General features: G+C 61.7%; 194 protein-coding genes, 3 tRNA genes and 3 pseudogenes (1 of these 200 running past the window's edge). 83 read left to right on the plus strand and 117 right to left on the minus strand.

Annotation, left to right across the window (positions count from 1 at the left end):
- The 4 genes from prmA to ACPQ6D_RS08830 form a co-directional block, all read left to right on the plus strand.
- Window positions 1-39, plus strand: the 3' portion of a protein-coding gene (gene prmA, locus ACPQ6D_RS08815; protein WP_423223948.1) for a 50S ribosomal protein L11 methyltransferase. Its footprint begins 882 nt before the window's first position; only the last 39 of its 921 coding nucleotides appear in the window; its start codon lies off the left edge, out of view; it ends in the stop codon at window positions 37-39.
- Window positions 40-47: 8 nt separating this feature from the next.
- Window positions 48-797 carry a 16S rRNA (uracil(1498)-N(3))-methyltransferase gene (locus ACPQ6D_RS08820; protein WP_423223949.1) on the plus strand — a complete coding sequence of 250 codons (750 nt, stop codon included), beginning with the start codon at window positions 48-50 and terminating at the stop codon, window positions 795-797.
- Between the two features lie 80 nt (window positions 798-877).
- Window positions 878-1,942 carry a thioredoxin-disulfide reductase gene (trxB, locus tag ACPQ6D_RS08825; protein WP_423223950.1) on the plus strand — a complete coding sequence of 355 codons (1,065 nt, stop codon included), beginning with the start codon at window positions 878-880 and terminating at the stop codon, window positions 1,940-1,942.
- Window positions 1,943-2,088: 146 nt separating this feature from the next.
- Window positions 2,089-2,856 (plus strand): alpha/beta fold hydrolase, encoded by a 768-nt coding sequence (locus tag ACPQ6D_RS08830; protein ID WP_423223951.1) that lies wholly within the window; start codon window positions 2,089-2,091, stop codon window positions 2,854-2,856.
- A gap of 14 nt (window positions 2,857-2,870) precedes the next feature.
- Here the strand turns inward: ACPQ6D_RS08830 and ACPQ6D_RS08835 are convergent, their stop codons facing one another.
- Window positions 2,871-3,518 (minus strand): hypothetical protein, encoded by a 648-nt coding sequence (locus ACPQ6D_RS08835; RefSeq protein ID WP_423223952.1) that lies wholly within the window; start codon window positions 3,516-3,518, stop codon window positions 2,871-2,873.
- A gap of 264 nt (window positions 3,519-3,782) precedes the next feature.
- On the opposite strand from ACPQ6D_RS08835, the gene ACPQ6D_RS08840 reads away from it, so the two are divergent.
- The 15 genes and pseudogenes from ACPQ6D_RS08840 (at window position 3,783) to ACPQ6D_RS08910 (ending at window position 20,186) form a co-directional block, all read left to right on the plus strand.
- On the plus strand, window positions 3,783-5,291 hold the full coding sequence (locus tag ACPQ6D_RS08840; protein WP_423224130.1) for a type I restriction-modification system subunit M: 1,509 nt from the start codon (window positions 3,783-3,785) through the stop codon (window positions 5,289-5,291).
- Window positions 5,288-7,354, plus strand: a complete 2,067-nt coding sequence (locus ACPQ6D_RS08845; protein WP_423223953.1) for a GmrSD restriction endonuclease domain-containing protein — start codon at window positions 5,288-5,290, stop codon at window positions 7,352-7,354. Before ACPQ6D_RS08840 ends, ACPQ6D_RS08845 begins: the two co-directional genes overlap by 4 nt.
- Entirely contained in the window at window positions 7,335-8,855 is a 1,521-nt protein-coding gene (locus ACPQ6D_RS08850) for a type I restriction-modification system subunit M (RefSeq protein WP_423223954.1), read from the plus strand. Before ACPQ6D_RS08845 ends, ACPQ6D_RS08850 begins: the two co-directional genes overlap by 20 nt.
- The gene (locus tag ACPQ6D_RS08855) at window positions 8,852-9,994 is read left to right on the plus strand and encodes a restriction endonuclease subunit S (protein WP_423223955.1); all 1,143 of its coding nucleotides are present in this window, start codon (window positions 8,852-8,854) and stop codon (window positions 9,992-9,994) included. Before ACPQ6D_RS08850 ends, ACPQ6D_RS08855 begins: the two co-directional genes overlap by 4 nt.
- 358 nt (window positions 9,995-10,352) lie before the next feature.
- Window positions 10,353-10,766, plus strand: a complete 414-nt coding sequence (locus tag ACPQ6D_RS08860) for a GxxExxY protein (protein WP_423223956.1) — start codon at window positions 10,353-10,355, stop codon at window positions 10,764-10,766.
- A gap of 197 nt (window positions 10,767-10,963) precedes the next feature.
- Window positions 10,964-12,073: pseudogene (locus ACPQ6D_RS08865) on the plus strand (type I restriction endonuclease); the annotation flags it as partial.
- Window positions 12,074-12,159: 86 nt separating this feature from the next.
- Window positions 12,160-12,303 carry a hypothetical protein gene (locus tag ACPQ6D_RS08870; protein ID WP_423223957.1) on the plus strand — a complete coding sequence of 48 codons (144 nt, stop codon included), beginning with the start codon at window positions 12,160-12,162 and terminating at the stop codon, window positions 12,301-12,303.
- 239 nt (window positions 12,304-12,542) lie between these two features.
- The gene (locus tag ACPQ6D_RS08875) at window positions 12,543-12,764 is read left to right on the plus strand and encodes a hypothetical protein (RefSeq protein WP_423223958.1); all 222 of its coding nucleotides are present in this window, start codon (window positions 12,543-12,545) and stop codon (window positions 12,762-12,764) included.
- A gap of 130 nt (window positions 12,765-12,894) precedes the next feature.
- On the plus strand, window positions 12,895-13,167 hold the full coding sequence (locus ACPQ6D_RS08880; RefSeq protein ID WP_423223959.1) for a PIN domain-containing protein: 273 nt from the start codon (window positions 12,895-12,897) through the stop codon (window positions 13,165-13,167).
- Between the two features lie 327 nt (window positions 13,168-13,494).
- Window positions 13,495-14,622, plus strand: a complete 1,128-nt coding sequence (locus tag ACPQ6D_RS08885; protein ID WP_423224131.1) for an ABC transporter substrate-binding protein — start codon at window positions 13,495-13,497, stop codon at window positions 14,620-14,622.
- 9 nt (window positions 14,623-14,631) lie between these two features.
- A complete protein-coding gene (locus ACPQ6D_RS08890; protein ID WP_423223960.1) occupies window positions 14,632-15,543 on the plus strand; it encodes an ABC transporter permease in 912 nt (303 codons plus the stop codon).
- A complete protein-coding gene (locus tag ACPQ6D_RS08895) occupies window positions 15,540-16,337 on the plus strand; it encodes an ABC transporter permease (RefSeq protein ID WP_423223961.1) in 798 nt (265 codons plus the stop codon). The genes ACPQ6D_RS08890 and ACPQ6D_RS08895 overlap by 4 nt, the downstream gene beginning before the upstream one ends.
- 4 nt (window positions 16,338-16,341) lie before the next feature.
- On the plus strand, window positions 16,342-17,394 hold the full coding sequence (locus tag ACPQ6D_RS08900; protein ID WP_423223962.1) for an ABC transporter ATP-binding protein: 1,053 nt from the start codon (window positions 16,342-16,344) through the stop codon (window positions 17,392-17,394).
- 68 nt (window positions 17,395-17,462) lie between these two features.
- The gene (locus ACPQ6D_RS08905) at window positions 17,463-19,163 is read left to right on the plus strand and encodes an acyl-CoA dehydrogenase family protein (protein ID WP_423223963.1); all 1,701 of its coding nucleotides are present in this window, start codon (window positions 17,463-17,465) and stop codon (window positions 19,161-19,163) included.
- Between the two features lie 168 nt (window positions 19,164-19,331).
- Window positions 19,332-20,186 (plus strand): choice-of-anchor J domain-containing protein, encoded by an 855-nt coding sequence (locus ACPQ6D_RS08910; protein ID WP_423223964.1) that lies wholly within the window; start codon window positions 19,332-19,334, stop codon window positions 20,184-20,186.
- A gap of 220 nt (window positions 20,187-20,406) precedes the next feature.
- Here the strand turns inward: ACPQ6D_RS08910 and relA are convergent, their stop codons facing one another.
- Window positions 20,407-22,593 carry a GTP diphosphokinase gene (relA, locus tag ACPQ6D_RS08915; protein ID WP_423223965.1) on the minus strand — a complete coding sequence of 729 codons (2,187 nt, stop codon included), beginning with the start codon at window positions 22,591-22,593 and terminating at the stop codon, window positions 20,407-20,409.
- A gap of 189 nt (window positions 22,594-22,782) precedes the next feature.
- On the opposite strand from relA, the gene ACPQ6D_RS08920 reads away from it, so the two are divergent.
- From ACPQ6D_RS08920 to ACPQ6D_RS08950, 7 genes are read left to right on the plus strand one after another with little or no spacing between them, the layout of a single operon-like run.
- On the plus strand, window positions 22,783-23,997 hold the full coding sequence (locus ACPQ6D_RS08920) for an N-acetyltransferase (RefSeq protein WP_423223966.1): 1,215 nt from the start codon (window positions 22,783-22,785) through the stop codon (window positions 23,995-23,997).
- Window positions 23,998-24,022: 25 nt separating this feature from the next.
- Window positions 24,023-25,012, plus strand: coding sequence for a sensor histidine kinase (locus tag ACPQ6D_RS08925; protein ID WP_423223967.1), 990 nt, complete (start codon window positions 24,023-24,025; stop codon window positions 25,010-25,012).
- Window positions 25,002-25,688: a response regulator gene (locus ACPQ6D_RS08930; RefSeq protein ID WP_423223968.1), complete on the plus strand. Its 687-nt coding sequence runs from the start codon at window positions 25,002-25,004 to the stop codon at window positions 25,686-25,688. Before ACPQ6D_RS08925 ends, ACPQ6D_RS08930 begins: the two co-directional genes overlap by 11 nt.
- Before the next feature lie 41 nt (window positions 25,689-25,729).
- Window positions 25,730-26,260, plus strand: a complete 531-nt coding sequence (locus ACPQ6D_RS08935) for a GNAT family N-acetyltransferase (RefSeq protein ID WP_423224132.1) — start codon at window positions 25,730-25,732, stop codon at window positions 26,258-26,260.
- Window positions 26,261-26,265: 5 nt separating this feature from the next.
- Window positions 26,266-28,209, plus strand: a complete 1,944-nt coding sequence (locus tag ACPQ6D_RS08940) for a histidine kinase N-terminal 7TM domain-containing protein (RefSeq protein WP_423223969.1) — start codon at window positions 26,266-26,268, stop codon at window positions 28,207-28,209.
- Between the two features lie 5 nt (window positions 28,210-28,214).
- Window positions 28,215-29,258, plus strand: a complete 1,044-nt coding sequence (locus ACPQ6D_RS08945; protein WP_423223970.1) for a 30S ribosomal protein S1 — start codon at window positions 28,215-28,217, stop codon at window positions 29,256-29,258.
- 17 nt (window positions 29,259-29,275) lie between these two features.
- Window positions 29,276-31,627 carry an FtsK/SpoIIIE family DNA translocase gene (locus ACPQ6D_RS08950; protein ID WP_423223971.1) on the plus strand — a complete coding sequence of 784 codons (2,352 nt, stop codon included), beginning with the start codon at window positions 29,276-29,278 and terminating at the stop codon, window positions 31,625-31,627.
- A gap of 155 nt (window positions 31,628-31,782) precedes the next feature.
- On the opposite strand, the gene ACPQ6D_RS08955 is transcribed toward ACPQ6D_RS08950, so the two are convergent.
- The 3 genes from ACPQ6D_RS08955 to ACPQ6D_RS08965 all read right to left on the minus strand — a co-directional run bounded on the left by ACPQ6D_RS08955 (window position 31,783) and on the right by ACPQ6D_RS08965 (window position 36,199).
- Entirely contained in the window at window positions 31,783-32,184 is a 402-nt protein-coding gene (locus tag ACPQ6D_RS08955) for a type II toxin-antitoxin system VapC family toxin (RefSeq protein WP_423223972.1), read from the minus strand.
- Between the two features lie 393 nt (window positions 32,185-32,577).
- Entirely contained in the window at window positions 32,578-35,559 is a 2,982-nt protein-coding gene (gene recQ / locus ACPQ6D_RS08960; protein ID WP_423223973.1) for a DNA helicase RecQ, read from the minus strand.
- A 25-nt stretch (window positions 35,560-35,584) separates the two neighbouring features.
- Window positions 35,585-36,199 carry a DUF488 domain-containing protein gene (locus ACPQ6D_RS08965; RefSeq protein ID WP_423223974.1) on the minus strand — a complete coding sequence of 205 codons (615 nt, stop codon included), beginning with the start codon at window positions 36,197-36,199 and terminating at the stop codon, window positions 35,585-35,587.
- Between the two features lie 191 nt (window positions 36,200-36,390).
- Between ACPQ6D_RS08965 and ACPQ6D_RS08970 the strand changes: the two genes are divergently transcribed.
- The 6 genes from ACPQ6D_RS08970 to ACPQ6D_RS08995 are packed head-to-tail and all read left to right on the plus strand — an operon-like array spanning window position 36,391 to window position 48,044.
- The gene (locus ACPQ6D_RS08970; RefSeq protein ID WP_423223975.1) at window positions 36,391-38,487 is read left to right on the plus strand and encodes a serine/threonine-protein kinase; all 2,097 of its coding nucleotides are present in this window, start codon (window positions 36,391-36,393) and stop codon (window positions 38,485-38,487) included.
- Window positions 38,487-39,806, plus strand: coding sequence for an O-antigen ligase family protein (locus ACPQ6D_RS08975; RefSeq protein ID WP_423223976.1), 1,320 nt, complete (start codon window positions 38,487-38,489; stop codon window positions 39,804-39,806). Before ACPQ6D_RS08970 ends, ACPQ6D_RS08975 begins: the two co-directional genes overlap by 1 nt.
- A complete protein-coding gene (locus tag ACPQ6D_RS08980; RefSeq protein ID WP_423223977.1) occupies window positions 39,803-42,601 on the plus strand; it encodes a protein kinase domain-containing protein in 2,799 nt (932 codons plus the stop codon). Before ACPQ6D_RS08975 ends, ACPQ6D_RS08980 begins: the two co-directional genes overlap by 4 nt.
- Before the next feature lie 13 nt (window positions 42,602-42,614).
- Entirely contained in the window at window positions 42,615-44,912 is a 2,298-nt protein-coding gene (locus tag ACPQ6D_RS08985; protein ID WP_423223978.1) for an SUMF1/EgtB/PvdO family nonheme iron enzyme, read from the plus strand.
- 55 nt (window positions 44,913-44,967) lie between these two features.
- Window positions 44,968-46,314 carry a hypothetical protein gene (locus ACPQ6D_RS08990; RefSeq protein WP_423223979.1) on the plus strand — a complete coding sequence of 449 codons (1,347 nt, stop codon included), beginning with the start codon at window positions 44,968-44,970 and terminating at the stop codon, window positions 46,312-46,314.
- 8 nt (window positions 46,315-46,322) lie between these two features.
- Window positions 46,323-48,044 carry an acyl-CoA reductase gene (locus tag ACPQ6D_RS08995; protein ID WP_423223980.1) on the plus strand — a complete coding sequence of 574 codons (1,722 nt, stop codon included), beginning with the start codon at window positions 46,323-46,325 and terminating at the stop codon, window positions 48,042-48,044.
- 108 nt (window positions 48,045-48,152) lie between these two features.
- Here the strand turns inward: ACPQ6D_RS08995 and ACPQ6D_RS09000 are convergent, their stop codons facing one another.
- The 9 genes and pseudogenes from ACPQ6D_RS09000 to ACPQ6D_RS09040 all read right to left on the minus strand — a co-directional run bounded on the left by ACPQ6D_RS09000 (window position 48,153) and on the right by ACPQ6D_RS09040 (window position 56,196).
- Window positions 48,153-50,540 (minus strand): S8 family serine peptidase, encoded by a 2,388-nt coding sequence (locus ACPQ6D_RS09000; protein WP_423223981.1) that lies wholly within the window; start codon window positions 50,538-50,540, stop codon window positions 48,153-48,155.
- Window positions 50,541-50,558: 18 nt separating this feature from the next.
- Window positions 50,559-50,807, minus strand: coding sequence for a hypothetical protein (locus ACPQ6D_RS09005; protein ID WP_423223982.1), 249 nt, complete (start codon window positions 50,805-50,807; stop codon window positions 50,559-50,561).
- A gap of 64 nt (window positions 50,808-50,871) precedes the next feature.
- Window positions 50,872-51,474, minus strand: a complete 603-nt coding sequence (coaE, locus tag ACPQ6D_RS09010; protein WP_423223983.1) for a dephospho-CoA kinase — start codon at window positions 51,472-51,474, stop codon at window positions 50,872-50,874.
- A gap of 4 nt (window positions 51,475-51,478) precedes the next feature.
- Window positions 51,479-52,798, minus strand: a complete 1,320-nt coding sequence (locus ACPQ6D_RS09015) for an ABC-F family ATP-binding cassette domain-containing protein (RefSeq protein WP_423223984.1) — start codon at window positions 52,796-52,798, stop codon at window positions 51,479-51,481.
- A gap of 128 nt (window positions 52,799-52,926) precedes the next feature.
- Window positions 52,927-53,490, minus strand: a pseudogene (locus tag ACPQ6D_RS09020) (ATP-binding cassette domain-containing protein); the annotation flags it as partial.
- 99 nt (window positions 53,491-53,589) lie between these two features.
- Window positions 53,590-53,811 carry a hypothetical protein gene (locus ACPQ6D_RS09025; RefSeq protein ID WP_423223985.1) on the minus strand — a complete coding sequence of 74 codons (222 nt, stop codon included), beginning with the start codon at window positions 53,809-53,811 and terminating at the stop codon, window positions 53,590-53,592.
- Window positions 53,812-53,992: 181 nt separating this feature from the next.
- A complete protein-coding gene (locus ACPQ6D_RS09030) occupies window positions 53,993-54,403 on the minus strand; it encodes a helix-turn-helix domain-containing protein (RefSeq protein ID WP_423223986.1) in 411 nt (136 codons plus the stop codon).
- Window positions 54,403-54,696 (minus strand): type II toxin-antitoxin system HigB family toxin, encoded by a 294-nt coding sequence (locus ACPQ6D_RS09035; protein WP_423223987.1) that lies wholly within the window; start codon window positions 54,694-54,696, stop codon window positions 54,403-54,405. The genes ACPQ6D_RS09030 and ACPQ6D_RS09035 overlap by 1 nt, the downstream gene beginning before the upstream one ends.
- Window positions 54,697-54,939: 243 nt before the next feature.
- Window positions 54,940-56,196: a choice-of-anchor B family protein gene (locus ACPQ6D_RS09040; RefSeq protein ID WP_423223988.1), complete on the minus strand. Its 1,257-nt coding sequence runs from the start codon at window positions 56,194-56,196 to the stop codon at window positions 54,940-54,942.
- 47 nt (window positions 56,197-56,243) lie between these two features.
- Here ACPQ6D_RS09040 and ACPQ6D_RS09045 point away from each other — a divergent pair, with 47 nt between their 5' ends.
- Window positions 56,244-57,764 (plus strand): SBBP repeat-containing protein, encoded by a 1,521-nt coding sequence (locus ACPQ6D_RS09045; protein WP_423223989.1) that lies wholly within the window; start codon window positions 56,244-56,246, stop codon window positions 57,762-57,764.
- 5 nt (window positions 57,765-57,769) lie between these two features.
- On the opposite strand, the gene ACPQ6D_RS09050 is transcribed toward ACPQ6D_RS09045, so the two are convergent.
- The 5 genes from ACPQ6D_RS09050 to ACPQ6D_RS09070 form a co-directional block, all read right to left on the minus strand.
- Window positions 57,770-59,281 carry a choice-of-anchor B family protein gene (locus tag ACPQ6D_RS09050; RefSeq protein ID WP_423223990.1) on the minus strand — a complete coding sequence of 504 codons (1,512 nt, stop codon included), beginning with the start codon at window positions 59,279-59,281 and terminating at the stop codon, window positions 57,770-57,772.
- A gap of 488 nt (window positions 59,282-59,769) precedes the next feature.
- Window positions 59,770-60,459 (minus strand): hypothetical protein, encoded by a 690-nt coding sequence (locus tag ACPQ6D_RS09055; RefSeq protein WP_423223991.1) that lies wholly within the window; start codon window positions 60,457-60,459, stop codon window positions 59,770-59,772.
- Window positions 60,437-60,658 (minus strand): hypothetical protein, encoded by a 222-nt coding sequence (locus ACPQ6D_RS09060; protein ID WP_423223992.1) that lies wholly within the window; start codon window positions 60,656-60,658, stop codon window positions 60,437-60,439. Before ACPQ6D_RS09060 ends, ACPQ6D_RS09055 begins: the two co-directional genes overlap by 23 nt.
- Window positions 60,659-60,700: 42 nt before the next feature.
- Complete coding sequence (locus ACPQ6D_RS09065) at window positions 60,701-61,075, minus strand: HsmA family protein (protein ID WP_423223993.1); 375 nt, start codon at window positions 61,073-61,075, stop codon at window positions 60,701-60,703.
- Window positions 61,076-61,078: 3 nt separating this feature from the next.
- A complete protein-coding gene (locus ACPQ6D_RS09070; RefSeq protein WP_423223994.1) occupies window positions 61,079-62,656 on the minus strand; it encodes a hypothetical protein in 1,578 nt (525 codons plus the stop codon).
- A gap of 489 nt (window positions 62,657-63,145) precedes the next feature.
- On the opposite strand from ACPQ6D_RS09070, the gene ACPQ6D_RS09075 reads away from it, so the two are divergent.
- Window positions 63,146-65,155: a hypothetical protein gene (locus tag ACPQ6D_RS09075; protein WP_423223995.1), complete on the plus strand. Its 2,010-nt coding sequence runs from the start codon at window positions 63,146-63,148 to the stop codon at window positions 65,153-65,155.
- A gap of 229 nt (window positions 65,156-65,384) precedes the next feature.
- On the plus strand, window positions 65,385-65,945 hold the full coding sequence (msrA, locus tag ACPQ6D_RS09080) for a peptide-methionine (S)-S-oxide reductase MsrA (protein WP_423223996.1): 561 nt from the start codon (window positions 65,385-65,387) through the stop codon (window positions 65,943-65,945).
- Between the two features lie 45 nt (window positions 65,946-65,990).
- Here msrA and ACPQ6D_RS09085 read toward each other — a convergent pair whose 3' ends face one another.
- Genes ACPQ6D_RS09085 through ACPQ6D_RS09100 form a run of 4 tightly spaced genes read right to left on the minus strand, consistent with a single transcriptional unit; the run spans window position 65,991 to window position 67,697 of the window.
- A complete protein-coding gene (locus ACPQ6D_RS09085; protein ID WP_423223997.1) occupies window positions 65,991-66,185 on the minus strand; it encodes a HepT-like ribonuclease domain-containing protein in 195 nt (64 codons plus the stop codon).
- Window positions 66,125-66,313, minus strand: coding sequence for a ribonuclease HepT family protein (locus tag ACPQ6D_RS09090; RefSeq protein WP_423224138.1), 189 nt, complete (start codon window positions 66,311-66,313; stop codon window positions 66,125-66,127). Before ACPQ6D_RS09090 ends, ACPQ6D_RS09085 begins: the two co-directional genes overlap by 61 nt.
- Window positions 66,300-66,599 (minus strand): nucleotidyltransferase family protein, encoded by a 300-nt coding sequence (locus tag ACPQ6D_RS09095; protein WP_423224133.1) that lies wholly within the window; start codon window positions 66,597-66,599, stop codon window positions 66,300-66,302. The genes ACPQ6D_RS09090 and ACPQ6D_RS09095 overlap by 14 nt, the downstream gene beginning before the upstream one ends.
- 48 nt (window positions 66,600-66,647) lie before the next feature.
- The gene (locus ACPQ6D_RS09100) at window positions 66,648-67,697 is read right to left on the minus strand and encodes a ThiF family adenylyltransferase (protein ID WP_423223998.1); all 1,050 of its coding nucleotides are present in this window, start codon (window positions 67,695-67,697) and stop codon (window positions 66,648-66,650) included.
- Window positions 67,698-67,891: 194 nt separating this feature from the next.
- On the opposite strand from ACPQ6D_RS09100, the gene ACPQ6D_RS09105 reads away from it, so the two are divergent.
- The 5 genes from ACPQ6D_RS09105 (at window position 67,892) to ACPQ6D_RS09125 (ending at window position 71,303) form a co-directional block, all read left to right on the plus strand.
- Window positions 67,892-68,260 carry a DUF5678 domain-containing protein gene (locus ACPQ6D_RS09105; RefSeq protein WP_423223999.1) on the plus strand — a complete coding sequence of 123 codons (369 nt, stop codon included), beginning with the start codon at window positions 67,892-67,894 and terminating at the stop codon, window positions 68,258-68,260.
- Window positions 68,257-68,649: a hypothetical protein gene (locus ACPQ6D_RS09110; RefSeq protein ID WP_423224000.1), complete on the plus strand. Its 393-nt coding sequence runs from the start codon at window positions 68,257-68,259 to the stop codon at window positions 68,647-68,649. Before ACPQ6D_RS09105 ends, ACPQ6D_RS09110 begins: the two co-directional genes overlap by 4 nt.
- 81 nt (window positions 68,650-68,730) lie before the next feature.
- Window positions 68,731-69,465 carry a UMP kinase gene (gene pyrH, locus ACPQ6D_RS09115; protein ID WP_423224001.1) on the plus strand — a complete coding sequence of 245 codons (735 nt, stop codon included), beginning with the start codon at window positions 68,731-68,733 and terminating at the stop codon, window positions 69,463-69,465.
- A 204-nt stretch (window positions 69,466-69,669) separates the two neighbouring features.
- Window positions 69,670-70,623, plus strand: a complete 954-nt coding sequence (msrP, locus tag ACPQ6D_RS09120) for a protein-methionine-sulfoxide reductase catalytic subunit MsrP (protein ID WP_423224002.1) — start codon at window positions 69,670-69,672, stop codon at window positions 70,621-70,623.
- A gap of 14 nt (window positions 70,624-70,637) precedes the next feature.
- A complete protein-coding gene (locus ACPQ6D_RS09125) occupies window positions 70,638-71,303 on the plus strand; it encodes a protein-methionine-sulfoxide reductase heme-binding subunit MsrQ (RefSeq protein WP_423224003.1) in 666 nt (221 codons plus the stop codon).
- Between the two features lie 69 nt (window positions 71,304-71,372).
- Here ACPQ6D_RS09125 and ACPQ6D_RS09130 read toward each other — a convergent pair whose 3' ends face one another.
- The 7 genes from ACPQ6D_RS09130 to rpsB all read right to left on the minus strand — a co-directional run bounded on the left by ACPQ6D_RS09130 (window position 71,373) and on the right by rpsB (window position 78,309).
- On the minus strand, window positions 71,373-72,245 hold the full coding sequence (locus ACPQ6D_RS09130; protein WP_423224004.1) for a peptidoglycan DD-metalloendopeptidase family protein: 873 nt from the start codon (window positions 72,243-72,245) through the stop codon (window positions 71,373-71,375).
- 447 nt (window positions 72,246-72,692) lie between these two features.
- Window positions 72,693-73,961, minus strand: coding sequence for a transcription termination factor Rho (gene rho / locus ACPQ6D_RS09135; protein WP_423224005.1), 1,269 nt, complete (start codon window positions 73,959-73,961; stop codon window positions 72,693-72,695).
- A gap of 539 nt (window positions 73,962-74,500) precedes the next feature.
- Window positions 74,501-75,292 (minus strand): phosphatidate cytidylyltransferase, encoded by a 792-nt coding sequence (locus tag ACPQ6D_RS09140; RefSeq protein ID WP_423224006.1) that lies wholly within the window; start codon window positions 75,290-75,292, stop codon window positions 74,501-74,503.
- Between the two features lie 36 nt (window positions 75,293-75,328).
- Window positions 75,329-76,087, minus strand: a complete 759-nt coding sequence (uppS, locus tag ACPQ6D_RS09145; protein WP_423224007.1) for a polyprenyl diphosphate synthase — start codon at window positions 76,085-76,087, stop codon at window positions 75,329-75,331.
- 54 nt (window positions 76,088-76,141) lie between these two features.
- Window positions 76,142-76,699 carry a ribosome recycling factor gene (gene frr, locus ACPQ6D_RS09150; protein ID WP_423224008.1) on the minus strand — a complete coding sequence of 186 codons (558 nt, stop codon included), beginning with the start codon at window positions 76,697-76,699 and terminating at the stop codon, window positions 76,142-76,144.
- Between the two features lie 116 nt (window positions 76,700-76,815).
- Entirely contained in the window at window positions 76,816-77,409 is a 594-nt protein-coding gene (tsf, locus tag ACPQ6D_RS09155) for a translation elongation factor Ts (protein ID WP_423224009.1), read from the minus strand.
- 15 nt (window positions 77,410-77,424) lie between these two features.
- Window positions 77,425-78,309, minus strand: a complete 885-nt coding sequence (gene rpsB, locus ACPQ6D_RS09160) for a 30S ribosomal protein S2 (RefSeq protein ID WP_423224010.1) — start codon at window positions 78,307-78,309, stop codon at window positions 77,425-77,427.
- Window positions 78,310-78,709: 400 nt separating this feature from the next.
- Between rpsB and ACPQ6D_RS09165 the strand changes: the two genes are divergently transcribed.
- The gene (locus ACPQ6D_RS09165) at window positions 78,710-79,324 is read left to right on the plus strand and encodes an RNA polymerase sigma factor (RefSeq protein WP_423224011.1); all 615 of its coding nucleotides are present in this window, start codon (window positions 78,710-78,712) and stop codon (window positions 79,322-79,324) included.
- A 500-nt stretch (window positions 79,325-79,824) separates the two neighbouring features.
- Here the strand turns inward: ACPQ6D_RS09165 and ACPQ6D_RS09170 are convergent, their stop codons facing one another.
- Complete coding sequence (locus tag ACPQ6D_RS09170) at window positions 79,825-80,355, minus strand: dihydrofolate reductase family protein (protein ID WP_423224012.1); 531 nt, start codon at window positions 80,353-80,355, stop codon at window positions 79,825-79,827.
- 49 nt (window positions 80,356-80,404) lie between these two features.
- Entirely contained in the window at window positions 80,405-80,920 is a 516-nt protein-coding gene (locus tag ACPQ6D_RS09175) for a hypothetical protein (RefSeq protein WP_423224013.1), read from the minus strand.
- A gap of 486 nt (window positions 80,921-81,406) precedes the next feature.
- Between ACPQ6D_RS09175 and recF the strand changes: the two genes are divergently transcribed.
- Together recF and ACPQ6D_RS09185 are read left to right on the plus strand one after the other, a co-directional pair.
- Entirely contained in the window at window positions 81,407-82,660 is a 1,254-nt protein-coding gene (recF, locus tag ACPQ6D_RS09180) for a DNA replication/repair protein RecF (RefSeq protein WP_423224014.1), read from the plus strand.
- Between the two features lie 18 nt (window positions 82,661-82,678).
- Window positions 82,679-84,061: an NAD(P)/FAD-dependent oxidoreductase gene (locus ACPQ6D_RS09185; protein WP_423224015.1), complete on the plus strand. Its 1,383-nt coding sequence runs from the start codon at window positions 82,679-82,681 to the stop codon at window positions 84,059-84,061.
- 18 nt (window positions 84,062-84,079) lie between these two features.
- On the opposite strand, the gene ACPQ6D_RS09190 is transcribed toward ACPQ6D_RS09185, so the two are convergent.
- From ACPQ6D_RS09190 to ACPQ6D_RS09225, 8 genes are all read right to left on the minus strand, one after another.
- Entirely contained in the window at window positions 84,080-84,448 is a 369-nt protein-coding gene (locus ACPQ6D_RS09190; protein ID WP_423224016.1) for a pepsin/retropepsin-like aspartic protease family protein, read from the minus strand.
- Between the two features lie 116 nt (window positions 84,449-84,564).
- On the minus strand, window positions 84,565-85,233 hold the full coding sequence (locus ACPQ6D_RS09195; RefSeq protein ID WP_423224017.1) for a hypothetical protein: 669 nt from the start codon (window positions 85,231-85,233) through the stop codon (window positions 84,565-84,567).
- A 176-nt stretch (window positions 85,234-85,409) separates the two neighbouring features.
- Window positions 85,410-86,318 carry an agmatinase gene (speB, locus tag ACPQ6D_RS09200; protein WP_423224018.1) on the minus strand — a complete coding sequence of 303 codons (909 nt, stop codon included), beginning with the start codon at window positions 86,316-86,318 and terminating at the stop codon, window positions 85,410-85,412.
- Between the two features lie 7 nt (window positions 86,319-86,325).
- Window positions 86,326-87,432: a homospermidine biosynthesis protein gene (locus tag ACPQ6D_RS09205; RefSeq protein WP_423224134.1), complete on the minus strand. Its 1,107-nt coding sequence runs from the start codon at window positions 87,430-87,432 to the stop codon at window positions 86,326-86,328.
- Between the two features lie 227 nt (window positions 87,433-87,659).
- The gene (gene mreB / locus ACPQ6D_RS09210) at window positions 87,660-88,664 is read right to left on the minus strand and encodes a rod shape-determining protein (protein ID WP_423224019.1); all 1,005 of its coding nucleotides are present in this window, start codon (window positions 88,662-88,664) and stop codon (window positions 87,660-87,662) included.
- A gap of 76 nt (window positions 88,665-88,740) precedes the next feature.
- The gene (locus ACPQ6D_RS09215) at window positions 88,741-90,144 is read right to left on the minus strand and encodes an MFS transporter (protein WP_423224020.1); all 1,404 of its coding nucleotides are present in this window, start codon (window positions 90,142-90,144) and stop codon (window positions 88,741-88,743) included.
- Between the two features lie 214 nt (window positions 90,145-90,358).
- Window positions 90,359-91,009, minus strand: a complete 651-nt coding sequence (locus tag ACPQ6D_RS09220) for a deoxynucleoside kinase (protein ID WP_423224021.1) — start codon at window positions 91,007-91,009, stop codon at window positions 90,359-90,361.
- A gap of 7 nt (window positions 91,010-91,016) precedes the next feature.
- Window positions 91,017-91,520, minus strand: coding sequence for an SdrD B-like domain-containing protein (locus ACPQ6D_RS09225; RefSeq protein WP_423224022.1), 504 nt, complete (start codon window positions 91,518-91,520; stop codon window positions 91,017-91,019).
- A 210-nt stretch (window positions 91,521-91,730) separates the two neighbouring features.
- Here ACPQ6D_RS09225 and ACPQ6D_RS09230 point away from each other — a divergent pair, with 210 nt between their 5' ends.
- A complete protein-coding gene (locus ACPQ6D_RS09230) occupies window positions 91,731-91,943 on the plus strand; it encodes a hypothetical protein (protein ID WP_423224023.1) in 213 nt (70 codons plus the stop codon).
- The gene (locus tag ACPQ6D_RS09235) at window positions 91,940-92,923 is read left to right on the plus strand and encodes a lysylphosphatidylglycerol synthase transmembrane domain-containing protein (RefSeq protein ID WP_423224024.1); all 984 of its coding nucleotides are present in this window, start codon (window positions 91,940-91,942) and stop codon (window positions 92,921-92,923) included. The genes ACPQ6D_RS09230 and ACPQ6D_RS09235 overlap by 4 nt, the downstream gene beginning before the upstream one ends.
- A gap of 16 nt (window positions 92,924-92,939) precedes the next feature.
- Here ACPQ6D_RS09235 and ACPQ6D_RS09240 read toward each other — a convergent pair whose 3' ends face one another.
- A complete protein-coding gene (locus ACPQ6D_RS09240) occupies window positions 92,940-95,048 on the minus strand; it encodes an AAA family ATPase (protein WP_423224025.1) in 2,109 nt (702 codons plus the stop codon).
- Between the two features lie 416 nt (window positions 95,049-95,464).
- Between ACPQ6D_RS09240 and ACPQ6D_RS09245 the strand changes: the two genes are divergently transcribed.
- On the plus strand, window positions 95,465-96,655 hold the full coding sequence (locus tag ACPQ6D_RS09245) for an alpha/beta hydrolase family protein (protein WP_423224026.1): 1,191 nt from the start codon (window positions 95,465-95,467) through the stop codon (window positions 96,653-96,655).
- Window positions 96,656-96,667: 12 nt separating this feature from the next.
- Here the strand turns inward: ACPQ6D_RS09245 and ACPQ6D_RS09250 are convergent, their stop codons facing one another.
- Window positions 96,668-97,915: a cysteine--tRNA ligase gene (locus ACPQ6D_RS09250; protein ID WP_423224027.1), complete on the minus strand. Its 1,248-nt coding sequence runs from the start codon at window positions 97,913-97,915 to the stop codon at window positions 96,668-96,670.
- Window positions 97,916-97,993: 78 nt separating this feature from the next.
- Window positions 97,994-98,950, minus strand: a complete 957-nt coding sequence (locus ACPQ6D_RS09255) for a hypothetical protein (protein WP_423224028.1) — start codon at window positions 98,948-98,950, stop codon at window positions 97,994-97,996.
- Between the two features lie 838 nt (window positions 98,951-99,788).
- On the opposite strand from ACPQ6D_RS09255, the gene ACPQ6D_RS09260 reads away from it, so the two are divergent.
- Together ACPQ6D_RS09260 and ACPQ6D_RS09265 are read left to right on the plus strand one after the other, a co-directional pair.
- Complete coding sequence (locus ACPQ6D_RS09260) at window positions 99,789-101,219, plus strand: cryptochrome/photolyase family protein (protein ID WP_423224029.1); 1,431 nt, start codon at window positions 99,789-99,791, stop codon at window positions 101,217-101,219.
- A 63-nt stretch (window positions 101,220-101,282) separates the two neighbouring features.
- The gene (locus ACPQ6D_RS09265) at window positions 101,283-102,872 is read left to right on the plus strand and encodes an ATP-binding protein (RefSeq protein ID WP_423224030.1); all 1,590 of its coding nucleotides are present in this window, start codon (window positions 101,283-101,285) and stop codon (window positions 102,870-102,872) included.
- Window positions 102,873-102,904: 32 nt separating this feature from the next.
- Here the strand turns inward: ACPQ6D_RS09265 and ACPQ6D_RS09270 are convergent, their stop codons facing one another.
- Window positions 102,905-103,267 (minus strand): hypothetical protein, encoded by a 363-nt coding sequence (locus ACPQ6D_RS09270; RefSeq protein WP_423224031.1) that lies wholly within the window; start codon window positions 103,265-103,267, stop codon window positions 102,905-102,907.
- Window positions 103,264-103,515: a hypothetical protein gene (locus ACPQ6D_RS09275; protein WP_423224032.1), complete on the minus strand. Its 252-nt coding sequence runs from the start codon at window positions 103,513-103,515 to the stop codon at window positions 103,264-103,266. The genes ACPQ6D_RS09270 and ACPQ6D_RS09275 overlap by 4 nt, the downstream gene beginning before the upstream one ends.
- Window positions 103,516-103,712: 197 nt before the next feature.
- Between ACPQ6D_RS09275 and ACPQ6D_RS09280 the strand changes: the two genes are divergently transcribed.
- Window positions 103,713-103,961, plus strand: a complete 249-nt coding sequence (locus tag ACPQ6D_RS09280; protein ID WP_423224033.1) for a DUF4160 domain-containing protein — start codon at window positions 103,713-103,715, stop codon at window positions 103,959-103,961.
- A gap of 8 nt (window positions 103,962-103,969) precedes the next feature.
- Window positions 103,970-104,227 (plus strand): DUF2442 domain-containing protein, encoded by a 258-nt coding sequence (locus ACPQ6D_RS09285; protein WP_423224034.1) that lies wholly within the window; start codon window positions 103,970-103,972, stop codon window positions 104,225-104,227.
- 302 nt (window positions 104,228-104,529) lie between these two features.
- Here the strand turns inward: ACPQ6D_RS09285 and ACPQ6D_RS09290 are convergent, their stop codons facing one another.
- Complete coding sequence (locus ACPQ6D_RS09290; RefSeq protein ID WP_423224035.1) at window positions 104,530-104,760, minus strand: hypothetical protein; 231 nt, start codon at window positions 104,758-104,760, stop codon at window positions 104,530-104,532.
- Window positions 104,761-104,774: 14 nt separating this feature from the next.
- Between ACPQ6D_RS09290 and ACPQ6D_RS09295 the strand changes: the two genes are divergently transcribed.
- Complete coding sequence (locus ACPQ6D_RS09295; protein WP_423224036.1) at window positions 104,775-105,482, plus strand: hypothetical protein; 708 nt, start codon at window positions 104,775-104,777, stop codon at window positions 105,480-105,482.
- Window positions 105,483-105,539: 57 nt separating this feature from the next.
- On the plus strand, window positions 105,540-106,058 hold the full coding sequence (locus tag ACPQ6D_RS09300; RefSeq protein ID WP_423224037.1) for a hypothetical protein: 519 nt from the start codon (window positions 105,540-105,542) through the stop codon (window positions 106,056-106,058).
- 563 nt (window positions 106,059-106,621) lie between these two features.
- On the opposite strand, the gene istB (ACPQ6D_RS09305) is transcribed toward ACPQ6D_RS09300, so the two are convergent.
- Window positions 106,622-107,377 (minus strand): IS21-like element helper ATPase IstB, encoded by a 756-nt coding sequence (gene istB, locus ACPQ6D_RS09305; RefSeq protein ID WP_423222637.1) that lies wholly within the window; start codon window positions 107,375-107,377, stop codon window positions 106,622-106,624.
- The gene (istA, locus tag ACPQ6D_RS09310; RefSeq protein WP_423222638.1) at window positions 107,368-108,921 is read right to left on the minus strand and encodes an IS21 family transposase; all 1,554 of its coding nucleotides are present in this window, start codon (window positions 108,919-108,921) and stop codon (window positions 107,368-107,370) included. The genes istB (ACPQ6D_RS09305) and istA (ACPQ6D_RS09310) overlap by 10 nt, the downstream gene beginning before the upstream one ends.
- A gap of 796 nt (window positions 108,922-109,717) precedes the next feature.
- Here istA (ACPQ6D_RS09310) and ACPQ6D_RS09315 point away from each other — a divergent pair.
- From ACPQ6D_RS09315 to ACPQ6D_RS09330, 4 genes are all read left to right on the plus strand, one after another.
- Window positions 109,718-109,984, plus strand: a complete 267-nt coding sequence (locus tag ACPQ6D_RS09315; protein WP_423224038.1) for a hypothetical protein — start codon at window positions 109,718-109,720, stop codon at window positions 109,982-109,984.
- Between the two features lie 106 nt (window positions 109,985-110,090).
- Window positions 110,091-111,608 (plus strand): IS21 family transposase, encoded by a 1,518-nt coding sequence (gene istA, locus ACPQ6D_RS09320; RefSeq protein WP_423222873.1) that lies wholly within the window; start codon window positions 110,091-110,093, stop codon window positions 111,606-111,608.
- Window positions 111,608-112,378, plus strand: a complete 771-nt coding sequence (istB, locus tag ACPQ6D_RS09325; protein ID WP_423222872.1) for an IS21-like element helper ATPase IstB — start codon at window positions 111,608-111,610, stop codon at window positions 112,376-112,378. The genes istA (ACPQ6D_RS09320) and istB (ACPQ6D_RS09325) overlap by 1 nt, the downstream gene beginning before the upstream one ends.
- Before the next feature lie 449 nt (window positions 112,379-112,827).
- Entirely contained in the window at window positions 112,828-113,385 is a 558-nt protein-coding gene (locus ACPQ6D_RS09330) for a hypothetical protein (RefSeq protein WP_423224039.1), read from the plus strand.
- 14 nt (window positions 113,386-113,399) lie between these two features.
- Here ACPQ6D_RS09330 and abc-f read toward each other — a convergent pair whose 3' ends face one another.
- From abc-f to ACPQ6D_RS09345, 3 genes are all read right to left on the minus strand, one after another.
- Window positions 113,400-115,052: a ribosomal protection-like ABC-F family protein gene (abc-f, locus tag ACPQ6D_RS09335; protein ID WP_423224040.1), complete on the minus strand. Its 1,653-nt coding sequence runs from the start codon at window positions 115,050-115,052 to the stop codon at window positions 113,400-113,402.
- Between the two features lie 793 nt (window positions 115,053-115,845).
- A complete protein-coding gene (locus ACPQ6D_RS09340; protein ID WP_423224041.1) occupies window positions 115,846-116,292 on the minus strand; it encodes a DUF4177 domain-containing protein in 447 nt (148 codons plus the stop codon).
- Window positions 116,279-117,028 carry a ParA family protein gene (locus tag ACPQ6D_RS09345; RefSeq protein WP_423224042.1) on the minus strand — a complete coding sequence of 250 codons (750 nt, stop codon included), beginning with the start codon at window positions 117,026-117,028 and terminating at the stop codon, window positions 116,279-116,281. Before ACPQ6D_RS09345 ends, ACPQ6D_RS09340 begins: the two co-directional genes overlap by 14 nt.
- A gap of 375 nt (window positions 117,029-117,403) precedes the next feature.
- On the opposite strand from ACPQ6D_RS09345, the pseudogene ACPQ6D_RS09350 reads away from it, so the two are divergent.
- The 4 genes and pseudogenes from ACPQ6D_RS09350 to ACPQ6D_RS09365 all read left to right on the plus strand — a co-directional run.
- Window positions 117,404-118,540, plus strand: a pseudogene (locus tag ACPQ6D_RS09350) (sugar ABC transporter substrate-binding protein); the annotation flags it as partial.
- Window positions 118,538-119,575, plus strand: a complete 1,038-nt coding sequence (locus tag ACPQ6D_RS09355; RefSeq protein ID WP_423224135.1) for a sugar ABC transporter substrate-binding protein — start codon at window positions 118,538-118,540, stop codon at window positions 119,573-119,575. The pseudogene ACPQ6D_RS09350 and the gene ACPQ6D_RS09355, both read left to right, overlap by 3 nt.
- A 183-nt stretch (window positions 119,576-119,758) precedes the next feature.
- Complete coding sequence (locus ACPQ6D_RS09360; protein WP_423224043.1) at window positions 119,759-122,320, plus strand: ATP-binding cassette domain-containing protein; 2,562 nt, start codon at window positions 119,759-119,761, stop codon at window positions 122,318-122,320.
- Between the two features lie 122 nt (window positions 122,321-122,442).
- On the plus strand, window positions 122,443-123,675 hold the full coding sequence (locus ACPQ6D_RS09365; protein ID WP_423224044.1) for a sugar ABC transporter permease: 1,233 nt from the start codon (window positions 122,443-122,445) through the stop codon (window positions 123,673-123,675).
- 199 nt (window positions 123,676-123,874) lie between these two features.
- Here ACPQ6D_RS09365 and ACPQ6D_RS09370 read toward each other — a convergent pair whose 3' ends face one another.
- Window positions 123,875-129,721 carry an RHS repeat-associated core domain-containing protein gene (locus ACPQ6D_RS09370; protein WP_423224045.1) on the minus strand — a complete coding sequence of 1,949 codons (5,847 nt, stop codon included), beginning with the start codon at window positions 129,719-129,721 and terminating at the stop codon, window positions 123,875-123,877.
- Window positions 129,722-129,920: 199 nt separating this feature from the next.
- Between ACPQ6D_RS09370 and ACPQ6D_RS09375 the strand changes: the two genes are divergently transcribed.
- A complete protein-coding gene (locus ACPQ6D_RS09375; RefSeq protein ID WP_423224046.1) occupies window positions 129,921-130,502 on the plus strand; it encodes a methyltransferase family protein in 582 nt (193 codons plus the stop codon).
- Here the strand turns inward: ACPQ6D_RS09375 and ACPQ6D_RS09380 are convergent.
- Genes ACPQ6D_RS09380 through ACPQ6D_RS09400 form a run of 5 tightly spaced genes read right to left on the minus strand, consistent with a single transcriptional unit; the run spans window position 130,492 to window position 134,661 of the window.
- Window positions 130,492-131,985: a choice-of-anchor Q domain-containing protein gene (locus tag ACPQ6D_RS09380; protein ID WP_423224047.1), complete on the minus strand. Its 1,494-nt coding sequence runs from the start codon at window positions 131,983-131,985 to the stop codon at window positions 130,492-130,494. The genes ACPQ6D_RS09375 and ACPQ6D_RS09380 overlap by 11 nt on opposite strands.
- 36 nt (window positions 131,986-132,021) lie before the next feature.
- Window positions 132,022-132,696 (minus strand): VOC family protein, encoded by a 675-nt coding sequence (locus ACPQ6D_RS09385; RefSeq protein ID WP_423224048.1) that lies wholly within the window; start codon window positions 132,694-132,696, stop codon window positions 132,022-132,024.
- 19 nt (window positions 132,697-132,715) lie between these two features.
- Window positions 132,716-133,207, minus strand: a complete 492-nt coding sequence (locus ACPQ6D_RS09390) for an aminoacyl-tRNA deacylase (protein ID WP_423224049.1) — start codon at window positions 133,205-133,207, stop codon at window positions 132,716-132,718.
- 12 nt (window positions 133,208-133,219) lie between these two features.
- Window positions 133,220-134,023, minus strand: a complete 804-nt coding sequence (locus tag ACPQ6D_RS09395) for a rhomboid family intramembrane serine protease (RefSeq protein WP_423224050.1) — start codon at window positions 134,021-134,023, stop codon at window positions 133,220-133,222.
- A 2-nt stretch (window positions 134,024-134,025) separates the two neighbouring features.
- Window positions 134,026-134,661: a guanylate kinase gene (locus ACPQ6D_RS09400; protein ID WP_423224051.1), complete on the minus strand. Its 636-nt coding sequence runs from the start codon at window positions 134,659-134,661 to the stop codon at window positions 134,026-134,028.
- Window positions 134,662-134,809: 148 nt separating this feature from the next.
- Here ACPQ6D_RS09400 and ACPQ6D_RS09405 point away from each other — a divergent pair, with 148 nt between their 5' ends.
- Window positions 134,810-135,208 (plus strand): FmdB family zinc ribbon protein, encoded by a 399-nt coding sequence (locus ACPQ6D_RS09405; protein WP_423224052.1) that lies wholly within the window; start codon window positions 134,810-134,812, stop codon window positions 135,206-135,208.
- Between the two features lie 68 nt (window positions 135,209-135,276).
- On the opposite strand, the gene ACPQ6D_RS09410 is transcribed toward ACPQ6D_RS09405, so the two are convergent.
- The 17 genes from ACPQ6D_RS09410 to ACPQ6D_RS09490 form a co-directional block, all read right to left on the minus strand.
- Window positions 135,277-135,606 (minus strand): cyclic-di-AMP receptor, encoded by a 330-nt coding sequence (locus ACPQ6D_RS09410; RefSeq protein ID WP_423224053.1) that lies wholly within the window; start codon window positions 135,604-135,606, stop codon window positions 135,277-135,279.
- Between the two features lie 70 nt (window positions 135,607-135,676).
- On the minus strand, window positions 135,677-136,333 hold the full coding sequence (gene tmk / locus ACPQ6D_RS09415; RefSeq protein WP_423224054.1) for a dTMP kinase: 657 nt from the start codon (window positions 136,331-136,333) through the stop codon (window positions 135,677-135,679).
- A 3-nt stretch (window positions 136,334-136,336) separates the two neighbouring features.
- A complete protein-coding gene (locus tag ACPQ6D_RS09420) occupies window positions 136,337-137,947 on the minus strand; it encodes a R3H domain-containing nucleic acid-binding protein (RefSeq protein ID WP_423224055.1) in 1,611 nt (536 codons plus the stop codon).
- A gap of 37 nt (window positions 137,948-137,984) precedes the next feature.
- A complete protein-coding gene (locus ACPQ6D_RS09425) occupies window positions 137,985-138,959 on the minus strand; it encodes a hypothetical protein (protein ID WP_423224056.1) in 975 nt (324 codons plus the stop codon).
- Between the two features lie 87 nt (window positions 138,960-139,046).
- A complete protein-coding gene (locus tag ACPQ6D_RS09430; protein ID WP_423224057.1) occupies window positions 139,047-139,712 on the minus strand; it encodes an LON peptidase substrate-binding domain-containing protein in 666 nt (221 codons plus the stop codon).
- 71 nt (window positions 139,713-139,783) lie between these two features.
- Window positions 139,784-140,842, minus strand: a complete 1,059-nt coding sequence (gene truD / locus ACPQ6D_RS09435; protein ID WP_423224058.1) for a tRNA pseudouridine(13) synthase TruD — start codon at window positions 140,840-140,842, stop codon at window positions 139,784-139,786.
- 72 nt (window positions 140,843-140,914) lie between these two features.
- Complete coding sequence (locus tag ACPQ6D_RS09440; RefSeq protein WP_423224059.1) at window positions 140,915-141,466, minus strand: DUF2085 domain-containing protein; 552 nt, start codon at window positions 141,464-141,466, stop codon at window positions 140,915-140,917.
- Window positions 141,463-142,341, minus strand: coding sequence for a phytoene/squalene synthase family protein (locus ACPQ6D_RS09445; RefSeq protein ID WP_423224060.1), 879 nt, complete (start codon window positions 142,339-142,341; stop codon window positions 141,463-141,465). The genes ACPQ6D_RS09440 and ACPQ6D_RS09445 overlap by 4 nt, the downstream gene beginning before the upstream one ends.
- Window positions 142,342-142,478: 137 nt before the next feature.
- Window positions 142,479-143,939 carry an FAD-dependent oxidoreductase gene (locus tag ACPQ6D_RS09450; protein ID WP_423224061.1) on the minus strand — a complete coding sequence of 487 codons (1,461 nt, stop codon included), beginning with the start codon at window positions 143,937-143,939 and terminating at the stop codon, window positions 142,479-142,481.
- Window positions 143,940-144,137: 198 nt separating this feature from the next.
- On the minus strand, window positions 144,138-144,488 hold the full coding sequence (locus tag ACPQ6D_RS09455) for a lycopene cyclase domain-containing protein (protein ID WP_423224062.1): 351 nt from the start codon (window positions 144,486-144,488) through the stop codon (window positions 144,138-144,140).
- Window positions 144,489-144,490: 2 nt separating this feature from the next.
- Window positions 144,491-144,805: a lycopene cyclase domain-containing protein gene (locus tag ACPQ6D_RS09460; protein WP_423224063.1), complete on the minus strand. Its 315-nt coding sequence runs from the start codon at window positions 144,803-144,805 to the stop codon at window positions 144,491-144,493.
- 29 nt (window positions 144,806-144,834) lie between these two features.
- Entirely contained in the window at window positions 144,835-145,467 is a 633-nt protein-coding gene (gene folE, locus ACPQ6D_RS09465) for a GTP cyclohydrolase I FolE (protein ID WP_423224064.1), read from the minus strand.
- A 27-nt stretch (window positions 145,468-145,494) separates the two neighbouring features.
- Window positions 145,495-146,016, minus strand: coding sequence for a 2-amino-4-hydroxy-6-hydroxymethyldihydropteridine diphosphokinase (folK, locus tag ACPQ6D_RS09470; RefSeq protein ID WP_423224065.1), 522 nt, complete (start codon window positions 146,014-146,016; stop codon window positions 145,495-145,497).
- Window positions 146,013-146,405, minus strand: a complete 393-nt coding sequence (folB, locus tag ACPQ6D_RS09475) for a dihydroneopterin aldolase (protein WP_423224066.1) — start codon at window positions 146,403-146,405, stop codon at window positions 146,013-146,015. Before folB ends, folK begins: the two co-directional genes overlap by 4 nt.
- Window positions 146,405-147,217: a methyltransferase domain-containing protein gene (locus ACPQ6D_RS09480; RefSeq protein ID WP_423224067.1), complete on the minus strand. Its 813-nt coding sequence runs from the start codon at window positions 147,215-147,217 to the stop codon at window positions 146,405-146,407. The genes folB and ACPQ6D_RS09480 overlap by 1 nt, the downstream gene beginning before the upstream one ends.
- Before the next feature lie 77 nt (window positions 147,218-147,294).
- Window positions 147,295-147,873 carry a sigma-70 family RNA polymerase sigma factor gene (locus ACPQ6D_RS09485; protein WP_423224068.1) on the minus strand — a complete coding sequence of 193 codons (579 nt, stop codon included), beginning with the start codon at window positions 147,871-147,873 and terminating at the stop codon, window positions 147,295-147,297.
- Between the two features lie 191 nt (window positions 147,874-148,064).
- Window positions 148,065-149,441, minus strand: a complete 1,377-nt coding sequence (locus ACPQ6D_RS09490) for a poly(ethylene terephthalate) hydrolase family protein (protein WP_423224069.1) — start codon at window positions 149,439-149,441, stop codon at window positions 148,065-148,067.
- Between the two features lie 278 nt (window positions 149,442-149,719).
- On the opposite strand from ACPQ6D_RS09490, the gene ACPQ6D_RS09495 reads away from it, so the two are divergent.
- Window positions 149,720-150,352 (plus strand): tetratricopeptide repeat protein, encoded by a 633-nt coding sequence (locus ACPQ6D_RS09495; protein WP_423224070.1) that lies wholly within the window; start codon window positions 149,720-149,722, stop codon window positions 150,350-150,352.
- Window positions 150,353-150,441: 89 nt separating this feature from the next.
- On the opposite strand, the gene ftsZ is transcribed toward ACPQ6D_RS09495, so the two are convergent.
- The 19 genes from ftsZ to ACPQ6D_RS09590 all read right to left on the minus strand — a co-directional run bounded on the left by ftsZ (window position 150,442) and on the right by ACPQ6D_RS09590 (window position 169,379).
- Window positions 150,442-151,596 (minus strand): cell division protein FtsZ, encoded by a 1,155-nt coding sequence (ftsZ, locus tag ACPQ6D_RS09500; RefSeq protein WP_423224071.1) that lies wholly within the window; start codon window positions 151,594-151,596, stop codon window positions 150,442-150,444.
- Between the two features lie 137 nt (window positions 151,597-151,733).
- Complete coding sequence (ftsA, locus tag ACPQ6D_RS09505; protein ID WP_423224072.1) at window positions 151,734-152,957, minus strand: cell division protein FtsA; 1,224 nt, start codon at window positions 152,955-152,957, stop codon at window positions 151,734-151,736.
- Window positions 152,958-152,981: 24 nt separating this feature from the next.
- The gene (locus ACPQ6D_RS09510) at window positions 152,982-153,848 is read right to left on the minus strand and encodes a cell division protein FtsQ/DivIB (RefSeq protein WP_423224073.1); all 867 of its coding nucleotides are present in this window, start codon (window positions 153,846-153,848) and stop codon (window positions 152,982-152,984) included.
- Window positions 153,849-153,868: 20 nt separating this feature from the next.
- On the minus strand, window positions 153,869-155,002 hold the full coding sequence (locus tag ACPQ6D_RS09515) for a D-alanine--D-alanine ligase family protein (RefSeq protein WP_423224074.1): 1,134 nt from the start codon (window positions 155,000-155,002) through the stop codon (window positions 153,869-153,871).
- A gap of 77 nt (window positions 155,003-155,079) precedes the next feature.
- On the minus strand, window positions 155,080-156,057 hold the full coding sequence (murB, locus tag ACPQ6D_RS09520; RefSeq protein WP_423224075.1) for a UDP-N-acetylmuramate dehydrogenase: 978 nt from the start codon (window positions 156,055-156,057) through the stop codon (window positions 155,080-155,082).
- 28 nt (window positions 156,058-156,085) lie between these two features.
- Window positions 156,086-157,558: a UDP-N-acetylmuramate--L-alanine ligase gene (gene murC / locus ACPQ6D_RS09525; RefSeq protein WP_423224076.1), complete on the minus strand. Its 1,473-nt coding sequence runs from the start codon at window positions 157,556-157,558 to the stop codon at window positions 156,086-156,088.
- Window positions 157,559-157,565: 7 nt separating this feature from the next.
- The gene (locus ACPQ6D_RS09530) at window positions 157,566-158,084 is read right to left on the minus strand and encodes a CvpA family protein (RefSeq protein WP_423224077.1); all 519 of its coding nucleotides are present in this window, start codon (window positions 158,082-158,084) and stop codon (window positions 157,566-157,568) included.
- Window positions 158,085-158,096: 12 nt separating this feature from the next.
- The gene (locus ACPQ6D_RS09535) at window positions 158,097-158,738 is read right to left on the minus strand and encodes a hypothetical protein (protein ID WP_423224078.1); all 642 of its coding nucleotides are present in this window, start codon (window positions 158,736-158,738) and stop codon (window positions 158,097-158,099) included.
- Window positions 158,731-159,780: a UDP-N-acetylglucosamine--N-acetylmuramyl-(pentapeptide) pyrophosphoryl-undecaprenol N-acetylglucosamine transferase gene (locus tag ACPQ6D_RS09540; RefSeq protein ID WP_423224079.1), complete on the minus strand. Its 1,050-nt coding sequence runs from the start codon at window positions 159,778-159,780 to the stop codon at window positions 158,731-158,733. Before ACPQ6D_RS09540 ends, ACPQ6D_RS09535 begins: the two co-directional genes overlap by 8 nt.
- Window positions 159,719-161,089 (minus strand): FtsW/RodA/SpoVE family cell cycle protein, encoded by a 1,371-nt coding sequence (locus ACPQ6D_RS09545; RefSeq protein ID WP_423224080.1) that lies wholly within the window; start codon window positions 161,087-161,089, stop codon window positions 159,719-159,721. The genes ACPQ6D_RS09540 and ACPQ6D_RS09545 overlap by 62 nt, the downstream gene beginning before the upstream one ends.
- Entirely contained in the window at window positions 161,086-162,552 is a 1,467-nt protein-coding gene (murD, locus tag ACPQ6D_RS09550; protein ID WP_423224081.1) for a UDP-N-acetylmuramoyl-L-alanine--D-glutamate ligase, read from the minus strand. Before murD ends, ACPQ6D_RS09545 begins: the two co-directional genes overlap by 4 nt.
- A gap of 7 nt (window positions 162,553-162,559) precedes the next feature.
- A complete protein-coding gene (locus ACPQ6D_RS09555; RefSeq protein WP_423224082.1) occupies window positions 162,560-163,012 on the minus strand; it encodes a hypothetical protein in 453 nt (150 codons plus the stop codon).
- A gap of 10 nt (window positions 163,013-163,022) precedes the next feature.
- Window positions 163,023-164,024 (minus strand): phospho-N-acetylmuramoyl-pentapeptide-transferase, encoded by a 1,002-nt coding sequence (gene mraY / locus ACPQ6D_RS09560; protein WP_423224083.1) that lies wholly within the window; start codon window positions 164,022-164,024, stop codon window positions 163,023-163,025.
- 3 nt (window positions 164,025-164,027) lie between these two features.
- The gene (locus ACPQ6D_RS09565; protein WP_423224084.1) at window positions 164,028-165,518 is read right to left on the minus strand and encodes a UDP-N-acetylmuramoyl-tripeptide--D-alanyl-D-alanine ligase; all 1,491 of its coding nucleotides are present in this window, start codon (window positions 165,516-165,518) and stop codon (window positions 164,028-164,030) included.
- Between the two features lie 32 nt (window positions 165,519-165,550).
- Entirely contained in the window at window positions 165,551-167,263 is a 1,713-nt protein-coding gene (locus ACPQ6D_RS09570) for a peptidoglycan D,D-transpeptidase FtsI family protein (protein WP_423224085.1), read from the minus strand.
- Window positions 167,264-167,275: 12 nt separating this feature from the next.
- Window positions 167,276-167,656 (minus strand): hypothetical protein, encoded by a 381-nt coding sequence (locus ACPQ6D_RS09575; RefSeq protein WP_423224086.1) that lies wholly within the window; start codon window positions 167,654-167,656, stop codon window positions 167,276-167,278.
- A 43-nt stretch (window positions 167,657-167,699) separates the two neighbouring features.
- Complete coding sequence (gene rsmH, locus ACPQ6D_RS09580; protein WP_423224136.1) at window positions 167,700-168,620, minus strand: 16S rRNA (cytosine(1402)-N(4))-methyltransferase RsmH; 921 nt, start codon at window positions 168,618-168,620, stop codon at window positions 167,700-167,702.
- Between the two features lie 29 nt (window positions 168,621-168,649).
- Window positions 168,650-169,081: a division/cell wall cluster transcriptional repressor MraZ gene (locus ACPQ6D_RS09585; protein WP_423224087.1), complete on the minus strand. Its 432-nt coding sequence runs from the start codon at window positions 169,079-169,081 to the stop codon at window positions 168,650-168,652.
- A 222-nt stretch (window positions 169,082-169,303) separates the two neighbouring features.
- Window positions 169,304-169,379 (minus strand) — tRNA-Glu (locus tag ACPQ6D_RS09590).
- A 150-nt stretch (window positions 169,380-169,529) separates the two neighbouring features.
- Between ACPQ6D_RS09590 and ACPQ6D_RS09595 the strand changes: the two genes are divergently transcribed.
- The 4 genes from ACPQ6D_RS09595 to ACPQ6D_RS09610 are packed head-to-tail and all read left to right on the plus strand — an operon-like array spanning window position 169,530 to window position 176,079.
- Entirely contained in the window at window positions 169,530-170,975 is a 1,446-nt protein-coding gene (locus tag ACPQ6D_RS09595; protein WP_423224088.1) for a cytochrome c biogenesis ResB family protein, read from the plus strand.
- Window positions 170,976-170,983: 8 nt separating this feature from the next.
- Window positions 170,984-171,382: a hypothetical protein gene (locus ACPQ6D_RS09600; protein ID WP_423224089.1), complete on the plus strand. Its 399-nt coding sequence runs from the start codon at window positions 170,984-170,986 to the stop codon at window positions 171,380-171,382.
- An 18-nt stretch (window positions 171,383-171,400) separates the two neighbouring features.
- Entirely contained in the window at window positions 171,401-173,833 is a 2,433-nt protein-coding gene (locus ACPQ6D_RS09605; protein ID WP_423224090.1) for a 6-pyruvoyl-tetrahydropterin synthase-related protein, read from the plus strand.
- Window positions 173,833-176,079: a hypothetical protein gene (locus ACPQ6D_RS09610; RefSeq protein WP_423224091.1), complete on the plus strand. Its 2,247-nt coding sequence runs from the start codon at window positions 173,833-173,835 to the stop codon at window positions 176,077-176,079. The genes ACPQ6D_RS09605 and ACPQ6D_RS09610 overlap by 1 nt, the downstream gene beginning before the upstream one ends.
- A 44-nt stretch (window positions 176,080-176,123) precedes the next feature.
- Here ACPQ6D_RS09610 and ACPQ6D_RS09615 read toward each other — a convergent pair whose 3' ends face one another.
- Complete coding sequence (locus ACPQ6D_RS09615) at window positions 176,124-178,781, minus strand: WD40/YVTN/BNR-like repeat-containing protein (RefSeq protein ID WP_423224092.1); 2,658 nt, start codon at window positions 178,779-178,781, stop codon at window positions 176,124-176,126.
- Between the two features lie 338 nt (window positions 178,782-179,119).
- On the opposite strand from ACPQ6D_RS09615, the gene ACPQ6D_RS09620 reads away from it, so the two are divergent.
- The 4 genes from ACPQ6D_RS09620 to ACPQ6D_RS09635 all read left to right on the plus strand — a co-directional run bounded on the left by ACPQ6D_RS09620 (window position 179,120) and on the right by ACPQ6D_RS09635 (window position 186,826).
- Window positions 179,120-181,990, plus strand: coding sequence for an interleukin-like EMT inducer domain-containing protein (locus ACPQ6D_RS09620; RefSeq protein WP_423224093.1), 2,871 nt, complete (start codon window positions 179,120-179,122; stop codon window positions 181,988-181,990).
- A 364-nt stretch (window positions 181,991-182,354) separates the two neighbouring features.
- Window positions 182,355-184,769, plus strand: coding sequence for a glycosyltransferase family 117 protein (locus tag ACPQ6D_RS09625; protein WP_423224094.1), 2,415 nt, complete (start codon window positions 182,355-182,357; stop codon window positions 184,767-184,769).
- A gap of 265 nt (window positions 184,770-185,034) precedes the next feature.
- Window positions 185,035-185,829 (plus strand): electron transfer flavoprotein subunit beta/FixA family protein, encoded by a 795-nt coding sequence (locus tag ACPQ6D_RS09630; protein ID WP_423224095.1) that lies wholly within the window; start codon window positions 185,035-185,037, stop codon window positions 185,827-185,829.
- Between the two features lie 19 nt (window positions 185,830-185,848).
- The gene (locus tag ACPQ6D_RS09635) at window positions 185,849-186,826 is read left to right on the plus strand and encodes an electron transfer flavoprotein subunit alpha/FixB family protein (protein WP_423224096.1); all 978 of its coding nucleotides are present in this window, start codon (window positions 185,849-185,851) and stop codon (window positions 186,824-186,826) included.
- Window positions 186,827-186,913: 87 nt separating this feature from the next.
- On the opposite strand, the gene ACPQ6D_RS09640 is transcribed toward ACPQ6D_RS09635, so the two are convergent.
- The 4 genes from ACPQ6D_RS09640 to rpsF all read right to left on the minus strand — a co-directional run bounded on the left by ACPQ6D_RS09640 (window position 186,914) and on the right by rpsF (window position 189,346).
- Window positions 186,914-188,152 carry a peptidylprolyl isomerase gene (locus tag ACPQ6D_RS09640; protein ID WP_423224097.1) on the minus strand — a complete coding sequence of 413 codons (1,239 nt, stop codon included), beginning with the start codon at window positions 188,150-188,152 and terminating at the stop codon, window positions 186,914-186,916.
- Between the two features lie 24 nt (window positions 188,153-188,176).
- On the minus strand, window positions 188,177-188,530 hold the full coding sequence (rpsR, locus tag ACPQ6D_RS09645) for a 30S ribosomal protein S18 (RefSeq protein ID WP_423224098.1): 354 nt from the start codon (window positions 188,528-188,530) through the stop codon (window positions 188,177-188,179).
- Window positions 188,531-188,548: 18 nt separating this feature from the next.
- Entirely contained in the window at window positions 188,549-188,938 is a 390-nt protein-coding gene (locus ACPQ6D_RS09650) for a single-stranded DNA-binding protein (RefSeq protein WP_423224099.1), read from the minus strand.
- A 120-nt stretch (window positions 188,939-189,058) separates the two neighbouring features.
- Window positions 189,059-189,346 (minus strand): 30S ribosomal protein S6, encoded by a 288-nt coding sequence (gene rpsF, locus ACPQ6D_RS09655; RefSeq protein ID WP_423224100.1) that lies wholly within the window; start codon window positions 189,344-189,346, stop codon window positions 189,059-189,061.
- Window positions 189,347-189,584: 238 nt separating this feature from the next.
- Here rpsF and ACPQ6D_RS09660 point away from each other — a divergent pair.
- The 6 genes from ACPQ6D_RS09660 (at window position 189,585) to ACPQ6D_RS09685 (ending at window position 193,094) form a co-directional block, all read left to right on the plus strand.
- Window positions 189,585-189,659 (plus strand) — tRNA-Pro (locus ACPQ6D_RS09660).
- A 216-nt stretch (window positions 189,660-189,875) separates the two neighbouring features.
- A complete protein-coding gene (locus tag ACPQ6D_RS09665; protein ID WP_423224101.1) occupies window positions 189,876-190,655 on the plus strand; it encodes a type IV toxin-antitoxin system AbiEi family antitoxin domain-containing protein in 780 nt (259 codons plus the stop codon).
- Window positions 190,655-191,446 carry a nucleotidyl transferase AbiEii/AbiGii toxin family protein gene (locus tag ACPQ6D_RS09670; RefSeq protein ID WP_423224102.1) on the plus strand — a complete coding sequence of 264 codons (792 nt, stop codon included), beginning with the start codon at window positions 190,655-190,657 and terminating at the stop codon, window positions 191,444-191,446. Before ACPQ6D_RS09665 ends, ACPQ6D_RS09670 begins: the two co-directional genes overlap by 1 nt.
- 52 nt (window positions 191,447-191,498) lie before the next feature.
- Window positions 191,499-191,993 (plus strand): hypothetical protein, encoded by a 495-nt coding sequence (locus tag ACPQ6D_RS09675; protein WP_423224103.1) that lies wholly within the window; start codon window positions 191,499-191,501, stop codon window positions 191,991-191,993.
- Window positions 191,994-192,001: 8 nt separating this feature from the next.
- Complete coding sequence (locus ACPQ6D_RS09680) at window positions 192,002-192,658, plus strand: histidine phosphatase family protein (protein ID WP_423224104.1); 657 nt, start codon at window positions 192,002-192,004, stop codon at window positions 192,656-192,658.
- Complete coding sequence (locus ACPQ6D_RS09685; protein WP_423224105.1) at window positions 192,648-193,094, plus strand: hypothetical protein; 447 nt, start codon at window positions 192,648-192,650, stop codon at window positions 193,092-193,094. The genes ACPQ6D_RS09680 and ACPQ6D_RS09685 overlap by 11 nt, the downstream gene beginning before the upstream one ends.
- Window positions 193,095-193,251: 157 nt before the next feature.
- On the opposite strand, the gene ACPQ6D_RS09690 is transcribed toward ACPQ6D_RS09685, so the two are convergent.
- Genes ACPQ6D_RS09690 through ACPQ6D_RS09710 form a run of 5 tightly spaced genes read right to left on the minus strand, consistent with a single transcriptional unit; the run spans window position 193,252 to window position 197,949 of the window.
- Window positions 193,252-193,977, minus strand: coding sequence for an ABC transporter ATP-binding protein (locus ACPQ6D_RS09690; protein ID WP_423224106.1), 726 nt, complete (start codon window positions 193,975-193,977; stop codon window positions 193,252-193,254).
- Window positions 193,978-193,984: 7 nt separating this feature from the next.
- On the minus strand, window positions 193,985-194,770 hold the full coding sequence (locus ACPQ6D_RS09695; RefSeq protein ID WP_423224107.1) for an ABC transporter ATP-binding protein: 786 nt from the start codon (window positions 194,768-194,770) through the stop codon (window positions 193,985-193,987).
- On the minus strand, window positions 194,763-195,695 hold the full coding sequence (locus tag ACPQ6D_RS09700) for a branched-chain amino acid ABC transporter permease (protein ID WP_423224108.1): 933 nt from the start codon (window positions 195,693-195,695) through the stop codon (window positions 194,763-194,765). The genes ACPQ6D_RS09695 and ACPQ6D_RS09700 overlap by 8 nt, the downstream gene beginning before the upstream one ends.
- 30 nt (window positions 195,696-195,725) lie before the next feature.
- A complete protein-coding gene (locus tag ACPQ6D_RS09705) occupies window positions 195,726-196,781 on the minus strand; it encodes a branched-chain amino acid ABC transporter permease (RefSeq protein ID WP_423224109.1) in 1,056 nt (351 codons plus the stop codon).
- 7 nt (window positions 196,782-196,788) lie between these two features.
- Entirely contained in the window at window positions 196,789-197,949 is a 1,161-nt protein-coding gene (locus tag ACPQ6D_RS09710) for an ABC transporter substrate-binding protein (RefSeq protein ID WP_423224110.1), read from the minus strand.
- Between the two features lie 210 nt (window positions 197,950-198,159).
- On the opposite strand from ACPQ6D_RS09710, the gene metF reads away from it, so the two are divergent.
- Window positions 198,160-199,038: a methylenetetrahydrofolate reductase [NAD(P)H] gene (metF, locus tag ACPQ6D_RS09715; RefSeq protein WP_423224111.1), complete on the plus strand. Its 879-nt coding sequence runs from the start codon at window positions 198,160-198,162 to the stop codon at window positions 199,036-199,038.
- A gap of 410 nt (window positions 199,039-199,448) precedes the next feature.
- On the opposite strand, the gene ACPQ6D_RS09720 is transcribed toward metF, so the two are convergent.
- The 3 genes from ACPQ6D_RS09720 to corA form a co-directional block, all read right to left on the minus strand.
- A complete protein-coding gene (locus ACPQ6D_RS09720) occupies window positions 199,449-200,180 on the minus strand; it encodes a CDP-alcohol phosphatidyltransferase family protein (protein WP_423224112.1) in 732 nt (243 codons plus the stop codon).
- 84 nt (window positions 200,181-200,264) lie between these two features.
- Window positions 200,265-201,308, minus strand: a complete 1,044-nt coding sequence (locus ACPQ6D_RS09725) for a UPF0158 family protein (RefSeq protein WP_423224113.1) — start codon at window positions 201,306-201,308, stop codon at window positions 200,265-200,267.
- A gap of 201 nt (window positions 201,309-201,509) precedes the next feature.
- Entirely contained in the window at window positions 201,510-202,475 is a 966-nt protein-coding gene (gene corA, locus ACPQ6D_RS09730; protein WP_423224114.1) for a magnesium/cobalt transporter CorA, read from the minus strand.
- A gap of 130 nt (window positions 202,476-202,605) precedes the next feature.
- Here corA and ACPQ6D_RS09735 point away from each other — a divergent pair, with 130 nt between their 5' ends.
- Window positions 202,606-203,862 (plus strand): MFS transporter, encoded by a 1,257-nt coding sequence (locus ACPQ6D_RS09735; RefSeq protein WP_423224115.1) that lies wholly within the window; start codon window positions 202,606-202,608, stop codon window positions 203,860-203,862.
- 15 nt (window positions 203,863-203,877) lie between these two features.
- On the opposite strand, the gene ACPQ6D_RS09740 is transcribed toward ACPQ6D_RS09735, so the two are convergent.
- Complete coding sequence (locus ACPQ6D_RS09740) at window positions 203,878-204,441, minus strand: histidine phosphatase family protein (RefSeq protein WP_423224116.1); 564 nt, start codon at window positions 204,439-204,441, stop codon at window positions 203,878-203,880.
- Window positions 204,442-204,709: 268 nt separating this feature from the next.
- On the opposite strand from ACPQ6D_RS09740, the gene ACPQ6D_RS09745 reads away from it, so the two are divergent.
- Together ACPQ6D_RS09745 and ACPQ6D_RS09750 are read left to right on the plus strand one after the other, a co-directional pair.
- Window positions 204,710-205,504 (plus strand): alpha/beta fold hydrolase, encoded by a 795-nt coding sequence (locus ACPQ6D_RS09745; protein ID WP_423224117.1) that lies wholly within the window; start codon window positions 204,710-204,712, stop codon window positions 205,502-205,504.
- Between the two features lie 70 nt (window positions 205,505-205,574).
- A tRNA-Lys gene (locus ACPQ6D_RS09750) sits at window positions 205,575-205,647 on the plus strand.
- A gap of 41 nt (window positions 205,648-205,688) precedes the next feature.
- On the opposite strand, the gene ACPQ6D_RS09755 is transcribed toward ACPQ6D_RS09750, so the two are convergent.
- The 7 genes from ACPQ6D_RS09755 to ACPQ6D_RS09785 form a co-directional block, all read right to left on the minus strand.
- Entirely contained in the window at window positions 205,689-206,885 is a 1,197-nt protein-coding gene (locus ACPQ6D_RS09755; protein ID WP_423224118.1) for an MFS transporter, read from the minus strand.
- A gap of 14 nt (window positions 206,886-206,899) precedes the next feature.
- Window positions 206,900-207,613, minus strand: coding sequence for an HNH endonuclease (locus ACPQ6D_RS09760; RefSeq protein ID WP_423224119.1), 714 nt, complete (start codon window positions 207,611-207,613; stop codon window positions 206,900-206,902).
- Window positions 207,600-209,000, minus strand: coding sequence for an AAA family ATPase (locus ACPQ6D_RS09765; protein WP_423224120.1), 1,401 nt, complete (start codon window positions 208,998-209,000; stop codon window positions 207,600-207,602). Before ACPQ6D_RS09765 ends, ACPQ6D_RS09760 begins: the two co-directional genes overlap by 14 nt.
- Complete coding sequence (locus ACPQ6D_RS09770) at window positions 208,991-209,308, minus strand: hypothetical protein (protein ID WP_423224121.1); 318 nt, start codon at window positions 209,306-209,308, stop codon at window positions 208,991-208,993. Before ACPQ6D_RS09770 ends, ACPQ6D_RS09765 begins: the two co-directional genes overlap by 10 nt.
- 37 nt (window positions 209,309-209,345) lie before the next feature.
- Complete coding sequence (locus ACPQ6D_RS09775; RefSeq protein ID WP_423224122.1) at window positions 209,346-209,501, minus strand: hypothetical protein; 156 nt, start codon at window positions 209,499-209,501, stop codon at window positions 209,346-209,348.
- Window positions 209,502-209,563: 62 nt separating this feature from the next.
- A complete protein-coding gene (locus ACPQ6D_RS09780; protein ID WP_423224123.1) occupies window positions 209,564-209,941 on the minus strand; it encodes a PH domain-containing protein in 378 nt (125 codons plus the stop codon).
- Window positions 209,942-209,984: 43 nt separating this feature from the next.
- Window positions 209,985-210,680, minus strand: a complete 696-nt coding sequence (locus ACPQ6D_RS09785) for a DUF4268 domain-containing protein (protein ID WP_423224124.1) — start codon at window positions 210,678-210,680, stop codon at window positions 209,985-209,987.
- A 6-nt stretch (window positions 210,681-210,686) separates the two neighbouring features.
- Here ACPQ6D_RS09785 and ACPQ6D_RS09790 point away from each other — a divergent pair, with 6 nt between their 5' ends.
- The gene (locus ACPQ6D_RS09790; RefSeq protein WP_423224125.1) at window positions 210,687-210,878 is read left to right on the plus strand and encodes a hypothetical protein; all 192 of its coding nucleotides are present in this window, start codon (window positions 210,687-210,689) and stop codon (window positions 210,876-210,878) included.
- 429 nt (window positions 210,879-211,307) lie between these two features.
- Here the strand turns inward: ACPQ6D_RS09790 and ACPQ6D_RS09795 are convergent, their stop codons facing one another.
- Genes ACPQ6D_RS09795 through hsdR form a run of 3 tightly spaced genes read right to left on the minus strand, consistent with a single transcriptional unit; the run spans window position 211,308 to window position 214,819 of the window.
- The gene (locus ACPQ6D_RS09795; RefSeq protein WP_423224126.1) at window positions 211,308-211,727 is read right to left on the minus strand and encodes a HEPN domain-containing protein; all 420 of its coding nucleotides are present in this window, start codon (window positions 211,725-211,727) and stop codon (window positions 211,308-211,310) included.
- On the minus strand, window positions 211,717-212,058 hold the full coding sequence (locus ACPQ6D_RS09800; RefSeq protein ID WP_423224127.1) for a nucleotidyltransferase domain-containing protein: 342 nt from the start codon (window positions 212,056-212,058) through the stop codon (window positions 211,717-211,719). The genes ACPQ6D_RS09795 and ACPQ6D_RS09800 overlap by 11 nt, the downstream gene beginning before the upstream one ends.
- Window positions 212,059-212,116: 58 nt before the next feature.
- A complete protein-coding gene (gene hsdR / locus ACPQ6D_RS09805; protein ID WP_423224128.1) occupies window positions 212,117-214,819 on the minus strand; it encodes an EcoAI/FtnUII family type I restriction enzme subunit R in 2,703 nt (900 codons plus the stop codon).
- Between the two features lie 264 nt (window positions 214,820-215,083).
- Here hsdR and ACPQ6D_RS09810 point away from each other — a divergent pair.
- Window positions 215,084-216,267, plus strand: a 1,184-nt coding sequence (locus ACPQ6D_RS09810) for a uridine kinase family protein (protein ID WP_479723005.1), incomplete at its 3' end; no start/stop codon positions are given.

Below are 216,267 nucleotides of genomic sequence, written 5' to 3' on the forward strand. Positions count from 1 at the left end.
TGGGTCGGTTTGGCGGCGCAGCGCCTGGCCGCGCGCTGAAGACGGCCATGCACCGTTTTTTTGTCACACCGACCGCGATCCAGGGCGACGCCGTGGCGCTCAACGCGCAGACCGCGCATCAACTGCGCGAGGTGCTGCGACTGGGGCCGGGCGCGGACATCATGGTTCTGGATGGCAGCGGCCGTGAGTACCAGGTGACCATCACCCATTTGAGCCGCACGGGCGCGGAAGGACACATTCTCAGTCAGGCGCCCGGGCCGGGCGAGCCGCGCACCCACATAACACTCTACCAGGCCGTTCTGAAGGGCGAGAAGTTCGAGTGGCTGCTGCAGAAAGGCGCCGAGATCGGCATCAGCCGGTTCGCGCCGCTGCTGGCGCAGCGCTGTGTGACGCACGACCGCGCCAGCCTGGACAAGAAGGCGGATCGCTGGCGCCGGATCATCCAAGAAGCGGCCGAACAGGCGCGACGCGCGCGTTTGCCTGCGCTGACCGCGCCGCTCGACCTGGCCGAGGCGTGCCAGGAGGCTGCCGCCGAGGCCGGCCTCGCCCTGTTTCTGTGGGAATCTGCGCCAGGGCGCGGCTTGAAGGAGACTTTGCAGATGTGGCAGTCATCGGCCGCAGCGAATGGACGGATCAGCCTCTTTGTCGGGCCTGAGGGTGGTTTCGCCGAGAGCGAAGCGGCCCTGGCCGAGGCGTCTGGCGCGCGCCTGATCGGCCTTGGCCCGCGCATCTTACGCGCGGAGACGGCTGGGCTGGCCGCGGCCGCCGCCATCTTGTACGAGCTGGGCGACATGTAACCAAATCGCGGGGCAGGCCATCTAAACCGTACAGAAGCAAGCGAGACCAAGTATCAACAGACCAGAGGAAAAGTAAAACCATGAATGAAAACGGAACCAACGGCAGCAACGGCCACGGCGTGATCGAGCCGGCGGCCGAGCCAGCGATTGAAAATGTGATTATCATCGGCAGCGGGCCTTCGGGACTGACGGCCGGTTTGTATACGGCGCGCGCCAACCTGAATCCCCTCCTGATCACCGGCAATGAGATCGGCGGCCAGGTGGCGATTACCTATGAAGTCGAAAACTACCCCGGCTTTCCTGAAAGCCTCAGCGGCCCAGAGTTGGTAGAGAAGATGCAGAAGCAGGCTGAGAAGTTCGGCTGCCGCGTCGAATACGATTACGTGGACCGTGTGGATTTCGAGCAGTTTCCGTATACCGTGCATACGGCCAATGAGATGGAGTACAAGGCCAAGGCCATCATCATCAGTACGGGCGCGTCATCGCGCAAGCTGGATGTGCCAGGCGAAAACGAGCTGACCGGCCGCGGCGTCAGCTACTGCGCCACCTGCGACGGTTTCTTCTTCCGCGGCCGCGAGGTGGTGGTGGTTGGCGGCGGCGACAGCGCGGCCGAAGAAGCGATCTTCCTCACCCGTTTTGCCAGCAAAGTGACGCTCATCCACCGCCGCGACAGCCTGCGCGCCAGTCCGATTCTACAAAAGCGCGTGTTCGAGCACGACAAGATCAACATCATCTGGGATACGGTGGTCACTTCGATCAACGATGACGACGGCAAAGGCGGGGTCACATCGGTCAGTCTGCGCAACGTCAAGACCGGGCTGGCGTCCACCCTGCTCACCGGCGGCGTCTTCGTCTTTGTCGGGCATTTCCCCAATTCGCACCTGTTCGAGGGCAAGGTCGCCATGGATGAGGAAGGCTACCTGGTCACCGACAAATTGATGCGCACGAACATCCCCGGCGTCTTTGCTGCCGGCGAGATTCAGGACAAGCGCTTCAAGCAGGTGGCTACCTCGGTCGGGCAGGGCTGCGCGGCCGCGATGGAAGTTGAGAAGTATCTGGCCGACCTGGAAGACCGCAGCTATCCTGGGTACGCGGCGCTCAAAGCGCCGGCGGCCGCCACGGTCACCGCGAGCAAGAAATTCTAACGCAAAGCCGCAAAGCGTTTTCTTAGCGTCTCTGCACCGTGGCGCCTTTGCGTTGAAGCATTTGGCTCCGGCTTGTCCGGGTTAGAGACTTCGTCATCGTAGCCGCGACTGGCAATCGCCTGATCTACGAGATGGGACAGAACACGATGCCAACGATTCAAGTTGGTGAGCAAACGATCTACTTTCGTCGCAGTCAGTCAGCGGAGGCGCCGAACGCGCCTCCGCTGGTATTGATTCACGGCGCGGGCGGCACGCACATGCACTGGCCGGGCGAGCTGCGCCGCCTGCCCGCGACGACGGTCTATGCGCTCGATCTGCCCGGCCATGGCCAGTCGCCCGGCGCGGGCTGCACGACGATTACCGAGTATGCGCAGGCCGTGGTTGCCTGGGCGGATGCGCTCGGACTGCCGCGCTTCATCCTGGCTGGCCATTCGATGGGCGGCGCGATTGCGCAAACGATGGCGCTGCGCCAGCCGGAGCGCCTGGCCGGGTTGATCCTGGTAGGGACTGGCGCGCGGCTGGCGGTCTCACCGGCCATTCTGGATGGCCTCAGCCGCGACTATGCGGCCACCGCGCGCCTGATTGCCGAATGGGCCTACAAACGCCAGGTGGACCCGGCGACGTTGGATGCCTATGCGCAGGCGATGCAGGCGGTTCCGATGGAAGTCACGCGCGGTGATTTTGCGGCCTGCAACGCCTTCGACGTGACCAGCGAGGTGAGTCAGATTGCGCTGCCGACCCTGGTCATTGTCGGCCTCGAGGACCGGCTGACGCCGCCCAAATACAGCCGCTTCCTCGCGCAGCAGATCCCCGCGGCGCGGCTGCTGGAGGCGCCGGAGGCCGGGCACATGGTGATGCTCGAGCAGAGCGTCATCGTCGCTGCGGCCGCGCGTGAGTTTGCAGCTTCGCTCTAGCGGTTCGTTCCAACTCAGGCAAGAAGATCAGCCACCGTCGGCACAGGCGTGGGCCAGGCGCCAGCCTCCTTTGCTGAGCGAATGGACTGATGGACTGCCTGCGACAAGCGCCAGTGACGGTCGTCACGGGCGTTGACTGGCACCTGATGAATGCGCTGCTCCATCTCGGTCAGCGCCACGGCGTAGAGCACGGCCGGCTCGATCGTGGCCAGGTGCGCGTCAAAGGTAATGTCCTCGCGTCGCCACTGCGATCGCCAACCCGCGAGGGCAGCGTCGAAACCGGTGGCGATATGATCCTCAAGCGAGTCAAGGTCATCCAGGTCCACAATGGGCGCAGATGACGTCAAGCTGCAGACGGTGCGCTCCTCATCCGTGGTGATCTCCAACTCACCGCCCCAGGTAAACGCTTCCACCGTCTCTTGGTGGCGCGTGAACATGACCACATTGTCTGCGCCCACCCGGTAATGACCGGGCCAGGGCCAGGGATGCACCACGGACAAGCGCTCCACCTCGCCCTGATCCGCCGCGACCACAAAATCCACTGAGATCAGATCATCATCGGCTCCTGTCGGCTGCGCAAACAGAATGGCATCGAGCCGGGGATGCCCGAGCGCATACGGACTGCTGGCGGGGTAAAAGATGATACTTTGTTTAGCGTCCACGTTGATTGTCCCTTGTCGAAATAGGGGTATCGGGGGGTGTTCCACACGTGATGCGTAGTGTAGCCCAGAGCGCCCAAAACACAAATTGCACCTGCGAACTTGTTTGCGAATTCCACCAAACACCGCTATAATGAAAACATTCTTACCTCGCCGGCACGCGGCGGCTTCCGCGGTTCAAGACTGCAGCCACGTGCGTGAATCCTGCCTGCGCAGACCGCATGCCGGTCCGCGTCGTCCGTCTCAACCTGGTGCAAACAACACGTGATGTCACTCATCGCTGATCTCTCAAGCCTCGAAAGCCACCTGTGGGAGGCCGCGAACATCCTGCGCGGGCCGGTGGATGCAGCCGACTTCAAAACCTACATCTTCCCGCTCCTCTTCTTCAAGCGCATCTCCGACGTGTACGACGAAGAATTCCAGGTCGCGCTGGATGAATCCGGCGGCGACCGGGATTACGCCGCCTTTGCCGAAAATCACCGCTTCCTGATCCCAGAGGGCTGTCACTGGCGCGACGTGCGAGCTCACACCGAGAACGTGGGCCAGGCGCTACAGCGAGCGCTGCGCGAGATCGAGAAGGCCAATCAGCGCACCCTCTATGGCATCTTCGGAGACGCGCAGTGGACCAACAAGGAGCGCCTGTCGGATGCACTGCTGTGCGACCTGATTGACCACTTTTCGCGCTTGCCGCTGCCCAACCGCGCGGTGGACGCGGACATCCTCGGCCAGGCCTACGAATACCTGATCAAGAAGTTTGCGGACGCAACGAACAAGAAGGCGGGCGAGTTCTACACCCCGCGCAGCGTCGTCCGGCTGCTGGTGAACATCCTCGACCCGCAGCCCGGCGAGACGATCTACGATCCGGCCGCAGGCACCGCGGGCATGCTGCTGGGCGCAGTGCAGCACGTGCAGGAGGCCGGCGGCGACGTCAAGCTGCTGTGGGGCAAGCTCTTCGGCCAGGAGCGCAACCTGACCACCAGCAGCATCGCGCGCATCAACCTGTTCCTGCACGGCATCGAGGATTTCCAGATCGTGCGCGGGGACACGCTGCGCCAGCCGGCTTTCTTCGACGGCGATCGCCTGGCGACCTTCGACTGCGTGATCGCCAACCCGCCTTTCTCGTTGGAGCGGTGGGGCGAGGAGATCTGGGCCAACGATCCTTACGGTCGCAACTTCGCCGTACTGCCGCCATCCAGCAGCGGCGACTACGCCTGGGTGCAGCACATGCTGCGCTCGATGGCGCCCGGCCGCGGGCGGATGGCCGTGGTGCTGCCGCACGGCGCGCTGTTCCGTATGGGCGCCGAGGGCAAAATCCGGCGCAAGATCCTGGAGATGGATTTGTTAGAGGCGGTGATCGGACTGGGGCCGAATCTGTTCTACGGCACCGGGCTGGCCGCGGCGATCCTGGTCTTCCGGGCGCGCAAGCAGTCAACGCGCGCCGGCCAGGTGCTCTTTATTGATGGATCAGCGCTCTACCGCAAGGGCCGCAACCAGAACACGCTGGAGCCGGAGCACGCCGAGCAGATGCTGGCGTTGTACCGGGAGTATCGGGATGCGCCCGGCGCGGCCCGCGTCGCAACCCTGGCTGAAATCGAGCGCAACGATTGGAATTTGAATATCCAGCGGTACGTTGAGCCATCCGTCGAGCACGACTCGCTTACGATCGACGAGGCAGCACAGCGTTTGCGAGAGAGTGTCGAAGCTGCCTTCGCGACCGAGGAACGGCTGCTGACACTAATCAGGCTAAACGGCTTGCTAGGGGAGGATTACTTATGAACTCCAACGATCAAAATATCCATGTTCTGCCTGATACTCTAGGCAACCTCATCGTCGCCGTCAACAAAGGGCTGTATCGTATTCCTCAGTTTCAGCGCGAGTATGTGTGGGAGAAATCCAGAGTTCTCGAGCTTTTCGACAGCGTCTATAAGGAGTACCCCATTGGATCCTTCTTCCTTTGGAAAGCGGGTCGGGAGCACAATCGCCTTTTTCGTCATTCAATTAGCCTGAACATTCCTCCCGTCAAGGACGATGATGACGTCACCTTCGTTCTCGATGGGCAGCAGCGGATAACGTCTTTGTATGTCGCTTTGCTGGGACTGACTGCACAGGGGACTGACTACAGCCATATCTGCTTCGACGTTAAGGATGAGAAATTCACCTACAGAGAGCCAGATAACAAGCGGTTTATCAGCATCAGCGATATCTGGGGCGAGAACGCCCTAGACATTGTTGAAGAGGTGGAGAAAGCTTACAAGCCCGCGTACAAGCGATGCTTTAGAATTCTACAAACCTACCCAGTTTCCATTGTCGAGGTCAGAGATCAGGACCTGCCTGCTGTCTGCAAAATCTTCCAACGCCTCAATCAGTCCGGCAAGCGCCTGGACCGATTCGACCTGATTTCCACTATGACTTTCAACCCCGACTTCGATCTACGCGAGAAGTTCAAACAAGACATCGTCGCCAAACTAAAGCAGAAAGCGTTTGGCGAAATTTCGCCCGCAATCCTCACTCAACTCATGGCGCTAGTCAAGAAAGGTGCATGCACAGAAAACGTTGAGTATAGCCTGACTTCGGACGAAATCATGTCTATGTGGAAATCGGTCGTTGATTCGATCCTACTGGCTGCGGACACGCTTCGGAAGAACGTTGGCGTACAAAATGCCAGTTTCCTCCCCTACGACGCCATTCTGACCCTTCTCGCGTATTTCTACGCCAAGTCCGGACGGCGTTCACTGTCGGAAAGCGAGCTGAGTTGGGTCAAGAGATGGTTCTGGCGGGCATCCTTCAGCCAGCACTATGGCTCCGGAGGTCCTACGAAAATGGGCCGCGATAAGGACCTCTTCGATGGATTGATCACCGGCGCGTTGCCAGCGTTTGCACCCGCAATGAATATCACCGCTGAGACGCTAGTGGGCACGAAGATGACGTGGTCCCGATCCGCGATCCGGAACGCATTCCTCTGCCTCCTGGCTATGCAGAACCCGGTTCACCTGGCAAACAACAGCAGCCTTGATCTAGTCAACGGAGGTATCTCCGATTTCACCAATCCGGAGAAGCACCATATCTTCCCACAAGCATTCCTGCGCGCTCACAGTTCTGGCGAAGTGGAGGTACACGCTCTGCCAAACTTCTGCTTCTTGCCGGCCGAGCTGAACAAGCGCATCTGCGACACCAAACCCTCGATATACATCCCTGATCTGACAAAGGAGAATCCGGAGTTTGCTGATGCCGCGCGGACACATCTGCTGCCCATTGGAAAAGGGGCCGGACTGACAGAGGACGACTACTTGCTGTTTCTGAAGACACGCTCTGAACTAATCCTTGGTGAGATCGAGCGGTTGACCGGAATCTCGACCGTTCCGGCTGAAGATCAACGGCAAAGAGCGATTGGGAAACTGGAGACCCGCCTCCGCGACCTAGTCCACAGTACCCTGTCAGACGCGCATGGCCAGGACTACTGGAAGACTGCCGTTCCCGAGGACATTCGTGTCGAAGTGCAAAGGAGAATCGATGCTGAGCTGCGCAAACAGCCCGAGCGTGGACAACAGGATTTCGCTGACGCGCGGCACAAGCTCAACTTCTGTAACGTGCCTGATTATCTCAAGCTCATTGTTACCAAGACCAATTGGCCGCACTTCGAGCCTGTATTCCGTCGCAGGGTCGACGTCGAGCGGCACATGGAGGCGTTTTCCGAGTTCCGCAACGCAACGATGCATAATCGTACGCTTGGGGAAATTGGCCGTCGCGCTGGTGAACTGGCACTAATCTGGTTCGAGACTGTTATGTCCGCCGATGGTGATGGGGGTTCTGAAGTAACTAATGAACAAACTGATGCCTGAGTGCATCACCCAATCCCAGCTCGAGTCCTATCTCTGGGGCGCGGCGACGCTGCTGCGCGGGCTGATCGACGCGGGCGACTATAAGCAGTTCATCTTCCCGCTGCTCTTCTTCAAGCGGCTGTGCGACGTGTACGATGAGGAGTACGCGCGGGCGCTGGCCGAGTCGGGCGGGGATGTAGATTACGCGGCGTTCGCCGAGAACCACCGCTTCCAGATTCCGGCGGGCGCGCACTGGCAGGACGTGCGCGCGGTGACGACCCACGTCGGGCAGGCGCTGCAGAATGCGCTGCGCGCCATCGAGCAGGCCAACCAGGGGCAGCTTTACGGCATCTTCGGGGATGCGCAGTGGACCAACAAGGAGCGGCTCTCCGACGCGACGCTGCGCGACCTGGTGGAGCACTTCTCGTCGCTGACCCTCTCCGTCGCCAACGTGCCCGAGGACGAGCTGGGGGTCGCGTACGAGTACCTGATCAAGAAGTTCGCCGACGACAGCGGCCACACCGCGGCGGAGTTCTACAGCAACCGCACCGTGGTCCGGCTGATGACGCGATTGCTCAATCCGCAGGAAGGGGAAAGCATCTACGACCCCACGGCCGGGTCGGGCGGGATGCTGCTCTCGGCTGCGATGCAGCTCAAGCGGCAGGGCCAGGAGTGGCGCACGCTGCGGCTCTACGGCCAGGAGCGCAACCTGATCACGTCGGCCATCGCGCGCATGAACCTGTTCCTGCACGGCTTCGAGGATTTCCGCATCGAGCGCGGAGACACGCTGGCCGATCCGAAGTTCTTGGAAGAAGACAGCCTGCGCCGCTTCGACCTGGTGCTGGCGAACCCGCCGTACTCGATCAAGCAGTGGAACCGTAAAGCGTGGAAGACCGACCGCTTCGGCCGCAACTTCCTGGGCACACCGCCGCAGGGCCGCGCCGACTACGCCTTCTTCCAGCACATCCTGGCCAGCCTGCAACCTGCGACCGGCCGCTGCGCGATCCTGTTTCCGCACGGCGTGCTGTTCCGTGACGAGGAGCGGGCCATGCGGGCGAAGCTGGTGGACCTGGACCTGCTCGAGGCGGTGATCGGGCTGGGGCCGAACCTGTTCTACAACTCGCCGCTGGAGGCTTGCATCGTGGTGTGCCGGACGCGCATGCCGCCGGAGCGGTGGGGCAAGGTGCTCTTCGTCAACGCGGTGGCCGAGGTGACGCGCGAGCGGGCGCAGAGCTTCCTGGAGGACGACCACATCGAGAAGATCGTCCGGGCCTACGCTGATTTTGCCGAGACGCCCGGCTTCAGCCACGCGGCGACGCTGGACGAAATCCGTTCGCACGCCACGAATCTGAGTATCCCGTTGTATGTGCGGCCGGCGACCAAGGTGCGCGAGGAAGCGGCCGAGTACACGGTGAATCCGCTGCGCGAGGTGATCGCCGAATGGGAGGCGAGCTCGGCGGCGCTGCGCGCAGCGATGGATGAGCTGTTTGCGACCTTGGCCGAAGCCGGAGGCCAGGAATGAGCGAATCGTCTGCTACCTGGCGCACCGTCCGCTTCGACCAGATCGCGGACAACATCGCGGAGCGCGTCGAGCCGGCTCAGGCCGATACTGACATCTATGTCGGCCTGGAACATCTCGACCCCGATTCGCTGCGCCTCCGACGTTGGGGTACGCCGGCCGACGTGGAAGGCACCAAGCTGCGCTTCTATCCGGGCGACGTCATCTTCGGTCGCCGTCGGGCCTACCAGCGCAAGCTCGCCGTGGCCGAATTCGAGGGCATCTGCTCCGCCCACGCGATGGTGCTGCGGGCCAGGCCGGACGTCTGTCTGCCGGAGTTCCTGCCGTTCTTCCTGCAAAGCGATCGTTTCTTCGAGCGTGCGATGGCGATCTCGGTCGGTTCGCTATCGCCGACGATCAACTGGAAGACGCTGGCGGTGCAGGAGTTCCCCCTGCCGCCCCTCGACGAGCAACGCCGCATCGCGGAAATCCTGTGGGCGGCGGGAGCGGTTATCAATGGCTATGTCGCGGTTGAAGAAAGCCTGCAAGGGCTCAAGCGGGCGTATTGGCTTCAGGTCAGTTCCGAAGCAGATTGGCCGGTAGTTAACCTGGGCGATATCGCCGAGGTGCACAATGGGGCAACCCCCAGACGAGAGGTTGAGCGGTACTGGACAAACGGAACGATACCTTGGCTTCCGACTGAGAAAGTGCACGAACGCCTCATTGCCCAGGCCGACGAGTTGATCACGGAAGCGGCAGTCAAGGAATGCTCGCTTAAGATCTTTCCTGCGGGTTCAGTACTGATCTCCATGATCGGCCAGGGCAAGACACGCGGTACCGTGGCGCGTCTTCTTCTCGATGCCTGTATCAATCAGAATTTCGCTTGCGCAGTTTCGCAGCCTGGAACGGACAGTGAGTTCCTGTTCTACTATCTCGGTAACAGCTATGAGGAGCTGCGAAGGCTGTCTCAAGGAGGCGTTCAAGCGTTGAACTGCCAGATACTCAAGCAGTTTCCGATCAGACTTCCTCCAATTGAAGAACAACTTGCACTAGCCGCAAGCTACCGAGAGGTGGAGAGGCGATCCGAGTACGTTAGGGAACACATCGCGAAACTGCGATCTCTTGCTTCTATCCTATCCAAACAGCTTCTGTCGTCAGCCTGATCACGATACCTGAAACGAGGCGAAAGAGGATATTCAACGAACAAAACGCCGTCGAGAACTTCGTCCGTGACCTGCAGGGGATTTGGATCGCGGAGGCGCGAAGACTTCGGGTCGCGAAGGCACGAAGACTTCGGATCGCGAACGCACGAAGACTTCGGATCGCGAACGCACGAAGACAACGAAGAGCGCGAAGCACGAAGTACACGAAGGGGACGCGCCGCAGCGAGCGCCTTCGCGCTTCGTGGTCTTCGTGCACCTTCGCGTCTTCGCGATCCAAAGTCTTCGCGATCCAAAGTCTTCGCGATCCAAAGTCTTCGCGATCCAAACACCTTCCCGTCCAATCTTTCTGAGGTGATACATGAGCCATCAGTTTGAACCTTTGTCCTACAAGATCTTCGGCGCCTGCATCGCCGTTCAGCGGCAGCTAGGTCCCCACTGCATGGAAGTGGACTACCAGCGCGCCCTGGAGATCGAACTACGCAAGTTGGGGCTGGAGTACATCCGCGAGGCCGAGATTCCGATCGTCTACGATGGTATCGAGGTGACGCGGCGTCGCGTGGATTTTGTAATTTGGGATGATACCCATACCAATCTCCTGGAAACCAAAGCGGCAAAAGCGTTTCGCCCCGAAGATGTCGAACAATGCCAGCTTTATCTGCGCAACGGCAACTTCCGTGTGTGTCAACTGGCGAATTTCGGCCAGGTGCCGCTCGGCAAGGACCGTTTCGTATGGACGCCCAACGGCCCGGCATTACACGGGCCGCATCCGTAGGGGAACTGGAAGTGCGAAGGCGCGAGGACTTCGGATCACGAAAACGCGAAGACAACGAAGGGCGCGAAGCGCGAAGTACACGAAGGGGGCACGCCGCGGCAAGCGGCCTTCGTGCTTCGTGGTCTTCGTGCACCTTCGCGTCTTCGCGATCCAAAGTCTTCGCGATCCAAACACCCCCGTGACACCGGGAGTCATCCATGTTCAACGAACAAAACGCCGTCGAGAACTACGTCCGTGACCTGCTCTGCGGCCCGCAGCCAGCTGCCGGTGTGCGCATCGGCGAGCCTCGCGCCGCCTACCGTGCGGAAGTAGCCACGCCGCAGCCGCAAAGCCTCGGCTGGAGCTTCCTGCCCGGCGCGCAGCTCCCGCGCGCCACAACCGACGTGCTGGTCGAGTCACACCTGCGCGACGCGCTGATCCGCCTCAACCCGGAGATCGCGGCTCGGCCCGACCGCGCCGACGAGGTGCTTTACCGGCTGCGCGCCATCCTGCTCTCGGTCAACGCGGACGGCCTGGTGCGCGCCAACGAGGAGTTCGCCGCCTGGCTGCGCGGGGAGCGCTCGATGCCGTTCGGGCCGCGCGGGGAGCACACGGGCGTCCGGCTGGTGGATTTCGACGCGGTGGTGAACAACCGCTGCCTGGTCGCTACGCAGCTCGTGTTCACCGCCGGCGCGCAGACGCGGCGCTTCGACCTGGTCCTGTTCGTCAACGGCATCCCGCTGGTCGTCGGCGAGGCCAAGACCCCCACGCGGCCGGCCGTGTCGTGGCTCGACGGCGCGATCCAGGTGCACGACGACTACGAGGTCAACGTCCCCGCGTTCTTCGCGCCCAACGTCCTCTCCTTCGCCACCGAAGGCAAAACCTACCGGTTCGGCGCGATCCGCATGTCGCTCGATCTGTGGGCGCCCTGGCGCGAAGAACCCCCACTCCTGTCCCGACAGGAGAGGGGGCAGGGGGTGAGGACCGGACTTCCCGAAGTCGAAACCGCGGTCCGGGGCATGCTGCGCCTCGACGTCATCCTTGATATCCTGCGCCACTTCACCGTCTTCGCCACCGACAAAGGGCGCCGCAAGATCAAGATCATCTGCCGCTTCCAGCAGTACCACGCGGCCAACCAGATCGTCGAGCGGGTGGTCAAGGGGCGGATCAAGAAGGGGCTGATCTGGCACTTTCAAGGCTCCGGCAAGTCGCTGCTGATCGTCTTTGCCGCGCAGAAGCTGCGCCTGCACCCCGATCTGCGCAACCCCACCGTGCTGGTCGTCGTGGATCGGGTGGACCTCGACACGCAGATCACCGGCGCCTTCAACCCGAGCTTTTCCACGAAACCCGCACCGAGGCGACGCCCGCGATCATCGAGCGCATCGTCAACGACATAGATGAGATCGTCCGCCTGGTGCGCTTCCCCGGCTGGCAGACCACCAGCGCCGGCGAGCGCGAGGTCAAGCAGGCGCTGCGGCGCACGCTGCTGAAGTACCAGTTGCACCGGGATCAGGAGCTGTTTGACAAGGCGTATGGATACATCAGGGAGTATTATTGAGGGGGAGCGGAACTCCGCTCGTATTGTGAGCTTTGAGGCAACAGTGGTGAGATCATGCTTGCGTCATCCTGGAGTGACGAATTGCCTGATCGCCTCTTTGGCCGTCTGATGGTCGTCAGCGCGCAATAGAGCTACTGGGAAGTTCCTTCCATGACTTTGTTGGACACGAAAGGCTGCCACGGGTATAATGCGCGCAGCGGGTGTCTGCAACACGTTATCTTCAGATCGAGGTGATATTCATGATTGATCAAACCAGCCTTGATACCCTGTTGCGGCGAGTGGACTTGCTAGGCCGCGAAGTTGAGCAATTGCGACGCGATCTGCTGCGCGGGCTAACAGCTCCACCCGCATTGTCTCAACGTAAACCATCTCTCTTCGGCAGCGTTCGGGCCGGAGATATTACGGGCGAGATGATCGAGGATGCTAAGCGGGAACTTTTCCCGTCGTATGACGACCTGTGAGCGCAGGAGGAACGGCCATGCTCTACGTCATTGACACGCATGTCCTCATCTGGTACTTCACCGGCAATAGGCGTCTTTCGGAAGACGTGCGCAACACGATTGACCAGGTACGGCAACAGGGGGACGTCTGTTGGTTCCAACGATTGTTCTGGCGGAGGCCCTCAACATTGCGGCCAAGGGGCGAGTGGTGTTTGATTTTGACCTGCTCTATCAACTCGTGCTCAACGAACCTGAGTTTGAGATCGCCGAGTTTGGCGTCGAGGTTTTTGAGGAGACGTTGCGAGTCAGCAAAATTCCCGAGATCCACGACCGTATCATTGTGGCGACGTCCCTGTTCTATGGAGCCAACTTACTCACCAAAGATGGAGTGATCCGGTCATCGGGCGAGGTCAACATCCCATAACCCTCCGACTGAAATTCAGCGGAGGCCATGTGCTGCATGAAGCAGCGATTAACACCGATCCCCCTGCGCGCTTTGCCGATGCGGGCGAACGGTGTTAGAATAATCTCTGTATCGAGGCTCTTGTTTCCTCTTTGCCCCGCCCGTGGGGCCAATCTGCCAGCCACAAGGAGGTGGACCCGCACACGATTGACGGTCGGCGGCGCCTGTGGGCGCTCCCTATTCCCCACGCGAACATACCGTTTTCATACTCTGACTGCAGTGCCCGGACAAGCGGATTTTGCTTGTCCATACCAAAAGGAGAGACAAGAAGTGAGCAAGTCCCGTTTGATGCACCTGAGCATCCTGATCACCGTGTTAGCGCTGCTCATCGCAGGCTGCACCCCCGCCGCCCCCGCCGTCAAGTCCCCAGAACCTGTCGTCTCAGGCATGACCGCCGAAATGATGAAACTCATTGATGCGGCCAAGACAGAAGGCACCCTCACCACCATCGCCCTGCCGCACGACTGGTGCAATTACGGCGAGGCCATCGAGGGCTTCAAGACCAAGTACGGCCTGAAGGTCAACGAACTGAATCCCGATGCCGGCTCTGGCGACGAAGTCGAAGCCATCAAAGCCAACAAAGACAACAAAGGCCCGCAGGCGCCTGATGTGATTGACGTCGGCTTTGGCTTTGGTCCGCAGTTGGTGGATGAGAAGCTGGTGCAGCCCTACAAGGTCAGCACCTGGGACACCATCCCGGCCGACACGAAGAACGTGGATGGCTACTGGTACGGCGACTATTACGGCGTGCTGGCGTTCGAAGTCAACAAGGACGCGGTGAAGAACGTGCCGCAGGACTGGGCCGATCTGCTCAAGCCGGAGTACAAGGGTCAAGTGGCCTTGTCCGGCGACCCGCGTGCCTCGGCGCAGGCGCAGATGAGCGTTTTCGCGGCGGCCCTGGCCAACGGCGGTTCGCTCGACAACGTGGCGCCTGGCCTGGAGTTCTTCAAGCAGTTGAACGCGATGGGCAACTTCGTCCCCGTGATCGCCAAGCAGGCGACCGTCGCCAAGGGCGAAACCCCGGTGATCACGCGCTGGGACTACAACGCCCTGGCCGACAAGGCTGCCCTGGCCGGCAACCCCAACATCGAAGTGGTGATTCCCAAGACGGGCGTCATCGCGGGCGTTTACATCCAGGCCATCAGCGCCTACGCGCCACATCCCAACGCGGCCAAGCTGTGGATGGAGTATCTGTATTCGGACGAAGGCCAGATCATCTGGCTGAAGGGTGGCTGCCACCCGATTCGCTACAACGACTTGGTCAAGCGCAATGTGATCCCCGCCGAAGTCACGGCCAAACTGCCCGCGGCCGAACTCTACGCCAAGGCCGTCTTCCCGACCATCGAGCAAATCAACAACGCCAAGAAGGCGATCACCGATGGCTGGGACAAAGTCGTCGGCGCCGATGTGAAGTAGCACTGAGCCGTGGCGAGCACACCGCAACCCACACCTTCTCTACTGCGGGGCGCGCCGCTGGCGCGCCCCGCGCGCCGCGCCAACTGGGCGTGGCTGGGCGTCGCGCCTTTCTTGATCTTCGCCCTCTTTTTCCTGTTCCTGCCTTCGCTCTCGCTGTTCATTGGCAGTTTTCAGGATAATCAAGGGCAGTTCACCCTGGCCAACATCCAGGGACTGTTCACACCCTCCATCCTCAGCGCCTACTCGATCACGATTCGCATCAGCCTTTTTACGGCGGTCATTGGCGGGCTGTTCGGTTTCTTCCTGGCCTATTCGGCGACGTTGGTGGGCCTGCCGCGCTGGGTGACCGATGGCATGGCGACCTTCAGCGGCGTGGCGTCCAACTTCGCCGGCGTGCCGCTGGCCTTCGCCTTCATCGCCACGCTGGGCCGCCTGGGGCTGGTGACAGTCTTGCTCAAGAACGTCTTCGGGTTCAATCTGTATGATCATGGTTTCAACCTCTACAGTTTTTGGGGGTTGAGCGTGACCTATCTCTATTTCCAGTTCCCGTTGATGGTGCTCATCATTACCCCGGCGCTGGAAGGGCTGCGCCGCGAGTGGCGCGAGGCGGCCGAAAACCTGGGCGCCACCGGCTGGCAGTATTGGCGCTACGTGGGGCTGCCCGTGCTGATGCCCTCGCTGCTGGGCGCGATGATTCTCCTCTTCGGCAATGCGTTTGGCGCTTACGCCACCGCGCTCTCCCTGACCGGTGGTCTGATCAACCTGGTGACAATCCTCATCGGCTCGCAGATCAAGGGCGATGTGCTGCACAACCCCGGCCTGGGATACGCCCTCGCGCTGGGGATGGTCGTGGTGATGGCGGTCTCCATGGCCATCTACTACGTGCTGCGCCGCCGCAGTGAAAGGTGGCTGCGCCTATGAGACGCAACATGCTCTGGGGCTGGCTGTGGACCGCCCTCGGTATTCTTTACTTCTTCGTGCCGCTCTACGCCACCCTGGACTTTTCGCTGCGCGCCAAAAGAGGGCAGCTCAGCTTGCTGGCGTACCAGCGCGTGCTGGCCGATCCGGCGTTTCGCAAAACCCTGTTCTTTTCGCTGGAGATGGCCGTGCTGACGATCTTGGTCAGCCTGGTGCTGATCGTCCCCACAGCGTATTGGATTCGCCTCCGTTTACCCAAACTGCGACCGGTGGTCGAATTCATCACCTTGATGCCGTTTGTGGTGCCTGCCATTGTGCTGGTTTTCGGACTGATCCGGGTGTATGGCGGAGGCTTCTTGCCGCTCACGAACTTCCGCGCCGGCACCAACATGCTGCTGGTGGCTGCCTACGTCGTCCTGGCGCTGCCGTACATGTACCGCGCCGTGGATACAGGTCTCGCCGCGATTGATGTGCGCACGTTGACCGAGGCGGCGCAGAGCCTGGGCGCGGGCTGGGGCGCGATTCTGCTGCAGATCATCTTCCCCAACCTGCGCTCTTCGCTGCTCAGCGGCGCCTTCCTTACGTTGGCCACCGTCGTGGGCGAGTTCACCATCGCCAGCTTCCTGGTTGGCATCAATGCCTTTGGGCCGTACATGTCGCTGGTTGGACAGAACAAAACCTATGAATCGTCTGCCCTGGCTATCATCAGTTTTGCCCTGACCTGGTTGTTCATGGGGCTGATTCAATTCTTCGGGCGCGGTCAACCGGGCCAACGCCAACTTGTGGGGACAAGGTGACGCCATGGGATTCTTAACCCTGACAAACATCTCCAAAGTGTTCGGTAACAGCCTTGCGGTACGCGACTTCAACCTCGATGTCGAACGAGGTGAGTTCGTTTCTTTCCTGGGACCGAGCGGCTGCGGCAAGACGACCACACTGCGCATGATTGCCGGTTTCGAGCTGCCCACCACGGGAACGATTGTCGTCAACGGCCAGGACATCACGAACAAGCCGCCCAACCAGCGTCATGTGGGCATGGTTTTCCAGTCCTACGCGCTCTTCCCCAACATGACGCTGGCCGACAACGTCGGGTTTGGCCTCAAGATCGCCCGCACACCCAAGGCTGAAATTGACCGCACCGTGGCCGAAATGCTCGACGTGATTCATCTACCCGGCTTCGGCAGCCGCTACCCTCATCAGCTGTCGGGCGGCCAACAGCAGCGCGTCGCGCTCGCGCGCGCCTTGGCGATCCATCCGCAGGTGCTGCTTCTGGATGAGCCGCTCTCCGCGCTAGACGCCAAGATCCGGGTCGAACTGCGGACTGAGATTCGCCGCATCCAACGCCAGCTCGGCATCACCACGATTTATGTCACCCACGACCAGGAAGAGGCCCTCTCCCTGTCCGATCGCATCGTAGTCATGAGCGCGGGCAAGGTGGAGCAAATCGGCACGCCGTTCGAGATCTACAATTACCCCAAGACCGCGTTCACGGCCGCGTTCATCGGCCAGCTCAACATGCTTCCGGTCACCGTCGCCGACCCAAAAAGCGGACTATGCTCATTCAAGGGCCATCCGATTCCAACGGGTCAGCCGATCGAAGCAGAGGTCGGCGCCAGCAAGCACCTGGCCATCCGCCCGGAGGAGCTGGCGCTGGGCGACGCCCCAGATTGCATTCTCTTGCCGGGCCGCGTGGAAAGCGTGACATTCCTGGGCAGCATTGTCCGCGCGCGGGTTGACTTGGGCGGAGCCGTGCTGGCCGTGGACATCTTCAACGAGCGCTTGCTCACCCTGCCCCAGGTCGGCGAAACGGTGACAGTCAACTTTCCGCCGCACGCGTGCTGGGTCATGGAGTAGGCGTCAGCGGCCTCACCCCGTGCACTCAAGCCAGCCTCCCACTCAATCTCTGATCTCAGGTAACAGGCATGATTCTTCTCAACCCCAAGCACCTTGATCGTTATTACCCCGATGAGCGTTCACGCGCCATTATGCAGAAAACGGTGGCCTTCTTCGAGCAAAAAGGCAAGCTGAAGCTCAAGGCCGACGATTACGATCGCGTGTGGTACGCGGACCTGCTCGATTTTGTCAAGCGTGAAGGCATTTTCGCCACTCTGCTCACCCCCTCTGGCTACGGCGACGGCGACGCCGACGCACGCTGGGACACGTGGCGCAACTGCGAGTTCAACGAAATCCTCGGTTTCTACGGCCTGCCCTACTGGTACACCTGGCAGGTCACGATCCTGGGGCTTGGCCCCATCTGGATGAGCCAGAACGAGGACGCCAAGCGCCGCGCGGCGCAGGCGCTGCGCGACGGCGGCATCTTTGGCTTTGGCCTGTCGGAGAAGGAGCATGGCGCGGACATCTACGCCAGCGATATGCTCCTCGTGCCGCAGGCGGACGACGCCTATCTCGCGCGGGGCGACAAGTATTACATCGGCAACGCCAACCGCGCGGCCATGATCTCGACCTTCGGCAAGTTCAGCGACAGCCAGGACTACGTCTTCTTCGCCGTGGATTCGCAGCATCCGCGCTTTCAGCTCATACAGAACATCGTCGCCAGCCAGTCCTACGTCGGCGAGTTCATGTTGGACGACTACCCCATCACGGCCGCGGATATCCTCTCCCGCGGGCAGGACGCCTGGGACGCCTCGCTCAACACCGTCAACGTAGGCAAGTACAACCTGGGCTGGGCTTCGATTGGCATCTGCACGCACGCCTTCTACGAGGCCATCAACCATGCGGCCAACCGTTTCCTCTACGGCCGCGCGGTGACCGACTTCGGCCATGTGCAGCAGATGTTCACCGACGCCTACGCGCGGTTGGTCGCCATGAAACTGTTTGCCCTGCGCGCGGCCGACTATCTACGCTCCGCCTCGGCCAGCGATCGGCGCTACCTCTTGTACAACCCGATGGTCAAGATGAAGGTGACGACGCAGGGCGAAGAGGTGGTCAACCTGCTGTGGGATGTCATCGCGGCCAAGGGGTTCGAGCGCAGCATGTATTTCGAGATGGCCGCGCGTGACATTCGCGCGCTGCCCAAGCTGGAAGGGACGGTGCACGTCAACATTGCGCTCATCATCAAGTTCATGCCGAACTACTTCTTCAACCCCGCGGCTTACCCCGATGTGCCGCGGCGCGATGACGCGGCACACGACGATTTCCTCTTCCATCAAGGCCCGGCGCGTGGCCTGGGCAAGATTCGCTTCCACGACTACAACCTGGTCTTCAGCCGCTTCGATCTACCCAACGTCAACGTGTTCAAGGAACAGGTGGCCGTCTTCAAAGAGTTTTTGGGCCGCGCCACACCTAGCGAGGAGCAGGCGCTCGACACCGACTTCCTGCTGGCCCTGGGCGAATTGTTTGCACAGGTGGTCTACGCGCAGTTGATTTTGGAGAACGCCGAGATCTATCACGTACACGCAGACCTGGTGGATCAGATCTTTGACTTCATGGTGCGCGACGTCAGCCGCTACGCGCTGCAGCTCTACAGCAAGGCGAGCAGCACCGCGGCGCAGATGGCATTGGCGCTGCGCATGGTGCGCAAGCCAGTCTTCGATGAGGCGCGCTATCGCCGCGTCTGGGCCGAGGTGTACGGCTACAACGGCGCGTACGAGATGCAGCCCTAGCCAACAGCGCCCGCATCATGCGCAGATCCATGCTTATCCCCCGATGGGGCGTCTTGGCGATTTGGGCGTCGTCGGCTATAATGGGCGCTGCTTCCGTTACGCAGTTGCGTTTCTGTTTGTGTCCTGCTCTCGTTTCCGTTGGTTCCATATGAGAAAGGAATGAAAACCATGCTAAATCGTGCAAGTCGCGTATGGGTGACACTACTCGTCCTCGCGCTCTGCCTGAGCGTGTTGGCCCTGGGCGCCTCTGCCGCCGGCGGCCCCACCAAGTCCGATGCCGGCTCCGGCGCCCGCTTACCGCAGCACGCCGCCGCGGCCCCGCGTGCCCCCCTCGCCAGCTTCAGTGAAGGCTTCGAAGACATCACGCTGCTGCCCGGTATGGGTTGGGCGAATCAGAACAACAGCAGCCCCGTCGGGCTGACCGGTTGGTTCCAGGGCAACGACACCGTCTTCCCGGCCCAGGCCGGCAGCACGACGTCCTACCTCGGCGCCAACTACAACAACACCGCCGGCGTAGGCACCATCAGCAATTGGGAAATGACGCCTGTCGTGACCTTGTCGGCCGGGGACACCGTCTCCTTCTGGACACGCACTGCCGATGGCAGCATCTGGCCCGATCGCCTGCAGCTGCGCATGAGCCTGAACGGCGCCAGCACCAACGTCGGCACGCTCGCCACAGACGTCGGTGATTTCACCACCCTGCTGGTTGACGTCAATTCGACATTGACCGTCGGCGGCTATCCAGAGACCTGGACTCAGTACTCGGTTACGTTGACGTCTGCCCAGGTGCCGGCGCCCACGATGGGCCGCTTCGCGTTGCGCTACTTCGTGGAAAATGGCGGCCCTAGCGGCGATAATTCTAACTACATCGGCATTGATACCTTCGAGTACACCGCGGCCGCGCCAACGGCTGTGAGCCTGTCCACCCTGGGCGCACAGACCAACAGCAGCCTGCTGCCGCTCGCCGCGTTGACCCTGCTGGTTGCCGGCGCTGCCCTGATCCTCCGCCGCCGCATCGCCTGACGCGCGCGCAAGCGCTGACACAACTGCGTAAGTGTGCGAATTGGCCGAGCAGATGAGACACGAACCTTGTTCGTCACGGTAAAGTCGGGGCGTTGAACGCCAGCCGATTTCGACCACAGTGAGCAAAAAACAAAAGGCCAGGAGCGACGCTCCTGGCCTTTTGTTTTAGTAACCTGTGAGGCCAATTTGACGTAGAATGCCATGCGCACGCGTAGGCCGCTTATCCAGCCAGGCGGTGCGCTTCTACGACATTCGACAAGCGTTCGATGCGCGTGAGGATGCGGCTCAACTGCACGGTGCTGCTGATGTCCAGCGTCGCCGTGACAATGGCCAGGTTGTCCTTCAGACCGGTGCGCGCCTGCGCCTCGCGCAGGTTGATCTTCTCATCGGCTACCAGGCTGGCAATGTCGCGCAGCAGACCGCTGCGATCGTAGGCTCTCACGCTGATGCTGACCGGATAGGTCTGCTTCTCGCCCCCCCATTCCACCGAAATGAGGCGCTCTTGGTCTTTGGTGGAGAGAATGTTGGGGCAATCGCGGCGATGAATGGAAACCCCGCGTCCGCGCGTGACATAGCCGATGATGCTTTCGCCGGGCAGCGGTTTGCAGCAGCGGGCGTGATGAGTCAGCAGCCCTTCCACGCCAGAGACGCTGATGTCATCCAATTCGCTCGGCCGCTTGCCGGTGACAGCCTCTGGGGGAATCACCATGACGGGATCTTGCGGCCGCTCTTCTTCCAGCATGCGGCTGGCGATTTGCTGCGGATTGATGTCGCCAGCGCCAATCGCGCAGAAGAGATCATCCACCTTATCGTAGCCGAACTGCTTGGCCAGGGTTTCATAGCTGGGGGGCTGCACGCTTAAGCGGCGCAGCTCTTTTTCTAGCAGATCGCGGCCTTCGGTGATGTTTTCCTGGCGGTCTTGCTTACGAAACCACTGTCGGATCTTGCTGCGCGCTTTTTGGGTTTGCACGAAGCCAAGATGAGGATTGAGCCAATCACGGCTGGGGCCGCCCCGCTTGACCGTGATGATCTCCACCTGGTCGCCGTGCGACAGTTTGCTGTCCAGCGCCAGCATCTTCCCGTTGACGCGCGCGCCGCGGCAGCGATGACCGATCTCCGTATGCACTTCGTAGGCAAAGTCCACAGGCGTGGCCCCGGCCGGCAGGTCAATGATGTCGCCGCGCGGTGTAAAGGTGTAGACGCGGTCCTGGAAGATGTCGGTCTTGAGCGCGTCCACAAATTCCTGCGCCTCGCTCACTTCCTGACGCCATTCCATCAACTGCCGCAGCCAGGCAATTTTGTTCTCGAAAGCCACATCGCGCCGCGTCGGCTGCTCTTTGTAACGCCAATGCGCCGCAATGCCATATTCAGCCGTGTGCTGCATGTCGTTGGTGCGAATCTGAACCTCAAGCGGCCGCCCGCCGGGGCCAACCACGGCCGTGTGCAGCGAACGGTACTGATTCTCCTTCGGCGTGGCGATATAATCGTCAAACTCGCCGGGGATGGGACGCCACAGGCTGTGCACAATTCCCAAGGCCGCGTAGCAGTCGCGCACTTCATCCAACACCACGCGCACGCCCTGGGCGTCATAGATCTGATCGAAGTCAACGCCCTTGCGCTTCATCTTGCGCCAGATGCTGTAGATGTGTTTGGGCCGCCCATAGATATGCGCCTCGATGCCCATCTGGCGCAGCTCTCGCTCCAGCGTGTTGACCACCAGGCTAATGGCGCGTTCACGCTCCACGCGGCGCTGGTCAATGGCCTGCGCAATCGCCTTATAGGTGGCAGGATCCAAATAGCGAAAAGCCTGGTCTTCGAGTTCCCACTTGATTTGCCATATGCCCAGGCGGTTAGCCAGCGGCGCGAAGATTTCGAGCGTTTCACGTGCAATGCGCTTGCGTTTATGTTCGGGCAGGGCGCCCAGCGTGCGCATGTTGTGCAGACGGTCGGCCAGCTTGATGAGCACGACGCGAATGTCATCCACCATGGCGAGGAACATCTTGCGCAGCGATTCAGCTTTGGTGTCAGCCATGCGTTCTTGCGAACGCCGCAGCTCATTGATCTTGTCGAGCTTGGTCACGCCGTCTACGAGCTTGGCAATCTCTGGTCCAAAGTCCCGCTGCATCATTTCAATGGTATAGGGCGTGTCTTCGACCACATCATGCAGGAGAGCAGCCGCCAGGGTGGCCACGTCGAGATTGATCTCGGCCAGGATGCCGGCCACAGCCAGCGGGTGGTGCATATACGACTCGCCGGAGGCGCGCTGTTGGCCGGCGTGCGCCTGATCCGCCACGCGGTAGGCGCGTTCGATCAGCTCAAGATCTTGCGGAGTCAGGCTTTTGGACAGCATGTCCAGCAGCCCATCGAGCGTAGTTGGAGATGGTTGGTTGTTGTCACTGACAGTCATACGAACACCTCATTTATCCCTTCTCATTCTACTACAGCCATCCCGAAATGTGAAAACCCTGGCCGCGGGGCCAGCCCGCTGCGCGCGGTGTGACAAGTGGCAGCAAAACGTCATTTGCGATATAATCAACTCGTTGCGACCCCAACGTTGAGCTTGCTCGCCTGCTGCAATGATACCGATTGGTGAATCATGAAAACGGAACTCATTAACTTACGCGTCACCGAAGTGACGACGAACGGCGAAAAAATGCAGTTCATCAAGTTCCCCTGGCGCCTCTACAAGGGCGATCCTTACTGGGTTCCACCCTTGATCGGCGATCGCAAGGTCATGCTCGATCCCAAGAAGAACCCTTCTTTTGAGCACATGGAGGTGGCGCTTTTCCTGGCAACGGCGATCATCAAACAACCCAATATGACGATTGCGCCCGGCCTGCCCATGGCGCCCCTGGACAGCGAGGTTGTCGGCACCATTGCGGCGATCATCAATCACCGTCACAATGAATTTCACGATGAGCAGGTCGGCTTCTTCGGCTTTTTCGAATGCGTCAATGAACCACAGGTCGCCACGGCGCTGCTCGACGCGGCGTGCGAATGGGTGGCGGAGCGCGGCATGACGGCCATCCGCGGGCCGATGAACCTTTCGACGAACGATGAATGTGGGCTTTTGGTGGATGGCTTTGATTCATCACCGATGGTGATGATGACCTACAACCCGCCCTTTTATCCAGAGTTGATCGAACAGGCCGGTTTTCAGAAAGCCATGGATTTGCTCGCCTATTTCATGGATTTTGGCGAAGCGAGAGACCTCGGCCAGTTGCCCAGCAAGCTGACGCGCGTGGCAGAGAAAGTACGCAAACGCGGCGAAGTTCGCCTACGCCCGATTGACATGAAGGATTTTGCCCGCGAGGTGGAGCGCTTCAAGGAAGTGTACAATCAGGCCTGGGAGAAGAATTGGGGCTTTGTCCCCATGACCGAGGCCGAAATTGACCACCTGGCGAAACAGCTCAAGCAGGCGGTTGACCCGGACTTGATCTGGATTGCGGAGGTGGCGCAGGGGCCAGAGGAAGGGCGCGTGGTGGGCGTTGGCCTGACGCTGCCCGATGTCAATGTAGTGCTCAAGCGCATGAACGGTCGCGTCAACCCGATCACCATCCTGAAGGCGCTGTATTATCAGCGCAAGATCAAGGCCGCGCGCGTGATTGCGCTGGGTGTGGTCGAAGAATGGCGCGGGCGCGGGGTAGATGCGCTGCTCTATTATGAAACCGCGCGTGCAGGCCTGGCCAAAGGCTATCAGCGTGGCGAAGGCTCGTGGATTTTGGAGAGCAACGTGATGATGAACCGGGCCTTGCAGATGCTCGGCGGTCGGGTCTACAAACGCTATCGAGTCTACGAGAAGGCTCTCTAGCTCAGCGGCGTGCAAAGGAGAAGCGGTGCCTGGCGGGTGGCAACGAAATGACGATTGGCAGGTCGCGCTGGCCGATGTGGCGACCATGAGCGGCGCCGGGCGGGCGCAGCTTTGGCGCGGGGATGACTTGCTGGCGGATACGGTCCTGGACGAGGCCGCTGTGATCTGGCGCGAAGCACCAGTGGCGGTTGACGATGAACCGTGGGGACGGTTGCGACTGGCTTTTGCTACGCCAGCGGGCGCTGAGGCGATTACACGCCTGGCGGCGCACGCCGTCGCCCTGCAGCAGCTCGTGCAGCAGCAGCGGCAGCAGTGGCAGCAGGCACGCGCCGCCTCATTCGACATGCTCACGATCAACGAAGAAGAGTTTGGGCGCATCATCCTGGACATTCATGATGGGCCAGTGCAAAATATGTTTGCTGCGCTCTCCCAGGTCAACCTGCTGCAAAGTCAACTGGCGCAGCATGACGCTGGCCTGGCACTGGAAGACTACACCGAGCTGCAGAAGCGCCTGCCGCGCGTGTCGGGGCTGCTCGAAAGTTCGCTCACCGAAATTCGCAATTTCATCGGCTCGTTTCGGCCGCCTGAATTTGCCCGCCGCCAGTTACAGGCTGTTGTCGAAGGGCTGATCATCCAGCATGAGGAATTGACGGGCGGCACGGTTGACCTGGAAGTGGAAACCGCACTGCCGATGGTGCCGCTGCCGATCAAGATTGCCGTCTATCGGATTTTGCAGGAAGCCCTGTTCAACGCGCACAAACACGCAGGCGTCAGTCACCACGACGTGCGCCTGGGCATGGAGGACGGCAGTCTGTGCCTCACCGTGGCGGACCAGGGCGCCGGTTTCGACGCCCAGGCGGCCCTGTCAGCCGAGAACGAAGCAAAGGCCGGCCATCACATTGGCCTGCGCGGCATGCGCGACCGGGTCAAAATGGTGGGCGGCGCGTTTGAGATTGACAGCGTCCCTGGACAAGGCACACGCATCCAGGTGAGGATTCCGTTGTATGAGCAATAACGGCAGCAACCTTGCCTACGATCAACAGGCGGGATACCGTCCCATTCGCGTCGTCCTGGCGGACGACCATGAACTGGTGCTGAAAGGGCTGCGCGGCATTCTGAAGCAAGAGGCCGACATGGATGTGGTTGGCTCGGCTATGAATGGCCGCGACCTGCTGAGTGAAGTGCGCGCACAGCGACCCGATGTGGCGGTGATTGATATTCAGTTGCCGGATATGACCGGCCTGGAGTGCCTGGCCCAAATTCGGCGCGAAAATCTGCCGACGAAGGTTCTGATCCTGACGGCGTTCAGCGATGGTGAATCATTTCAGAGCGCGCTGGAGCTAGAGGCCGATGGCATCGCCCTGAAAACCGAACCGCCGGCGCAGACAGTGGCTGCCATCCGCCAGGTTCATCACGGCCAGTTGGTCTTTCCACGCGCCGCCCGCCGCTGGTTGGTCAGTCACGGGCAGCCCAAGTCAGAGCCAACGCTGCAGACGCTGTCAGAACGCGAGGACGAAGTTCTCGCCCTGGTTTCCCAGGGCATGACCAATGCGCAAATTGCCGACCGCCTGATGCTGAGCGAAAACACGGTCAAGTTTCATCTGCAGAACATCTACCAGAAGCTCGGCGTCAGCAATCGGACCGAAGCGGCTGCCACCTATTTTCAGCGGCCGCGCAGCGATAATAAGTAACCGTTGCAGCTCATTCCACATGGAAAGGTGCGGACTTGCCTGTGCACATTCGCCCGGCCAACCTGGCTGACCTATCTCGCTGTTATCACATCAGCGGCGCGTTCGAGACCGCTTACGTCTGGCAAGTGGATCAACGCGCAGAAGAAGACGTCATCACGGTGACGCTGCGCCTGGTGCGCCTGCCGCGACCGCTCAAGGCCTCCTATCCGCCGTGGGGCGAAGGGCTGCTCGATCAATGGGAGCGCGGCGACTGCGTGTTGGTCGCCGAAAACGGACAAGAGATTCTCGGTTACACGGTCATGAGCCTGCAGCCCGACCGCGAGTTAGGCTGGGTGGATCACCTGCTGGTAGCTGCGCCCAGCCGGCGTCAGGGCATTGGCACGGCGCTGCTGCGCGCCGCGCATGAATGGGGCGCACAGCGTGGGGTGCGCCGGCTCATGCTGGCCGTGCAGAGCAAGAATGACCCCGCCGTGCGTTTCTGTCGTAAACTGGGCCTTTCTTTTTGTGGATTCAATGAACGTTACTTTGTAAATTTGGATATAGCTTTGTTTTTTGGTGGATTCTTGAGATAGATAGTGTGTTTGCCATAGACTGGACACAAATTTTTGCTTTTGCCAATCTCATCTTGTCGTCGGCGACGGTCATCCTGGCGTTTTCGCTGCTGATCTATGTGCTGACGCACAATCTGCTCAGCGATGTGGGACGTTCCTTCGCCGCCTTGCTGGCCTGCGTCATGGTGGTTTATGCAGGCGATGTCGCTGTGGGGCGCGTCACCTCGGTGGCCGCGGCTGTACCCTGGCTGCGCTTCCAATGGCTGGGCATTGCCTTCATCCCCGCGGCCTATCTGCATTTCTCGCATGCGCTCCTTTCCACCACCAACTGGCGTTCACGGCGGCGTTTTGTGACGGTGATCGTGAGTTATGTCATTGGCGCCCTCTTGTGCGTGCTGGCCGTGTTCACCGATCTCCTGGTTTCTGATGGCAGCGTCAAACTGCCGGTGGCGCATCTTTCGCCCGGCCCTGTTTTTCCAGTTTACGTCCTTTTCTTTGCCGTCACGGCCCTCTTTGGCGCGCGTAACGTGTTCGAAGCGCGACGGCGCTGCCTCACCCCGGCGGCGCGCCGGCGCCTGAACTACCTGGGCGCCGCGTTTGCCGCGCCGGGCTTTGGCGTCTTTCCCTTCTTGATTCTCATCTCGGCGCCGTCCTTCTTTTCGCCGCTCGTCGTGCTCATCCTGGCCACCGCAGGCAACCTGGTGATCAACTTCATGCTCGTGGTGCTCACCTATACCGTTGCCTACTTCGGCGTCCTGGCGCCCGATCGCGTGGTGCGCCAGAGCCTGATGTACTACTTGCTGCGCGGTCCCATCTTGGGCACCTTGATCGTGATCCTGATCATTGCTATACCGGACACCCGACAACTCTGGGGTTTGCCACGCGAGATGGTGTTGGTCTCCGCGGTCGTGGCGACGATCATCCTCTTTCAGGTTGCCATTCACCTGGCTAAACCGCTGATTGATCGGCTGATCTACTGGCGCGACCGCGCCGAAGTAGCCTGGCTGGCCGAGATTGATCGTCATCTCCTCACCTCAACCGACCTGCGCCAGGTGCTGGAAAATGTCTTGGTGGCGCTGTGCGAGACGCTGCGCATGCCGGCTGGCTTTGTGGCAGCCGTGCCGGCTGACGAACGAATTCACCTGGAAGCCGTCGTTGGTCCGCGCGACGCCGCCGAAGCCTTCGTCCACAGCAGTGATTTTGAGGAAGCCCTGGCGCGCGTGGAGCCAGACAAAGGCGCACGCAACGGCAGTCAACCGCCGGCGCCCGAGATGTTGATCGTGGGCGGCACCTGGCTTTTTCCCCTGCATGAGCAAAATGGGGCTGGTCTGCTTGGTTGGTTGGGCCTGGCCATGGATCCAACCCAGCCAGTGCGGACAAGCCTGGCGACCGAGGAGCGCTTCATGGTGCATGCGCTCCTGCGTCAAGCCGCCAAGGCGTTGGAAGATCGCCAGGTGCAGCAAGGGCTTTTTGCGGCCCTGCGCACAATCATCCCCGAAATCGAACGCATGCAAGCATGGCGGAGCACCGTGCAGTACACCGGCGCCACGCCGCTGCCAGCCCTGGACGACGCCAGCCTGGTGGCGCAGCCAGACTTTGAACGCTGGGTGCGTGACGCGCTGACGCATTACTGGGGCGGACCAAAATTGACGTCCAGCCCCCTGCTCAAACTGCGCGTCGTGGGCGATCTGTTGGCCGAAAACGACAACAACCCCAGCCGCGCCCTGCGCACCGCACTCAAGCGCGCGATCGAGCTGCAGCGCCCCGGCGGCGATCGCAAATTGACGGCGACAGAATGGCTCTTGTACAATATCCTGGAAATGCGTTTTGTACAGGGTGAACGTGTACGTGACATCGCCACGCGCCTGGCGCTGAGCGAGTCTGATTTGTATCGTAAACAGCGAGTAGCCATCACAGAGGTGGCGCGGACACTCGCCGACATGGAAAAAGAGAAATTACAGCGGGAGTAGTAGATATGGTGTGGCGTCATAATAGTTATTCACAGTCGAAGCAAGCAGGTTCAGGTCATACAAACGAGGAGACCCCCCCGTGGGCGGAGGACGGCTATTGGGAATCCCTGTTAGCCGAGGGGGAAACCACCGTTTACGAACAACGGTCACTGCATGCGCCCTTGCCCTCGTTGGAGGAGCAACATTCAACGTACGAAGCCGCCCATGCGCTTGAGGCTGAACCGGACCCGTTGGCCGACCTGTCCCCCGAGGAACGTGATTGGCAATCGGTCGAGAAGGGATTTGCCGACAATCAGATCTATGACCTCATGGTGACCGCTTTCAATCGCGGCGGCCTGCTCGTCAGGCTCAATTCGCTCACCGGATTTGTCCCTTCCTCTCATCTGATCGGCCTGACCTATACCAACGATAATCGTCAGCTTTCCTTGGGCGTGCGCGTCGGCCACCCCATTCGCGTCCGCATTATCGAGTTGGACCGTACGCGCAACCGCTTGATCTTGTCTGAGCGGATTGGGCAAGAGGACGAGCGCCCGCCCGATGTGCTGAGCCAACTGCGCCCCAATGACTGCTGCACCGGAACCGTGAGCAATCTCTGCCACTTCGGCGCTTTTGTGGATCTGGGGGGCGGCGTCGAAGGCTTGATTCACATTTCTGAACTCTCCTGGGGCCGTGTGGGGCATCCGTCGGAAGTGCTTCAATTGGGGCAGCGCGTCTCTGTCTTTGTCATGGACATTGACAAGGACCAGCATCGCGTGGGATTGAGCCTCAAACGCATGACGCCCGATCCGTGGACGAGCGTGGAAGAGCATTACCACATTGGGCAACTGGTGCAAGGTGTTGTGACCAATGTCGTCAGCTTCGGCGCGTTTGTGCGCCTGGAGGAAGGCCTGGAAGGGTTGATCCATATCTCTGAGCTGGCCGAGGGTAGTTTCTTACACCCGCGCAATGTCGTCCAAGAGAATACCAATGTCACCGCGCGGGTCATTAGCATTGACCCAGCCAGCCGTCGCCTGGCGCTGAGCCTGCGTCGCCTGCAGACCCGCACGTAAGGGAACACCTGACCGCCATGCCAAAGACCCAATCGCCGCCGCCAGCCAAATCAACTGTGCAACCGCCGCCCAGTCCCGACTCGATGACAACCGAGACGATCGGCCTGGTCATCCTGGCGGTGGGCGCGGTCGCGCTGCTGAGCGTGGGGCAGGCAACGCCGGGCGCGGCGCCTCTCTTGCGCCAACTGTCCGGCTGGGGCGCCGTGCCGTTGAGCCTGGCGATCATGATCGCCGGCCTCTTGCTGATGGTGCAGCGCTTCGTCAAGATCACCTGGCGCTGGCCGATGATCGTCGGCGTTGAACTGCTGCTGACGGGACTGCTGGCGTTGACGCATCTGTGGTGGGGCGGGGATGACCCGCTGCGATGGGCGCAGGCGGGTCGCGGCGGCGGCTACTTGGGATGGGCGCTTAGCAGCCTCCTGCACGACAGCGTCGGTGCGGGCGTCAGCGCCCTGCTGTTGATTGTCATGGCCGGCGCCGGCGGCTATCTCATTCTGCGCCCCATCTGGCAATGGCTGCTTTACTACCTGCTGCGCGCGCTCGATTGGCTGCGCGGTGAAGCGCCGCGCTTTGATCCCACCGCCGGCCGCCAACTGGCCGCGCCGCCCCCAGCGCCCGTGTGGGAGCAAAACCCCCTGCCCGTTCCGCCCAAACCCCAACCAGCAGCCAAACGGCCCGCAACCGCTCCTCCCAAAGTTGGCGTCCAGGCAACGGCCCGATCCGCGCCCCCAACCGCCGTGGCCGCGTCCAGTGGAGAAGCGTCAGCAGCGGAGACTGCTGCGCCGCTGCGCCCCAGCCCGCGCCCGGCGGCCGCCGCGCCAGCCAAAGCCGCTGAGCCAGCCGCGCCCGGCCGCAAGCCAGCTATGCCCGCCCGTGCTGCGCCGCCGTCCCCGCCGGCTGTGGTCAACCCGGCCGCCCCGCCTGAACCGAAGCTGCCGCCGCTCAGTCTATTAGCGTCGGACAGCACACAACGCTTCGGCGAAGCGACTGTGCGTGAGATGGCAAACACGATCGAGCGCACCCTGGCCGCGTTCAATGTGCCGGCCAAGGTGGTCAACGTCAACCGCGGCCCCACCGTGACGCAGTTCGGCGTCGAACCGGGGTTCATCGAGCGCAACGGCGAGCGCTACAAGGTGCGCGTCAGCAAGATCGAGCGCCTGAGCGATGATCTGGCCCTGGCCCTGGCGGCGTCATCCATTCGTATCGAGGCGCCGGTGCCGGGACGCCCCTACGTGGGCATCGAGGTTCCCAATCCACGCAGCACGCTGGTCACACTGCGCGGTGTGCTCGAAAGCCCTGAATTTCAGAAAATTGGCAGCAACCTGGCCGTCGCGCTGGGCAAGGATGTCAGCGGCGCGCCCGTGGCCGCTGACCTGAGCAAAATGCCGCATCTGCTGATTGCGGGCGCCACCGGCGCAGGCAAGTCGGTCTGCATCAACGCCATCATCACCAGCCTGCTCTACAAGAACACGCCCGACACCGTGCGCTTCCTGATGGTAGACCCCAAGATGGTCGAGCTGCCCATCTACAACGGCATCCCGCACCTGCTGGCGCCGGTTGTCACCGAGGTGGAGGACGCCGTCGCCATGCTGACCTGGGCCACGGTGCAGATGGATGATCGCTATCGCAAGTTTGCCGAGGTGGGCGCGCGCAACGTGGCAAGCTACAACGAGAAGGCGGCCAAGCGCTCCGACATGACCCCGCTGCCCATGATCGTCGTCATCATTGATGAACTGGCTGACCTGATGATGAGCGCTCCCGATGACGTAGAACGCCAAATCTGCCGCCTGGCGCAGATGGCGCGCGCCACCGGCATTCACCTGGTGCTGGCGACGCAGCGCCCGAGCGTGGATGTGGTCACCGGCTTGATCAAGGCCAACTTTCCTGCGCGCATCGCGTTTTCCGTCACCACGCAGATTGATTCGCGCGTCATCCTGGACACGCCGGGCGCAGAGAAACTGCTCGGTCGCGGCGACATGCTGCTGATGCTGTCTGACAGCGCCAAGCTGCGCCGCGTGCAGGGCTGCTACGTCAGCGAGCGCGAGACCGAGCGCGTGGTCGCCTTCTGGCTGAAGCAAGCGCCGCCCGGCGACCATAAAGCGCCGCGACCGTGGGCAGGTTTGTTGGAGCAGCGTGAGGATGACAACGAACTGCAGGAAGCGCTCGGTGCGCTGCAAGGCCGCAAGCGCGTCTCCGCTTCGTTGCTCCAGCGCCAACTGCGCATCGGCTATCCCCGCGCGGCGCGGCTGATCGAACAGCTCGAAGCGAAGGGCTACGTCGGCCCGGATGAAGGCGGCGGGCGCTCGCGCCTGGTGCTGCTGGAGGAGGAGTCTGAGGTCGCCGACGATGGGGGAGACGAGGGGATTTAATCAAGCGTCAAGGATGTCGGCATCCGGCCGGAGTCGTAGCCTGCCCGGAAGTCTCGTGATGTCAGGCAACGATACTGCAAGCGGGCACGAATTGCGCTCTTTTTTCTTAAGCGGAAAAGCGAAATCTATTCCCGCTTGCAGTAGAGGTGAGGATATCACCAGATTGTGCTCACACTGGACAATTGTATTTTGCTATCTCGGCTGATAACAGGCACACCCAAGGTCAAAGCGGTGGCAGCAATGATGCGATCCGGCATATCGGGCACCTGATCACGTGCAACAAGATGGAGGGAGCCGGCCACGGTTTCGTCAAGCGGAACAACCACCAGTACGGCATCCTGACCGCGGATTGCACTCGGCAGACGAGCGTAGGTGTCTGCCTGGATGCGTCCTTTCTCTGTCAAGTACACGATTTCTACCAATGTGATCGCAGAAAACGCGATTTGATCACCACTGGTGGCGGTTCGTTCAATGGTGTTTCGAGCGTTGACAGACAAACGACCATCAGCATAGAGATACCAAATGACGGTGTGTGTGTCGGCGACAGCGCGTATCATCTGATGTCCTCTCGCGGGAAGTTGCCCCATTCCTCCTGGCGAGCCTGGTCAATCTCCTCGGCTGATGGTGCTGGACCTGAGTCGGCCCAGAGACCCCATAGGGACTTGCGGGGTTTGGGTGGGGCCAAGAAGAGATCGCGCTCGATCTCGGGGGCCATATGTTCGATCAGACGAATTTTATCGCGCGGCGATAATCGCTTTGCCAGGTCAAACACTTCGTTTAGGGTCGCTGTGCTTTGCATGATCCACCGTTACCTCTGGAAGATAATTCAACTTCCGTCTCAACTGCTCAATTCTACTCCATTCCTCGCTTCCTGACAACCACAGTTCCTATGAGCAACTTGCCTGCAGAGGCGTGAGCATGGTTGTACACCTGCGTCTTGGGCGATGCGGTCATCGCAGAGCCGTGGGGCCAGTCTCTCCTGCCTCTGCTGCGTTGACTCGTTCGTCCGCCTGCTGTGCGGCCAGGAACACCACGCGCAGCAGGTGCAGTTCTTCGTAAGGAATCGTCTGCCCGCAGGCGTCGTAGATGGGCGCAAGGCGCTGAGGGCCGAGCATGGCCAGGTGTTCCATCACCTGGGCCTGCTGCGCGGGCGCCAGGCTCGAGGCCGCCAGGACAGGCGCAGGGTCAACCGCATGACCGGCGCGCAGGTAGTCGTAGAGATGACTGAGAATGGTGCTCTTTTGTACGCCGTACAAGGCTTGTAACTGCGCAATCGTGCGCCCGGCCGCGAACAGCTCGCCCACCTCTTCGAAACGCCGCTTGCCGTTGATGCTGCTGACCACGACGGGTGGGTCGGCCGGCCTGGACTGCTCTGGCAGCCCCAACTCCGTGCAGTGCGCGCGCAGCACCGCCAAAAACGCCTCTCCGTATTTTTGCAGCTTGACCTGCCCCACGCCGTTGATGTCCAACAGGCGCGCGGCCGACTGCGGGTAATAGGTCGCCATCTCCAACAGGGTCCGATCCGAGAAGATGATATAGGGCGGCAAATTCGCTGCGTCGGCCAGGCGCCTGCGCACCTCGCGCAGCTTTTGGAACAAAACCTCATCGTGCGGTGGAGCGGCCGCGGGCGCCTGGATGGACGCGGCCGCCTGCGCCACGCTGACCGCGCGCCGTCCCTGGAGCACCTCATCCCCAAGCGCCGTGAGCGCGAGCGAGCCAAACTGCATGTCCTGCGCGGCCAGCCCCTGGGTGATGAACTGCTGCGCCAGGCGTCGCCACTCGGGTATGGCGAGATCCTTGCCGCTGCCGTACATGGGCAATTGATGGTGGCGAGCGTTGAGCACAGGCTGCGCCTGCGAGCCGCGCAGCACATGGATGATGTGCATCACCCCAAAGCGTTGACCGGTCTGGACCACCGCGGCCAGGAACTTGCGCGCCGCCTCTGTCACATCAGTTTGCGCCGCGGGCGCGGCCTGGCTTAGGCAGCGGTCGCACATGGCGCACGTCGGCTGCGCGGCCGCCTCGCCAAAATAGTCGAGCAGCGGCAGCCGGCGGCAGTCTGAGGATTCCACGAAACGGAGCAGGGCCTGCAAGCGCGCCTGTTTACCGGGGCGTTCCGACGCCGCGCCTTGTTCGATGAAGCGGGCAATCGTGCCGATGTCTTGTCTGCCGACGAGCAGCAGGCAGTCGGCGCGCAGGCCATCGCGGCCGGCGCGGCCGATCTGCTGGTAATAGCTTTCGATGTTCTCGGGCAGGTTGTAGTGGACGATGAAACGCACGTTTGACTTGTTGATGCCCATGCCAAAAGCGATGGTGGCGACCATGATGGGCATTTCGTCACGCACGAAGCGGCGCTGGTTCTCGCGGCGGGTGTTATCGTCCAGTCCGGCATGGTAGGGTAGGGCCCGATAGCCGTGTCCATTCAACTGCGCGGCCAGGGTGTCCACCTGCTGCCGCGTGCTGCAGTAGATGATGCCGGACTCGTCGGCATGTTGGGCCAGAAAATCCAACACCTGTCTCAAGCCGTCCATGCGGGGTTGGGCGGCCAGGTACAAATTGGGGCGGTCGAAGCTGGCGACAAATTCGTGCGCGCGATCAAAGCCCAGGATGGTCTGGATGTCGTCGCGCACGCGTGCGGTGGCGGTGGCCGTCAGCGCCACACACACCGCCTGCGGATAGCGTTGACGCACCGCTAACAGCTGCCGGTACTCCGGTCGAAAGTCGTGCCCCCACGAGGAAATGCAGTGCGCTTCGTCAATCGTCAGGCAATCCACGGCGCATTGATCGAGCAAAAGCAACGTCTCTGGCCGCAGCAGCGTTTCCGGCGACACGTACAGCAGTTTGACCTCGCCCTGCCTGATCGCAGCGGTCGTGGCAAGATAACGGCTGTAGTCCAGGGTGCTGTTGAGGAAGGCTGCGGGCACACCCAGCTCGTGCAATTGGTCCACCTGGTCTTGCATCAGCGCAATGAGCGGCGAAACGACGACGGTCAGACCGGCGAAAAGCAAGGCGGGCAGTTGGTAGCAGAGCGATTTGCCGCCGCCGGTGGGCATGACCACCAGGGTATCCTTGCGTTGCCCAATGCAGCGGATGATCTCGGCTTGCAGCGGACGGAAGCTGTCGTAGCCAAAGACCGATTTGAGCAGCCGCAGCGACGCCTGTGGATCAACGTCCAATCTCTGGGCGATTGCGCGCAGCGGTCGCGCCCCAGGGTTGGGCGGCGACGCCGCCCCGGCGCCAGGCGGCGCTGCGTCAGGGCTAATGGGCGCGGCTGCGGCCGAAGGCAAGCCTGGCGTAGGCACTGCGGTCAAGCGTCGCGGCAGGAACCAACCAGAGAGCTGCAAGAAACAGCGATATTCCACGTCGGGGTTGGTCTCCGGCCGCCACCAGTGCGCCAGGGACACGCGCACGACCGCGCCAGCCGAAATCTCGGCCAACGGTTCTTGAAAACCAACAAAGGTGAGGGTGCGGCCGCCATTGGGCGTGGGGTAACGATAACGAATGCGTTTGGCGTCATCCGCCCGTGTCAGCGCCTGCGCCGGTCGCCAAAACATGGTGCTGTAGAGTGGAATGCCGGTGCGCGCGGTGATGTAGAGGACGCCGCCGGGCGTGGCTTGGAGCAGTCCATCATAGAGGGCTTCGATGCCGCCGGGGCGGGGCGGCATGAATCGTTCAATGAAGGGCAGCGGATCGCTCATCGGGCCTAGCCGCCGCCGCTCATGAACGATCACGTTCTCGGTATGGGGTGGGACGAGCTCGCGCGCGGGCGCAGCCTCAACCTCCCACACGTCGCCGACGGCATACTCCATGCCGGCCTGCTCATTCGTGGCCGCATTGGCCGCGACCAGACGCACGCTCTGTCCCTCGAAGCTGATTCCGCCGATGCACGCCCCGTTGCCTATCCGCGTCTTGGCGACAATTAGAACTTTCACAAGATGCCTACACGAATCAGTTCGATCATTCGCTATCCTCATCATACGCCAGGCTATCCGTGTCGCCTTCTTCATCTGCAGGCTGCGCGTCGGCCGCCGCATACCGTTTGCGTGACGTGAAGGTCGGCGCGCCAAACAGGGTCAGTTGACCGCCGGTCAGGCGGGCGATGACAGCCTCCTGCGTCAGCGGTTGGTCATCCTCGTCCAGGTGCAGCACCGGAATATGCAGACCAGCCAACGACTCGCCGATCAGTTTGCTGCGATGGCATGCTTCCGGCCGTCCCTCGCTGCACATCAGCGCGACGCAGCGCTGCTGCTCGAACGCCCGACGAACCCGTTCGATGCCCTCCTGATAGGCGGCCGTTTGTTTGACTTTGTCATAGTCCACCTTGCCATCCGTATAGCAGGCGGAATCAACAGGCCGACCGCCCAGGACATCGCCCATGAACACATAACGAATATGACGCCGCTCACATGCGCGCGCCAGCGGTTCTTTGGAAAATTCCGGCTTGAAGCGCGAGTAAGGCGCAGAGCGGATATCAATCAGAAAAGCAATCTGCCGCGTTTGCAGCACCGCCAACAACTCTTCCACGGTGCGCGCGCCATAGCCGATGGTGTAGATTGGGATTGGGTTGGTCATGTCGTGATTCCTATGGATGGCGGCAACTCTAGCACATCTTGCCGCGGGCGTCAATCTTGCTTGAGAATTTCTGCGGCATCGGTTTTTTGTCCTTTCCCACATTTTCGCCGATAATAGAGCGACTGTGATCTTTCCTCGCAGGCAACAACGGTTCTGTTTCTCATCCTAGCTCACGCGCAAAGGCCCGACCTATGAATGGTTCACTCGTTGGCAAACGCCTCGGTAAGTATGAAGTCCAGGCCGAAATCGGCCGCGGCGGCATGGGCATCGTCTATCGCGGCTTTGATCCGATGCTCCAGCGGCCGGTGGCGATCAAGGTGCTTCCGCCGCAGTTGGCGATGGATCCCGGCTTCGTGCGTCGTTTTCAACGCGAAGCGGTGATGGCCGCGCAGCTCAAACATCCAAACATCGTCACCATTCATGACGTGGGCGAGCAGGAGGACATCAACTTCATCGTCATGGAGTTCCTCGAAGGCGCGACGCTCGATCGCTGGTTGGAACGCAGCGCTCTGAGTTTGGACCAGGTCAATCGCATTGTGCGCCAGGTCGCCGACGCCTTGGACTTCGCGCACAAGCGGGGAGTTGTACACCGCGACATCAAACCGTCCAACATCATGGTCTCGGCCGAGGGGCATGTCACCCTCATGGACTTCGGCCTGGTGCGGGCGTCTGAAGGCGCCGCGCTGACGCAAACCGGCGCGGTCATGGGCACGCCAGAGTACATGGCGCCAGAACAGGCGCAGGGGACGGTCGTTGATCATCGCGCGGACATCTACGCGTTCGGCATTGTCGTCTATCGGTTGTTGGCGGGGCGGCTGCCCTTCGAACGCAACACGACGCCTGCCTTGATCCACGCGCACGTCTATGAAGCGCCGCCCCCGCTGCGTCAGCAGCGCCCCGATCTGCCGCCGGCGCTGGACGCCGTGGTGCTCAAGGCGATTGCCAAGCAGCCCGCTGATCGCTATCAAAGCGCCGGACAACTGGCGCGCGACTTCGAGGCGGCCATCGGCGGCAAGGCGCCAGTGCTCGCACCGCTCCCCCCGCCCGGCGCGCCGACTTCTGGTCGCCCGCCCACGCCGCCGCCTTCCGTCGGGCCAACGGTGCGCCCAGGCGCACGCTCTGTGCCGCCCACAGTCGCAGCCGGCCCTGCACGCCCCGGCACTCAGCCGCCCACCGCCGCGCGTCCCGCCAGCAAGATGCCCATCTTGATCGGCCTCCTGGGCGTACTGCTCGTGGCCGTGGTCGGCGGCGCGCTGCTGATGATGCAACGCGCCCCGAACCCGACCGCAACGCCAACGGCAGTCAAGTCAGCGCAGAACGGCAGCGAAGCGACCAATACGCCCGCACCCATCAAGGACACACCAACCAGCGCGGCAACTGCCATACCAACCTTGAAAGTCGTTGTCGTCGAGACATCCACGCCAACCCAAGCGGCGGCCGCGCCCACCAAGACGCCGATCCCGCCGACCCATACGCCGGTCCCAGCGACCAGCACGCCGCTGCCGCCGACGAAGACCCCCGTACCGCCAACCAAAACTTCGCTGCCGCCGACCAAGGCCCCCACAAAACCGCCGGAGCCTGCCCGACCGGGGCTGGTCTTCGACTTTGAACAGGACCTGACCTGGCGGCGGGGCACGCAGCCCTACGGAACGTTCACCCGTTCGGCTGAGCAGGCCAAAGGCGGCGCCAGCAGCGGCAAATTGGCCTATGACTTTGCGGCCGTGGCCGACAACTACGTCGTCTTGGAGGCGCGACCGGCCAAGGCCTTGTCTGGCCGCCCCACCGGCCTCACCGCCTGGGTCTATGGCGACGGTTCCGGCCATTTTCTGAACGTGTGGATCAAGGACCAGGCGAGCGAAGTGCGCGCCTACTCGTTCGGTCGCATCCAGCACCAGGGCTGGCAGCAGATGACCGCCTACTTCGACGACGCCGCGCCCTGGCCGGCGGGTCACATCAGCGGCCCGGACAACGGCGCGCTCGATTACCCGGTGAGCTTCTTTGCCTTCGTGCTCGACGGCGTACCCGATGGCTCGGCCAGCCGCGGCGCCATCTACCTGGACGAGGTCTTTACCACGACCGGGGCGATTCCGTCGGTGCCAACACCCACACCAAACGTCCCCCAGCCGCCGCCAACGACCACCGGCACCGCGCAGCTCACGTTAGCGCCAGGCAGCCGCGCCCTGGCCGCCACCGGAAGCATGTTAGGCCTGGGCTTGCTGCTCGGTTTTCTCTTGTTCAGTGACTGGCTCACCCGCCTGTGGCGCTGGCTGTGGGCGCATGGCGATTGATGGCAGCTGCTGCGCGGCTCAGCGCCGCCGGTCCATCACTCATACGCCTGGGCGGGCTGCTGGTCGCTGTTCTCCTGCCGCTCTGGTTCAATCCCTGGGCGGCCGCGGCCTTTGAGCCAGCCAAAATCACCCTTTTCCTTCTGATCGTCCTGGCGATGGGCGGCGTGGCCTTGTTGATCCGCATGCGCCGGCCAGAGGCGCTGCTGGCGCCTCCCCCCTCACTGCGGCGCTGGCTCGTCGTCTACCTGGGCATGATCGGCGCGGCCACGCTGGCGTCGGTGGATCCAGGTCGCAGCCTGTGGGGCGCGCCCAGCAATTTGCACGGCGCGCTCGTCCTCGCGGCCGGCCCGCTCTTTGCCTTGCTGCTCCTGTCGTCCTGGCGCACAGTGGATGCGCGTGAGCGGCAGGTGACCGCGCTGATTGTGGGCAGCGCGCCCGTGACCCTCTATGGTTTGATCCAGGCGTTGGGCCTTGACCCACTGCCCTGGGCAACTGATGCAGTGTCACCCGTCTTGTCTACCCTGGGACGTTCCAACTTCCTGGGCGCGTATCTGGCCCTGGTCAGCCCCTTCATCCTGGCTCGCCTCTGGGAAGCGCCGTTGTCTGGCCTGACCGTGGGCGCGACGCGATGGCGCTATGGGATGCTGCTGGGATTCACGGTGATCTGCCTGCTCTTGACGCAGGCGCGTGGGGCCTGGATCGGTTTTGTGGCCGCGGCAACCCTCTGCCTGGGACTGCTGGCCTATCGCTGGCGCAATCGGCGCCTGGCGCTGGCCGCATTGCTGGTCTGCGTGCTGGGCAGCGCCTGGTTCGTGACGATGAACCGGGTCAGCCTCGTCAAGGCGCCGCTGGCATCATCAGCCCCCACCGCGCCCACGTTCACGGACTTGCGTCGAGCCTCCACCGCGACGCGCCTCATCATTTGGCGCACAACCGCTGCCCTGGTTGGCCGGCGTTGGCTCCTGGGCTACGGGCCAGCCACGTTTACCCCCATTTTCATGACAAACTACCCGTCAGAATTGACATCTTGGGCAGATTCGACTATTGTAACTGACCCACACAACATCCTGCTAGATCAAGCGATGACGGTCGGTCTGGCCGGATTGGTGGCGTTTGCGGCCAGCATAGCCACGTTCTACCGGCTAACCTGGCGCGCCGTGATGGCCGCCGCTGACCGCGCCGCGCAGTCGCGCGGCATCGCAGCCATCGCGGCCGTGACTGGATTTTTGATCCAGGCGCAGTTCAACCCGAATGTTATCGTAAACCTGGCTGTTTTTTGGATCGCTTTCATGTTGGGAGTTACTGAGGGACGCAAATGAGTTCATCCCTGGTGGGCCAACGGCTTGGCCGCTATGAGATTCGTCGTGAAATTGGCCGCGGCGGCATGGGCATGGTCTTCGAAGGCTTCGACACCCTGCTGCAGCGTGTCGTTGCCATCAAGGTGCTGCCGCCGCAGTTTGCCTTCGATGAGGACTTCGTGCGCCGCTTCCACCGCGAGGCCGTGGCGTCCGCGCAGCTGCACCACCCCAACGTGGTCACCATTCATGACGTGGGCGAGCACGCCGGTTTTCAGTACCTGGTGATGGAGTACCTCGAAGGCGAGACGCTCGATCAGTGGCTCAAAGACCACGGCACGATGCCGCTGGGCAAAGCGGCCGAGGTCTTGCGTCAGATCGCCAGCGCGCTCGATTTTGCGCACAGCCGCGGCATGATTCATCGCGACATCAAGCCATCCAACATCATGCTGGCGGCCGACGGCCATGCGACGCTGATGGACTTTGGCCTGGTGCGCGCGGCCGAAGGCGCCATGCTCACCCGCACCGGCATGGTGGTTGGCACGCCCGAATACATGGCGCCTGAACAAGCCACCGGCGCCGAAGTGGACCGCCGCACCGACGTCTACGCCCTGGGGGTGGTTCTCTACCGCATGTTGAGCGGAAAGCTGCCCTTCACACGCTCAACGCCCTACGCCGTGACCTACGCGCACATTCATGAGCCGCCGCCGCCCCTACGCCAAACCCGCGCCGACTTACCGCCGCGGCTGGAAGCGATTCTAGTCAAGGCGCTGGCCAAGAATCCGGCCGATCGCTATCAACGCGCCGGCTACCTGGCCGACGATTTTGCGGCAGCCGTGGCGGACATGCCGCCCGACGCGCTTGCAACCGCCGCCGCCGCGGCCACAACCGTCCAATCGGCGGCGACTCTTCATCAGGCGCAGACGTTCATCGGCGAGGCGCACACCCGCCGCATGGAGAGCGAACCCGCGGCCGCGGCGCCTGTTCCACCAGCCGCGGCGCCCGCGACCGGCGCGCCGCCCCGCCGCAGCACGCGCCTGCCGATCTTCATCGGCGCGCTGGCCCTGCTGGCTGTGGTGATCGTTGGCGGCGTGCTGGCGACAGGCAACCGCGGCGCGGCCTCTGCGCCTACAGCAGCCCCTACGGCGCTGGCCCTGGCGTCGCCATCGCCCGCGCCGCTGGCAACGGCCACGACGGCGGAAACCCCACCCACCGTCATAGCCAACGTCTCGCCGACCGGCACACTGGCGCCGACCGCCACATTGGCGCCAACGGCCACCCTGGCGCCATCGGATACGCCGACGGCCGAACCCAGCGCCACGTCAACGCCCACAAACACGCGCGGGCCGACCGCTACGCCGACGCCTTCGCCCCGCCCGGCAGTCACGGCGGCGCCGCTGCCTCCAGGCGTAGTGCTCGATTTTGAGCGCGACGTCGTCTGGCGTCGCGGCCAGCAGCCCTACGGCACGCTGACGCGTTCGGCTGAGCAGGTCAAAGAGGGCAAGTCGGCCGCCAGGTTGGCCTACGATTTTGCGGCTGTGACTGACAACTACGTGGTGTTCGAGGCGCGCCCTGCCTTGAGTCTGCCCGGCCGCCCCACGGGCCTGACGGCATGGGTCTATGGCGACGGCGCCGGCCATTTCCTGAATGTTTGGATCAAGGACAACGCCGGCGAGGTGCGTTCCTACACCTTCGGCCAGATCAAACACCAGGGCTGGCAGCAGCTGACAGCCTGGTTCGACGATCAGGCGCCCTGGCCCGTGGCGCATATCAGCGGCACAGACAATAAGAAGCTCGATTATCCAGCCTGGCTCTCTGCCATCGTGCTCGACGGCGTGCCCGATAACCAGGCCAGCCAAGGCGTCATCTACGTGGATGACATGCGCACGACCTCAGCGCCCATCCCCACAACGCCCGCGACGCCAGGCGCAGGCGCAACGCCCGTTCCGCCGGGCGCGACATCTACGCCAAGCGCAGGCGGCAGCGCAACCGGCCTCAGCGGCCGCCTTGCCTACACCACCTGGAATGGCGGTCACATGGACACGGTCGTCTACAACGTGAGCGCCGGCAGTCGTGGGCCAACGATTGCCAACATGCGCCAACCCGACTTCAACGTCAATGGTGAACTGGTTGGCAACGGGGACGGCGGCGGCGCGGATAACCTGGTGCGCACCGACCGCAACGGCGGCGGCAAACGCCTGATCAGCGAACACCCCGAAGATGCGCATCCACACTGGTCGCCGTCCGGCGTCAGCGTGATCTACGACTCCTCGGCGCAAGGCGACGGCCGCTACCGCCTCTATTTCCAAGAGGACGCTGGATTCCGCCATGAGGTGTCGCCTATCAAGATCGGCGCGCAAGAACTATTTGGTCGCTATCCCGTCATCCTGGGAAGCTGGCGCGTGGCCTTCAACGGTTGTAACAACTGGGATGGCGGTCGCACCTGCGGCATCATGACGATTGATACCAACGGCAACAATCCAGGCGTCGCCACTGATCAAGCCGGCGACATTCCCACCGATAATCTCGGCCCCCAGGTGTTGTTCATGTCGAATCGCGACGGCAACTGGGAAGTCTACAAGGTCGGCGGCGATGGCGGTGGGCTGCAGCGCCTCACCAACAATCCGGCCAACGATGGTCTGGCGACGGCGTCACCTGACGGCAACTACATTGCTTTCGTCTCCAACCGCGATGGCGGCTGGGCAGTCTTTGTAATGCGCACCGACGGCAGCGAACAGCGCAAGCTGTTTGACCTGAATGGCGGCTACGGCAGCGGCGATTGGGACTGGACCCAGGAACGCTTGAGTTGGGGGCCTTGAGGAGGAGAGATAGATGGCAGACCCATTGATTGGGAAAAAGATCGGCAAATATCAGATCCAGAGCGAACTGGGCCGCGGCGGCATGGGTGTGGTCTACCGCGCCTACGATCCTGACCTGCGGCGAACCGTGGCGATCAAGATATTGACGCAGCAGTTGGCGGCCGATGACGACTTTGTCAAACGCTTCCAGCAAGAAGCGATCATGTCTGCCAATTTGCACCACCCGCACATCATCACGATTTACGATGTCGGCGAGGTGGACGACCTGCATTTCCTGATCATGCAGTACCTGGAAGGCGCTACGCTGGAGCACTGGGTGCGCAAGAATGGCCCGATGCCGCTGGCGCAGGCTGCGGATGTGGTGCAGCAAATCGCACAGGCGCTCGATTACGCGCATGACCTGGGCATCGTGCACCGCGATATCAAACCCGCCAACATCATGCTCAGTCCCAGCGGGCAGGCGACTTTGATGGATTTTGGCCTGGTGCGGGCCGGGGCCGGCACGGGGCTGACGCGCACGGGCACGGTGATGGGAACGCCGGAGTACATGGCGCCCGAACAGGCGCAAGATGGCGACATTGACCGTCGCACCGACCTTTACTCGCTCGGCGTGGTGATCTACAAGCTATTGACGGGTCGCGTGCCATTTTCGCGCACCACCCCCGTGGCCACGATCTATGCCCACGTCAATGAAGCCCCGCCGCCGATTTGCCAGGTCAAGGCCGACTTGCCGCAGCCCGTCGAGGCGGTGGTGAGCAAGGTGTTGTCCAAGAACCCGGCCGATCGTTATCAACGCGCGGGTGAATTGGCGCGCGATTTTGTCATCGCCAGCCAGGGCAAAATGCCGCCCGGATTGAGCGCGCAGGCCGCTGCGTCCTCGCCTGAAAAGACGATCGTGGCAGATGCGGTGGCGTCTCCGCCGCGCACATCAGCGCCGCCGCGCCAGCCAGCCGGCCGACCGGCCGCGCCAGCCAACCGGCCTTTCCCCATGCCGCTGGTCGCCGGGCTGGCCGCCGTGCTCGTCCTGGTGATTGCCGGCCTCGGCATCGCGCTCAGCGGTTCCGGTGGGCGCGCACAGCCCACGGCCACCACGGTGGCGCAAGGCAGTACGCCGCAAGCTGGCCTTACGGCTGCGGCGGCCACCACGGCTGCGCCGATCGTGCTGCCGGGCAGCGATACGCCCACGCCGACGGCCACGTCTTTGCCCTCGCCGACGCCCACGCCTGCGCCGGAAGTGCGCGTCCTGGGCGCGGCGGTCAACGTACGCAGTGGACCGGACATGGCCTATCCGATCCTGGCGCGCCTGCAAAAAGGCGACAAGGTCGAGATCACCGGGCGCACGGAGAACGGGGCATGGTGGCAGTTCATGTACAACCGCACCCCGGCCTGGATCGCCTACTCGTCGGTGATTACCACCACCGGCCTTGTGGACACTGCGCCGGTCATCACCGAAACGCTCAAGCCCGAACTTGGTCCAGGCTCGGCGCGCATCAGCCCGGTGGATGGCATGATGCAGATGTACGTGCCGGCCGGGCCTTTCCTGCGCGGCTCCACCGGCACCGACCTCGTGGCGGATGATAACGAAAAGCCGCAGAGCGTCCTGACGCTGTCTGCATTTTGGGTGGATCGCACCGAAGTCACCAACGGCATGTTCAAGAAATTTGCGACCGCGACCAAGTTCCAGACAACGGCTGAGAAAAACGGTCAATCACGCGTCTACGACATCGCCACGAAATGGAACCTGGTGAAAGGCGCCAACTGGCAGCACCCGTTTGGGCCAGACAGCACCATCGAGGGTCAGGACGACTACCCGGTGACGCATATCAGTTGGAATGACGCTGTGGCCTACTGCCGTTGGGCTGGCCGGCGCCTGCCAACCGAGGCCGAATGGGAAAAGGCTGCGCGTGGCACGGATGGTTTGCTGTACCCGTGGGGCAACGATCCGGTAGCCGGCGATCTGGCTAACTTCGCTGACGCCAACCTGGACATCTATGGCGCGGACCGCGGCGTGGATGACGGCTTCGAGTTCACGGCGCCGGTCGGGCACTATCCAGCAGGCGCCAGCCCCTACGATGCGCTCGACATGGCTGGCAATGTGCAGGAGTGGGTGTCTGATTGGTACGAGAAAGGCTACTATGCCAAGGCTCCAGAGGTTGACCCGCAAGGCCCGGCCACGGGCCAGGCGCGTGTGAGCCGCAGCGGTTCCTGGTGGACGACGGCCAAAGTCATACGCACGACCTTCCGCAGCGCGTATGGCCCAACCGATGTCTATGCCATCTTCGGCTTCCGCTGCGTTGAGCCGGTCAAGTGAACATGACACGTCCACTGGGCAGACTCAACCCCATGGCGGCGGTGAGGATTGAGCGGTGAACCAACAACTCCCGCTCGCCAGCTTTTGGAGCCTGACGCCAGCGCACCGTGAAGCCATCTTGCTCGACGGCATCACGGAAACGCACGCCTGGCATTTTGCGCGCAACCGCGCCTACCGGCAGACGGTCGCAGCCCGCGGCCTTGGGCCGTCGCTCTCTCCCAACGACCTGGCGCGCGTCCTGCGCCCCACCGCACAGACCTTCAAGTCCTACATTGATCTATTGGGCACACCTTTTCCCCACGATCGCCCTCTCGCATTCGTGGAGTGGCTGGGGGGACAGCTCTCCATCGAACTGCCCGCCGCGCGCTTCAGCCGCTTTCGCCCGCGCTATGGTTCGCTGGAGGCGCTCCTGCGCGCGGTCGAGCAGATCTTTGCCGACCTGGGGCTCGAAATCCTGACTTCGAGCGGAACGTCCGGCCGCGCCACGATCATGGTGCGCAACCAACAGTCCCTGGCGCGCACGACAGAAAGCTTCTACCTCTCCTTTCAGCGCTACTTCGGTATGCAGGCCGATCATCGCGCCATCTTCATCATGCCGCGTCAAACTCGCATCGCGATGGCGCGCATGGCCCAATTCAGCGTGCAGGGCATTGGCCTGGCGCCAGAGCGAGTGCATTTCACCATTCCGTTTGCTGCGCAGCCAGACCAGGTGCGCATTCGCGCCGGCCGCACATTCCGCAGCGGCTGGCGCGGCGCGGTCGAGCGCCGGTTGTGGCGCCCGTTCATGCACTGGATGGGCGACGCCGTGGTGACGCCCAGGGCGGTGCAGAATACGGTGCATCTGCTGCAGGCCGCGTCGGCCGCCGGGGAGAAGGTGCTGCTGTTCGCCGGCTGGACGCACTTGCATGCGGTTGCGCAGGAAATTCTGCGCCGCGGCCCGCCGCTGCGCCTGGCCGCCGGCAGCCTGGTCGGTTCTGGGGGCGGCATGAAAGAACGCTATCCCCACACGCCGGACGAAATCCGGACGACCGTCGCGCAGGCGATGATCTCAACCGACGGCGAGCCGGTCATGGTGCGCGACACGTATGGGATGGCCGAAGGTAACTGGGCCGCCATGCAGTGCCGGCAGGGGAACTATCATCTCCCACCCTGGATTCAGGCGTTCACCGTGGACGCGAATGATACGCTGCAGGCGGACGCTGACAGCGTGGGGCTGCTGGCTTTCTTCGACCCTTTTGGCGGCGGCGAGCTCTTCCCGGCCTTCTTCAAGACCGCCGACCGTGTGCGCCTGCTGCGCGGCGACGCACCTTGCGCATGCGGTGAGCAGGGCGCTTATCTGGCTCAAGGCTCCATTCAGCGCGTGGACCTGCTTGACGAAGCCGGCTGCGCCGCCCAACTGTAGGGGGTTCTATGGACGGTTTTTGGCTGCCTGCCGCCCTCCGCCAGGAATTGACCAGCCCCAACGCGACATTTGAGACCCTCTCCTACCTGGCTGGTCAACCGGCCGCGGCTGATGACCCGCGCGCGGTGCACGCCCGCTATCTGACCCTGCAGCCTTCGCAGTGGCCGATCCTCCTGGCGGCCCTGCGGCGCCAGCGGCTGCGCGTGCCGCGCGGAGCCGCGTATTGGACGCGCTTGCAGGCGGCCTTGCACGTGGCTGGCGGTCGCCTGGCCGACCCGGCTGACCCCCTGCGGCGTGAGATTCTGGCCGGCCTTCCAGCCTACACCGGCTATTCGGAAGCCATGATTCGGATGACGCTGACCGCGCTGGATATGATGGCGCTGGCGCAACTGCCCGCTGCGTATGCCAGTTTGCCGTCCTGGCACGCCGCTGAAGCCTGGCAACCCATGCCCGGTCTGCCAGGGCGGCTGCGGTTCTACCCGACGGCGACGCCTGGCTGGAACTTATCGCGGTTTATGCGCCGCCGCCAGGACAGCCCGCTCTTTGGAGAGATCACGGCGCCCGAACTGGTCGTTGGCTACGGCGCGGGCAATGTCCCCGGCACTGCGCTTCTGATCACGTTCCTGGCGCAGGCCACCACGCTGGCCGCAGGCGCGGCTCCGCCGGCTATCGTGATCAAAAACTCGCGCCAGGAACCGCTGTTTGGGCCTATGATTCTGCGTGCACTGGAGGCTGTGGATGCTGACCTGGTCGCCAATGTCGCGGTGTTGATCTGGGACTACGAGGATGAGCGCACCCAGGCGCTGATTCTTGCCCAGGCCGACCTGGTCATCGCCGCGGCTGGCGATCAGACGATTGCCGAGATCAGCCGCGCGGCGCAGCACGCCGCGCCGACGCGGCCGCCGCGTCTGCACGCGCACGGGCACAAGGTCAGCTTTGCGGCGATCGGACGCGACGTCTTGACGCTGCAGGCCACGCTGCCGGGCGCGCCAGACAGCCTTCTCATGGATGTCGTCACGCGGCTGGCGGCCCTGGACTCTGTTTTTTGGGATCAGAATGGCTGCCTTTCTGCGCGTGTCCATTTCGTGGAAACGGGAGGAGATGATACGCTGACGCCCGCCGCGTATGCCGAGCGCCTGGCGGGCCAGTGCCGGGGCCTGGCCGCGTTTCTACCGCGTGGGGCCTGGCCGCGTCAGCCGCTGCACGATCGTTTCGACCGCTACAAGGCGCTGGAAGCAGCGGGGCAGGTGCAGGTGTTTTCAAGCTACGATGATGAATTTCTGGTCGTGGTTGACGCGCGCCCCTTACCGGTGGATCGGCGGCAGGCCGCCATACAGTGGGTGAACCAGGTCAATGACTGCCAGGGCCGCGTGATCATCGTGCGCCCGGTCGCCGACCTGATGGAGATTCCCGATCGCTACCTGGCTCTGCTGCCGTCCGCCAATTTGCAATCTCTAAGCGTCGCCGTTGGGCAAGTGGGAGCCGGGTTGACGCCCCGTTTCCTGCGCTTTGCTGACGCCTGCGGCCAACGCGGGGTCACGGCCATCCGCACCGTGGGGCGCGGGGCATTTCCGCAGTTAGCCTATTCCTGGGACGGGCTGCTTCCGCTCGACCTGATGCGCGTGCGGCCGCCCGGCCATTTCACCACCATCGAGTTCGACGCCCCGCTGACCGAAATCGCCGCCACCTGGCAGCTCTTTCAACGCCTCGCTCAAAACCTCACTCCCTAATCTCCGGTCTCCAATCTCCGGTCTCCAATCTCCGGTCTCTGGTCTCCGATCTCTGGTCTCCGATCTCTGGTCTCCGATCTCCATCACGCTCTGCACTTTTCCCCGACCTCATCCACTCACCGACACCACAAACTCCGACTGCGGCCCGAAGCGCACGCGGCTGCCATGCGTCAAGGGCTGGGGGACGTGGGGCGTCAGGCGCTGGCTGTTGACCAATGTGCCGTTGCTGCTGCCCAGGTCGGTGATGGTAAGGCGGCGTCCATCCCATGTGATGAGCGCGTGATGACGGCTTACCTGGCTGTCATTTGCCAGGACAATCGCGTTATCCGGATTGCGTCCGACGGGATTATCGCCTGGACGCAGCGCCAGCCGTGCGCCGGTGGAGTCAACCAGATAAGCTTGCACCGTGGCAGGCGGCAGCGACGCGGGTCGCGGTCGAGCCGGCGCCGGGCGCGCGGCTGTGGGTGGGCGGCGCAGCAGGAGGACGAGGAACACGATGCTGCCGATGAGGCCTGCCAGGCCCAGACAGGCGGCCGCGCCAAGCACCACGATCACGGCGGACGATGTGCGCCTGGCGCGCGGCGCGGGCGGTTCGACCGGCGGCGGCGCAACGGCCACGGCCGTGGCCGTGACGCGCGCGATGGCCGTGGGCGGCCTGGTCGCATCAGCCGTCGCTTGCGTGGGCGTCGCCGGCGCCGCGGCGTCGGCCGGCAAGGCCAGGCGGCCGAAGCCGGTCGCCGGGTCTGGCCCGGCTGCCGCCATGTCCAGTGCGTGCGTGGTCAGATACGTGCGCACCTCGTCGGCCGACATGCCAGGAAACGCGCTCATCACCAGCGCCGCCGCGCCGGCCACGTGCGGTGCAGCCGCCGAAGTGCCAGGGAATGAGTCTGGCGCGTAACTCTGCGTTGTCACCCGATCGGGTGCGACGATCTCCGGTTTCAGCCGCCCATCGTTGGTCGGGCCTTGCGAGCTGAAATCCTCCAACTCCTGGGTGTCCCAACGCATAGCGCCCACGGTCAAAGCGCCGAGCGCATCGCCTGGCGTGCTCAGACTGTAGGCCGAGGACGGAAATTCGATCAGCCCATTGAGTGCAAACAAGTCAAAGGTCACGGGATGCGTGGCGCCGGCCGCCTTGATGAGGATGAAGTACGTGGCGGGGTCCAGGTGTTTGAGGCGAAAACCCTCCACGGGCATGTCGCCGGCCTGGCCGGTCTGCGCATCTTCGGATGAGGCGACCACTTTGTCGTCTGCATCTACCAGAAAGAGATCGAAATCCTGGTCCTTATTCTCCCAGTCGCTCCAGTTCAAAATGATCGTGACTTCGCCCTGTGAAGGCGGACGATAGGCCATGGCGTTGGTGCCATCGGGAAACTCGTGCAGGCCATTGCCATCGCTGTCTTGAAAAATGCCCCGGTAGTGCTCGGCGCCCTCATTGCCGCTGGCGTTGACCCACAGCACGCCCCGGGCGGCCGCATCGTCCACGATTTTGGCCTGGCGGCTGCTGCCATCCATTGGCCCGACCGAACCGCCGGCCGAATGGGAGATGATGTCAACGCCCTGCGCCAACAGCCAATCCACGGCGCGACCCAGGCCAGTTTCGGTGCCGCTGTAATAGGCCAGGAAAAGCTCGGCATCGGGCGCCATGGCATGGATAATCTCGGCGCATGCCGCGCCATGGACTTCACCCGTCGCATCTGGTTCTTCATCCGGCACAAACGAACGGGCGGTCACCTGCGCCGGCAGCTCTTTTCCCAAGAGCGCCTTGTAGCCGTCGAAACCGAGGTCAAGCACGCCAATCTTGACCCCTTTGCCGGTGAAGCCGGCGCGGTGCCAGGCTGCCGCGCCCGTGGCCTGCACACCCTCCATATCCAGCGCCGGTCTGGCGGCTGCCTCCGGCCGTGTGCGCAGGTCGCCGTGGTTGACCTGCGTGGGCAGCGGCAGGCGCAGCTTGAGAATGTGGTCAAGCTGAGTCAACCGTTCGAAAAGCTGGCCGGCATCCGTGGTCTGGGCAAACTGCTCAATCAGGGTCATCGGCACGGCAATGTCAATCAGGTCCTGGTACGCGCCTTCGATGACAATCCCCATCGCTTGCAGTTCAGCGGCGACGGCGGGCGTATTGGCTGCGGCGTCAATCACCAGGGTGATGCGCACCTGGTCCTTCTTATTCAGCAGCGCGCGCTGTTCGGCCAGGGCGCGCGCGGCGTCCACGCCGCCGGTTTCATACGCCAGCACAAACTCCTTGTAAACGGAGCCGAGCGACTCGTCCTGCAGCAGGCGGCCGATCTGCGGGTAGCGCGCAGCTAAATCTGCCAACGAAGGGATGGGGGTCAACAGCCCGGGGCCAGGCGAGTCGAACGCCGGTTTGGTGGGCGTGGACGGCGCCAGCAGCGGCCGCGCGACGGTCCACAGGCCAGCGCCGGCAGCAATCAACACCACCGCGCTAACCACAATGAAGCCAGTCAGAAATTTACGATTGTGCAGAAGCGATGAACGCATGAGCAGCACATCCTCTTCTTACGGCAGTTTGCCGGTTTCTGGCGGCGACGCGGGTTCTTCCTCGTCGTCCGGCCCATCTTCCCAACTGATGATCCACACACACGCGCCGGCGAGCAGGATGGTAATCACCATCAAGGCCAGCCATTGCAGGACTGTGAAACCGACGCTCCAGGCCGACCAGATCAGGATGATGACCATCCCAATCGCCAACGCAATCCACATCGCCAGGTGCGGATGCTGTTCATAGAAAGTACGGATACGATTCATGAGACCATCTCTTTTGAAAATGCTTTCGCTGCATGTTGTTGGCTGCGCACGCCAACTCTATCCATTACCCGCCATCTTCTGTCAACGCCTGCCACGCTGCCTCAACCTGCGCGGCGGTTTCTGCCAACGTCCCGTGGTTGTCAATCACCCGATCGGCGCGCTTGATCTTGTCCACCTGCGGCGGCTGAGCCTTGATGCGCATCTCAGCCTCCGGCCGGCTGAGACCGCGCGTGCGCATGAGGCGCTCCACCTGCTGCTCATGCGCGGCCGTCACCACCCATACCGTGTCGCACAGCGTGACGCTCAGACCGGCTTCCAGCAGTTTGATCGCCTCGATGACCACGACGGGCGCTTGACTGGCAGCCAGCTGCGCCTGGATAGAGACGAAAACCGCCGGATGGACGATCGCCTCCAGGCGCTGCAGCGCGGCCGCGTCCCGAAAGACGCGCGCCCCCAGATTGACCCGATCAACGGCCCCGTCGGGCGCCAGGATGTCAGGGCCAAAGGCATCCACAATGCCCTGGTAGGCCGCGGCGCCAGGCCGCATGACCTCGTGCGCCACCTGGTCGGCATCAATCACATCTGCGCCCAGGGCGCGCAGCATCGCCAGCACCGTGCTCTTGCCCGTGCCGATGTTGCCTGTCAAACCAATCACTTTTCTTGTCATCGGCTCATACCAGTTCCGCCCACGCGGCCATCAGCGCCTCGATGTCGGCCTGCACAGCCTGATGTTCAGCCGCCAGATCGGCGATGCGCTGCACATCCGACGCGCGGCTGGCCTCGGCCAGGCCGCGTTCGACCTCCGCCAAATCCGCCTCGCGCGCGTGAATGCGCGCCTCCAAGTCAGCCGTCTGCGCAGCGCGGGCGGCGGCGGCCTTGCGTTGACGGCGCTCGTCCTTCATGCGCTCGCGGTCCTGCGCCACGTCAGGCGGCGTCTCTTCACGACGTTGACCGGCCGCCTCCGCCTTTTCGATCTCTCGCTGGCGCAAATAGCCCTGGTAGCCGCCTTTGTAAGTAAAAAGCTCACCTTCACGCAGCGCCCACACTTCATCGGCCAGGGCATCCACCAGGAAGCGATCGTGCGACACCAGCAGCACGGTGCCTGTAAAACGGTCGAGCACGTCCTGCAAAATCTCTTGCGAAGCCACATCGAGATGATTTGTCGGCTCGTCCAGCAGCAGGAAATTGGCGCCCTGCAGCGTGAGCCGGGCCAGCGCCACGCGGCTGCGCTGACCGCCGCTGAGCACGCTGATCGGCTTGAAGACATCGTCGCCAGAAAAGAGGAAGCGTCCCAGGAAGTTGCGCGCCTGCGCCAGCGGCAGGTTCTCCACCTCCAGAATGGCATCGAGCACCGTCTGGTTGGGATTCAGCCCGGCGCTGGCCTGCGCCAGGTAGCCGGTGATGACGCTGGCGCCCAGACGCGCAGAGCCGCGCAGCGGCTTGACCTGCTCCAGGATTGTCTTGACGAGCGTGGTCTTGCCGGAGCCGTTGGGGCCGATCAGGGCCACGCACTGTCCGCGGCGGATTTCCAGGTCGGGCACGGTGACCAGGGGGTGCTCGCGGCGCCAGGTTGCGCCGAACGCCGCCCCGCTGCGATGGCCGTCATCGCGGCGCCCTGGCGCGTGCTCAGCCGCCAACCCGTCCACCCCATTACCGGCTGACGGCGCATCCACGTAGCCGACAACCAGGTTCTTGGTGCGCAGCACAATGTCGCCGCTGCGCACCTCGGTGGTCAGCCCCAGGTGGATCGTCTTCAGTTCGACCGGCCGCTCGATCAACTCATCGCGTTTGAAGCGATCGAGGCGCGTCAGGCGGCCGCGGGCTTCTTTGGAACGCTGACCAGCCTTGTAGCGGCGGATATAGGCCTCGGTTTCGGCAATGAATTCCTGCTGCGCTTCCCATTCCTTGCGCCGCGCGGCCAGACGGTCGGCGCGCTGCTGCACATACTGCGAATAGTTGCCCCGGTAGGCTGACAGGCGGCCCAGGGCCATCTCCCAGATGCCACGACCCTATCCAGGAAATAGCGGTCGTGCGCCACGATCACCAGGCTGCCCGGCCATTCGAGCAGCGTCTGCTCCAGCCATTCCACGGCGTCCAGGTCGAGGTGATTGGTCGGCTCATCGAGCAAGAGCAAGTCGGGCTGTTCCAGGAGAAGGCGAGCGAGCAGGGCGCGGGTGCGTTGGCCGCCGCTGAGCGTCGCCAGCGGCTTGGTGTACTCCTCCGCGCCGAAGCCCAGGCCGGTCAGCACCTGCTGCGCGCGCAGCTCGTAGGTGTAACCGCCGCCAACATCGAACGCGAGCTGCAGCTCGCCGTAGCTGGCGAGCAGCCGATCGTGCTCTTCCCCGTCCTGTGCTGCGGCCAGTGCGCTCTCCAGCGCGGCCAGCTGCGCCTGCTGGGCGCGCAGTTCGTCGAAAACCTGGAGGATATCGTCCCACAGCGATAGCGACCCGGCCGGCGGCGGGTCCTGGGGCAGATAGCCAATGCGCAGCCCGCGCTTGAACGCCACCTGCCCGGCGCTGAGCGATTCCAGTCCGGCCAGCATGCGCAGCAGCGTCGTCTTGCCCTCGCCGTTGGGGCCGACCAGGCCAATGCGGTCGCCGTGCTCCACGCGGCAATCCACCGCGGCGAACACATCGAGCGCGCCGAATGATTTACTGAGTCCCTGGGCTACTAAAACCGACATGGCGCGGATTATACCACAGAATGAGGCATGGGCCGATTTTTGAGGGCAAAGCGCGGCAGAGAGGGCTGCGTATTCAGCCGCTCACGTTTGTGGTTCAGGCTACGACTCAATCAGCCGGCTGACCGTCGCGCCGCACAGGCGCCATGTCAGCAGCAGGGCGCCCTCCACAACCTCGCCGTGGAAATTCGTGATGGTGGTGACGCGGGCGCAGTGGGAACACCACCCATTGGCGAGCAGCCTTGCCTGCGTCCGCGCGGGAATTCTCTGCCAGCGTGCCGCCGCGGCAGGGGTGAATGTATTGTTGTCAACCGAGTCGTGCATACGTGGCTCCTGAAATCTTTGGTAGCTGGATCGTTAGCCAGGTGGCCGCAGTCTGTAGCGGATCCGCAGGGATCGCCTCCAGGCGGGCGCAGCCGGTCAGCAGTAGAAGGGGAGGGAATCATTGAAATCACTGCCGGCATACTGGTTCATTGCCTCACCCTTTCAGCCGCGGTACATCCCATCAAAGCGGCATCGAGTTGGTCACGACGCTTAGTGAGCTGGGGGGCGTTTGCTTCCTCGAGTCCTGCACCAGGACTTCGGTGGGGATGCCAAGGCCAGCGCGCAACGCGCGGATCATGGTCAGGCTCAGCGGACGCTTGCGGTTGAGAACCTCCGACACCTTACTCGGGCTGCCGATGTACGCGGCCAGGTCCTTGCGGGTCAGCCCTTCCTGCTCCATGCGAAACAGAATCGCCTCCACTGGATCGGGAGGTGCGATAGGAAAGTGCTCCTGTTCGTATTGCACGACCAGCAGGGAGAACAGATCCAGTTCCTCCTCCTCCGACGACCCTGGCTGGGCGTCCATCAGTTCCGCCACATGGGCCAGCGCAGCCTCGTAGTCTGCTTCGGTCTTGATGACTTTGGGTTTCATTAGATGGTCTCCGCATTGATCCTGTCGTACTCGGCATGGGTGCCGATGAAACGGATATAGACGATTCCAGTGTTGTAGTGTATCTTCACGGCCAGCCGGTATTGATTGCCTTTGATGTTGAACACCACCCGGTTGCCAGGCAAAATGTCGGCGCTACGATAGCGATCGAGGACATCCTGCGGCGTTCTCCACTGCGCACTTGTGGCTTCCGCGTACCAAGCCTTGAGAGCATCCTCTGCGTCGCGATGCCTTGCCCAGAACTGGCTGAGCGCCCTGATTGCGATAATTCTCATGTGTAGTTTATTCCCATTTTGGGAAAAAGTCAAATGGTGCCACAAGCGACACTTTTGTCACGTTGAACGGGTCTGATCACGAACATCCACAACTACGAATCGCCGTCGTCGGACTGGGCGGCGCGGGCAGCTCGTAGCGGCGCAGGACCAGGTCCTCCTTGCCAGCGCCAGGATGTAGCTCGGATGGTCCAGCGTCAGGGTCTCGTGGACGCTCTCCAAGTTGTGGCACTTGATGAAGGTCGGTCAGCGCACCCGCAGAACAGGCAGATACTGTTGATTCGCCGCGGGCCGCAGGATGAACAGGCCGCTCTCCGTGTCGCTGACCGTGACCGCGCCGTCGGGCCACACGTACGGCGCGAACGCGCCGGTGTGACCGATGCTGTCGCTGTCAGGCACCGTGTCGAAATAGCCCATCTCGCGAAAATCAAGCCCGGGCAGGCTGCTGATATCCAGGATGCGCAACCCGGCCCGCCAGTTAGCCTCGAAGACGCGCGTGCCGACGATCAGTAAATCGTGATCAATCGCCGTCGTGCTGTGACTGAAATGGCCCAGCACTACGGGATGATCCAGGTCGCTGATGTCGAACGCGTACGTGCGGGTGTTATTGCCCGTGTGATGCTCGTCCATCATATCGCCCAGCAGCCAATAGCGCCGGTCGGCTGTCAGGTCGCCCTGGTGCGCGCGGGCAATGCCGGGATAGGTGAAATTCGCCACCTGCTGGGGTTGGCTCTTGTTGGTAACGTCGAAGATGCTGACATTATCGTCGCTGCCGACGAAACAGACTTCGTGGCCGTGATAGTCATGATCGGGGCCTTCATACACCAGGCACTCGCCGGTGGAGAGGGGCGTGTCGGTCTGGCCGAAGCAGCCGGCGAAGGTGGGCTGCAGCGGATTCTGCACATTCACCACATGCACCCCGTTCTGGCACGCGTCGCCGACGCTGCGAAACACGTAGAGGTAGCCGGTCGCCTGGTCCATCCACAGGCTGTGGCCGGCCACAAAGCCGGCGTAGTGCGCGCTCTCCGCAAAGGTCACGGGCGGATTAGGCACGCCGCGCAGCTGCGTCAGATCGAACACCTGCAGACCGTGCTGCGCCGGCGTGTCCGCCACGACGTACAGATAGCTGCCGTTGACGACCATATCCCGATACTCGGACACGCCCTGGTGGCTGGGCAGCAGGCCGAGCACAATCGGATGCTCACGGTCGGTTATGTCTACGAAGGAGGTGGCGTTGGTCAAGCCAAAGAGGACGATGTCGCGGCCAGTTTGTGGATCGCGCCAGCCCCAGTGCTTGTTGGCCTTGATCTCTGCACCGGAAGCGCCCAGCTCGGCCAGCGAAACCTGCGCCAGCAGGTCAATGCCGCGGCAGGGAAAGCCAGCCGCGAAGCCGTCGCGACAGGGAACTCGGTCGGTGAGGATAGGCTGACCGGGCTGGCGAGAAACGACCGTTGCAGTCGCCAAGACAAAGACAACCGTGAATAGAGAAAGCAGTTTTTGCATCACAAGGTCTCCTGGTGGTAAGGTAAAAGCAGGGGCATGATCTGCACATGAAACACTTCTTTCTTTCCCTTCTTGTCTTGACCGCCTGGCTCGCGCTGGCGGCGGGCGCCGCAACCGGGCCGGCGGACCTGCCCTGGGTCTTCAGCACCTACCTCGGCAGCGAGTCCGAAGATCAGGGCAGCAGCCTGGTGGTAGACGCGCAGGGCCGCCCGCTCATCACCGGCTACACCTCCGGGACGCGCTTTCCGGCGAGCCGGCATGCCGACTCGTCGCAGCACGGCGTTGACGTGTTTGCCACGCGCTTCGACGCAGACGGCGCGGCCACAAACTACCTCTACTGGTTCAACGCCCTGACGCTTTTCGCCGAAGACGAGGGCTACAGCGTCGCCCTGGACGCGCAGGGCAATGCCTACGTCACCGGCTATACCCGCTCCGAGGATTTCTGCACCGTGTTCGGCAGCGTTCCCGGTTATCATTCCACCTATTACGGCGAAACAGACGCCTTCGTACTCAAAATCCGCGCCGACGGCAGTGGGCTGGATTACTGCACCTTCCTGGGCGGCGCGGACTGGGACGTAGGCCGCGCGATCGCTGTGGACAGGCTGGGTAATGCGTACGTGACCGGCGGCACGTGGTCCACTGATTTCCCCACAACGCCTGGCGCGGTGCAGCCTGCCTTGGCCAGTCAGCGCGACACCTTCCTGGTCAAGCTGGACGCCGGCGGCGCGGCGCTGCTCTACAGCACGTTTCTTGGCGGCAGCGGTCAGGAAGAAGCCGTAGCGCTGCAGATTGATGCGGGGGATGGGGTCACGGACGAGATGGTTTACGTGGCTGGCTGGACCAACTCGGCCGACTTCCCGGTCACGCCGGGCGTGCTTGGCCCAACCTATCGCGGCAGCACCGACGGCTTCCTCTACCAGCTTGATCTCGCGGCCAACCGCCTGACATTCGCGACCTACCTCGGCGGCAGCGGCGCAGATCGGCCGGCCGCCTTGGCGCTGCGCAGCCATCAGCCAATCCTCGCGGGCGCGACCCAATCGGCCGACTTTCCCACCACGGCCGGCGCCCTGGCCGCGGGTGCGCAGGGCGGCATGGATGCCTTCGTCGCCGCGGTCGCGCCGGACGGCCGCACCCTGCACTTTTCGACCTACCTGGGGGGCAGGGGAGACGACTGGGCCTGGGCGCTGGACGCAGGCGGCGATCATTCGCTCTTCATTGTCGGGGCGACGACTTCGACCGATTTCCCGGTCAGCCCCGCGGCCGTTTCGCGCAGCCTGGGCGGCGAACGCGACGCCTTCCTGGCGCGGCTGTCCGCCGACGGCGCCACTCTGGTTTACAGCACCTACCTGGGCGGCAGCAACGTGGACGTGGCGCACGGTGTGGCGGCTGCCGCCGATGGGGATGTGGTGCTCACCGGCAGCACATCATCAGCCGATTTTCCGACCACACCCCTTGCCTACGACACGACGTACAACGGCGGCGGCGACATCTTCGTCACCAGGCTGCGGCTGGACGCGGCTCCCCCCGCCGGACGCAGAGCCTATCTCCCGCTTCTCCGGCGCCGTTGATCCGATTACGATGGGCAGGTCCAGCCCCATTGCGCGCTGAACTTCATTATGTCGGTCACGGTGACCACGCCATCGTTGTCGCGATCAACCCGATCACGATAGCAGGCGTCGGCCAGGCCGCAGTTCCAGCTCTGCGCGGCCTGCGCCATGTCCAGCGCATCCACCTGGCATGAGCAGTCCAGGTCGCGCCAGGTGCAGAGCGGCCGAGGCTGTAAGACAAACAACCCTTGTTCGATGCCGCTGACGATGACCGTGCCGCTGTCGAAGAACGGGTAGTTGCCCCACGCGCCGTTGAAGTTGGCATTGTTGTTGGCGGGGTAGATGTCAAAATAGCCGCTTTCGAACGGCGCCAGGGGGTTGGCGATGTCCAGGATGCGCAGCCCGGCGCGGTAATTGGCCTGGTAGGAACGGTTGCCCACGATGAACTGGTTGTGATCAATCGCGGTCGTCGGCCCGATGTGCGTGTGCACCAACACCGGATTGTCCAGGTCGGCCATGTCCCAAATGTAGGTGTAGGTGTTGTGGCCGAAATTCGTCTCATCCAGCTCGTCATCCTCGTAGAAATAGCGGTGATCCTCGGTGAGCCAGCCTTGGTGGACGTAGCCGGCGCCGCTATAGGTGCGCGCGGAGATCTGAACCGGCGCGGCCTTGTTGCTCACGTCCATCACCACGACCTGGCCGCCTGTGCTCTGGTTGCCGTTGGAATTGATGCAAATCTCCTTGCCGCGGTGCTGCGCGTCGGGGCCGTGGTAAACCACACAGGTGGTGTCGTGCGTGTAAGCGCTGCCCGCGCAGCCGGCGAAGGTGGGATTGCCGGGATCGCTGACGTTGATCATGTGCAGGCTGCCGGCGCACGCGTACGCGCCGCCGGTCGAGATGCCCACGACGTACAGATAGCCGGTGTCGGGGTTGATCGTAATGTCGTGCGCACTGCCAAACAGCGTATAGCGCGGCGCGCTGAAGGTGACAGGCGGGCTGGCAACCGAGCGCAGCTGCGTCAGATCGAAGACCTGCATGCCGTGCGCGCCGTTCGAGTCCGAGATGATATAGGCGTAGGTCCTAAAGGCCTTCAGCTCGCGCCATGAGGAGGTTCCCGTGGCCGAAGGCAGGTTGCCCAGGTAGATCGGGCTGGCCGGATTGCTGATGTCCACAAAGGCGGTGCCGTTGGTGCGGCCCATCAGCGCGTATTCCTTGCCGGTCAGCGGGTCGGTCCAGCCCCAGATGCTGCTGCCGCTGCCGCCGCCGATGGTGCTGTTGGGCAAGAACGCGGCCAGGTCCACGTTACTGCATGGGTAGACGCCAGCCATGCCGGCGACGCAAGGCGTGAACGCCAGCGGCGCCATGACCTGGGCCGGTTCCTGGTCCGCCAGGAAAAGGGCGCGCAGGGTGGCGCCAGGGTCGGCAACGCCGGCCGGCGCGGGCGGCTCAAAACCAGCATTCGCGGGCAGCGCAGCGCCGGCTGACAGCGCCAGGGCAAGGATCAGGGCAACAAGCGTGATGGACGGCGGCAGCTTCATCGTGGATGGTCTCCTGTGAGCGCAATAGATTGTTTGCTCCGGCAGGCAGGGCCGAAAGGAGCGCCATGATAACACAAGCCAGGCCGATTCTGCAAACAGACCCAAGTCTACATCCATATCTACATCTATATCTATATCTATCCATTCACAGTCGCGCCGATGAGTGCAATAATCGTAGTGGCGGAACCGATCTGACCGGCGGGGAGCATAAGGCTCCGATGAGATGCGTGGCGTGCCGAGCGCGCGACCGGTCGGCGCATAATGGCAGGAGCAGACGGAGACGAGAAGCTCAGGTGTTTGACGAGGTCCCCCCAGAACAACCCCAGCGGATCGTTCTGATCGGCTCAGGTGATCGTGGTTCTGAGGAACATGATGGATGTCAAACCGCGTGTGGTTCCAGTGGCGTTACTCGTAGGATTGGAGGCAGGGGGCAGAGTCGCCACGGGATGACCGGTAGAGAGATCAACTGATCAGGTGCGCCTGCCCAGTCAATCCTCCAGGCCAACAATGTGATCGAAGATCAGGATAGCGCAATCGGCGCACACGGCCTGAACGGTCCGCCAATCGCGCCAGCGCGGATCCAGGTTCTTGTATTCAACCAGGTTTAGCTCTTCAAGATCGTAGGGCAGCGGATTGGCAAGCTGAATCTGCAACTGCTGCAAGGCCGATTCCGCGTTGGGCTGCGGATAGAGACGATCGAAAGGCCGCAGGGCCTCTACCATTTGTTCAGCGCCCATGTGATCGGCCAGGGCGACGAAATCGAGATAGTCGCGGGTGGCATTCCGCCGCAGGATCAGCACGCCCTTAATCCGCAGCATTTCGCCTTCTGCAGGGAGGGTGAGCTTTTCACCCTGGTACTGGATCTGGACGGTTTCCAGCGGCTCATCCCGGATCAGTTGTCTCACCCCCGTTTCGATGCCGTCCAGGCTGCCGAGAATCTGGACAGGGCGCTTGACGCGGGCTGTCTTCCAGCCGGCGACCGCCTCCAGGTCAGCCAGCGCTTGGTCGAAGCGCTGCCGGAGATCGGTCAGGACATGATCGGCGTCGGTGGACAGGCGATGTGCTGCGTACACCGCCGCGGCGCTTCCGCCAACAAGGACCGCCCCCGGCAGAATCCGCTGGAGGTGGGCGGCCGCAGCAAGCACTTGTTCCCAATCAGGCAAGGTATCGTTCGGCATATTGTTTCCAGAAATGGTAACGCTGGGCATAGGGATCGGCCACGTGCGCCTGGCACACCCATAGTACTTTTTCCAGCATGGCCGGATCCGCAAGCGCCGCCCGGCGCAGCGCAGCCCAATCCGGCCGGCTGCCGCGGGCGATCACGTCGTCAATGGCGGCCAGGGTGAACTGCTGATGGGTGAGGTGACGGTGTAACATGACGTGATTATAGTATCAGACGCGCAGTATTGCCAATCGCCGTTAGGCTGTCATCCCAAACAGAGCGCCGGAGAGGTAGGGAATCAACCAGATCACCCACACCGCAACGCTGAATTTGTGAAAGCTGCGGATCGCGGCCTCGTCTTTGCGCATCAGCACGACCGTCGCCCAGATCGCATGGACGATCATCAAGAGGATGGCGGTCACGCCGGTGACGCCATGGACGCCGAAGGTCAGCCCGCCGGCCATCTCCAGCATCATCGCGGTGCCCACGGTGTCGCACACCAGGCCCAGCCAGAAGAAGACCAGGTGCCAGGCCTTCAGCCGCCCGGCAATCCGCTCGCTCCATACGCCGATGGAGTAAAAGACCAGGGCCAGGGTGATAAAGACGGTAGAGAGGAGCACTGGAGCGGGCATGAGTTATCCTTTCAATATCCCCCGCAACATCGGCACCAGCTTATACTTGCGCCCGTGCGTCTCCAGCAGGCCGGCCAGGTAGGCCTGCCACTCGGCTCCGCGGCCGTGCTGGAGATAGATGTCGCGGGCGGTGCGCAGCCAGGCGACGGCCGTGTCGTAGTGCTTGGCATTGCCTGCGTTCATGATGCCTTCCGCTTGCCTCTGGCACTTGCCGATGCCCCAATCGGGGAACTCGGCGCGCGTCGCCTGGATGACCTGGTTCAGGTCGCCGCTGTAGTACGACCCGTCCACCACCGCCATCGCTTCCACTAGCATGTGCTCATGGAGGTAAATATCAACTTTGCGCTGGGAAGCGGAACGCGCCATCTGTTCGAGCAGCCCGGCCTTGACCGCCGGCCATTTCGCCCCGGCCAAGCGCTCGGCCGCTTGGTAATCGGCCAGTTCGTAGCTGCTGGTGAAGGCAGTCTCCGCCGCCCGCAGCGCCAGCGCGGGGTCATCTGCTCCTTGCGCTTGCGTTATGGTCCAGCGCGCCAGCGCCGTTTTGCTCTCCCCCCCCGTCAGGTCAAGCCCATGACCGGCCACGTCCAGCGCGGCCGCGCGCGCGCCCTGTTCGACCAGCACCTGGGCCAACGACAGGATCTGCGCAGGCGATTGGATGAGTTGCCGCGCCTCGGCGACGGCCTTCTCCACTTGGCCGCTGCGGGCCAGCATGTTGATGTAGAGGCTGGTCTCCCCTTCCGCCTCGGCCAGGTGGATGTACTCCTGCGTCCGGCCCTGGCGCTCCAAGATGTGCAGCCGTACCAACGCCAGTTGATCGGCAAAGTCGGGGCGCTCGCCCTCCCAGGCGCCCTGCTCGGTGATGTTCCCCTGCATGGCGGCGACCAACGGTGGATAGTCCCACCACTGATCCAGCGCGATCTCGACGATCTCCAGGATCATCTCTTCCCCCCAATCCTCGACGCGGGCCAACCATTGATCCCGCTGCTCCGGGGAGAAGCTCTGGCTCAACAGCGCCTCGGTCAGCAGCACGCCCAGTTCCCGCGCGACGTTTTGGAACGCATCCTCGTTCGCCTCGGCGATCCACTCATCCAGGTCAGCGATGCCTCTGCCCCATGCCTCGATCATGGCGGTAATCACATCAGTGGCCGCGGCCGCATCCCCGGCAGCCAGCAGGCGCTCGGCCAGCGCGCGGTGCGGCCCCAGCACTTCGTCTGGGTAGATCACGCCGGCCTCATCATCGTCCCAGTAGCGCTCGGAGTAGCCACCACCGCCTGTCGCCGCAGCCCGCCGGATATCCTGGCCGATCTCGCGGTGGACGGCGGCGAGGTCAAACGTGATCGCGTGGGCAACCGGCGCCGTCGAGGCGGCGCCAGCGACCGGTGTGATCTTCAGCCACGCGACCTGCTGTTCGATGGCCGCGGCAAATGCCGGTTGACCCTCCGCTACGGCACGGATAATGCGACGCAGCTGGGCCTCGGTCAAGCCGGCCAGTAGTGCGTCCATCTGACGGTAGATCTCTCCGTTCTCAAACGATTGGCCGGTGGCCGCAGCGCGAATGTCGGCATCGGTGAATGTAGTCATATTGAGTTCCTCGTAGTAGGTTTACGCCAGCCATTCCTTTACCCAGGTAAACGCAACCGCCTGCATCTCCAGATCGAATTTGTGCGGGTCGGCGCGGAGGCAGATCTGCGCTGAACCGGCACCGATGTCGTCTTGGCCCCAAGTAAGTGTCAGCGTATCGGGCAACTTGTCTCTGATCCATGGATAGCGTGATTATACAAGGGGACTTGTACCTTTACCAATCGCGGCGCCATTGACAATAGTGCCGGTGAGTGGCATAATGATAGTGGCGCAGTCGGTCCGACCGGCGCAGCGCGCAAGACGCCGATCAGGCGGCTCAACGGGCGATGAAACGCTCGGCGAGGCGAGAGGGCGGCGAGCGTGCAGCCGGGGGACCATAATGGCCAAAGCGGGCGGGGGCGAGACTGTCGGGTGTTCGACGGATCTCCCCAGGATGATCCCAGAAGATCGTCCTGATCCGCCCGCATCGCATTGTATCGGAGGAACATAATGGATCGCAGACCGCGTGTTGTTCCCGCGGCATTACTTGTGGGGTTGATTGTCATCAGCATGGCGGCCCCTGCCATCGCCGGCGCCCCAGCCGGCGCTCCCCTTTCCCTGACAGAAATATCCACCAGGGCAGATGCCCTGGCCCCGGCGCAGCAGTTGTATCTGCCCGTCATCAGTCAGCAATCGCAGTTGTACCCCGCGCCGATTGGCCAGATTGGCGGGCAAGCCCTGGCTGTGGCAGTGTTGGGCGACTATGCCTATGTCGGCGTCGGCCCGCGCCTGCTGATCGTGGATATCCACGACCCGGCCGCGCCGCGCGTGGTCGGCCAGAGCTGGTTTCTCGTTTTTTCTGAGGTGCGTGACATTGCCGTCGTCCATGAGCCGGCGGCTGGTTCAGGTGCGAGCGCTGCGTCAGCCCCAGGGGAGACCCTGGCCTACGTGGCGACCAGAAGTCGGGGCTTGCACATCTTCGATGTCAGCGATCCGGTGCACCCGGTTTTGCGGGGCAGTTTCTATAATCAGCTCGATGCCCTGGGTGTAGACGTCGTCGGCAGCCTGGCCTACGTGACGGCCGGGCGGAACGGGCTGCAGATCTTCGATGTGAGCGACTCGACCAACCCGCGGTGGCTCGGCGGCTATGACACGCCCGGATGGGCTGATGGCGTGGCCGTGGTCGGCAGCCTGGCCTACGTCGCGGACGGGCTGAATGGGCTGCAGATCATTGACGTGAGCGACCCGGCCAACCCCGTGCGGCGCAGCGTGCATAACACGGGGGGGTGGGCCAATGACGTTGTGGTGGCCGGCAGCCTGGCTTACGTCGCCAACGACTCGGGTGAGTTCCAGACCATTGACGTGAGCGACCCGGCCAACCCCGTACGCCGCGGCAGCGTGAACACGCCCAGTTATGCCAATGGCGTGTCTGTCGCCGGCAGCCTCGCCTACGTCGCGGATGCCTATCAAGGATTGCAAATCATTGACGTGAGCGACCCGCTCCATCCCGCGATCCGCAGCAGCCTTGAGACGCCAGGATGGGCGCACAGCGTGGCCGTCGTCAGCAGCCTGGCCTACGTGGCGGATGGGAATGGCGGGTTGTGGATCATTGACGTGAGCGACCCGGCCAACCCGGTGCGCCGCGGCGGCTACGATACGCCAGATAATACCATGTACATGACCGTGGCTGGCAGCCTGGCCTATGCGGCGGCTGGGCATGACGGGCTGTGGATCGTTGACGTGAGCGACCCGGCCAACCCCGTGCACCGCGGCGGTTACGATACGCCGGGGTATGCTGAAGGCGTGGCGGTCGTCGGCAGCCTGGTGTACGTCGCCGACTATGAATCGGGATTACAGATCATTGACGCCAGCAATCCGGCCACCCCCGTGCTCCGCGGCGCGTATGACACGCCGGGGTATGCCCGTGGCGTGACCGTGGCTGGCGGCCTGGCTTACGTCGCCGACCATGACAGCGGATTGCAGATCATTGATGTGAGCGACCCGGCCAACCCGGTGCGCCGCGGCAGCTATGACACGGCAGGGCACGCACGCAGCGTGGCTGTGGCCGGCGGCCTGGCCTACATCGCGGACGGGGTGGGCGGGTTACAGATCATTGACGTGAGCGACCCGGCCAACCCCGTGCGCCGCGGCAGCTATGACACCCCGGGGTACGCCCATAGTATGAGCGTAATTGGCAGCCTCGCCTACGTCGCCGATGACTCGCTTGGCGGGCTGCTGATCCTTGACGTGAGCGCCCCGGCCAACCCCACAGTCCGCGGCGCGTATAACACGCCGGGGACGGCCAATGGCGTGGCCGTGTCCGACAGCCTGGCTTACGTCGCCGACGGGGAGAGCGGCTTGCAGATCATTGACGTGAGCAACCCGGCCAATCCCGCGCGCCGCGGCGAGTATGACACGCCCGGTGATGCTCAGGGCGTGGTCGTGGCCGGCAGCCTGGCCTATGTCGCCGACTCTTTCGGCGGAGTGTGGATCATAGACGTGACCGCCCCGACTCGCTAATCCGATCGCGTGGGGCCTGTGAACAGGAATCCCAATGCGAACGATGTTTCTACCGCATAGAACACAAAGCGCGCCAAGGCGCCGCTAAGCCGCGACGTTTTGCCGTTTCTTTGTGTTCTATGCGGTCTTCGTGACTCTTCCTGTAACGATTCCGGTGACAGCGAGACTGCGTAGGCAGTCAAAATGCTGTCATCAATGAAATCAGGAATCAACAGGGAGAAAACTGAGCATGAATACACCATCCACCCAGACTAAGCAGGAAGTCGCCACGTTGGGCGGCGGTTGTTTCTGGTGTTTAGAAGCCGTCTTCGATGAAGTCAAGGGCGTGACCGATGTCGTATCCGGTTATGCCGGCGGCGCAGTCAAGAATCCAACCTACGAGCAGGTGTGCAGCGGCCGCACCGGGCACGCGGAAGTCGTGCAGGTGACGTTCGATCCGGCCGTTATCAGCTTTCAGAAGATTCTGGAGATTTTCTTCACGATCCACGACCCGACCACGTTGAATCGCCAGGGCAATGATGTCGGCCCACAGTATCGCTCGGTGATCTTCTTTCACAGCCCGGAGCAGCAGGCGGTTGCGCAGCAGGTCATCCGTGAGTTCAACACGGCCGGGGTGTGGGATCGGCCGCTGGTGACCGAGGTCACGCCCGCGCCGACGTTCTACGCAGCCGAGGATTATCACCAGGAGTACTTTGCCCGCAACCCCTCCCAAGGCTACTGCCGGGTCATCATTGCCCCCAAGGTGACGAAGTTCCGCCAGAAGTACGCTGATCGGCTGCAGAAAAGCTAACGTGGTGTCGTCTACGCTGCGGACATCTTGCGCAGGCGACGCCGGCTAGTCATTCGTTTTCACACTGGGTGGCGGAATAAGCGATTCGATCATGCTTTCCAATGTCGCCAGTAAGGGCGGTAGGTCATCAGTAATCGTATCCCAAACGCGATCCATGTCAACGCTATAGTAGGCGTGAATCAACCGGTGACGCATGCCCACGTGACCTGCGCGGCCGCTTCTCCGACGATTTCGATGCATTTGACGAGCGACAGCGCCAACATGCGGTCATGATCAAGGTCTTCACGGCGCCGATGCTCTGCAAAAGCAATCGCTTCGCGCGCGGCGTCGGCCATATGACGTAGGCGGACGAGGTTATCCCTGAACATACTGCGGTTCCGCTTCTTTTAGGACTTGATCACGAAAGTAGAGACTGAGATCGGCAGGTGTACGAAGATCAACCTTGCGACCAAGCAGTGCGCTGAGTTCAAGCTCAAGTCCGGCTAACCGAATCAGCCCAATCCGATAACCTGTCTCGAACTCCACCAGTAGGTCTATGTCGCTATTCGGTGTCATTTCGCTACGCAAGGCCGAACCAAACAGCGACAGCCGCTGGATATGGTTGTTACGACAAAAATGGCTGATCTTCTCAGTCGGTAAGTGAATCCGTTCCATTGACATACGACAAACCACCCTTTCAGACACACAGGGAACCGCAACTGCCTAATTCCCCACGTACTTCGCATACAGCGTGCGCGCGACGTCAGGATCGCTCGTGCCGGCGATGATGGCGCGGCCGTCGGGGAAGATAGTGAGCAGGTACCCGTCAATGTCGGCCTTGAGCAGGTAGGCGTTGACGCGCACCGCGCCCAGCGGCTGCAAGACCTGCGCCAACCGCGCCAGGTTGAGTACGGCCGCCTCCTCAGCGCCGCGGTTGACGCTGATTTGCACGGCGTTGCGGCCGCACAAGGTGATGCTGTGCGTGCCGCGCATGGCGTTCAAGAATTCATAGTCGTGCTGACCACAGGCGGGGCAGTCCGCGCGCGGGCCTCCCAGGTCAAACACTTCCAACGAGTTATCCCACAAGTCGTAGTGCAACATGCCCCTGTTTGGCTCGCCAAACTGCCCCAGGCGCTTGAGCGCCTCGCCGGCTGAAATGGACGCCACCACGGCAACGGCCGGCCCGAGCACACCGGCCGTGTCGCAGGTGGGTGTGGCGCCTGGCGCGGGCATCTGCCCCATCACACAGCGCAGGCACGCGCTTTGCCCTGGCACGATCGTCTGCGAGACGCCGTAGGAGCCAATGACGCCCGTGTAAATCCACGGCTTGCCCAGCTTGACGCAGGCGTCGTTCAGCAAGTAGCGTGTCTCGAAGTTGTCGGCGCCGTCCATCACCAAATCCACGTCTTGCACGAGCTGCACCACGTTGCCGGGGTTGACATCGGCTACCACGGCTTCGATCTCGATCTCGGAGTTGATGCGCCGCAGCTTTGCCGCCGCGGCCGCGGCCTTCGGCAAGCCCTGCCGCATATCCTCCTCGTCGAAGAGCAGTTGACGCTGCAGGTTGTTCAACTCGATGTAGTCACGATCTACCACGCGCAGATGCCCTACGCCAGCGCGGGCCAGGTGATTAGCCATCACCGTGCCGGTGGCCCCGCATCCGATAATGACCACGCGCGCGGCCAACAGCCGGCGTTGACCGGCTTCCCCCAGGCCGCTGAAAATGGTCTGGCGCACATAGCGCGCCAGCGAATGATTTGTCGTCTCTTGCATAGAACACCATCTCCGACGCAAAACAGCGTGATAGCTGCATTGTATCACATCCGCCCGCCACTGGAAACGCAGAGGCCCTGGCGCAGCGCCAGGGTTCAGGTCAGCCAAACCAGCGTCTATACTCATCTCAACCACTTGAGGTAGATTGCGCCCCGCCGCCAGTTGCGGTACAATTCAAGAGTGGAGGTAAGACAATGATTGGTTTACAGGATCCAGGTCTCATCGAACGAGTGCGCCAAGTGGCGTTCATCAATAATCGCGACGAGACGCACCTTATCTCTGAAGCAGTGGAATACTATTTGGCCCAGCTCGACTATGCAAAAATTGATGCCGAGACCGACGCGTTTCACGCAATGTATCATGATCTCGAAGCTATCTACCCTGGCCAATTTGTTGCGATTCATCAGGGGCGTTTGATTGACCATGACGTAGATGTCGTTAGCCTGGAAAAGCGGGTTCGGGCACAACTAGGGCGAGTCGCTGTGCTGGTCACACCGGTTGCACAAGAAAAGGATCTTCTTTTCGTAAGCTCTCGTGTGGAGCATCTGGATGTACCGCTATGATACAATTTCCGTACGACAAATCGTACGTGCCCCCAGTACCCGCATGCCGAGTTTCTCTGGTTGCAACACAGACAGGGCAAACCGTTGGACCCCTAGATGCTATTCTGGACACAGGTGCTGATGGTACTTTAGTCCCTCGGCACTATCTTGAAGCGATTGAAGTTCTTCCCGTCAGAAAAGTAGGCATACGCAGTCAGTGGGGTGAACGCCGCATTGTATATCTTTTCCTGGTCACCTTGCGACTCGATGATTTTGAGCTTCCTGGAACTTATGTGGTCGGAGACGACAAATCGCAAGAATTAATCATCGGACGTAATGTGCTCAACAGGCTTGATATCTGGCTGCAAGGCGATCGGCAACTGAGTCACCTGGCAGTCAGTCACGGTTGATCTGCACGCAATTCGTACGACGCGACCTGTGAATCACAGCGCGATCAAGGTCGCGCGAATCCAAGAGAAAGGACAAACTTCGTGCGCTATTCACGTATTCTGCTCAAATTGAGCGGCGCAGCGATGGCCGGCGACAAGGACTTCGGCTTCAACCCGACGGCGCTCAACTACATCGCGGATGAGGTGTTGAAGCTGCATAATGCCGGCATTCAGGTGGGCATTGTGATTGGCGGCGGCAACATCTTTCGCGGCAATCTGGGCGCGCAATGGGGCATCGAACACGCCGAGGCGGATAACATCGGGATGATGGCCACGGTCATCAACAGCCTGATGCTGCGCGGCGTCCTCACCAGCCGCGGCAACGCCGAAGTGCGGGTCATGACGGCCATCCCGATTGATACGGTGGCCGAGCCATTCATCCGCCTGCGCGCCATCCACCACATGGACAAGGGCTATATTTGCATCTTCGCCGGCGGCACCGGCCAGCCTTTCATGACCACCGACTACCCGGCTGTGCAGCGAGCGATTGAGGTGCGCGCGCAGGCCCTCCTCTCAGCCAAATCAGGCACTGATGGCATCTACACCGCCGACCCCAACCAGGACCCCACGGCCCGTCGCTACTCGGAAATCAGCTATGACAGCGTGGTGCGCCAAAATCTGCGTGCGCTCGACCAGGCCGCAGTGCTCCTCGCGCGCGACAACCGCCTGCGTCTGCACGTGTTCAGCTTCGATCATCCCGACGCCATGTACCGCCTGTGTCAGGGCGAAGACGTCGGCACACTCATTGCCAACGTAGATCACGACGTGCTGGCCTGACAACCCTGGGCAGATCCTGGGTTGAGGCCGCAAGCAGCCCAGCTTCATATCGAAGCAAGCTCGATCGGACCGCGCTAAACCCGACTTCTGCTAGAAGTCGGGTTCCTTTTTGTAATAAACCGCCTGGGCGCGAGACTAACCATGAGCAGCAGCCGTCCAAACGGTCATGGGCCATGAGTTTCCAATTGCCTGAGGAGAGGTACGATGCAAAAAATTCCGACAATTCCGTCGTCTGAGATTACCCCGGAACAAATCTATCTATCGCGGCGCAAGTTCATGCTGGGCATTGGCAGCCTGGCGCTGACTTCGGCTGTGTTGGCGGCTTGCGGGGGCGCGGCGCCAGCTTCACCTGGCAACGAGGCGGCGACACCGGCCGGTACGCCAGAGCCAACGCCTGATCTGCGCCAGGAGCTGACCAGTTTCGATAGCATTACTACCTATAACAACTACTATGAGTTTTCCACCGACAAAGCAGGCGTCGCACCCCTTGCGGCGAATTTCCGTACGCGCCCGTGGACTGTAGAAGTAGGCGGTCTGGTGGCCAAGCCGACTACGTTCGGCATCGAGGATTTGCTGCGCCAATTCACCCAGGAAGAGCGCATTTACCGCCTGCGCTGCGTCGAAGCCTGGTCTATGGTGATTCCCTGGCAGGGCTTCAGTCTGCGGAAGCTGTTGGAAGCCGTGGAGCCGACCGCGGCGGCCAAGTACGTGCGCTTTGAGACACTGCTCGATCCCGAACAGATGCCTGGACAGAAGGTCGGCTGGTATGTGTGGCCCTATGTCGAAGGCTTACGGCTGGACGAAGCCATGCACGACTTGACCATCTTAGCCACCGGCCTTTATGGCAAATCGCTGCTGCCGCAGAACGGCGCGCCGCTGCGCGTGGTTGTGCCCTGGAAATACGGCTTCAAGAGCATCAAATCTATTGTCAAAATTGACCTGGTTGCGGAGCAGCCAACCTCCCTGTGGATGGCGGCCGCCCCAAACGAATATGGTTTCTACGCCAACGTCAACCCAAGCGTCAACCATCCGCGCTGGTCGCAAGCCAGTGAGCGCCGCATCGGTGAACTCTCGCGGCGCAAGACCCTTCCGTTCAACGGCTATGCCGAACAAGTGGCGTCGCTCTACGCAGGCATGGACTTGCGCCGGTTCTATTGAGGCTTGATTGAACGATGACACGTTGGTTAAGATGGGGCGTCCATATCGCGGCGCTGACGCCGCTGGCCGTGATTCTGTACCTGGCCTGGCAAGGCCGGCTGACAGCCAATCCGATTCAAGACATTACCCTGCGCACGGGTCAGACCGCGCTGGTGCTGTTGGTCCTCTCCTTGTCCATCACCCCGCTATACACGGCTTTCACGATCAAGGAATTGCTGCCCTTACGCCGCCGGCTGGGGCTGTATGCCTTCTTCTATGCCATGCTGCATTTCTTGATCTTCATCGGCCTGGATTATGGCTTTGACCCAGAGCTGCTCAAGGAAGCCATCTTCGAGAAACGCTACGCCCTGGTGGGATTTGCGGCTTTCCTCATCCTGCTGCCGCTTGCCGTCACCTCGACCAAAGGTTGGATGCGGCGGCTGGGCAAACGCTGGAAGGCGTTGCACCGCTGGGTTTACGTAGCCGCGGTCTTGGTTATCGTGCATTACGTGTGGCTGGTCAAATCAGACATTCGGACGCCCTTGCTGTACGGCGCGGTCGTTGCCATCCTGCTGATTCTACGCGCGCCGGCGGTGGCGCGGCGGGTGCGCCAGTTACGCCAGGCCAGGCGCGGTCACCTGCCGCGGCGGCCACCGACTGCAACGGCGGCGCCAGCGCCGCATCAGTCTGGCGGGGAATAATAGTAACAAGAAAACGACCTGCTTTGAGAGCAGGTCGTTTTTGTTTGACTTCTCAGAGACGGCTGCGTATTACGGCAGCATACTCAGCGGGTTACGGTGGGCGCCGCGCACGCGCACTTCGAAGTGCAGGTGCGGCCCGGTCGAATTGCCCGTGCTGCCCACGTTGCCAATGATTTGGCCGCGGGTGACAGAGTCGCCGACCTTGACATTGAACTTGCTCAAGTGCGCATACAGCGTCTGCATCTGATTTCCGTGGTCAATCACCACGTGGAAACCATAGCCGTAAGGACTCCAACCAGCAGCGACTACGTAGCCTGAGTCGGCTGCTTTGACTGAGCTGCCCGCAGGCGCTGCCAGATCAATGCCGGGATGGCGGCTCCAGAAGCGCTGTGTTATTTGCGCTCTGATAGGCCAGGCCAGAGCGCCCGTTCCCTTACGAGCGCTGCTGGGGGCGGTTGTCGTGTAATTGACCACCTTGGCCACGTAGGGTTTTTCGCCGCCGGGCACGATCAACATGCGCCCAACGGCCAAGGGTTGATTGATGTCGGTCAGTTGATTCAAGGGATAACCAACCACGGCGCTGGCCGGGACTTTGTATTTCTTCGCAATGCTGGTTACCGTATCGCCCTTGACGACCTTGTGATAGACGCCGCTGACCGGCAGCACCACCAGTTTTTGTCCCAGGCGCAGCAGATCAGGGTTGTCTTCAAGGCTGGCATTCGCCCACAGAATCGTTTCTGGGGAAACGTGGAACCGCTGAGACAGATCAAAAACCGTATCTCCCAGCGCAACCGTATAGGTAATAACATCTAAGCGCGGGCGATCCGGAATCTGCGTGAAGGGAATCGCATTGCGGATGAGGGTGTCACGGCCAAAATAGTTGTTGCCGCCGCGTGCTTCCAACTCTGCGTCTGTATTCGCAACTTCATTGGTTACAGACACGCCGGTGGGCAAGTCCCACTGGGGTAATTGAACGCGGCTGAGGGCCAGAACAAGCACGGCAACCAACAGCAAGGCCAAGTGTGACGCTAGACGGATAATGGATGCAGATTCATGTAGGGGATTGATTTGCGACCTAAACCCACGCCATAAGCGGACAATTGGTCTAGGAATCACGCCACCGTCGTTTGAATCAGGCAAAGCATCAGCGTCGGCAGTAGCACTATTCGATTGCTTTGGCATTCTCTCCCATCTCCACCCTACAAGCTCCTACGAGCGAGGGAAGATTTCTTGGGGTCATGTCATTGAGTATCAACGGCTGCAGCCTTTGGCGGGGACCCAATACGAAAAAATTATACCATTGGCAGCGAAAATGGCAAAATCGCCGCGCGGACATGAATGGAAATTCATTTTGACCCGTGCAGGTGATCGCGTGGGAGCAAGGCGGATCTAGAGCGATTCTTTATGCAAGGTCGCCAGGAATTCTTTGTTCGAGCGCGTGCGGGCCAGTCGTTCCAGCAAGGGGATGATCGCATCGGGACCGCCTCCGATAGCATCCAACATCCGGCGCATGGTCCAAACCCGCGCCAGGGTTTCAGGCTCCAGCAAAAGTTCTTCGCGACGGGTGCCAGAGCGTTCGATGTCGAAAGCTGGGAAAATGCGGCGTTCGGCCAGGCGACGGCTGAGCATCAATTCCATGTTGCCGGTGCCCTTGAACTCTTCATAAATCACGTCATCCATGCGTGAACCGGTGTCAACCAGGCAAGTCGCCATGATGGTCAGGCTTCCGCCTTCCTCAATCGTACGCGCGGCGCCAAAGAAGTGCTTCGGTGGATAAAGCGCGGCTGGGTCAATACCGCCCGAGAGCGTACGACCGCTGGGCGGCACCGTCAGGTTGTAGGCGCGCGTCAAACGCGTGATCGAGTCGAGCAGGATCGCGACGTCTCGTTTGCCTTCGACCAGCCGTTTGGCGCGTTCCAGGGCCATCTCGGCCACGCGCACGTGGTTGGTGACTGGTTCATCGAACGTCGAACTAACCACTTCCGCCTGCACCGAACGATCCATGTCGGTTACTTCCTCAGGTCGTTCACCGATCAGGACCACCATCAAGTGCACATCAGGGTGGTTGATGGAAATGCCATTGGCAATCCGCTTGAGAATGGTCGTCTTGCCCGCTTTGGGCGGCGAAACGATCAGTCCACGTTGACCGCGGCCGATTGGCGAGGTGAGGTCAATCAAGCGGGTGGCCAGCAGGTTTGGCTCGGTCTCTAGGAGCAGCTGCCGGTCCGGGAAGATGGGAGTCAAACGCTCGAAGACTGGGCGCTGCTTGGCTACTTCAGGATCAAGGGCATTCACCGCTTCCACTTTAAGCAGGCCAAAGTACTTCTCAGTGTCTTTGGGCGGGCGCACTTGCCCAATCACCAGGTCGCCGGTGCGCAGGCCAAAGCGTCGAATTTGAGATTGCGAGACATATACGTCCTCCGGGCCAGGCAGAAGATGGTCCGCGCGCAAAAAACCGATGCCATCCTGGACGATATCCAGCACTCCCCCGCCAAAGATATAGCCTTGCTGTTCTGCGTTGTGACGCAGCAGGGCCATGATGAGGTCGTGTTTCTTCAGGCGCGAATAGCCGGTCAACCCCATCTCCCGCGCCATCGTTTGGAGTTGTTCAAGGGTTGAATTTTCAAGATCAGCAAAGTTCACGGTCGGAGTCTCCATGTGCGAAAGTCGCTGCAGTCTGCCAGAGGGCAACGTGCACGGTCAGACTGTGCCACAAGAACCACGCCTGTGGCCTATTCGCCTACGTCGAAGCCAGGACTAGAGTTGTTGCGGGGCGTAGTCAAAACGCACTCATAAGATCAGATTGCGCACCCAATCACGGTTGGTGCGGAAGCAAGGCTCAGATAAGAGCGCCGCCACAGTGAGCAGCTGCTCAGCAAAAATCAAGGGATAATGGCATCTACAGAGGGGGCGTCCTCGAAAGAATTTATCCGCCGATCCTATTCACATGGTCTGGCGAGAGAAGGACGCTCAACCTGTCGCAGCACAAGAGGCCTTATTCAAGAAAGCAGCTTATACGAACGCTGCGACGCACACTAATTTGTGCTAAATTGATTATAGCATTTTGTACACAAGTCGTCAAGTAGTCTTTTTGGTTTTTTGTTTTTTCTAATGCGTTGTTTGTTTGTCGCCCCAGGTGAATCTCGTCAACCAGGCTGACCCAAACAACGCGAGAAGCCAATGACGCCGAATAGCGCCTAGTGGGCGCCGACCAATGTAGCCCAATAATAGACTACCGGCACCACAAACAGCAGACTGTCAAGCCGGTCCCAGATGCCGCCATGCCCAGGAATCAAATGGCTGGAGTCTTTGGCGCCCATCTGCCGCTTGACCATAGACTCGGCCAAATCGCCGAACGGCGCAATCAGACAGACCAGGCCGCCCAGCGCGGCGCCCGCCCACGGCGTTTGGCCTACTAGCCACGGGCCTAACAGCGCGCCCGCGGCGGTCCCCACCAACCAGCCGCCGATGGCGCCTTCCCATGTCTTTTTGGGGCTGTGCCGCGGCCACAGTTTGTGCCTGCCCAGGGCGCGACCGCTAAAATAGGCGCCGGTGTCAGTGATCCAGGTCAACAGCAGCGCCACCAGCAGCCAAGGCAGGCCCTGGGGCAGGTTTCGCAGAGCAACAAAATGGTTGAGCAAGAGACCAAAGTAGAACACGCCCGCCAGAGTCCACGCCCAATCAGTGACTGGAGCCTGAGTGGTGCGAAACAGCGCGGCCGACAAGGAAATCAGAATCAACGCCGTGAGCACCAAGCGCAAAGACCAGGCCTGCGCCCAATAGGCTTCAGCAATGATGATCACGATGGCGATCAGCCCCAGCCAGCGCAGCGGTGTGTGGCCGCCGTGGGCCAGGAGCGAAAAATACTCCCAGCCAGCCAGCGCGCCGGCCAGCAGCATGAGGCCCAGGAACCACAAGCCCCCCAGGTAGGCAAGGCCAATCACCAAGGGCGCCAGCACCACCGTGCTTAGAACGCGGTCACGTAGCATGTCAGCTCGTTGTCTGCGATGATGAGATGACTGAAGTCAGGCGATCTTCACTTTTCCAAAGCGGCGATCGCGATCGGCAAAGTCCTGCAAGGCGCGTCGCAGTTCTTCCTTATCGAAATCAGGCCAAAAGGTAGGCGTCGCGTAATACTCAGCATAGGCGGCCTGCCAGATCAGGAAGTTGCTCAGACGGTACTCGCCTCCCGTGCGAATGATGAGGTCAGGGTCTGGCAAGCCGCCCGTGTACAAGTAGCGAGCAAAAACCTCCTCAGAGACTTCCTCAGGCTTGACGCCATCCTGCATGATATGCCGTACGGCATCAATCACTTCGGCGCGGCCGCCATAATTGAAGGCGACATTGAGAATGATGCGCTGATTGTTCTTCGTCAACTCCAGCGCATCACGTATTTGCTGCTGCAGGCCCGGTTCAATCCCGGCCAGGCGACCGCTGTGTCTGATCTGCACACCGTTGGCGTGCAGTTCTGATAACTGACGACGGATACTTTCACCAACGAGCTTCATCAAACCGCTGACTTCCGCCTGAGGTCGCGCCCAATTCTCTGTCGAAAACGCGTAGATGGTCAGCGCCTTGACGCCAAACGCGACCGAGGCTTCAAGCACGCGGCGGATGTTGTTGACCCCCGCGCGATGCCCCATCAAGCGCGGCAATCCCCGCGCCTGCGCCCAACGCCCGTTGCCGTCCATGATGATGCCCACATGATACGGCACGCGCGCAAATGTCGAATTTGATGAAGCGTTCGAGGCGTTCGAGGCGTTCAATGAAGGTCCATTCGTCATGGGCTTGGTCTCATCCCTCTCGATGCGGCGAGAGGCCACACAGTAACATCCGCTTTACACTTCCAGGACCTCGGCCTCTTTGTCACGGCCGATTTTGTCTATCTGCTCGATGTGGCGATCGGTAAAACGCTGGATTTCATCGCGACCATGACGTAGATCGTCTTCCGAAATGAGCTTCTCTTTCTCGAAATCTCGCAAGTCCTCGATGGCATCCCGACGGATGTTACGCACCGCCACGCGGGCTTCTTCGACGCGGCGATCTACCATTTTGACCAATTCGCGGCGGCGTTCTTCCGTTGGCAGCGGTATCATCAGGCGGATAATCTGACCGTCGCTGGAAGGATTGAGTCCTAAATCGGACTTGAGGATAGCACGCTCAATGGCGCTCGAATCTTTGGGGTTGAAGGGTTTGATCGCAATCAGGCGTGGTTCTGGGACATTGATGGTGGCCAATTGCTGCAATGGCGTTGGCATACCGTAGTATTCAACCAACAGGCCCTCAACCAAGGCCGGGGAAGCGCGACCAGTGCGTACTTTCTTCAAGTCATCGCGTAATGCTTCAGTGGCCTTGTGCATTCGTTCGGTCGTGTCATGAAGCACGTCTTTGACCATGACAATAACTCCCTTGTTGGAAATCTTGGCTACATGTCTGAAGGCGCAGCGGAGAAGGCAATTGCACTATACAGATGCCGAGGAACCGCATGTGGCGGCTCCCCGGCATGAATCGCCTAGTTGCCCAATTCAAAACGAGCGAAGCGACGCACTACGATATTCTCGCCCAGGCGCGCCACCATATCGGTCAACAAGTTCCGAACGGTGACGCCGTCATCCTTGATGAAAGGCTGTTCGAGCAGGCAGGTTTCTTCATAGAACTTTGCCAGCTTGCCCTCGATGATGCGCTCCACGACATTCTGGGGCTTATTCGCATCGTCCAATTGGCCCAGGTATTTCTCTCTTTCCTGCGCCACAACGTCAGCCGGCACGTCCTCGCGGCGCACATAGAGCGGCCGCGCGGCAACGACTTGCATTGCCAGGTCGCGGGCCAAAGCCTGGAACTGATCGGTACGCGCCACAAAATCAGTTTCGCAATTCACTTCGATCATGGCCGCCATCTTGGCGCCCATATGCACGTAACTGCCAATGATGCCATTGGAGGCCTCGCGGCTGGCTTTTTTAGCCGCCGCGGCCAGGCCCTTTTCGCGCAGAATCTCGACCGCTTTGTCCATATCGCCTTGCGCAGTATCCAACGCCTTGCGGCAATCGAGCACGCCGGCGCCGGTCAGGTCGCGCAATTTCTTAATCATGTCAGCGCTAATACTCACAACTCGTTCTCCTCGTTATGCCACGATGTCTTCATCGGCAGCAAAATCAGCGGCAAAATCGTCTATTTCAAGAGCGCCCAGGTCGCCGATGTCCTCACCAGCCTCTAAATCGGCGGCCCCACCCTTGAGGCGATCAATAGCGTCCTGGCCTGTGTATTCATCCAGGGTGTCGGCCTGGCTCACATTGTCCATGCCTTCTTCCGCCGCAATCACCTCGCGCAGGCGGCGCCCCTCGATGACTGCATCCGCAATTTTACCGGCAATCAGCTTGATCGCACGAATGGCGTCGTCATTCGACGGAATCGGGTAATCAATCGGATCTGGGTCCGAATTGGTGTCTACCATCGCAATAATGGGGATGCCAAGCGTGCGGGCTTCCTTGATCGCCAATTCCTCATGATGGGTGTCGGACACGAAGAGGATATTGGGGGGCCGCATCATAGTCTTCAGCCCGCCGATGCGCCGCTCCAGCTTGGCCATCTCGCGCTCGATGTCCAGCACTTCTTTTTTGGGCAAACGATCCAATTCACCGCGGGCCTTGCGCTGATTGATGCCGCCCATATAGTCAATTCGCTGGCGAATCGTGCGATAATTGGTCAGCGTACCGCCCAACCAGCGTTGATTGACAAACGGCATGCCCGCGCGATCAGCTTCCTGGTGAATAGTTTCCTGGGCTTGTTTCTTGGTGCCGGCAAAGAGGACGGTGCCGCCGTCTTTGACGGTATCGCGGACCAACGCGTAGGCTTCTTCAAGCCGGTGCAGTGTTTGCTGTAAGTCAATAATATGAATGCCGTTGCGTTCGGTAAAAATGTACGGCTTCATCTTTGGGTTCCAGCGCCGCGTGCGGTGCCCAAAATGGACGCCAGCTTCAAGCAGCGCCTTCATCGAAATGACTGCCACTGGTGTACTCTCCTTCATGATTGGTTATGTTCGTCCGCCTCTCGACTCCAGCTACCAGACCCGGTGCAGCCCACAGGCACCCCGATAGCCGTCTTTCCAGTCGTGCAACTGGGTAGAGAAACGTGCTTGATATGGGTATAAACCCAAAAAGGGATTGTAACACAGGGATCATGGTTCACCAAATAAACACAGAGAGTTCATGGCGGCCGCAAGAACGAACCAGGGTGCAAGAATTGGATGAAGCGCCTTTCCTTAGGCACAGCGACATGATGCGCAGCGCGGTTACGATTCGGAGCGACGCGACGCCTGTGTCGCGTCATGCACGCGTGATTATGCTTGCCAACCACACCCAATGCCCCAACCTGGTTTGCATGTGTTATAATGCGGCAATGAGGCGCTGATGACGGTAGATCTGGCAACTGGGCTTCTTACAAACCAAGAATGGGTGCAATCACTGCGCGAGCAGCGGACCGATAGCTACGAGATGCTGTGGCGTTACCTCTACAAGGTAACGTACAACCTCTGTACGCGCCGTCTGGCTGACCTACCAGCCGAACGCCAACTCGCCCTGGCAGAAGAGTGCGCGCAAGAGGCCCTGGTTCAAGTGTGGCGCAAATTGGATACCTATCGCGGCGAGGGAGCATTTCTCGCCTGGGTCACACGTATTGCCGTCAACAAGCTCCGCGATCGGCTGCGCCACGAACGCCCGTGGCAAACCAAGACCGAGATAACCGAGAACCTACACCCCACGGTGTCTAACGTCATGCCGGACGTAGGCGCCCTGCTGCGGCAAGGCATGCAGAAGTTGACGCCGAGTGAACGCAGCGTGCTCACAGGGCGCCTTTTTCACGAGCGCAGCAGTGAGGAAATCGCGGCCGCGCTCGGCATCTCACGTGGCAATGAGCGCATTATTTACCTGCGCGCCCGTCAAAAAATCAAGGCTTTTTTTGCCGCCAATGGCTATACGCCGGCTGCCAGGCAAGACCACTCCGACAACGACGCCTCGGGTTCCTGAGGTGAGTCATCGCGCAGGAACGAAAAATCGCCGGGTGGGTATGAATCCGGTTCCTGTAGGCTTGCCTGCTCCACCTCCCGCAAAATCCAACGCAAATCCTCATACTCATGCCAACACGCTGGACACGAAGCGACATGACCGGCGAGATCGGCGATGACTTCTCCATGATCTGCACCGCGCGGGACAGAGATGGCGATCAATTCCAGGCGTTCGCGCACATCGGCGCAGGGCACTTCCGTGTTAGGCGCCGCAACACGCGCGACCTCCAGCCAACACCCATGGGCTTCAAGCGTTTCAGGCAGTTGAATCACGACACGTTCTCCGTACAAACAGCAATGCTGTTAGTGACGTTTTGCACAGGCCCTCTGTTACACGCTGCCCCATACGGCGGCCTATCGCCCCAGGTCAGCGGCCCGTCCGCGGCAACCGGTTGTTGGCCAGCAGTTGGGCGTGGCCAAAGACCATGTTTCAGCGGCTATCACCCTCTGGGAGTCGCGAGATTACGCAGGAACATAGACCAATCTGATCACGTCCTCGCCAATCCGATCATGAGTCATTAGGCGGAGCGGCGGCCGGGGTCCGGCGAAGTATGGCTTGCCGTGACCCAGCACGACGGGATGCAGGTAGATTCGGTATTCATCAATCAGGCCAAGTTTGGTAAGGCTGTGCGCCAGGTCTGGGCCAGCAACCTCGATCTCTCCATCGTACGCTGACTTTAGCTGGCGGATCGCGCCTTCAAGATCGTCCGCAATAAGCCTGGCATTGGGGCCGACCGACTGCAACGAGCGCGAGACGACCCATTTCGGCTGGCTTCGCCACGCCGCCGCGAAGGCCTGTTCCCCTGCATCCCATTCACGATGGTCGTCGTCCCAGTAACGCATGACCTCATACACTCGACGGCCGTACACACTGCCAGTCTGCCCCTGAGCCTCCTCGATGAAGTGGCGAAAGAGCGTGGGGCTTGGCGCGAACGCCATATGGTCAACGTACCCGTCCAGGGACTGGTTCATTCCGAACACGAGCTTGGCCATGTCTACTTCCTTTCTTTGCGCACTGAACGTATTTCCTGCAGGCTAACGCCTATTCCACTGCGCGATCGTCATTGGCGTCGGTCGTTGGGTCAAGTTCCCAACCCTTGATGCGGGCAATCACCGGAGACATGCGGTGGCGTGCGCAGCGCACATCGTAGTCCCAGTACCAGCCGCCGGTTTCAGCCCCAGGCTGTTTCCCAAAACGAAAACGCTTGCGGTAGCGGATGCGATGCGCATGGCACAGGCGTTTTCCACACTGACTGCAAGCGAGCAGCACCTGGCTGAATTCTTGACCGCATACGGCGCAGGTGCGGAAAGCCAGGTCGCCCTGACGCTTACGCTCCCACTGGCGCTGATCTAGAGCCAGCTCCTCACGGCTGCGGGCCGCACAATCAACACAGGCCCACGGGCCAAAAACCGCAGCCAGGTTCGGTTCTAGCGGCTCCTGATGCTCCTTGCACACGGCCAGGTGGCACTGCGGACAGAGATCGCTGGCTGGCTGCCCGCACACATGGCAGGCATCGGGCGCGCCAGGCAGCACCTTGTGATCCCGGTTGGGACGCACGCGCGGCGCGCGTTCCTCTGCAGGGCGAGGCGCGCTAGATCGTGAGGCGAGCCAGGGCCTTCGACCGGTGAGCTGGTTCATGATGCCTCCGAAGGTAAGAATCTGAGCGAGTCATTTCACACTATTGTCTTTGACGTAGGCGCAGCCCCCAGCGTAACACGTGGGCGGCCACGAGCCGATCTTCAAGGGTCTATTGCTAGGGATTCCAAACGTAGCACACATCCAACCACAAAGAACACATGCGGGGGTGGGTGAACACAAAGAAAAGGCAGATCAGGCGCAAATTGGCCGCTTCTTTGCGTTCTTGGTGATCTCTGTGGTCAAGAACCAGGCCACATTGGGAACTACTGGTCTATTGCCTTTTTTCGTTGGGCGGAAAAGCGAAGCCCATTCCGGTTGGCAGTGTAGACGGCGCAGCCCACCACCAGGGGTTGCGAACTTCCATTTTAGTCCTGGTCGTTCTATAATCTGGCCCTGGAGCATCGCGTGAATCTGACATCCCTGTCGTTGACCAATTTTCGCAATTATGCACGGTTGGAACTGGCGTTGAGCAGCGGCTTGACCCTGATCCAGGGCGCCAACGCGCAAGGCAAAACCAGCCTCTTGGAGGCAGTCTATTACCTGGCGACCAGTAAATCACCTCATGCCGGCGTGGAGCGCGAACTGGTCAACTGGTTAGCACGGGAAGATGCCAACCGCTTCCTGCGCGTGCAGGGCCACGTGCGCCACGCCGCGCCGGGCGTCATAGCCGAGCAGCTCGAAGTCATTCTCGCTCCCACCAACGGCTCCACAGCCAGCTATGGCAAGCGGGTGCGCATCAACGGCGTGGTGCAGCGCGCCCTGGACCTGGTGGGCCATCTGCGCGTGGTGCTTTTTCTGCCCGAAGACATCGAATTGGTCAGCGGCGCGCCCAGTGTGCGCCGGCGTTATCTCGACATTGCGCTGTGTCAGATCGAGCCAGACTACTGCCGCTCTCTCAGCACCTACAACCAGGTCATTCAGCAGCGTAACGCCCTGCTGCGCCAATTGCGCGACCGCGGCGGCCACGCGCAGCAATTGACCTTTTGGGATGACCAGTTGGTAAAGCTGGGCGCACATCTCATGCAACGTCGGCAGTGGTTCATCAGCGCGCTGGAATTGGCCGCACGCGAACGCCAGCGCGCGCTCACCGATGGCCGCGAGCGGCTCTACGTCGAATACCTGCCCAGTGTGGACCCTGCGCAGGATCCAGCGCAGGTAGCCAATCAACTGTCGTTGGCCTACGACGTGATTGCGGAAGGTCATAGTCCCTACGCGGCGCGCAGCGCGCGCGAGATTGCCGAGGCCTTCCAGGCGCAGTTGGCCGCGGTGCGCAGTCGCGAGATCGCCGCCGCCATGACGTTGCTCGGCCCGCATCGCGATGACATGCGTTTCCTGGTGTACGGGCGTGACTTGCGCACGTACGGTTCACGCGGGCAGCAGCGCACCGCTACCCTGGCCCTCAAGCTGGCCGAGGTTGAAGTCATGACGCAGACCACGGCCGAGTCGCCGGTGCTCCTGCTGGATGACGTGATGTCAGAATTGGACGAATCCCGGCGCGCCACGCTGCTGCAGGCGCTCGACGGCGTGACCCAGGCGCTGCTGACAACGACCGACTGGAACGATTTCAGCCCTGATTTTCGGCGGCGCGCAACCAGGCTGCACGTGACCGAAGGGCGCGTGGCAGAGGCGCCGCGCGATCAGACTACTGATCGGCCATAAGCCAGGAAAGGCGTGACGATGGCAAACCTACAGGCTGATGTGGTCATCTGCGGCGCAGGCATTGCCGGCATCGCCACCGCGTTCTACCTGGCGACGCGCTACGGCGTGCGCCGCGTTATCCTGGTGGATGAGCGCCCACCCCTATCGCTCACCAGCGACAAGTCCACCGAATGTTACCGCAATTGGTGGCCGGGGCCGGGCGACGCCATGGTCAGCTTGATGAACCACAGTATTGATCTGCTGGAGATGCTGGCGCGGGAGACGGCCAACGCCTTTCACCTCAACCGCCGCGGCTACATTTACGCCACGGCCGATCTGGCGCAGATCGAGCGCCTGGCGCAAGCCGCGGCCGAATCCGCCACTTTCGGGGCCGGGCCCGTACGCCTTCACGGCCCTGGCGGTGGCCGGTCCGCCTACCAACCAGCGCCCGCAGCCGGCTTCGAAGATCAGCCAAGCGGCGCGGATTTGATTACCGACCCGATGCTGCTGCAGGAACATTTCCCTTACCTGGCGCCCAACGTCGTGGCCGTACTCCATGCCCGACGCTGCGGCTGGTTTAGCGCGCAGCTCTTGGGCATGTTGATGCTGGAGCAGGCGCGGGCGTTGGGTGTACGCCTTCTCTCCGGTCACGTGGCCGCGGTCGAGCTGCGAGCTGGGCGGGTCAGCGGCGTGCATATCCAGCAGGCGCAAAGCGCAACGTTGATCGAGACCCCGGTGTTCGTCAATGCGGCCGGCCCGTTTTTGGACGGAGTGGCAAGACAGCTTGGCGTGACGTTGCCGATTCACCACGAGCGTCATCTGAAGATGGCCTTCCACGATCACCGGGGCGTGGTGCCTCGTCACGCGCCATTCCTGGTATGGGCCGATGCCCAGCGCCTGCCCTGGGACGATGAGGAGCGCGCCTGGCTGGCGGCGTCAGCGGAAACGCAGTGGATGCTGGACGAATTCACGCCTGGGGTGCACACCCGGCCCGATGGCCCGGCCGACAGCCCCATCCTGCTGATGCTGTGGGACTATCATGCGCGCCCGGTGGAGATGGTGCTGCCGGCGCCGCTCGACGCCGAATTCCCTGACCTGGTGCTGCGCGGGCTATCCACTATGCTGCCGGGGCTGCGCGCCTATTTTGGCCGCGCGCCCAAGCCCAGCCTGGACGGCGGCTATTACACCAAAACGCAGGAAAATCGCCCCCTGATCGGCCCCCTCGGCGCGCCGGGCGCCTACGTTATTGGCGCGCTGTCTGGCTACGGCGTCATGGCTGCGCCAGGCGCCGGCGACCTGCTCGCGCGGCAGATCAGCGGGCAGCCGCTGCCCAACCACGCGCGGTGGTTTTTGCCCAGTCGCTATGAAGACCCTGCCTACCAGTCTCTGCTCGCCAATTGGGGCGCCACCGGGCAGCTATAACACTCCTCGTGGACAGCATCAGTCATCGCCCAACGGGCCGAAGTAGAACAACGAAGTTTCTGGATCCACGGCAAAGCGTATGCGCTGCAACATTCCTTCGAGACCAACAAAAGAGGGTAGCGTCCAGATTTCGCCTGGATCGAGTTGGGGAATGAAGACAATAACGGTCAAACTGATGTCATCGCCTTCATCGGCAGCGATTTCTGCCGACATCAGGTAGGTTTGGCCCCGATACTCAATCCCGCGGATGAGCAAGCGAGTCTTCTCAAGTGGATCCGTGAGGGCGAGTTTCAAGGATTCGGCAAGGTCAGGATGGCAAATGACAAACGGAGTTCCCGTGTCTACGGCAGCCATAAGCGGTTGACCTTCAATCGTCAACCGCATCATGAGGCGTCCCGCCGTTGGTTCACCGATGTTGCCAACAAAGTACGGTGTGGCTCCAGTGGCAAATGCGCGTCCACTGTTGAAGTTGAGTAAACCGGGCATGAAAACCCCCCAGTTGTCTATTTCCACACGACATGGGCTACTGTGGCCGAACGAAGGTCGCCGATCTGAGCTTCGAGTTGCTGAATCGTGGGCGCCGCCGAAATGAGTTGACCATTCTTGACTGCAACCCACTGCCCGTAATGCTCAGCACTATGCTTGGCAAACCACTGCGTGTCAGCACGCACGGCTGGATCATGGGTACCGTGGCTTACTTGCGCAGACGCAGGATTCAAAGCCCGTGCGAATTTGTGCAAGCCAAGATGATCAGGATGAAGGGCAGCGCCGTTGCGCGCCAGGGTCTGCGCTAGATAGTGCAGTCCAGATTGAAAAGCCAAGCGAACCACGCGCTCTATGATCTCTGGCGCCTGCTGTAACCAATCTATCAGTGCATAAGCCTCGTGGAATGACTGTTCGTTGCCTGCATCAGACGCGAGCCGCAGACGCGCCAAGACATCGTCAATGGACGATTGCTTCAGTGGGATCGCTGCAATCGGCGCCACATCATGGCTCTCGGTCTGCAAGGGGCTGTCGCCTGTTAGCGCGCCCTGTGGCGTGAGCGCTTTCTTGCCATTGCGTCGTTTCGCGTTGTATATCGTCACATTTCGTTTGCGAACTGTTGCCAGACCCGCTGACTGACTCATCCTCTGCCTCCTTTCCCAACCAATGCCGTACGCCGGGATACGCACCGGACTGACTGGTCCTTTTTGGCGCCTATGACGGAAGTATCCTGTGGCCTACATAGCGTCTGAGGGTTACATCAGATTATACCGCAATCATGCCCCGCGCCGCGAATCGTCAGCCGGGCTACTACCTGGCCTGTAAGCGTCAAGAGACCCGACTTCTCCCAGAAGTCGGGTTTCTGTCATTGCCTTGCCTCCAAGGCTAACGCCATGGTCTTGTACACCAGTTTGGCGACAGTAAAATCGGCCGCATGATAGCCGGGAATAGGCGCCAGTTCCACGGCGTCGAAACCAACGATGTCGGCGTTCTGGGCCACGGTGCGGATCGCATCGAGGGTTTGCCACCAACTCAGACCGCCCGGCTCCGGCGTGCCAGTCGCCGGAATCAGCGCCGGATCGAGGCCGTCCACATCAATCGTCAGGAAAACTTTGTGGCCCTTCACCCGCTCCGCCAGTTCGTCCAGGTATTCAGGGCCGGCATGGACATCCTCGGCAAAGAACACACGCACCGTCTCCGGGTGCGCAGCGATGAAATCGATCTCTTCACGACAAACAGAGCGGATGCCGATCTGCACCAGCGACCCTAACCGATGAAAATGGCGGCCGGCGCAGGCATGGCTGTAAGCGGAATCTTCGTAGCTCGCGCGCAGGTCGCTGTGCGCATCAATCTGCACGGTCAGCAGCGGCGAGCTGTCCGCGCAATGGATTTGCGCCAGGCCGCGCGCCATCCCCACACTGACCGTATGCTCGCCGCCCAAACCCACGACGAACTTGCCCGCGCGGGCCTGTGCGGCCGCCGCTTCCTGGATGGCGTCTACCATGATGAGTGGGCCTTCCATGCTGGGCGCCAGCGCGGGCAGCGTGTGGACGCCCCAGCGCAGCGCCAGTTCGTCATCGAACTCGCGATCCAGCAGCTCGACTTGGGTGGAAGCCTGCAAAATCGCACGCGGCCCGTTGCGCGTGCCGCCGCTGTAACTGACCGTGGCTTCGTAGGGAATCGGCAGCACGACGACCCGGCTGCGCTCATAGCCGCTAAATTCTTCGGCCAGTCCCAGAAAGTTATCTGGCGGCAAGAAGGTGTATCCAGTCATATCTACCTCACACATCCCAGGATTCAGAATCATCCGGCTGATTCTGCCGGTAAGCCGCAGTCAGCGCCGCCAGTAAGCCCGGGCGCTGCTCGTACAGGCGCTTGTGCGGACGCGGCGCATGTTTCGCCAGGGCGTACGCGGTCAAGATGGGCAACGCCAGGGTGCTGTCGGTGTAACAGACGATGCTGTCAGGCAGTTGATCCGGATCCACCTTGCCCCAGGTGACAGCTTCTGAGGGCGTAGCGCCGCTGAGACCGCCGGTGTCAGGGCGCGCGTCCGTGATCTGCACGAAGTAATCATGGCCCTTTTCGTCAATGCCCATGATCTCCTGAATTTGCGGCTCCGTTTGCAGGATGAAATTCTTGGGGCTGCCGCCGCCGATGATCAGCACGGCGCTCTTGCCGCCGCTGGCCTTGGCGCCGTAGACGATGGCGGTCGTTTCGTTGACGTCAGCCTCCGGGTCGAAACCGAGTTGGCCGCCGGCCAGGCGCAGCGCGGCCACGTTCATGCCAATGGTGGAATCGCCTGGGCTGGAAGTGTAAACCGGCACGCCCGCGTCAAACGCCGCGCCCAGTACGGAGCGATGGGTCAGTCCCAGGCGCAGTTCACGCGCGCGCACGTACTTGCCCAGGCGATAGTGCAGTTCGGCCGTGCTCATGCGGCGCTGAAATTCAGGCGCGGCCAGCACGCGGCGCAAGAAGGCATCAGACTTGAGCAGCACCTCCTGATCGAAGACGATGTCGTAGATGCGGATGATTTTCTGCTCACGCAGTTCGACGTCATCCACAAAGGGCGAGGTCTGGAAAAGCTCAAAGCCGAGCGAGCGGTGCAGGTCATGATACAAATTGGCGCCAGTGCTGATGATCCAATCAATCATGCCCGCGTCAAGCAGCGGCACGAGCGCTGCATGTCCCAGTCCAGTCGGCGTCAGCGCTCCAGAAAGCGTGACGCCCACGGTGACATCAGGTTCGAGCATCTTGTTGACGAACAAGCGGCACGCTTCACGCAGGCGCGCCGCGTTGTAGGCCAGGAAATAATCATCCACCAGGTCCACCACGTTCAAGTTGGTCGAGATGGGCTGTGGGTCGAGCTTGCGACCGTACGTCATTGGTATTCCTCCTGTATACTCAAGCCTGCGAAAACGCCGAACCCGTGCGGCGCGGCCGATTTGTCGAGCGCGTCCTGGGCCATGCGCCAACCAGCGCCGCGCGCCAGATTGGCTGCAGGGCTGATACAAAATGGGGATGTCGAGCCTGATGGCCCCGCACATCCCCACTCGTTGGCAACTGCGTGATGATCCTCGGTCGCATGGCCCGCGTGCTGCGCGGCCACCAACGCAGCTCACATCTGCATCAGGCTGCGCTTCATGATGGCATAGTTTTCCAGCGCCTTACCCGCGCCGATAGCAACGCACGCGATAGGGTTTTCGGCGCAGTAGCATGGCACGCCGGTCTCTTTGGTCAACAGCTTGTCAATATTGCGCAGCAAGGCGCCGCCGCCGGTCAGAACCATGCCGCGGTCAATGATATCGGCGGCCAGTTCAGGCGGAGTCTTTTCCAGCGTCGCCTTCACCGTACCGACGATGGCCTGCATCGGCTCCGTGATGGCCTCCGTCACTTCCTCTGATGTAATTGTGATCGTCTTGGGAAGACCGGCCACCTGATCGCGTCCGCGCACTTCCATGGACATGAGTTCAGGCATCATCACCGCGCTGCCGATCTTGATCTTGATCTCTTCGGCGGTCTGGTCGCCAATCAGCAGATTGTACTTTTTGCGCACGTAGTTGACAATGGCATCGTCAATCCGATTGCCGCCGATGCGAATCGCGCTCCAAACGACAATGTCGTACATCGAGACAACAGCGGCTTCGGTGGTGCCGCCGCCAATGTCTACCACCATATTGCCAGTGGGCGTATCAATGGGCAGGCCGGCGCCGTACGCAGCCGCCAACGGCTCAGGAATCAGATACGCTTCGCGCGCCCCCGCTTCGATGGTGGCATCGTGCACCGCGCGACTCTCGACACTGGTCACGCCTTTCGGCGTCGAAATCATCACGCGCGGCTTGAAGAGCGGGTTGCGACCGCACGTGCGGCGGATAAAATAGCGCAGCATGGCTCCCGTGACCACATAGTCGGCGATCACGCCATCGCGCATGGGGCGCGCAACCTCGATGCTCTCCGGGGTGCGACCCAACATGTCGGCGGCTTCCTGGCCGACGGCCACAATTTTGCTGTCACGCGTGGCAATGGCCACGACCGATGGTTCCTGCAGAACGATGCCCCGGCCCTTCATGTAGACGAGCAGGTTTACCGTACCCAGGTCAATGCCCAATAGCTTTTCAAACATTCAGTGTTTCCTTCTCTTGCTCATTCGCAGAGATCAGTCAGGGCGATTATACGGGAAAGCAGACGGCGATGCAAGTTCATGGCATGTCTTCGGGCGCGGTCAGCGCCTGATCGGCGCGCGCTGCACGCTGGCGCCGACGTTTTTCCAGCAGGGTGACGATTCGCGCGTGCCGTTCACGTGAGATCGGATAGAATGAGACGAGCACAATGCCGGCAATGAAAAAAGCGGCCGGCAGGGGGCCGGTCAGCAGGCGAATCGCCCACAGCGCGCTGGCGGGCTGCTGCGCATCCACGACAGCGTTCGCCATGTAACCGGTGGCCGAAAGCGCCACCCCGGTGACGGCGATGGTCAGCGCGCCGACCAATTTCTGGATCAGGGTAATGACGCTGTAGTACGCAGCCTCTTGGCGCTGCGCGCGGCGCAGTTCGTCCCAGTCAATCACATCGGGCAGAATCGCCAGGGGGATGGCATGGGCCGCAGAAACGCCCACCCCGGCCAGCGCCGCCAGCACAAACACCCAATGGGTCTGTCCTGACGGGATGAAACTGAGCGTCAAGAGCACCACGGCCATGAAGGCCATACCCAGTTGATAGGCTCGCGGCTTGTCCAACTTGTGGGAAACCCATACCCACAACGGCAGCGCCAATACGCCTACGCCAAACAGGAGCAGGAAGATCATGTCACGCGCGCCGCCGGCCAGGCGGAAGTAGTCGCGAATCAGGAACACCAGGACAAATTGAATGAGATCAATCGGCATCCAGGTCAGCAGATAAACGCCGGCGGCAATTAGAAAAGCCTTGTTGCTGGCTGCCATGCGAAACGAATCCACCAGGCCGGGCGTGGGCAGGTCTTGAAACTCCGGGCGCTCGCGCACCGTGGCAAAAACCAGCCAAACAGGCAGCACGCTGGCCAGGCCCAGGATGGTCGCCATGGCGAGATACGCGCCGTGGCGCGTCACGGTGCCAGCGCCGGCGATGGCATCCACAATCGCCAGCGGCGCCACGGCGCCCAGCAGTCCAAAACCAATGGAAAAGGCCATGCGGTAGGAGTGCAATGACGTACGTTCGTCGTAGGCAGGCGCCAGTTCAGGCGTCAGCGCAATGTAGGGCACGTTAACCAGGGTGAAAAACGTGTCGAACAGGACATACATCGCGGTGTAGTAGATGAGCAGTGTGGTCTGGTTGTGCGTCGCGGGAATGAGCCACATCAAGATGAAGGTTAGGCCAAAGGGCAGCGCGCCGAACAGCAGGTAGGGACGACGGCGTCCCCAACGGCTGCGCGTACGATCGCTGAGCGTGCCAATCACCAGGTCGTTGATCGCGTCCCAGATGCGCCCCAGGCCGATGGAAACGCCAGCCAGCCGCGGATCAAGCCCAACGACGTTGACCAGGAAGTCCAGGTAGAGCAGCGCCAGAGCGGTCGAGGTCAGTGAGAAGCCGGAATCGCCGGCGCCATAGATGATTTTCTTCCAGGTAGGCATGCAAGATCCGTTTTTCCGGGCGCGCAAGGCCGCGGCCCAACGCTTCTACTTGACCGCAAAGAACGCACCGATGCGGCTGATAGCCGCGCATCGGCCGGTACTTTGCATACACCCATCGCGCCTGCGTTCCGCGTGGTCGAGCGTACGCACCGTTGGCTGCGGCTGGCCGCAGCCGGTCTGACAACCAGGTTCAGGAGGCCGCCTGAGCCAACGCTCAGAATACCAGCGTTTCTCGGCCGTGCAGCCGATCTTGCACCCGCTGCGCGACCAGCGAGAGGTGAGCCTCATGCTGCACGTAGTTGAGATGATCGGTCTCCACGACCAGGATGGGGCAGAGCGTGAAGCCGGCGATCCACTGTTCGTAAAGGTCGTTCAAGCGCGCAAGATAAGCGGGCGCCATGCCCTGCTCGTAGTCGCGGCCGCGCTGGGCAATGCGATCGAGCAGGGCCGGCGCCGAGGCCTTGAGGTAGACCACCAGGTTGGGCGGCTGCAAGAGCATGGTGAGCGTGCGAAACAAGTCGTAGTAGGTTTGCCAATCTCGCTCGCTCAGATGGCCCTGCAGATAGAGATTGCGGGCAAAAACTTCGGCGTCTTCATAGACGCTGCGATCCTGCACCACCGACTGCCCATGCTGCAAGAGGTCAAAATGCTGCTGCAAACGTCGCGCGAGGAAGAAGGTCTGCGAATGGAAGCTCCACCGCGGCATGTCCGCATAGAAATCGGCCAGGTATGGGTTTTCATCCACCGCTTCATAGACCGGTTCCCAGCCTAAGCGGGCGGTCAACAGCGCGGTGAGGGTGGATTTGCCAACGCCGATGTTGCCCGCGATGGCTACAAAGTATTTGGTGGTCAAGCCTTGCGGCATCGTCTGCCTACTCCTTGTCCCAGCCGAAGTTCAGCCCGCTGCGGTTGAAGCTGCTCAGGTGCACGGTGTAGCTGGCGATGAACCAGGAGCTACGCCCGATGGGCCGCGTCCACACGCCGGGCTTGGGGAAGGCGCTGTCGCTTTGACGTGAGTTGACCGAAACACAGTAGGTTCCAGCGGACAGTCCGCTGAAGCTGTAGCGCCCGCTGCTGTCGGTCGTCGTCGTGCTCAGCGTGCGGCTGATGCCGCAGCGGTCGCGCCCCAAGCGCACGGTCATGCCATCCAGGCGCTTTTCAGCCTCATCCGGGCTGCCGTTGCCCCGCCGCAGGCTGCTGCCGGCCGTGCAGTCCGATTCGCAATAGTCTTGCCAAACCACGCCGCTGATCGAGCGGCCGCCGGCCGCAGCATTGGCCGTGTCCGCTGCGGCGGCAGCCGTTAATCCACTGACCATCCCTAGCGATGCCAACAGCACCGCCATCACCATCAGACTGACGTAACGATTCGACTTCATTTGACACCTCCACGAGAAAATCAGCCCGATCAGAGAACCACCACACGTCGGGCGACGGGGATTGTACCACAGGAAGATTGAAGATTGAAGATTGAAGATTGCAGATGGTTGATTTTTGCTTTCTTGGCGTTTTCGCAGACAATGGCCAGAGCCCTGTGTTCTGCACTCTGCGCTTTACACTCTGTGCTTCCCACAAGGAGACATTCAGACATGACACTCACGTTGCCGCAGGATGATCGTCGTCAGGTTCTCCAAATGGCGTCGTACGACGCGTTGGCACAGCGCGCCTTCATGCAGGTCTCGCACCTGGTCGAACCGCCCAGCCACCTGTTCTCGCCGACGATGTTGGGTCGCGTGATAGGGCACGTGGCGCGCAACAGTCGGCACGCGGTCGAAACCGCGCCAGGCGGACGAACGGTATGACGTTGCGACGCAAATGGCCTGGTCGCGCCTCCGCGGGCCTGCGCTGGATCATCAGCGCCGCGGCTATGGCGCTGATCGTTCTGCTCTTCCCGCGGCTGGTGGATGTGCCCGCTGCGCTGCGCGCCGTGCAGCAGTCCGATTGGCGGCTTGACGTGTTGGCGTCGCTGGCGTTCGTTGCCGGCTTGCTTGCCTATGCCCAACGGTGGCGGCTGCTGCTGGCGGGCAAACCAGGCCTGGGCGAGACCTTTCAAGCAGCCAATGCAGGGCATGCGGCCAACATCCTGCTGCCTTTTCGTGCAGGCGAGGCGCTGCGCGTGGCGATGCTGGGTCGTGCGGCGGCCCTGCCGTTGGCCGAAATTACCGCCAGCGTGGTGGTGGAGCGCGGCATCGAACAGGCGATGCGCGTGTTGGCGCTGGCCGGCGCGCTCGTCACCGGGCTGCGCCTGGAGCTTGCGCCGGCGGCGCTCATCGGCGTCGGCGGCACGCTCTTGCTGTTGACGTGGTTCGCAGCCTGGGCGCTGGGCCACCAGGCCGACATATTGGCGCAAGGACCGCGCTTGCTTGCCCGCCTGCCGCGTCTCAGCGAAGCGCGCGCGCGGCAAGGGCTGGCCGCGGCGTTGGCCGGAATCAACGACGCCGCGGCGTCAGGCCAGATTCGGCGCGCGCTGGGATGGTCAGTCATCACCTGGAGCTGCTTCTGGGCGTTTCAGATGCTGACGCTGGCGGCGTTGAATGGCGCGGGTCTAGCGACTTCCTCGTGGGCGGCGCTCTGCTTGGGAGCGCTGTTCATCGCGCCGCCTTCCGCGGCAACGCAGCCGGGCATCTACCACGCCGCGCTCGTGGCGCCGCTGGCGCTGCTTGGCTTCGATCGCGCGGGCTTGACCGCGTGGGCGGTCATGCTGCACTTGCAGCAAATGCTGTGGATGATCGGGCTGGCGCTCGTGGGCAGTGGGCTGCAGGTCATCCGGCGGGCGATCTGACCATCGCTCGCACCGCTCAGCCTGTCAGGCCGCCAATCTCCCGCTGCCACAGCACATCAGTGACGCGCTCGATGGCGGTCTTGAGATGACGGCGGTACGTGCTAAAGGGCAGATCGAGCAGCTCAGCCGCCTGTTCCTGGGTGGGGGCCGGGTGCAAATAGGTGTGATACAACACACGGTAGAACTTCACATCGCGCGGCGTCTGCTGCAGCGTATCGGCCGCCTCTTTCAACAAGGTCTGCAGCACGCTAATCCGTTCGATTTGGTTGGCCTGTGGACTGGCTTGGTCGTTGACGACGCGCGAGCGCAGCAGGGGATTGGCCTGCAGCAGGTTGTGCCGCGTCAGATCGCGCAAGGCATCACGCACTGCATTGGCGAACTCGGCCTCGCTCAAGACCATCAACGGCGCCGCGGTGGGCGGCGGCGGGGTCACACTGGCATTTGCGATCTCACGTTCGCCCAACAACGCCAGCCAGGCCAATGGCGGCACGGTGCGCCAATTGTGCCCAAAAGCGCCGTAAACCTGGCTGCCGACATGAAAATCAAGCTCTGGCACGCGCAGCAAATCTGCGTAGGTGAGGACGCCCATCCAAAAATCGGGCTGCAAGCAAGGAAAGATCGTGTAGACGAGGCCGGGCGTGGTGAGATAGTGGCGTACGATGGTCACAAACAACAGGCTTTGCACGGGCGATACGGCCTGGTAGGTGTCGCGCGCCATCCAATAGCGGAAGAGCGTGGCTGATTCGCCTGTGCGCAGGGGCGCATGGCGCTGCACATACGCCCAGGCTTTACCCACGGCCGGGTCAACCTGGGCGTCTTCCGCGCTGATTTGATGCAAGGCGACCATCACGAGGAGGCCGGCCGGCAAATCGCCAGCGGCGGCGCCGTGCTCCCGCGCCACAAGGACCCCCTTAGGCTGGCGTTTGATCCAGTAGGCGGCCAACTGCGCCGACTCTGCTCCTTCGTGCTGTTTTACCAAGGCCAAGATGCCAGGTTCATCAGTGGGACGGAACGCATCCATCATCACATTGCCGCCTGAAGCCTGCCATTCAAAATAGGGGCGAACCGCCGGATTGTCTCGATGCAGGAAAATCAAGTCGAACAGATAGCGCTGCTGCTCTGGTCCCTGGGTGTGCTGCAGGCGGCTGAGATAATAGGTGCGAGCGCGCTTGTGCAGTTCCGCGTACCAGTCAGGATTACGCCAGCGTAGGTCCGCGGCCAGCGAGTCGCGCGCCAGGTCATGGGGAAAGACGCCCTGGGGTCCAGTTTCAACAAACGACAGGCTGCACAGCCAGTCGAACAGGTCATGGACATCGGGAATGCCCAGCATCTCGGCCAAGATCGCCTCAGTCATCAGGCGCACCATGGCGCATGCCTCCAAAGCTGCACGATGGGCCGGCCCGGGCACTTTACGCGCCAACTGCTCCACCAGCGTGCGGACGATGTCGAGCGCAGCCTCCGGTTGAAAGCTAATTTCCTGCCGCTGCGCAAACAGGTCGGCAATCAGCGAAAGCGCCAGCGGATGACCGTGCGTAAAGGTCACGATGCGTTCATGTTGTTCAGTCGGTACGTGCGCCTTGTTCAGATAGGACGCGCTCTCGTCCGGGCTGAGGTTGCGCAGGGACACAACCCTGACCAGACTGCGCCAACCGGGGTCCGCGTGCCAGGCAGGCGAGAGGGGCCGGCGACCAGCGATCACGGTCAAAATGCTGTCAGACCATTGGGGCAAGAAGGTATTACTCAGCCAGTGATCCAGAGGGGCAATCAACTCATAGGTATCCAGGAAGATCACCAGCCGATCCGTCCGCTCGGCCAGCGCCTGCGTGGCCGTGACGCCAGGGGGCAGTTGGAGCAAGAGATGAAGGGCCATCAAGAACGACTCAGGGGTTGGCTCCAGGTTGCGCGCATCGAGATACAACGTGGCAACCTGCGCTTCTTCTGACAACGCAGTCAAGGTGCGCATCAGCGTGGTTTTGCCAATTCCGCCCGGCCCAAAGACGTACAAGACATTAAACGGAAGTTCGTCAGCTTCCAGGGCAGCGCGAAACAGCGCCACTTCGGTGGCTCGTCCAACGAACTGGTTCTGCCGTGAAGCATTCAATCGTTGCGCTAAACGCCGCGACATCGGCAATGCCTCCCCATACTCAAAAGTTGACGCGCTGGTAAGGTTGAGGTCCATTCGAGGTTGTACGTGGGGGGCTACAGGGCTGCTATTGTAGCACGGTCGAAGCAAACATGATAATCAGGACGCACAAGACCGTCGGTCTGTAACGGCGGCATCTGTAAGAATTCTAGCAGCGCGGGGTAATCCAGGCCAGTATACTCATCTCAATCCTGCTGCTTTCATGTCATGTCGGGAAGAATCATGATCAAAACACTCACCTTCGATGGTTCGCGCATGCGCGAGGATGCAGCGCGCCCATTGACCGCTTGGCTCAAAGACCTCGCTGGGGCGTGCGCGCCGTGAAGCGTTGGCGCTTATGGGCTTGGCGGGCTGGCACAAGACAGATCGAGCGCCAGGCTCGGAGATCGGGCAGAGGCATGGCCTTGTTGGCGGCGCTGCTGGTCGTGCTGGGATGGCTGGCGGCCTGTCAGGGCGACAGCAGCACGGCCGCCGAGCAGCGCCAGGCTGCAGCCGTCGCGTCCACGGTGTCGGCAACGCCGGGGTCGGTCGCAACCGCTGCGCCGACCGCAACCGCCGTCATAACGGCCACGGCCGATCCTACGGCCACGGCCAGCCCCACGGCCACCGATACACGCGCCCCAACCCCCACGGACACGGCGACGCCCACCGCTGTGGCGCCGTTTCCAACCGCGACTAGCGCGGTGCAGGCGACGCCCACCGCGTCGTCGTCCGTTGCGCCCAACCAGGCAGCCGCGTGGACCATTGCCGCGATGGCCGCACGCACCTACGGCGGCGGAACGCTGACTGATCGCGGCAAACAAGGGACGGAGCGGGGTTTCACACGCAACTTGATCACTTATGCAAGCGATGGGCTGACCATCTATGGCTTCATGGACACGCCAACGGGGTCGGGGCCGTTTCCGGTGATCATCGTCCTTCATGGTTATGTCGAGCCGTCGCAATACGGCGTCCTGACCTACACCACGCGCTATGCCGATGCGCTGGCGCGCGCTGGGTACATCGTCATCCACCCCAACCTGCGCAACTTCCCGCCTTCGGACGAGGGAGCGGACGTGTTCCGCACGGGGATGACGGCTGACATCTTGAACCTGATCGCCATCGTGCAGACGCAGGGCGGCCAGCCCGGGCTGCTGGCCGCGGCCGATCCGCAGCATATCGGGCTGTGGGGGCACAGCCTGGGCGGCGGGCTGGCGCTGCGCGTCATCACCATCAGCCCGCTGGTCCAGGCGACGGTGCTGTACGCCGCGCTCAGCGGCGACGAGCAGCGCAATTTCGATTATGTCTACCGTGCCAGCGCCGGCCAGCGGGGCGCGGTTGAATACCACACGCCGCCGGAGATTGTGCGCGAGATTTCACCGCTCTTTCACCTCGATCGGGTGCAGGGCGCGATCAGCATCCACCACGGCGCGGACGATGCCGGTATTCCGCTGTTCATCGCCGCCGACTTATGCAACCGCTTGCAGAAGCTGGGCAAAACGGTGGAATGCTTCACCTACCCCGGCCAGGGCCACATCTTCACCGGCCGCAGCGATGATCTCCTGATTCAGCGCAGCCTTGACTTCTTTGCGACCTATCTGCGGCCGTAAGCAGCCGTCCGCTCATTCGGCCCAGCGCCAACTGCTGCTGTCGCGCGCATCTTCGATAATCACGTTATGCGCGTCCAGCGTGGCGCGCAGTTGATCGGCCAACGCCCACTGCTTATCGGTGCGCAGCTTCTGGCGTAACGCGACGAGGTCCGCGATCAACGGCGCCGCAGCAAAGCCGCGCTGACTGGCTTCTTCGAGCCAGATCGCCAGCAGGGCCAGCATTTCACGCACCATCAACTCGATTTCATTCGACACGGCTGCATGCAGGCCGGTTGGCGCTGCGGTCTGAATGGCTTCCAGCAGCGCGTGGATGTAGCCAACCGCGCTGGCTGGATTGCGATCCCCGTACAGCGCATGGCGAAACGTATGCGCCACCTCGCTCGCCTGGTTGTACAGCGCAGCCGATGGATCGGTGGGCGCCAGGCTGTCGGCGGCCGGCCGGCGGCCACTGCCCTGGTGGCGCAGTTCGTCGAAAGAGAATGTCTCGCCGCTGGCGAAGACCCGATCCGGCGCGCCATCCAGGGTGCGGATGGTGACCGCGCCCTGACCGAACACGCGGCAGCGTTGGGCGCCCGGCTCGATGATGCACGCGGTAAATTCATCAATGCCCAGGATCACGATCGTGCGCGGCAGCATCTGCTCCAGCTTGCGCAGACGCACTTCGCCCATGAAACAGCGCGAGGTGTCATGGGTCTCGCCGCTGCTGTTGTTCCAGTGCGGCACCACGGCCAGGTCAAGGCCGTAACGGCCCAACAGATCAAGCCCTTCGATCCAGTGCAGATCGAGGCCAACCTTGTAAATCTCGTAGACCGGCAGCGTCCACCGGCCCATGGCGGTGACGGCGGCGCTGGCAAAGACCAGGTGGCTGCCCGATGCCAGTTTGCCGGCCATGGTCTCGAAGACAGCCGTATGACGCCAGGCGCGCACCGCATAGGTGGGACTGCCCGGCCCGGCGAAGAGATAGTTCGCGCGCCGCAGCTTGCGCAGCACCCCTTCCATCTGGCCGGGCGTCGGATAGGTTGTCGTTGGGAAAGAGATCGTGTCCAGGGTCAGGCCAAAATGGGTCGCAAAGTATTCCACGGCGCGCAGCGAGATGCTGTCCACGTTCAACTCAAAGTTGGCCGGTGTGTCAATGAACACCGGCTGCACCGCGCCTTTGATGCCATCCATGATGAGGCGATGCACATGGACCATCGTCGTGGTCATTTCCCCCGACCCCATGAGGGTCAAGGTGCCGGCTGTTTCATTCAGGTGATGCATGGTCCTACTCTCCTGGCAAAAATCCCCGCGCTCAACCTAGAAGGGGCATACGAGTTTGACGAAGGCAGGCGCAGAGAGTCACCGGATGCGCACGCGCACAGACCAGGTGCGTGTGCTGCGGCCGGCGACGGTTGCAAACGCGTTCCAGTCTGGACCGGAGGCGGTGGCCAGGTCATCGGGCATGCCCGTGCACGGTTCCAGTCCCAGGTTGAAGTACGGGGCCGTGCCGGCGCCAGACCAGCCGCCGTAGTTGAGCCACAGCCCCACAAACGGCACCTCCGTAGGATCGAACTCGAAACGCAGTTCCCGCCCGCTCCCTGGATCGCGCAGCGCTGCCCAGCCCTCGGTCAGCGGCCCCACGTACAGTTTGGCCGCCCAGCCAGCACCGTGGGCAGGCACTTGCGTCAAATCCAATTCTCCTGCCCGCGGCCAGGTGAACCGCTCAGGCAATGCGTGATCCGTGGTGCGCACGGGACTGCCCGCCGGCAGCCGCAGCTGCATCCCCGGTCTGATCGCCAGCAGCGGATGGGCGCACCAGAGATAGGCAAACGACGCCTCGCTAAAGTTCGTCAACTCGTAGACCAGATCGAACGCTGGCTCGTCATGCGCCAGTCGCAGCGTGCGCGTCAGACGATACGGAAATTCGTCGCCTGTGGTCGCCAAGCGCAGGCCGTCCGCCGTATCCTCAACATCCCAGGCGTGCGCCCACACTTCGCCATGATCCCGAATCGGGCGGCCGTGCCACGGCGGCAGCGGATACGGCCCCGAGCCAACGGCTGGAAAACATTCATCCCAGCCGCCGATGTCCGCCTCGCGGACGTAGGACGATGTGGCGCCAGGCAGTTGCCAGGGCAGGTAAGGGTTGTGCCAAAGCCACTCGCGGCCGTCGGCATCCAGCAGCGAGGCGATCTTGGCGCCCCAGGTCGGTAAAACGGTCACCGTGCAGAACGGCGACCGGCATACAAAGGCGGGCAGACCGCGATAGGTAGCCTGCACAAAACGGGGAGATTCGCTGACGCGTGGCTGCGTGGTCATGATTTCGCTTCCTCACCTGTTAAGGGCAATTTTGTGGATTACACCGGACAAACTCGTCAAGTTCCAGCAGTGTATGCCATGCCGCACCCTTGCGCAAGTTCGCACTGAGTCCTGCGTGCAGGTCAGATTGGGAGCGGGTCGGGCGATTGAGTGTTCGTCGTGAGCGGCTCACCGCACGGTTCGACAGGCTCACCGCACGGTTCGACAGGCTCACCGCACGGTTCGACAGGCTCACCGCACGGTTCGACAGGCTCACCGCACGGTTCGACAGGCTCACCGTACGGTTCGACAGGCTCACCGCACGGGGCCTGAGCTTGTCGAAGGCCGCTGTCAGGCCCGATAGGGCCTTTCACCTCGTAGCCCGATCCGTTCACGGTCGGGCGGCGTTGGTTGCGCGCACGCCATCCGGTGCAACCCCGCCGGAGGCCAAAGGCCATCCGGTGCAACCCCGCCGGAGGCCAAAGGCCATCCGGTGCAACCCCGCCGGAGGCCAAAGGCCATCCGGTGCAAACCCGCCGGAGGCCAAAGGCCATCCGGTGCAAACCCGCCGGAGGCCAAAGGCCATCCGGTGCAACCCCGCCGGAGGCCAAAGGTCATCCGGTGCAACCCCGCCGGAGGCCAAAGGTCATCCGGTGCAACCCCGCCGGAGGCCAAAGGCCATCCGGCTACGAGGTGCAAGCCCCTGCGGGGCTACGTCCCCAATTTGAAATACACCCCGGAGTCCTGCGTGTAGGTCAGATTGGAGTCATGCGCCGTGACGCCGGGTGCATGCCGACCGTCAGATAACCAGATGCAGTCCAACGTGAAGGATGAGCACTTGCCGCACGGAGATAAACCCATGAGTACTGCTGTTTGGTGGATACGGCGCGACCTGCGCCTGGCTGACAACCCGGCGCTGACGGCCGCCCTGGCCCAGGCCGACCAGGTCATTCCACTGTTCATCCTCGATCCGCACTTGACCGCAGCGCCGACCACCGGCGCTAAGCGGCTGGCGTTCTTGTTCGACGGCCTGCGCGCCCTCGACGCCGACCTGCGCGCCCGGGGAAGCCGGCTGCTTGTGCTGCGCGGCGCGCCGCTTGCCGTGCTCAGCCACTTGATCGAGACCACGCATGCCCACGTGATCGTCGCCCAGGCTGACATCTCCCCGTATGCGCGCCAGCGTGACGCGCAGGTTGCTCAACGCCTGCCCCTGCAGCTGACGCCGGGCGTCACCGTCTTTCCGCCTGACGCCGTGCGCAAAGCGGACGGCGCGCCCTACACCGTCTTCACGCCCTTCAGCCGGGCGTGGAAGGCGCTGCCGCCCAATCTGACCCTGCTGCCCGCGCCGACGGTCATCCCCACGCCGGCCAACCTGGCGAGCGAGCCGCTGCCCATCACGCCGGCCCTGCCGGCGAGCGTGCCCTTTGTGGCGGGCGAAGCAGAGGCGCAGCGGCGTCTGCAGCAGTTTGCCGGCGACGGCTCGACTGAGCTCGCCGAAGTCCTCGCGGCGCCGATCGTGCGCTACCACGAAGAACGCGATCGCACGGACCTGGATGGCACCTCACGCTTGTCGCCCTACCTGCGCTTCGGCATGATCTCTGCGCGGCAGGCCGCCGCGGCGGCGTATGAGATTCTGCACACGGCGCGCACAGACGCCAGCCGGCGCGGCGCGGAGGTATGGCTCAATGAGCTGATCTGGCGCGAGTTCTATGCCAGCATCCTCTACCATTTTCCTAACGTCTTGCACGAGGCGTTCCGGCCCGAGCTGCGCACGATTGCGTGGGATAACAACGAGGCCTTCTTCGCCGCGTGGTGCGAGGGGCGCACCGGTTACCCCATCGTGGATGCGGCCATGCGCCAGCTCGTGCAGACCGGCTGGATGCACAACCGCGGCCGCATGATCGTAGCCTCGTTCCTGGTGAAGGACGTGCTGATTGACTGGCGTTGGGGCGAGCGCTTTTTCATGCAGCACCTGGTGGATGGCGACCCCGCGGCCAATAACGGCGGTTGGCAGTGGACGGCTGGCGTGGGCACCGACGCCGCGCCCTATTTCCGCATTTTCAACCCTGTCCTGCAAGGCGAGAAATTCGATCCCAACGGCGAGTTCGTACGGCGCTGGCTGCCTGAGCTGGCCCGCGTGCCGGCCCGCTTCATTCACCGGCCATGGGAAATGACGCCGATGGAACAGCGCGCGGCTGGGTGCGTGCTCGGCCAGGATTACCCGGCGCCCATCGTGGATCATGGCGCGGCGCGCGAGCGGACCCTGGCCGCCTACCAACGGGCGGGGTGACCCCGACGGCGTTTGCCAACGGCCCGAAACCGTGGTAACGTTTGTCTGACAAGCGAGGTGCCTATGCGTTTCTTCAACACGGCCGGGCCGGTCAATTGTGAGAAGCACTATTGTCTTTCTCCCCTTGAACGGATCAACCTAACTGACGTCTTGAGCCTGATCAGTCAAGAGAAGTACTTCGTGCTGCATGCGCCCCGGCAAACCGGCAAGACTTCCGCGCTGCTGGCGCTGCGCGACTACCTGAACGCGGAGGGCCGCTACCGCTGCCTGTACGTCAACTTCGAAGTGGCGCAGGGCTATCGCGAGCGGATCAATGAAGGCATGACCGCGCTGCTGCAGGAGATGAGCGGCCAGGCGCGGCTGGCCTTGCGCGACGACCGCGCGGATGCCATCGTGCGTGACTTGATCCACCTGGGCGCGCCCTCGCTGAGCGAATTCCTCAACCGTTGGTGCAGCGGGGCCAGCCAGCCCACGATCCTGTTCATTGACGAGATTGATGCCCTGGTGGGCGACCTGCTCATCACGGTGCTGCGCCAGCTGCGCGCGGGCTATCCGCATCGGCCGCAGGCCTTCCCGCAAAGCGTCATTCTGTGCGGCGTGCGTGACGTGCGCGACTACCGCATCCACTCCAGCCAGAGCCAGGAGATCATCACGGGCGGCAGCGCCTTCAACATCAAGGCGGTGTCATTGCGCCTGGGCGACTTCACGCAGCCAGAGGTGGAGCGGCTGCTGCTGCAGCACACGGCGGAGACCGGTCAAGCCTTCGAGGCGGATGCGCTGGCGACGGTCTGGCATTTGACACAGGGTCAGCCCTGGCTGGTGAATGCGCTGGCCTACGAGACCACATTTACGATGCGCGTGGGCCGCGACCGCAGCCGGCCCATCACCGCCGAGATGATCCAAGAAGCGAAGGAGAACCTGATCCTGCGCCGCGAAACGCACCTGGATCAGTTGACCGACAAGCTGAAGGAATCGCGTGTGCGCCGGGTCATCGAGCCGATGCTGCAAGGGTACGAATTGGAGCGTGCGGTCAGCGAGGATGACCTGCGCTACGTGGCCGACCTCGGCCTGATCCGCCGCACAGCCTTTGGCCCACAGATCGCCAATCCCATCTACGGCGAAATCATCCCCCGCCAGCTTACCTTCATCACTCAACTCAACTTCGAGAGCGCCTTTCAATCTGCCTGGTACATCCGGCCCGACGGCCGGCTCGATTTGTCGAAGCTGTTGGCGGCCTTTCAGCAGTTCTTCCGCGAACATTCAGAGAGTTGGGTGGAGCGGTTCGACTACAAGGAGGCGGGTCCGCAGCTGCTCCTACAGGCGTTCTTGCAGCGCATCGTCAACGGCGGCGGCCGCGTCGAGCGGGAGTATGGCCTGGGGCGCAAGCGCACCGACCTGCTGGTGCTGTGGCCGCTGGGCGACGACATGCGCCAGGCGCAGCGCGGTGTGATCGAACTGAAAGTGCTTTACAAATCGCTGGAGGCCACCCTGGCCGAGGGCGTAGCGCAGACCTGGGAGTACGCCGATCGCTGCGGCGCGCAGGAGGCGCACCTGGTGATCTTCGACCGCACGCCGGGCAAACCGTGGGAAGAGAAGATCTTCCGCCGCGAGGAACCGTTCCAAGAGCGACTCATCACCGTCTGGGGGATGTGAGGTGCAGCACTGTTCTGGGCGTTGTCAAGCCATCAGGCCGGTAAATCCAAACGCTCGTCAATCCAATCGCGCAGCAAGGCGCTGATTGTCTTCCGCGCGGCGATCGCTTCGGCGCGCAGGATGTCTTTGGTCAGCGCATCCAGGTGGATCGTTGCGGTCTCGTCTGGCTTACGCGCGGCGGAAAAAGAGACCGTCTCAAAATAATCGGCGGGGTACAGGTAATCCTCCCCTTCATTGTCAATGATCCGCAATTCACCCAGCCGTCGTTCATCCTCGGTTGGCGGCAAGGCTTTGTAAACGCGTCCCACCGTAAGGCTAGCCAGTGCCTCATCGCGTAACGGCTGACCATGAAAGTGAATATAGGCCTTGTTCTTCAGGCAACGTACGTATTTCATGCGACTCTCCGGATTTTGCGTTTATCCTTCTCATCTCTCCGTCCGATACCGGTTGATTCAAACCAATGCAACTCAACCTCCCAGATTTCACCGTTGGCATACTCAACGAGTGCGATTCCTTTGAGCTTACGCCAGTGAACTCTCCGCCCCTCAGCATACGCGCGATTGAGAAAATGGCGGATTTCCACGCCGTTTCCCTTGGCAATGAGCTGGATATTCGCGATGTCGCTGATGACTTGAAATTTCATGCCATGCCCAATTGCGGTCGTGTGGGTTGCTCCTGGTTATCGAAACAGGTCAGGAAGCACATTATACCAACTGGCTGCCAAAGCATCAAGTCGCCGGCGTCGCAACCGTCCACGAGATTGAAGCTACTGGCAACGCTTTTGGTTTTGTGCTATACTCACCAGAAACAGAGCGGTAGAAAGCATGAGCCCTGCCAACCTTGTCAACGTTCTACGGCATCAAGATCACCATGAACTACCATGATCACCTGCCTCCGCACTTTCATGCCGAGTATCAAGACTATGAAGTCATTGTGGAGATAGGAACGGGCAGTGTGACCGGGAAAATGCCGAGACGCGCGCTCAGTCTGATTTGGACGTGGCTTGATGAGCATCACGCTGAACTGGTGGAGAACTGGGAGCGCGCCCGTCGCCGCCAACTGCTAAGCCCGATTGATCCATTGTCATGAGGACAGCCATGTTTGTTCATGTCACCAAGGTCGAGTATGTCGGTGATTACCGGCTCCGCCTCGTCTTCAACAACGACGTCGAAGGCATCGTTGACTTGGAGCCGGAGTTGTACGGCGAGGTATTTGCACCGCTACGAGACAAAACACGATTTCAACAGGTGCGTTTGACCAGCCGCACCATCGAGTGGCCGAATGGCGCCGACTTTGCCCCGGAATTCTTGCTGGAGCAGGTGAAGGCTCAGTCGGCCATGCTCGTGCCGGCTTGATAGACTGACGGCCGGTCGTGGTCCGATGGTTGTTGCGCTTTCTGTGCTGCCGTCGGAGACGTGGCTGGGATAGCTGAGAATCGGCGCTCGCCGCGCGGACGCAGCCGATGGGCGAAGGCTTACGATGAAAATGCGGCGTCATTTGCTATGCACAGCCTGGCTGGCTGTCTGCGCGCTGCTCCTCCTGAGCGCGTGTCAGTCAGGAGCGTCCATCGCCGGCCGCGTATCAACTCGCGCGGCTGAAACCGTCACGCCGGCGGCCGGGCCGGGCGCCCCAGCTTCTTCTGGAACCGTCGTTCCATCTACTGCACCTCCATCATCACCCGGCTCGCCACCCGCCGGCGTGTCTCCAAGCCCGGCAGCAACAGCGACAGAAGCAGCACCAACTCCAGATAGAACTCCTCCTTCAACCGATACTGCAACTCCAACAGGAACTCCTTTTTCTCCAACAGGAACTCCAACCCCTCCTCCAACAGAAACACCACCTCCTTCTGCAACTCAAACTGGAACTCCAACTCCACCACCACTCGCAACAGATACCCCCCCAGTGCCAAAAGATGTAAAACCAGCAAGACCAACGGCAACGGAAACACCCGCAGTATTAAACATCAAACCACCGGAAATTTCCAGATATTCATTGCAACAAGGGTCTGACGGCGGATGGGTTTATAAGGATAAAAGCGGAAAGGAAGTCGCGCATACTGTAACATATTCCTGGGAAGGACTGAATTGGAAAAAAACAATGCAAAAAGGGGCTATTGTGGTGAGCGACGAGAAGCTTATGGCAGATTTGTTGAGAACAGCAAACAAAGGCAGGGGAACAACCGAACTACCGCTTTTCCCATTGTTTATTAATCCGGAAGGACTTGAATTGAGGGAGATCAAAAACATGAAAGACCATATAGTAATTGCTGTTTATGGACAAATTAAGCAAGTTGTTCAACCTTTTCCGGGAGTATCTCCAACTCTTCGCAATGATTTTGGATCTTTTGAAGTAATAGCATTTTCTCCGACAAATGCCGGGAGTTTGAAGTTTTACGCTGCCGATTTTGAAAGTCCATTAAAGCCTTTTTTACAGACTGTAAAGCCTTTTCTCGCACCTCTTGCATATAATTTTTCTGATGATCTTCTTCCGGAAAGCTTCGAAGTTCCGGGAGCTTCTGGATTGATGACCGTAGGGAGCTCTATTGGCGGAAAATCGCTTACTCTTGATAATTTCCTTTCCTTAGGTAATTTTACAGTTGTGGCAGGATAGAGACAGTCTTATTTTTTGCTATTGCTATTTGTTTGGTTTTTGGTTAGTCTGAATATAATGAAACGCAGTCTTGCCATTGGGGTTTGTATCCTGATAATAGTAAATCTGCTGCTTGTTTATTCATATCTCCGCTTAAAACAACAGAAGAAAACAGTACAACCGCACGTTCTTTCTCAGTTTCCCTGTCCTTTGCCTGCTTCGTACTGCAGTTCATACCGCGAAGTGAAAGCGCACGGACAATTTTATGGCATTGCTTGGGATCTGCCGCCAGGCACTCCGGTTCACAGCCTGTTTGCCGGGCCGATCTTTCCGGTAAGGGCGCCGGTTTGGCCTTCGTTTGTCCATCCGGGTTTGTCGCTTGAAAGTCTGGATAAGAAATGGCGCGCTATCTATGTGTTTACCGGGCCTGACGTGATCCGCTACACAGTGGCATGGGCTCCGGGTGAAACACTCCTGAATGCGCGCGAGGGCAGTATCGCCAGTTTTGGGGCCAACCTGGTGCTTAGGATCTACCGGATGGACGCTGAACAGGCGCAGTTACAGACAGGTAAACAGTTGCGTTTTCAACCGTTATGAGAAATCATAAACAGCTATCAACCCTCATTTTTACCATCGGTATTCTGCTGTTTGTGTTGTTTATTGGTGTTACGCACCTTCATGCGTTTGTGCCGTGCGAAGAAGGCGGCTACATTCCTGGCAATGGGGTTTGTGAATGTGGTGGTGATCCTGTCAACTCGCGGGGTATGAGAGCCACGCGTTCGCGGGCATATGGAGCCAGGGAGAGCGTCGAGAATACCTGGTTTCTCCAGTTGTTAGAGATCGACTTGGGCAGTCCCGAAACTGCAATCCGGGTGCCGGTGTCGGCTCAATTTGAGCGTTGTTTCATGGTGATCTAAAAGTCGTTGTTAACGAGTGCGCCCGGTGTCGGGCGCAGACGATCAAGTGAGCTGCTCGACTTGACATGGTGCTTGTCTTGCCTAAAATGGGAGTTACCCACCCAGAGAAGGCGAGAGGGTCAGGTCGCCGACCAGACCACCTCGTCTTTTCGTTATCTTTGGCCTGATAGGTGTCCAGTTGGATGGGCCACTCTGAACCAGTGTCACCGGCGGCGCCCTGGGCCTGGCTGAATAAAGCATGTATCACTCCTTGTGCGCCGCCAGGAAGTGGCGGTCACGTGCGCGATAGCTGGCGCCCGTGATGATCATGATCTGGGCGTTGTCCACGAGGCGATCGAGGGCGGCCGAGGCGATCAAAGGGTCTTGAAAGATCTCAGGCCATTCACTCGGTGCGCGATTGCTGGTTATCAGGATCGAGCCCCGTTCGTACCGTTCGAGGATGACGTCAAACATGTCCTCCGGCGCTGGGGGACGCATGGGCTTGAGGCCGAAATCGTCGATAATCAAGAGCGCAGGCCGCAGATAGGTCTGCAGACGCCGGTCGTAGGTTCCATCAGCGCGGCCGGCGTTGAGATGAGCGAGCATCTTGTGGGCGCTGACGAACAGAACGTCGTGGCCGCGGCGACACGCTTCGTGCCCCAACGCTTGAGCCAGATGACTTTTACCTACCCCGGTCGGCCCACAGATCAGGGTGTTGCGGTGTCGCTGGATGTAGGCACAGGTGGCGAGGTCAAGCACCTGCTGACGGTTGATCGTCGGGTTGAAGCCAAAGTCAAAGGCCTCCAGCGTCCTGTCGCTATGGAATGCGGCGCGGCGCAGTCGCAACTGGAGCTGCTTCTGGGTCCGCCGCTCCACTTCGTCCTGAATGAGCCGGTTCAGGAATTCGACGTAGGAGAGCTTGTCCTGGATGGCCTGCTGGTTGCGCAGTTCCAGCGTGTCAAGGATGCCTGACAACCGTAACCGCTTGAGATGGGTATTGAGTTGGTGCGTTAGTTCCATGACATGTCTCCCAGGCCGGGCAAGAGCTCGTGGGCCGAGCGACCGAAGCGCCGCGGCGTCAGTTCAACAACCAATGGGGGGAGTGCAGCCAAGTCCAGGCGCTTTTCCAGGATCTGGCGGATGGTGCGAGTCGTGCAATCCTCGAAGTGCAGCGCCCGCATACAGGCTCGTTCCAGCCGGGGTGCGCCGAACTCCTCGGCCAGGCGCAAGATGCGCCACACCATGCGCAAGCGGTCAAGCGGACGCTCGGCCAGCAGCCGTGCGACCACATCGGCGGTGTGGATGCCGATCTCGTCGGCGCGTTTTTGGCAGGCTTCACGGGTGTTGAGCAGACCGGCGGCCTTGTGAGTCGGCAGATGGTCCGGGTTCGTGAGCCGTTCGCCTGGCGCCTTGGCCGGTTGATGCGTGGCCACGAGGGTGTATTCGCTGAAGATCTGCACGGACTGCAGACCGCCACGCACCCAGACCTGTTGGCCGACCAAGCGAAACGGCGCCGAATAGTAGGCTTTTTCGAATACGACGTAGCAGTCGCGGTGCACCAGGACTTGCTTCCAAACCGCCAGATCGTAGCGGGTGGCAGGTAGAGGTTGCAACGCCATCTTCTCGATCCCCTCGAAACGGTCCGTCGGTTTGGCTTTCGTCGTGCCATGAATCCGTTGACTGGCTATCTTCTCGACCCAGGCCAGCGCCTTGACATTGGCCTCGGTCAGATCGGTGAAGGTTTGACCGGCGAGGAAGTTGCGCTTCACGTAGTGAACGCCGCTCTCCACTTTGCCCTTATGCTGGGGCGTCCGGGGCCGATTGGGTGCAATCAGGAACTCATAGTGTTCGGCAAGGTCTCGGTAGCTGCGCTGCACGACGGGATCTTCCAAAGAAGCTCGCACAATCCCGGCCTTGAGATTGTCCAACACGACTCGGCGGGGCGTGCCGTCAAAGTAGGTAAACGCATTGATGTGCAGCTTCAGCCAGGTCTCGACGGTCTGGTCGAAGACCAGTTCGGCGTACTGGTGTCGGCTCCAAGAAAGCGTCATGACGAACACCCAGGCCTTGCGCATCTCCCCGCTTTGCGGGTCGCGGATCAACCCAGCATAGCCAAAGTCGACCTGGGCCTCTTCGCCTGGCTTCGTTTCGATGCGGATCGTCACGTCGGGCGTCGCCGGTTCCATACGGCGCACGAAGCGCCAGACGCTCGAATAGGTGCCACGATACTGGTGCTGTTCCTGCAGCCGTTGGAAGATCACTTGGATTTCCAAACCCCGTGTTCGCCATTCCCGAATGACTTCCTGAAAGGGAACAATGGTCGAAGCCACTGTAGAGGTTCCGGTGTCTGGCATGGTTGATTGTAAAAGAGCGTGTATCTCGTCTGTCGGGGGAAGATCTCCCGCCAACAATCCCGCCTTATCGGCCCATTCGCGATATTTCTTGACCGTATGCCGGCCAACTGATAGCGCCTTGGCCGTGGCACGATCGCTTTCGCCAGCGCGCAGCCGACGCAAGATTTCGCGTACATCTAACACGTTCGTTCTCCTTCCACTCATCGTCATTCCTTTCTGTTCCGCAATAGCTGCTTGCAAACAGAAGGAATTATCACCGTCTCAGAAGGAGAAACCAAGTTCTCGATTCGCCTTAGTGGCGCCGCATCACGCGAACGACCGGCGTCATTGGCCGCGAATCGGTGGCTCCATATGCTCGCGAACGCATAGCTCCGTATCCTTGCGAACACATGGCTCCCTATGCTCGCGAATCACTGGCGCTCTATGCCCGCGAACAGGTGGCAACTTTACCACGCGAAATGACAGATCCGGACTGCAATGTTGTTGGGAGCGGTTGCCCTACTGATTTGTGCTCCGGAAACACGCCTGCAAATGTATGCTGTGTGGCAGGATTAAATGCCTCGGCCTGTTCAGGTTTACCGACCTGGACGTATTTACACGATGCTGTTTGTAGAGTATATCTACCAAATATGTATTTACCTACTTGCCAATATATCTGGGAACAACGGCAATGTCCTGCTACAGATAGCTGTATGAATAGTGAAACAGGTTTACGGCCGGGAAAATGTACCTCTGATGGGTGTGCTATAGGAACTTCTACTTACAAAACCTGTTGTAATGCATATGGTCAAGCGGTGGCCTGTCGTGGAGGACCATACGAAGGCATCTGCACACCCAACCAAACTGTATGGGGGACAGGCCAGAGCAGTGACTGCGCCGGAAGCGGAAGTTCTTCATCTGCTCCTCCCGGAAGCCCAACAATAACACCTATTCCGCAAGGATGCCAAGGTTCGAACTGGGGAGGGCCATGTAGCAACTGGACTGTGAACAGGTCAAGCTGGTCATTGTGGTCAATATAGGAAAGGACGTAACTGCGCCGGTTGTACCGTGCGTAGCAGGCGGCGGCGGCGTCGAAGCCTGGGACGCGGGTTGGCGGCTGCGACTGCCATCAACCACCAGCAAAATCTACAGCAACGCGCAGCTCGATGACTACCAGGGACGGCCGCGGCGCGCCTTCCCCTGGCGCCCGCCCGTGACGCTGACAGTACGCGCGCGCTTTTCGCATGACGCGACCGAGCTGCGCGGCACGGCTGTTTTTGGTAATATAAAGTAAGGCCACCTGGCTGAGAAATGGCAGTCGAAATCTGGGCCACCAGAGAAATTCCGCTATCATAAGGGGGAGGCGAAAAGCCGACGAGACCATGGTAGCGGAGGGAAGGATGAAGACGGTGGAAGATTATGCCCAGATTCGGGATGCCTATTTCAATCAACACAAGAGCATTCGTGAGATTGCTCGCGAACTGAAACACGGGCGCGACACCATTGCGAAAGCGCTGGACCTGGCCGAGCCGGAGCCGTACCAGCGGGCAGTTCAACGAGCGGATCCGGTGCTGGGGCCTTACAAGGCAAAGATTGACGAACTTCTGGCCGAGAATGAAGGACTGCCGCGTAAGCAGCGGTACACGGGGCAGAAGATTTATGAAATGGTCCACGAGCAAGGCTACCGGGGGAGCGATTCGGGCGTGCGTCACTACGTAGCGCAATGCCGTGAGGCACAGCGGAAGCCGGCGGTTTACCTGCCGCTGGCGTTCGATCCGGGTCGCGAAGCTCAAGTGGACTGGGGAGATGCGACGGTCATCATGGCTGGCGTACGGATGGTCGTACAGTTGTTCCTGATGTGGCTCAACTTTTCCCACCGGCTGTTCGTGTGCGCTTATCCGACGCAAAAGCAAGAGAGTTTCTTGGACGGTCATGTGCAGGCTTTCCGATTCTTTGGCGGCGTACCGCACCGAGTCAGCTACGACAATCTCAAAACGGCCGTGTTTGAGATTCTGCAAGGGCATCGTCGCATCGAGCAGCGTACGTTTGTGGCGTTTCGCAGCCATTATCTCTTCGAGAGTCACTTCTGCACCCCTGCGCAGGGCCACGAAAAGGGAGGTGTCGAACATAACGTCGGGTTTAGTCGGCGCAACTTTCTGGTTCCCATCCCCCACGTGGCCTCGTTCAGCGAACTGAACGCCTATTTGCTGGACAAGTGCCGCACCAACGACCTGCGCCAGGTGAAAGGCGAGCCAACCACGATCGGCGAGGCATGGGAGCAGGAGCGAACCCATCTGCGCCCACTGCCCGTGCGAGACTATGCGTGCTGTGTGACGGCGCCGGTGACACTGACCCCGTACAGCCAGGTGATCTTCGAAACCAATCGCTACTCGGTGCCCGTGGACCAGGCACAGCGCAAACTGGTGGTCAGAGCGTATCCATTTCGGATCGAGATCATGCATCACGACAAAGTGATCGCCAACCATGCCCGCTCTTACGCACGCGAGCAGGACATTTTCGACCCCCTGCACTATCTGCCCCTGCTGGTGCAACGTCCCGGCGCCTTCGAGCACGCCAAACCCTTACGCCAGTGGCGGGCGACATGGCCGGCGGCGTACGAGCAACTGTTGAACAAGATGCAACAGCAGTGGCCCGAGGGTCGCGGGATACGCGAATTTGTTCAGATCCTGCAACTGCATCGGGATCATCCGGCCGACCTGATCGAACAGGCGGTAAGCCAGGCCTTGCTCCACAACTGTGTCCATGTCGAGGGAGTGAAGTTATGCCTGCACCAGATACTGCATCCAGATACGCCACCCCCCACGCTCGAATTGACCGAGCAGTCCGGCTTACGGGAGATCGGCACCCAACCCGTGAACTTGCAACATTACAACCAGTTGCTGTCCGGAGGGAAGTGATGGAATCGCTCTTGCTTTTGGAAAGCTACCTCAAACAGTTGCATCTCCCCACCTTCGTGCGCAATTATCGCCCATTTGCTGAGGATGGCGCCCGTAACAACCTCAGTTACGATCGCTTCCTCCTCGCCCTGGCCGAACAGGAAGTGAACGAACGCGAACGTAAACGTGAAATCATGCGCATCAAGGAAGCACGCTTTCCTGTGCTGAAAGAACTGGCCGATTTCGATTTCAGTTGCGTCCCCCAACTGAACAAGCAGCAGGTGCTCGCCTTAGCTCAGGGACACTACATCCGCCAGGCCGAACCCATTCTGCTCGTGGGCAATCCGGGCTTAGGGAAGACACACGTTGCCTCGGCACTTGCGCTCACCGCATGTCGCCAGGGATACAAGGTTCGCTTCTACAACGCCGCCGGCCTGGTTAATGAACTGATTGAAGCTCAGGATCAGCATCGCTTGGCCAAGTTCCTAACCGCAGCCAAGAAATGCCACCTGATCGTCCTGGACGAGTTAGGCTTCATTCCCTTTTCTGACATCGGCGCCCAGTTGATTTTCCAATTCTGTTCCGCCTTGCATGAAAAAGTGGCGCTCATTGTCACCACCAACCTGCACTTTGCCGACTGGACACAGGTCTTCGGCAATGAACGACTGACCAGCGCACTCCTCGATCGGCTCACCCATCGGGCCCACATCCTGGAATTTCTTGGTGAGTCATATCGCTTTCGTCAGCGCATGCAGCATGTCACCAGCTCTGTATCACCGTCCCAACCATGATTCTCTCGCCATACAGATCCATCAGGAGGTTTGACACAACAACTTCATTCACTTTTCACCCCCTTGTCGCTCTGGCTCAGGACTCAGAAAGCAGGGCTGCCTCCTGCTCGCCGTCGCCATCTAGCCCCCAGTCTAGCACCGTCCGCCACCCCGTCAATGGTCGAGATGAACCGGTTTGGGAATCCGGCCAACAGCAGGCCGGATTCCCAAACCGGCCATTGACGGGGTAGCCAGGAACGGCGCTAATCCTGAAGCTGCGATGGCGACGGACGAAGGAAGCAGGGCCAGCCCTACGCCTGTTGTCATCCCACCCTCCCCGCTTTTTGGGTTTCCAAAATCACGGGTGGCCCTGTTTTACATTGCCAAATGGCCTTGATTTTCATTGCCAAACGGCCCTGATTTTGATTGCCAAGCTGAAAACGGGGTGACCTTGCTGGCCCTGTTTTTCATTGCCAAGTGGCCCAGGTTTCATTTGCCAAAAACACACGGCCGGCTTTGGCTTTTGGAACAGCCCTTATCCTGGCGCGGGTCGGCGCCTCCCCGCGCTGCCGCGCGCAGCCTGGTTCTTCTTTGCCTCGACACCGTCGAACATGGCCCTGGCGCAGGGGATGCCCGGCCACGGTTGGAAAGCCGCCGTCATGGACGCGCAGCGGCCCTTGTTCTACGCGTTGGCGCCGGCCGCGCCGATCGGTTTCGCCTTGATGCGCTTCCCGCGCCTGTACCGCGCGCTGTGGCCGCTCGGTCAACGTGCGTTGGGGGTGCAGGAAGCAGAGGCGCCGGTCCGCATGACGGACTGGCGCCTCTATACGATCGCATGGGGCGTCCATCAGACCCGTTTCCTGGTTGATGGCGACGAGGTGCTGCATACGACTGCCTCGCCGGCCGGCCCGCTCGGCCTGGTCATCTGGCTGGACAACCAATACGCCGTTGTTACGCCGCAGGGGCGTTTTGGCGGCGGTCTGCTGGCGACGGCGCATGAGCAATGGATGGAGGTTGAATTCTTGTGAGCCTACGCCCGGTCTCAACCCATCGGTACGTCGGCCAATTCAGCATAGGTGCGCACCGTGCCACCCTCCAGGCTCCAAATCTGCGTCGCGAACTGCTCGATGAAGTAGCGGTCATGCACGATCGCCAGCACCGTGCCGGTGAACGCGGTCAGCGCCTGCTCGAAACGAGTGCGCGACGGAATGTCCAGGTGATTGATCGGCTCGTCCAGGAGCAGGAAGTTGCACCCCACGGCGACCAGGCGGGCCAGCGCCAGGCGCGCGCGCTCGCCAAAACTCAGCATGCCGACCGGCGTGAAGACTGCATCGCCCGCAAAGAGGAAGTAGTGCAGAAAACTGCGCACTTCGGTCTCGTTCATCGCGGCCACGCCGCGCACCGTTTCCAGCGGCGTGCTGGCTAGATCGAGCAATTCCTGTTCCTGGGCAAAGTAACCCAGGCGCACTCCGGCGCCCAGGCGCACGCGTCCCGCGCTGGGCGTCAATTGGCCGGCGATGATGCGCGCCAGGGTGGTCTTGCCGCTGCCGTTCGGGCCGATCAGAGCCACGCGCTCGCCGGCGCGCAGGGTCAGATTCACCTCACGAAAAAGCTCGAGCGGGCCAAAGCGCTGCGCCAGATTCTCCAGCACCAACGCCTCGCGACCGCTCTCCGGCGGCGCGCCAAAATCGAGCTTCATCTGCCAGGTCAACGATGGCTTGTCAATCCGCTCCTCCGAAGCCAGCAAACGCTCCAGTCGTTTGCGCTGCACCGTCATGCGGCGGGCAATCCCCATTGCCACCTTGCGCGTGGCAAAATCAATCGTTCCGTGTTCGATGTTACGCGCGTACGATTCCTTGTCGGCAATCGTGGCCGTCATGCGCTGAATGAACTCCTGCTGTTCTTTATACGCCGCCAGGCGCCTGGCCTGGGCGCTCTCTTTCGCCTCCGCATAGTCCGAATAACCGCCGGGGTAGACGGTCAGGCGATGCGTCTGCTCATCAATCTCCAGGACCGTGCTCACCGTGTTGTCGAGAAAGGCGCGGTCGTGCGAGACGATGATCACGGCGCCGTCATAGCCGCGCACGAACTGCTCCAGCCATTGCAGCGCGCTCATGTCGAGATGATTGGTCGGCTCGTCCAACAGCAGCAAATCGGGGTAAGTCAGCAGGAGGCGCGCCAGGCCCAGGCGCGTCTTCTGCCCGCCGCTGAGGATGTGCACGGGCGTGGTTTGATCGAGCGCCCGCAGGCCCAGGCCATCCAGGATGGCATGGATGCGCGCCTCGATGCCGTAGCCGCCCAGGCGCTCGAAATCGGCCAGGGTCACATCGTAATCGGCCAGAATCGCGTCGAGTTCTGCGCCGGCCGCCTGGCCCATCGCCGCGGCCAGGCTCTGCACGCGCTGTTCCGCCGCGCCCAGCGCGGCGATGGCCTGCTTGACCACCGCGCCCACGGTCGCGTCAGGCGCATAGTCCAGCGCCTGCGCCAGGTAGCCCACGCGCACATCGCCTGGCCCCAGGCGCACACTGCCGCGATCCGGCGATTCCTGGCCCAGGATGATGCGCAGCAGCGTGGTTTTGCCGCAGCCGTTGGGGCCGATCAGCCCGGCGCGCTCGCCGCGGTTGATCGTGAAGGAAACCCCATCGAGAATCACGTCGCCGGCAAAGGATTTATGGATATTACTGACTTGAAGCATAGCAATCCCCCTCGTGTGGGTGGATGAATGCCCACGGCGCGTTGACTATGAGAACAGCACACAGTTGCTGGCTCGCGTTCGGGCAAAGGTTGGTTGACCTGCTGCCCGGAACAAAAAACCGTGGGCATACAGCGCGCCCACGGTTCTCAAAGACAAAGCAGAATTAAATCGTTACGCCAGAATCTGACCCCATGCGCTGCATACCACAAATTTGCGGCTATGGATCAGGATACGCATGGTTCAAACCTCCGGTCAAGTTGGCAAAATTTTAGCGCAGAACGAGAAAGGTGTCAATTTTCGTCTGACGGTGGGTGCATTTCAGTTTGGGGGCGGGTCCGACGTCGAGCGATTGAGGCTTCGTCGTGAGCGGCTCGACCGAGCGTTCGACAGGCTCACCGCACGGTTCGACAGGCTCACCGCACGGTTCGGCAGGCTCACCGCACGGTTCGACAGGCTCACCGCACGGTTCGGCAGGCTCACCGCACGGTTCGGCAGGCTCACCGCACGGGGCCTGAGCTTGTCGAAGGCCGCTGCAACCACCTCCAAGCCCAACCGAAGCCGGCTACGCAGCGGAACTGAAATGCGCCCGCCACGAAATACAAACCCCTTGCGCGCCGTCAGGCCCGACAGGGCCTTCCACCTTGTAGCCCGATCCGTTCACGGTCGGGCGGCGTTGGTTGCGCGCACGCTATCGGGCCAGCAACCCCGCCGGAGGCCAAAGGCCATCCGGCTACGAGGTGCAAGCCCCTCTGGGGCTACGCCCCAAAATTGAAATGCACCCCTGACGGTCGTCTCACGAAGCCGGGGAAGACGGCCGCTTGAAAATGACCTGATACTCGTCGCGACTGCCGTAGAGCGCACGGCCGGCGCTGGCCCCGCTCATTTCCCAGCCTTCGGCGCCCAACTGATTCAGGTAGTCGTGCAGCAGCGGTTGATCCTCCCAATTGACGATTTTTTCGCCGTTGCGGAAGCGCGGCCGCCAACCCTTGTATTCCTGGAAGGAGACAACCAGGTATTGCCAATGCACGCGCGCGGGAGGCGCCTTGGCCGCGGGTTGACGCTCGCTCACCGGCGCTGCGGCCGGCCTGGCAGCCGGTTTGCTCACCGGTCGCGGCGCGCTGGCGTCACGCACGGGCGGCGCGGCGGACGCGGCTCGACTGAGCTCGCCGAAGTCCGGCTCTGGCGCGCCGCCGCCCAGAAGCTCACCCAGGAGATCGGGTGTTTGTTTACGTTCGGTCATCACGCATGATCCTTTCTACCAACGCCTGATAGTCTTCCGCGCCTGGGGAATGAGGTGCATACTCAAAGATGCTCTGTCCATAGCCTGGCGCCTCCGACAGACGCACGTTGTAACGCACCGGCGCACAGACGCGTGCGCCATAATGGCTGTGCAGTTGTTCCAGGATTTCCGCGGACTTGCGCACGCGGCGATCAAAAAAAGTGGGCAGGATGTAGGCCAGATTCAGCGCCGGATGGTATTTCTGGATGGCGGTCAGGCTCTGCTCGAATTCAATCAGACCCTGAAGCGTCAACACTTCGAGGGAGACCGGCGCCACTACCTGGTGTGCATAGAAAAGCACATTGACAGTCAGCGCATCCCAACCGGGCGCCGTGTCCAGAATCGTGTAGTCGAACTGATCTTCGAAGGGCGCCAACGCCTCGCTGAGCACCTGTTCGCCGCCAAAATCGCGCCGCGTAATCTGGCGCTTGAGGCCGGCCAGGGCGCGCCCCCCCGCCAGCACCGAGAGGCCTTCACGCGCAGGAATGAGCGCTTCGGGTGATGACGTTTCGGCCGTCACCAGGTCGGCCAGGCCCAACCCCGCCTGGAGGCCCAGGGCTTTCGTCACCTGGCCTTGCGTATCCACATCCACCAGCAAGACGCGCTTGCCTGCCAACGCCAGGCCGGTCGCCAGGTTGACTGCGGTCGTGGTCTTGCCCACGCCGCCCTTGGAAAGAGCAATGGCAATTTTGCGCATGCAAACGTCCTCCCTTCATGCCTCTGCGATTGGCAGCTCACAAACAGCGACGCTGGAAAATCACCCCTGCCAATTCGACGTTTCCTATGCCAGAGTATACCACAGAAAAGTGCAGAATCATAACGCAATGCGTCAGAAAACCCAGGCACAGGCCCAATCCGGCAAGAAAGTTATCTATTTTAATTCACGACAAATTTGTCGCCAAAGGCAATTCCTGTTAAAATGTATAGGGTGTTTGTGCAATTTGCCTGCGACGTGCCGAGGACGTCGCGAAGGAGGTGTACAACAAGTCAGACTGCCCAATTGGTCGTTGAAAACATCCCCCGCATAAATTCAGTTCCCAAGGTACAGGTTTCTTTCAAAGGAGAAGAATCAGTGTCTAAGAAGAATCCACTTTTTTTGATCATCACTCTGTTGATCCTGGCAGCAACCCTGCTGTCAGCTTGTGGTAGCGCTGCTACCGTGGCGCCAACGACTGCCCCGTCCGCCCCAACGACTGCCCCAACGGGAGGGGACAAGAGCTTGGTAGGCGTGGTGCTGCCGACCAAGGATGAGCCGCGTTGGTTGCAAGACCAGGCCGTTTTCGTGAAAGCCGGCTGGACCCCCTTGTTCAGCCAGGGCGACAGTGCGAAGGAAAAGGCCAATGTTGAGGCCTTGATCAGCCAGGGCATCAAAGTCCTGATCATCTGCCCGCAGGACGCGACGGCTGCCGCTGCGGCTGCGGCTGCGGCCAAGGCCGCCGGCGTCAAGGTCATTTCCTATGACCGCCTGATCCGCGACACCGATGCGGTTGACTACTATGTCACCTTCGACAGTATGGCTGTAGGCGCTGCCTGGAGCGAATACCTGATCAAGCAGGCCGGCGACACCAAGGGCAACCCGCTGTACATCTACACGGGCGCCGCCACCGACAACAACGCCTTCATCTTCTTCGAAGGCGCCTGGGAAAAGATTCAGCCCAAGATCGCCGACGGCACCTTCGTCATCAAGAACTCCGCCGAAGCCATCGCCCTGCAAGGCAAGGCCACGCTGACCCGCGACGAAGAGTCCAAGATCATCGGCCAGACCACCACCAACTGGGACTTCAACACCGCCAAGAGCCTGGCCGAAGCCAATCTGACCAAGGCCACCACGGCCGACAAGGGCACCGTCTACATCCTCGCCCCCAACGACGGCACCGCACGCGCCATCGCCGATGCCTTCGCCGCCGACAAGGATGTCAAGAAGTACTTTGTCACCGGCCAGGACGCTGAGAAGGCTTCTGTCCAGTACATCATTGACGGCAAGCAGTCCATGACCGTCTTCAAGGACGTTCGCACCCTGGCAGCCGACGCCGTCGCCGCCGCCAACGCCTTCCTCGCCGGCACCCCCCCCGAGAAGACGACGACCTACAACAACGGCAAGCTCGATGTGCCGGCCAAGCCGTCCGCCATCGTCACCGTCACCAAGGACAACGTCAAGGCCGCCTTGATTGACTCCGGCTACTATCAGACCAGCGACTTCCAGAACCTGGACGCCTCGGCGCCGCCTGCTGCCCCGGCGGACAAGGGATTGGTGGGCGTGGTGCTGCCGACCAAGGATGAGCCGCGCTGGCTGCAAGACCAGGCCGTTTTCGTGAAGGCTGGCTGGACCCCCTTGTTCAGCCAGGGCGACAGTGCGAAGGAAAAGGCCAATGTTGAGGCCTTGATCAGCCAGGGCATCAAAGTCCTGATCATCTGCCCGCAGGACGCGACGGCTGCCGCTGCGGCTGCGGCTGCGGCCAAGGCCGCCGGCGTCAAGGTCATTTCCTATGACCGCCTGATCCGCGACACCGATGCGGTTGACTACTATGTCACCTTCGACAGTATGGCTGTAGGCGCTGCCTGGAGCGAATACCTGATCAAGCAGGCCGGCGACACCAAGGGCAACCCGCTGTACATCTACACGGGCGCCGCCACCGACAACAACGCCTTCATCTTCTTCGAAGGCGCCTGGGAAAAGATTCAGCCCAAGATCGCCGACGGCACCTTCGTCATCAAGAACTCCGCCGAAGCCATCGCCCTGCAAGGCAAGGCCACGCTGACCCGCGACGAAGAGTCCAAGATCATCGGCCAGACCACCACCAACTGGGACTTCAACACCGCCAAGAGCCTGGCCGAAGCCAATCTGACCAAGGCCACCACGGCCGACAAGGGCACCGTCTACATCCTCGCCCCCAACGACGGCACCGCACGCGCCATCGCCGATGCCTTCGCCGCCGACAAGGATGTCAAGAAGTACTTTGTCACCGGCCAGGACGCTGAGAAGGCTTCTGTCCAGTACATCATTGACGGCAAGCAGTCCATGACCGTCTTCAAGGACGTTCGCACCCTGGCAGCCGACGCCGTCGCCGCCGCCAACGCCTTCCTCGCCGGCACCCCCCCCGAGAAGACGACGACCTACAACAACGGCAAGCTCGATGTGCCGGCCAAGCCGTCCGCCATCGTCACCGTCACCAAGGACAACGTCAAGGCCGCCTTGATTGACTCCGGCTACTACCAGGCCGGCGACTTCCAGAACCTGCAATAACTCTCGTCCTTCTCCCGCTTCCGCGATTCTTCTCACAGCGAAGGCCGGAAGCGGGGGAAATTGCCCCGACCAGACGGGTTAGTGCACCCACCGCTCTGTGGCTGGGCCGCTTACGCGACTCAGCCGCAGAGAATCGGGACAGAACTGGTCCTCTCATGCTTCACTTCGTCAGGAGTTAGCGCCATGCCTAATCAACCTCCCATCCTAGAGATGAAGAATATTACCAAGACTTTCCCCGGCGTGAAAGCGCTGAGCAACGTCAGCTTTCAGGTTGCCGCGGGCGAGATTCACTGCCTCGTGGGCGAAAATGGCGCGGGCAAGTCCACCCTCATGAAGGTCCTCAGCGGGGTGTATCCATACGGCACGTACGAAGGAGACATCCTTTTCAACGGGCAGGTGCAGAAATTCTCCGGCATCGCCGACAGCGAGAAGGTCGGCATCGCGATCATCTATCAGGAGTTGGCGCTCGTCCCCGAAATGACGGTCTATGAGAACATCTTCCTCGGCAATGAAATCAAGCGTGGCTTCATCGTTGATTGGAATGAAACCATCAAGCGGGCCACCGAAGCGCTCAAGCGCGTCAGACTGAACGTCAACCCGGGGACGAAGGTCAAAGATTTGGGCGTGGGCAAGCAGCAATTGATCGAGATTGCCAAGGCGCTGAGCAAGGATGTAAAACTACTTATCCTGGACGAACCGACCGCCGCCCTGAATGAGGATGACAGCGAAAACCTGTTGAACTTGATCCGTGAGCTGAAACAGCACGGCGTCTCCTGCGTGATGATTTCGCACAAGCTGAAAGAAGTTATCGCCATTGCGGACACAGTCACAGTCCTGCGCGACGGCCAGACGATCACCACCCTGGATGCGCACAAGGGCGAAGTCTCCGAACCGGTCCTGATTAAGCACATGGTCGGCCGCGAAATCAACAATATCTATCCGCAGCGCCAACGTAACCTGTTCCGGTCCACGGCCGCCGTCGTCGAGGAGGCGAAAGCAGCCGGCGTGAAGGTCATCTCGTATGACCGGCTGATCTCCGACACCACGGCGGTGGACTACTATGTGACCTTCGACAGCCCCGCTGTTGGGGCGCAGCAGGCGCAATACCTGGTTGACCATGCGCAGGGCAAAGGCAATCCGCTATATCTGTATGCCGGCGCCGCAACTGACAGCAACGCCTTCTTCCTCTTGCAGGGCGCGTGGGGTGTTCTCCAGCCCAAGGTCGCCGACGGCACTTTCGTCATCAAGAATTCAAGCCAGGCCGCCAGCTTGCAGGGGAATGCCGTTCTGACGCGCGAGCAGCAGAGCGCGATCATTCGCCAGATCGCGACCAACTGGGACCCCCGCACGGCCAGGAACATGGCGCAATCCAATCTTGCCCTGGCCAGCGCGGCCGACAAAGGTAACGTCTTTGTTCTTGCCCCCAACGACAATACCGCACGCGCGATTGCCGATGTGTTCACGGCCGATAAGGATGTCAAGAGCTGCCTGATCACCGGCATGGATGCCGAGGAAGCGTCAACCAAGTATATCCTGGACGGCAAGCAGTCCATGACGGTCTTCAAAGATGTGCGCGCCCTGGTGCAGACTGCAGTTGACGCGGCCGTGGCGCTGCTCAAAGGCCAGACCCCCGCAGCTAACGGGAGTTACAACAACGGGGCAATCGCTGTCCCGGCGCTCCAGTCTCCGGTAATCCCGGTTGACAAGGCCAATGTCAAGGCGATCTTGATTGACTCCGGCTACTACGGAGGCGCGGCGGCGGGCAAAGTTTCACAGGCGCCTGCGCCAGCGGGCAACCCCGTCGTCGGGATCGTCCTCCCAACTCAGGATGAACCGCGCTGGATCCAGGATCAAAAACGCTTCCAGGATGCCTTCCGCGCCGCCGGCTACAATGTCGAAATCCTGTTCAGCCAGGGCGATGCCGCCAAAGAGAAGGCGAACGTCGAAGCGCTGGTGAAGAAGGGCATCAAAGTTCTCATCATCTGCCCGCAAGGCGGCGGCGAAGTCGTGCTCGAGATCAAGAACTGGAACGCCTTCGATCCGGCGTTGGGCCGGGACATCCTCTACGACGTGAACTTCAAGGTCCGCAAGGGCGAGATCGTCGGCGTTGCGGGTTTGATGGGCTCTGGCCGCACCGAGCTGGCCCTGAGCCTGTTCGGCAACCCGAAAGGGTACCGGACCGAGGGAGAACTGTGGGTCGGCGGCAAGCAGCAGCATTTCAACCATCCGCACGACGCGATTGAGGCGGGCATGGCGTATGCAACCGAAGACCGCAAGGCGGCCGGTCTCATTCTGATCCAGGACGTCAAGCAGAACACAACGCTGGCGAACCTGCAGGAAATCGCCCGGCGCGGCGTCGTTGACAGCAACGCTGAGATCAAGATCGCGGAGGAATACCGGCGTTCGCTCAACATCAAGACGCCGAGCGTCGAGCAGAAGGTGGGAAACCTCAGCGGCGGCAACCAGCAGAAGGTCTGTATCGCCAAGTGGCTGTTTGTCAAGCCCGACCTGCTGATCCTGGACGAGCCTACGCGCGGCATTGACGTCGGCGCCAAGTACGAAATCTATACGATTATGGCCCGACTGGTGCAGGAGGGCATGAGCATCATCATGATCTCGTCCGAGCTGCCCGAGGTTCTCGGCATGAGCGATCGGGTGTACGTCGTCTCGGCAGGCAGGATCACCGGCGAGTTGCCGATCGAGGAGGCAACTCAAGAGAAGATCATGCAAATGGCTACGAGCTAATCAGGAACCCGCCTATGTTTGTCTCACCTTGTGACTCATGAGATGCGCTGTCACATGCCATCTCGCCGCATTGCACTATCGGAATCCCTGCCTGCAGGGTTCATGACACCAGGAGGCTTAGGATGACTTCTCGTCAAGCTGATCAAGTCCAAACCAAGACGCCGTTCTTGCAAAGTCTGGGAAAAATGGCCCGGACGAACGCCCGTGACTACGGCATGTATATCGCCCTGGTCGTGATCGTCGCGTTCTTCACCTGGCGGACGAATGGCCTCTTCATCTCGCCCAGGAATATCGCCAACCTGTTGAACCAGATGGGCTATATTGCCGTTCTGGCAACCGGAATGACGCTCGTCATTGTCATTCGGCATATTGATCTATCGGTCGGTTTTCTGTCAGGCTTCCTCGCTGCCATTGCGACCATCGGCATGGTGTCCCTCCACCTGCCCTGGTACCTCGTCATCCTGATCGCCTTGGCGATGGGCGTCGTAGCAGGAGCAGTCACGGCCCTTCTGGTGGCGTGGGTGGGCATTCCCGCTTTTGTCGCCACGCTCGGCGGCTGGTTGGTCTACCGGGGGCTACTGTCGCTGACACTGGCCGGCTCAGGCACCGTCATCATCCCTGATGAAAGCTTCAACGCGCTCGGCAATGGTTACATTCCCGACCTGTTTCCTGCCAACAGCGCATTTTTGCCAGGGGTGCACAAACTAACGCTCATCCTCGGCCTGGCGGCCATCATCTTGTTCATTGTGAGCGATATCAACAGCCGCCGCAAGAAGCAAGCCTACGGCTTCGAGGTTCTGCCGGCGAGTTTGAACACCTTGAAGTTGGTCTTTATCGCCATTGTGCTCGGAGCCATCACCTGGGTGCTCGCGGGCTACAATGGCCTCTCCTGGACGTCCGTCATCATGCTGATCGTCGTCGCCGTCTACCAGTTTATGACAACGCAGACAGTCCTGGGCCGGCACATCTACGCGATCGGCGGTAACCCGGAAGCCGCGCAGTTAAGCGGCATCAACGTCAAGCGCATTACCCTGTTTGTTTTCGCCTCGATGGGTTTCCTGTCCGCGCTGGCGGGCGTCTTGTTCGCGGCTCGGCTGCGGTCCGCGACGCCTACGGCAGGCAACGGCTTTGAGTTGGACGCGATCGCCTCGGCCTTCATCGGCGGCGCGTCGCCGGCTGGCGGCGTCGGCACGATCATGGGGTCGCTCATCGGCGCCCTGGTCTATATGTCTCTGACCAGCGGCATGAACCTGATGAACACCGATGCTTCGCTCCAGTACGTCGTCCGCGGCCTGGTGCTCGTCGTGGCGGTGATCTTCGACGTGACGACGCGACGCTCAAGCGGCGGCAAGTAGCCCACGCAAGCATCGCGCCGGCGGCGGTGACAACGGCCAACCCGAATCGAACCAGCGCCTAAAGATTGAGGAACGAAAAGTTCCCGTGTTCGCAACGAACACGGGAACTTGCTTTTTGCGGGCAGCGCCTAGGCGGCTGATCCCAGAGGAGGAAGGGCAAGATGCCGAATAGCCGGATCATCTCGCCCTTTTTGTTCATCTACGGCACCACGTAATCCTCGGTCTCGCCGTAGCGGAAGCCGCTGGCTGGCCCGTCGCCCACACTGTTGAGTGCAAAGGGCGTATCGCTCAGCGTGATACGCATCCACTGCGCCCGCGGCTCCGGTTTCCAGGCCCGGAAGGCCGGCGTCGTCAGTGTGTACGTGCCCGGGCCCTGGGTCAAGGCCAGGTTCTGCACGGCCCACTCCGGCGCTGTATTGGTCCCTCCGCAGTTGAGCGTGTCGTCCCACGCGCCATCGCGGTTCCAATCGAACCAGACGTTGACGTAGCGCGTGCGCCAACCGCCCGCCACCGTGACGGTGTAGGTAAAGCTGGTCAGGCTGCAGTGCGGCAGACTGATGCTGGCTGGCGTCACGCCATCATCGTACTCATCCCGATTCGAGAGCCCGGGCGGCGTGACCGGATCGAGATTAGGCCAGTCGGGGCCATCTTCGTCAGGGATCAGATCTGCATCGTTCTCTTGGCTGACCCACGCACCCAGCCAGGCATCCGCGCGAGGATAGCGGTGCATGGGGCCATACGGCGCGCCCAGGCCAGGGTCATAGACCGTGGGGAACGCCGCGGTCACAACCGGCGGGCCGGTATAGGCCACCATGCTGGCGCCATAGTGATTGGTGGAGTCCGGCGCATCGCCTACATCCCGGTAGAGCGGCACGGTCAGGGGGAACCACCACCACCAACGGGAGGGCCACCACCACCACGCGCCCCACCAGTGCCACCACCACCACGGGCGCCACCAGCCCCACCAGATCCAATTCAGCCCCCACCACCAGGGCCGCAGCGACCACCAGCACCACGACCAATAAGGCCACCAGTGCCAGCCCCACGTCCAGGGCCACCAATACCAGCCGCCCCACCAGTACCAGGGGCCCCACCACCAGGTGCCCCACCACCAGGGACGCCAGCCCCACCACCAGGGCCACCAGAAGCGGCCGCCCCACCAGGGCCACCAGCCCCAGCCGAACCACCACGGCCACCAGAAGCCGCCCCACCATGAGGGCCACCACCACCAACCCCAGCCGAGCCACCAGGGCAAGCCCCAGCCGCCCCAGTTAGTCCACCACCAGGGCCACCACCAGCCGCCCCACCACCAGGGCCACCACCACCAGCCCCAGCCAAATGTCCAGGGCCACCACCACCAGTTGCCCCACCACCACCAGGGCCAGGCGAAGTTACCCCACCAGCCCCACCACCAGCCGGACCACCACCAGCGCCATTGCCACCACCACCAGCCGCCCCACCAGGGATTGGCCGGCCACCACCAGCGCCACCACCACCAGCGCAGCCCAAACCAACCCCACGGGCCATACCACCAGCCCCACCAGCCATAAGGCTGGTAGAACCAGGCGCCGGCGCCCCACCACCAGGGATACCAGAACCACCACTGCTCGCCGGTCGGGTCGTTGTACGTGGCCGGGTTGTTGCCCACGTAGGTGTACAACGGCATCACCGAAAGCAGTTCCAGCGGATGCTGCCAGCACGATGGGCACTGCGATAGGATCAAGCCCTCATAGATGGGGTCGGTTTGCAGGAAGCGTCCCTCGGCCGGATTGTAGGTGCGTGTGCGGAAATCATACAGGCTGCTCGTGCGGTCGAGCGGCCGGCCGGTGAACAAGAGGTTGTTCGGCGGCGCTCCCACCGAACCGGTCTCGCTGTAGAGTTCGCCGAACGCCTTGTATTCGTAGCGTTTGACCACCGCGCCAACCTGGTCAATGATTTCACGTGTGGAGCCAAGCGCGTCTCGCAGGAAGAAATGCACCGTGGCGCTGCCCGGCACGATGCGCGCAACCTGCTCGTCAATCTGCTGCCCGAACAGGTAACTGGCGCTCAGGGTCGGCGCGCTGGTCGCGTTGCTGTACTCGGCCACGACATTAGGCCCATCGTACAGATAGCCCGTGCAGTTGTTCCCAGCGCCGTCGCAGTCCAACACCTTGTTGCCCAGGGCATCATAGGCGTAGGTGCGCGCCTGATTGGCAACCAGGTTGTTGTAGCTCTGTTGGCGGCCGCCGGGATCGTAGGCGAACTGCTCCATCACGGCCGATCCCACCACCGCCTGGCGCGTCTGCAAGTTGCCGCGCACATCGTATTGATGCTGAATGATTTGCGTCGGCGGCCCCCCGCCTGCCTCGAAGCGGATCGTCTGGGCAATCTGATGCGCCGCGTCATAGGTCGCATCCGTGCGTGCACAGGTGACGCCAGGATCGCAGCCGCCGCTGACCTCCTCGCGGCGCACCCGGTTGCCTACGTTGTCGTAGGTGTACCGGGTGTCGTAGGCCGTCGGCCCAGGCGGAATCGTCTGCACGCGCGTTTCGCGCGTCAGACGGCTCTGAGTCGCTGAATCGTAGGTGTATTGCATCTGCGTCGTCTGGCTGCCCTGCTCCACCGTCTCCTGCAGCCGATTGCCGTTGGCATCATACGTGTAGTTCAGGCGCGAGATCGGCGCGGTGCAACCTGCGTCCTGGCAGTTGCGCACCTGGCTCAAGCGGCCGGCGCCGTTGTACGTGTAGAAGCTGTAGCCGGCCGCCACACCATTCTTGCGATAGACGGACTGGATCACACGGCCTTCCAGATCGTACGTCTTGCTCTCTGTCGTCGTCAACGTGCCGCCGTTGTCGCTGCGCACCATCTGGGTCAGGCGATTCTTGGCATCCCAGGTCATGTCCACCTGGGCTGGCGTCGCCAACCCGGGCAGTTGATAGGTCTTGCGCGTCGGGTTGCCCACGGCATCATACTCATAGCCAATCGTGGCCGTCAGCGTGGGCGAGACGACCTGCGTGGTTTGCACAACGCGGTTGCGTGCGTCATAGACGAACGTGGTCTGCGTAGCCAACACGCCGCTGTCGTTGTAGTGCCTGGCCGCAGTCGTGTTGCCCACGGCATCGTACGTCTGATCATCATGGCTGCCATCGCTGTAATCGGTGCGCGTGATGCGGTTCTGGTTATCATAGGTGTAGTGCGTCACGCCGCCATCCGGCGCAATCTTATCAATCATGTTGCCCAGCAGATCGTACTGATAGCTTGTCATGCGGTTCAGCGGATCTTTGCTGCTGGTCAAGCGCCCGAGGTCGTCATACGCGTAAGTCCACACTCCCCCATTGGCGTCGGTCATCTGCGTGCGGCGGCCGCGGCTGTCATACTGGTAGAGGGTCGTATACCCGCCCTCGGATTGCTGGGCGACACGGCCCAGCGCGTCGAGCGTGGCCTGGATGCTGTTGCCCAGCGGCGCAATCATCCCCGTTTGCCGGCCCGCCGGGCTGTACTGAATCTGAGTCGTCTCGGGTGGGCCGCCCGTGACGCGCGTGGCCGCTGTCAAACGGCCATCGCTGTCATAAACGAACTGCGTTGTCTGACCGACGGTATTGATGACCCCGGTGGTATGGCCCAGCGCATCATATTGCATCTGCGTCACACCGCCCAAGGGATCGTTGACCTGCGTCATGCGGTTGGCATAGTCATAGCCAAAGGTCGTCGTTTGACTGCGGGCATTGGTCAAAGCGACCACGTTGCCGGCAGCGTCATAGCTGTAGGTGGTCGTTTGACCGAGCGCGTCCGTTTCGCTGGTCTTGCGTCCCGCGGCATCATAAGCAAAGGTTTCGGTCCGGCTGAGCGGATCGGTCACCTGAATGATGTTGCCCGCCAGGTCGTAATCGTAGACGTTCGATTTGCCGTCCGCGTTCGTCACCTGAGTCACGCGGCCGATGCGGTCAATGCGAAACGTCGTCGTCTGCCCCACCGCGTTGGTGATCGTGCGCGTACGGTTGGCGTCATCATAGGTCAGGGTCGTGGTCTGGCCCAGCGGCCCCACGACCTGGAGTGGGCGGTCCTGAGCATCGTAGGTGACTTGGGTCATCTGGCCGGCCGGGTCGGTCATGCGCACCATGCGGTTACCCGCATCGTACAGATACTGGGTGATGTAACCGGCGGCGTCCTTCACCGTCACCTTGTTGCCGCGACCGTCGTACGTATACTCGGTGGCGCGGCTGTCAGGGTCAGTGGACGAGAGCAAGTTGCCCACGGTATCGTACACCATCTGGGTGACGGCGCTCTGCGGCGAGGTGACGCGCGTTTGGCGATCAAACGGATCGTACTGGAACGTTGTCGTGCCGCCGCCCGGCTTGGTTTCACTCACGCGGCGGTTGAGGCTGTCATAGGTGAACGTGGTAGCGTTGCCGCCCGCGTCCACGGCCTGCGCCAGGTTGCCGTTGCTGTCATAGATATTCTGCGTGACTCGGCCCAACGCGTCGGTGATTTGCAGAGGCTGGCCGCGGCTGTTGTTAGCAAACTGCGTCGTATGCCCCAGGGGGTCCGTGGAGCTGAGCAGCTGGCAGGTTGTTGGGCTGTAGGTGCTGCTGGTCACCGCGCCCTGTGCATCCCTGACCATCGTCTGATTGTTGCACAGGTCATAGGTAAAGCGGGTTTCCAGCCGTTCGGTCGCGGCGGGGTCGGGGTGCGCAGATTGGATGCGCAGCAGGTTGCCGCGGCTGTCATACTCGTAGTGATTGCCGTCGCCGCCGCCGAGATGCAGCAGATTGCCCCGGCTGTCCCACTCGTACAGAATGGTCATGCCAGTGGCGCTGTTGCTCACCTGGCTGACCCGTCCACTGGTGAGCGCAAATTGCACCGTGGTGACGCGTCCCAACGGGTCTGTCACATCGGTCTGGCCAACGCCGTAGCTGTAAGTCTGCGGCAGAGAGGCGCCTGGCCGCTGCAGCGAAGTCAAACGCGCGAGGCCGTCATACTGATACTGGGTGATATCGCCGCGGGCGTTGGTATCGCTCTGCAGAAGGTCGCTGGCGCCATAGCCATACGTGCGCCAGGTCACACCGTAGCGATTCACGCCAGTCAAATCGCCCGCGCCGTTATAGGCATAGGTGACCTGCCGCCCCGTGTGATCGGTCACGCGCTGCAAGGTGCCGTTGGTGTTATAGACAAACTGCAGCGCCATCCCCGAGGTGCTCTCTGCCTGCGCCAGGCGCCCGCTGCTCGGCGCGTACGTCAGCGTATAGCCATTGCCGCTGCGGTCGAGCACACTGGACAGATAGCCGGGCGCCACGGGATCGGTCAGGAGACGAAAGCGGTAAATCAGGCCATCGCGTGTACGCATTTGCGGGCCGGTCGGTTCGCTGGTGATTTCGCTGAATACACCGTCGGCCTGATAGCCTGTCCACAGTTGATAGGCCGGCTCCACGGCGCTGCACGGCAGTCCGAATGCAGCGGCCACGGTCTGCACATCCACCACGTCGGTGCGGTTATCGGCCGGCAGATGCACATCGAAGAAAACGTCGAAAAAGGAATCGGGAAATTGCGCGCCCCAATGCTCTGCATCCAGCTGCACATCGAGCACATCAATGGGCGTGGCGCTGCGATTGACATCCTGGCGGCAGCTCAGCGGATAGTCAATGATCTCACCGTCGCCCTTGTGCAGGCGCAGGCCGCTGCTCGTCTGCTCCAGGTAGACATTCAGGCTGTGCGTCCATTTGCGGCCGATCGGCGTCAAGGTGGATTGGGCCTGGCTGTTGTAGACAGTCTGCAGGCCAAAGGTGGGGCCGACGCCGTTGAACTGGAAGTGCGTGTCACTGGCGATCAAATTGCCGTTCGTGACATTGACCCCGTCAATCAAATGGACCGGCGCGTCGGCCGGGTTGCCGTTCTCCTTTTGTCCCATGCCCAGGCCATTGCGGCCAGGCGGAGGCAAAAGCTGCGGCGCCGTCGGTTCAGCAGGCGCACTGCGTGCGACGCGGTCAGCCTGCGCCAGCGGCGTCATGGTCAAGACGAGAATCACGAGCCATGTCAGAACGAGATAGAGGCGACGGCTAGATCTGGACATTCTAACCTCCTGTGTTCAACACCACAAAAAAAGAACGCAAGGTCGGTTGGCGCCAAGAGCATCAGAGGGGAAACCGGCAGCGGGAGGAGGGAGTCATCAACTCAGTGGGTGAAAAGCGAGCTCGTCGCGGTTCAACGTCTCAAGCTGGCCTCAGCAATGAAACTGACGCCTATTCCTGGGTGGCTGTTACAGGCCTCTTGTGCTACAATTTGCGGCGGCGGCTCAGGCAGTCGCGCCGACTGCGGCCGTCGGCAGCGATGAACCAGGCGCAGGGCAAACGGAGGGTGATATCAAACCAACAGAATCGTGGTGGAAGAACCGACGCGGCGAGTGGTATGTGATCGTGCAAGGGATACTTCTGATCCTGGTCATCGTCGGGCCAAAATCATTGCCAGGCCTGCCGCGCTGGACGGGCGGCCCGACGATCAGCGCCACCGTGGCAGGCCTGGCGCTCGCAGTCGTTGGGGGCCTGCTGCTGGCGACCGCCTTACTTCGCCTCGGCCCCAACCTCAGCGCGCTGCCTCACCCGGTAGCGGGCGCCAGTCTCGTCGCCTCAGGCCCGTATCGGTTGGTGCGCCATCCCATTTACGCGGGAATCATCCTGGCGGCGCTGGGCTGGGGCGTGCTGAACCGCAGCAGCCTGGGCGTACTCTACGCGCTGGCGCTGTTCATCTTCTTCGATCTCAAATCACGGCGTGAAGAGTTTTGGCTGCGGCAGGCATTGCCCGGCTATGACGACTACCGGGCGCGTGTGCGCAAGTTGATCCCGTTCATTTACTAACCATGCCGGGAAGTGGACAGGTGTACCCAAAATCCGCTGTTACCAGGCTAATGTCCACAACATTGACCAGGCCGTTGTTGTCCAGATCATAGACCGGATCGTTACTCAGCCAGCTCAGCGCGCTGGCCTGAATGTCGGCCACCGTCACCGCCAAATCATGATTGAAATCGCTTCTCAGGAGACACAGACTCTCCACGGCGCCGCTGTCACATCGCGCGGCCCCGTCGCCATTACCATCGCGTGGGCGGGTCAAGCCGGTTTGATCGGCCGTTTCGCAGGCTGCGCCGCCGCTGCCAGGTGCGGCCGGATTCCCCCGGTCAATCAACCGGCTGCCGGCGAGCGGGGCATGGGTCAGCGTGGCGCCGCCGTGATTGCCCAGCGGCCCCAATCTGGCATTGATCGGGTTGGCCTGTGTTCCAATCTGGTCGCCAGTGGCCGCGGTCAACGCGCAGCCGCGATTGTTGCCAATCAGGTTATAACCAAGCGATGTTGGCGAACCGCTGCAGTCAGGAGACAGTTCCGTCGCGCCTTGGTGGTTGCCGGCCAGCACGCTGTTCTGCAAGGTCAAGATGCCGGTAGACACATGGACGCCTCCAGATCCGGTTCCGCCGCTAGAATCCGAATTTCCCAGGTTGGCCGTGATCGTGACATTGCTCAGTGTCACATTGCCCGCCATGAAGATCGCACCGCCGGCATTGGTGGCCTGATTACCACTGAACGTACTGTTCTGCACCAGCATTTGACCGCCAGCGCCGATGTTGATGCCGCCGCCGGACGCGCTGTTGACAGCGGTGTTGCTTATGATGGCGCTGGCCGTGATGGTCACTGTGCCCGAAGCATCAATACCGCCGCCGTTGCTCGAATCGGATGTGTTGACTTCAATCGAGCTGCCGCTGACCGTGAGGTGCGAGGCATTCAGGCCAAAAATACCGCCCCCGGCCGGGCTTACGCTGTCGCGCACCACGCTGTCCGCCAGCAGCAGGCGAGTGTTGGCCTGCAGCATCAGGCCGCCGCCCGCCCCGGATAACATGGCATTGCCGTGACGTATCGTGACGCCGCTGATCTGCACGACGCTGCCGCTGGTCACCAGATGAAAGACCCGATCCAGCGCGCCGCCGTCAATGATCGTCGTGGGGGCGCCGGCGCCAATCAGCGTCAGATTGTCGCGAAGGTCAAGGTCGCCCATCGCCGCCAGGTCCTCACCAATGCCTGGAATCGTGAGCGTGTAGACGCCCGCGGGGAGCATGATGGTGTCCGCTCCGGTGAGGGCGTTGGTTTCCTGAATTGCCGCACGCAAGGTGCACTGGTTGTTCGGCTGTGCACTCGAATCACATTGGCCATCACCGGCCACCAGGTCCACCGCATCGTTCAGACTGTTGACTGTGAAGGTCGCAGCCGGTGTACCGACCGCCGTGCGGCGCGGCGAATCATGCCAGCCAAACAGGGCGCCCAAAAGCGCCATCAGCAGCAGAACAATCTTCATGGTATTCTCCTTTGGTTGTCTGACGTTTGCCTGAACTTATGCGATCTGGTAAGGCGGGCCCTGGATGGTGTGTTGCCCGACTGTCGAGCTGGAAATGACCACCGTGAGAGGAGCCGCATGAGCCGCCACGCGTTCTTCGGGGAACCAGCGCCGCCCATCTCTTACCACGATCAGGAGACCGTGGTCATCACCCATGGGCGTGAATGTTGGGGTAGGATGTTGACGATACACCGGAAGGTGAAGGCTTGTCTGTAATCTCTCTACAAAGTGCAGCACATCATCCACCGCCAGGCCGATCTCGCTAATGCTGAGCAGACTGGCCGCGCTGAACGGCCGTGTCGGCGGACTGGGCAGGTCATGGCGGGCGATGAACTCGCCAATGTTGCCATCACGGTCGGCAAAGTAGATAGCATGGGCATTCCAGGCGCGGAAGTCGAATTCGTCCGCGCCGCTGGCGTCGGCAAGGAGCGGCGCGCGCGCCGCCAGCCAGGCTTTGGCCTCGGCAAACTGCCCCTCAGGCAGGTTGAAGGCGAAGTGATACGGCGCAGGTATAGGCGCTGCCGCGGCGGAAAAGACCAGCCTTGATGAGCCGACCTGCAGCGCAACCTCGTCCGCGTCTGCAGTCAGCAGGCGGAAGCCGAGCATCTGGTGATAGAAGTCTCTCTGCTCCTGCAACCGATTCGTCATCAGACGCAGCTCCTGAATGATCATGCGCAGCTCCTCAAGCACCTCAGCCGGTCATGGCCAGGTCCACCAGCCTTGCGTTCAACAGCCTGAGCAGCGGCTCAACCGGCGCCAGGACGCCAGCGCCCTTCTTGCCCGCGCTGATCTCGATCTGGTCGAAGAGAATGGCGGTTTCATCTATGAACACCTCGTAATGCCGATCGAGCAGGGCCAGGGGGGAGATGCCGCCTTTCTCCAGGCCGGTGATGCGTTCTGCCTCTTTGTGCGGCGCCATCTGCATCTTCTTCTCGCCCGCGGCCGCGGCCAGCTTCTTCAGATCGAGCTGGCTGTCGCCAGGCAGCAGAGCCAGGATCGGCTTGGCCGCCGGGCGCTCCGGTAGGACCACCAACGTCTTGAAGGTCTGCTCTGGCGGCAGACCAATCACCGCCGCCACTTCAGCCGCGGACAGATGCTCGGGTGCGTCGTAGTAGAACGCGGTGTAGGGGATGTTGTGCCCTTCCAGCACGCGCATCGCCAGCGTCTTCTGGTTCTTGGACATGCTACCCGCCGCTTAGCGTCCCAGCAGGGTGCCCAGGCCAGCGCCAAGCACGACGCCCAACAGCCCAAGCCCGGCCACGAGGCGTGTGTGCGCCGCATCGCGCACATCGGCCAGCACCTGCGGACCGCTAACCGGCCGCGGCGGCGCGTATTCCGGCCGCAGCAGTTCGCCCAAGATGAAGCCAGCCACGAGGCCGCCAATGTGCGCGTAGTTGTCTACGACGCCGCTCGTAAATCCATAGACCAAATTGAATCCGACAACCATCAACATGCTGCGCAGCATCTGCTGACCCGCTGCGCCAAAGAGCTTGCGGTAGCGCCGCAGATAGGCAATGAACGCGCCAAGCAAACCAAAAATAGCGCCTGAAGCGCCGGCCGAGAGCGATGGCGAGAAGAGGTAGCTGAGGAGATTGCCGTAGAGGCCAGCCAACAGGTAAATGATCAAGAATCGGTTGCGTCCAAAAAACCGCTCAACCTGCGGGCCGAGTTGAGACAGCGAAAAGCTGTTCATCAATAGATGAAAAAGGCCAAAATGGAGAAAGGCCGCGGTCAGGAGGCGCCACCATTCGCCGGCGGTGATGAGCGCGTTGTATTTGGCGCCAAACAGCAGCATGAACTGCCCATTTTGGGTGGCGTTGCGCACGTCGAACACCACCCAGCCGATGAGTTCGAGGAGCAGCCAGACCGCGACAATCACGCCAATGAGCACGTAGCTCCAGAGCGGCTTGTGGGTCGGCAGCGAAATCTCCATCACGCCCGCGCCAGGCTCAGCATCTGATGGCGCTGGCGTCGCTGTCTCAAAAAAATCTTGGGTCATTCTTACAGCTCAACCGGTTTCCAATCCACACGACATTTTTCTGCGGTGATAATCGCCATGATACGGCGCGCGGTGTCATCCAGGTGATCTTCCTGGTTGACCACGACGTAGTCAAATTCGTTGACGCGCTGCAGCTCTTTGCGCGCCGTGGCAATGCGCAGCCGGAGCTGATCTTCCGATTCGGTCTTACGGCGCTGCAGGCGCATCACCAGCTCTTCTTCGGACGGGGCTGTCATGAACACGGTGACTGCGCCTGAAACCACGCGCCGAATCGTGGCCGCGCCCTGCACGTCAATCCGCATGATCACATCGCGGCCGCTGGCGAGCGCGTCGCGCACGTGTTGTTTGGGAATACCCTTGTAGTCGCCGTACACCATGGCGTATTCGAGGAGTTCATCGTTGTCCACCATCGTGGCGAAATCGGTCATCGAGATGAAATGGTAGTCTACGCCGTCAATTTCGTTTTCACGCCGTGGCCGCGTCGTCGCCGTCACGACGAAGTAGAACGGCGCGCCCATGCGCTTCATGGCATCGAGGGTTGCATCCTTGCCTACGCCAGATGGCCCACTGATGATGACCAGCATCGGCCGCGGCCGCTGCAAATTATGATACCATTCGACCAGTTCGTCGCTTACCATAGGTTTCCTTTGCTGTCTTTTCAATTTGCAAAAAATGTCAGGGGTCGCAGGCCTCTTGCGCGCCAACAAGTGGGATCAACAGGGGTTGACAGCTTGCCAGTTGCGATTATAATCTCAGCGTTCGAAACCTGACCCAAACGAGACGATCATGCCGATTTACGAATACCAATGCCATCAATGCCATCGCCGCGTCAGCCTGTTGTGGCGCACTATGTCAGCCGCCGTCGAGGGCCAGCCAGTCTGTCCACGCTGCGGCAGCACCCAGCTGAGCCGCCTGATTTCCAAAGTGGCTGTGGTCCGTTCCGAGGAAAGCCGCCTGGACAACCTGGCCGATCCCAGCAGCCTGGGCGACGTGGATGAAAATGATCCCAAATCCCTGGCGCGTTGGATGCGCAAGATGAGCGGGGAGATGGGCGAAGACCTGGGCGACGAGTTCCGGGAGGTGGTTGACCGCCTGGAAGCCGGCGAAGATCCAGAAGAGATCGAAAAAACCATGCCCGACCTGGCCGGCGCAGGCGGGGGCGATGATTTTGGCGTCATGGACTGAGTTGGAACAAGCCGGCCAGGTCAGACTTCCAACCCAGCAACCGCTGCCTGGGGCGGGCAGGCAATGGCTTAGAACTTCTCGAAGCGCTCCACGTTACATACGAACACGGTTGCGCCCCCGACCGCCACCTCGACCGGAATCGGAATATGCAGCTCGCCCGGCTCCATCACAGGCGGCAGCGGGTTGACATACTGTTTGCGCGTGTGAGAGCCTTCCCGAATCAGCCCCAGCGCTTCGTCCAGGCGATCGTCGTTGACCCCCAGGATGATCGTCGAGTTGCCCTCGCGCAAGAAGCCGCCCGTGGTGCTGATGACCGTGGCGCTGAAACTACGGCTCACCAGGCGATCTACCAAACTCCGTGCATCGTCGCTCTGCACAATCGCCAGTAACAGTTTCATAAACCGTGCCTCCAACGGAAAAAACCACCGGATCCACCCCATCGGGCGTAACGTTTTGCACCGCCCATTTCTAGGTAGACTGCGCCTGACCCGGTTCTGCAAGCAAGCCCAGTCGCGCGGCGACCTCTGCGCGCATGGCGGCCTGCAGCGCCTGCACGGGCTGGGTGGCGTCCAGCACACGCCAACGCGCCGGCTCAGCCTGGGCTAAGGTCAGGTAGCCGCGACGAACACGGGCGTGGAAGGCCAACGTTTCTTGCTCCATGCGATTCCACTCTTCGCCCGCGCCGGCCGCCTTACGCTGCAAGCCCACATCCACGGGCAAGTCCAAACAGAAGGTGAGATCAGGCTGGAGGCCGCCGGTGGCGAATGCTGTAATCAAGCGCAGCGTCGCCAGGTCGAGCTGACGACCATAGCCTTGGTAGGCCAGGGTCGAATCCGCAAAACGATCGCACAGGACCACGCCGCCGCGGGCCAGGTGCGGCCGGATGATCTGCCCCACGATCTGTGCACGCGCGGCGGAAAACAGCAGTATCTCTGTCTGCGGCTGCATCTCCCGGTGATCGCTATCGAGCAGGATAGCGCGGACACGATCGCCAATGGCTGTGCCGCCCGGCTCCCGTGTGGCCAACACCGTCTGACCCTGTTCTCGCAGCCAGGCGGCCAGCCGTTGAATTTGCGTGGTCTTGCCGCTGCCTTCAGGGCCTTCAAAGGTGATAAACAAGCTCACATCTCATTCTCGGTAGATGCGCACGCGCCGCTGCGGCTCACGGCCATAGCTGTGCGAAACAAGATTGGCCTCGCGGGCCATCTGATGCTGCTGGCGGCGTACGAACGACGCCTGCGGCGAAAGATCAGCCGACGCCGCGCCGCCCAGAACGTGCTGAATGGCCTGGCGCGTCTCCTCGATCGCGACCGAGAAGGAATCCACCGGCGTCGTCGGCAGGCCGAACACATCGGCCAGACAGGTCTCCATCTGCGTCACCGTGTTGGAGCGCAGGACGTAGACTGCAATGCCCCGGCGCTCAGCCTCAGCAATGGGCTGCGGCTGCTTGCGGTAGTAGTTCTTCAAAGTGATGACCATGTCCGCATCACGCAGATCCTCGACAATTTGCACCGGTACGTGCAGATTCTGCGCAGCTTGCCGCAGGCGCTGTTGACCTACCCCATAGGCGTAGACGCGTCGCGTGCGTAGATTGGCGCCATTTTCGGCCGCGCGCGGCGGGGACATGGGCGCCAGCACCGGTTTGCCAAAGGCTGTCACATCGTCGTCATCGTCGTCCTGATGGCGGCCGCTGGACGACCACTGCGCTTGGCGAACGAGGGAACTGCTGGTGGCGCTGGTTTGCGTCTTTTCAATGCGCACCGTGCCGTCGGCATCGCGCCAACGCAGCTCGGCGGGCAACGCGCGCGCGCGCAGCAGCGCATCCACAGCCGCGGCCACGTCATGGTGAATAAGCAACCGCTGCCGATCTTGAATCTCGACCAGGATGTCGAAAGTGGGCGGCGCGCGGCGTTCGAGCACTGATTTCTGCGTGCCGCGACGCCGCGCCTCTTCGTCGCTCAGGGTCACGCTTTCGATGCCGCCCACCAGGTCCGACAACGTCGGGTTGAGCAGCAGGTTTTCCAGTGTGCCGCCGTGCGCAGTGCCGATGAGTTGAACGCCGCGTTCAGCAATGGTGCGCGCGGCGACGGCCTCTTGCTCGCGGCCAATCTCGTCAATGATGATCACTTCAGGCATGTGGTTTTCCACTGCTTCGATCATCACTTCATGCTGCAAAGAAGGCGTGGGCACTTGCATACGTCGCGCGCGGCCGATCGAAGGATGCGGAATGTCCCCATCGCCGCCGATTTCATTCGACGTATCTACAATCACCACGCGCTTCTTGTCCGCCAACACGCGCGCGGACTCACGCAGGAGGGTCGTCTTGCCTACGCCGGGGCGGCCCAACAGCAGGATACTCTTGTCCGACCGAACAATGTCTTCGATGATGTCAATCGTGCCATACACCGCGCGGCCGACGCGACAGGTCATGCCGATGATGTGGCCCTGACGGTTGCGCAGGCAGGAGATGCGATGCAACGTGCGCTCGATGCCGGCGCGGTTGTCCTCTGTAAACTCACCGATACGCGCAACGACGTCTTGCAGGTCAGCGAGGGTGATTTCTTGCTCACTCAGGACAACTTCAAAATCAATGAAACGCGCTTCGGGCAAGCGCCCCAAATCAAGAACCACCTCCAGCAGTTCGTCGCTCCGATTCTGCTCATGGAGGGCATTCTGGATACGCACTGGCAGCACGGCCAGCAGCGCATTCAAATCATCTGTTATTTTGTAATGAGTCATCCGTTTAATGCGAATCCTGGTTTGATCAAATGGGCAATCAAAAGACGCCGCTGACCAGCCGCGGCAGGGGCATCAGCGCCGGTTCCGTCTCCTTGACCCGCACCACCAGGTGTTTGACCAGCCGCGTACGGCGCAGGTAAGGACGGAAGTTGCGGTCTTGCAGCATCGTCCGCAATCCACTTTGGTAATCGCGCAGCGCCAGGTAGACGGGCTGCGCCTTGCGTGCGGGGCGCAGCGCCGCCAGGCACCAATCCAACAGACGCTCCGCGACCTGCCGATCGCTATCCGCGCTCCACAAGCGCAGCCAGTGCCCGGCCGGCCCCGACAGCATTTGCACGGCTGCGGCCAGGCCGTCCACGCTGCTTGCCACGTACCCCTGGGCCTGTAAGCCTGATTCCCACCACGCTGGCAAGAAGCCGCTGCTCTCGCTCTCGGCTGCGCCTTCGGCCTGTTGCACTACCGGCGGCGTCACAGCCTGGTAGAGTCGTTGAAAGGCCCAGGCATCCGAGTCTTGCTGAGGGCGGATGCCGGCAGCAGGCTGACTCGGCGTCGCCGTCGTTCCATCCAGGCGAAAAATCGTCTCTTGTGTGTAGGGCACAAAACCAACCTGGCGAAACACATCGGCTTCGCGGCCGTCAGCCGGCACGCTGGCGAAGATCCGCTGTACACCATGCTGGCCGCCGTCCTGCACCATGCGAGTCAGCAGGCGTGTCCAGATTTCTTCCGCCCCCGGCCGTTCGCTGGTCAAGGCGGGGGCAAGCGCCAGCATGTCGCTTTCCGGGCGATCAGTGCGCTTGAGCACCTGAGCAAAACCGCGCAGCGGCCCCTGCGCACTCTCTTCGTGCAACACATACGTGGCAATCCCAATGCCGCGCCAGGGAAATGGCGCCATCATGGCAACCGCCAACGGACTGCGCGGACGCGTCAACGCGTGCACCATGTCGAGGCGTTCGGTGTCGGGCGCTAATCCCTGCAGCAGCAGGCTGTGACGCAGGCCGAATGGCTCAACCACCCCTTTGACGGCTCCTTTGGCTTCCCTGTGCAAAATCTGGGTTGATTTTACACTGCTTTACATCGCGTCGCAAGTATGGTCGGCAGGTCAATTGAGAAAGAGATGCCCTGTCGGTCCTGCAATCAACTGCCGCTGCGCATCGGCCGTCTGCAGCATGAAGCGCAGCAGAAGCTGCTCCCGCGCAAGCACTCGGCGCTCAACCGCCAGCAAATCAGCCGCACTGTGCGTCTGCAGAAGGGCCTGCTTGTCATGAAGCGGCAGCTGCAGCGCAATCGCAATCAGATAAGCCAGATCCACGGGGTCATCCGGCATATCGCTGGTGGCGAATTTGACCTTCTCGTCCTGGTTGAGCATCTCTAGGTAGGATGCGATGCGCGGCTGCAGGTATTCGATGAGCGGCTTGACCTCGGCTTCGTTGGCGGCGAGCAGAGGAAAGGCTTCGACTTCTGCCTCCAGATAGGGCTGATCGTTGACAATCTCCTGAATGCGAAAACGGCCTGAGCCAGTGGCCGTGATATTCATGCGGCCTTCGGCTAACGGTTCTACGTCTGTGATATACGCCATGGTGCCAACGGGGTGCGGCGTTGCCTCACCGCCGACCTCCGAGCCTTGTTGGATCAACACGATGCCAAACGGCTTGCCTTCGCGCAAGCAGCGGCGCACCATCAATTTGTAGCGATCTTCAAAAATATGCAGGGGCATCACCATGCCCGGAAACATCACCACATTCAGTGGAAACAAAGATAGACGCATGGCATCAACTCCTTCGTGTGTGACAAAGCAAAACATTCTGCGCGAGGCAAGGCGCTCGATTGGAGCAGGGATCAGTCATCGCCCTCGTCTTCTTCCCCGAGGATGACCTCATCCTTCATGAATTCGCGCAAGACGACCGTGGCGTAGGCGCCCTTGGGCAAGGTAAAACGCAGCCACAATCCGCCGTGATCAGTCTCTAGTTCGGAGGCGTCGAGTTCGATGTGGTCAAGAAGCAGGCGGCCGAAGCGCCGGCCGCCATCCACATCCGCCTTCTTGAAGGCCTGTACGGGCAAATCAGCTTGCGCCAGGATCTGCGCCTCAAGCGCCGCAGACTCCTCGGCGGCGGCCTTCATCTTGGCTCCAAAAAGGGGGCCGGTAAAACTGATTTCACCAGCCGCAAAGCGCGGCTGTTCCCGATCCAGGTCTTCCACCACAAAGAGGCCGCCCGTGCCGTGTTTCTTGGCGACATCGCCAGCCAGCAGGTGATCGAACGCGCCCAGGTTGATGCGCTGCACCAGATAGCGATTGAAAAGCTCTGATTGAAATGCTGAGATCAAGAAGCGGCGCAGCCACCGCTGGCGGGGGCCGCGACCCAAAAGCACTTCGCGGCCGCGCGCCGCATTGTCGCCATCCTGACCAAAGCGCTGCGCGCCGAAGAAATTGGGGATGCCGCGCGCGCGCAGCGCGGCGGCCACAGCCGTAGCTCGCGGCATGGCATCTGGCGTGACCTCAGCCACGAAGATGGCAAAACGATTGCCCAACAGGTGCCCGGTGCGCAGCTTGTTGCGATGACGGCTGACCCAGTTGACCTGAAAAGGCAGCTCGCCGCTGATGCGCACGGCGGCGTCTTCGGCCGGCACGCGCAGAAGGGAAAACGTCTGCGTGGTCAACGCCTGACGGTCCTTCAAGCCGGCAAAACCGATGTCATCGGCGGCCAGGCCAAACACGCGCGCCAGGGCCGTAACCACATCGCGCGTGTTCCAACCGCGCCGCGTGAGATTGACGTAGAGATGATCGCCCTCGCCGCTCGGTTCGTACAAGGGAATCTCTTCGACGACAAAATGCTCAGGCGCCTGCTTGAGCGCGCCGCCTATGCCGGGTAGATCTGAGGTAATCGTTGGTAATATCATGCGATTGTGAAGTAAGGTCGTCACGAGTTAGATTGTAGCGCAGAGCGCCTGGGAAAGCAAGGTCGGGCCAACTCAGGTTGCGGTCGCCGGCGCAGCCGAACGTGGTTCAATCAACCAATGGAGTCCAGCGAGCAGCGCCATCCCGACGCCCAGCCCCAGCCACAGCCCCGTTAGAATCATCGTGGGTTGACCGCCGTCCCACCAGCCGCGGTGCATGGCATGCACATCCAACTGCCAGAGACCAAACGTGACTGCGGCCAGGGTCAGGCGCAGCACCCAGGAGCGTTTTTCCATGAACACAAACGCATCCCCACGGCGGCCATAGGCCACGCGTACGGCAATGATGCCAATCAACGCCGTGTAGCAGCGCGAGCAAACTGCCCACGGATAGCCGGCTAACTGAAAGGCCATCTCAGGCTGCGGACAAATCCAGAAGCCCAACGCGGTGATGCCCTCGCCGACCGGGACAAAGAGAGGCAGGCCGCTGGCGCGAAAGAGCGGCGCCAAGATCGGCCCCGCCGCCATGAACCCGAGCACAATGTCAACCAGCAGCCATCCGCGGTTGCGCGGCGCGGCCGTGCGTGGGTTGACTGGTCGCGTCTCAATGAGCCGTATGCTTCTCATGGAATCTGCCGCACCCGCCACCAGGTGCGTGGCAAATGCACCAGTTTAGCGCCCAGGCCGACATGGGCGCGCTGGTTGAACACATCGTAGCGATTCTGACGAATCTTCTTGAGAATCCCGCGATAGATAGCCGCCGCCGCCGCCACCGAAAGGCGGCTGTCGCGATTCAGCAAACCAATACCAGGCCACGCTTCATCGTACAGGCGTTCGGCCCGCGCAATCTCGAAATCGAGCAGACGCACAAACCGTTCGTCTACTTGACCATGACAGAAGTGGGCATAGGTCAGGCCAAACCGTTCGATGTCTTCCAGCGGAAGGTAGACGCGGCCGCGACTGGCGTCTTCACCCACATCGCGCAAGATATTGGTCAACTGCAGGGCGATGCCGAGCTTGACGGCATAGTCAAAGGCCTCGTGGGTCCTGAAACCGGTGATGTGCATGGACATCAGCCCAACGGTGGAAGCCACGCAATAACAGTAGTGAGACAATTCTTCCCACGTTTGGTACGTGCGCACCGTCAAGTCCATCGCCATGCCATCCAGCAATTCCTCAGCAAAACGTCGCGGCACATGATGGCGCTCGCACGTGTCAGCCCAGGCCATCAAAACAGGGTCCTGCTGCTCGTGCACTGGCCGAAAGGCCGCGTGCCGCCAGCGCGTCAGCTCGTCGTGGGCGTTCGGACCGCCGCTGTCCACGATGTTATCACTGACTCGACAAAAGCCGTACAGCGCATGAATCGCCTGGCGCTTTTGAGGCGGCAGCAGCAGCGAGCTGAGATAGAAACTCTTCGAGTAATCCTTCGTAATCTGCCTGCTGACGGCATAGGCCTGATCCAGGGTCACGCGACTGTCGTGGAGAGACGGCTCGCTCAACATGCGTGTCTCATTCGTCAGAAAAGAATGGGACTGGGCTGTCATCGGTGCCTCCGCAAACTGGGTCGTTGTCGTGGGCTGCAGCGGTGATGTCCGGCATCCTGCCTGTCCAGCCCACGATTGTTGTCATGATTCGGCGCTTACGCGCGCGGTGTAAAGGGCTTGCCCTCGATACGCGCCAGCGTGGCATCGGCTGCGCGATGCCCACTGCGCACTGCGCCTTCCATCGAGTCGTAAAAACGCTGGAACGTGTAGCCGCCAGCGACCGCAAGGTTTTGGATGGGGGATTGCTGGCTAGGGCGCAGGTGATCGGTGCCCGGCTTGGGCCAGTATACCGACTGCGGCACGCGCACCACCTTCGACTTCTCGATCTGTGCGCCGGCCGCGCTGGACGGAAAGAGCGCCTTGATATCTTCCCACACCAAGCGCACCACCTCCGCGTCGCTGAGCGCCATGAGATCGTGCGCTGGCGCCACCACAAACTGAAAACGCGATTTACCCTCGTGATAATACTCGGGTGTAGTGTTGGCCATATCTGCGTAGACCGGAATAATGCCATCAGGCGAGAAGATGACATTGTCAATGTTGCTGATCTGGCGGTCGGCCCACAGGTGCACGGTCATGACCGGTACGCCTTCCAACTGGGCCAGCCCTTTGAAGTAATCATACCGCTGCCAGGTTTCCGGCATCAGCTTCTTCAAGTTATGAATGGGCAGCGCCGTGATATAGTAATCGGCCTCGAAGCGCGAAGCTGTAGGATTCAACGTGGTTTCGCCGGCGGCTGCAGCTGCGCGCGGCTCATCCCACGCGACGTCCACGCCGCTGATCGTGCCGTCCGGCTGGGTCTGGATGCCCGTCACCTTGGCGCCAGTCAGCACGCGGCCGCCGCGAGCCTGAATATACTCGACCAACGGGCCGGTCAGGTGCTTTTCTGGCGCGCCCTTGAGAAAGCCCATGTGGCTGGCGTCGTTCTGGCGCAGGAAAAGGCCGCTAACATCGAGCACGACGCGCGCACTGATGTCTTCTGGCTTGAGGAATTTGAGGGCCAGGGTCATCGGTAGGAACATCTTGCTCAACATGCGATCAGCAATGCCTACCTCGCGGTGCCATTGTTGGTATGTCAGGCGATCCTGGGCTGCGTAGTATTTCTCGCCGCCGAAAAGAATGGGCACCAGGGCCTTGGCCAGGGTGGCCTTTTCGCCCAGGCTGAAATATCTATTTTGGAAAACGGCCGGCAGCAAGTGCAGCGGCGACGGCAGCGGCATGGTACGGAACTCGAAGCGCTCGCCCTGATCAAGGGTGTACGTGAGCACGTGCTCTTTCCACAAGATGCGGTCATAGGTGCCGATGTCGCGCATAAGGTCGAAGATTTCTTCGTAAGCGCCAAAGAAGACGTGCAGACCAGTCTCGATCCAATCGCCGTCAGCATCCTGCCACGATGACCATTTGCCGCCCAGCACATCGCGCTTCTCAATCACGGTCACGTCATGACCGGCTTCAACCAATCGCTTTGCCGCCGCTAAACCGGCCAATCCACCGCCAATGACCAAAACCCGCCGCTGCGTTCCACTCTGTGCAATTCCTTGTGGCGTCGTCTCCATGCTCGTGCCTCCCACATCCCATTCAAGTTTTATTGATTTCTGACTACACAATGCTTCCACTTTCCTAAGACGCAGCGACGCAATGGAGAGTCACCGATCCGATGTCGCTCACCTGGTTCGTTGGCGGTTGGCAACCCTGCCGCAGCGGGGTGTTAGCGACATGAAGCCGTCAGCCCGATGTCTGGCGCGGCCTGCGGCCTATAGGCCGACACGGCGGCGCAGGGCGTAGAACCGCTGCCAGGATTGCTTGCTGCCCAAGAGAAGCAAGCCCTGAACGATCAAGATATTGGTGATAAGGAAAAACAGCAGCTCTTCCAGTGGTAGGCCAAAAACAAGCAGCGGCACACTCCGGTCAGGCGAAATAGCCCACACACCCGCGCCAATCGCCAAGCGATCCGCCAGGCTCAACCACAGCCAGGGGACAACGACCCCGGCCAGGTAAAGACGCCATTGGCGACGCAAGATAGGCCAACCAAACCAAAGTTGCAGCAGAATGATTGGCAAAGCCCACACCAACAAAAAGATAAGATACGTCCACTGTCCAAACATGACTACTCCTCAGGCTGCCAAAGCCAACGGCGCAGGATGGTTAGCACGAAACCAGTAAAAATGACTTGCAGCACAAAGAACAAGTATTCTTCCAATGGAACGACGCCCAGCACAATGCCCCAGATCTTGTTGACATCATAGGACCAGACGCCCTGTCTGACGATCGCATTATCCCACGGCGTGGTGTAGACGACGGCCAGCAGTGCAATCACGGCCAGATGGCGCGGGTCGGGCCAGGTGCGCCGTCGCCAGAGCACCAGACCGCACAGCACCGTGGGCGCAATTACAAACAGCAGCAAAAAACCAGCGTAAGTCACTCGTGCACCTCCCGCTTATCCGCATGCGTTCAATCGGAATCCGTGTGATTGAGCAGCTTGAGGAATTCATTGCGCGTTTGTGGGCTGTTGCGGAAAGCGCCGCGCATGGCGCTGGTCACCATGCGCGCATTGGCTTTCTTCACGCCGCGCATCGCCGCGCACAGGTGCACTCCTTCGCAGACAACCGCGACGCCCAAGGGATGCAGCACTTCTTCGATGAAATCGGCGATCTGTGTGGTCATCCGCTCCTGCACTTGCAGGCGCCGCGCGAACATCTCGACAATGCGCGGAATCTTGCTCAGGCCCAACACCTTACCGCGTGGAATGTAGGCGACGTGCGCTTTGCCCATGAACGGCAGCATATGATGCTCGCACAGGCTGTAGTAGTCAATGCTCTTCACCACTACCATCTCATCGTAGTGCACATCGAAAATGGCGTCGTTGATCAGCGTCACCGGGTCTACATGGTACCCAGCGGTCAACTCTTCGTACATTTTCGCCACACGCAGCGGGGTTTTGACCAGCCCATGCCGTTCAGGATTCTCGCCTATCGCCGTCAGGATACTGCGCACCGCGCCCTGAATGTCGGTGTCTGCCCACTCCGGCTCATCCTCAACCAACTCATTGCGAAAGGCGTCGAAGTCGTCTACATTTACTTTCATTGGATTCACGTTATTTTTGCTCGCTTTCTAGAAGGTGAACTGCTTTGATTTGACCGCAGGCAGGTGCACATCGTCACGGCGCCAGATGTCTGTTCGATAGCGAAATTGCGCCGCGATGGCGCTGAGGAGCTGGCCTGTCTCTGGGTGAATGAAATCTGGCGCCACCTCAGCCAATGGCCGCGCCAGGTAGGGCTGCGCAAGAATATCGGGATCAGGAATGTGGCGTTTGCCTACCAGGAGAATATCGTGGTTGAAGAAGGCGATATCGAGATCAATGGTGCGCGCTGCGTTCGGATTGGCGCTGCGCTGCCGTCCCAGCGACCGCTCGATGGCGCTCAACTGCTGCTTGAGCTGGTCTGGCGACAGCGGGGTGATCAAGATGGCTGCGGCATTCAGAAAATTCGGCTGTGTTGGGTCGCCCACGGCAAGCGTCTCATAAATGGATGAAACAGCCGCCACTTCACCCAGGGCCGCGAGACGTTCTACCGCGGCCGGGAGATAAAGCTCAGGCTGAATGTTGGAGCCGAGGCTGAGAAAAACAGTGTTCATGCATGCGCAGAAAGCGGCGGCAGGTCAAAATCAGCGCGCGTCCGCTCGATTTCGACGCCGACCGAACGCGCAAAACGCAGCGCGCCCGGTTTCTCAAGGCGCACCACAATGCGTTCGACATCGAACTCCGAAAGAATCAGATGCGCGATCTCCGTCGCCATTTTTTCAACCAAAAAGAATTTCGATTGTTCGACCAGGGCAATCACGCGCTTGGTGGCCGTCTTGTAGTTGATGGCATCCGCGATATCGTCGCTGTGTCCGGCCCTGGAAATATCGGCAAACAGGGTCAGATTGATGAGAACATCCTGCGGGTTGACGCGTTCTTCAGGGTTGATGCCAATAATACAGCGCAAAAGCAAGTCCCGGACTTCCACCCGATCTAGTTTCATCAACGAGCCTCTTTCCTGAACAGCGCAAACCCCACGATCCCAAACTGATCTTCGCGCGCAAGGCGCAGCCCATGGCGGGCAAACAATGCCTGTACACCGGCTGAGTCCCAAAACTCAATTCCCCCCTGGCGAGCCAGGCCTTGCAGGCGGCGCGGCCACGGAGACTCGCTGGCTAAGAGGTGCATGGAGAAGAAGGGCGCGCCCGGTTTGAGCACACGCGCAGCCTCAGCCACAACCAAATCGGCCACCTTGAACTCGTTCAGAGAGCCGCCGCAAACGACGCCGTCCAACGCGCCAGCCGCCAAAGGAAGCGCTTCTCCTTCTGCGCACAGCAGATGAACCGTCGTCAGGTTGGCATGGCGAATCTTGGTCGCTGCCTGCTGCAGCATGAGCGGAGAGCTGTCAAGCGCAATCACTTCGCGGTCGAGTCGTCGCAGCGCCGCGCCGCGCGCTAGCGAACGTGCATACAGGCCGTGCGAACAAGCCAGGTCCAGAAAAACGCCAGATCCAGCGTCGGCCATCCAGTCATCGAACAAAGCCAGTTCGCGGTCGAGACCCAAAGGTTGGCCGCTCAAAAGGCTCAACGAACGACGCCGCCACAGGTCTTCATAACCCCACGCCACCGGCAGGGTGAAATTGGTGCGCTGGGCCGCGGTCAAGAAATGCGGGCCGTTCGGCAGCAGGTTGAGCACCTCATTCTGCACGAGGTAACGTCGGCCGCAGGCTTGACAACGAACCGCGCCGCGTTCGATTTGCCATTCGCGCTCCGCACACTGCGGACACACCACCCACTGTAGGATTTTCTCGTCCATCTATTTCCCTTCAAGCAAACAACGCCGGTCAGTATTATCCGCAGGAGTCGCTTGCGGCCCGCATTGGGCTGATGGGCCTAGGCCATTCCCATCTGAACCTGCTGCTGCAAAACAGAGGCCAGCGCCTTGCGCGCGCGGTGAACGCGCATCTTCATCGCACTCAGCCCAATGCGCGTATGAGAAGCCATGTCTTGATAGCTCAAGCCTTCCAATTCGCGCTGCACAATGGCCTGCCGATGCGACTCGTCCAATTTGCTCAGCGCGCTGTAAACGACGCTCGACTGTTCTTTGTGTAGATAAGCCTGCTCAGGCGTTGGCGCATGCCAGCGCAGCAGTTCCGTATCCACCGGTTCAGTCTCGGCCAGGTCGCTCCACTCCACATCAGCAGCCTGCGGGCGACGGCGGCGTTTCTCGATGGCGTCCAGGCACGCATTGACTGCAATGCGATAGAGCCATGTGCTGAAACGCGACCGGCCTTCGAAGCGGGCCAGCGAGCGATACACCTTGACAAATACTTCTTGCGCCTGATCTTCGGCTTCTTCTCGATTTCCCATCATTCGCAATGACAAACCAAACACTTTACCCTGATAGCGTTCCACCAAAATCTCGAAAGCCTGTGCATAGCGCAGCGGCTCACTGACAAACAACTGAACCAAAGTTTCATCACTCAATTGAGTTATGTCTTGCTGATTACCACTCTTCGCCACGGTGCCCTCCTGTAAGCGCCTGAAGTTGTGAAACAGAATTCAAAATCCTTGACTTCTTGTTCTCTGCTTGATGGAGGCATTATACACCGCTGTTTCAAGTTTGTCAAATGTTTGAATAGGCAATGTACAACGGAGGCGCTTCAGGAATTGGGCCAGCCCCACGCTGCCGCCACCTGCTGCACATCCACGATACTGATCACTTGATCGCCATCCACATCCAGGCGCGCGCTGTAGCCGGGCTGACCGCTGACGCTTGGCCAGGCTGCGGCCACGGCTTGCACATCGGTCAAGTTGACCGCGCCATCGCATGCGGTCGGCGCGACATCGAAATGGTAGCACGCCACGGTAAGCGGCGCCAGGATGACCCGCTGATGCTCCTGGTCGGCGGTGTCGCGCGTGGCCAGGCTGTACTCAAAATCACCGGCCGGCAGGCCGGCATCCAGGTAGGTTCCCACCAGGCCCAACGTCGCCACCCGTGTGGGAGTTGGATCAGGCAGCCGCCGACGGTAAACCGTGTATCCAGCCAGCGGCTGCACCGGGTAGGGCTGCCATGTCAACTCGACGGCTCCCCCGTCAGTCGCCGCCTGCGCCTGTGATCCTTGGGGCTGCGTGTTGCGCGCGGTTACATTGGTCAGCCGACCTGCGGCCAGATCCGCAGCCAGCCCATTGCCATGTATATAATAATAATAATCTGTATCACCCACGAGATAGTATTGCAGCCAGGCGACGGCATAGCGGCGGATGATCTGGCGTCGCGTGGCGCTGGCGCTGCCGCAGAAAAGTGTACAGAGGACATCGGTCGGGTCTTCGAAATCGCAGTGGGTCGCGCTGCTCACCACGTACTGTGCACGCTGCGCGGCGGCCGTCAGCGGATAGACCTGCGTATAGGCGGCGCTGGAATTACAGCTGCTTGGCGGCGCGGCGGCCCACGCCGAGGGCATCGTCAGCCCAGCTCCCAGCGCGCTCAAGTCCGCGCCTGAGCCTGGCACCGGATCCAAGGGCATGATGGCTTTGATACGGCTGTCGCGGCCAGCCGCCACCCATGCGGCCATGCCGCCAGCAGAATGGCCTAACACACCAAAACGGTCGGTCGCGATGTGACCCCAGAAACGGGAAGCAGGGGTTGCATTCTCCGTCTCCATCCACGTGAGCGCGGCGCTGATCTTCGCCGCCCACACATCAAAATCAGGGGCAGACGGGTTGGGGAAATCCACGGTCACCACGATAAAACCGTGCGAGGCCAGGAATGCGCCGTTGGCGCTGTGATTACTGCGGCTGCGCGCGAAGCCGTGTCCCAATACCAATCCCGAAAAAGGGCCGCCTGCGGCCACGACGCCATTCGCGCCAGGATAAAATACCGTTGCGCCGTTGCCCTGGAGGGTGAAATTGAACTGATCGGTGGCAAAAGGCCCAGGCAGGCCAGGATCAGGAGGAATAGAGTGTTGCCCTGCAAACGACGTGGCAGGTATGCCGAGCAGAGTGACGATCACCACAGAAAAGAGAAGACGTCGCATCATGTTGATTTTGCTCCTGACTGGGCGCAGCCCCGTCCTTGATTGCGCAACCATCAAGCTTGTGTTACAATGAGACTAGCAGCTGATCGTTGCTGGATTCGTATCTTTTCAATGAGCCGACCGGACAAGCGCAGATGGATTGCCCCATGCGCACTTTGTTCTCGCCATTTGACGGCCGTGTTCGGAGTTCTGAGTTACAGGTTGATGAGTTTAGAACGTACAACATGGGTTGCCCCTGGTAGTCACGATTGCGCCTGCGACCACCTGATGTGGAGGGCTCAATGAACCGTTTGGAAAAATTACTCAGACGAACAGATCACCTCGTGCAACGAGGACAGCTCGGGCGGGCTGCTGACCTGCTGGAAGAAACATTGGCCCGTCATCCGCTCGGCGACAAGGGCTGCGAGGTCATCAGCGCGTACTTGGGTGACATCTACCTTTCCCTGCATGAACTGGACCGCGCCGAAGCCAACCTCAAGCATGCGATCGAGCACAACAGCGCCGCGGCCGAATATCACTACCTCCTGGGCATCATCTACTCGGCCGGCATGCACTGGAAAGATGCTATCAACGCGCTGTGGCATGCACTCGAGCTATCGCCGGAGGATGATGAATACCTGCGCGCGGTAGGCTGGGCTGTCTTCAATTCAGGCGATGAAACACAAGGTCGCGCCCTGCTGCAAGAGGCGTTGCAGGCCAATCGTTCCAACATGGTCACGCTGACCGATTTGGCGCTCGTTTATACGCGGGCCTTCCAGTTCCAGGAAGCGCTTCACTGCGCGCGCCGCGCCGTTGAATTGGACCCACAAAGTGATTTGGCGCAGGATGTCCTGCGTGTGGTGCAGCGGTTCAAGCACGAATATGAACGCTTGACGCGTCAAGGGAAATTCACGAGCCAACAGGCCGACGCCTGATCAGCCATCGGGTCTATTGTAGAACTCAACCAACCGCCAGCAGCGTCAAACTGCTGGCGGTTGGCTTTTGTGGGACATACGCCCCTGTTCTACTTGCCGTCCGCGGCGCGACGGCGAATGAAGGCCGGCACTTCATCCAGCTTGTCACGGCTGAACGTGCGCGAAGGAAAAGGAATCGCCTGGGTTGTGCTGCTCGAGGTCGCAGGCTGGGCCTGGCGAGCATCGGCGCGCAGGACTTGGGCGGTGTTTGCGGGCCGGCGCATCGCATGGGCCGCCTCGAATCCAGTGGCAATGACCGTAATGCGAATCTCGTCCGTCATGGTCGGATCAATCACGGCGCCGAAGATGATGTTGGCCTCCGGGTGAACCCCCGCGCGCACGATCTCCGCCGCTTCATTGACCTCGAACAGGGTCAGGTCAGGGCCGCCCGTCACGTTGAACAGAATGCCCTGGGCGCCGTCAATGGAAACATCGAGCAGTGCGCTGTGAATCGCCTGCTCCGCAGCCTCCTTGGCCCGGTTCTCACCCTTCGCGCGGCCAATCGCCATCAACGCGGAACCACCTTCGCTCATGATCGTACGTACATCAGCAAAGTCAAGATTGATCAGCCCCGGCACGGTGATCAACTCAGAGATGCCCTGGATGCCTTGACGCAACACATCATCCGCCGTGCGAAATGCGGTCTCGATGGAGGCTTTCTTGTCTACTACCTGCAGCAGCCGATCATTGGGGATCACAATCAGGGTATCCACGTGCTCCTTCAGGCGCGCAATTCCCTCGTCGGCCGAGCGCATACGCCGCGAACCTTCGAACGAGAAGGGCTTGGTCACAACGCCAATCGTCAACGCGCCCATGTCACGCGCCACACGGGCAATGACCGGCGCCGCGCCGGTGCCAGTGCCGCCGCCGATGCCGGCGGTGACAAACACCATGTCCGCACCTTTGACGAGGGCCTGAATGTCTTCGGTTGACTCCTCCGCGGCCTTCATCCCAATTTCAGGGTTGCCGCCCGAACCAAGTCCTTTGGTGAGCTTATCACCGATGCGTAGACGCTGCGGCGCCTGGGAAAGCATCAGCGCCTGGGCGTCCGTGTTGACGGCAATGAATTCAACCCCTTGAATTCCCGCGTCAATCATCCGATTGACGGCATTTGAGCCGCCGCCGCCAATGCCCAGCACCTTGATCTGGGCCACATTTTCAACATAACCTTGCGGCTGTGTCTTACGTGCAACTGAAGTAGACATCGAACTGCCTCCTGACGAGAAGTTGGTTTTTCTTTTTGTTACCCATGAGCCTAGCTCAACGATCCGGGCGCCGGCCATCTGCGATGTACCCACCGCGACAGCCGGGCTAATCCCAATACGACAACGCGGCCGCTTGACTACCCAGGCATCAAGTTGCGCAACCACTGCCATACGCGTTCTAACCAGGGCAACGCGGCGGTGCGGGGACGACTGCCGCCGTGCTGCTTCGCTCCCCACAACAGCAAACCCACGCTGGTCGCGTACATTGGACTGCGCAGCTCCTCGCGTAAGCCGCTGATGTTGCTGCGCGGGCTGCCGATGCGCACCGGCAACTGCAAGTACTGACGGCTGATTTCCATCCAGCCGGGCAACTGCGCAGTGCCGCCGGTCAGCACAATACCGGCTGGCAGCAGCCCATCATAACCACTGCGCTTCACCTCACGCAGCAGTGACTCTAGAATCTCCTCGGCGCGCGCCTCGAGCACTTCGGCCAGAAACGCCCGCGGCACGCTGGTCTGCCCTTGGTCGCCAAACGGGCTGACCTGCACAATGTCATCTGGCCGCAGCGATGCAGGCTGTAGGTGCCCGTGGCGAACCTTCAGCGCCTCTGCAATCTTGAACGGCGCATGCAGCATCACCGCCACGTCCTGTGTCAGGTTGTTGCCGCCCACGTCCAATACTACAGTGTGATAAAGCGCATTTTCCAAGAACAAGGCCACATCGGTCGTACCGCCCCCGATATCGGCCACCACCACACCCATGTCACGCTCGGCGGCCGTCAGCACCGCTTCGCCAGCCGCCAACGGGCCTAGAACGAGTTCATCCACTTCGATGTCGTGCGCGGTGACGCAGCTGACCAGGTTGGCAATGGACGAGGCGGCGCCTGTAATCAGATGGGCGTCCACCTCCAAGCGAAATCCATGCATTCCGATCGGGTCGCGAATGCCCTGCTGCTCATCCACCGTCCACGAACGGGCCAGGGTGTGGATGATTTCGCGATTGTGCGGAATGGGCACGGCCCGCGCGGCGTCCAGCGCGCGGCTGATATCCTCCTGACCGATGCCGCGTTGCCCTCGACTGACAGGCGCCACGCCCCGGCTGCTCAGTGACGCAATATGGCTGCCAGCAACGCTGACAAATGCGCTGCCGATGGAGTGTCCCGCGGCAGCTTCGGCCTGCTCCACAGCTTGACCGATCGCCGCGGTGGCCTCGCTGATATTGACAACAACGCCGCGGCGCAATCCACGCGACGGCGCCTGACCCACGGCGACAATATGAATCGCATCGTCGCTAGTCAGTTCGCCGATCAAAACGCAGACTTTGGTCGTGCCGACATCAATGCCGGCAATCAAATTGCTCAACAAAACTCCTTATCAAACGGGTGCTCAGCGCACAAAGGGCCGCTCAGCCACGCGTAGATCAATGAGCGTTGGCGTGCGCCCGAAATCTTTCCATTGACGTTGAATGGCCTGCAAGACAGCCACCTTGCGATCAAGATCGCCCTTCATCCCGAAAATGACGCTGACGCCATCCACGGTGCGAAAATTCAGGCCGCTTTGTGCATCATAATTAAAGGTCTGTGTCCCCGGCAAAAGCGTCCCCAGGCTCAACAGCGCCTGCACCACGGCCGGCTGCATCTTCACGACAGGCACCCCACCCGGGCCAATGGGCGGCGGTTGATCGTTGGGTTGCGCCACCATCGCGGCCTGCTGCAAGTCCACCAGGTGAACCAACGCCTCAGACGGCGACTTGGGCAGCGGCGGCAGCGCAATCCCCTGATCGTCCACCCAGGCTCGCCCCTGGCTTGTCTCCCAGGCAATGCGCGGGCGTCGCTCCGTGATCGCGAGATGCACCTGGTTGGGCAGCTGCAGCCGGACACGAGCGTCCGTCACGTAGGGCATCTGGTGCAGCACCCGAGCCGCAATCGCCTGCTCATCGAGCCAAAAAACATTGAAGCCTTCGACGCCAGCCGCGGCGTAGATTTCATCTGGGTTGAGCAGCGACGTGCCCTGGATATCCGCGCCATACACATAAAAAGTGTCAAGGCTCATCGCCATGTACAGCAGCCCCACCAACACCCCGACAAGCAGGAAAGCCGGCCATTTTTGCAAATGCCAACCGGTGCCGCGTAAGACCTCTCGCTGCACCCGCACCGGGCCAACGCCAACGCTCGCGCGATAGCTGCGTCGGCGGCGTGTACGAGCTGCGGGCGCCGCGGATTGACGGCGTCGGGAAGTTTTGTTGCCAGGCATGATTCCTCAGCCAAAATCCCCTAGCGGGTTGTCACATTGCGCTGCCTGTCAGCGTGGCGCGCGAGCGCCAGCTCAAGCAGACGCTCAATCAACTCACGGTAGGTCAATCCACTGGCTTCCCACAGCTTGGGGTACATGCTGATGCTGGTGAATCCAGGCATGGTGTTGAGTTCGTTAATGAACAGGCGGTTAGTGCCGCGCTCCAAGAGCAAGTCGACGCGTGCCAGGCCAGCGCCGTCCAACGCCAGGTAAGCCGCGCGCGCCAGGTCCTGCGCCTCTTGCTGCAGGGCTGGCGGCATCGGCGCGGGAATGAGCAGCTGCGAGTTATCGAGCAAGTACTTGGCCGCATAGTCATAGAACTCATTGCCCGGCACCACCTCGCCTGGCATGCTGACCACGGGATCGTCGTTGCCGAGCACACTCAATTCAATCTCACGCGCGTCCAGGCCCTGCTCGACCACCAGTTTGCGGTCATAACGCGCGGCGATGGTCAATCCCTCTGCCAGGCCAGCGCGGTCATGCACCTTGCTAATACCCACGCTGGAACCCATGTTCGCCGGTTTGACGAACATCGGATAGGGCAGTTGCGCTTCCAACCAGGCGAGCACGGCCTCTGGTTCTCGCTCCCAGCGCTGGCGCAGAAGGCCAACGTAAGGCGCCTGCGGCAGATTGTGAGCAGCCAGCACGGCTTTGCACATCAGTTTGTCCATCCCCACCGCTGAGGCCAGCACGCCGCAGCCCACGTAGGGGATGTTCACCAGATCAAGCAGGCCTTGCACCGTGCCGTCTTCGCCCATCGGCCCGTGCAGCACCGGGAAAATAATATCAACCTGCGGCGCAATCGGCGAGGGCGCGCCAGCGGCCAACTCCAGCGCGGTTTCGCCCGCCAAGAAGGCGAAGTCCACACGCTGCGCTGCGTCGCTAAGCGTCAACTGCTCGGGCGACAGCGGGCTGGCGTATTCGCCGGCGGTCAATTGCAGCATCGGGTCGCCGCCCAGCAGCCAATGCCCATCCCGGTCAATGCCGATCGGCACCACATCGAAGCGAGATTGGTCAATGGCAGCCATCACCGAACGCGCCGAAACAAGCGAGACATCGTGCTCGCTTGATTTACCGCCAAATAACACCCCAATCCGCAGCTTGTGCTTACTCATGACTCCTCACCAGGCAAACCCTCGCGTTCATCCCTACGCATGACGGCTTCGCGCCCCGATTCCTGCAGCCGCGCCTATCACCGGACCGCCACGGCAGCGTCGCCAAACTCACCCACGAACAAAATCTCCGGCTGCAGGGTCACTCCAAACTGTGCTTGTACGCGTTGGCGGGCCAACTCGATCGCAGCTTTCACATCGGTCGCCTGCCCTGCGCCCAAATTAACAATGAAATTGGCATGAACCGGGCTGAACTGAACACTGCCTACCGTCACACCCTTCAGGCCAACCGCCTCGATCAAGCGTCCCGCATAGTCTCCCGGCGGATTCTGAAAGATGGAGCCGGCGCTGGCCTCGATGGGCTGCGTGGCCCGCCGATGGGCGAGAAAGCGGGCGGCACGAGCTTCCAACTCGTCGCGGTTGGCCGCCTGCAAACGGAACGTGGCTGACAAGACCACCGCGCCCCGGGTTTGGTTGTCGGTCGGCCGCTTGAGTCGGCTGAAGCGATAGGCATAGGCAAAGTCGGAAGCGGGCCACGCCGCCAACACGCCCTCGCCATCAAGCACCTGGGCTGAGAGCAAGTTGTCGGCAATGCAGCCGCCATGTGCGCCCGCATTACCAACCACCGCCCCGCCAACCGTTCCCGGTACGCTGACCGCCCACTCCAGTCCGGCCAATCCATGATGAATGGCGCGCCGGGCCAAACCAGCTAACGAGGCGCCGCTTTCCGCCGTGACCAGGTCGTCATCGGTCAGGGTAATCTGCCGGCAGTGGTTGAGAATCACCAGGCCGCGCACGCCGGCATCACTGATCAGCACGTTGCTGCCGCCGCCGAGCAGGAAAACTGCAATGCCAGCCTCACGCGCCAGGTTGATCACCTGCGTCAGGTCGCTCAGCCGCTGCGCCACAACCAGAAGGTCGGTCGGCCCGCCGATCTTAAATGTCGTGTAGCCGGCAAGCGGGACATCAAACGAGATGACGAAGCCGGCCGCCTGGGCCTGAGCCACAAAATGGCGCCTGGCGTCGGTTTCGTTTTTTGCTTGTAGTTCAAAAATCATTTTACACCAAGATGGCAAAAAAGCCAACTTATTCCTGTCTGGAAATGGCCGGCGCTACGGAGGATATCGGCGTCGAAACCTCTGTGACTATGCGCAAAACTATGTCTCCCACCCGATATCCATCGCCGGCGCCCAGGGTCAGAAGCAAATCTCCTGGCTGTAGCTCGTTTGCCAGGATGGCGGCTGCGCTTTCCAGGCTGGCGACGTAGCGCACCGACGGATGCTCGATGGCCGCCGCCAGCGCCGCGCCGCTCACGCCGAGGGTGTCCGTTTCCCTGGCTGCGAAAATATCGGCAACGAGCACCTGGTCCGCGGCGTCGAACGCGTGACAAAATGCATCCCACAACGCCAGCGTGCGGCTGTAAGTGTGGGGTTGAAAAAAAGCCCACACGCGGCCGCTGCCGGCCAAATCACGCGCGGCCGCCAAAGTAGCCCGAATTTCGGTCGGGTGATGAGCATAGTCATCGAATACGCGAATGCCTGCGATCTCGCCTTTGGCCTCGAAACGACGGCCTGCGCCCTGATACGCGGCCAATTGAGCCACGGCGACATCAGGCTGCACGCCGACGCGCTGACAGGCAGCCAACGCGGCCAGGGCATTGCGCACATTGTGCACGCCCGGAACTTGCAAACGTAATGTTCCGATGCGGTCTGACCCTTGCCACACCTCGGCCTGGCTGCCGCCGTTCGCGGTGAACACCACTCGCTTTGCGTGTAGTAAAAGGTCTGACGCCAAACCATAACACGCCACCTGCGCGCCGTCTGCCTCCCGCCGCGCGGCCAGCCGCTGCGCCCCCGGATCATCACCGCAGGCCACCAGCCAACCGCCTGGACGCACCTGACCGGCAAAACGAGCAAAGGCCTCCTCGAAAAGAGCCGCCGTGGGATAACAGTCGGGGTGATCCCATTCTACATTGGTGACCACCGCCACGGTTGGGTGCAAGCCCCAAAACATGCGGTCATACTCATCAGCCTCGATGACAAAGATCTGCCCCGCGCCGGCCGCGGCGTTGACCCCCAAGTTGCGCACATATCCCCCGACGATGAAACCCGGCTGCATCCCTGCGCCGTCCAGGATCGTCGCCGCCATGCCGGTGGTGGTGGTTTTGCCGTGCGTACCGGCGACCGCGATCAGCGTCTGCTCGTACAGCAGTGGCCCTAGGAAGTCCTGGCGCTTGACGACCGGGACGCCGGCCGCCTGCGCCGCGGTCACCTCAGGATTATCGGCCGGCACCGCCGAGGAGATCAAGACCAGATCCGCGCCCGCCACTTGCGCCGCGGCGTGCCCCACGAATGCCGCCGCGCCCAGGCTGCGCAGCTCGGCCAGGGTCGCGCTCTCCTGCCGGTCCGAACCGGACACACGAAATCCCCGTTGTAAAAGAACGCGGGCAATGGCCGCAAGACCGCTGCCTCCGATGCCCACCAGGTGAATCTGGGGACGGTAGCCGCGCGGCGGTTGTCCCAGCCATGCGCGCCACGCGCGCCGGTCAATCGTTTGCATTCGCACCCTACTTACGCACGCGCATGATGATCAGAAAAAGAAGCAGCGCCACCAGGGCCGTGACCGGCAGCGTCGGCGGTAGATACTTAGGCGCCCCCTTAGCGAACTCAGATAATTTCGTGGCATCGAGCAGGCTCTGGGGCAGTGGATACTTGTTGATCGCCATGTAATACCATAAGGTCCCTGCCACCAGGATGCCGTTGAGCAGACCGAACACGATATTGAAAAACAGCCCTGAGCTGCCGCGCCGCGGTTGGCCTTTGAAAACCAGGGTTTCACCGGCATAGCCGGCGTACACAATCATGATGAAGATAAACTGAAAGGCGATCATCAGGACCACGTTCTGGCTATCGCCGCGAAAAACGGCCGTGATCGCGACTGTAAGCGGCTTTTCCATCAGCTTGAGAGCCACCAACGCAGCCAGAATCAGCGCCGTGGAACCTAACTCCTTCTGATAGCCGCGCGCCATGCTGATCATCACGAAGATAATCACCACGACGCCCCACAGCACTTCTATCGGTCCCATTGATTGCTATCCTCAGCGCAGCTCATTCACCGCCCAGTACATCAGGAACGCCACCAACAGGACGATGGCGGTCATCAGGTTGTCCGACGTGAACGTCACGCCAATGCTGCTCGCCACCACACGAAAGGTTTCGGCCGCCTGTCGGGTCAGTTCCTGGCCGTTGACGATCTGCTGGGGCGCAGGCACCGCTTTTGGCAGGTTTGGCAACAACACCAGGCCCAGGATATAGGCATTGACAAGTCCCAGGACCGCGCCGCCGGTCGAAGGGGGACTAATACCCTTGAAAAAAGAAAGCCCGCCAATTCGATACGCAATGAAGACGCCGATTAGAAAAATGATAAAGATCACCGCTTCTTGCTGCTTCAGCGGAACCAAGCGCCAGTTTGCCAGGCTCTCCGCATTCATCCCAGGATCAGGCCTATTCAGGATAGCGACCTGCAGCTGAGACCAAAGCTGCCTCAGCTCCTGGCCGACCACATTGAGTGCATCTATGAAGCCGTTGCCAATCGTTGTGAAAATCAGCAAAGAAGAAAAGCCCAGGATGAGCAAAGTCGCGCCTTCACGGGCCGCGCCGCGGCGATAGCCGACAGCCATGGCGACGACCACTAAAAAGACGGTGACCAAAGCAATCCGCACGCCCTGAGTGTCAGTCATACGATGCTCCCAAGCTCAGCAGCTCATCCACGATCGCCTCTGCGGCCTGCGGTCGCGCCAGGGCGGCCGCCTGCTGCGCCATCCCCTTCAGGCGCTGACGATCACGCAGCAGATCGAGCGCCAATGGTGCGAGTCGGGCGCCCAACTCGTCGTCGCGCAGCTTGAGCGCCGCGCCGCGCTGCACCAGGTAGTCGGCGTTGGCATCCTGATGCTGACCGGCGTACGGGTAAGGCGCCAGGATGGACGGCAGCCCAAGCAGCGGGAACTCGCCCAACGTCGAAGCGCCTGCGCGGGCCACGACCAAATCGGCGGCGGCTAAGGCCAGCGCCATATCATCGTGCAAATAGGCAAAGGCGTGATAGCGCCCACGCCGATCGGCCGGCAGCGCCGTCGCCCCGGCCGCGGCCAGCGGCCAATCGAGCGCGCCGCTGATGTGAATGACCTGCGTGTGTGCGATGAGCGCAGGCAGCGCGGCCAGCAGCGCCTGGTTGATGCTGTGCGCGCCCCGGCTGCCCCCAAAAACCAGCAGGGTGGGCGTCGCCGGATCGAGGCCAAAATGGGCGCGGGCCGCATCTCGATTCGTCGCCGCGGTGTGCAGTTCCTGGCGCACCGGGTAGCCTGTAACCACAGCCTTGCCGGGAAACCACGACGCGACCTCTGGAAATGACACCGCCACCCGGTCAGCCAGGCGGCTCAGGACTCGAATCGCCAGGCCCGGCGTCAGGTCCGGCAGATAGATCAAAATCGGCGTCCCCATCCGGTAGGCGGCCCAAACAACCGGCGAGCACACATAGCCGCCGGTGACAAAACAAACCTGCGGTCGAAATTCGCGCAGGATCGCCGCGCTTTGCCGCACGCCGTGCGCCATGCGCAGCAAGTTGCGCGCCGCCGTCCACGGCGCCCGCCCCCGCAGTTGGCCGGTGGCAATGGCCCGGTACGGCAGGCCCGCCCGCGCGGCCAATTCAACCTCAACGCCATCCTCACTGCCGACGTACAGGACGGCGGCCGCGTCCAAAGAACCGTGCGCGGGTTGAGCTGGCAAGCTGGCGACGAGGGGCCGCCCGTCCCCGGCTGGGCGCAGACCGGCTGCTGATGGCCGCGCCGCGTGGGCTGGGTCGCGGGATGTGGCGTCCGCCGGCGCGGCGCCGAGCCGTGCTTGCAGCGCCTGGCAAACGGCGAGGGCTGGATAGACGTGCCCGCCCGTACCCCCGCCAGAAATCAAAACGCGCATTGGCTAGTACTCCGTTTGTTTGTGAGCGCCCCGTACTGTGCGCGACGGACATCAACATCCCGATGGCCGCCATGTTGATGACGAGGGATGAACCGCCATAACTGACAAAAGGCAGCGTCACACCTGTGAGCGGCCCCAAGCCTGTGGCTGCGGCCACGTGAACGATGGCCTGGTAGACGAGCCAAATGGTAATGCCGAAAGCGAGCAGAAAGCCAAAGCCGTCGGTCGCCCGCGAGGCAATGCGCAGTCCGCGGAAGGTCAGCCCCAGGTAGAGCGCCACGACAAACAGGGTTCCTGGCAAGCCGAATTCCTCGCCAATGACTGACACGATGCCATCGGTCCAGGGGAGAGGCATATTGGTTTTGAGGTCGCCATTGCCAAGGCCGCGCCCCAGCAGGCCGCCATTTTTGAACGCATTGCCGAACTGCTGAACCTGTTCATTGTTCGCCTGGCTCGGATCGCCGCCGGCCGTAATCATCTGCTCGATACGATCCCGCGCATGCGGATAGCGGGTGAAGAGCAGGCCGCAGGTGAGCAGGAAGACGGCCACGCAAACGGCCACCTGCCGCGGCGTTGCCCCCGCGATGAAGAACATCGTCATCGCGGTGGCTGTCACCAGGATCGCGGTGCTCAAATTTGGCTCCAGCACGATCAATCCGGCCACGATGCCCAAGACAACGCTAAATGGAAGCAGGCCATAGGAGATCAGTTTGATTTTTTCGCCCTTGCTCGTGAGCCAGGCCGAGGCGTAGATCACCATGATGAGCTTGGCCGCTTCACCAGGCTGAATGGAGCCGCCGGCCAGGGTGCGTCTGGCGCCATAGATCTCCTCGCCAAAGAGGAGCACGGCCACCAACAGAACCAGGATGAGGCCGAGCAGCGGCGTCGCATAGCGTTCGAGCAGGCGGTAATTCAGCAGCGCACAGGCCAACATGGCAACGACGCCAGCCACAATCCACTGCAGTTGGCGCTGCGCAAAATAGGTCGGCGACAGGTCGAAACGCATGACGGCCTGCTGATAGCTGGAGCTGAAGATCATGATGAAACCGATGCCGATCAAGGTTGCGGTGAGCGTCAGCAGTCCGTAATCGAGCAGGGCGACGTTTTTGGCTGCCTTCATGAGCTCCCCTCCATCGGCGGCAACGCGTGGACCAAAGCCCGAAAATGTTCACCGCGGGCGGCAAAATCGCGATAGGCGTCATAGCTGGTGCCGCCCGGCGACAGGAGTACAACCTCTCCCGGCTGCGCGCACGCGGCCGCCAGGGCCACAGCCTCCGTCAGGCTGTCGGTGTGATGCACAACCGGCGGCGCGCCTGGCGCCTCGGGATGCGCCGTCGCAAAATCGGTCAGGGCGCGCTGGATGAGGCCGGCGGCTTCGCCAAACGTAATGAGATGGCGCACCCGTCCGCGCACGGCCAACGCCAACGATTCCCAGGGCAGATGTTTGTCGCGCCCGCCCGCTAACAAGACAATTGGCTCAGCAAACGAATGCAGCGCGGCGATCGTGCGTTCTGGCGCGGTAGCAATCGAGTCGTTGTACCAGGCCACGCCCTGACGCATGCGCACCAATTCCAGCCGATGGGCCACGCCGGTGAAGGTGCTCGCCACGGCCGCCATGGCCTCCACGCTGGCGCCGGCCGACCCGCTCAGGCAAAAGGCCGCCAGCAGATTGGCGATGTTGTGCATGCCGCGCAGGCGCACGTCTGCCGCGCGGCAGACAACCTGGTCGCTCTGCCCAGGCAGGCGCAGGATCAACTCGCCGCCGCGGAGAAAAGCGCCGGCCCGCGGCTCGGCAACGAGACTGAATCCCAAAACGTGCACCCCCGCCGCTGGTTGCGCCGCCAGGGCTTCGGCATACCACGCGCCGCAGATGTCGTTGTCCAGGCCCAGCACCAGCACATCGCCGGGGCGCTGATGACGCGCCAGGTTGTACTTGGCCGCGGCGTAGGCGGCCATGGAAGGATGGCGATCGAGATGGTTGGGCGTCACGTTGAGAATGCCAGCCACACGCGTGCTGACTGGCGCGCCCAGGCACAACGCCGAATCGAAGAGCTCGAGCTGGAAACTAGACAACTCCAGCACGACCCGGTCGTCCGCGGCGATGGCGTCCAGGCGGTCAATGAGGGGGACGCCGATGTTGCCGCCAACCCAGGTTGTCAGACCGCTGGCTTTGAGCATCTCGCCGGTCAGGGTGGTGGTGGTGGTCTTGCCGCTCGAGCCGGTGATGCCGACGCTGAAGGCCGGGCACTGCTGCAAGGTCAACAGGGAGTCATTGCTGAGTGGAATGCGGCGCGCACGCGCGGCCTGTACAATCGGTATGTCGGGCGACACGCCGCCGCTCAGGCACAGCACATCCGCGTCATCCAGCAGCGACAGCGGGTGACTGCCCAGGGCCAGGGCGACCGGCAGATCGGCGACGGCCGCGAGGGACGCGGCCAGGGCCGGCGCGTCGGCCGCCTGCACATCGCTGATCGTAACCCGCGCGCCCACCGCGCACAGGAAACGCGCCAGCGCGGCGCCTTGTCGGGCCAGACCCAAAATCACGATGTGCTTGCCTCGAAACCACGACGAATCCATCATCATCCATCCATCATGCCAGCAGCGACCACGCGCTGGCCTCCCAGTGACCCTGCGGCGTTACGCGCTGGCTCCAGACCACGTCAACCGAGTCGCCCCAGCGCTGCGCCGCCAGGTGAGCCAGGCGGCGGCCATCCGCCGGGTTGACGCGCCAGGCGCGATGCTCAACCCAAACCTCCAGCGCTTCTTGCAGCGTGCCATCGGCCAGGCAGGTCAACGGGCTAAGGGCAATATCAACCGCCAGCAGGTGCAGGCGCAGGTCCGCGCGGCTGCCGGCGTTGGCCGTCAGCGACGCGGTCGCCTGCGCCAGGGATGTCGAAGCCAGGCGCCAGGCCAGTTCTGGCTGCGCTTGCTCCAAGGCCGCCCGAATGTCATGGCTCACAGGGCGCAGGGCGCAGGCAATGGCCCGGCCAACCGTGTCGGCCAACGGCTGCGTCGTATTGATGTGCAGCGCGATAGATGCCATGATTACCTGATTAAAGCAGCGCGAGGGCAATGCCCAACATGCCGCACAAAATGCCGACCAACCAAAAACGTTGGGTGACTTGTGTTTCAGACCAACCGACCAATTCAAAATGATGGTGCAGCGGCGCCATTTTGAACAGGCGCCGCGGCTGCCCATACAGGCGCCGCGAGAGTTTGTACCAGAGCACCTGCAGTGTGACCGAGACTGTCTCCGCGGTGTAGACGCCAGCCACGATGGGCAATAGAAGCCATTGACCGGTCATCAAGGCCACCGCGGCGAGCGTGGCCCCCAACGCCAGGGAGCCAGTGTCGCCCATGAACAGTTCAGCCGGGTGCGCGTTGAACCACAAGAAGGCCATGATGGCGCCCACCAGCGTGAAGCAGAAGGCCACCAGCCACACCTGCTGCTGCAAGAAAGCGATGATGCCATAGCAGGTGAAGGCAATCGCGGCCAGGCTGCCCGCCAATCCATCGAGGCCGTCAGTCAGGTTGACGGCGTTGGAAAAGGCCACCACAATGAAAGCCGCCACCGGGATATACCACAGGCCAATGTCAATTTTGTCGCGCAGTCCTGGTAGGGCCAGGCTGCGCAGATCCAGCACAAAGTGCAAGAAGAGCACGACCAGCGTCGCCAGAATGACCTGCGCCAGCGCTTTCCACCGGCCCAGGATGCCTTCGCCTTTGGCGCGGCGTCCTCGCACCCCTTCCAAGTCGTCAATCGCGCCCAAGGCGCCGAACAAGAGCATCACGGTCATCGGCACGAGGACCGAACGGCCGATGATGTTCCAACCCAGCAGATTGGCGACGTTCAGGGCGCTGGTAATGACGATGACCGGAATCAAGATCATCAGGCCGCCCATCGTGGGAGTGCCTGTTTTGACTTGATGGGAGGTCGGCCCTTCGATGCGAATCTGCTTGCCGATCCGATTCCGAATCAGCAAGCTAATGAGCGGCCGCCCCCAGATGACGGCCAAAAAAAAGGCGATGGCGCCCAGCGTTAAGGAATAGGCCATGGGCTATGCGGCCTCATCATCCAGCCGGCTAAGGGAGGCCACAATCTCCTCCAAGTGCAAGGCGCGTGAGCCTTTCACCAGAACCAAGTCCCCGCGCTGCACCATGCCGCGCAAAACGGTCACGGCCCCGGCATTGTCATCCACCTGCGCGACGCTGCCTGGCGTCATACCGGCGTTCAGCGCCTCATCGGCAATCAAACGCGCCAGCGGGCCGACCGTCACCAGCTTCGCCACCACATCGGCAGCGCGCTGGCCCACCTTGCGGTGCCCAAGCTCGGTGTGATCGCCCAATTCGAGCATGTCGCCCAGGACAGCAATGCGGCGCGCGTCGGAAGCCACCGGGAGATCGGCCAGCAAATTGAGCGCAGCCAGGGTTGCAGCCGGGCTGGCGCTGTAGGTGTCATCAATGATCGTGATGCCGCGCAGGCCAGGCGCCACCACCAGGCGCAGCTGACCCTGCACGTCTTGCAAGCCCTCGACGATCTCTTGCCAGTTCAAACCTTCGATCAGGCCAACCGCCGCGGCCCGCAGCGCTGTGTGCACGCTGTGGCGCCCCAACATCGGCGCTTTGATATGCAAATGCTCGCCCGCATAGTGAAGGACAAAGCGGATGCCATCCTGCCCTTCGCTGACCACCTCATCCGCCCAGAGGTCAGCGCGGCTGTCGAGGCCATAGGTGAAAACACGCGCCGCGCTGCGTGCGGCCATCTCCATCACGAGCGGATCATCGCGGTTGAGAATAGCCACCCCGGCGGCCGGCAAGGCCTCAACCAACTCAGCCTTGGCCTGGGCAATGCGCTCGATACTGCCCGCGCGCTCCAGGTGCACGGGGCCGACGTTGGTGATTACGCCAATGTTGGGCCGCGCCAGGCGTGCGAGCAGTGCAATGTCGCCTGGGTAGTACATGCCCATTTCAAGCACCGCACGCTGCACGCTTGTGGTCAAGCGCAGCAGGGTCAACGGCACGCCAATCTCATTGTTCTGATTTCCCATGCTCTTCAGCGTCGAAAAACGCTGCGCCAGCACGGAGGCCACCGATTCTTTGGTGCTCGTTTTGCCCACACTGCCGGTGATGCCAACCACCCGCAGACCGCTCACCGCGCCGCAGTCGGCGCGCCAGGCCGCGGCCCAGGCTTGCAGCGCGCGCAGTGAGTTTTCCACGCGCAAGATGAGCGGCTTGCCGGTCGGCGGCCAGTTCGGAGGTGAAGCTGAGTGTTGGAGCGTGAATGCTCGGGTATCCACGAGCCAACACTCAGCATCTGGAACCACGTCCTGCTCCACGATGGCCGCCACGGCCCCTCGGCGCAAGGCGTCGGTCACAAAGGAATGGCCGTCGGTGCGTTCCCCAGGTAGGGCCACGAACACCGCGCCCGGTTCAACCTGCCGCGAATCAACCACCACGGTTGAGATCGGCAACCGGAGATCAGAGATCGCCGCGGTTGACGGTTGGTGAGTCAATACAGCAACCAAATGTGACAAGGTCAATGGCAACATCGGTTTATCCGTCACTGGATTGCATCATCGGTTTATTCATCACTGGGGGGAATGTTCATCAAGGCAAAGAGTCGTCGCGCCAGGCGCTGGAAGGTCGGCGCACTGGTATGCCCCGCCCACACCGATAAGCGCGTCTTGTCCAGCTTGACCAGCACCGCAAAGCGCGGGTCGGAGGCCGGCGCATAACCGACGTAGGTCGAAATGGTCAAATCCGAATCGTACGCGGTGCGGCCTGGAATCTCAGCCGTGCCGGTTTTGCCCGCAATGCGATAGCCAGGCACCGCAGCTTGGTTGGTGCCGCCCTTTTCCACCACGCTCACCAGTACGTCCGTCATCAAACGCGCGGTCTGCGGCGAAATCGCGATGCGCGCGGGCGACGGTTCAATCTCGTACCAGCGCCCATGATCTACGATGGCCTTGACGACATGGGGCCGCATCATCACGCCGTTGTTGGCCACAGCCGACACGGCGCAGATCATCTGCATGGGCGTGACGCTGATGCCTTGACCAAAGGCATTGGTCGCCAGGTCGGACGGGCTCCATTCCGTACTGGATTTGGGCTTTTTGACAATGCCGCGCACCTCACCGGCCAGGTCAACGCCGGTGACATTGCCGAAGCCAAAACGCTCGACGTAGGAATAGAACGTGTCGGCGCCCATCGCCAGGGCCACCTGCGCCGAACCGATGTTCAAGGAATTCTGCAAAATCGTCGGAATGGCGACCTTGCCGTGCGCCTGGCGGTCCGAGTTGCGAATCTGCCGTTCGCCCACCTCCAGAACGCCGACATCTTCGAACTTCTGATCGAGCGTCACTTTGCCCGAATCAAGGCCAGAGGCCATGGTGACAATCTTGAAGACCGAACCTGGTTCATAGAGCAGTCCGAGCGCCGGGTCGGCAAATGGGTCATGCTGATCAGGCGCGGCCTGCACTTCATAGAACGTGTTCGGCGAGTAGCCGGGCGCGGAAGCCATGCCCAATATCTCGCCGGTCTTCGGGTCCATGACGATAATCGTGCCGCCGGTCGCGCCATAATAGTCTACAGCGAACTTCAGCTCATCTTCGACTGCGGCCTGGATGCGGCGATCAATCGTCAAGACCAAATCACGACCAACAGCCGACGGAATATCCAGGCTAAAGTCCGGGGACAAGGGACGCACGTGATTCTCCAGGTTCGTGACGGCCATGTCGCCATTCTCGCGCAGAAAAGCGTCGTATTTGGCCTCCACCCCATAGCGACCAATCTGGTCGGCTGTGGCAAAACCGAGCACAAAGGCGCCGTTCGTATCTTCTGGATAGAAGCGCCGCGGCAAGCGTTCCACGCGCAGCGAGCCGGTTTTCCAGCGCTCGATCTCGGCGGCGGCGGCCTGGCTGGCGTAGAATTTGAGCACGGTCACGCCGCCGCGATGGTTGCGCAGGCGTTTTTCCAACTCAACGGGCGGCATCTGCAGCCACGGCGCGAGGCGCTGCGTCAACGAAATAATCGCGGTTTCAGTGATCGCACCGACGGCTGAAATCTGATACCGCACCGCATCCGTCGCCAACAGATTGCCCGCGCGATCCACAATACTGCCGCGATGCGGGGGCAAGGAGTTGCCATACTGGTTTTGACCTTGAGCCGCAGGCGCGGCCGCAGCCTTGAGCACCTGCAGGCGCACCAGCTGTAGGCCGATCGCAACGAGGACAATTACAATGGCGGCAAATACGGCCCGTACGCGTGGCAAAGAACGCTGTGTGAGAGACTCCATGCGCGATAGCCCCTAGCGATGAACAAGGCTTCCAGGTGCGCCGGCGGCAACGGGCAGCTCGGGCACCGTCACGTACACGCGGCGATCGGCCGCGATAAAACCAGCCGCTTTCGCGCGTGCTTCCAGCGCACTCATGCTCGTGTACTGGCTGATCTGGACACGCAGTTCAGCATTGGCGATACGCATTTCCTGGTAGCGCGCCTGGGCCACAAAAATCTCATGCTGCGCTGCGGCCATCTCGCCGTTGGGCAAGAGCAGGGCAAAAAAAGCCAGGCACACGACAAACAGCACCGCCAGGTAAAGTCCTGTCTGCTCACCCGCTGTCATACTGCGACGGCGGCGATTGAAGATGGTTAGCGGCCGCCACAACGTTCTCGGTATCGGAAATAGCATAGGGGTCACCTCCAGCGCGCCCTGATAGTCGTAGGCTAGGTTTTCAGGCGATTTTCTCGGCAGCCCGCAGTCGTGCGCTGCGACTGCGGGAGTTGCGACGGATCTCGGCCTCGCCAGCCATGATAGGCTTCTTCGTGATGAGGCGCAGGCGAGCATGATGTCCGCACACACAGACTGGCAGACGGGGGGGACAAATGCAATCGCTGGCTTCGCGCTGCATGAACTGCTTGACTGCGCGATCCTCCAGGGAATGAAAACTGATGACAGCCAGGCGCCCGCCGAGCTGCAGCAAGTCCAGCGCCTGGGGCAGCACCCTTTCCAGCGCGCCTAGTTCATCGTTCACCGCAATCCGCAGCGCCTGGAAGGTGCGCGTGGCTGGGTGAATGTGTTCATGGCGCCCTCCCACGGCCCGGGCGATCACCTCGGCCGCGGCGCGGGCTTCGACCACGGGGCGGGCGGCCACCAGGGCACGCGCAATGCGCCGCGAGAGGCGCTCTTCGCCGTAGCGAAAAATCAAATCAGCCAGTTCAGTCTCTTCCAGCGTGTTCACCAAGTCAGCGGCTGAGCGCCCCACAGCCGGGTTGAAACGCATGTCCAGGCGGTCGTCGCCCAAGAAGCTAAAGCCGCGGCCGTCAGCAGACAACTGATACGATGACAGGCCGAGATCGAGCACAATGGCCGCGGGGGTCATGCGGTAGGCGCCGGCGACGATGCGCATCTGATCGAAATTGGCCTGCGCCAGCACCACGCGCTCGCCGAACGGCGCCAGGCGGATGCGCGCGCGCGCCACGGCAGCCGGGTCCGCATCCAACCCCAGGAGGCGGCCAGTGGGAGCGGTGGCCTGCAAGATCGCCTCGGCGTGCCCCGCGCCGCCCAACGTCCCATCAATCACATCGGCGCCGGACTGCAGGGCCAAGGCTTCGAGGGTTTCCGCCAGTAGCACAGGCACGTGACCTTCAGCCACAGCGGTCACCGTGGTTTGCGCAGCCATACCTAGACGCTCAACGCCCGGAACAGAGACGTCATCTCGTTGTCCTGCATCAGGTGTGCGCGTCGCGTCTGCCAGAACTCCGGCGTCCATAGTTCCAGGTGGGTGCCAACGCCGGCCACGATGACGTTGCTGGTGATACTGGCAAATTCGCGCAGCTCCGGTGGGAGAATGAACCGGCCTTGCGCGTCCAACTCCAGATCGGCGGCTTCCGCATATAGCCAGCGGCGTAGTTCACCCACGGCCAAATCGGTCAGCATTGGCTTATCATCCAGGCGGTGCGCCAGGCTGAGCCATTCGTTCATCGGCAGTACGATCAGATAATCGCCCATGCCGCGCGTCACCACTCCACCTGGAGCCAGCGCAGCCCGGTATTTGGACGGAATCGTCAAGCGCCCCTTGCTGTCGAGTACGTGCTCAGCGCGACCGATGAACATTTGTTCTAATTCCCCACTCAGGCCAAAAAACGAACTAATTTCAGGATTTTTGCCCCACTTTTACCCACAAGTCAATTATACAGGGTATTTTGATTTTGTCTAGTCCTTGACAGGGCGAGTTTGGGATGACTTTTGAACTTGCTGACATTTTCTTCAGGTTGGATAGAGCACACGTGGAGAGGAAACAAAAAAACGCCCTCACGATTTAGCGTGAGGGCGTTCTGGTAGCGCATAGGGGATTCGAACCCCTGTCACCGCCTTGAGAGGGCGGCGTCCTAGGCCTCTAGACGAATGCGCCGTGGACAGGCACATTATAATGAGGATGTAGAAGCTGTCAAGTTAAGGGATGGTTGGCTTGACTACCCATCCGAATGAAGGTATCATGCGCTCATGATTCGTTGCGGGAGTTGTTGTGGTTGGCTCTGGCCCAAACTTGACTGATCCGTTGATGCAACCGAAAACTGCGGCGCTCGACTGGTTGACACGGCTGTGGCGCCTGGCGGGCGCGCGGCGTACGTTCCTCATTTTGGTCATCCCCTTGATTCTGGGGTTAGCCGCGGCTGTTTTTCTGCCGCAATCGCCCCAGCCATTGGCCGCGCCTGACACTGCCGCCTACCAACGTTCGCTGCAGCAGCTCGCCGCCGCCTACGGCGCGCTCGGCTCGGTCTGGCTAACGCTCGGCTTTTTCGCCATCGGCCAGGCGGCTTGGCTGCGCCTCGTCTTGGCTGCGCTCGCCGTCCACAATCTGGTGCGCCTGGCCGATCAATGCCTGCTCTGGATTCATTTGCGGCGGCCAACCCTGGATTCGCCGCTGCCGCCCAGTGGGCTTGCCGTCAGCGAGGTGCGCGTGCCCACCACAGCCGCCGCTGCCGCCGACCTGATCCTGACTGAACTGCGCTCACGCTTTCGTCAAGTCATCAGCGGAGCGGCGCCGCCGGTTGACGGTGGCGAGGATCAACGAATCGCCATTCATGCGACGCGCGGCGCCTGGGGGGCTGTGGGCAACATCCTGAGCTACCTGGGCCCTGTGTTGATCATCCTGGCGTTGTTCATCAGCGAACAGGCCGGCTGGAGCGAAGACCATATCCAACTGGCGCCCGGCGAAACCTGGCAGAGTCGGTTTCATCCTGGCTTCAGCCTGACCGCAGGCGACATCGGCAGCGCGTCCCAGATTACCGTCAGTCTCGGCGCACAAACGGCCGTGGTCAGCATCGGGCCGCGAGCCGCAGCCGCGCCGGGCGGGGCGCGCCTCATCCCCGCGGGCAGCGGCCCTGCCCTGCAGGTCAGCGTGAATGACAGCAACGGGCGTGCGCTCACCCTCCGCCCCCTGACCGGCGGCAGCCAGTCTGTCCAGCAATCCGTGTTGTTCGATCGGCCTCAGATTGAGCAGAGCCTGGCGCTGCCCTTACGCAGCCAGGTCTTGCGCGTGGTCTACTACCCCAACCTGCCTGAACAAGGCTACACAGGGCCAGTCTTCCTGGCCCAGGCGTTTGCGTTAGGCGAGGACGCGCCCATTTTCAGCGCATTTTTGGAAGAGAATGGACAAACCACCGTCAACGATCCTGCCACACAGGACGCCTTCCATTTGAAGGGCGTACGCTTCGTTCAACTCGATGCCGTATTCGATCCAGGACTGCCGTTTGCCCTGGCCGGCGGGCTGCTGACGCTGTGCGGGCTGCTGATGGCCCAGGCGAAGTCGCCCACACGCGCCTGGGCCTGGCTCGTTGGCCGTGCGGACGAGACGATCGTCACCCTCGCCTTGCTGGGCAGCGGCCCGTGGACACGCGCCGAGTTGGCCGCCCTCCAGGATGCACTGGCCGGGATGACGGCCGAGCGCGGCCAGCCAACTTCAGACCTGGCCCAGGATGCGGGCGCTGTGAGCGCAGGCGCATGAGCGCGTTCATGACCCTCGTTCAATGGGCGGTCTGGGCGATGGTGGCCGCAGCGACGCTCGTTGGAATCCTCAGCCAACTGCTCGAGCTGTTAGCCATACGCCGCCCCTTCGGTGAAGGCTTATCTGGGCCGGCACGGCGCGCCTGGCGTCTGAGCGGCATCAGCCTGCTTGGCTTGACCGCCGCCTTGGCGCTCAACTTCTGGCTGCAGGCGCAGCGCACAGGCCATTATTGGCCGCAAGAGCCGTTCGCCGCCTGGGCGGTGATCCTGTGGCTGCTCATCCTGGGCTACCGCCGCAGCCGCTTCCAGCTGGCGCTAACCCGTTGGCAGCTTTCGCTGTTGAGCCTGACTGCGCTGATCGCGTCTCTGGTCGAAGCCGGGCTGCTCATCAGCGCGCTGCCCCACTGAGGAAAACACGCCGGTCCCATGCCATTCACACTCTCATCGTTGGCCTCACCAAATCCGCCCACTCCTACCATGCAGGAAGGAGGCCGCCTGCTGCCCCGGCCAGCGCTGTCAGCGGCTGCGCGACAGCGGCCGACGCTGTGGCTGCTGGCGCTGCTCGTCAGCCTGCCTGCGTGCGTGCCGCTCCTGCAGCCTGGCTTCTTTGCCTCGGATGATGGCCTCTTTCACCTCTACCGCGTGGCTGCGTTGGCCGATGCGCTCCGCCAGGGCGTGATCTACCCGCGCTGGTTTCCCGACTTCGGTTTCGGTTATGGCCAGCCGGTGCTGCATTTCTACAGCCCGTTGAGCTATTACCTGGCCGTGCCTTTCCTACCCTTTGGCCCCATCGCCGCCGTCAAGATCGTGGTCGCGCTTGGCTTCGTCCTACCTGCCCTGGCAATGGCCGCCCTCGCGCGGCGCGTGTGGGGCGCGACCGGCGCCGTACTGGCGGCGGCCGTTTACACGTATTTTCCGTATCATCTAGCCGATGGCCTCCTGCGCGGGGCCTTAGCTGAACATGTCGCGTTTCTGTGGCCGCCGCTCATTTTCTTGAGCCTGCTGCCGACTGAACATGCCGCGTCCGCGCCCCAACGCCAGGCCTGGCGTTGGACGCTCCATGCCCTGACTTGGAGCGGTTTGATTCTGACCCATCATCTGACTGCGCTGATGCTGGCGCCCGTCTGGGCGATCGCCGTCATTTTCCTCAGTGGGCCGTCGCATCGTGGGCGCCAGGTCCTCAACGCCGGACTGGCCTTTGTCGTGGCCCTCGGCCTCACCGCCTTCTACTGGCTGCCGGTCATCGCCGAAGCCAGCGCGGTCAAGCTGGGCGCTGATCCCATCTCCACCGGCTACCGCCAGCATCTCCTGCCGCTGGGCAACCTGGTTAGCCGTTCACTTACTTATGTCTACCGGCTGGCAGCCGGCCAGCCACTGCAGCACCGCCTCAGCCTGCTGATGGCGCTGCTCCTGCTGCTGACCGTGGCCGCGGGCTTCGGCGAGCTCAGTCGAGCCGCCAGCAGCCGCGCCCTATTGGCCCTCTGGCGCCCCGCCGCACCAGCCGCTTCATCCCCGGCGCCTTCTCGCGCCCGCCTCTTCATTTTTGCGGTTGTCGCCTGCCTGCTGTCTGTCGCCCTGTTGACCACACCAGCGCTGCCGTTCTGGCAACTGGCGGAGCCGCTCCTGGCCCGCCTGCAATACCCCTGGCGTTGGCTGAGCCTGACCGCGTTCGCCAGCGCGCTGGTAATCGGCGCCCTGCCTGGGCTGATCACGCGCCGGCCGCGCGCGCAGGTCGCGGTCTTGTTGCCGGTCCTGGCGCTGCTTCTCTTCAGCGGCCTCGCGGTGCTGCCCTACACCGCGCTGCCGCGCGGGCCAGCCGACGTAACGCCGGAGCAGATGTGGGCCGAGGATGCCGCCAACGGCCAGGTCGGCGCAACCTGGACGGCCGAATTTCTGCCGGTGGCGGTGACCGAACAGCGCTGGGCGCTGGGGCGTGCACCCACGCAGCCGCAGGCTGGCCCGGCGCCCGCGGCCATCCCTGACATCGTCTTGCTGCCACGCGGCCCCCTGGCGTACCGCCTGCTGCTGGACAGCCCGCAGGCGCAGACGATCCGCCTGCACGCCTTCTATTTTCCTGGCTGGCAGGTGCGTGTGGACGGCCAACGCGTGCTGACCGGCGCCAGCGGCGACCTGGGGCTGGTCACGGCGCAGATTCCCGCGGGCCGCCATGTTGTGGAAATGATCTTCGAAGCCACCCTGCCGCGCCAGGTGGCCGGCGTGCTGACTGTCTTGACCTGGTGGGGCGGGTTGCTCTGGCTGCTGGTGGGCGGCGACTTCGGCGAGCCTTCGGCGCGAGCGCTCAGTCGAACGCTCAGTCGAGCCGCGTGGCCTTTGCGGCGGCGCAGTCTGCTGATTGCCACAATCCTCGTCCTCTTGCCTGGCCTGCTGTGGCTGAGCAGCGCGCTGACCGCCCGCTGGCAGCCGCAGCGTCTATCCAGCCGCGTGGGCGATCAAGCCCTCCTTATCGGCGCCGATCTGCCGGCCAACGCCCGGCCTGGCGAGCGGGTGGCCGTCACGCTCTACTGGTTCAACCTGCATGACACTGATCAAAACTACCAGGTGTTTGTCCATTTGAGTGACGCAAGCGGTGCGGTGCGCGCCCAGCACGACGGCGAGCCGGTCGGCGGCTTCACCCCCACGACGCGCTGGCAGCCCAATGAATTGATCCTTGATCGCCATCTCATCACGCTGCCAGCCGACCTAACGCCCGGCGCTCACGAGCTGCGCGCCGGGATGTACCGGTTGCAACCGCTGCGCAATCTGCCGGTGACGCCTGGCGACTCGACTGAGCTCGCCGAAGTCCGCGGCTTGCTGCCCACAGATCAAGATGTCTCCCTGGGCCGGCTGACGGTGCGCTGATGCCAATCACTCAGCACCGCTCACGGTGGCGCTCACCGCTCTTGCTTCTACTCGCTGCGCACCTGGCGCTGGCGACGCTCTTCAGTCTCAGCGCGCCGCTGGGGGAAGCGCCGGACGAGGCCGACCATTATGCGTACGTGGTCTACATCGGCACGCACGGCAGCCTCCCCGTGGGGCCGGCGGTGACGCAGGGCAAGCATCCCCCGCTTTACCACGGGCTGGGCGCGCTGCTAACCGCGTGGACAGGTCTCGATTTCAATTTCTTACGCGCCAACCCGGACGCTCAGCATGGCCCAGATGCGATCTACCCGAACCATTTCATCCACACCCGGCTGGAGGACTTTCCCTGGCGCGGCGGCGCGCTCGCCATGCACCTCCTGCGCCTCTTTTCCGTGCTGCTCAGCACCGTCACCGTATGGGGCATTTACGCCCTGGCTCGTGCCGCTGCCCCGGCGCGAGCGGGGCTGGCGCTGGCCGCGGCCGGCTTTGCCGGTTTCTTACCCGGATTCCTCTTCAGCAGCGGCGCGGTGAGCAACGACAACCTGGCGGCGGCCCTGGGTACGCTCATCCTGCTGCTGGCGCTGCGCATCTACCGCGGGGGCTGGACGAACCGCCGCGGGCTGACGCTGGGCGTCCTGCTTGGCCTCGGCCTGCTGAGCAAGGTCAGCGTCCTGGCGCTGTGGCCGGTGGCCGCGCTGGCCGTTTTCATGGCGCAGTCGGCGCCGCGTGGTGGGGAGTCGGCAGCCGCGCGCGCATGGTCATGGCAGGCCAGGACCGGCGCGACCCTGCTCAGCCTGGCGCCGGCCGGCGTCATCGCCGCGCCCTGGCTGCTGCGCAACTGGATCCTGTACCATGATCTGCTGGGCTGGCCGCTGGTGCGCGCCACGGTGGATGTGCGCCAGGGGTCGGTGGACTTCTCCGTGCTCGTTTGGCTGGCAAACGGCCTTTTCAAGACCTTCTGGGGTAAATTTGGCGCGGCCGGGCAGATCGAGTACCCCGCGTGGCTGTACATGGCGCTGCTGCTGCTCAGCCTGGCCGCCCTGGCCGGACTGCTGTTGAAGGCAGCATTACTCAACCGTGTCCCCGTTCTCCTACTGGCGCTCAGCGTGGCCTTGTCGCTCCTCACGCTGGTGCAGTACACGGGCCTTGCCCTGGGCACCGACCAGGCGCGGCTGCTGTGGCCCGTGATCGGCCCGCTCGCGATTGGCTTCGTGGCCGGGCTGCAAGAGCTGGCGCGCCGCCTGGGGTCCACGCCGCGGGCCGCGTGGGCGCTCCTACCCGCGGCCACCCTGCTGCTCGCCTTGACCGCGGCCCTGGGCTTTGTGCGTCCAGCCTACGGCCGGCCGCCGCTGGCCGCGGCGCGCCCGGACGCCGCGCCGATCCTCTTCGGCGAGGAACTGGCGCTGCTCGACGCCCAGGTGGATGCCACGCGCCACGCGCCTGGGCAGCCCGTCACGGTCACACTGACCTGGCAGGCTGTCCAGCGGCCAACGCAGGACTGGCGCGTCACCGTGGCCCTGCGTCACCCGGATGACGGCGCGCTGCTGGCCGATCACACCAACGCGCCGACCCACGGCCGCTGGCCGACCGACCGCTGGCGCGCGGGCGATACTCTCCAGGAAGTCATCACCCTCAACCCGCCGGCCGACGGCGTGCGCCCCAGCCGTTATGACGTGACGGTGCAGGTGCGCGCATTTGGCGCGGGCGACGACGCCTGGCTGCCGGTGCGCGGCGCAGCGCAGCGCGGCGTGCAGGCGCGCCTGCAGCCGGGCGTACCCATCGCCCCATCTGACCTGGCCGCGCCCATTGACCCGGCCGCAACCGCCGGGCTGGCGCTCAACGCAGCGGCCGCCTTCGACCGGGGCATGACCCTGACCGCGGCCGGCCTGCCCTCTCAGATCACGCCCGGCCGACCGCTGACCGTCACCCTGGCCTGGGTTGCCAACGCACCGCCGCTGCTCAATCTGACCGCGTTCGTTCACCTCCTCGCCGCGGATGGCGCCATCCTGGCGCAGGACGACCATCAGCCGACCGGCGGCCAGTACCCGACATCCCTGTGGCGGCCGGGCGAAGGCAGCCTGGAAGTCTACACACTGACCGTACCACCCAATGCGCCGGCCGGGCCAGTCACCCTCATTGCCGGGTTATACCATGCGCCCACAGGGCAGCGCCTGTTCGTCCTGAATCAAGCCGGGCAGCCGGCGGGCGATCATGTCGTACTGGCAACGCTGGCGGTTGGGCCATGAGTTGTTTCGATTGGGCATACGGTTGGGCGCGGGTAGAATCGTGTTCACCTCCTGGCGTACGGAATGAAGCCGTGATTGGGCAAGGGGGTATAGCGTACGAATTCGCCGTACGTACCGACGGCCCACGCCGCGCCGCCAGCCGCAGCTACCGAGAACAACTGCTTGTTGACAATACTGGGCAGCGGATCCCAGGTACGCCCATTCCAGTAGAGGATCGTGCCAGGGCCTCGATAGCCGCCGACGGCCCAACCTTCGTTCGCTGACATCATCACGATCGCATTGAGATTGTTGAACGTTGAACTGTTTACGATCTCCCATGCTCCGCCAGCCCAGTGCAAAATGGTGCCATAGTTGCCAACGATCCACACGTTGGTAGCCGAGAGTGCAGCCACCCCCTTGAGGTGCTGGCGGGTTGGAACTGCGACGTAATGCCATGAATTCCCATACCAGTGATACACCGTGCCTTCATCGCCGACAACCCATCCGTCATCGGCTGACAACATATCTACGGAGTTCAAGGCAGAATCGGAAATGCGTGATAGGGCTGTCCACGCGTTGCCGTCCCAGTGAAGAACAGTGCCATCGTAGCCAACGGCCCAGGCATTCGTAGCCGACACAATTGAAACGGAATACAAGGTGGTATTGGTTGGGCTGGACACAGGGAGCCACTTCTGCCCATTCCAACGTAGGATTGTGCCATCTTCTCCCACAATCCAACCGTCGTTGGCCGACAGCATGTCAATCATGTACAGATCAGGCGAGCCCCAATGCGGGCGATCTAACAGTGTCCATGTCGCACCATCCCAATGAGCAATCACGCTGTCTTGCGCCACTGCCCAACCATTGGTGGCAGAGAGGAGCTTGACCGACTCGAACGAGATAAGCGGAAGTTGGTTTGTAGCGACCATTTCCCAGCTGCTTCCATTCCAATGAGCCATGGCGTCTCCCGACACAACAGCCCAACCATCGTCGGGTGCTATGAAATCGAACGCGTTGAATTGGTCAATCAAGCCAGGCTTCTCTTGCCATTGGCTTCCATTCCAATGAAATGCTGTGCTGCCCAAGGCCCACCCATCGGTGGGCGATAGCATACGAATCTTACCTAAATACCCCGTAGACGTAAAGACAATCGTCCACGAATTCCCATTCCAGCGCAGGATTGTGCTTGTGGGATAGCCGCCGACGGCCCAGCCGAGGGAAGGCGATACCATATCAATATCATAAATGCCGTCTGTGGTGGGACTGGCAACCGATGTCCAGGCACTCCCATTCCAGTGCAGAAGAAGCCCTCCACTGCCGCCAATCCAGCCATCGGTTGCCGAGGTCATATCCACCGCAGCCAGCCACGCCGTCGTTGGACTGGTCATGGTCTGCCAGGCCGATCCATTCCAACGCAAGATAATGCCGTTCTCGCCCACGGCCACCCCATCGTTGGAAGCAATCATGTCCACGTCAGAAAGCTCACCTGCAGCCGGGTTTGGCGCTTGGGTCCACGCTGTCCCATTCCAATGCCAGGTGATCGCATCCATATGCCCGGCAGAGTATTTGGTCCCCACTGCCCAGCCATCGTTCGCCGAAATCATGGCCAGCGCTTTCATGTTTGCCGTTGTTGGTGTAGATACCGGTGTCCATTCGCCGCCATTCCAACGCATGATCAACCCCGCGTTTCCAATGGCCCACGCATCGTGCGATGATACCATCTTGACGGCATTCAAAGCGCGTATGGACTCCCCATTGATCCACGTCCACACCTCGCCGTTCCAGCGGAGGATGACGCCAAGCTCGCCGACAGCAAAACCATGACTCGCCGATTCCATGTTGATCGCATGGATCCCGGCCGGGTAGGGGTTTGTCTTCGCAGTCCACGTGGTTCCATCCCAATGAAGCAGTTCACCACCCTGACTGCCTGCCCAGCCGTCATTGGCAGATACCATGAAGATGGACGTCAGGTTGTCCAGTGATCCCGGCAAGGGCGCGCTTTGCCAGGATGCCCCGTTCCATCGCAGCATGATGCCTTGATCTCCCACAATCCATCCGTCGTTGGCGGATGCCATCGCGATGTCGTTGAGAGAATTCATCGTTGGACTCGGCATGACACTCCAAAGCGTTCCATTCCAGCGCAAGATGTCGCCCGCTACCCCTACCGTCCATCCGTCACTCGGCGATGTCAGGACGATCGAGAGCAGGGTGTTTGTTGTTGGGCCGTTGATTTTTACCCACTGAGCATTGTTCCAGCGCAACATCACGCCATCCTCGCCGACCGCCCATCCCAGCGCAGCGCCAAACATCGCAATCGAATACAGCGTCACGCTCGTTGGGCTGCGGACCGAATCCCAACTGTTGCCGTCCCAATGCACAATCGTTCCAGCTTCGCCTACGGCCCATCCGCTCCTTGCAGATACCATAGTCACAGCGTAAAGTCGCTTCGTGGTTGGGCTGTTAGCCTCCACCCACTGTCCGTTAATCCAGTGGAGGATAGCGCCCAGGTCGCCAACAGCCCACGCTTCATTTGCCGAAACCATATCAACATCCAGCATGGGGATATGACACGGGTTTGCCTCGGCGGCGCTCCAACAAACCCAGCCGCCGGGTGGACTTGTCGTTACCGATTCGTCGCTCATGGGGTGCGCCTGCACGCGGCCAGGCGCAAGCATGAGCATGAGCAGTACACACAGGCAGCCAGAAATCGGGCTCTTTTTCATAGGTCACCTCTGAATCTATTCTGTTGTCTACGGGGGAATGACGTCGGCTGTAGCGCAATCGAAAGACGGTTAGGTCGGATTACGGTGTAGACTGGTACGGTGTGTGGAATTGAGCTGGCATGACGTGGAGTAACCTCCTTCTGGTGGGTTGGAATCAGGTTGACTGACCACAGGAGTGGATAGAACAGGCGAGGTTCTTACCATTCAAGGGGTTTGTGGTGATAGCATATCAAAAACCGAGAAACCTGTCAAGAGGCGTGTTTTTGTCTTGTCATTTCTGCTTTGTCATTCGGTTGCGCCTGTGGTAACATCACCCTATCTCGTTGCGCGAGGCAGCTATGCGTTTGTTTTCGTCCATCCGGCGTCGGCCACATGTGGCGGCCCTGGCGTTATTCTCCATGCTTACCCTGGCCCTGACCTATCCCCTGGTCACGCATTTGACGACGCATGCGCCGGGCAGCGCTACCTGGGCTTTCGATGAATACACCTTCTTGTGGAGCGCCTGGTGGTTCAAAACCGCGGCGCTGAATCTGCACAGCAGCCCGCTGCACACCAACCTGCTCTTTTATCCGCTTGGCCTGGATTTGATCCTCTACACCTACAACTTGTTTCATGCCGTGCTGGGCCTGCCCTTGCAGTTGGCGGTCAACGTACCTTTTGCCAGCAACCTGATGCTTTGGTTTGCCACCATCATGAGCGGCTACGGCGCCTTCCTTTTGACGCGCTGGCTGCTGCGGCCCGCCGGCAAACGCGAGCTCGCGCCGCTATTCCCCGCGCTGCTGGCCGGGCTGATTTACGCGTTTGGCGCCAATCGCGCCATTTACCAGGCCCTCGGTCATTACAACATCGCCAGCGTGCAGTGGCTGCCGTTTGCCCTGCTCTATTTTCTCAAGGCGGGTCGGGCCAACGGGCGCGCAGCCTGGCGCCCAGCCGCGCTGGCCGGCCTCTTTACCGGTTTCCTCCTGCTCACCGACATGACCTTTGCGGTCTTCCTGGCGCTGGCGCTGCTGACCCTGCTGCCGCTTCAACCGCGGCCAAACGGGGCGCCGGCCGCACGCGTCGCCCGCCTGGGGCAGCAGATGGCGCGGCTGGCCGTGGCTGGCGCGGTCGCTGCGCTGGTCAGCGGCTACCTGCTCGTACCCACCGTGCGCGAGATGGCCGGCGGCCGCTACGGCCTGGAAGGCTGGGGCGATGCGCTCAAGCTCTCCAACGACCTGGCGAGCTTCGTCACGCCCGTGGCGCTGCATCCCCTGCTGGGGCAGGATTGGCCGCTTGCGCTGCGCGCGGCCGAAACCGGCAGCGCACGCTTCAGCGACGTCAACACCGGCTTCGTGGGATTTGTCACCCTGGCGTTGGCGCTCGTGGCTGCGCTGACCGCGTGGCGAGGGGGACGCGACGGCTCGACTGCGGTTCGACAGGCTCACCGCACGGGGCCTGAGTTTGTCGAAGGCACGGGGCCTGAGCTTGTCGAAGGCACGGGGCCTGAGTTTGTCGAAGGCCGCGCCTGGACGGCGTTGGCCGCACTCAGCGCGCTGCTCTCACTAGGCCCGCTGCTGCAAATCAACGGCCAGTGGCGCTTTGCCCTGGACAACCTGCTGCCGGAGGGCGTCACCTTCCCGCTGCCATTCGCCCTGCTGCACTACCTGCCGTTCATCAACGCCAACCGCACGCCCAACCGCTTCAGCATCCCGCTCATGCTGGCGCTGGCCGTGCTGGCGGCTGTGGGCAGTCAGCAGCTGCGCGCGCGCATCGCTGGCTGGCGGTCAGGCCAGGCTCTGACCGTCGGTCTGAGTGGGCTGCTGGCGGCCGCGGTGCTCTTTGAACACCTGGCCTGGCCCCTGCCCTTGACCGACGCGCGGCCGCCGACCGTATACAGCCAACTGGCGCAGGAGCCAGGCCCATACGCGGTGCTCTCGCTGCCGCTGGGTTGGCGCAACGGCTTTCGCGTCTTTGGCTCCGAAGATACGCGCGTGCAGTGGTATCAGCATGTCCACGGTCAACCGATCATCGGCGGCAACGCGGTGCGCAATCCGCCCTTCAAGTTCGACTATTTCGAGCGCCTGCCGCTCTTCCAGGCGTTGACCGGCCTGGAGATGTATCAAGCGCCTGCACCCGCACTGGATCAGGCTGCCCGCAGCCAGGCCGCGGCCTTGATGACCCTGCTCGATGTGCGTTACCTGGTGGTCAACCCGCCCGTGGCAGGGCGCTATCCGTATGCAGACACCTGGCAGACGACGCGTGACTATGCTCTGCAAGTGCTTCCGGTTGACCCCCAACCCCTGTTCGAGGCCGACGGCGTGCAGGTTTACAGGGTGCAGGCGCCGCCTCCGCCGCTGCCTTTTGTACTCGATTTTGGCCGCCAGGACACCCTGCCCTACCGCGGCGATCACTGGGATGTGGATGAAGCCGATCTGGCGGGCGCCAGCGCCGTGTGGATGACCGGCCGCCAGACCGAGCTCTTCCTGCCGGTGCAGCCGCAGCCCGGTCAGAACTTCAAACTGACGCTGCGCGTCACGCCCTACAGTTACCCTGGCGGCCCTGCGCAAACGCTGGCCGTGGACTGGAACGGCTATTCCCTGGGGCAGCATGAGTTAAGCCCTGGCTGGCAGGAAATCACCTTCGAAGCGCCCGCGGCCGCGGTGCGCCGCGGCCCTAACACCATCAGCCTGCGCAGCGGCTGGACGCAGGCCCCGCGCGATGCGCAGCCGGAAACGGCCTTGATCGGCGCGACCGGCGTACGCGCGCCAGTCATTATCGAGGTGCATGCTTTCAGCGAGGCGTTCATCACCCTCACCACCGCGAAGGGACAGCGCGTGGATGCCTCGGCTGGCCGCCGCGGGGTCAACCTGGCGATCCTAGACGAAAAAACAGGCGCGCTGCTCGATACGCGCGGCTTCGACACGGCCGCCAACGAATTTGAGGCTGAGGCGCTGGCCGCTTACCTGGCGCAGGCGCCGGCCGGCCGCGTGATTGTGGTCGCCACCAAAGGGGATGCCACGCAGCATTTGACGGCCGGCGCGCGCACGGCCTTGGAACGCCTGGGCTTGGCAACCAATCTGGCGGCAGGCTCTAGTTTCGCCGCAGTTGGCGTGCAAGGCGCGGGGAATGGCGCGGCCGCGCAGGCGATTGCCCCGAGCGACGCGTATCTCAGAGTAGGCGGCGATGCCCGGCCCCTGGCCCTGGCCGTGGATTGGGTGCGCGTCGAGTGAAGCCAGAGTGCATTTCAAATTGGGGGCGTAGCCCCGCAGGGGCTTGCACCTCGTAGCCGGATGGCCTTTGGCCTCCGGCGGGGTTGCACTGGATGGCGTGCGCGCAACCAACGCCGCCCGACCGTGAACGGATCGGGCTACGAGGTGCAAGGCCCTATCGGGCCTGACAGCCTGGGAAAGGCTCGCATCTTATAGCGGGCGCATTTCAGTTTCGCGGTGCAGCCCACGCAGGTTAGGCTTGGTAGTGGTTGCAGCGATCGTTCGGCTGAGCTCACGACGAAGCCTCAATCGCCCAACATGCCCCCAGTTTGAAATGCACCCGTGAAGCCAGAGGGACGAGGAAAGAAGAAAGGCTGACCTGATTGTGGAAACGGCGGCGAACAACCGACAGAAGCTGAAGCCCAGGCTCTCAGCGCAGATGGCGCTGGCGCTGGCGCTGATGGTCGGCGGCTGGGTTCTGTACGGGGCAACGATGGCGCCAGGGCTGCTTTTTGGCGATTCCGGTGAACTGCAGTTTGCCCTGCCCATCGGCGGCCTCATTCATCCGACAGGGTATCCGCTGTATGGCCTCCTGGGCTGGCTGTGGACGCAGGCGACCTTTTGGTGGCCTGAACCCGCGACGCGGGTCAACGCCTTTTCTGTGCTGTGGGGCGGCATCGCGCTTGGCTTCTTCTTCCTGGTGACGCAGCATCTCTTGGTGCGGGTCCTCCCCAAGCAGAGTGATATGAGCCGTCAGGTCTGCGGCCTGATGGCTGCGCTGCTGCTGGCGGTTTCACCCACCTGGTGGTCGCAGGCAACCATTGCCGAAGTCTACACACTCAATGCCGCGCTCATGCTGGCCGTCTTTTACCTGCTGCTGCGATGGGCCGCGGCCCATCGAGCCGCCGAGACAGGCGCCGGGCGCTGGCTAAACGCCGCGGCCGTCATGTTCGGCTTCAGCCTGACGCATCATCAAACCACAGTGCTGTTGGTCCCAGCCTTCGTTCTCTTCATCCTGCGTGTGCAACCCGGCCTGGCCCTGCAGCTGCGTCGCCTGCTGATCCTCCTCGTGTGCGCGGGGCTGCCGCTGCTTCTGTATCTGACGATTCCCTGGCGTGCGCTGCACACCCCCTACGCCCGATTGGAACTAAGCGAGGGCAATGTGCTGCAGCTCTACGAAGGCGGGGTTAGCGGTTTTGTGCAATGGGCCACCGGCGTGCGTTTCGCCGGTTCGCTGCGCAGCGTGCAGGCTGCGCTGGCGCAGGCGCCGCAGGCGCTGACCTGGGCCAGGCTGCAGTTCGGCGTCGTAGGCCTGGCGTTAGCGGCCCTGGGCGCACTGCACCTGCTTCTACGCCAACGCCGCGGTATGTTGACCCTGACCGGCGCAGCGCTGCTGGCCTTGCTCGGCTTCAATCTCTTTTATGGCATTGGCGACATTGCCGTCATGTACATCCCAGTCTATATGCTGCTGGGGCTGTGGTTGGCGACCGGCCTGGCCGCGCTGGTGCAGGTCGGCGACCGGCTGGCGCGCGGCCGGGATTGGAATCTTTCCCTGCTTATCCCGGCCGCCCTGCTCATTTGGCCGCTCGTATGGTTGCTCTGGCGTTTTCCGATGTATGATCTGAGTCAGCACAACACCGCCGCGGCGTTTTGGGAGCAGATTTTCAGCCAACCAATCCCAGCGAACGCCATTTTGGTCAGCAATGATCGCGACGAAATGATGCCGCTCTGGTACTACCAATTGGTGCGGCGGGAACATCAAGGTCTGACTGGCCTCTTCCCCCTGATTGTGACCGATGCGGGGTTCAACAACGTGGTGCGCGTCGTCGAAAGCGCGCTTAGCCTGGGCGGCGGGCGCCCGGTCATCCTCGTCAAGCCAATGCCCGGGCTTGATGTCAAATTCGATCTGACAGCCACCGGTCAAGTCGTGCGCGTCAACGGCCCTGCAGTCACCCGAACGCCAGAACGGCCGCTGAATGTCAGGTTGGGCGAGGTGCTGCGCTTGACCGGTTACGGCACCGACCCCACCAGTCAACTGCGGCCTGGCGGCGCGCTGCGAGTCACGCTCTACTGGCAGCCGCAGCAGGCGCTCGATGCCGACTATACCGGCTTCGTGCAACTTCTCGACGCGTCAGGAGCCAAGGTGGCGCAGGGCAATGATCATCTAGCCGGCGGCCTTTACTACCCAACAAGCCTATGGCGTCCAGGCGAGATTCTGCGCGATGTCTTCACGATGACGCTGCCATCCACGCTGCAGCCTGGCGCGTACACCCTCCTGACAGGCATGTATCGCAGGGACCAGGCGAGCGGAGAGATTCAACCGTTGGCGGCGTCGCTGGCCATGGGCAAAATCGGCCTGTTGCCCGATGTCGCGCGGGCCGTGACGCCGGTCGAACGGCCGTTGAACGTGGAATTAGGCGATTCTATCCTGCTGTTAGGATATTCGCTGCGCCGTTCAGACACGGCCCTGGAGGTCATCCTGCAGTGGCAAACGGCGCGCTATATCAACGCCGACTACACGGTATTTGTGCATCTCCTCGATCCCGCACGCGCGATCGTGGCTCAACACGATGGAGAGCCGGCGGAAGGGTTGGCGCCCACCTCGATCTGGGTCCCTGGGCAGCCGATCCGCGACGAACACCGCTTGCTGCTGCCGTCCAACATGGCGCCGGGCACCTACACGCTGGTATGCGGTATGTATGATCCAGTCACGCGCGACCGTCTGGCTGTCACCGGTGGGCCGATGTCGCAGCAAGGCGACAGCCTGTTCTTGGAGGAGGTCACCTTCTTCACACGTTAAGCAGACCGAACCCGTCGCTGCGCAGTCGGCGCAGGATGCCTGCGCCGTTGCACAAGAACAACAAAGGCCGCGAGCTTGTTGCGCAACGCGTCATCAAATGTTATAATGCGTGTGTATGATTTTTCTCATGGCGCGCAGCCGCAATACGGTTAAACTTCTGAAGGCGCTGGCATGAGCGACGCCAGGCGACGTTGAGGGTTTCGATTTCCAACATAAATTCAGTGCTGACCTTTCCCCCGCCCAGTGAAGTGAAAGGAAGAGGTGTATGAAGATTGTTGTTTGCGTCAAACAGACGCCTGACACAGCAGAATTGCCCAAGGTAGACTTGGCGCGCGCCAAGTCAGGCGAGCTGGGGGTGACCATGGTGGTCAACCCCTGGGATGAGTTTGCCCTGGAAGAAGGCATTCGTCTGAGTGAGCGCTTCAAGGCTGATGTCACGGCCGTCAGCATTGGCCCAGCCCAAGCGATCGAAGCGCTGCGCACGGCAATCGCCATGGGCATTGCCAATGCGGTATTGCTCAGCGATGGCGCGTTCAAGGATGGCGACGCGTGGGCCACCGCGCGTGTGTTAGCGGGCGCGATCAAGAAGAGCGGCGCGGCCGATGTGGTGATCACCGGCAAACAGGCCGTGGATGGCAACAGCGGCCTGGTGTCCGTAGGCCTTTCCCGCCTCTTGGGCGCCAGCTATCTGAGCGGCGTCACGAAGGTGGTGGATATCAGCGGCGGCAAGATCACCGTTGAGCGCGGCATGGAAGAAGGCAAAGAGACCGTCACGGCCACCCTGCCGGCGGTCATCTCCGTGGCGCGCGAGATCAACGAGCCGCGCTACCCCAGCTTCATGGGCATCCGCAAGGCATCGAAGGCCGCCGTTCCGACGTGGGCCGCTGGCGACCTGGGTCTCAGCGCAAGCCAGGTTGGCAAGGCTGGTTCCGTCATGGATTGGGTGGATATGCGCAAGCCGCCCGCGCGCGCGACCAAGTGCGAGATGATCAAGGCCGACAGTGTGGAGCAGCAAGCCTCCATCCTCATGGATCGGCTGTTAGCCGATAAGGTACTTTAGGGAAGGAGGACACACACCAATGTCAGTTCTTATTTGGGTCGAACAATTCGACGGCAAACCAACCAGCAGTTCCTGGGAGATTCTAGGCAAGGCGCGTCAGTTGGCCGATGAGCTCAAGGTCACGACCGGCGCCATCGTCCTGGGCAGCGGTATAGATGCCATTGTCGCGGCAGCCATCAGCTACGGGGCAGACACGGTCTACGCGTGTGATGACCCCAGCCTGAAATCCTTCCGCCTCAATCCGTATACCGAAGTGATCAAGAAGGTCATCGGCGACGCCAAGCCATCTATCGTCCTCTTCCCGGCCAGCATGCGCGGCCGCGATCTCAGCGGCGCAGTCGCCTGCGATCTCAACACAGGCGTGGCTGCGGACGTGCTCGATCTTTCGCTGCGCGACGGCCGCCTGTTGGCCACGCGACCGATCTACTCCGGCAACATCCTGGTGGATGTGGTCAGCAAGGCTGATCCGCAGATTGCCAGTGTGCGCAACCGCGCGTTCCCCGCGCCAGATGCCAATCCGGGCCGGGCAGGCAACGTGGTCAAGGTCACGCCGGCGCTGGCTGAAGGACAGGCCGGGGCCGTCGTGAACAGCTTCGAGGTGGTTGGCGGCGGCGAAGTGAGCCTGGGTGATGCCCGCATCATCGTCTCCGGCGGTCGCGGCGTCAAGGGGCCGGAAGGCTTTGCGCCCATCAAGGCGCTGGCCGATGCGCTAGGCGGCGCGATGGGCGCCAGCCGCGCTGCGGTGGACGCGGGCTGGATTCCGTACAAGCACCAGGTCGGCCAGACTGGCAAGACCGTGCGCCCTGATCTGTATGTGGCGTGCGGCATTTCAGGCGCCATTCAGCACCTGGCCGGCATGGGATCGTCCAAGGTCATCGTCGCGATCAATAAGGACCCGGAAGCGCCCATCTTCGGCATTGCCAACTATGGTATCGTCGGCGACCTGTTTGCCGTGGTGCCGGCGCTGACGGCTGAAGCGAAGAAACGCCTGGGCTAGCCAATTCCGTTAGCTGGGGAGAAATGCAATAAAAAAAGAACCGGGTTTCTGACGAAATCCGGTTCTTTTTCAATCCGTGGCGCAAAACTAGCCGCCGATGGGTGTGGGCGGGATCTTACTCGTGTTCCACGACCGTTCGATCTTGGATGCCTCACGCAGCTTGGTCAAGAAGTCGGCGAAGGCCTGCTGCTTCTTGCTAGCCAGGGTGCTGTCATCCAATTTACGTGCGGGGTCCTTCTCCGTAACCTGGATGATATGATAACCGAACTGCGTCGTCACGATGTCGCTGATCTGGTTGACTTCGAGCTTGAAGGCGGCGTCTTCGAACTCCGCCACCATGCGGCCCTTGCCGAACCAGCCCAGGTCGCCGCCTTGCGCGGCCGAGCTATCTTCAGAGACTTCCTTGGCCACCACATCGAAGGGTTCGCCCTTCTTGAGGCGTTCCAGCGCAGCCTTGATTTTCTCATCGGCCTTCTGTTTCTCTTCAGCCGTGGCGGTGGCAGCCACCTTGACCAGGATGTGCCGCGCGTGGATTTCCTCTTCGGTTGTAGGCACGTCCGCCGTTACCACGTCTTGCAGCTTCGTGCGCAGCAGACGGTTTTCGGTCAGGGTGCGGAACTCCGCCTCGGTCACACCCGATGATTTGCTGATATTGTCCAGCGTCTCTTTGTAAATACGCTGATACTCAGCTTCGGTGAAAGGCGTCGGCGTCGGCGCGGGCGTTACCGTCGCGCTGACCACCTGCGTCTCAGTCACACCGGCCGACGTTGTCACCACCTGGGTTGAGGTGATGGTCGCCGGCGTGACGATCGGCGTCGGCGTCGCATCAGGCTCGTAACCGAAGCTCTTCGCGACTTCTTTCTCCACGTCCGCCGGGTCCACGGTGATATTGCGCTTGGCGGCTTCCTGGCGAATCAGCGCTTCATCCACCATGTTGTCGAGCACATTCAGAGCCAGGGTCTCCGGGTTGCTCAACTGCTGTTGAAGCTGTTGGATTTGGGAACCAAAGAAGTTGTTGGAGCCATTAGGATCGAGCTGCTGCTGAATCTGCTGATACTGCGCCAGTTGATTCACGAGCAGCGCACGTTCGTACTTCACCCGAGCCTGGTAGCGGTCGGTTGTGATGGTGTCGCCGTTGACCGTTGCCACCGGCGAGTTGGGAATCAGAACTAGTTGTTGGAGTAACCCGACAGCCAGCACGATCACCACGAGGGCGCCGGTAATGCCGACGCCAATCAGAACGCGGCGTTGAAGCTCACGCTCACGCCGGTTGAGGGCCGTCTGTTTCTTGGTCGGTTCTTTAACCGCTCGTTCTCGCTTTGCCATGCCGCGTGGCGCTCCTGGTCAGAATTAACCTTGTGTACCGCCGACGTAAGTCAGCAGGGCAAGGTAGCGCGCGCGTTTGATCGCCACAGACAGTTCGCGCTGATGGCGGGCGCAGGTGCTGGTTTTGCGGCGTGGACGGATCTTGCCGCGCTCGGTGACGTAGCGGCTCAGAACATCCACGGCTTTGTGGTCAATGAACTTGACCTTGTCAACACAGAAAGCGCACACGCGACGGCGCACTGCGCCGAAACGACGTCCACCAGGGCCAGTCGGCGGCCCGCCGCGGCCGCGCACTGGGCGACCGCCACGCGGACGACCACCGCGGTCATCGCCCACGTCATCCAATTCATCATCTACGATGTCAAAATTCGTAGCCACAGTCTACTCCTGCTCTCACTAGTAATTGTTCTCTTCTTCGTCGCTGCTGGCATAATCAACTTCACTGCTGCCTGGGCGGCTATCGAGCATGATCATCTCGTTCGCGACCAACTCGGTGCGGAAATGCTTCTGCCCGCTTTGGTCTTCCCAGCTACGGGTTTGCAGGTGCCCTTCCACGTAGACGCGCCGGCCTTTACGCAGGTATTGATTGCAGATTTCTGCCAGGTTTCCCCAGGCCACCACGTTGAACCACTCGGTGGCCTCGCGGCGTTCCCCTTCGGCTGTCACCCACGTACGGGTCACAGTGACGCTAAACGACGTCACGGGTTTGCCGCTGGGTGTGTAACGCATGTCGGGATCATGGCCGATTTGGCCGATGATCATGACTTTGTTCAGACCTCTTGGCATGTGTCTGGCTCCTCATGTTGGCTCTTCAACGTGGGCTTTTGGCTCCACGATGCGCCAAACGGGGCATTACGCGGCCCTGGACAGGGCGGCGCGTAACGGCATCAAGCAAGGCCGATGTCTCTACGCCTCCTTGCGGATAAGCAAATGGCGCAGCACGTTCTCGTTGAGACGCAGCGAGCGTTCGAGCGCTGCTGTGGCCGATGGTAGCAATCGCAGCCGAAACAGGACATAGTTGCCTTCACGTTGCTTGCGAATCAAATATGCAAGCGTACGCCGGCCCCACAGTTGCGTTTCGATTACCTCGCCACCGGATGTGCGAATGAGGTCGCCGATGCGCTCGTTCAGCGTATTGACGCCCTCTTCATCCAACTCTGTGCGGACGATAGTCATCAATTCGTATTCGTTCATTGAGGTCCGCATGCCTCCTTTCTATGGGTTTGCCCCCGGTCAGGCCGCGGGCAGAAAGAACGAGGGCTTGTGGCCCTCGTGCGAACGACCTAAGTTTAGCATAAGGCCTACGTTTTGGCAAAGACGCTGCGTGCCAATCTCCGCTGATCAACCCCAACCCGCCGCGTTCCGCCGCGCGTGTGCAGTTGACCCGCTGATTTTGGCGGAACGGGGGACATGTGGTATAGTTTGGTCTGTTCGGGGCGTAGCGCAGTTCGGCTAGCGCGCACGGTTCGGGTCCGTGAGGTCGGAGGTTCAAATCCTCTCGCCCCGACACAGCATCTGTCATATCTCTAAAACAGCCTTTGGGAGGCCTTCCAAAGGCTGTTTTCGCGCAGAATGGGTTTCATCAGTACGACCAGTTACTTTCGTCGTCGTTGAATCACAGTGCCCGATCCCCCGTAAAAAGCACCCATGCCCTGATCCTCGCTTGCCACGACTCAGTTCTTGTGGTATGATGTGCCACAAATCGGGTAATTTTTTATGCCATATGAGTGATAATCTATCCTCGCTTTCGATCATCAAGCGCCTGCATGAACTTGATCTATTCTTCGTCACCACGCGTACCCTGGCCGATCTGTTTGCGCTGCCGCCCACGCGCATTTACCAGGTGGTGGCCCAGCTCAAAGAGTCAGAACTGCTGGTCGAGGTCGAGAACGGCAAGTACCTGGTGCTGGGCTTCGAGCCGGAACGCGTCTTGGCCAACCCTCTCTTCATCGCCAGCCAGTTGGTGACGCCGGGTTACGTTTCCTTCTGGTCGGCGCTGCACTACTACGGCTTTACGGAGCAGGCGCCGCTGACCGTCTTCGTGGCGACGACCAAAAAGAAGCGGCCTGTGGTCTTTCACGACCACCGCTTTCGCTTCGTGACCGTGCAACCCCACAAATTGTTCGGCTACCGCCGCGAGACCGTGGGTGAGCTGCCGGTGTTGATCGCCGACGAAGCCAAGGCCATCATTGACAGCCTGGCCGAACCTCGCTACGCTGGCGGTGTGGCCGAAGTGGCGAAGGCTTTGCGCGCTGCCCTCGGTGAGGTTGACGTGGCGACGCTGGTGGACTATGCCAACCGCATGGGCGACAAGAGCCTTGGTTCACGGCTGGGCTTTCTGATTGGCCAGTTGGGGCAATCGCTGTCTGTAGACGACCTGATTCACTCGGCCAGCCCGGTCAAGCTCGATCCCAGTCGGCCGACCAACGGCCGGATGGACAGTCTGTGGCGGGTCAATCTCAACCTGTCCGCCGCCGAGCTTTTTCCGCGGGGGATGGGCTGATGTTGACACGCGCGCAAATCCAGCGCCTGGCCCAAAGCCAGCGCGTTGGCATGCAAGTACAGGAGCGGGACTATCTTCAGCATCTGCTCCTACTGGCGCTGACTCGCCGATCGCAAGCGCTGGTGTTCAAGGGCGGAACCGCGCTGCGCCTCGTTTACCGCGGCAACCGCTTCTCGGAAGACTTGGACTTCAACCTGGCCGTTGGCGCAGACAGCCCGGACAGCGTGGCGTCCCTGCGCAGACTTTGGCAGCAGATCGTGGGCGATCTGGCTGACTTCGGCGTGATGGCTGACGTGCGCAACGAGTGGGAGGGCGAGGTGGGCTACAGCCTGGATGTGAGCTACCAAGGCCCGCTGTACGATGGACGGGACCGCAGCAAGGGCAAAGTGCGGGTAGACATCAGCCGGCGACAGGAACCTGTGGAAACACGGCGCGAGCTGGTGCGCTCGGCATACGACGATGTGCGGCCGTTCGTGGTGACGGTGTTGACGCCTGAGCATCTACTGGCCGAGAAGGTGCGGGCGTTGGTGGTGCGAGCCAAAGCGCGCGATCTGTACGACGTCTGGCTCTTGTTGGACCAGGGCGTGGCGCTGGAGCGGACCCTGGTGGAGCGCAAGCTGGCGCTCTATGACTTGACCTTGACCGCAACCGCGCTAGACGCGGCGCTGGCCCAGGCTGCAGCCGATTGGGAGCGCGACCTGCGACCGCTGCTGTCCCAGTTCGTAGAGGCAGACCTGGCGCTGCACGACGTTGGCGCACTTAGGGAGCTGTTTGCAGCAGGATCGGTATGAATCTGGCGAGGCGCGACCAACGAAGATATATGGATAATCACCAGCGGCGGTCATGGCGTTCGGCGACATCCCCACCGACACCGAGTTGGAGGCGCCGATCCGGGTGACGCTGCCCGCCCACACGCCCGGCTCGAAGCTAAGCTTCGAGGGCGCAGTCACGTGCCGCTCACCTGCGGGCCATGCGCTCAAAACCGCGCTTAACCGCGTAACCGTGCGCTTCATGGAGCAGCCTGCGTTCCATTTGCGCGATGGGGTGGTGGCGCCCGTGGTCGAGCGGGTGCTGGATCACATGAAAGCGGCCAGCGTGCTCGGCGTGGCGCGCGTGTTGGCCCAAAATGCACCGGCGGCCGCGCGCCAGGCCGAAACCGGCGTGACAGGCCTGCGAGACTACGCGGCGCTGCTTGGGGATGAGCGTGCGGCCGAAGAGGCCGCGGAAGCAGCGCTCAGCCTGGGCGCAGTCCAGGCGGCGCCGGCCATGGCGAAACCAATGGTCGCCGACGCCTTCGCCCGTCAGCGCAGCGCCCGCAAGTTCGAGGACAAAAAATAATGACTTCTATGAACCCAACAACCCTCCTTTTCATCCGTCATGGCGAAACCGATGCCAATGCCAACGGCCAGTTGGAGGGCGCCACCGACAAGCCGCTGAACGCCGCCGGGCAGGCCCAGGCCCAAGCCGTCGCGGCGCGCCTGGTGCGTGAGAATCGGCCCATCCAGGCCATCTACAGCAGCTCGCTGACCCGCGCGCGGCAGACGGCGGCGCCCCTGGCTGCGTCGCTTGGCGAGCTGCCGGTGCAGATTGACCCCGATTTGTCTGAGTTTCACTTGGGAGAGTGGGACGGCCTGACCCTGGAGGAACTGCGCGACGAGAAACAACTGTGGGCGCGCATGGCAACCGACCCGCATTTTGCGCCTCCAGGCGGCGAATCGGCCATGCAATTCGGCCTGCGTCTCGTGCGCGCGGTGCGCGCCATCCTCAGCCGCCACCCAGGGCAGACGGTCGCCATCTTCAGTCACGGCGGAGCGCTGGCCACGGTGCTGGCCGTGCTCTTGGAGAACCAGGGCAACCGTTGGCCTGGGTACCTGATGGACAACGGCGGCATCAGCGAGATGGTGTTCGAACCGGCGCCCCGCCTCGTGCGCATGAACGATGTCAGCCATATCAGAGCAATGCTGAACGCTGAACAATCAATGGAGAGAGAGCATGAGCAGTAACGAACAAACCAACGATTCGATAGCTGAAGCGGCGGATAGCGCCGGGGAGACGGTGAACGTCAACCGGCAGACCGGCGTGACGATCAGCGCGCAGACGGTGACGGTCAGCCAGAGCAATGTCAATCAGGTGCATGCCGACCGCATCACGGTATCACAAGGCGGCATCGGCAGCGCGAAGGGCACCAACATTACGGTGACTAACGGCGGCATCGGCGCGGCGAGCGGTGAATCGGTGACGGTGACGGGCGGCGGCATCGGCGCGGTGGCCGCGCGGAACGTTCACGTGCAAGACGGCACGATCGCGTTTCTGGCGGCCCAAACCGTGACCGGTAACCCGCGCATCCTGTTCGACCTGCGCGCAGGGCTGCTGTTTGGCCTGGCGGCGGGCGTGATCGTCAGCCTGGCGCAGTTCCTGACGCGGCGCCGTTCGTCATAGAATGTCTGCGCGTGCTTTGCGGGAATGCGGGAAGACTGAGGCAAGCCGACTCTAACGCAAGGGCGCAAAGGCGTAGAGACGCTATGCTTTTTCTTTGCGCCGCAGCGTCTTGGGGTCTTTGCGTCGAAGCCGGCACATCCCTTGCGGCGGGTGCTTCTCATCCAGAAGAGGATGCGCGGCTTTTGCCGAGGTAGGCCTCGACGATGGTTGGGTCGGCGCGCAACTGGGCGGCCGGGCCTTCCCGCACAATGCGACCGCTCTCCAGGACATAGGCATAATCGGCGATGTACAGCGCCTTGCGCGCGTTTTGCTCGACCAATAGGATAGTCGTCCCCTGCGCCTTGAGGTCAGCGATGATACGGAAAATCTCTTGCACGAGCAGCGGCGCCAATCCCAGCGACGGTTCATCCAACATCAGCAAGCGCGGCCGAGCCATCAGGCCGCGACCGATGGCTAACATCTGCTGCTCGCCGCCGGAAAGAGAGCCGGCCTCCTGCCGGCGCCGTTCGCGCAGCCGCGGGAAACGCTCAAAGCTCGCCTCCAGATCGGCGTGGATGCCATGCCGATCACGCCGCCGGTTGGCGCCCAGTAACAGGTTATCTTCCACGGTCAGCGGCGCGAGGATTTGACGGCCTTCTGGCACCTGCACCAGCCCCAGGGCTGCTACGCGATCCGACCGCCAGCCCGTAATATCGCGCCCGTTGAACACGATGCTGCCCTCATGCGGCGCTAACAGTCCGCTGATCGTGTTCAGCGTGGTTGATTTGCCCGCGCCATTGGCGCCCACCAGCGCCACCACGCTCCCCTGCGCGACCTCGAACGAGATGCCCTTCAGCGCAGAGATCGCGCCGTAAGCGGTGTGCAGATTCGTCACCACCAGCATCGTCAGTTCATCCCTCCGCTTGCTCTTCGCCCAGATACGCTTCGATGACGTGCGGATCGTTGTGCACCGCGTCCGGCGTCCCGGCGGCAATCTTGCGGCCAAAGTTGAGCACCACCACCTGGTCGCAAACACTCATGATGAGGTCCATGTGGTGCTCGATCACAAGCAGGGTCAGGCCGCCGGCGCGCAATTCGGTTAGGAAAGTCGCGAGCTGTTCCGTTTCTGCGCCGATCATGCCCGCGGCCGGTTCATCCAACAAAAGCAGGTGCGGTTCCGCTGCCAATGCGCGCGCCATTTCGACACGGCGTTGATCGCCATAGGACAGCGCTGCTGCCGCCATCAGCGCCAGGTGTTCCAGGCGCAGCCGGCGCAGCAAGGCCAGAGCCGCGCGACGCGCTTCCTGTTCCGCGTGCCGGGTGCGCGGCAGGCGCAGGAGGGTCTCGACGATCGTGCCCGGTTGGCGCAGGTGATGGCCCACCATGACATTCTCTAGCACGGACAGGTCGCCAAACAGGCGGATGTTCTGAAACGTGCGGCCAACCCCGCGCCGGGCCAGTTCGTGCGCAGGCAGACCCTGAACCGGCGCGCCGGCAAAGAGGATGCGCCCGCTGCTAAGCGGAGTCAGGCCGCTGATGATGTTGATGAGCGTGGTCTTGCCAGCCCCGTTCGGCCCGATCAAACCGCAGATGGTGCCGGGCGCGACATCAAACGAAACATGATCGAGCGCGGCCAGGCCGCCGAACTGACGGCTGACCTCCTCCACGCGCAGCAGCGCCGGAATGTCGTCAGACATGATCTGTCCCCCCGTCGCGCGGCCGCGACCACACGCGCAAGCGGCGCCAGAAGCGTGGATCAGCCAGGCCGCGAGGCAGATAGATGATCGCCAGCATGATGATCAGACCGTTGATGACCTCGCGCTGTGCGCGTAGGAAACGCAGAAGCTCGGGCAAGGTTGACAGCAAGGTCGCGCCCAGGATCGGCCCGGCCCAGTGGGTCATGCCGCCCAGTACGGCATAGGCCAGGATGTCCACGGCGCGGCCAAAGACGTAGTTGCGCGGGTCAATGACGCGCACGATGGGGGTGCTCAAAGCCCCGGCGCCGGCGGCTAACGCCGCGCCCAGGACGAACACCAGCAGTTTGTAACGCACCACGTGAATGCCCAGCGTGGAGGCAGCCGATTCATCCAGGCGGATGGCAGCCATCAAGCGGCCATAGCGTGAGTGCTGCATGGTTGCCAGCAGGTAGATGCAGGCCAGCACATAGAGTAAAATCGGCCAGGTGGTGTCGGGCAGGCCCAGGACGATCTGCGGCGTGCGGTAGGTCAGGGTGATGCCTTCGGCGCCGTTGAAAATGGTCAGGTCGGGCCGGCCGCTGAAGGCGCGCAGCAGCTTGTCGCCATTCAGGGCGATGATGCGCACAATTTCGCCAAAACCAAGCGTGGCAATCGCCAGGTAGATGTCACGCAGGCGCAGGACGATCAGGCCGAAGGGCAGGGCGATCAGCATGCCGATGAGGACAGCCAGGGCAAAGCCAACGCTGAGCGGCAGACTGGTCTGTGAGGCGATGATGGCAGCGGTGTACGCGCCAATTGCCATGAACCCCGCGTTGGACAGAGATAACAGTCCGGTCGCCAGGGTCAGGTAGATGCTCAGCCCTAAGGCGATGTTGATGAGGGTGAAGTTGACGATGGAGATATTGTGGCTGATGAACTCAGGCATAGGTCATCGCGTGAAGCGCCCCTCAATCATTTAGGATCGCGTCCCGGCGCTGCGCCCCAGGATGCCGCTCGGCCGTACGAGCAGTATGAGAATGAGCAGGGCGAAGACAAAGGCGTCGCGAAAACTGCTGTCGAGGTACGCCACACTCAAGACTCGCATCATGCCAACCAGGAACGCGGCCGCCGCCGCCCCGCCGATGCTGCCCATGCCGCCGACGATGATGACCGTCAATCCGGCCAGTTCCACCTCGTTGCCCATGGTCGGTTCCAGGCGGTTGAAGGCCAGGCCGAGCAGCACGCCGGCCGCCCCGGCCAGTGCGCCGGACAGGAAGAATGTCTGCGTGACGACCCAATCCACGTTGACGCCGAGCAAGCGCGCCGTCCGTTCACTCCAGGCGATGGCGCGGATGGCCCGTCCCAACGACGTGCGTTCGATGAGCAGGCGCAGGATGATCATCAACGCCAACGCCAACGCCATCACCAGCGCCTGGATTGGTGCGATGACGGCGCGACCGAACAGGGAGAAAGGGGTCGTGGGGTAGATTTCTGGTGGAAAACGCGAGACCTGGGCGCCAAACAGACCCTGCGCAACGCTGATGAAGATGATGGAAGCGCCGATGGAGGAGATCATCGGCGCCAGGCGCGGCACCGGCGCCTGGCGCAAGGGTCGAATCGCCCGATAATCAAGCACGATGCCAACTAGCATCAGCGCGACGCCGGCGCCCAACAGCGTCAAACGCAGCGCCGCGGCCCATGCGCCCACGATGCCCAGCAGCGTCAGGCTGAAGCCGCCCCAGAGCACCAGGCTGCCCGTAGTCAACGCACGAAGAGGCTTGAAGGCCAGGCGATCGAGCAGGATCCCGAGCAGTCCGGAGCCGACCATGGCCAGCGGAATGGAAACCCACAGCGGCCAGCCCAACTTGGTCACGCACAGGAACGCCAGGAAAGCGCCCCACATGTAGTTGGCGCCGTGAGCCAGGTTGACGATATCTAGCACCCCAAAGACCAGGGTGTAGCCCATGGCAAACAGCGCCAGGGCAGCCCCTTGCCAGATGCCGTTGATGAGCTGCTGTGGGAGTTGTTCCATGTCTGTCCTATTCGAACAGGGCGAACTGACCATCCTTCACCATCTGCACCACCGGGGTGTGCTGCGGATCGCGATTGGCGTCGAACGAGAACTTGCCCAGCACCGTGTCCATGTCTTTAGTCTGCGCCAGGGCGTCACGAATCGCCTGGCCGTCCGCTTTGCCTGCATGCTTGATGGCCGAGGCCATGATGTAAACCGCGGCGTAAGCCTGGGCTGCGAACTGGTCAGGATTAGCGCCATACTTGGCGTTGTAGGCCTTGACAAAGTCTTGATTCCCAGGCGCCGTAGAATTGATGAACCAGGCCGCGCCCGAAATCGCGCCTTCGGCCGCTTTGCCAGCCAACTGCGCCAGCTTAGGCGAGTTAAAGCCGTTGCCGCCAATGAAACGAACCGAATCGGGGATGCCAAGCTGCCGGCCCTGGGACATGATGCCAGCCGCTTCTTCGGCCAGCGCGGAAACCACAATGGCCTCTGGATTCAATCCCTTGATCTTGGTCAGCTGCGCGGAAAAGTCAGTATCGCCCTTCTTGAACGTTTCCGTGGCTAGAATCTCCACGCCTTCGGCGTCCAGCGCGGCTTTGAAGGCATCGTAGCCGCTCTTGGTGAAAGCGTCGTCATCACCGTAAAGGATGGCCACCTTCTTGTACCCAAGCTTGGCCTTGGTCGCCTTGATCGTGTTCGGAATTACGGACGCCTCAGGTAAGCTGTCGCGGAAGACAAAATCGCCAATCTCGACGATGCCCGCGGCGGTGTTGGACGTAGCCAGCACGACGACCTTCTTTTCCTGGGCCATGGGGTCCGCGGCCTTGGCTGAGTTGGAGAGGGTAGGGCCAAAAATGGCGACGACCTTGTCCTGGTTGATCAGCTTCTCGAAAGCCGCAATGGCGCCTTCTTTGGTAGAACGATCATCCTCGGTGATCAGCTTGATGGTGGCCTGGCCCAGGTAGCCAGTCTTGTTGATTTCCTCCACAGCCATTTCGGCCGCCTGCTTTTGCGATGGGCCATAGATCGCGGCCGCGCCGGTCAACGACCAGACGGCGCCAATGGCAATCTGACCGCTCAAGGCGCCGGCGGCCGGCGCCGCGGTAGGCTGGGCGGCCGGCGCACCGCAAGCCGCTAACAGCAGGGTAACCACCAATAACAAAGAGACAAGACGAACGTTTTGCATGATCTTTCCTCCAAGGAGCGGATTGTCCGTGTCGTTGTCGTAGGGAGTCTGAGAGGCGGGCGCCATGATACCATAGGCGGAAAGACGCGTCAAAGGAAGTCCAATGAAGATTGGAGGGGCTGTCGGTGCGCGCGGATTTTGGGGAAACACGCGCCTTTGGTGTATGATAGCGGCTCATTTGGATGAGAGAGTGAGGCGAGACAGACAAACATGACGCAATTCAAGGACATTTATGCGGGTCGCAAGCCGGCTTTATCCGTGGAGATCTTCCCGCCGCGTACCGAACAAAGCTGGGCTAATCTGCAAGACGAGCTGACGCACCTGGTGGCGCACCGGCCGGCGTTCGTTTCGGTGACCTACGGCGCGGGCGGTTCCACGCGCGCCAAAACGTTGGAAGTGGTGGAGATGATCCACACGCGTTTTCAGGTGGTGAGCGTGCCTCATTTCACCTGCGTCGGCTCGTCGCGCGCGGACATTCGGGAATTTGTGGATCGCGCGCTGGCCCAGGGTGTGCAAAACCTGGTGGCGCTGCGCGGCGACCCGCCGCGGGGCGCGGAGCAGTTTACGCCGGCAGCCGATGGCTTTCGCTATGCCAATGAGCTTGTGGCATTTATCAAGGACTACACCACGGAGCTTGACATCGCGGTGGGCGGTTATCCAGAGGGCCATGTCGAATGTCGAGATCTCACGCAGGATGTCGAAAACTTGAAGCGCAAGGTGGATGCCGGCGCTTCCGTCGTGCTGACGCAGGTCTTCTATGGCAACGCGGATTTCTTCCGTTTCCGCGACGCGGCCACGCGTGCAGGCATCAAGACGCCGATCGTGCCGGGCATCATGCCCATCATCCGCTTCTCGCAGATTCAGCGCATTACATCGCTGTGCGGGGCGACCATTCCCACGGCGCTCAGCGCCGCGCTGCTGGCGCACGCGGATGGCAGCCCCGATCAACAGGCAGCTGGGATTGACTATACCATTGCGCAGTGCCGCGAGTTGCTGGATCACGGCGCGCCAGGCCTGCACGTCTTTACCCTGAACAGCAACCATGCCACTTCGCGGCTGGTGGACGCGCTCGGATCGTATTTCGACTGAGGCGGCCGGCTGTGTCGCCGCAGCGGCGGCCCCGGTCGCTGGCGGGGCGAGAATCACATGAGCGCAAGGTACAGATCTGCTCAGGCGTCCGGCGCCGACTGCAGCCGCCGAATGAATTCGGGCCGAAAGGGCGTTCCCCCGCAAGGACTTCGGCGAGCGGCTCGACTGAGCTCGCCGAAGTCTCAGTCGAGTCGTCGGCCGGAGCCGACCAGGCTTGCGCCCATGCATGTGAACGCCCGGCGGTGCGCCCAGCAAGGGCGATTTCAATCGCGCGCTGGCGATGACGCGCCGCCTGAGCAGTGACGAGTGCAAAACAAGAAGCGGCGCCTACCCCAACCAGGGTCAGCGCCGCTTTCAACACCACCGTCTTCCGGTCTCTAGTCTCCGGTCTCTGATCTCCGGTCTCCAACCTACCGCCGGCGTCCTCCGCCCAACGACAGATAGAGGCTCAGCGCCACGTAGTAGCTGATGCACAACACGGAGCCGGCCATGACCCAGTTCGATACTTGAGGATACTGGACAAGAGCCGCGATGGTCAAAGCGCCCCACAGTGAGAGCACGGCCAGGGTAATCCATTGGTATGCCTCGGTGCGTGAGGGGTAGACATAGCGCACCGGTACAAACACCAGAATGACCAGCGTCACGATGATTGCCAGGTTGAGCTGGGGACTTAGTCGCCACAGAAAGAGATAAAGCACAACCACATTCCAGTAGGAAGGGAACCCAGTGAAGAAGTGGTCTTCGGTTTTGGCTTCGGCTTGACAAAACTGATACGCGGAAGCCATCAGGATCAGCACCGCGCCCAGGGTGGCGAAATGCGGCGGCAGCAGGCCTGCTTCGTACAGAAAAAAGGCCGGCACGACGACGTAAGTCAAATAGTCAACCACATTATCGAGCAGCGCGCCGTCGAATCCTGGCAGCGCGCCCTGAACCCGCAGCCGGCGCGCCAGGGTGCCGTCGAGGCTGTCCACGGCCACCGCCACGGCCATCCAAAAAAAAGTCAACAACCAATCATGCTTCTGAATGGCGAGCAGGGCCAAGAAGCCCCAGGCAACGCCGCTGGCCGTAAACAGGTGAACGCCCCAGGCCGCAGCCTTACGGCTGTTGCGAATGGCGATCGGCTCCCCTTCAATTAACGACATAGCACACCTCATCATCGGGTTTGGCGCCAAACGCGTCTACCGACTGCGCTTGGCCTCGTCCAGCGGGGCGACTGCGTACGGCCGTCAAGATTGCAGCGGTTTGACTAAGATCTCATCTACATCCTGGGGAACGGGCACACGCAAGACGATCTCAGGCCACAGCTCGATCGGCGGAACAGAGGCCACCTGCCGTGAAAGTCGAATCGTGCTCAGGTCATCGTGCAGGTAGCGGCGGCGGCCGCAATGCCGAGCATCGCACTGGGGATTGAGATTTGATCCACATTCTTTCCAGGGGCAGGTGCGGCCCAAGTAATTGCCGCTGCTGTCACAGAGAAAAATATCGCCGCTGCAGTGTACACTCTGAACGAACGCGCGCCAGCGCCGGCCCAGCTTGGCCAGGGGCGCCAGGTTGGCGTCATCTTCAACCGAAACCAGCAGATCGGCATCGCGCGGGGCCTCGACATCGGTCGCCAGTGAACCGATGAGGGCGATGCGCGTGACGCCGGACGCTTTCATGATGGCAGGAGCCAGCTCCGCCATTTCGCGCAGAAGCCGTGTACGGACAGGAAGCGCCATGCTCGGCGGTTCGCGTTCTGGCCCCATGATCGGCTCAATGTCGTACGCCGATAGCCATTCAACCACGCGCTGGCGCATACGCGCGTTCTTGAAGCGGAACCAGCGCTCGCGCTCGTGGCGATCATTGGCCAACGTTTCTTTGAAGCGACGAAACGCGCCTTGTCCACCCAGCGCCTGGGTCAAGCCGGCGCGAAACGATTCGTCGCCCACCGTGGCAATGAACTCTTCGATGTCCTCGTAGCTCTTGCGCGAGTCCGCGCGCGGCACGCGCAAATAGCCGCGACCCAGGTTGGTTTCCATATCGTGGATTGCCTGCAGCGAGGATGGCGTCACCTCGCCTCGGCTATTTTGGGCGAACATAAGAACAAAATCGGCGGCGCCGATATCACGCTGGCGACTCAATTCATCGTAAATCCTCGCCCATGTGCGACGGTTCTCGGTTGGCACCTGGATCACGGCGCCGTTCGCCATATCGAGATAGTAGGTGGTCATGCCGGAAACATCCTCGATCGCAAATTCCAACGCCGCCAGATCCACTTTCAGTTTGCGCATTTTTCGGGACACCTTTTTATGAAGGAATCGTTGCCATTCCTCAGCTCTAAGACAAATCTCGTCTTAGTCGAACACGCACGCGCATTCGGTGTCAATCGGGCGTGACACATCGTGTCGGGGAGCAGGGCAAGGGAAGTAAAGGTAGTTTACATGGTCAGCCACAGGCTGTCAAGATGACCCAGTCGGCGCTTTGCGCGAACATCAATCGCTCAGGCCGCGTGAGCGAAACCACAGGTACATGCCAACCGGCGTCAGCGCCATGATACCCAGGCTGATCCACATCGCCAGCGGCTCATGAAACGGCAGGCTGTCGAAGTTCATGCCGAAGAATCCGCTCAAGAAGGTCAGTGGAAGGAAAATGGTCGAAATCACGGTCAGGCGGCGCATCGCTTCGTTCAGCACATTGCTCTGCACAGACAGGTAGGCATCCAGCGCGCTCGAGAGCAGGTCGCGGTAGGTGTCAATACTATCCAGCACGCGCACGGTGTGGTCGTATACATCCTGAAAATAGATGACCGAGCCAACTGGCAAAATCGGGGGGTCGCGACGCATCAGCACGTTGAAAACATCGCGTTCTGGCGCCACGACGCGGCGCAGCGCCAGCAGGTCTTTTTTCATGGTGAAAATGTCGTTGAGGGCCTCCCGATCAAAGCGTTCGAAGATCTTCTGCTCCAGTGTCTCCACGCGATCGGCCAATTCATCAATCAACGGGAAATACTCATCCACCAGCCCGTCCATGATGGCGTACAACACGGCCCCGATATCCGATCCGATGGAATCGGTGTTGTGCTCCCAACGCTCCAGGGCCGCCTGCAGCTCTGGCACCGGTTCGCTGTGCACGGTCACCACATAATTCTTGCCCAGGAAGATCGAAATCTCGTGCAGGTCAATGCCTTCATGCAGATCGCCGAGGTGAACACCATACACCACGATGAAGTAGTGATTGCTGTAGACTTCGATCTTCGGGCGTTGATGGCGATGCTCGATGTCTTCCAGGGCCAACGGGTGAAACTGGAATTCGGTGTGCAGCAGTTGGTGTTCAGCCGTCGTCGGCGCAATCATGTCCACCCACACCAGCGAGTCTGACTGCGCAATCAGCTCCTTGATCGGCTCAGAGTCGGCATAGGACCGAAACTCGCCGTGAGACAGGGCCTTGATGGTCAGCATGCTTAATTCTCCGCAGGTTTGCGCAAGATTATAGGCCGATTGCAAAGAAGAAGCAAGCCTGCTATAATGGCGTCACCTTATTGAGAGCGCCGCCAGGTAGCGGCGTTTTTTGTGTGAGAGGAGCGTGACCATGTCCGCCTACGTGCAGCGCCATTATCGCTACAACTTTACTGTCAATGTTCTGGATGGCGGCTTCTTTGTCTTCGGCGTCGGCTTCGCCTCTTGGGTCACGGTCCTACCGCTCTTCGTCAGCCACCTGACCAATTCGGCGCTGCTGATCGGCCTAATTCCAGCCGTTCACACCGTCTTCTGGCAGCTGCCCCAGGTTTTCACAGCCCGCGCGGTGGCCTCGCGCACGCGGCTCAAACCGGCTGTGCTCACGATGACCATCCTGGAACGCTTTCCCTATGTGCTCTTTGGCCTGCTGGCCTTGCTGTTGGCGCACTTGAGCGCGACCCAGGCCCTCATCATCACCTTTGCGCTTTTGATTATGCAAGGTCTCGGCGCCGGACTGACGGCCAACTTCTGGCAAACGATGATCAGCCGCACCATGCCGCCTACGCGCTGGGGGCTTTTCTTTGGCGCCCAGGCCGCTTTTGGCGCGCTGCTCGGCACCGGCAGCGCAGTCATCGCCGGCTGGATTCTCAGCGACCAGCCGTTTCCGGGCAATTTCGCCGCCTGCTTCTTTCTATGCGCCGCGATGATGAGCATTTCCTGGTTTTTTCTCGCCGCCACGCGTGAACCGCCCGACACCGATATCGGCCCGGCCCTGAACGCGCTCGCGTTCCGTCGCCAGTTGTTGACCATCTTGCGCGTGGATCGCAATTTTCGCTGGTACCTGGTCAGCCGCTGGCTGCAAAGCCTGGTGGGCATTCCCAGCGCGTTCATCACGGTCTATGCCGTCAACCGCTTCCACGCAGATCCAGCTCTCCTCGGCGTTCTCACCGGCAGCCTCATGGTGACGCAGATGGTCTCCAATCCCTTGATGGGCGTGATTGGCGACCGCTGGGGGCATCGCCAGGCCATGCTCCTGGGCACCGTCGCCGCGGTCATCGCGCCGATCGTCGCCCTGCTGGCGCCCACGGTCGGCTGGCTCTTCGTGGTTTTTGTCCTGATCGGCGTCAGCACCGTTTGCTTCTGGCTGGTCGGCATCACCTTGACGCTGCAATTTGGCAGCGTGCAAGATCGCCCGGCCTACGTGGGTCTGGCCAACACCCTGACCGCGCCGGCGGGCGTGATTGCGCCCTTACTCGGCGGATGGGCGATTGACGCCGCGGGCTACCCAACCATGTTCATCCTCGCGCTGGTCGGCGGCGTCTTGGCCGTCGCCGTGCTGGCCCTGGCTGTGCATGATCCGCAGCAGGCGCCGGCGCGTGCTGAGGCATAGATGCGGCTGCGCGGCCTACAGCTTGACCTGCTCAATCGCGAGGGGATGAAAGAGGAGCGTCGCCTGCCAGGTGTCATCCGCCCGCTGCGTTAGCTCCCAGACCCCGGCCGGCGGCAGCGGGTTCTGGCGGTCGAAACGCTGTTTGTACGGCAGGAGATCGAGAGGCGGTTCAACCACGGCGCGCAGCAGCGCCTCGATGGGGCCGCCATGGGAGACCAGCGCAATGGGCGCAGCAGGCGCCGCATCCAGCACGCGGCGCTGCCAAAAGGCCAGCATACGCTGCTCCAGGGCTTCACGGGTTTCGCCGCGCGGAATTTCGATGAGACCCGGGTCAATTTCGACCGGCAGCGTCAGCCGCTGGCCCAGGATTTCCGCGGTCTGGCGCGCACGGGCCATCTCAGAGGAGAACAGCCGGCTGATGCCGGCCCCGGCCATGTGCGCGGCCAGCAGCTCCGCCTCCTGTCGGCCCTGCGCGGTCAAGGACGGGCCAGGCGGGATGTCGTACGGCAGCGTGCGATCGGCCCAATCGGGCGTGGCGTGGCGAATCAAGTAAACGATGGGTTGTTGATTGAATGGCATGGGCGCGAGTGTAGCGCACATTGGGGCGGAAAGCAAAAGGCCAGAGAGCAGTGCAAAGTGCAAAGTGCACCATGGCGGCTTGAGCGAGAGTGGATAATCAGACGATTAGGAACATAGACAGGATTTACAGGATTCACAGGATAATTGGCTCTTTGTGGCGATTATTTTGCACACCGGAGAGCAAGAATCCTGTTCATCCTGTCAATCCTGTCCAAGCAGCGCATAATTTCAGCAGTTGCGCGTGAGAAGGGAGAGAACACGGTTCGTTATGCAAACAACGATCAATGGCTTTGAGATGGCGTTTGAGGATCACGGCGAGGGGTTGGCGGTCGTGCTGATCCACGGCTACCCCTTGCAGCGCGCGATCTGGGCGCCGCAGGTGGAGGCCTTACGGCCGCGCTTTCGGGTCATCACCCCGGATCTGCGCGGCTTTGGCGAGTCGCAGGTGACCGCCGGGCCGTATACGATGGAAATGCTGGCCGATGATGTACATGCGCTGCTGCAAGCCCGCGGCGTGCGCACGGCCGTCGTCGGCGGTCATTCGATGGGCGGCTATGTCGCGCTCGCGTTTGCGCGCCAGTATCCTGAGATGCTGCGCGGACTGATCCTGGTCAACACCCGGCCGGGCGCGGACAGCGCCGAAGGCAAGGCCAATCGGCAGGCGGCCGCGGTCAAAGCCAGGCAGCAGGGCAGCCAGGCCATCGCCGACGACATGCTGCCCAAGCTCCTCTCGCCGGTCACGCTGCAGAGTCAGCCGGCGCTCGTCGCTCAGGTGCACGGATGGATGGCCGCGACCGCGGTTGAAGCGCTGGCCCACGCGCAGCTCGGCATGGCTGGCCGCCGCGACAGCCAGGACGTGCTGGAATCGCTCTTCCTGCCGGTGCAGGTCATCACGGGCGCGGACGATAAGCTGATCCCCGTGAGCGAATCGGAAGCGATGGCGCGCACCGTCCCTGGCGCCCGCCTGGCGATTCTGGAGGATGCCGGTCACCTCGCCAGCCTGGAGGCGCCGGCCGCGTTCAACGTCGCGCTGTGGGACTTCCTCACGGTGCAGGTGGCGTAGCAAACGCGGGTAGAAATTTGCCGGAAACCGCGCCCCTGTGGTAAAATTTCACCTGTCAGCCAAGCAAGCTGGCCCGCTAGCTCAATTGGCAGAGCAAATGACTCTTAATCATTGGGTTTAGGGTTCGAGTCCCTGGCGGGTCATCGAAGAAAGACAGGACTACAGTTGGTAGTCCTGTCTTTTTTCATTCCGGCGCCCCACGCGTGGACTGGCGGTGCAACACGAGCAGGATGACGATCAGCGTCGCCAGGTAGATGGGGATCGCTTCCAGCGAGGTGTAGCGCGCCAGGGTGCCCGCAACCGTGGGCAGCAGCGCGGCGCCCAGGCCGGCGGCGCTGATCTGCATGCCGATGGTGTTGGCGGCATGGCGCATGCTGACGCGGCCGCTGGTGCCAGAGACCAGGGCGGGGAAGATCGGCGCCACGGCAAAGCCGACCAGCCCGACGCCGAACAGGCTCACCGCCTGGCTGGGGTTCCACCACAAGAGCAGCGCGCCGGCCAGCGCGCCCAGCAGGCTGATCTGCACGAGCCGGTTGGCGCCCACGCGCGGCGCGTACAGCCCGGCCACGACGCGGCCCACGGTGAACGTGCCCCAATAGCTGCCCGCCCACAGGCCCGCCACCGCGGGCCCAATGCCGCGCGACTCGGTCAGCAGCGTGTAGGCCCACAGCCCCAGGGTGACTTCGATGCCGGTGTAGAGGAAGAACATCAGGATGCTGAGCCACGCGCGCGGCTGGCGCAGCGTCTCACGCAGCGGCGTCTGAAAATCGGTCAGGCGCATATCGGCCTGGTCTACTCTGGCGGCCCCGTTCTGCCGCCACCGGGAGGCGGTGACGGCAAAGCAGCCCGCCAACACGAGTTGGGCGACGCCAACCACGACATAGCCGACGCGCCACGCCCCGGTCAGCTTCAGGCCGGTGGTCATGATGATCGGGCCGAGCGTGATGCCGACGCCGAAACTGGCGTGCAGCCACTGCATCAGGCTTTCGCCGTGGTGCGAGGCGATGTAGGTATTGATGCCGGCGTCAATCGCGCCGGCGCCCAGCCCGGCGACCAGGCCAAACGGAACGAGCGTAATCCACGATGGCGCCAGGGTGTAGCCCAGCAGGCTGCCGCCGGTCGCGGCGCAGCTCGCGGCCAGCAGCCCGCCGACCCCCAGCCGCGCGGTGATGCGGCCGCTGAAGAAGCTGGAGGTGAGATAGCCGGCCGTGGATGCCACGAGCAGCATGCCCAGCGCGTCCAGCGGCAGCGCGAAGTCCGCGCGCATCGAGGGCCAGGCCACGCCCAGCAGCCCGTCAGGCAGACCGAGGGAAATAAACGCCACATAGGCCAACAGCACCAGGCCGATTTTCAACGGCCGCTTCTGTGTGATGGATGCCAAAGTCTGGTTCTCCATTAGTCAAGAGGCAGGCACCAGTGGGCGATCAGGGAATCGAAGTCAGGTCGAGCCTCCCGCAAGGCTTCCAGGAGCGGCGTGTATTTGCTGGATCTCAGAATGAATTGACGAATCATGCCCAGATAGGGCGCTCCCGCCTGTAGATGATCCGCTAACTGATCCCATGCGGCCGCGGCATCTTGTTGCGACTGAGGCTGCACAATGCGAAGTATGCAGCCGATGACTTCCAAGAACCTGCGACGCCGTTCATCTTGCAGCGCCGCGCGTTGATCAAAGCCGAGCAATTGGGTTGTGATCCTGCCGCGCGCCAGCGTTATCTCAGACGTGGGCATGGGTGTGACGGCGCCGGTCTCGAAGTCGAAATAGAGGAAAGAGAGTGGCTCGTCGTGGCGAGGATTAACCATCCGTCGTCCCTGGGCGTCCTGAGGTTGATGATCCAGCTTTTTGGATTGGCATACATCGCAGGCCAGGACGTAATTCTCCCAGTCCCAGCGTGCGTACAGGTCAGTCTGCGGAACGAAATGGTCTACCGTCTGCGCCTCAATTCGCTCGCAGTAGCCGCACTTGTGGTGAAAAGCTTCCACCAACGCCTGCTTGACTGCCCGTGCTGGTGTTGAGCCGGCAAGGCTATTCCACGGCTTCGCGTGAGCCTGCTGGCGATCGAGGTAGGCCTGCAGGTTGGTCGGCAACCGGGGACAGTCAACCCTGATCATGATTCTTCTGCTTCTGCTTAGTGCGGAGAAATGTATCTACCTGGTTCTGGATGGCCGCATACCTGCTCATTTCCTCAGCGTTGTCTCCAGGTGGTGAGAGGTGTTGATCCAGCCATCGGTTCAGGTCATCCAATTCGAGTCCTTCTTTGAGATCGAGTTGGCCGGTGCTGGCTCGCGCCTGGAGTTCCGCATGGCGTCTGATTTTGTCTTCGGTTTCAGGATCGCGCAGGTCAGAGACGCTAAACAGCACGTGAAGAATCTGGTCCGCGCGCCAACCCTTGACCGAAGGCGGATCTTGATACGCGCTCACGCGGTCCGGTGTCATGGCATCCGGCCGGAGGATGAACACGCCATTTTCGTCGGCCGCCTGTGGAATGAACGGACTGTGTGTCGCCACGATGAACTGAAGTCCTGGGAACTGCGTAGGCAACCAAAAACCGATCTGCCGTTGCCAGACGGGATGCAGATGCGCATCTAGCTCGTCTATCAGGACTACACCTTCCACGGTGATGACGCCCTCATCGCTGATCCAGTCCTTCACGTCGTCATATGTTTCGTCCAGGCGCCGGAGCAAGTCGGCGGCCAGGGCAAGCATGCTCCGATAGCCATCACTGAGATCAGGCATCGCAGTGTCGCTGCGATACGGGGTATCAAAAAAGGCTCCGTCAGGGCCGATCCGTGAAAGTTTGACGCCAGCAGGCAGCAAATGGTCCAGCACCTTCTTGACGGCAGCCTTGACACGCTGGGCGCGCCGACCCGCTTCGGTGTCCTCCCGGCTGCGATGATCGAGTCTTGTGAGCCAGTCGGTCAGATCTTCCAGGGCTGCATCCTCTCTGAAGAGCGTGATAAAGCGGGCTTCCTTCTGACCGGGGTACATGAGCCGGATCGTGTCCGGCGCGCCGCCGAGCAGGCGCCGAAAAGGACCGTATCCGGCCGCAAACCAACCAGCTGATTTCTCGGAGAGCAGGCCGCGTTTCAGGGCATTGAGTTGATCCTTCGTGCCCTCGAAGACCAGCGTAGGGCGGTCGTAAATCAACCCGCTGATGCTTACTTCGACATCGCCAGTGACGGCGTAGGAGGCCGTATAAGGCTCCCGGCGCGGCCTACCTCTTTCGGTCAACTGATCATTTTGTCCCGCAATGACCTCGGCCACGAGTTGGCCCTTGGTTTGACCAAAACGGACCCAGCCGTCAAGCCGGGCCAGGCGATTGGAAGGATCAGGCCCCATCAACGCCATCGCGATGGCCTGCAGCACGGTGCTCTTGCCGGTGCCGTTCTCGCCCAGGATAACGCTCCAACGCTTGACTTGTCCGTCGTCACCCATTAGATTCAGCTCGACACGACCGAAGCACTTGATATTCTCGATCATCACTCTTTTCAGGTACATGCAAGTCGTCTCCTGGGAAGTTCCGGATTGGCGATTTCGCGCAAGGCCCGTTCGCGCAATTGGCGGAACTCCGCGCGATGCTGGTCATAGGCGGCCTGCCATCGTGCATCCTCGGCCTGCATTTCGGCCTCGGTATCGTTCAGCCAATCGTCTTCTTCGACGTGCGGAGCGTCAGGCGGCGCCGGCTGCGCCTGCAGAAAGCGGGCAAAGTCATAGACTTGGGCGGCGCGATCGGGCGGCAGCGAGGCGACCAATTCGGCAACCACCTGCGCATAGTCTCGAGATCGGGACATCGTATTGGCGGGCATTGCTTTTTCTCCATGCCTGGCCTTCGTGAGGCCAGCATCAACCATCATCGTTCAACCTGGCCTCATTGTACCACGCCACAGATAGCCGGACAACTGTCATGTTTGGAAGGGTCAGGCCTGGGATGGGCTCAATCGTGTGCAGCGGCTGGCAGGCGGCTTTGAGAATGGTGTAGGCGGCGTCGAGGTAGGCCATACAGTGGAATCCTCGCTTATGGTCTAGGTCAACAGCGTGAATACGCCCGCGATTTCCTTTGGCTATCCCAAGACGTACTTACTGATGGCCTTGTTGAAGGTAACAATGTCAAATCCCCCCTTGATCTCAAAGTGGATTTTCCCAATCGAGCTGATGTAGATTTCCAATTCACAATCACGATCGAATGCGCCAGCGGTTTCCACGGAAAACGTTTGTACCTTGCTGTAGGGGATCGAAGTGTAATCGACTTTCTTTCCCGTGAGTCCTTGTACATTCGCGGCGATGATCCGCTTGTTCGTGAATACAAGTTGGTCTCGGACACTTCTAAATACGGAAAGGACCATCTCCCCTTCGATGAGGAAATGATTGATTGGCTCAAGCATCTGGTTGGACGGAATTGGTTCAAGCTTAAAGACGCCGCCCTTCGAAAAGTCGATCATATTTTTCTCCTCTATGTTTCTCGTCAGTCTATCGGGGCAAGTGCTATCCGAACTTGAGTCGATGTATCTCGGGCTTGAATGCCCGTTCGAGCCGGATCATGGCATCAATCATTTGATCTTGGATCTCAGGCCAGCGGTGTTGATCCAGCAATCCACCGCCAGGAAGCAGAAACCGCACCCGGCAGGCGCGCTTGGCGTCCAGTCGTTGCCACTCCAGCGGTTTACCGAAGTCCGCCTCGATCTCCGCCTTGCGGGTGTAGAGCGCGTCGAAGATTCGCTTGTTCTGGTCGGCGTTACCCCGGTCAATGTAAAACTCAACCTGGGCATCTTCCATACGGATGGCGTACGTGTAAGCTAATCCACTTTTCCCGGCACTGGCGTTGATCCAGTTTTCGGTTCCTGGCGCGATGCGTGCATGCAGCGGCGTCCTGCTCCGGGCACGCTCCAGGAGCTGTTTCCAGAACTCCAGGCGCAATAGGTGGCGTTCGGCCAGCTCATTCTTCTGCTCGCCGGCCTGGCGCGCCTCGCGGGTCGGACCAGCCACCACGGTGAACTTCGGCGCTGGCGCCGAGTCGCCGATGCGGTACGCCTCTATTTGCAGCAGATAGAACGCCATGTCCGCCGGCAGAACTTCGTTCAGCCAGTGCACCGCGCGTTCATGTTCGGGCCGCGGATGGCTTGTGATCCACACGGCCGTCTTGGCATCCAGGTTACTCAAGTAGGTAATCAACTTGCCCAAGTGATCGTGGTTCGTGCCCTCGAGCTGGTTTTCGATCACGACCAGGTGATCCCGGCCGTCGTCAGCCAGGATGTCGGCCGAAAAGACGCCAGCCGCAGCCTCCCGCTGCACCAGGGTGAGTTGGGGAATGCCGAGCGTCTCGCCCAGCAGGTCGAGGTTTTCGGAGAGCCATGTCGTGAAGTCCCTGGCTTCATGTAAGGGGGATGGGTGAGGCGGGAGTTCTGGATCACGAATTCACGAAGCGCCACGAAGCTCGCGAAGCACGAAGAGCACGAAACTCCCCGCGGCGCGCGCCTTCGCGACTTCGCGCTTCGTGTCCTTCGCGTGCCTTCGCGCCTTCGCGACTTCGCGACTTCGCGCTTCGTGTCCTTCGCGTGCCTTCGCGCCTTCGCGCCTTCGCGACTTCGCGCTTCGTGTCCTTCGCGTGCCTTCGCGCCTTCGCGATCCAGGTTCCCTTCGCGCCTCCATGATCCAATTCCCCTACAACTCCCCCGAAACGCCTGGGCCAGGTGCTCGGTGTACTGCATCACCCCGCCCACGTTGTTGTCGCGGCGCAAGATGTCGCACGCGCGCCACATGTCGCTGCGCAGGGTCTCGTTGGTTTGGCGTTTGGTCATTGCCATGCGGTCAGCCATCATATCCGGGGAGGGCCTGACGGTGTGGGGCAGGCAAAGTGGCAGTCACGATCCCAAAGACCTCTTCAGCCAGCAGCAGCGCATCCGTCGCCGCTGCCTGCTCTGGCCAGAAATCCAGGTCATAACGCACCAGAACACCGTAATCGGTGGCCTCGGTGAGGTCTAGCCCGGACAGTCCAGGTAATGGCGCGAGTGCCAGGCAAGCGGCTTGCAACTCATCCAGGTCATGTGTGTGCGGTATCGCCTGCTTCCGCAGCGCCAGGAATCCCTTCAACGTCTTCTCGATAGCCTGCTGCGCGTGAAAACAAGCCGTGTCATAAGGCCCATCGCCGTCCACGACTAACCTTGCAGCGCTGATGTCGCTGGCAGCTTTGACCAGCCAACCGCGTGCCAGATCAACTTCATTGTTCATAGAGGACGATCCCTTCGCTCAAGGCCGCGGTAATGAACGCATTAGGCACCTCGCGCCACTCGGCCACCTCCTCCGGCGTCCACACCAGGATGTCCTTGGCCGGCGCCAGGCCGACCAGCGCTCGACGGTAGCGCGCCGCGCGGCGGTAGCGCGGCTGGTCCGACGGCTCGATCAGCAGCAGATCATAGTCGCTATCGGGCCGTGCGTCACCGCGTGCGCGCGAGCCAAACAAGACGATCTTCTGAGGGTTTCCGGTGGCCCTGATCCGGTGGACCATCTCTTTGAGCGAAGCGTCCAACCTTGCGCGCTCGGTCGCTGCTGGCTTTGCCATATCCCCTCCAATTGCTTCTCATTTCCTTACCTTCGTTGAAGTATACCATACGGCCGCTCTACGCCGCGTCCGCGTACAGCCGGCGCTGCAGCTCGCTCATCGCGGCCCGGAAGCGCTGCGGGTCGCCGCCGAAGCGGCGCAGCACGCCCCGCGCCTCGCCCATCTCGCGGAAGGGGCTGACGCGCAAGACGGCCGGGTCGGTCATCTCCCGCAGCCCGCCCAGGACGTACTTGTCCACCAACGCCAGGATCACCGCACGGGCTTCTGCGGCCTGGCTGCGCAGCCACGCGGCTTCGCGCTGGCGAAAGGCCGTGGCCCGCTGCGCGCGGCTGCGCAGCGGCCGCCCGTAGGCCAGATGCGCCAGCAAATCGGCCTGGTCGGCTTCGGGGTGATCGAGCACCTCGGACAGCACGTCCACATCAATACTGGCCTTCTCCAACTGCTCCAGGAAGACGCGGCGCTGTTCAGGATCCTGCCAGATCGTCAGCAGTTTGCTCCAATCCGGCACGAAACCGGCAATCTTGCTGCGTGTGTAGTCCAGGTACTGCTCCAGCGACATCGGCTCGTGCATGCCCGCGATGATGAAGGTGGCTTCATCCGCAATGGTGACTTCCAGCCCCGTCACCCTGATCTTGCGGTCGGCTTGCTCGCCGGCCGGCTTGAGCTCGATATCGAAAACCGTCTCCCTGTCCGCTTCGATCCCGACGTGCAGTTCACGCCGCGCCAGCTTGGGCCCGCTGGCGACGATCTTCATCTCCCCGGCCGGCAGCTTGTCGAAGCGGTAGCGCCCCGCGTCATCTGTCAGGATCGGCCCAACCTGCTCGTTGGGGCCAATCAGCAGCGCGATGCTGGCGCCCACCAGCAGATCGTGGGTTTCCGCCAGGCGGACGGTTCCTGTCAGCGCGGCGGCGCGGGGCCGTTCGTCCGCAGACGCCTTGACCGCGTCGGGCGGCTTGTCCCACTGCGGGTCGAGCAGCCGGGTCGCGCCGGTGTAGTCAATGATGCGGAACCAGAGCTTGCCGCTGTCCGGGTCCACGCGCGACCCACGGCCGATAATCTGCTTGAAGAGAATCGGCGAGGAGACGGTCTTCATGAAGACGATATTGCGCGCCGCTGGCACATCCACGCCCGTGGAAAGCAGCTCCGCCGTGGTCGCCACGACCGGCAGCGGCTTGTCGCTGTCCTGGAACTGCGCCAGGCGGTGCCGGCCAGCCGCGCCTTCTTCGCTCACAATGGCGACGGCATAATCATCCCCAAAACCCAGGCCCGCAAACTCGTTGTTGAGCTGGCGGGCCACTTCCTGGGCATGATCCATGTCCACGCAAAACACCATCGTCTTTTGCATCGGCCCAAAGCGCCGCAGCATCCGGGCCAGATGGCTGGTCATGGCCGCGGTGCGATCGGGCAGGCTGACCGTGCGCTCGAACTCCGGCGTGTCGTAGGCATCCTTGAGCACGGCATCTTCCGGCACGAAGACCTCGGCACCCTTCTCGACAGCCTCGTGGATGTGCAGCCCGTTCTTGTCTACGTCGGTGCGAATGCGATGCACCTTGTAGGTCGCCAAAAACCCGTCCTCGATGCCTTGCCCCAGGCTGTACGCGTACGCAGGTGGGTGATAAGCGCCCATTTCGGGATGTGCAGAATCCAGGGGGACGGGCGGCTCCGCCGCGCAGAAGTAGGCGTAGGTGTCTATGTTCTCTTCTTGCTTCGGGGTGGCCGTCATGCCGAGATGAATCGCGCCCGTGAAGGTGTCCAGGATCTCCCGCCACGTGCCGAAGCCCGAACGATGCGCTTCATCAATGATGATCAGGTCGAAGAAATCGGCCGGGAACTTCTCGAAGAGCCGCGTGCCCCGTGCGTCTTTATTCCACAAGGTCTGGTAGAGAGCAAAGTAGATTTCGCGATGCAGGCTCGGGCGCCTGGCGTCTTCGTCGAGCAGCAGGCGCGGGTCGCTGGCGGTGGCGGCGAAGGGGCTGAAGGCGTTGTACGCCTGGTCGCGCAGGACCACCCGATCGGCCAGAAAGAGCACCCGCGCCGGCTGACCGTTGTTCGTGCGCCCAAGCCAGCCCGACTTGATCAGCTTCCACACGATCTGCAGCGCGGTGAAGGTTTTACCCGTGCCGGTGGCCATCGTGAGCAAGATACGACCCTGGCCGCGCATGATGCGCTGCAAGACCGCGCGCACCGCGACTTCCTGGAAATAGCGCACTTCCTTGCCATGCGTGGCCTCCGGGGGCGCGTAGGGATGCAGGAGCGGATTGCGGCGGCGGGCCTGCGCAACCTCTACACTGTAGACCGGGCGCAGTTCGCCTGTCCCATGCGGCATCGGCTCCCCCTGGCCGGCGTTGATTTGCCAGCGTCGCCAGAGTTCCTCAGGCCCTGGGAACCCCTCGCAGGCGCGCGTGCTGCCGGTGAAGGCGTCCCACTCGATGATCTCATGGCCGTTGGCGGCAAAGGCAAAGGCCAGCCCCAACTCGCGCGCATAGTCTTTGGCCTGCTGCAAACCCGCGACGGCCGGCTTGCCCTCCTCCTTGGCCTCCACCACGGCGATGGGCAGACTGTCGGTGTAACGGAGCAGGTAGTCGACGCGCTTCGGCGGCAGCCGTTCTGCCCGATCCCCGCGCAGCACAATCTTGCCCGCGGTGTAGGCCCAGTCCGTGCGATAGTAATGCTCGCGCGTGACCTGGCTGCGCGTCCAGCCGGCCTTGTTCAGTTGCGGATCAATCAATTGGGCGCGGGTATCGGCCTCGTTAAGCGGCATGTTTGGCTGCCCGATCATGGATGAGAGATTCAGGGGATGGAAACTGAGAAATCGCTCCGCGCCTGTGCAACCGTGATCGTTTCTGTTCTCATGTGACAGGTCTCCATCCAAAAGCATTCTGTTTATAAGACATTATAGGTCGGCCCGATGGGCTGTCAAACACCGGCTGTCCTTCGCTGTCAGCTTTTGGACAATCCCATCACTTGCGGTAAAGTGGTCCCGCTTGACTACATTCCAGACTGGAGAAACCACAAGACGCACAACATGACAGGACACGCCAAGGTAAACACGAGCAAGACGATTGTACCCGCGCTGCCCCGCAGCACGGTGCAGATGCGGCTGCCTGACGGACGCATCTTCGAAGGGCCAACAGGCACGCTGCTGGAGACTTTCATCCAGCAAGCCTGGTCTGCAGAACAGGCGCCGGTCATGGCGGCCCTGGTGGACGGACATCTGTCCGAATTAACCTATGTGGTGAGCGAAGACATTCATGTGCGGCCAGTGACGATGTCAGACAGCGATGGCATGCGCATCTATCAACGCTCATTGGCCTTCCTGCTGGTCGTCGCTGCGCACGAGCTGTTCCCTGAGGCCCGCGTGCTGGTGGATCACTCGCTGACGATGGGTGGCCTCTTTTGTGAGCTCATGGGACGTGCGCCCCTGAGCGCAGAAGAGGTGGCGCAGCTCGATCAGCGCATGCACGAGATTGCCGCGGCCGACGCGCCCATCACGCGGCGCAATGTGCCGGTGGCGGAGGCTGTGGCCCTCTTTGCGCAGCAGAACGACCTGGACAAGGTCAACCTGTTGAAATACCGGCGCAAGGACTACCTTCCGGTGTACGAGCTGCGGGGCGTGGTGGATTATTTCTTTGGCTACATGCTCCCTTCCACTGCCTATCTGCACCTGTTCACCGTCGAGCATTACCCGCCTGGCTTCCTCATGCGCTTTCCGCGACGCCGCGCGCCCTATCATCTGCCGGCGTACCAGGATTTTCCTCGGCTGGCAGACGTTTTCCACCAGCACCGCGACTGGATGGAGATCATGAAGATCGAGGATGTCGGTTCGCTGAACGACGCGATCAAGGATGGCCGCATGCAGGAGGTGGTGCTGGTCAATGAGGCGCTGCACGAGCAGCGCATTGCGCACATCGCGCACGAGATTGCCGACCGCCGCGGCCAGGTGCGCTTGATCCTGATCGCCGGGCCGTCCTCCTCCGGCAAGACAACCTTTGCCAAACGCCTGGTGGTGCAGATGCTGGCGCACGGCATGCGGCCGTTCGCGCTGGAAATGGACAACTACTTCCTGGAGCGCAATCTGACGCCGCGCGACGCGCAGGGCAACTACGACTTCGAATCCCTGGACGCCCTCGACCGTGCACTGCTCAATACGCACCTGCTCGACCTGATGGCCGGGCGCGAGGTGACCTTGCCGCGCTACAACTTCCGCGT

Source organism: Candidatus Amarolinea aalborgensis (assembly GCF_900491745.1).
GTDB lineage: Bacteria > Chloroflexota > Anaerolineae > SSC4 > Amarolineaceae > Amarolinea > Amarolinea aalborgensis.

Coding starts and splice junctions, on each gene's coding strand:
- ACPQ6D_RS08820 (WP_423223949.1), top strand. CDS start 48: ATGCACCGTTTTTTTGTCACACCGACCGCGATCCAGGGCGACGCCGTG.
- trxB (WP_423223950.1), top strand. CDS start 878: ATGAATGAAAACGGAACCAACGGCAGCAACGGCCACGGCGTGATCGAG.
- ACPQ6D_RS08830 (WP_423223951.1), top strand. CDS start 2,089: ATGCCAACGATTCAAGTTGGTGAGCAAACGATCTACTTTCGTCGCAGT.
- ACPQ6D_RS08840 (WP_423224130.1), top strand. CDS start 3,783: ATGTCACTCATCGCTGATCTCTCAAGCCTCGAAAGCCACCTGTGGGAG.
- ACPQ6D_RS08845 (WP_423223953.1), top strand. CDS start 5,288: ATGAACTCCAACGATCAAAATATCCATGTTCTGCCTGATACTCTAGGC.
- ACPQ6D_RS08850 (WP_423223954.1), top strand. CDS start 7,335: ATGAACAAACTGATGCCTGAGTGCATCACCCAATCCCAGCTCGAGTCC.
- ACPQ6D_RS08855 (WP_423223955.1), top strand. CDS start 8,852: ATGAGCGAATCGTCTGCTACCTGGCGCACCGTCCGCTTCGACCAGATC.
- ACPQ6D_RS08860 (WP_423223956.1), top strand. CDS start 10,353: ATGAGCCATCAGTTTGAACCTTTGTCCTACAAGATCTTCGGCGCCTGC.
- ACPQ6D_RS08875 (WP_423223958.1), top strand. CDS start 12,543: ATGATTGATCAAACCAGCCTTGATACCCTGTTGCGGCGAGTGGACTTG.
- ACPQ6D_RS08885 (WP_423224131.1), top strand. CDS start 13,495: ATGCACCTGAGCATCCTGATCACCGTGTTAGCGCTGCTCATCGCAGGC.
- ACPQ6D_RS08895 (WP_423223961.1), top strand. CDS start 15,540: ATGAGACGCAACATGCTCTGGGGCTGGCTGTGGACCGCCCTCGGTATT.
- ACPQ6D_RS08900 (WP_423223962.1), top strand. CDS start 16,342: ATGGGATTCTTAACCCTGACAAACATCTCCAAAGTGTTCGGTAACAGC.
- ACPQ6D_RS08905 (WP_423223963.1), top strand. CDS start 17,463: ATGATTCTTCTCAACCCCAAGCACCTTGATCGTTATTACCCCGATGAG.
- ACPQ6D_RS08910 (WP_423223964.1), top strand. CDS start 19,332: ATGCTAAATCGTGCAAGTCGCGTATGGGTGACACTACTCGTCCTCGCG.
- relA (WP_423223965.1), bottom strand. CDS start 22,593: ATGACTGTCAGTGACAACAACCAACCATCTCCAACTACGCTCGATGGG.
- ACPQ6D_RS08920 (WP_423223966.1), top strand. CDS start 22,783: ATGAAAACGGAACTCATTAACTTACGCGTCACCGAAGTGACGACGAAC.
- ACPQ6D_RS08930 (WP_423223968.1), top strand. CDS start 25,002: ATGAGCAATAACGGCAGCAACCTTGCCTACGATCAACAGGCGGGATAC.
- ACPQ6D_RS08945 (WP_423223970.1), top strand. CDS start 28,215: ATGGTGTGGCGTCATAATAGTTATTCACAGTCGAAGCAAGCAGGTTCA.
- ACPQ6D_RS08950 (WP_423223971.1), top strand. CDS start 29,276: ATGCCAAAGACCCAATCGCCGCCGCCAGCCAAATCAACTGTGCAACCG.
- ACPQ6D_RS08955 (WP_423223972.1), bottom strand. CDS start 32,184: ATGATACGCGCTGTCGCCGACACACACACCGTCATTTGGTATCTCTAT.
- ACPQ6D_RS08965 (WP_423223974.1), bottom strand. CDS start 36,199: ATGACCAACCCAATCCCAATCTACACCATCGGCTATGGCGCGCGCACC.
- ACPQ6D_RS08970 (WP_423223975.1), top strand. CDS start 36,391: ATGAATGGTTCACTCGTTGGCAAACGCCTCGGTAAGTATGAAGTCCAG.
- ACPQ6D_RS08975 (WP_423223976.1), top strand. CDS start 38,487: ATGGCAGCTGCTGCGCGGCTCAGCGCCGCCGGTCCATCACTCATACGC.
- ACPQ6D_RS08980 (WP_423223977.1), top strand. CDS start 39,803: ATGAGTTCATCCCTGGTGGGCCAACGGCTTGGCCGCTATGAGATTCGT.
- ACPQ6D_RS08985 (WP_423223978.1), top strand. CDS start 42,615: ATGGCAGACCCATTGATTGGGAAAAAGATCGGCAAATATCAGATCCAG.
- ACPQ6D_RS08995 (WP_423223980.1), top strand. CDS start 46,323: ATGGACGGTTTTTGGCTGCCTGCCGCCCTCCGCCAGGAATTGACCAGC.
- ACPQ6D_RS09000 (WP_423223981.1), bottom strand. CDS start 50,540: ATGCGTTCATCGCTTCTGCACAATCGTAAATTTCTGACTGGCTTCATT.
- ACPQ6D_RS09005 (WP_423223982.1), bottom strand. CDS start 50,807: ATGAATCGTATCCGTACTTTCTATGAACAGCATCCGCACCTGGCGATG.
- coaE (WP_423223983.1), bottom strand. CDS start 51,474: ATGACAAGAAAAGTGATTGGTTTGACAGGCAACATCGGCACGGGCAAG.
- ACPQ6D_RS09015 (WP_423223984.1), bottom strand. CDS start 52,798: ATGGCCCTGGGCCGCCTGTCAGCCTACCGGGGCAACTATTCGCAGTAT.
- ACPQ6D_RS09025 (WP_423223985.1), bottom strand. CDS start 53,811: ATGCACGACTCGGTTGACAACAATACATTCACCCCTGCCGCGGCGGCA.
- ACPQ6D_RS09030 (WP_423223986.1), bottom strand. CDS start 54,403: ATGAAACCCAAAGTCATCAAGACCGAAGCAGACTACGAGGCTGCGCTG.
- ACPQ6D_RS09035 (WP_423223987.1), bottom strand. CDS start 54,696: ATGAGAATTATCGCAATCAGGGCGCTCAGCCAGTTCTGGGCAAGGCAT.
- ACPQ6D_RS09040 (WP_423223988.1), bottom strand. CDS start 56,196: ATGCAAAAACTGCTTTCTCTATTCACGGTTGTCTTTGTCTTGGCGACT.
- ACPQ6D_RS09045 (WP_423223989.1), top strand. CDS start 56,244: ATGAAACACTTCTTTCTTTCCCTTCTTGTCTTGACCGCCTGGCTCGCG.
- ACPQ6D_RS09050 (WP_423223990.1), bottom strand. CDS start 59,281: ATGAAGCTGCCGCCGTCCATCACGCTTGTTGCCCTGATCCTTGCCCTG.
- ACPQ6D_RS09055 (WP_423223991.1), bottom strand. CDS start 60,459: ATGCCGAACGATACCTTGCCTGATTGGGAACAAGTGCTTGCTGCGGCC.
- ACPQ6D_RS09060 (WP_423223992.1), bottom strand. CDS start 60,658: ATGTTACACCGTCACCTCACCCATCAGCAGTTCACCCTGGCCGCCATT.
- ACPQ6D_RS09065 (WP_423223993.1), bottom strand. CDS start 61,075: ATGCCCGCTCCAGTGCTCCTCTCTACCGTCTTTATCACCCTGGCCCTG.
- ACPQ6D_RS09070 (WP_423223994.1), bottom strand. CDS start 62,656: ATGACTACATTCACCGATGCCGACATTCGCGCTGCGGCCACCGGCCAA.
- ACPQ6D_RS09075 (WP_423223995.1), top strand. CDS start 63,146: ATGGATCGCAGACCGCGTGTTGTTCCCGCGGCATTACTTGTGGGGTTG.
- msrA (WP_423223996.1), top strand. CDS start 65,385: ATGAATACACCATCCACCCAGACTAAGCAGGAAGTCGCCACGTTGGGC.
- ACPQ6D_RS09085 (WP_423223997.1), bottom strand. CDS start 66,185: ATGCATCGAAATCGTCGGAGAAGCGGCCGCGCAGGTCACGTGGGCATG.
- ACPQ6D_RS09090 (WP_423224138.1), bottom strand. CDS start 66,313: ATGTTCAGGGATAACCTCGTCCGCCTACGTCATATGGCCGACGCCGCG.
- ACPQ6D_RS09095 (WP_423224133.1), bottom strand. CDS start 66,599: ATGGAACGGATTCACTTACCGACTGAGAAGATCAGCCATTTTTGTCGT.
- ACPQ6D_RS09100 (WP_423223998.1), bottom strand. CDS start 67,697: ATGCAAGAGACGACAAATCATTCGCTGGCGCGCTATGTGCGCCAGACC.
- ACPQ6D_RS09105 (WP_423223999.1), top strand. CDS start 67,892: ATGATTGGTTTACAGGATCCAGGTCTCATCGAACGAGTGCGCCAAGTG.
- ACPQ6D_RS09110 (WP_423224000.1), top strand. CDS start 68,257: ATGATACAATTTCCGTACGACAAATCGTACGTGCCCCCAGTACCCGCA.
- msrP (WP_423224002.1), top strand. CDS start 69,670: ATGCAAAAAATTCCGACAATTCCGTCGTCTGAGATTACCCCGGAACAA.
- ACPQ6D_RS09125 (WP_423224003.1), top strand. CDS start 70,638: ATGACACGTTGGTTAAGATGGGGCGTCCATATCGCGGCGCTGACGCCG.
- rho (WP_423224005.1), bottom strand. CDS start 73,961: ATGGAGACTCCGACCGTGAACTTTGCTGATCTTGAAAATTCAACCCTT.
- ACPQ6D_RS09140 (WP_423224006.1), bottom strand. CDS start 75,292: ATGCTACGTGACCGCGTTCTAAGCACGGTGGTGCTGGCGCCCTTGGTG.
- uppS (WP_423224007.1), bottom strand. CDS start 76,087: ATGACGAATGGACCTTCATTGAACGCCTCGAACGCCTCGAACGCTTCA.
- frr (WP_423224008.1), bottom strand. CDS start 76,699: ATGGTCAAAGACGTGCTTCATGACACGACCGAACGAATGCACAAGGCC.
- ACPQ6D_RS09165 (WP_423224011.1), top strand. CDS start 78,710: ATGACGGTAGATCTGGCAACTGGGCTTCTTACAAACCAAGAATGGGTG.
- ACPQ6D_RS09170 (WP_423224012.1), bottom strand. CDS start 80,355: ATGGCCAAGCTCGTGTTCGGAATGAACCAGTCCCTGGACGGGTACGTT.
- ACPQ6D_RS09185 (WP_423224015.1), top strand. CDS start 82,679: ATGGCAAACCTACAGGCTGATGTGGTCATCTGCGGCGCAGGCATTGCC.
- ACPQ6D_RS09190 (WP_423224016.1), bottom strand. CDS start 84,448: ATGATGCGGTTGACGATTGAAGGTCAACCGCTTATGGCTGCCGTAGAC.
- speB (WP_423224018.1), bottom strand. CDS start 86,318: ATGACTGGATACACCTTCTTGCCGCCAGATAACTTTCTGGGACTGGCC.
- mreB (WP_423224019.1), bottom strand. CDS start 88,664: ATGTTTGAAAAGCTATTGGGCATTGACCTGGGTACGGTAAACCTGCTC.
- ACPQ6D_RS09215 (WP_423224020.1), bottom strand. CDS start 90,144: ATGCCTACCTGGAAGAAAATCATCTATGGCGCCGGCGATTCCGGCTTC.
- ACPQ6D_RS09220 (WP_423224021.1), bottom strand. CDS start 91,009: ATGCCGCAAGGCTTGACCACCAAATACTTTGTAGCCATCGCGGGCAAC.
- ACPQ6D_RS09225 (WP_423224022.1), bottom strand. CDS start 91,520: ATGAAGTCGAATCGTTACGTCAGTCTGATGGTGATGGCGGTGCTGTTG.
- ACPQ6D_RS09230 (WP_423224023.1), top strand. CDS start 91,731: ATGACACTCACGTTGCCGCAGGATGATCGTCGTCAGGTTCTCCAAATG.
- ACPQ6D_RS09235 (WP_423224024.1), top strand. CDS start 91,940: ATGACGTTGCGACGCAAATGGCCTGGTCGCGCCTCCGCGGGCCTGCGC.
- ACPQ6D_RS09240 (WP_423224025.1), bottom strand. CDS start 95,048: ATGTCGCGGCGTTTAGCGCAACGATTGAATGCTTCACGGCAGAACCAG.
- ACPQ6D_RS09245 (WP_423224026.1), top strand. CDS start 95,465: ATGGCCTTGTTGGCGGCGCTGCTGGTCGTGCTGGGATGGCTGGCGGCC.
- ACPQ6D_RS09250 (WP_423224027.1), bottom strand. CDS start 97,915: ATGCATCACCTGAATGAAACAGCCGGCACCTTGACCCTCATGGGGTCG.
- ACPQ6D_RS09255 (WP_423224028.1), bottom strand. CDS start 98,950: ATGACCACGCAGCCACGCGTCAGCGAATCTCCCCGTTTTGTGCAGGCT.
- ACPQ6D_RS09260 (WP_423224029.1), top strand. CDS start 99,789: ATGAGTACTGCTGTTTGGTGGATACGGCGCGACCTGCGCCTGGCTGAC.
- ACPQ6D_RS09265 (WP_423224030.1), top strand. CDS start 101,283: ATGCGTTTCTTCAACACGGCCGGGCCGGTCAATTGTGAGAAGCACTAT.
- ACPQ6D_RS09270 (WP_423224031.1), bottom strand. CDS start 103,267: ATGAAATACGTACGTTGCCTGAAGAACAAGGCCTATATTCACTTTCAT.
- ACPQ6D_RS09275 (WP_423224032.1), bottom strand. CDS start 103,515: ATGAAATTTCAAGTCATCAGCGACATCGCGAATATCCAGCTCATTGCC.
- ACPQ6D_RS09285 (WP_423224034.1), top strand. CDS start 103,970: ATGTTTGTTCATGTCACCAAGGTCGAGTATGTCGGTGATTACCGGCTC.
- ACPQ6D_RS09300 (WP_423224037.1), top strand. CDS start 105,540: ATGAAACGCAGTCTTGCCATTGGGGTTTGTATCCTGATAATAGTAAAT.
- istB (WP_423222637.1), bottom strand. CDS start 107,377: ATGGAACTAACGCACCAACTCAATACCCATCTCAAGCGGTTACGGTTG.
- istA (WP_423222638.1), bottom strand. CDS start 108,921: ATGACGATGAGTGGAAGGAGAACGAACGTGTTAGATGTACGCGAAATC.
- istA (WP_423222873.1), top strand. CDS start 110,091: ATGAAGACGGTGGAAGATTATGCCCAGATTCGGGATGCCTATTTCAAT.
- istB (WP_423222872.1), top strand. CDS start 111,608: ATGGAATCGCTCTTGCTTTTGGAAAGCTACCTCAAACAGTTGCATCTC.
- abc-f (WP_423224040.1), bottom strand. CDS start 115,052: ATGCTTCAAGTCAGTAATATCCATAAATCCTTTGCCGGCGACGTGATT.
- ACPQ6D_RS09340 (WP_423224041.1), bottom strand. CDS start 116,292: ATGACCGAACGTAAACAAACACCCGATCTCCTGGGTGAGCTTCTGGGC.
- ACPQ6D_RS09345 (WP_423224042.1), bottom strand. CDS start 117,028: ATGCGCAAAATTGCCATTGCTCTTTCCAAGGGCGGCGTGGGCAAGACC.
- ACPQ6D_RS09360 (WP_423224043.1), top strand. CDS start 119,759: ATGCCTAATCAACCTCCCATCCTAGAGATGAAGAATATTACCAAGACT.
- ACPQ6D_RS09365 (WP_423224044.1), top strand. CDS start 122,443: ATGACTTCTCGTCAAGCTGATCAAGTCCAAACCAAGACGCCGTTCTTG.
- ACPQ6D_RS09370 (WP_423224045.1), bottom strand. CDS start 129,721: ATGTCCAGATCTAGCCGTCGCCTCTATCTCGTTCTGACATGGCTCGTG.
- ACPQ6D_RS09380 (WP_423224047.1), bottom strand. CDS start 131,985: ATGAAGATTGTTCTGCTGCTGATGGCGCTTTTGGGCGCCCTGTTTGGC.
- ACPQ6D_RS09385 (WP_423224048.1), bottom strand. CDS start 132,696: ATGATCATTCAGGAGCTGCGTCTGATGACGAATCGGTTGCAGGAGCAG.
- ACPQ6D_RS09390 (WP_423224049.1), bottom strand. CDS start 133,207: ATGTCCAAGAACCAGAAGACGCTGGCGATGCGCGTGCTGGAAGGGCAC.
- ACPQ6D_RS09395 (WP_423224050.1), bottom strand. CDS start 134,023: ATGACCCAAGATTTTTTTGAGACAGCGACGCCAGCGCCATCAGATGCT.
- ACPQ6D_RS09400 (WP_423224051.1), bottom strand. CDS start 134,661: ATGGTAAGCGACGAACTGGTCGAATGGTATCATAATTTGCAGCGGCCG.
- ACPQ6D_RS09405 (WP_423224052.1), top strand. CDS start 134,810: ATGCCGATTTACGAATACCAATGCCATCAATGCCATCGCCGCGTCAGC.
- ACPQ6D_RS09410 (WP_423224053.1), bottom strand. CDS start 135,606: ATGAAACTGTTACTGGCGATTGTGCAGAGCGACGATGCACGGAGTTTG.
- ACPQ6D_RS09420 (WP_423224055.1), bottom strand. CDS start 137,947: ATGACTCATTACAAAATAACAGATGATTTGAATGCGCTGCTGGCCGTG.
- ACPQ6D_RS09430 (WP_423224057.1), bottom strand. CDS start 139,712: ATGCGTCTATCTTTGTTTCCACTGAATGTGGTGATGTTTCCGGGCATG.
- truD (WP_423224058.1), bottom strand. CDS start 140,842: ATGATATTACCAACGATTACCTCAGATCTACCCGGCATAGGCGGCGCG.
- ACPQ6D_RS09440 (WP_423224059.1), bottom strand. CDS start 141,466: ATGAGAAGCATACGGCTCATTGAGACGCGACCAGTCAACCCACGCACG.
- ACPQ6D_RS09445 (WP_423224060.1), bottom strand. CDS start 142,341: ATGTTGAGCGAGCCGTCTCTCCACGACAGTCGCGTGACCCTGGATCAG.
- ACPQ6D_RS09450 (WP_423224061.1), bottom strand. CDS start 143,939: ATGGAGACGACGCCACAAGGAATTGCACAGAGTGGAACGCAGCGGCGG.
- ACPQ6D_RS09455 (WP_423224062.1), bottom strand. CDS start 144,488: ATGTTTGGACAGTGGACGTATCTTATCTTTTTGTTGGTGTGGGCTTTG.
- folE (WP_423224064.1), bottom strand. CDS start 145,467: ATGAAAGTAAATGTAGACGACTTCGACGCCTTTCGCAATGAGTTGGTT.
- folK (WP_423224065.1), bottom strand. CDS start 146,016: ATGAACACTGTTTTTCTCAGCCTCGGCTCCAACATTCAGCCTGAGCTT.
- folB (WP_423224066.1), bottom strand. CDS start 146,405: ATGAAACTAGATCGGGTGGAAGTCCGGGACTTGCTTTTGCGCTGTATT.
- ACPQ6D_RS09480 (WP_423224067.1), bottom strand. CDS start 147,217: ATGGACGAGAAAATCCTACAGTGGGTGGTGTGTCCGCAGTGTGCGGAG.
- ACPQ6D_RS09490 (WP_423224069.1), bottom strand. CDS start 149,441: ATGATGCGACGTCTTCTCTTTTCTGTGGTGATCGTCACTCTGCTCGGC.
- ACPQ6D_RS09495 (WP_423224070.1), top strand. CDS start 149,720: ATGAACCGTTTGGAAAAATTACTCAGACGAACAGATCACCTCGTGCAA.
- ftsZ (WP_423224071.1), bottom strand. CDS start 151,596: ATGTCTACTTCAGTTGCACGTAAGACACAGCCGCAAGGTTATGTTGAA.
- ACPQ6D_RS09510 (WP_423224073.1), bottom strand. CDS start 153,848: ATGCCTGGCAACAAAACTTCCCGACGCCGTCAATCCGCGGCGCCCGCA.
- ACPQ6D_RS09515 (WP_423224074.1), bottom strand. CDS start 155,002: ATGAGTAAGCACAAGCTGCGGATTGGGGTGTTATTTGGCGGTAAATCA.
- murB (WP_423224075.1), bottom strand. CDS start 156,057: ATGATTTTTGAACTACAAGCAAAAAACGAAACCGACGCCAGGCGCCAT.
- murC (WP_423224076.1), bottom strand. CDS start 157,558: ATGCAAACGATTGACCGGCGCGCGTGGCGCGCATGGCTGGGACAACCG.
- ACPQ6D_RS09530 (WP_423224077.1), bottom strand. CDS start 158,084: ATGGGACCGATAGAAGTGCTGTGGGGCGTCGTGGTGATTATCTTCGTG.
- ACPQ6D_RS09535 (WP_423224078.1), bottom strand. CDS start 158,738: ATGACTGACACTCAGGGCGTGCGGATTGCTTTGGTCACCGTCTTTTTA.
- ACPQ6D_RS09545 (WP_423224080.1), bottom strand. CDS start 161,089: ATGAAGGCAGCCAAAAACGTCGCCCTGCTCGATTACGGACTGCTGACG.
- murD (WP_423224081.1), bottom strand. CDS start 162,552: ATGATGATGGATTCGTCGTGGTTTCGAGGCAAGCACATCGTGATTTTG.
- ACPQ6D_RS09555 (WP_423224082.1), bottom strand. CDS start 163,012: ATGGCATCTATCGCGCTGCACATCAATACGACGCAGCCGTTGGCCGAC.
- mraY (WP_423224083.1), bottom strand. CDS start 164,024: ATGGCCTATTCCTTAACGCTGGGCGCCATCGCCTTTTTTTTGGCCGTC.
- ACPQ6D_RS09565 (WP_423224084.1), bottom strand. CDS start 165,518: ATGTTGCCATTGACCTTGTCACATTTGGTTGCTGTATTGACTCACCAA.
- ACPQ6D_RS09570 (WP_423224085.1), bottom strand. CDS start 167,263: ATGGAGTCTCTCACACAGCGTTCTTTGCCACGCGTACGGGCCGTATTT.
- ACPQ6D_RS09575 (WP_423224086.1), bottom strand. CDS start 167,656: ATGCTATTTCCGATACCGAGAACGTTGTGGCGGCCGCTAACCATCTTC.
- ACPQ6D_RS09585 (WP_423224087.1), bottom strand. CDS start 169,081: ATGTTCATCGGTCGCGCTGAGCACGTACTCGACAGCAAGGGGCGCTTG.
- ACPQ6D_RS09595 (WP_423224088.1), top strand. CDS start 169,530: ATGCAACCGAAAACTGCGGCGCTCGACTGGTTGACACGGCTGTGGCGC.
- ACPQ6D_RS09600 (WP_423224089.1), top strand. CDS start 170,984: ATGACCCTCGTTCAATGGGCGGTCTGGGCGATGGTGGCCGCAGCGACG.
- ACPQ6D_RS09605 (WP_423224090.1), top strand. CDS start 171,401: ATGCCATTCACACTCTCATCGTTGGCCTCACCAAATCCGCCCACTCCT.
- ACPQ6D_RS09610 (WP_423224091.1), top strand. CDS start 173,833: ATGCCAATCACTCAGCACCGCTCACGGTGGCGCTCACCGCTCTTGCTT.
- ACPQ6D_RS09615 (WP_423224092.1), bottom strand. CDS start 178,781: ATGAAAAAGAGCCCGATTTCTGGCTGCCTGTGTGTACTGCTCATGCTC.
- ACPQ6D_RS09620 (WP_423224093.1), top strand. CDS start 179,120: ATGCGTTTGTTTTCGTCCATCCGGCGTCGGCCACATGTGGCGGCCCTG.
- ACPQ6D_RS09630 (WP_423224095.1), top strand. CDS start 185,035: ATGAAGATTGTTGTTTGCGTCAAACAGACGCCTGACACAGCAGAATTG.
- ACPQ6D_RS09635 (WP_423224096.1), top strand. CDS start 185,849: ATGTCAGTTCTTATTTGGGTCGAACAATTCGACGGCAAACCAACCAGC.
- ACPQ6D_RS09640 (WP_423224097.1), bottom strand. CDS start 188,152: ATGGCAAAGCGAGAACGAGCGGTTAAAGAACCGACCAAGAAACAGACG.
- ACPQ6D_RS09650 (WP_423224099.1), bottom strand. CDS start 188,938: ATGCCAAGAGGTCTGAACAAAGTCATGATCATCGGCCAAATCGGCCAT.
- rpsF (WP_423224100.1), bottom strand. CDS start 189,346: ATGAACGAATACGAATTGATGACTATCGTCCGCACAGAGTTGGATGAA.
- ACPQ6D_RS09665 (WP_423224101.1), top strand. CDS start 189,876: ATGAGTGATAATCTATCCTCGCTTTCGATCATCAAGCGCCTGCATGAA.
- ACPQ6D_RS09670 (WP_423224102.1), top strand. CDS start 190,655: ATGTTGACACGCGCGCAAATCCAGCGCCTGGCCCAAAGCCAGCGCGTT.
- ACPQ6D_RS09675 (WP_423224103.1), top strand. CDS start 191,499: ATGGCGTTCGGCGACATCCCCACCGACACCGAGTTGGAGGCGCCGATC.
- ACPQ6D_RS09680 (WP_423224104.1), top strand. CDS start 192,002: ATGAACCCAACAACCCTCCTTTTCATCCGTCATGGCGAAACCGATGCC.
- ACPQ6D_RS09685 (WP_423224105.1), top strand. CDS start 192,648: ATGAGCAGTAACGAACAAACCAACGATTCGATAGCTGAAGCGGCGGAT.
- ACPQ6D_RS09690 (WP_423224106.1), bottom strand. CDS start 193,977: ATGCTGGTGGTGACGAATCTGCACACCGCTTACGGCGCGATCTCTGCG.
- ACPQ6D_RS09695 (WP_423224107.1), bottom strand. CDS start 194,770: ATGTCTGACGACATTCCGGCGCTGCTGCGCGTGGAGGAGGTCAGCCGT.
- ACPQ6D_RS09700 (WP_423224108.1), bottom strand. CDS start 195,695: ATGCCTGAGTTCATCAGCCACAATATCTCCATCGTCAACTTCACCCTC.
- ACPQ6D_RS09705 (WP_423224109.1), bottom strand. CDS start 196,781: ATGGAACAACTCCCACAGCAGCTCATCAACGGCATCTGGCAAGGGGCT.
- ACPQ6D_RS09710 (WP_423224110.1), bottom strand. CDS start 197,949: ATGCAAAACGTTCGTCTTGTCTCTTTGTTATTGGTGGTTACCCTGCTG.
- metF (WP_423224111.1), top strand. CDS start 198,160: ATGACGCAATTCAAGGACATTTATGCGGGTCGCAAGCCGGCTTTATCC.
- ACPQ6D_RS09720 (WP_423224112.1), bottom strand. CDS start 200,180: ATGTCGTTAATTGAAGGGGAGCCGATCGCCATTCGCAACAGCCGTAAG.
- ACPQ6D_RS09725 (WP_423224113.1), bottom strand. CDS start 201,308: ATGCGCAAACTGAAAGTGGATCTGGCGGCGTTGGAATTTGCGATCGAG.
- corA (WP_423224114.1), bottom strand. CDS start 202,475: ATGCTGACCATCAAGGCCCTGTCTCACGGCGAGTTTCGGTCCTATGCC.
- ACPQ6D_RS09735 (WP_423224115.1), top strand. CDS start 202,606: ATGTCCGCCTACGTGCAGCGCCATTATCGCTACAACTTTACTGTCAAT.
- ACPQ6D_RS09740 (WP_423224116.1), bottom strand. CDS start 204,441: ATGCCATTCAATCAACAACCCATCGTTTACTTGATTCGCCACGCCACG.
- ACPQ6D_RS09745 (WP_423224117.1), top strand. CDS start 204,710: ATGCAAACAACGATCAATGGCTTTGAGATGGCGTTTGAGGATCACGGC.
- ACPQ6D_RS09760 (WP_423224119.1), bottom strand. CDS start 207,613: ATGATCAGGGTTGACTGTCCCCGGTTGCCGACCAACCTGCAGGCCTAC.
- ACPQ6D_RS09765 (WP_423224120.1), bottom strand. CDS start 209,000: ATGTACCTGAAAAGAGTGATGATCGAGAATATCAAGTGCTTCGGTCGT.
- ACPQ6D_RS09770 (WP_423224121.1), bottom strand. CDS start 209,308: ATGCCCGCCAATACGATGTCCCGATCTCGAGACTATGCGCAGGTGGTT.
- ACPQ6D_RS09775 (WP_423224122.1), bottom strand. CDS start 209,501: ATGGCCTACCTCGACGCCGCCTACACCATTCTCAAAGCCGCCTGCCAG.
- ACPQ6D_RS09780 (WP_423224123.1), bottom strand. CDS start 209,941: ATGATCGACTTTTCGAAGGGCGGCGTCTTTAAGCTTGAACCAATTCCG.
- ACPQ6D_RS09795 (WP_423224126.1), bottom strand. CDS start 211,727: ATGAACAATGAAGTTGATCTGGCACGCGGTTGGCTGGTCAAAGCTGCC.
- ACPQ6D_RS09800 (WP_423224127.1), bottom strand. CDS start 212,058: ATGGCAAAGCCAGCAGCGACCGAGCGCGCAAGGTTGGACGCTTCGCTC.
- hsdR (WP_423224128.1), bottom strand. CDS start 214,819: ATGCCGCTTAACGAGGCCGATACCCGCGCCCAATTGATTGATCCGCAA.